At 65.9% G+C, this 229,312-nt stretch carries 197 protein-coding genes, 6 tRNA genes, 3 other RNA genes, 3 pseudogenes and 3 riboswitches (2 of these 212 only partly in view); of the genes and pseudogenes, 124 read left to right on the top strand and 85 right to left on the bottom strand.

Features of this window, described 5'->3' with window-relative positions; genetic code table 11:
* From F579_RS0105590 to rnk, 5 genes are all read left to right on the top strand, one after another.
* Positions 1-150 carry the end of a hypothetical protein gene (locus F579_RS0105590; RefSeq protein ID WP_019025171.1) on the top strand. The gene continues 249 nt to the left of window position 1, outside the view, so the window shows 150 of its 399 coding nt (coding positions 250-399); its start codon lies beyond the left edge, outside the window; it ends in the stop codon at positions 148-150.
* A complete protein-coding gene (locus tag F579_RS0105585; protein ID WP_019025170.1) occupies positions 150-602 on the top strand; it encodes a glycine cleavage system protein H in 453 nt (150 codons plus the stop codon). The genes F579_RS0105590 and F579_RS0105585 overlap by 1 nt, the downstream gene beginning before the upstream one ends.
* Positions 603-618: 16 nt before the next feature.
* On the top strand, positions 619-1,287 hold the full coding sequence (locus F579_RS0105580; protein WP_019025169.1) for a thioredoxin family protein: 669 nt from the start codon (positions 619-621) through the stop codon (positions 1,285-1,287).
* A gap of 62 nt (positions 1,288-1,349) precedes the next feature.
* Positions 1,350-1,697 (top strand): rhodanese-like domain-containing protein, encoded by a 348-nt coding sequence (locus F579_RS0105575; RefSeq protein WP_019025168.1) that lies wholly within the window; start codon positions 1,350-1,352, stop codon positions 1,695-1,697.
* A gap of 150 nt (positions 1,698-1,847) precedes the next feature.
* Entirely contained in the window at positions 1,848-2,258 is a 411-nt protein-coding gene (gene rnk, locus F579_RS0105570) for a nucleoside diphosphate kinase regulator (protein ID WP_019025167.1), read from the top strand.
* Positions 2,259-2,288: 30 nt separating this feature from the next.
* Here the strand turns inward: rnk and F579_RS0105565 are convergent, their stop codons facing one another.
* Positions 2,289-2,744: a rhodanese-like domain-containing protein gene (locus F579_RS0105565; RefSeq protein ID WP_019025166.1), complete on the bottom strand. Its 456-nt coding sequence runs from the start codon at positions 2,742-2,744 to the stop codon at positions 2,289-2,291.
* A 42-nt stretch (positions 2,745-2,786) separates the two neighbouring features.
* Positions 2,787-3,293: a heme-binding protein gene (locus tag F579_RS0105560; protein ID WP_019025165.1), complete on the bottom strand. Its 507-nt coding sequence runs from the start codon at positions 3,291-3,293 to the stop codon at positions 2,787-2,789.
* A 124-nt stretch (positions 3,294-3,417) separates the two neighbouring features.
* Between F579_RS0105560 and aroC the strand changes: the two genes are divergently transcribed.
* A complete protein-coding gene (gene aroC, locus F579_RS0105555; protein WP_012983107.1) occupies positions 3,418-4,524 on the top strand; it encodes a chorismate synthase in 1,107 nt (368 codons plus the stop codon).
* 45 nt (positions 4,525-4,569) lie between these two features.
* Entirely contained in the window at positions 4,570-5,727 is a 1,158-nt protein-coding gene (locus F579_RS0105550; RefSeq protein ID WP_019025164.1) for an MFS transporter, read from the top strand.
* A gap of 18 nt (positions 5,728-5,745) precedes the next feature.
* Here the strand turns inward: F579_RS0105550 and F579_RS0105545 are convergent, their stop codons facing one another.
* The gene (locus F579_RS0105545; RefSeq protein WP_019584607.1) at positions 5,746-6,180 is read right to left on the bottom strand and encodes an SRPBCC family protein; all 435 of its coding nucleotides are present in this window, start codon (positions 6,178-6,180) and stop codon (positions 5,746-5,748) included.
* A 113-nt stretch (positions 6,181-6,293) separates the two neighbouring features.
* On the opposite strand from F579_RS0105545, the gene F579_RS0105540 reads away from it, so the two are divergent.
* Complete coding sequence (locus F579_RS0105540; protein ID WP_019025162.1) at positions 6,294-6,743, top strand: hypothetical protein; 450 nt, start codon at positions 6,294-6,296, stop codon at positions 6,741-6,743.
* Positions 6,744-6,758: 15 nt separating this feature from the next.
* Here the strand turns inward: F579_RS0105540 and F579_RS0105535 are convergent, their stop codons facing one another.
* The 5 genes from F579_RS0105535 to F579_RS0105515 all read right to left on the bottom strand — a co-directional run bounded on the left by F579_RS0105535 (position 6,759) and on the right by F579_RS0105515 (position 12,962).
* Positions 6,759-7,184, bottom strand: a complete 426-nt coding sequence (locus F579_RS0105535) for a DUF1841 family protein (protein ID WP_019025161.1) — start codon at positions 7,182-7,184, stop codon at positions 6,759-6,761.
* Between the two features lie 28 nt (positions 7,185-7,212).
* Positions 7,213-7,860, bottom strand: a complete 648-nt coding sequence (gene nth / locus F579_RS0105530) for an endonuclease III (protein WP_019025160.1) — start codon at positions 7,858-7,860, stop codon at positions 7,213-7,215.
* Between the two features lie 66 nt (positions 7,861-7,926).
* On the bottom strand, positions 7,927-8,364 hold the full coding sequence (locus F579_RS0105525) for a hypothetical protein (protein ID WP_012983101.1): 438 nt from the start codon (positions 8,362-8,364) through the stop codon (positions 7,927-7,929).
* A gap of 91 nt (positions 8,365-8,455) precedes the next feature.
* A complete protein-coding gene (locus F579_RS0105520; protein ID WP_019025159.1) occupies positions 8,456-11,650 on the bottom strand; it encodes an efflux RND transporter permease subunit in 3,195 nt (1,064 codons plus the stop codon).
* Positions 11,643-12,962: an efflux RND transporter periplasmic adaptor subunit gene (locus tag F579_RS0105515; protein WP_019025158.1), complete on the bottom strand. Its 1,320-nt coding sequence runs from the start codon at positions 12,960-12,962 to the stop codon at positions 11,643-11,645. The genes F579_RS0105520 and F579_RS0105515 overlap by 8 nt, the downstream gene beginning before the upstream one ends.
* Positions 12,963-13,428: 466 nt before the next feature.
* On the opposite strand from F579_RS0105515, the gene F579_RS0105510 reads away from it, so the two are divergent.
* Positions 13,429-13,977, top strand: a complete 549-nt coding sequence (locus tag F579_RS0105510; RefSeq protein WP_026301116.1) for a copper chaperone PCu(A)C — start codon at positions 13,429-13,431, stop codon at positions 13,975-13,977.
* Positions 13,978-14,019: 42 nt separating this feature from the next.
* Here F579_RS0105510 and F579_RS0105505 read toward each other — a convergent pair whose 3' ends face one another.
* Positions 14,020-14,889: a peptidylprolyl isomerase gene (locus F579_RS0105505; protein ID WP_019025156.1), complete on the bottom strand. Its 870-nt coding sequence runs from the start codon at positions 14,887-14,889 to the stop codon at positions 14,020-14,022.
* A gap of 2 nt (positions 14,890-14,891) precedes the next feature.
* Positions 14,892-15,188 (bottom strand): YciI family protein, encoded by a 297-nt coding sequence (locus tag F579_RS0105500; protein ID WP_019025155.1) that lies wholly within the window; start codon positions 15,186-15,188, stop codon positions 14,892-14,894.
* Between the two features lie 111 nt (positions 15,189-15,299).
* Here F579_RS0105500 and F579_RS0105495 point away from each other — a divergent pair, with 111 nt between their 5' ends.
* Genes F579_RS0105495 through scpB form a run of 5 tightly spaced genes read left to right on the top strand, consistent with a single transcriptional unit; the run spans position 15,300 to position 20,145 of the window.
* Complete coding sequence (locus tag F579_RS0105495; protein ID WP_019025154.1) at positions 15,300-15,917, top strand: L-threonylcarbamoyladenylate synthase; 618 nt, start codon at positions 15,300-15,302, stop codon at positions 15,915-15,917.
* 26 nt (positions 15,918-15,943) lie between these two features.
* The gene (locus F579_RS0105490; RefSeq protein WP_019025153.1) at positions 15,944-17,305 is read left to right on the top strand and encodes a DUF945 family protein; all 1,362 of its coding nucleotides are present in this window, start codon (positions 15,944-15,946) and stop codon (positions 17,303-17,305) included.
* Positions 17,306-17,351: 46 nt separating this feature from the next.
* Entirely contained in the window at positions 17,352-18,572 is a 1,221-nt protein-coding gene (locus tag F579_RS0105485) for a tryptophan--tRNA ligase (RefSeq protein WP_019025152.1), read from the top strand.
* 32 nt (positions 18,573-18,604) lie between these two features.
* Complete coding sequence (locus F579_RS0105480; protein ID WP_019025151.1) at positions 18,605-19,462, top strand: ScpA family protein; 858 nt, start codon at positions 18,605-18,607, stop codon at positions 19,460-19,462.
* Positions 19,459-20,145: an SMC-Scp complex subunit ScpB gene (gene scpB / locus F579_RS0105475; RefSeq protein WP_019025150.1), complete on the top strand. Its 687-nt coding sequence runs from the start codon at positions 19,459-19,461 to the stop codon at positions 20,143-20,145. The genes F579_RS0105480 and scpB overlap by 4 nt, the downstream gene beginning before the upstream one ends.
* Positions 20,146-20,391: 246 nt before the next feature.
* Here scpB and nadC read toward each other — a convergent pair whose 3' ends face one another.
* A complete protein-coding gene (gene nadC / locus F579_RS0105470) occupies positions 20,392-21,300 on the bottom strand; it encodes a carboxylating nicotinate-nucleotide diphosphorylase (RefSeq protein WP_019025149.1) in 909 nt (302 codons plus the stop codon).
* Positions 21,290-22,681, bottom strand: coding sequence for a sodium:alanine symporter family protein (locus F579_RS0105465; RefSeq protein WP_019025148.1), 1,392 nt, complete (start codon positions 22,679-22,681; stop codon positions 21,290-21,292). Before F579_RS0105465 ends, nadC begins: the two co-directional genes overlap by 11 nt.
* A gap of 167 nt (positions 22,682-22,848) precedes the next feature.
* Between F579_RS0105465 and F579_RS0105460 the strand changes: the two genes are divergently transcribed.
* From F579_RS0105460 to F579_RS0105425, 8 genes are all read left to right on the top strand, one after another.
* Complete coding sequence (locus tag F579_RS0105460) at positions 22,849-23,778, top strand: ZIP family metal transporter (RefSeq protein ID WP_019025147.1); 930 nt, start codon at positions 22,849-22,851, stop codon at positions 23,776-23,778.
* Between the two features lie 172 nt (positions 23,779-23,950).
* Positions 23,951-24,052, top strand: a riboswitch (glycine riboswitch).
* Position 24,053: 1 nt separating this feature from the next.
* Positions 24,054-24,163: riboswitch (glycine riboswitch) on the top strand.
* A 274-nt stretch (positions 24,164-24,437) separates the two neighbouring features.
* Entirely contained in the window at positions 24,438-25,535 is a 1,098-nt protein-coding gene (gcvT, locus tag F579_RS0105455; RefSeq protein WP_019025146.1) for a glycine cleavage system aminomethyltransferase GcvT, read from the top strand.
* A gap of 74 nt (positions 25,536-25,609) precedes the next feature.
* Positions 25,610-26,002: a glycine cleavage system protein GcvH gene (gcvH, locus tag F579_RS0105450; protein WP_018137941.1), complete on the top strand. Its 393-nt coding sequence runs from the start codon at positions 25,610-25,612 to the stop codon at positions 26,000-26,002.
* 118 nt (positions 26,003-26,120) lie between these two features.
* A complete protein-coding gene (gcvPA, locus tag F579_RS0105445; RefSeq protein ID WP_019025145.1) occupies positions 26,121-27,479 on the top strand; it encodes an aminomethyl-transferring glycine dehydrogenase subunit GcvPA in 1,359 nt (452 codons plus the stop codon).
* 50 nt (positions 27,480-27,529) lie between these two features.
* Positions 27,530-28,057 carry a thiol peroxidase gene (gene tpx / locus F579_RS0105440; RefSeq protein WP_012983084.1) on the top strand — a complete coding sequence of 176 codons (528 nt, stop codon included), beginning with the start codon at positions 27,530-27,532 and terminating at the stop codon, positions 28,055-28,057.
* A gap of 76 nt (positions 28,058-28,133) precedes the next feature.
* Positions 28,134-29,645 carry an aminomethyl-transferring glycine dehydrogenase subunit GcvPB gene (gene gcvPB, locus F579_RS0105435; protein ID WP_019025144.1) on the top strand — a complete coding sequence of 504 codons (1,512 nt, stop codon included), beginning with the start codon at positions 28,134-28,136 and terminating at the stop codon, positions 29,643-29,645.
* A gap of 229 nt (positions 29,646-29,874) precedes the next feature.
* Positions 29,875-32,250 carry a PAS domain S-box protein gene (locus F579_RS0105430; RefSeq protein WP_019025143.1) on the top strand — a complete coding sequence of 792 codons (2,376 nt, stop codon included), beginning with the start codon at positions 29,875-29,877 and terminating at the stop codon, positions 32,248-32,250.
* 40 nt (positions 32,251-32,290) lie between these two features.
* Positions 32,291-35,836, top strand: a complete 3,546-nt coding sequence (locus F579_RS0105425) for a PAS domain S-box protein (RefSeq protein ID WP_026301115.1) — start codon at positions 32,291-32,293, stop codon at positions 35,834-35,836.
* 73 nt (positions 35,837-35,909) lie between these two features.
* Here the strand turns inward: F579_RS0105425 and F579_RS0105420 are convergent, their stop codons facing one another.
* Positions 35,910-37,001, bottom strand: coding sequence for a zinc ABC transporter substrate-binding protein ZnuA (locus tag F579_RS0105420; RefSeq protein ID WP_019025142.1), 1,092 nt, complete (start codon positions 36,999-37,001; stop codon positions 35,910-35,912).
* 78 nt (positions 37,002-37,079) lie between these two features.
* On the opposite strand from F579_RS0105420, the gene znuC reads away from it, so the two are divergent.
* Positions 37,080-37,910, top strand: a complete 831-nt coding sequence (gene znuC / locus F579_RS0105415; protein WP_019025141.1) for a zinc ABC transporter ATP-binding protein ZnuC — start codon at positions 37,080-37,082, stop codon at positions 37,908-37,910.
* Positions 37,907-38,728: a zinc ABC transporter permease subunit ZnuB gene (gene znuB / locus F579_RS0105410; protein WP_019025140.1), complete on the top strand. Its 822-nt coding sequence runs from the start codon at positions 37,907-37,909 to the stop codon at positions 38,726-38,728. The genes znuC and znuB overlap by 4 nt, the downstream gene beginning before the upstream one ends.
* Before the next feature lie 39 nt (positions 38,729-38,767).
* Here the strand turns inward: znuB and F579_RS0105405 are convergent, their stop codons facing one another.
* Positions 38,768-39,259, bottom strand: a complete 492-nt coding sequence (locus tag F579_RS0105405) for an Lrp/AsnC family transcriptional regulator (protein ID WP_018862386.1) — start codon at positions 39,257-39,259, stop codon at positions 38,768-38,770.
* Between the two features lie 162 nt (positions 39,260-39,421).
* On the opposite strand from F579_RS0105405, the gene F579_RS0105400 reads away from it, so the two are divergent.
* A complete protein-coding gene (locus tag F579_RS0105400; RefSeq protein ID WP_019025139.1) occupies positions 39,422-41,107 on the top strand; it encodes a 2-isopropylmalate synthase in 1,686 nt (561 codons plus the stop codon).
* A gap of 87 nt (positions 41,108-41,194) precedes the next feature.
* Here F579_RS0105400 and F579_RS0105395 read toward each other — a convergent pair whose 3' ends face one another.
* The 5 genes from F579_RS0105395 to mgtE (F579_RS0105375) all read right to left on the bottom strand — a co-directional run bounded on the left by F579_RS0105395 (position 41,195) and on the right by mgtE (F579_RS0105375) (position 48,059).
* Positions 41,195-42,037 (bottom strand): ion transporter, encoded by an 843-nt coding sequence (locus F579_RS0105395; protein WP_019025138.1) that lies wholly within the window; start codon positions 42,035-42,037, stop codon positions 41,195-41,197.
* Between the two features lie 499 nt (positions 42,038-42,536).
* A complete protein-coding gene (locus F579_RS0105390) occupies positions 42,537-43,616 on the bottom strand; it encodes a transposase (RefSeq protein ID WP_019025137.1) in 1,080 nt (359 codons plus the stop codon).
* A gap of 743 nt (positions 43,617-44,359) precedes the next feature.
* A complete protein-coding gene (locus F579_RS0105385; RefSeq protein ID WP_019025136.1) occupies positions 44,360-44,809 on the bottom strand; it encodes a pilin in 450 nt (149 codons plus the stop codon).
* Positions 44,810-45,330: 521 nt separating this feature from the next.
* The gene (gene mgtE, locus F579_RS0105380; RefSeq protein ID WP_019025135.1) at positions 45,331-46,689 is read right to left on the bottom strand and encodes a magnesium transporter; all 1,359 of its coding nucleotides are present in this window, start codon (positions 46,687-46,689) and stop codon (positions 45,331-45,333) included.
* An 11-nt stretch (positions 46,690-46,700) separates the two neighbouring features.
* On the bottom strand, positions 46,701-48,059 hold the full coding sequence (gene mgtE / locus F579_RS0105375; RefSeq protein WP_019025134.1) for a magnesium transporter: 1,359 nt from the start codon (positions 48,057-48,059) through the stop codon (positions 46,701-46,703).
* Between the two features lie 416 nt (positions 48,060-48,475).
* Between mgtE (F579_RS0105375) and F579_RS0105370 the strand changes: the two genes are divergently transcribed.
* From F579_RS0105370 to F579_RS0105360, 3 genes are all read left to right on the top strand, one after another.
* Positions 48,476-49,189 (top strand): ABC transporter ATP-binding protein, encoded by a 714-nt coding sequence (locus F579_RS0105370; RefSeq protein WP_019025133.1) that lies wholly within the window; start codon positions 48,476-48,478, stop codon positions 49,187-49,189.
* Positions 49,186-51,726: an FtsX-like permease family protein gene (locus F579_RS0105365; protein WP_019025132.1), complete on the top strand. Its 2,541-nt coding sequence runs from the start codon at positions 49,186-49,188 to the stop codon at positions 51,724-51,726. The genes F579_RS0105370 and F579_RS0105365 overlap by 4 nt, the downstream gene beginning before the upstream one ends.
* A 140-nt stretch (positions 51,727-51,866) precedes the next feature.
* Complete coding sequence (locus tag F579_RS0105360) at positions 51,867-53,039, top strand: lipocalin-like domain-containing protein (protein WP_196800389.1); 1,173 nt, start codon at positions 51,867-51,869, stop codon at positions 53,037-53,039.
* A gap of 33 nt (positions 53,040-53,072) precedes the next feature.
* Here F579_RS0105360 and F579_RS0105355 read toward each other — a convergent pair whose 3' ends face one another.
* Complete coding sequence (locus F579_RS0105355) at positions 53,073-53,273, bottom strand: PA3496 family putative envelope integrity protein (protein WP_019025130.1); 201 nt, start codon at positions 53,271-53,273, stop codon at positions 53,073-53,075.
* A gap of 272 nt (positions 53,274-53,545) precedes the next feature.
* On the opposite strand from F579_RS0105355, the gene msrP reads away from it, so the two are divergent.
* The 6 genes from msrP to F579_RS0105325 all read left to right on the top strand — a co-directional run bounded on the left by msrP (position 53,546) and on the right by F579_RS0105325 (position 58,157).
* A complete protein-coding gene (gene msrP, locus F579_RS0105350) occupies positions 53,546-54,520 on the top strand; it encodes a protein-methionine-sulfoxide reductase catalytic subunit MsrP (RefSeq protein WP_019025129.1) in 975 nt (324 codons plus the stop codon).
* Positions 54,521-54,584: 64 nt separating this feature from the next.
* Entirely contained in the window at positions 54,585-55,178 is a 594-nt protein-coding gene (locus F579_RS0105345) for a sulfite oxidase heme-binding subunit YedZ (protein ID WP_019025128.1), read from the top strand.
* A 94-nt stretch (positions 55,179-55,272) separates the two neighbouring features.
* Positions 55,273-55,758, top strand: a complete 486-nt coding sequence (gene ribE, locus F579_RS0105340) for a 6,7-dimethyl-8-ribityllumazine synthase (protein WP_018137920.1) — start codon at positions 55,273-55,275, stop codon at positions 55,756-55,758.
* A gap of 251 nt (positions 55,759-56,009) precedes the next feature.
* Entirely contained in the window at positions 56,010-56,573 is a 564-nt protein-coding gene (nusB, locus tag F579_RS0105335; RefSeq protein ID WP_081616898.1) for a transcription antitermination factor NusB, read from the top strand.
* 22 nt (positions 56,574-56,595) lie between these two features.
* Entirely contained in the window at positions 56,596-57,570 is a 975-nt protein-coding gene (gene thiL, locus F579_RS0105330) for a thiamine-phosphate kinase (protein WP_019025126.1), read from the top strand.
* 41 nt (positions 57,571-57,611) lie between these two features.
* Positions 57,612-58,157 (top strand): phosphatidylglycerophosphatase A, encoded by a 546-nt coding sequence (locus F579_RS0105325; RefSeq protein WP_019025125.1) that lies wholly within the window; start codon positions 57,612-57,614, stop codon positions 58,155-58,157.
* A gap of 51 nt (positions 58,158-58,208) precedes the next feature.
* Here F579_RS0105325 and F579_RS0105320 read toward each other — a convergent pair whose 3' ends face one another.
* Entirely contained in the window at positions 58,209-58,493 is a 285-nt protein-coding gene (locus F579_RS0105320; protein WP_019025124.1) for a hypothetical protein, read from the bottom strand.
* A gap of 122 nt (positions 58,494-58,615) precedes the next feature.
* Between F579_RS0105320 and F579_RS0105315 the strand changes: the two genes are divergently transcribed.
* Complete coding sequence (locus F579_RS0105315) at positions 58,616-60,064, top strand: circularly permuted type 2 ATP-grasp protein (RefSeq protein WP_019025123.1); 1,449 nt, start codon at positions 58,616-58,618, stop codon at positions 60,062-60,064.
* Between the two features lies 1 nt (position 60,065).
* Positions 60,066-61,013: an alpha-E domain-containing protein gene (locus F579_RS0105310; protein WP_019025122.1), complete on the top strand. Its 948-nt coding sequence runs from the start codon at positions 60,066-60,068 to the stop codon at positions 61,011-61,013.
* A 97-nt stretch (positions 61,014-61,110) separates the two neighbouring features.
* Here F579_RS0105310 and F579_RS0105305 read toward each other — a convergent pair whose 3' ends face one another.
* Positions 61,111-61,956 carry a proteasome-type protease gene (locus F579_RS0105305; protein ID WP_019025121.1) on the bottom strand — a complete coding sequence of 282 codons (846 nt, stop codon included), beginning with the start codon at positions 61,954-61,956 and terminating at the stop codon, positions 61,111-61,113.
* Between the two features lie 143 nt (positions 61,957-62,099).
* Between F579_RS0105305 and F579_RS0105300 the strand changes: the two genes are divergently transcribed.
* The 3 genes from F579_RS0105300 (at position 62,100) to F579_RS0105290 (ending at position 64,389) form a co-directional block, all read left to right on the top strand.
* Complete coding sequence (locus F579_RS0105300; protein ID WP_019025120.1) at positions 62,100-62,693, top strand: histidine phosphatase family protein; 594 nt, start codon at positions 62,100-62,102, stop codon at positions 62,691-62,693.
* 91 nt (positions 62,694-62,784) lie between these two features.
* A complete protein-coding gene (locus tag F579_RS0105295; protein ID WP_019025119.1) occupies positions 62,785-63,435 on the top strand; it encodes a histidine phosphatase family protein in 651 nt (216 codons plus the stop codon).
* 246 nt (positions 63,436-63,681) lie between these two features.
* Entirely contained in the window at positions 63,682-64,389 is a 708-nt protein-coding gene (locus F579_RS0105290) for a 2-keto-4-pentenoate hydratase (protein ID WP_026301113.1), read from the top strand.
* A gap of 65 nt (positions 64,390-64,454) precedes the next feature.
* Here the strand turns inward: F579_RS0105290 and F579_RS0105285 are convergent, their stop codons facing one another.
* Positions 64,455-64,904, bottom strand: a complete 450-nt coding sequence (locus tag F579_RS0105285; protein ID WP_018995195.1) for a host attachment protein — start codon at positions 64,902-64,904, stop codon at positions 64,455-64,457.
* A gap of 214 nt (positions 64,905-65,118) precedes the next feature.
* Between F579_RS0105285 and F579_RS0105280 the strand changes: the two genes are divergently transcribed.
* The gene (locus tag F579_RS0105280) at positions 65,119-65,700 is read left to right on the top strand and encodes a GNAT family N-acetyltransferase (protein ID WP_019025117.1); all 582 of its coding nucleotides are present in this window, start codon (positions 65,119-65,121) and stop codon (positions 65,698-65,700) included.
* Between the two features lie 31 nt (positions 65,701-65,731).
* On the opposite strand, the gene F579_RS0105275 is transcribed toward F579_RS0105280, so the two are convergent.
* The 5 genes and pseudogenes from F579_RS0105275 to F579_RS14600 all read right to left on the bottom strand — a co-directional run bounded on the left by F579_RS0105275 (position 65,732) and on the right by F579_RS14600 (position 72,630).
* On the bottom strand, positions 65,732-66,109 hold the full coding sequence (locus F579_RS0105275) for a YajD family HNH nuclease (RefSeq protein WP_019025116.1): 378 nt from the start codon (positions 66,107-66,109) through the stop codon (positions 65,732-65,734).
* Between the two features lie 77 nt (positions 66,110-66,186).
* Positions 66,187-68,787: a bifunctional diguanylate cyclase/phosphodiesterase gene (locus F579_RS0105270; RefSeq protein ID WP_019025115.1), complete on the bottom strand. Its 2,601-nt coding sequence runs from the start codon at positions 68,785-68,787 to the stop codon at positions 66,187-66,189.
* A gap of 129 nt (positions 68,788-68,916) precedes the next feature.
* Positions 68,917-69,933 (bottom strand): alpha/beta fold hydrolase, encoded by a 1,017-nt coding sequence (locus F579_RS0105265; protein WP_019025114.1) that lies wholly within the window; start codon positions 69,931-69,933, stop codon positions 68,917-68,919.
* A gap of 7 nt (positions 69,934-69,940) precedes the next feature.
* Positions 69,941-71,962, bottom strand: a complete 2,022-nt coding sequence (locus F579_RS0105260) for a site-specific recombinase (protein WP_019025113.1) — start codon at positions 71,960-71,962, stop codon at positions 69,941-69,943.
* A 52-nt stretch (positions 71,963-72,014) separates the two neighbouring features.
* Positions 72,015-72,630 (bottom strand): annotated as a pseudogene (locus F579_RS14600) (rhodanese-like domain-containing protein).
* Positions 72,631-72,905: 275 nt separating this feature from the next.
* Here F579_RS14600 and F579_RS0105250 point away from each other — a divergent pair.
* The gene (locus tag F579_RS0105250; protein ID WP_019025110.1) at positions 72,906-74,078 is read left to right on the top strand and encodes a TlpA disulfide reductase family protein; all 1,173 of its coding nucleotides are present in this window, start codon (positions 72,906-72,908) and stop codon (positions 74,076-74,078) included.
* Positions 74,079-74,142: 64 nt separating this feature from the next.
* On the opposite strand, the gene F579_RS0105245 is transcribed toward F579_RS0105250, so the two are convergent.
* Complete coding sequence (locus F579_RS0105245; protein ID WP_019025109.1) at positions 74,143-74,778, bottom strand: TMEM165/GDT1 family protein; 636 nt, start codon at positions 74,776-74,778, stop codon at positions 74,143-74,145.
* 117 nt (positions 74,779-74,895) lie between these two features.
* Positions 74,896-75,013: riboswitch (yybP-ykoY riboswitch) on the bottom strand.
* 251 nt (positions 75,014-75,264) lie between these two features.
* On the opposite strand from F579_RS0105245, the gene F579_RS0105240 reads away from it, so the two are divergent.
* Genes F579_RS0105240 through F579_RS0105230 form a run of 3 tightly spaced genes read left to right on the top strand, consistent with a single transcriptional unit; the run spans position 75,265 to position 76,923 of the window.
* Positions 75,265-75,903 (top strand): TetR/AcrR family transcriptional regulator, encoded by a 639-nt coding sequence (locus F579_RS0105240; protein WP_019025108.1) that lies wholly within the window; start codon positions 75,265-75,267, stop codon positions 75,901-75,903.
* Complete coding sequence (locus tag F579_RS0105235) at positions 75,900-76,388, top strand: DsrE family protein (RefSeq protein ID WP_019025107.1); 489 nt, start codon at positions 75,900-75,902, stop codon at positions 76,386-76,388. The genes F579_RS0105240 and F579_RS0105235 overlap by 4 nt, the downstream gene beginning before the upstream one ends.
* A 34-nt stretch (positions 76,389-76,422) precedes the next feature.
* Positions 76,423-76,923, top strand: a complete 501-nt coding sequence (locus F579_RS0105230) for a DsrE family protein (protein WP_019025106.1) — start codon at positions 76,423-76,425, stop codon at positions 76,921-76,923.
* Between the two features lie 78 nt (positions 76,924-77,001).
* On the opposite strand, the gene F579_RS0105225 is transcribed toward F579_RS0105230, so the two are convergent.
* Positions 77,002-78,633, bottom strand: a complete 1,632-nt coding sequence (locus F579_RS0105225; protein WP_019025105.1) for a methyl-accepting chemotaxis protein — start codon at positions 78,631-78,633, stop codon at positions 77,002-77,004.
* A gap of 149 nt (positions 78,634-78,782) precedes the next feature.
* A complete protein-coding gene (locus F579_RS0105220; RefSeq protein WP_019025104.1) occupies positions 78,783-79,412 on the bottom strand; it encodes an alternative oxidase in 630 nt (209 codons plus the stop codon).
* Positions 79,413-79,699: 287 nt separating this feature from the next.
* On the opposite strand from F579_RS0105220, the gene F579_RS0105215 reads away from it, so the two are divergent.
* Positions 79,700-80,314 (top strand): microcompartments protein, encoded by a 615-nt coding sequence (locus F579_RS0105215; protein WP_012983033.1) that lies wholly within the window; start codon positions 79,700-79,702, stop codon positions 80,312-80,314.
* A gap of 1 nt (position 80,315) precedes the next feature.
* Positions 80,316-80,888, top strand: coding sequence for an NUDIX hydrolase (locus F579_RS0105210; protein ID WP_019025103.1), 573 nt, complete (start codon positions 80,316-80,318; stop codon positions 80,886-80,888).
* 32 nt (positions 80,889-80,920) lie between these two features.
* On the opposite strand, the gene F579_RS0105205 is transcribed toward F579_RS0105210, so the two are convergent.
* The gene (locus F579_RS0105205; protein ID WP_019025102.1) at positions 80,921-81,271 is read right to left on the bottom strand and encodes a hypothetical protein; all 351 of its coding nucleotides are present in this window, start codon (positions 81,269-81,271) and stop codon (positions 80,921-80,923) included.
* 117 nt (positions 81,272-81,388) lie between these two features.
* Here F579_RS0105205 and F579_RS0105200 point away from each other — a divergent pair, with 117 nt between their 5' ends.
* On the top strand, positions 81,389-82,705 hold the full coding sequence (locus F579_RS0105200; protein WP_019025101.1) for a rhodanese-like domain-containing protein: 1,317 nt from the start codon (positions 81,389-81,391) through the stop codon (positions 82,703-82,705).
* 30 nt (positions 82,706-82,735) lie between these two features.
* On the opposite strand, the gene mscL is transcribed toward F579_RS0105200, so the two are convergent.
* Positions 82,736-83,137, bottom strand: coding sequence for a large-conductance mechanosensitive channel protein MscL (gene mscL, locus F579_RS0105195; protein ID WP_019025100.1), 402 nt, complete (start codon positions 83,135-83,137; stop codon positions 82,736-82,738).
* Between the two features lie 238 nt (positions 83,138-83,375).
* Between mscL and F579_RS0105190 the strand changes: the two genes are divergently transcribed.
* The gene (locus F579_RS0105190) at positions 83,376-84,836 is read left to right on the top strand and encodes a plastocyanin/azurin family copper-binding protein (protein ID WP_019025099.1); all 1,461 of its coding nucleotides are present in this window, start codon (positions 83,376-83,378) and stop codon (positions 84,834-84,836) included.
* A gap of 63 nt (positions 84,837-84,899) precedes the next feature.
* On the opposite strand, the gene F579_RS0105185 is transcribed toward F579_RS0105190, so the two are convergent.
* Entirely contained in the window at positions 84,900-85,247 is a 348-nt protein-coding gene (locus tag F579_RS0105185; RefSeq protein WP_019025098.1) for an antibiotic biosynthesis monooxygenase, read from the bottom strand.
* Between the two features lie 453 nt (positions 85,248-85,700).
* Between F579_RS0105185 and F579_RS0105175 the strand changes: the two genes are divergently transcribed.
* Positions 85,701-86,819: a cytochrome-c peroxidase gene (locus tag F579_RS0105175; RefSeq protein WP_019025096.1), complete on the top strand. Its 1,119-nt coding sequence runs from the start codon at positions 85,701-85,703 to the stop codon at positions 86,817-86,819.
* A 52-nt stretch (positions 86,820-86,871) separates the two neighbouring features.
* Here F579_RS0105175 and F579_RS0105170 read toward each other — a convergent pair whose 3' ends face one another.
* The 3 genes from F579_RS0105170 to F579_RS0105160 form a co-directional block, all read right to left on the bottom strand.
* Positions 86,872-87,186, bottom strand: a complete 315-nt coding sequence (locus tag F579_RS0105170; protein ID WP_019025095.1) for a DUF3817 domain-containing protein — start codon at positions 87,184-87,186, stop codon at positions 86,872-86,874.
* Between the two features lie 88 nt (positions 87,187-87,274).
* Positions 87,275-87,553, bottom strand: a complete 279-nt coding sequence (locus F579_RS0105165; RefSeq protein ID WP_019025094.1) for a hypothetical protein — start codon at positions 87,551-87,553, stop codon at positions 87,275-87,277.
* Positions 87,554-87,713: 160 nt separating this feature from the next.
* Positions 87,714-88,127: a GreA/GreB family elongation factor gene (locus F579_RS0105160; protein ID WP_019025093.1), complete on the bottom strand. Its 414-nt coding sequence runs from the start codon at positions 88,125-88,127 to the stop codon at positions 87,714-87,716.
* Positions 88,128-88,365: 238 nt separating this feature from the next.
* On the opposite strand from F579_RS0105160, the gene F579_RS0105155 reads away from it, so the two are divergent.
* The 3 genes from F579_RS0105155 to F579_RS0105145 all read left to right on the top strand — a co-directional run bounded on the left by F579_RS0105155 (position 88,366) and on the right by F579_RS0105145 (position 92,711).
* The gene (locus F579_RS0105155) at positions 88,366-88,773 is read left to right on the top strand and encodes a rhodanese-like domain-containing protein (protein ID WP_018137876.1); all 408 of its coding nucleotides are present in this window, start codon (positions 88,366-88,368) and stop codon (positions 88,771-88,773) included.
* Between the two features lie 92 nt (positions 88,774-88,865).
* A complete protein-coding gene (locus F579_RS0105150) occupies positions 88,866-90,986 on the top strand; it encodes a S9 family peptidase (protein WP_019025092.1) in 2,121 nt (706 codons plus the stop codon).
* Between the two features lie 276 nt (positions 90,987-91,262).
* A complete protein-coding gene (locus F579_RS0105145; RefSeq protein ID WP_019025091.1) occupies positions 91,263-92,711 on the top strand; it encodes a catalase in 1,449 nt (482 codons plus the stop codon).
* A 209-nt stretch (positions 92,712-92,920) separates the two neighbouring features.
* Here F579_RS0105145 and F579_RS0105135 read toward each other — a convergent pair whose 3' ends face one another.
* A complete protein-coding gene (locus F579_RS0105135; protein ID WP_019025090.1) occupies positions 92,921-93,502 on the bottom strand; it encodes an OsmC family protein in 582 nt (193 codons plus the stop codon).
* A gap of 134 nt (positions 93,503-93,636) precedes the next feature.
* Here F579_RS0105135 and F579_RS0105130 point away from each other — a divergent pair, with 134 nt between their 5' ends.
* Positions 93,637-94,692 carry a GlxA family transcriptional regulator gene (locus F579_RS0105130; RefSeq protein WP_019025089.1) on the top strand — a complete coding sequence of 352 codons (1,056 nt, stop codon included), beginning with the start codon at positions 93,637-93,639 and terminating at the stop codon, positions 94,690-94,692.
* Positions 94,693-94,896: 204 nt separating this feature from the next.
* On the opposite strand, the gene pyk is transcribed toward F579_RS0105130, so the two are convergent.
* On the bottom strand, positions 94,897-96,354 hold the full coding sequence (gene pyk, locus F579_RS0105125) for a pyruvate kinase (RefSeq protein ID WP_019025088.1): 1,458 nt from the start codon (positions 96,352-96,354) through the stop codon (positions 94,897-94,899).
* 143 nt (positions 96,355-96,497) lie between these two features.
* On the opposite strand from pyk, the gene F579_RS0105120 reads away from it, so the two are divergent.
* Positions 96,498-96,965 (top strand): hypothetical protein, encoded by a 468-nt coding sequence (locus F579_RS0105120; protein WP_018862168.1) that lies wholly within the window; start codon positions 96,498-96,500, stop codon positions 96,963-96,965.
* Positions 96,966-97,513: 548 nt separating this feature from the next.
* Positions 97,514-98,023, top strand: coding sequence for a DsbC family protein (locus F579_RS0105115; RefSeq protein ID WP_019025087.1), 510 nt, complete (start codon positions 97,514-97,516; stop codon positions 98,021-98,023).
* A gap of 62 nt (positions 98,024-98,085) precedes the next feature.
* Here the strand turns inward: F579_RS0105115 and F579_RS0105110 are convergent, their stop codons facing one another.
* Both F579_RS0105110 and F579_RS0105105 read right to left on the bottom strand, forming a co-directional pair.
* Entirely contained in the window at positions 98,086-98,403 is a 318-nt protein-coding gene (locus tag F579_RS0105110) for a HigA family addiction module antitoxin (RefSeq protein WP_019025086.1), read from the bottom strand.
* Positions 98,404-98,568: 165 nt separating this feature from the next.
* On the bottom strand, positions 98,569-99,063 hold the full coding sequence (locus tag F579_RS0105105) for a GFA family protein (protein WP_019025085.1): 495 nt from the start codon (positions 99,061-99,063) through the stop codon (positions 98,569-98,571).
* A 357-nt stretch (positions 99,064-99,420) separates the two neighbouring features.
* Between F579_RS0105105 and F579_RS0105100 the strand changes: the two genes are divergently transcribed.
* On the top strand, positions 99,421-99,735 hold the full coding sequence (locus F579_RS0105100; RefSeq protein WP_019025084.1) for a c-type cytochrome: 315 nt from the start codon (positions 99,421-99,423) through the stop codon (positions 99,733-99,735).
* Between the two features lie 18 nt (positions 99,736-99,753).
* Complete coding sequence (locus F579_RS0105095) at positions 99,754-101,049, top strand: NAD(P)/FAD-dependent oxidoreductase (protein ID WP_026301112.1); 1,296 nt, start codon at positions 99,754-99,756, stop codon at positions 101,047-101,049.
* Between the two features lie 439 nt (positions 101,050-101,488).
* Here F579_RS0105095 and F579_RS0105090 read toward each other — a convergent pair whose 3' ends face one another.
* The 5 genes from F579_RS0105090 to F579_RS0105070 form a co-directional block, all read right to left on the bottom strand.
* On the bottom strand, positions 101,489-102,622 hold the full coding sequence (locus F579_RS0105090; RefSeq protein WP_019025082.1) for a hypothetical protein: 1,134 nt from the start codon (positions 102,620-102,622) through the stop codon (positions 101,489-101,491).
* Between the two features lie 224 nt (positions 102,623-102,846).
* A complete protein-coding gene (gene modC, locus F579_RS0105085; protein WP_019025081.1) occupies positions 102,847-103,941 on the bottom strand; it encodes a molybdenum ABC transporter ATP-binding protein in 1,095 nt (364 codons plus the stop codon).
* The gene (gene modB, locus F579_RS0105080) at positions 103,938-104,630 is read right to left on the bottom strand and encodes a molybdate ABC transporter permease subunit (RefSeq protein WP_018141746.1); all 693 of its coding nucleotides are present in this window, start codon (positions 104,628-104,630) and stop codon (positions 103,938-103,940) included. The genes modC and modB overlap by 4 nt, the downstream gene beginning before the upstream one ends.
* 6 nt (positions 104,631-104,636) lie before the next feature.
* Positions 104,637-105,395, bottom strand: coding sequence for a molybdate ABC transporter substrate-binding protein (gene modA / locus F579_RS0105075; protein ID WP_019025080.1), 759 nt, complete (start codon positions 105,393-105,395; stop codon positions 104,637-104,639).
* Between the two features lie 260 nt (positions 105,396-105,655).
* Positions 105,656-106,909, bottom strand: coding sequence for a NupC/NupG family nucleoside CNT transporter (locus tag F579_RS0105070; RefSeq protein ID WP_018138507.1), 1,254 nt, complete (start codon positions 106,907-106,909; stop codon positions 105,656-105,658).
* Positions 106,910-107,055: 146 nt separating this feature from the next.
* On the opposite strand from F579_RS0105070, the gene recC reads away from it, so the two are divergent.
* The 6 genes from recC (at position 107,056) to F579_RS0105040 (ending at position 122,476) form a co-directional block, all read left to right on the top strand.
* On the top strand, positions 107,056-110,577 hold the full coding sequence (recC, locus tag F579_RS0105065) for an exodeoxyribonuclease V subunit gamma (protein WP_026301111.1): 3,522 nt from the start codon (positions 107,056-107,058) through the stop codon (positions 110,575-110,577).
* Positions 110,574-114,281: an exodeoxyribonuclease V subunit beta gene (recB, locus tag F579_RS0105060; RefSeq protein WP_019025078.1), complete on the top strand. Its 3,708-nt coding sequence runs from the start codon at positions 110,574-110,576 to the stop codon at positions 114,279-114,281. Before recC ends, recB begins: the two co-directional genes overlap by 4 nt.
* On the top strand, positions 114,278-116,317 hold the full coding sequence (gene recD, locus F579_RS0105055) for an exodeoxyribonuclease V subunit alpha (protein WP_019025585.1): 2,040 nt from the start codon (positions 114,278-114,280) through the stop codon (positions 116,315-116,317). The genes recB and recD overlap by 4 nt, the downstream gene beginning before the upstream one ends.
* 228 nt (positions 116,318-116,545) lie before the next feature.
* The gene (locus F579_RS0105050; RefSeq protein WP_019025005.1) at positions 116,546-117,850 is read left to right on the top strand and encodes an efflux RND transporter periplasmic adaptor subunit; all 1,305 of its coding nucleotides are present in this window, start codon (positions 116,546-116,548) and stop codon (positions 117,848-117,850) included.
* Positions 117,850-120,996 (top strand): efflux RND transporter permease subunit, encoded by a 3,147-nt coding sequence (locus F579_RS0105045; protein ID WP_019025004.1) that lies wholly within the window; start codon positions 117,850-117,852, stop codon positions 120,994-120,996. The genes F579_RS0105050 and F579_RS0105045 overlap by 1 nt, the downstream gene beginning before the upstream one ends.
* A gap of 7 nt (positions 120,997-121,003) precedes the next feature.
* On the top strand, positions 121,004-122,476 hold the full coding sequence (locus F579_RS0105040; protein WP_019025584.1) for an efflux transporter outer membrane subunit: 1,473 nt from the start codon (positions 121,004-121,006) through the stop codon (positions 122,474-122,476).
* A 12-nt stretch (positions 122,477-122,488) separates the two neighbouring features.
* On the opposite strand, the gene mutS is transcribed toward F579_RS0105040, so the two are convergent.
* Entirely contained in the window at positions 122,489-125,128 is a 2,640-nt protein-coding gene (gene mutS / locus F579_RS0105035; protein WP_019025002.1) for a DNA mismatch repair protein MutS, read from the bottom strand.
* 389 nt (positions 125,129-125,517) lie between these two features.
* Between mutS and F579_RS0105030 the strand changes: the two genes are divergently transcribed.
* The 11 genes from F579_RS0105030 to F579_RS0104985 all read left to right on the top strand — a co-directional run bounded on the left by F579_RS0105030 (position 125,518) and on the right by F579_RS0104985 (position 134,368).
* Positions 125,518-125,817 (top strand): PilZ domain-containing protein, encoded by a 300-nt coding sequence (locus tag F579_RS0105030; protein WP_018138515.1) that lies wholly within the window; start codon positions 125,518-125,520, stop codon positions 125,815-125,817.
* 7 nt (positions 125,818-125,824) lie between these two features.
* Complete coding sequence (locus tag F579_RS0105025; RefSeq protein ID WP_018138516.1) at positions 125,825-126,355, top strand: CinA family protein; 531 nt, start codon at positions 125,825-125,827, stop codon at positions 126,353-126,355.
* A gap of 153 nt (positions 126,356-126,508) precedes the next feature.
* Complete coding sequence (gene recA / locus F579_RS0105020) at positions 126,509-127,555, top strand: recombinase RecA (RefSeq protein WP_012982994.1); 1,047 nt, start codon at positions 126,509-126,511, stop codon at positions 127,553-127,555.
* Positions 127,530-128,018, top strand: coding sequence for a regulatory protein RecX (locus F579_RS0105015; RefSeq protein ID WP_019025001.1), 489 nt, complete (start codon positions 127,530-127,532; stop codon positions 128,016-128,018). The genes recA and F579_RS0105015 overlap by 26 nt, the downstream gene beginning before the upstream one ends.
* A 254-nt stretch (positions 128,019-128,272) precedes the next feature.
* A complete protein-coding gene (locus F579_RS0105010; protein WP_019025000.1) occupies positions 128,273-128,563 on the top strand; it encodes a GIY-YIG nuclease family protein in 291 nt (96 codons plus the stop codon).
* 390 nt (positions 128,564-128,953) lie between these two features.
* Entirely contained in the window at positions 128,954-131,563 is a 2,610-nt protein-coding gene (alaS, locus tag F579_RS0105005; protein WP_019024999.1) for an alanine--tRNA ligase, read from the top strand.
* Between the two features lie 151 nt (positions 131,564-131,714).
* Positions 131,715-132,959 carry an aspartate kinase gene (locus F579_RS0105000; protein WP_019024998.1) on the top strand — a complete coding sequence of 415 codons (1,245 nt, stop codon included), beginning with the start codon at positions 131,715-131,717 and terminating at the stop codon, positions 132,957-132,959.
* Positions 132,960-133,027: 68 nt separating this feature from the next.
* On the top strand, positions 133,028-133,276 hold the full coding sequence (gene csrA, locus F579_RS0104995) for a carbon storage regulator CsrA (protein WP_012982990.1): 249 nt from the start codon (positions 133,028-133,030) through the stop codon (positions 133,274-133,276).
* Between the two features lie 84 nt (positions 133,277-133,360).
* Positions 133,361-133,451, top strand: a tRNA-Ser gene (locus tag F579_RS0104990).
* 35 nt (positions 133,452-133,486) lie between these two features.
* Positions 133,487-133,632: non-coding RNA, RtT sRNA (locus F579_RS14945), on the top strand.
* 361 nt (positions 133,633-133,993) lie between these two features.
* Positions 133,994-134,368, top strand: coding sequence for a metalloregulator ArsR/SmtB family transcription factor (locus F579_RS0104985; RefSeq protein WP_018994153.1), 375 nt, complete (start codon positions 133,994-133,996; stop codon positions 134,366-134,368).
* A gap of 281 nt (positions 134,369-134,649) precedes the next feature.
* On the opposite strand, the gene F579_RS0104980 is transcribed toward F579_RS0104985, so the two are convergent.
* The 3 genes from F579_RS0104980 to F579_RS0104970 are packed head-to-tail and all read right to left on the bottom strand — an operon-like array spanning position 134,650 to position 138,526.
* A complete protein-coding gene (locus F579_RS0104980; RefSeq protein ID WP_026301014.1) occupies positions 134,650-135,246 on the bottom strand; it encodes a nucleoside triphosphate pyrophosphatase in 597 nt (198 codons plus the stop codon).
* A 4-nt stretch (positions 135,247-135,250) separates the two neighbouring features.
* Entirely contained in the window at positions 135,251-137,074 is a 1,824-nt protein-coding gene (gene oadA / locus F579_RS0104975; RefSeq protein ID WP_019023985.1) for a sodium-extruding oxaloacetate decarboxylase subunit alpha, read from the bottom strand.
* Between the two features lie 33 nt (positions 137,075-137,107).
* A complete protein-coding gene (locus F579_RS0104970; protein WP_019023986.1) occupies positions 137,108-138,526 on the bottom strand; it encodes an acetyl-CoA carboxylase biotin carboxylase subunit in 1,419 nt (472 codons plus the stop codon).
* A gap of 131 nt (positions 138,527-138,657) precedes the next feature.
* Here F579_RS0104970 and F579_RS0104965 point away from each other — a divergent pair, with 131 nt between their 5' ends.
* The 13 genes from F579_RS0104965 to F579_RS0104905 all read left to right on the top strand — a co-directional run bounded on the left by F579_RS0104965 (position 138,658) and on the right by F579_RS0104905 (position 151,251).
* On the top strand, positions 138,658-139,179 hold the full coding sequence (locus F579_RS0104965) for a DUF177 domain-containing protein (RefSeq protein ID WP_026301015.1): 522 nt from the start codon (positions 138,658-138,660) through the stop codon (positions 139,177-139,179).
* A 106-nt stretch (positions 139,180-139,285) separates the two neighbouring features.
* Entirely contained in the window at positions 139,286-139,483 is a 198-nt protein-coding gene (gene rpmF, locus F579_RS0104960) for a 50S ribosomal protein L32 (protein WP_012982981.1), read from the top strand.
* 99 nt (positions 139,484-139,582) lie between these two features.
* Entirely contained in the window at positions 139,583-140,611 is a 1,029-nt protein-coding gene (gene plsX / locus F579_RS0104955) for a phosphate acyltransferase PlsX (RefSeq protein WP_019023988.1), read from the top strand.
* Positions 140,608-141,570, top strand: coding sequence for a beta-ketoacyl-ACP synthase III (locus F579_RS0104950; protein WP_018138528.1), 963 nt, complete (start codon positions 140,608-140,610; stop codon positions 141,568-141,570). Before plsX ends, F579_RS0104950 begins: the two co-directional genes overlap by 4 nt.
* A 104-nt stretch (positions 141,571-141,674) precedes the next feature.
* Positions 141,675-142,151 carry a CYTH domain-containing protein gene (locus F579_RS0104945; protein ID WP_019023989.1) on the top strand — a complete coding sequence of 159 codons (477 nt, stop codon included), beginning with the start codon at positions 141,675-141,677 and terminating at the stop codon, positions 142,149-142,151.
* A complete protein-coding gene (locus tag F579_RS0104940; RefSeq protein ID WP_019023990.1) occupies positions 142,141-142,779 on the top strand; it encodes a uracil-DNA glycosylase in 639 nt (212 codons plus the stop codon). The genes F579_RS0104945 and F579_RS0104940 overlap by 11 nt, the downstream gene beginning before the upstream one ends.
* A 162-nt stretch (positions 142,780-142,941) precedes the next feature.
* Positions 142,942-144,765, top strand: a complete 1,824-nt coding sequence (gene uvrC / locus F579_RS0104935; protein ID WP_019023991.1) for an excinuclease ABC subunit UvrC — start codon at positions 142,942-142,944, stop codon at positions 144,763-144,765.
* A gap of 298 nt (positions 144,766-145,063) precedes the next feature.
* A complete protein-coding gene (gene pgsA, locus F579_RS0104930) occupies positions 145,064-145,615 on the top strand; it encodes a CDP-diacylglycerol--glycerol-3-phosphate 3-phosphatidyltransferase (protein ID WP_019023992.1) in 552 nt (183 codons plus the stop codon).
* A gap of 74 nt (positions 145,616-145,689) precedes the next feature.
* Positions 145,690-145,765, top strand: a tRNA-Gly gene (locus F579_RS0104925).
* Between the two features lie 87 nt (positions 145,766-145,852).
* A tRNA-Cys gene (locus tag F579_RS0104920) sits at positions 145,853-145,926 on the top strand.
* A gap of 158 nt (positions 145,927-146,084) precedes the next feature.
* Positions 146,085-147,446: a GntP family permease gene (locus F579_RS0104915; protein ID WP_019023993.1), complete on the top strand. Its 1,362-nt coding sequence runs from the start codon at positions 146,085-146,087 to the stop codon at positions 147,444-147,446.
* 13 nt (positions 147,447-147,459) lie between these two features.
* On the top strand, positions 147,460-148,590 hold the full coding sequence (locus F579_RS0104910) for a glycerate kinase (RefSeq protein WP_026301016.1): 1,131 nt from the start codon (positions 147,460-147,462) through the stop codon (positions 148,588-148,590).
* A 132-nt stretch (positions 148,591-148,722) separates the two neighbouring features.
* Positions 148,723-151,251 carry an EAL domain-containing protein gene (locus F579_RS0104905; RefSeq protein ID WP_019023995.1) on the top strand — a complete coding sequence of 843 codons (2,529 nt, stop codon included), beginning with the start codon at positions 148,723-148,725 and terminating at the stop codon, positions 151,249-151,251.
* 35 nt (positions 151,252-151,286) lie between these two features.
* Here F579_RS0104905 and F579_RS0104900 read toward each other — a convergent pair whose 3' ends face one another.
* Positions 151,287-153,410 (bottom strand): EAL domain-containing protein, encoded by a 2,124-nt coding sequence (locus tag F579_RS0104900; protein ID WP_019023996.1) that lies wholly within the window; start codon positions 153,408-153,410, stop codon positions 151,287-151,289.
* A 37-nt stretch (positions 153,411-153,447) separates the two neighbouring features.
* Positions 153,448-155,559: an HDOD domain-containing protein gene (locus F579_RS0104895; protein WP_019023997.1), complete on the bottom strand. Its 2,112-nt coding sequence runs from the start codon at positions 155,557-155,559 to the stop codon at positions 153,448-153,450.
* 190 nt (positions 155,560-155,749) lie between these two features.
* On the opposite strand from F579_RS0104895, the gene F579_RS0104890 reads away from it, so the two are divergent.
* A complete protein-coding gene (locus F579_RS0104890; RefSeq protein ID WP_026301017.1) occupies positions 155,750-157,309 on the top strand; it encodes a MinD/ParA family protein in 1,560 nt (519 codons plus the stop codon).
* Here F579_RS0104890 and F579_RS14935 read toward each other — a convergent pair.
* Entirely contained in the window at positions 157,235-157,411 is a 177-nt protein-coding gene (locus F579_RS14935) for a PLDc N-terminal domain-containing protein (protein ID WP_012982968.1), read from the bottom strand. The two genes, F579_RS0104890 and F579_RS14935, sit on opposite strands and share 75 nt — an antisense overlap.
* A 153-nt stretch (positions 157,412-157,564) precedes the next feature.
* Between F579_RS14935 and F579_RS0104880 the strand changes: the two genes are divergently transcribed.
* The gene (locus F579_RS0104880) at positions 157,565-158,020 is read left to right on the top strand and encodes a YaiI/YqxD family protein (RefSeq protein ID WP_019023999.1); all 456 of its coding nucleotides are present in this window, start codon (positions 157,565-157,567) and stop codon (positions 158,018-158,020) included.
* A gap of 9 nt (positions 158,021-158,029) precedes the next feature.
* On the opposite strand, the gene F579_RS0104875 is transcribed toward F579_RS0104880, so the two are convergent.
* Positions 158,030-158,578, bottom strand: coding sequence for a pyridoxamine 5'-phosphate oxidase family protein (locus F579_RS0104875; RefSeq protein ID WP_019024000.1), 549 nt, complete (start codon positions 158,576-158,578; stop codon positions 158,030-158,032).
* Positions 158,579-158,676: 98 nt separating this feature from the next.
* Between F579_RS0104875 and F579_RS0104870 the strand changes: the two genes are divergently transcribed.
* The 3 genes from F579_RS0104870 to F579_RS0104860 all read left to right on the top strand — a co-directional run bounded on the left by F579_RS0104870 (position 158,677) and on the right by F579_RS0104860 (position 161,672).
* Complete coding sequence (locus F579_RS0104870; protein WP_019024001.1) at positions 158,677-159,042, top strand: hypothetical protein; 366 nt, start codon at positions 158,677-158,679, stop codon at positions 159,040-159,042.
* 82 nt (positions 159,043-159,124) lie between these two features.
* Complete coding sequence (locus F579_RS0104865; RefSeq protein WP_019024002.1) at positions 159,125-159,448, top strand: non-heme iron oxygenase ferredoxin subunit; 324 nt, start codon at positions 159,125-159,127, stop codon at positions 159,446-159,448.
* 136 nt (positions 159,449-159,584) lie between these two features.
* Complete coding sequence (locus F579_RS0104860; RefSeq protein WP_019024003.1) at positions 159,585-161,672, top strand: DUF1631 family protein; 2,088 nt, start codon at positions 159,585-159,587, stop codon at positions 161,670-161,672.
* 61 nt (positions 161,673-161,733) lie between these two features.
* Here the strand turns inward: F579_RS0104860 and F579_RS0104855 are convergent, their stop codons facing one another.
* Together F579_RS0104855 and F579_RS0104850 are read right to left on the bottom strand one after the other, a co-directional pair.
* Entirely contained in the window at positions 161,734-163,683 is a 1,950-nt protein-coding gene (locus tag F579_RS0104855; RefSeq protein ID WP_019024004.1) for a SpoIIE family protein phosphatase, read from the bottom strand.
* Positions 163,680-164,639: an ABC transporter substrate-binding protein gene (locus tag F579_RS0104850; RefSeq protein ID WP_026301018.1), complete on the bottom strand. Its 960-nt coding sequence runs from the start codon at positions 164,637-164,639 to the stop codon at positions 163,680-163,682. Before F579_RS0104850 ends, F579_RS0104855 begins: the two co-directional genes overlap by 4 nt.
* A gap of 244 nt (positions 164,640-164,883) precedes the next feature.
* Between F579_RS0104850 and F579_RS0104845 the strand changes: the two genes are divergently transcribed.
* Positions 164,884-167,109: a TRIC cation channel family protein gene (locus tag F579_RS0104845; RefSeq protein WP_019024006.1), complete on the top strand. Its 2,226-nt coding sequence runs from the start codon at positions 164,884-164,886 to the stop codon at positions 167,107-167,109.
* A gap of 16 nt (positions 167,110-167,125) precedes the next feature.
* Here F579_RS0104845 and cysZ read toward each other — a convergent pair whose 3' ends face one another.
* The 4 genes from cysZ to queF form a co-directional block, all read right to left on the bottom strand.
* Positions 167,126-167,800 (bottom strand): sulfate transporter CysZ, encoded by a 675-nt coding sequence (gene cysZ / locus F579_RS0104840; protein WP_051076692.1) that lies wholly within the window; start codon positions 167,798-167,800, stop codon positions 167,126-167,128.
* 56 nt (positions 167,801-167,856) lie between these two features.
* The gene (locus F579_RS0104835) at positions 167,857-168,066 is read right to left on the bottom strand and encodes a DUF3185 family protein (RefSeq protein WP_018995138.1); all 210 of its coding nucleotides are present in this window, start codon (positions 168,064-168,066) and stop codon (positions 167,857-167,859) included.
* Between the two features lie 219 nt (positions 168,067-168,285).
* Positions 168,286-169,584, bottom strand: a complete 1,299-nt coding sequence (locus F579_RS0104830) for an FGGY-family carbohydrate kinase (protein ID WP_019024008.1) — start codon at positions 169,582-169,584, stop codon at positions 168,286-168,288.
* Between the two features lie 9 nt (positions 169,585-169,593).
* On the bottom strand, positions 169,594-170,016 hold the full coding sequence (queF, locus tag F579_RS0104825; protein ID WP_018174047.1) for a preQ(1) synthase: 423 nt from the start codon (positions 170,014-170,016) through the stop codon (positions 169,594-169,596).
* A 191-nt stretch (positions 170,017-170,207) separates the two neighbouring features.
* Between queF and smc the strand changes: the two genes are divergently transcribed.
* From smc to ligA, 3 genes are all read left to right on the top strand, one after another.
* Positions 170,208-173,702, top strand: coding sequence for a chromosome segregation protein SMC (gene smc / locus F579_RS0104820; protein ID WP_019024009.1), 3,495 nt, complete (start codon positions 170,208-170,210; stop codon positions 173,700-173,702).
* Positions 173,703-173,765: 63 nt separating this feature from the next.
* Positions 173,766-174,962: a cell division protein ZipA C-terminal FtsZ-binding domain-containing protein gene (locus tag F579_RS0104815; protein ID WP_019024010.1), complete on the top strand. Its 1,197-nt coding sequence runs from the start codon at positions 173,766-173,768 to the stop codon at positions 174,960-174,962.
* Positions 174,959-177,055, top strand: coding sequence for an NAD-dependent DNA ligase LigA (ligA, locus tag F579_RS0104810; protein WP_019024011.1), 2,097 nt, complete (start codon positions 174,959-174,961; stop codon positions 177,053-177,055). The genes F579_RS0104815 and ligA overlap by 4 nt, the downstream gene beginning before the upstream one ends.
* Positions 177,056-177,443: 388 nt before the next feature.
* Here ligA and F579_RS0104805 read toward each other — a convergent pair.
* Positions 177,444-178,615, bottom strand: a protein-coding gene (locus F579_RS0104805; RefSeq protein WP_155984980.1) for an IS3 family transposase whose coding sequence is annotated in 2 segments (ribosomal slippage) — positions 177,444-178,354 and positions 178,354-178,615 — 1,173 coding nt in all. Because the reading frame shifts where the segments join, the coding sequence is not laid out codon by codon here.
* Between the two features lie 355 nt (positions 178,616-178,970).
* Here F579_RS0104805 and F579_RS0104795 point away from each other — a divergent pair.
* The 15 genes from F579_RS0104795 (at position 178,971) to F579_RS0104735 (ending at position 195,746) form a co-directional block, all read left to right on the top strand.
* On the top strand, positions 178,971-180,863 hold the full coding sequence (locus F579_RS0104795) for a nucleoside-diphosphate sugar epimerase/dehydratase (RefSeq protein ID WP_019024014.1): 1,893 nt from the start codon (positions 178,971-178,973) through the stop codon (positions 180,861-180,863).
* A gap of 233 nt (positions 180,864-181,096) precedes the next feature.
* The gene (locus tag F579_RS0104790) at positions 181,097-182,263 is read left to right on the top strand and encodes a nucleotide sugar dehydrogenase (RefSeq protein ID WP_019024015.1); all 1,167 of its coding nucleotides are present in this window, start codon (positions 181,097-181,099) and stop codon (positions 182,261-182,263) included.
* Positions 182,264-182,600: 337 nt separating this feature from the next.
* Positions 182,601-183,044, top strand: a complete 444-nt coding sequence (locus tag F579_RS0104785; RefSeq protein WP_019024016.1) for a transposase — start codon at positions 182,601-182,603, stop codon at positions 183,042-183,044.
* A gap of 198 nt (positions 183,045-183,242) precedes the next feature.
* Positions 183,243-183,449 carry an AbrB/MazE/SpoVT family DNA-binding domain-containing protein gene (locus F579_RS0104780; protein ID WP_019024017.1) on the top strand — a complete coding sequence of 69 codons (207 nt, stop codon included), beginning with the start codon at positions 183,243-183,245 and terminating at the stop codon, positions 183,447-183,449.
* Positions 183,446-183,826: a type II toxin-antitoxin system VapC family toxin gene (locus F579_RS0104775; protein ID WP_019024018.1), complete on the top strand. Its 381-nt coding sequence runs from the start codon at positions 183,446-183,448 to the stop codon at positions 183,824-183,826. The genes F579_RS0104780 and F579_RS0104775 overlap by 4 nt, the downstream gene beginning before the upstream one ends.
* 229 nt (positions 183,827-184,055) lie before the next feature.
* Positions 184,056-184,301 carry a DUF6364 family protein gene (locus tag F579_RS0104770; protein WP_019024019.1) on the top strand — a complete coding sequence of 82 codons (246 nt, stop codon included), beginning with the start codon at positions 184,056-184,058 and terminating at the stop codon, positions 184,299-184,301.
* Positions 184,298-184,699 carry a PIN domain-containing protein gene (locus tag F579_RS0104765; RefSeq protein WP_019024020.1) on the top strand — a complete coding sequence of 134 codons (402 nt, stop codon included), beginning with the start codon at positions 184,298-184,300 and terminating at the stop codon, positions 184,697-184,699. Before F579_RS0104770 ends, F579_RS0104765 begins: the two co-directional genes overlap by 4 nt.
* A 239-nt stretch (positions 184,700-184,938) precedes the next feature.
* The gene (locus F579_RS0104760) at positions 184,939-185,283 is read left to right on the top strand and encodes a MarR family EPS-associated transcriptional regulator (protein ID WP_019024021.1); all 345 of its coding nucleotides are present in this window, start codon (positions 184,939-184,941) and stop codon (positions 185,281-185,283) included.
* 230 nt (positions 185,284-185,513) lie between these two features.
* Positions 185,514-187,229 carry a bifunctional sulfate adenylyltransferase/adenylylsulfate kinase gene (locus F579_RS0104755; RefSeq protein ID WP_019024022.1) on the top strand — a complete coding sequence of 572 codons (1,716 nt, stop codon included), beginning with the start codon at positions 185,514-185,516 and terminating at the stop codon, positions 187,227-187,229.
* Between the two features lie 424 nt (positions 187,230-187,653).
* Positions 187,654-189,333 (top strand): hypothetical protein, encoded by a 1,680-nt coding sequence (locus F579_RS0104750; RefSeq protein WP_019024023.1) that lies wholly within the window; start codon positions 187,654-187,656, stop codon positions 189,331-189,333.
* Positions 189,330-190,262, top strand: coding sequence for a glycosyltransferase family 2 protein (locus F579_RS0104745; RefSeq protein ID WP_019024024.1), 933 nt, complete (start codon positions 189,330-189,332; stop codon positions 190,260-190,262). Before F579_RS0104750 ends, F579_RS0104745 begins: the two co-directional genes overlap by 4 nt.
* An 879-nt stretch (positions 190,263-191,141) precedes the next feature.
* The gene (locus F579_RS14915; protein WP_081616897.1) at positions 191,142-191,900 is read left to right on the top strand and encodes a glycosyltransferase family A protein; all 759 of its coding nucleotides are present in this window, start codon (positions 191,142-191,144) and stop codon (positions 191,898-191,900) included.
* A gap of 260 nt (positions 191,901-192,160) precedes the next feature.
* Positions 192,161-192,700 carry a hypothetical protein gene (locus tag F579_RS0104740; RefSeq protein ID WP_231365770.1) on the top strand — a complete coding sequence of 180 codons (540 nt, stop codon included), beginning with the start codon at positions 192,161-192,163 and terminating at the stop codon, positions 192,698-192,700.
* 435 nt (positions 192,701-193,135) lie between these two features.
* Entirely contained in the window at positions 193,136-194,623 is a 1,488-nt protein-coding gene (locus F579_RS14910) for a glycosyltransferase family A protein (protein ID WP_196800383.1), read from the top strand.
* Positions 194,624-195,239: 616 nt separating this feature from the next.
* On the top strand, positions 195,240-195,746 hold the full coding sequence (locus F579_RS0104735; RefSeq protein ID WP_231365771.1) for a phosphotransferase: 507 nt from the start codon (positions 195,240-195,242) through the stop codon (positions 195,744-195,746).
* Positions 195,747-196,605: 859 nt separating this feature from the next.
* Here F579_RS0104735 and F579_RS0104730 read toward each other — a convergent pair.
* Both F579_RS0104730 and F579_RS0104725 read right to left on the bottom strand, forming a co-directional pair.
* Entirely contained in the window at positions 196,606-197,043 is a 438-nt protein-coding gene (locus F579_RS0104730; protein ID WP_019024027.1) for a hypothetical protein, read from the bottom strand.
* Positions 197,040-197,807, bottom strand: coding sequence for a class I SAM-dependent methyltransferase (locus tag F579_RS0104725; protein WP_019024028.1), 768 nt, complete (start codon positions 197,805-197,807; stop codon positions 197,040-197,042). Before F579_RS0104725 ends, F579_RS0104730 begins: the two co-directional genes overlap by 4 nt.
* A 309-nt stretch (positions 197,808-198,116) precedes the next feature.
* Here F579_RS0104725 and F579_RS0104720 point away from each other — a divergent pair, with 309 nt between their 5' ends.
* The 4 genes from F579_RS0104720 (at position 198,117) to F579_RS0104705 (ending at position 201,688) form a co-directional block, all read left to right on the top strand.
* Entirely contained in the window at positions 198,117-198,989 is an 873-nt protein-coding gene (locus F579_RS0104720) for a glycosyltransferase family 2 protein (RefSeq protein WP_255349419.1), read from the top strand.
* Positions 198,989-199,939, top strand: a complete 951-nt coding sequence (locus F579_RS0104715) for an SDR family oxidoreductase (protein WP_019024030.1) — start codon at positions 198,989-198,991, stop codon at positions 199,937-199,939. Before F579_RS0104720 ends, F579_RS0104715 begins: the two co-directional genes overlap by 1 nt.
* Before the next feature lie 187 nt (positions 199,940-200,126).
* Entirely contained in the window at positions 200,127-200,375 is a 249-nt protein-coding gene (locus tag F579_RS0104710) for a helix-turn-helix domain-containing protein (protein WP_019024031.1), read from the top strand.
* On the top strand, positions 200,375-201,688 hold the full coding sequence (locus tag F579_RS0104705; protein ID WP_019024032.1) for a type II toxin-antitoxin system HipA family toxin: 1,314 nt from the start codon (positions 200,375-200,377) through the stop codon (positions 201,686-201,688). Before F579_RS0104710 ends, F579_RS0104705 begins: the two co-directional genes overlap by 1 nt.
* Positions 201,689-201,817: 129 nt before the next feature.
* On the opposite strand, the gene nadS is transcribed toward F579_RS0104705, so the two are convergent.
* Together nadS and F579_RS0104695 are read right to left on the bottom strand one after the other, a co-directional pair.
* Entirely contained in the window at positions 201,818-202,102 is a 285-nt protein-coding gene (nadS, locus tag F579_RS0104700) for a NadS family protein (RefSeq protein ID WP_019024033.1), read from the bottom strand.
* Positions 202,099-202,443, bottom strand: a complete 345-nt coding sequence (locus F579_RS0104695; RefSeq protein ID WP_019024034.1) for a type II toxin-antitoxin system RelE/ParE family toxin — start codon at positions 202,441-202,443, stop codon at positions 202,099-202,101. The genes nadS and F579_RS0104695 overlap by 4 nt, the downstream gene beginning before the upstream one ends.
* A 221-nt stretch (positions 202,444-202,664) precedes the next feature.
* Between F579_RS0104695 and F579_RS0104690 the strand changes: the two genes are divergently transcribed.
* Entirely contained in the window at positions 202,665-203,096 is a 432-nt protein-coding gene (locus tag F579_RS0104690; RefSeq protein ID WP_026301020.1) for a restriction endonuclease, read from the top strand.
* 371 nt (positions 203,097-203,467) lie between these two features.
* Here the strand turns inward: F579_RS0104690 and glgB are convergent, their stop codons facing one another.
* Positions 203,468-205,678: a 1,4-alpha-glucan branching protein GlgB gene (glgB, locus tag F579_RS0104685; protein ID WP_019024036.1), complete on the bottom strand. Its 2,211-nt coding sequence runs from the start codon at positions 205,676-205,678 to the stop codon at positions 203,468-203,470.
* A 352-nt stretch (positions 205,679-206,030) separates the two neighbouring features.
* On the opposite strand from glgB, the gene glgC reads away from it, so the two are divergent.
* The 7 genes and pseudogenes from glgC to F579_RS0104655 all read left to right on the top strand — a co-directional run bounded on the left by glgC (position 206,031) and on the right by F579_RS0104655 (position 211,629).
* Positions 206,031-207,296 carry a glucose-1-phosphate adenylyltransferase gene (gene glgC / locus F579_RS0104680; protein WP_019024037.1) on the top strand — a complete coding sequence of 422 codons (1,266 nt, stop codon included), beginning with the start codon at positions 206,031-206,033 and terminating at the stop codon, positions 207,294-207,296.
* A 52-nt stretch (positions 207,297-207,348) separates the two neighbouring features.
* On the top strand, positions 207,349-209,028 hold the full coding sequence (locus F579_RS0104675) for a glycoside hydrolase family 57 protein (RefSeq protein ID WP_019024038.1): 1,680 nt from the start codon (positions 207,349-207,351) through the stop codon (positions 209,026-209,028).
* Positions 209,028-210,497 carry a 4-alpha-glucanotransferase gene (gene malQ / locus F579_RS0104670; RefSeq protein ID WP_019024039.1) on the top strand — a complete coding sequence of 490 codons (1,470 nt, stop codon included), beginning with the start codon at positions 209,028-209,030 and terminating at the stop codon, positions 210,495-210,497. The genes F579_RS0104675 and malQ overlap by 1 nt, the downstream gene beginning before the upstream one ends.
* 293 nt (positions 210,498-210,790) lie before the next feature.
* Positions 210,791-210,880, top strand: a tRNA-Ser gene (locus F579_RS0104665).
* A gap of 28 nt (positions 210,881-210,908) precedes the next feature.
* A non-coding RNA gene (locus F579_RS14900) (RtT sRNA) lies at positions 210,909-211,053 on the top strand.
* A 136-nt stretch (positions 211,054-211,189) separates the two neighbouring features.
* Positions 211,190-211,456: pseudogene (locus F579_RS14895) on the top strand (transposase); the annotation flags it as partial.
* 98 nt (positions 211,457-211,554) lie between these two features.
* Positions 211,555-211,629, top strand: a tRNA-Val gene (locus F579_RS0104655).
* Positions 211,630-211,658: 29 nt separating this feature from the next.
* Here F579_RS0104655 and F579_RS0104650 read toward each other — a convergent pair.
* From F579_RS0104650 to F579_RS15280, 9 genes and pseudogenes are all read right to left on the bottom strand, one after another.
* Entirely contained in the window at positions 211,659-212,933 is a 1,275-nt protein-coding gene (locus tag F579_RS0104650) for an RNA polymerase sigma factor (protein ID WP_019024041.1), read from the bottom strand.
* Between the two features lie 38 nt (positions 212,934-212,971).
* Positions 212,972-213,337: a DUF1428 domain-containing protein gene (locus F579_RS0104645; RefSeq protein WP_012982914.1), complete on the bottom strand. Its 366-nt coding sequence runs from the start codon at positions 213,335-213,337 to the stop codon at positions 212,972-212,974.
* Positions 213,338-213,432: 95 nt separating this feature from the next.
* A complete protein-coding gene (locus F579_RS0104640; RefSeq protein ID WP_019024042.1) occupies positions 213,433-214,350 on the bottom strand; it encodes a VOC family protein in 918 nt (305 codons plus the stop codon).
* Positions 214,351-214,469: 119 nt separating this feature from the next.
* Positions 214,470-214,946 (bottom strand): annotated as a pseudogene (locus F579_RS0104635) (AAC(3)-I family aminoglycoside N-acetyltransferase); the annotation flags it as partial.
* Positions 214,936-215,391, bottom strand: coding sequence for an SRPBCC family protein (locus tag F579_RS0104630; RefSeq protein WP_019024044.1), 456 nt, complete (start codon positions 215,389-215,391; stop codon positions 214,936-214,938). The gene F579_RS0104630 and the pseudogene F579_RS0104635, both read right to left, overlap by 11 nt.
* Positions 215,392-215,442: 51 nt before the next feature.
* On the bottom strand, positions 215,443-215,799 hold the full coding sequence (locus F579_RS0104625) for a YciI family protein (RefSeq protein WP_017926263.1): 357 nt from the start codon (positions 215,797-215,799) through the stop codon (positions 215,443-215,445).
* Positions 215,800-215,811: 12 nt separating this feature from the next.
* The gene (locus F579_RS0104620; RefSeq protein WP_019024045.1) at positions 215,812-216,195 is read right to left on the bottom strand and encodes a VOC family protein; all 384 of its coding nucleotides are present in this window, start codon (positions 216,193-216,195) and stop codon (positions 215,812-215,814) included.
* A 230-nt stretch (positions 216,196-216,425) separates the two neighbouring features.
* A non-coding RNA gene (locus F579_RS14890) (RtT sRNA) lies at positions 216,426-216,556 on the bottom strand.
* 238 nt (positions 216,557-216,794) lie between these two features.
* Positions 216,795-216,886: transfer RNA gene (locus F579_RS15280), tRNA-Ser, on the bottom strand.
* A 173-nt stretch (positions 216,887-217,059) separates the two neighbouring features.
* Here F579_RS15280 and F579_RS0104615 point away from each other — a divergent pair.
* Positions 217,060-217,461: a DUF4124 domain-containing protein gene (locus F579_RS0104615; RefSeq protein ID WP_019024046.1), complete on the top strand. Its 402-nt coding sequence runs from the start codon at positions 217,060-217,062 to the stop codon at positions 217,459-217,461.
* On the opposite strand, the gene F579_RS0104610 is transcribed toward F579_RS0104615, so the two are convergent.
* From F579_RS0104610 to F579_RS0104560, 10 genes are all read right to left on the bottom strand, one after another.
* Positions 217,458-217,682, bottom strand: a complete 225-nt coding sequence (locus F579_RS0104610; protein ID WP_019024047.1) for a hypothetical protein — start codon at positions 217,680-217,682, stop codon at positions 217,458-217,460. The genes F579_RS0104615 and F579_RS0104610 overlap by 4 nt on opposite strands.
* The gene (locus tag F579_RS0104605) at positions 217,679-219,601 is read right to left on the bottom strand and encodes a hypothetical protein (RefSeq protein ID WP_019024048.1); all 1,923 of its coding nucleotides are present in this window, start codon (positions 219,599-219,601) and stop codon (positions 217,679-217,681) included. The genes F579_RS0104610 and F579_RS0104605 overlap by 4 nt, the downstream gene beginning before the upstream one ends.
* Positions 219,602-219,934: a hypothetical protein gene (locus tag F579_RS0104600; RefSeq protein ID WP_231365772.1), complete on the bottom strand. Its 333-nt coding sequence runs from the start codon at positions 219,932-219,934 to the stop codon at positions 219,602-219,604.
* A 298-nt stretch (positions 219,935-220,232) separates the two neighbouring features.
* Complete coding sequence (locus F579_RS0104590) at positions 220,233-221,216, bottom strand: hypothetical protein (protein WP_019024051.1); 984 nt, start codon at positions 221,214-221,216, stop codon at positions 220,233-220,235.
* Complete coding sequence (locus F579_RS0104585; RefSeq protein ID WP_019024052.1) at positions 221,216-224,494, bottom strand: hypothetical protein; 3,279 nt, start codon at positions 224,492-224,494, stop codon at positions 221,216-221,218. The genes F579_RS0104590 and F579_RS0104585 overlap by 1 nt, the downstream gene beginning before the upstream one ends.
* The gene (locus F579_RS0104580; RefSeq protein WP_019024053.1) at positions 224,494-224,856 is read right to left on the bottom strand and encodes a hypothetical protein; all 363 of its coding nucleotides are present in this window, start codon (positions 224,854-224,856) and stop codon (positions 224,494-224,496) included. The genes F579_RS0104585 and F579_RS0104580 overlap by 1 nt, the downstream gene beginning before the upstream one ends.
* Complete coding sequence (locus tag F579_RS0104575; protein WP_019024054.1) at positions 224,853-227,600, bottom strand: phage tail tape measure protein; 2,748 nt, start codon at positions 227,598-227,600, stop codon at positions 224,853-224,855. The genes F579_RS0104580 and F579_RS0104575 overlap by 4 nt, the downstream gene beginning before the upstream one ends.
* Before the next feature lie 48 nt (positions 227,601-227,648).
* On the bottom strand, positions 227,649-228,398 hold the full coding sequence (locus F579_RS0104570; RefSeq protein WP_019024055.1) for a hypothetical protein: 750 nt from the start codon (positions 228,396-228,398) through the stop codon (positions 227,649-227,651).
* Positions 228,395-228,841, bottom strand: coding sequence for a phage protein Gp37 (locus tag F579_RS0104565; protein ID WP_019024056.1), 447 nt, complete (start codon positions 228,839-228,841; stop codon positions 228,395-228,397). The genes F579_RS0104570 and F579_RS0104565 overlap by 4 nt, the downstream gene beginning before the upstream one ends.
* Positions 228,838-229,312, bottom strand: the 3' portion of a protein-coding gene (locus F579_RS0104560; RefSeq protein WP_019024057.1) for a phage virion morphogenesis protein. It continues 62 nt past the right edge of the window; the window shows 475 of its 537 coding nt (coding positions 63-537); its start codon lies off the right edge, out of view — the gene reads right to left on this strand; the stop codon is at positions 228,838-228,840. The genes F579_RS0104565 and F579_RS0104560 overlap by 4 nt, the downstream gene beginning before the upstream one ends.

The raw sequence follows: 229,312 nt of genomic DNA, 5'->3' as shown, positions 1-229,312 counted from the left end.
AATCTCGGTCTCTGGGTGATGGTCGCCGGCTGGGTGATCTTCCATAACCCGACGGTTGCGATCGGCGGGGCGATGGCCTGGGCGGCGATGATCCTGTTCGCACTGAATATCGCACTCACCGTGCGCCACTACGGTCCGAAGGGGGCGTGATGAGCCATACCGAATACAACGGCTGCGAGCTGCCGGACGACCTGTTCTACGACCTCGACTATGTCTGGGTCCGCCCGGAGGACGACGGTACCTTTACCCTGGGCATTACCGATCCCGCCCAGACGATGGCGGGGCGCGTGCAGTACTTCCGTTTTCGCAAGCCCGGGTCGCACCGGGCCGCGGGCAAGCCGGTGGCGCGGCTGGAGTCCGGCAAGTGGGCGGGGGGCATCCCCACGCCCTTCGACGGCACCATCGAGCGCATTAACCCCGCCGTGGAGGCCGACCCCGGACTGGTGAATGTGGCCCCTTATACCGATGCCTGGGTGGTGGTGATGCGCCCGGACGACCCGCAGAAGGCGCTGGAGCGGCTGCATACAGGGACCGAAGCCGTCGAGGGGCTCAAACAGTGGATCGACCGCTACGACATCCACTGCATGCGCTGCGCGGACTAACGGGGGAGGCCGATTCATGAAGGTGGAACTGCTGGTGTCCGAATGGTGTGCCTCCTGCCACGATGCCGAGCGCATCTGGCGCGAGGTGGCTCAGAAGAAGCAGATCGATTTCGCGGTCGTCGACATGGGGCAGCCGGAGGGGCGTCAACTGGCGACCCGGTTGCGCATACGTTCCATCCCGGCCGTGGTGGTGGACGGCGAGCTGAAGCACATCGGGTTGCTGGACCGCACGGCTGCGACTGCGCTGGTTGCCGAGGCGCCGGAGCGCACGCAGAAGACCGCGCGTCATGTCGGGCTGGGACTTTCGGCGTCCAGCCGTGCCTCCGTGCTGGGCGCGATGATCTGGTTGCTGATCGCGGGTGCGGCCTTGCCGCTGGGCGGCTTCTTCCTGGATGGCGCCACGCGCCCGGCTGCACTGCATGGCTTTACCCTCGGGTTCCTGCTCCTGCTGATCATGGGCCTCGGCGAGCACATGCTGCCGCGCTTTACCGGGCACCCGATCGCGGGTGGCTGGCTGTGGGCCTGGACGCCGCAGGTGCTGGTGCATGTCGCGGTGCTGGGCATGGGCTTCGGCTGGCTGCTGAGCGTTCCAATGCTGACCGCCGTCGGTGCGGTGGCCGCATTTGTCGGGCTTGCGCTGTTTACGCTGCGCGTCGCGCCGCTCCTGCTGCGCCCGTCCCTGTGAGGGTCCTGCTTCTGCCGAGGCGGTAGAATGTTGCGCATGGGCCTTCAACGGAGCCGCTGACAGTGAGTCTTTTCGACAAACGCATCGCCGAACTGGAAGAAAAGCTGCCGCATCTGGACCCCGCGGAACTGGCCGACTGGCGCCAGGCGGGGCGGTCGTTTCTGCTGGTGGATGTGCGCCAGCAGGAGGAGGCGGCCGAAGGCAGTATTGAAGGCGCGGTGAATATCCCCCGGCCCAAGCTGGAGGCCACCATCGAATCCCACATGCAGGACCCCCAGCAGCCCGTCGTGGTGTTCTGTGGGGGCCGTGGCCGGTCCCAGCTGGTGGCCGACAGCCTGCGCGCGATGGGTATCGATGCCCTGGTCCTGCGCGGTGGTTACGCCGCGTGGCGGGAGACCCGGACTCCATAGCCAGGAGAGGGCGGTGCCGAGCCGTGGTATGGCTTTTCCGTCTCGTCTTGGCTAGTCTCGGAGCCTCGTGTTCCGGTTTCCGGAAAGTCTCGAAAGTTTCTTGCCTGGCGCGTCTCCCCGGAGGCGCGTTCTGCATTCTGGAGTGTGAAAGTGAACAAGCCGAAGATCGTCGTCTCCAGCACGGACATGGAGCGCCTGGACAAGCTGCTGGAATCGCTGCCGGACGACAGCTTTCCCGGCAAGGCCGACCTGGAGGCCGAGCTGGACCGCGCGGATGTCGTGGATTCGCACGAGATCCCGGGCTCGGTGGTTACGATGAATTCGAAGGTCCGGTTCCGGGTGATCGAGTCCGGCGAGGAGTTTTCGCTGACGCTGGTCTACCCGCGTGACGTGGACGAGAGCGATGGCACGCTGTCGATTCTGGCGCCGGTGGGCAGTGCACTGCTGGGTCTGTCCGAGGGGGACGAGATCGAATGGCCGCGCCCGGGTGGCGGGAAGATGCATGTGCGCATCGAGGCCGTCGAGTACCAGCCGGAGCGCGCCGGCGAGTATCACCGCTAGCGAGTTCAGTTGCGTCAGGCGCTGACTCGCTCAGCACTGTTCCCAGGGCAGCCCGTGGTAGCGCCAGCCACCGCGGGTGGAACGCTGGTGGTGTTCGTCCAGCGGTCCTTCAAAACCTTCTTCCACCGAGTACACGTTCTCGATACCGGCATCGACCAGGGCCTGGCCAGCGGCCAGCGTGCGCTTGCCGCTGCGACAGATCAGGTAGAGCGCGGGGGCATCCTCGCTGTGATCCTCGGCCCCGCCCAGCAGCAGCTTGCGTACCTGGGGCACGAAGTGCGGATTCACGGTCCAGTCCGGCTCGTCGATCCACGGGATATGGATGGCGCCCTGCGGGTGCCCGACGAACAGGAATTCCATCGTCGAGCGGATGTCGATTAGCAGGTCGCGCGGGCGCTCCTGCAGACGCTGATGCGCCTCCTGGGGGCGGATCCGCCGCACGCCGGGCGCGGGAACCGTCTTCTGATTGGCGAGTGGATCTTTCATCAAGGCTCCGGGCGTGGGTCGGCGGCCGTCCCCAGGGACTCGTTACATCGCGAAGTCGAGTCGCTCCTGAACCGAGTCTAGCGCGGCCTGGGCGCATTCTTCATCCAGATCACCACCAGGGGCACCGGATACGCCCACCGCGCCGATCATGCTGCCGGCTACCTCGATCGGCAGCCCGCCTTCCAGCATGATGATGCCGTCCACGTGGTTCATTTCCATGCGAATGTCTTCGCGGTTATCACGGAAGTTGCCGGAGCTGGTGCCGGACATGACCGTGGCTCGGGCCTTGTCGCCGGCGATCTGGATGGTCTGCACGGCGGCCAGGTTGTCGCGCAGCACGGCGCGGTCGTTGCCGGCGCGGTCGACGACCACGGCGCTGGTCTGGTGTCCCTTTTCGCGGCAGGCCAGCACCGCGGCCTCGGCGATGTCGTTGGCCAGCTCCATGCTCATCATGCGCTGGTTGAACACGTCGGCCTGGGCCACGCTGGCCAGTCCCAGACAGACCGCGGCGGCGGTACCGGCGGCCAGACGCTTGATCGAACGCGACATATCCATCTCCTGTCTTTTGTTATGGGTGCTGCGCTGCCGATCATGGCAGAAATTTCGTGGCTTTGCCGTCCGGTCGGGGCGGCAACAGGCGACAGCACCGCGCGGCGCGGATACACTATCGCGCATGTCGGGAAACAGCTTTGGGCGACTGTTCGTCGTCAGTACCTTTGGTGAGAGTCACGGGCCGGCCCTGGGCGCGGTGGTGGACGGCTGTCCGCCCGGTCTGGAGCTTTGCGAGGCGGACCTGCAGTTCGACCTCGATCGCCGCCGGCCGGGACAGTCGCGCCACACCACCCAGCGGCGAGAGCCGGACCAGGTACGCATCCTGTCCGGGGTGTTCGAGGGCCGCACGACCGGGACCCCGATCGGCCTGCTGATCGAGAACGTCGATCAACGCTCCAAGGACTACAGCGAGATCATGGATCGCTTCCGTCCAGGGCATGCGGACTACACCTACCATCGCAAGTACGGCCTGCGCGATTACCGCGGCGGCGGGCGCAGCTCAGCGCGCGAGACCGCGCTGCGCGTCGCGGCGGGTGGCATCGCCCGGCGCTACCTCCAGCAGCGTTACGGGATCGAGATTCGTGGCTGGCTGTCGCAGCTGGGCCCGATCGAACTGGAGGCGAAGCAGCCGGAGATCGTCAACGACAATCCGTTCTTCTGCCCCGACCCGGACAAGGTCGCGGAGCTGGAGGAATACATGGATGCCCTGCGCAAGTCCGGCGATTCGATTGGCGCGCGGGTGACTGTCGAGGCTGTCGGTGTGCCGGCAGGCTGGGGCGAGCCGGTGTTCGATCGCCTGGATGCCGAACTGGCGCATGCGCTGATGAGCATCAATGCGGTCAAGGGTGTGGAGATCGGGGCCGGCTTCGAGTCGGTGACCCAGCGGGGTACCGAGCACCGCGACGAGATCACCCCCGAAGGTTTCCTGTCGAACCACGCCGGCGGCGTGCTGGGCGGGATCAGTACCGGCCAGGCCGTGCGTGCCAGTATCGCGCTCAAGCCGACCTCCAGCCTCCGTCTGCCAGGGCGCAGCATCAACACCGCCGGCGAGCCGGTGGAGGTGGTCACCAAGGGCCGCCATGATCCCTGCGTGGGCATCCGTGCGACCCCGATCGCCGAGGCGATGATGGCGCTTGTGCTGATGGATCACGCCCTGCGCCATCGCGGACAAAACGCCGACGTCGGTGACACCGGCCTGCCGGAACTGCGCGACCTGCCGCACGACTGATATGGGCGCGTACCGCCGTGCCCGCATCGCCGGAGGCCTGTTCCGGTGATCCCCAGCGCGCGCCTTTCCACGGTCTACTTCTTCTATTTCGCCAGTCTCGGCGCGTTCATGCCGTTCTGGGGTCCGTATCTGTCCGAGGCCGGCTTTAGCGGGTCGCAGATCGGCGAGCTGATGGCCATCGTGCTCGCCACCAAGATCATTGCGCCCAACGTCTGGGGCTGGCTCGCGGATCGCGCCGGCGCGCACATGCCGATCACCCGCTGGGGGGCCTTTGGCGGCGTGGTCGCCTTTGCCGGGGTACTGCTCTACACCGGCTACTGGTGGCTGGCCGTGGTGATGGCCGCGTTCAGCTTCTTCTGGAATGCAATCCTCCCGCAGTTCGAAGCCACTACGATGCGCACCCTGGGCCGCGATGCCCATCGCTACGCGCTGGTCCGGTTATGGGGGTCGGTCGGGTTTATCGTGGCGGTCGCGCTGCTGGGCTGGGCCTTCGACCATATCGACATCGCCTGGCTGCCCTGGATCGTGCTCGGCATTTTCGCGGCCCTCTGGCTGGCGACGCTCTGGGTGCGCGAGCCGGTGCGCGATATGGAGCAGGACAACAATGTCCCGGCGCTGGTCGCGGTACTCAAGCGGCCGGAGGTGATCGCACTGTTTCTGGCCTGCTTTTTCATGCAGGCGAGCCACGGGCCGTACTACGCGTTCTTCACGCTGTACCTGGAGGAGGCCGGGTTCTCGCGTGCGGTGGCCGGGCAGCTGTGGGCGCTCGGAGTGGCGGCGGAGGTGGTCCTGTTCCTGCTGATGCCGCGGCTGATCCTGCGCTTCGGGGCGTGGTTCCTGGTGTCGGTGGCACTGGTGCTGACCACCCTGCGCTGGGGGCTGCTGGCCGCGATACCCGACTCCCTGCCCATGCTGCTGTTCATCCAGGCCCTGCATGCGGCGAGCTACGGCGTCTATCATGCAGCCGCCATCTCGCTGATCCATTACTTCTTCCCCGGGCGCCTACAAGGGCGCGGGCAGGCCCTGTACTCCTCCCTGGCATTCGGGATGGGCGGTGCCACCGGAAGTCTGGTCGCGGGCTACCTTTGGGACGGCATCAGCCCGGCCTCGGTCTATGTGTTCGCGGCGTTTCTGGCGGCGGCTGGCGTGCTGGCCTCGGTATACGGGGAGTGGCGTCACAAGACGCCGGTGCGCACGCCATAGGCCGCCCGGCGTGAAGCGTCAGGTGCGCCCGTTCTCGGCATCGAGCCGGCGTTGCACGCGGGTCATCAGCTGGCCGGAGACGCGTTCGACCAGTGAGTGCGCGGCGCGGCGTACCGCGGCTTCGAGCAGCGGGCTGCCCAGGCGGTACTGCAACTCGAACTCCACCTGCGTGTGACCGGGCTCGCCGGGGCTCAGGCGGTAGCTGCCCCTATTCTGGATGCCACGGATCGAGCGCCAGGCAAAATACTCCGGGCGTGCGGCCTCGCAGACCTCCACATCGAAATGCAGCTTCATCCCCGCCGCGCGGATGGTCCAGCGGTAACGCGCATCCCCCAGCGGCTCGATATGCTCGACGTTGTCGCACAGATCGACAAAGTTGGGCACGTGGCTCAACAGGTCGAAGACCTGCTCCGGTTCCGCGTGGAGAGAGGTATTGTGAGTGAGCTGACGCATCGTCCGGGCGTTGGGAAGGGTGTTGCTGTTCAGAGGCTCGCGCAGGCCGTGGGTTCCATGCAAGCGAGTCGACGGCGGGCTACGATGACGATTCACCCCTACCGGTTACCGCGATGTCCGCCCAGCCCGTCCCCGAACCCGAATTTCTCGAGCGCTTTCAGGCGGGCAGCACCGGCGTGTTGCACTGGCACGACCTGGATGCCTTGTGGGCACGCTTGCGCGAACGGGCGGACGGTCACTGGTATATCTATGCCGTGGGCGATGCAGTGCCCCAGGCGCCGGTCTCGGCGGAGGATTTCCGGCGCTTCCTGGAGGAGGTCGATCGCTTGCTGCGGCAGGACCACGACGAGGATTACTGCGGCATCGTTTATGTCGACGATCGCGAGGCGCCGGAATTCGTAAAGATCTTCGACCCGAACCACCTGGGGGCCAGTTGCGGGTCGTCGGGGCTGAGGATACTGCCCGGCTGGGTACTCTCGCGGGTGCCGCCGGTGGATCTGCAGGCAGCGATGCCGCCGACCGGAAGCCGTCGGCGCTGGTGGCAGCGCCTCTTCTCCCGATAGACAGGTTCCAGGTGGCTAGCGCGCCGCGAGGCGCTGGATGCACTCGAGGTAGGCGTTCTGGTCCGGCGCCACGTTGTTGCGCTGCGCCTCCCACAGGGCCTGACCCAGGCATTCCATCATCCGGTGCTCGGCGTCCATCACCCCGAAGCGGGCGCACAGGCTCGCATGTGCGGCCTGAATGCCGGCGGGGCGGTCGGTGCGGGCCTGGTCGCGCAGGCTCAGGTGCATGGCCATGTGCAAAAAAGGGTTGGAGGTGCCCAGTTCGGGGGGGAATTCGCCGGTCAGCGCGGTCTCTCGGTCCTTGATGTACTCGTGGTACTCGGGGTGTTCCGATATCACGTCCACCAGCTGCTGTTCCAGGTCGGTCAGCGTCTCGCCAGCCTGCGCCTTGTGCCAGGCGTCGACGAACTGGGTGCGGATCTGGTCGCGGTTGCCGTACATGGGGTGTTCCTCGAAGGTATGGGGGTGGTCAGGCGCCGATGGGTGGCGGCGTCTTCGCCTTGTATTCGCACAGGTCCTCGATCGGACAGCGCCAGCACTCGGGCTTGCGCGCCTTGCAGATGTAACGCCCGTGCAGGATCAGCCAGTGATGGGCGTCCTGCAAATAGGGCTTCGGGGTCAGACGCATCAACCGCTTCTCGACCTCGAGGACGTTCTTGCCGGATGCCAGTCCGGTGCGGTTGGCGACGCGGAAGATATGGGTGTCCACCGCGATGGTGGGCATGCCGAAGGCGGTATTGAGGACGACGTTCGCGGTCTTGCGGCCCACCCCCGGCAGGGCCTCCAGCGACTTGCGGTCGCGCGGGACCTCGCCGCCGTGCTGGTCGACCAGGATGCGGCAGGTCTTGATCACGTTCTCGGCCTTGGCGTTGTACAGGCCGATGGTCTTGATGTGTTCCTTCAGCCCGTCGAGGCCCAGCGCGAGGATGGCCTCGGGCGTGTTGGCGACGGGGTAGAGGCGGCGGGTGGCCTTGTTCACGCCGACATCCGTGGCCTGGGCCGACAGGATGACCGCGATCAGTAGCTCGAAGGGGGTGTTGTACTCGAGCTCGGTGGTCGGCTCGGGGTTCGCCGCCTTCAGGCGTTCGAAGATGGCTTCACGCTTCGCGGCGTTCATTAAGCAGGTTTCCCTAAACAAACCGGCCCCGCAGGGCGGGGCCGGATGCTGCGGCAAGGCTGCCGATCAGACGTGGCGGAACAGACCGACGTCCGGGGCCGCTTCGCGCGGGTTGGACTCGGCTTCCTTCTCCAGGTCCTTGATCATCTTGGCGTGCTTCTCTTCGAGATCGTGCATCGCCTTTTCGTCCATCTTCGGGAAGATGACGTCACGGATGAACGAGCCCAGCTCGTCCAGGCAGCTCGGCCAGTACTTGCCGTTCAGATGGAACGAGTGGTGGGCATGGGTGCCCATCGGATAGCTGTCGAACTTGGTGATCATGGTGTAGGAGAGGTCGGCGTCCTTCTCGACGAAGTCCTTGGCCCAGTCGTACCACCACTTGTAGTACTTCTCCTGCAGGTCCTCGTTGAACCCGTGGTTTTCGAAAAAGGCGGCGATGGTGCCGCGCGGGGCGAGGCCGTAGCGCGTGCCGCGCTTACCAGCAAACGGGAAATGTCCAGCCATGCCAATCTCCTGGGACGTTTGGATTGCCGGGGCCGGGCCCCGGTGAAACGGAATTCGTGGCGCCGGAAGTTTACTCGCTGGCGAGCGAGAATCAAGAAACAGGTGCCTCGGTGGCCTCGGCGCGCCCGAAGCGCCCCTCGTACAGACGCAGTAGTGCGGGGATCACAAACAGCACCAGCAGGGTGGCGAACGCGAGCCCGAACACGATCGAGATCGCCATCGGGATCAGGAACTGCGCCTGCACCGAACGTTCGAACAGCAGCGGCGTGAGACCGGCGATGGTGGTGACCGAGGTCAGGATGACCGCTCGCAGGCGCTGACAGGCGGCCTCCACGATTGCCTCGCGCAGGGCGAGTCCGGTCTCGCGCAGCCCCTGGTAGAAACTGACCAGGATGATCGAGTTGTTGACCACGATCCCGGTCAGCCCGAACAGCCCGAACAGCGACAGGATGGTGAGCTCCACGCCCATCACCCAGTGCCCGAACAGCGCGCCGAGGATCCCGAACGGGATGATTGCCATTACGATCAGCGGCCAGCCCCAGGAGGCGAATACCCAGGCCAGCACGATGTACATCAGGCCGAGCGCCAGCAGCAGGCCCATCCGCATGTCGGCAAAGGTCTCTTCCTGATCGGCCGCGCGACCTTCGAACGAGTACTCGACGCCAAAGCGGTTGGCCAGATCGTCCAGTGGTCCGTCCTCGAGTGCTGCCCGGATGCGGGCGGCGTTGTTGACCGCCCGATCCACCTCGGTCGAGACCTGAATGGCCAGTCGCGTATCGGCGTGGCGCAGGGTCTCGAATCCCTGGCGCGAGCGCAGTTCGACGACGTCGTCCAGTGGCACGAACGCCCCGTCCGGCAGGCGCAGGTTCAGCCGCTCGAGGCTCTCGCTGCGGTGGCGCTCGCCATCCGGCAGGCGCACGCGCACCTCCACTTCCTCCAGCCCGTCCTGATAGAGCTGGGCGAGGTAGCCATCAAAAGCATTGCGCAGCTGCACGCCGACCGATTCGGTCGTCAGCCCGACCGCGCGGCCCTCGGGCTTCACCTGAAACACGAACTGCTCGCGCCCGAACGGGGTGTCGTCGCTCGTGGCGAAGGTCCCGGGGAAGTCGTCCAGCATATCGGCCAGCTCCAGCGCCGCCTCCTTCAGAACATGCGGGTCGTCACCGGTCAGGCGGATATCGAGGTCGCGGCCCGGCGGACCGGTCTGGCGTTCGTCGATGGAGAAGTTTTCGATGCCCGGGGCCTGTCGGATGCGATCCTCCCACTCGCGGATGAACTCGCGGTTGCGCACGGTTCGCTCCTCCGGTGAGACCAGTTCCACCTGGATGTTCCCGAACTGTTCTCCGCGCGGCGCGTTGCCATCGCCCGGGTCGATCCCTTTGCCGAGACGGGTCACGGAGGTGCGCACTAGATTGCCGCCCAGCGCCTCCTCGGTCTCCTCGAGGGCGCGTTCGGCGTGGATCAGGAACGATTCCACGCGCTCGGGCGGGGTGCCGGCGACGAAGTTCACCCCGGCGTTGACGATCGTACCCTCGGGCGAGGGGAAGAAGGTGAAGCCGATGCGGCCGCTGGCCGCCAGGCCAATGGCGAGGATCAGCGCGCCCACGGCCAGCGCCAGCGTGACCCCTGCATGGTCCACCGAGTGCGTGACGGCGCGGCGGAACGGGCCATTGCGCAGACGCTCGAAGCCGGCGTCGAAGCGCGCCCGCAGGCTGCTCGGGGCGGGTTCCTTGAGCCGGTGCATCACACCCTTCAGGTGGGCCGGCAGGATCAGGAACGCGATCAGCAGGGTCGCCACGATCACGCAGATGACCACCAGCGGGATATCGAACAGGATATTGCCGATCACCCCGCCGATCAGCATCAGCGGCATGAAAGCGGCGACGGTGGTCAGCGACGCTGCGATCACCGGCCCGACCATGCGTCGGGCGCCGTCGCGCGCGGCCCGGCCCGCGTCCAGCCCGCGCTGGTGCAGGCTGTAGGCGTGCTCCGAGACCACGATTGCGTTGTCGACGATGATCCCCAGCGACATGATGAAGCCGAACAGCGAGATCATGTTGATCGACCCGCCCACGATCCACAGCACGACAAAGGCGGCGGTAAACGCGATCGGGATGCCCAGGGCCACACGCAGCGCGACATGCCGGTTGAGGAACAAGAACAGGATCCCCAGTACCAGCATCAGGCCGCCGAGGCCGTTTTTCAGCAGCAGGTTGATGCGCTCGGCCAGCAGTTCCCAGAAGGCATCCATCACCTGGAGATCCACGCCCGGGGGCAGGGCGGGTCGGGTCGCCTCCAGCCAGTCCTCGAGGACGCGTGCGGCCTCCAGCGAGTCGCCCGTCTCCGAGCGCAGCAACTGCATCTCGATCGCGGGCTTGCCGTTGGCACGGGTGCGCACCTCGCCATCGCGCGGGCGCAGTTCGATATCGGCGATATCGCCCAGCCTGATGCGCCCCAGATCGGTGTCGCCGCGCAGGATCAGCCGCTCGAAGCCGATCACATCGCGGGCCTGCTCCAGACTGCGAATCTGGCGCGCGGTATCATCGCGGCCGACCGAACCCGCGGGAAAGTCCTGTGCCATCTCGCGGATCTGCGCACCAATCTGGTCCAGGGTCATGTCCAGGCGGTAGAGCTCGCGGGCAGGCACCTGGATGGCCATCTCGTCCTCGGTCAGCCCGGTGAACTCGATCTGAGCGATACCGGCATCGAGCAGTTCGCGCTCGAACTGGCGGGCCAGACGGCGCAGCTGCTGCGGGTCTTCCGGGCCGGTAATCAGCAGCCGGGCTACGGGCTCGTAGCGGATGATCCGTTTAACGACGGGGGTTTCGGCGTCCTCCGGCAGATTGCGCTGCTGGTCGACGCGGTCATTGACCTGCTCGGCGGCCCGTGTCATGTCGGTGCCCGCCTCGAACTCCAGCGTGACCACGCCGACCCCCAGCGCAGAGGTCGAGGTCATGTTGCGCAAGCCGTCTACGGTGCGCAGGTCCTGCTCCAGGGGATCGATGATCGCCTGTTCCACGTCCTCCGCACTGGCTCCGCTCCAGACCACTTCCACGGTCATGAAGTCCAGCTCGAAACTCGGGAAAAACTGGGTGTTCAGCTTGGTCAGTGCGAACGCCCCGGCCAGCAGCATTAGCGCGATCAGCAGATTCGCGGCCAGGCGGTGTTCCAGGAACAGTTGAATGGGACCCCGCGGTGGCCGGCCGTTGTCGCGCGATCCCCCGCCGGGCATTGGGCGCTCGTCCGGGCCGTCGCCGGCGCGCTGGCCGGGATCGGCGTCAGTCATCGTTCGGGTCCTGTTCCCCGTTGCGGTCGGAGGCGCGCGGGATCGCGGCATCGCGGTCCGGGCGTTCGCCGGGCTCCTCGACCTCGACCTTCAGACCGTCCACGGCATTGGGCAGGCGGGTGGCGACCAGGATGTCGCCCGTCTCCAGATCCGGGTGACGGATCAGCGCCCGGACGTCCCCGGCATCGGTCACGAACTCGCCGAGGCGCTCGACCCGCAGCGACTGCATGCGGTCATCCACCACGCGGAAGATCTGGTCCCGGCCATACAGGGCCTCGTAGGGTACAGCCACGCTGTCGGCCTCGGCCGGCAGGCGCAGCGTCAGCTCGACAAAGCGGTTGAGATTCAGCGCCGAATGACCCTCGCGCACCTCGAAGATGCCGCGCGTCCCGGCCTCGCCCGCACGCGTCTCGCCTTCCAGGCGCGTCAGTTCGGTACGCACTGTGCGCCCGCCCACTTGGGCGCGGGCGGTCAGTTCCTCGCCCGCGTCCAGCAGTTCCTCGATGCGCGGGAGGATGTAGGCCGGGATGCTGGCGCGAATCTCGAGATCGTCGAGCGCGAACAGGCGCACCAGCGGGTCGCCCGGCCGGGCGCGCTCGCCGGCCGCCACCTCGACCTCGACCACCCGGGCATCGAAGGGCGCGGCGATCATGGTGCGCTCGAGATCGATGCGCGCCTGATCCTCGGCGGCTCGCGCGCGTTCCAGGCGGGCTTCTGCCTGGGCCATGCGCATCGGGGCATCGGCCACCGCCTGCTCGCGGTTGTCCACCGTCAGGCTGGCCTGTTCCAGGGCCTCCCGGGCTGTGTCCACGTCGGTCTCGGAACCGAGATCGCGTTCGCGCAGGTTCTGTGCACGGCGCAGCCCACGCTCGGCGATTTCCAGGAGCTCTCGTTCGCGCACCAGGGCCTCGCGATCGAAACGGGCGCGGATCTCCTCGCTTTCTTTGGCCCCCTCCAGTTCGCGGCGTTCGGCCGTGCGCTGGGCCAGCAGCAGCTCCGCCTCGCGCGGGTCGATGCGCACCAGGGTTTCGCCAGCCTCCATGCGGGCGCCGATCCGGGCCGGGACGGCCTCGATCTCGCCCTCCACGGCTGCGCGCAGGGTGGCCGTCCGGGCCGACGCGCTGCGTCCGTTCAGCAGGATGCCCGGGTGGTGTTCGCCGAGCTCGGCCACCAGTCCCTGCACCGGCCAGGTCCGTTCGGTGGCCTCTGGCGCGGGTGCCTCGGGCCCGGTCGCGCGCAATACGAGGAAGCCCACGATCGCGGCGGCAAGGATCAGCAAAGGGGGCAGGGCACGTCGAAGGAAGCGCGGCATTGGGTTCTCGGTCGGATGGGGCAGGGCCGGTCGGTTGGAGGCACGTGGAGGGCGGAGGGTTCCTTTCCGGAGCGACATTTTAAGCGAATTGTCTGTGTACGCGACTGTGCCTCGCCGATGATGCCTGCTGGGTTAAGGAAACACTGATCAATGTACACACTCGCGTTGGTATCCCAGGTTTTCCGAGGCAAGACGCGTCGTGCAGCGGGTAGTGGTTCTACCCGCAAGCGGCGCAACGCAGGATCGGGGAACCTGGGGTACCAACCCCGCAACTTAATGAACGAAGGGGCTCGGCCGCCCGTTGTTATCAAAAACGGGCGCGGGAACGGCGTTGCGGCTCCCTTGTGCAGAATGACTGCACGGCGGTTACCGCGCCTTGTTCGCACGCAAAAGCGACTCGAGCGCGAGTGTGTACATTGATCAGTGTTTCCTTAGTATGCGGCCCGTCAGATATTTGGAGAGAGCGATGACCAAACTTGGCGTATTACGACACCTCGGGGCCGTCGCCCTGGTTCTTGGCCTCGGTGTAGGTGGTGGCACCACGATGGCCGACGACGAACCGAAGGTTTGCGAATGCCTGGAAGGGCTGGAGATGGAAAGTACGCCGTGGGTGCGTCTGGTGCCGGGGGATACCACCGCCGGGTACCTGGAGCTGCGCAACACTGGCGAGTCCGACCGTCGGATCGTGGCCGCCGAGTCGCCGATCGCCGAGACCACTGAATTGCACGAGCACACCCATGAAGATGGCGTGATGCGCATGCGCCAGGTTGATTATCTGGACCTGCCCGCGGGCGAGACCCTGGTGCTGGAGCCGGGCGGCCTGCACCTGATGTTCATCGGCCTGCATGAGCCACTGACGGCCGGTGACTGGGTCGCCGTGCGGGTGACCTTCGAGGACGGCGAGACCATGGATGTCCACATGCAGGTGCGCCGTGGCGAGGCCGAGGAGGGCGCCGGGCGCGGCCACATGGAGCACGACGACGCGGGCCACGGGCGTGGCGGCCACGGGCACTGACGCGCCCGCCAGCACGGGTGGAGTTAAGGAAACACTGGTTCCTTAGTTCTCCGGCCGGTTCGGGATTTCGATCGTCGCCTCGGCGCGAAGGGCCTCCAGTTTTTCCTGTATTGCGCGGCTTTCCAGAATCTCGATGATCTCGGTGCGCACCTCGTCCAGTGGCGGGACTTCCACCTCGCGGGTGTCGTCCAGACGGATCAGGTGCCAGCCGAACTGTGACTGCACGGGCGTGTCGGTGGTCTGGCCGGGTTCCAGCGCCTCGGTGGCGGCCGCGAATTCCGGCACCATGCCATCGGACGTGAACCAGCCCAGGTCCCCGCCCCGGGCGGCGGATCCCGGGTCGATGGAGTGCTCCTCGGCCAGCTCCGCAAAATCGGCCCCGTCGTCCAATCGCGCCAGCAGCTCGCGGGCGTTGTCTTCGTCCTCGACCAGGATGTGACGCGCGCGGTACTCGGTACCGCGCAGGTATTCGACCTGGCGCTCGTATTCCGCTTCCACGTCCTCTTCGCTGATCTCGAGCTCCTCGGCGATGCGCTCCATCAGCATGGAAGCCAGCAGATTGGTCTCGACCATCTTCAGGATGCGCTGGATCTCGGGGTCGTCGTCCAGCCCGCGTTCCAGTGCCTCCTGACGCAGCAGTTCCAGGCTGATCACCTCGTCCAGCACGCCCTGGCCCTGCGCGGCCAGCCCCGGATCCTCGTCCATGCCGGCATAGGTAAACAGGTCGGCGCGGGTAATCGCGCGGCCGTTGACGATGGCGACGGTGTCCTCGTCATCGGTATCGGTGATGATTTCGTCGAGCTCGCTGGCCTCTTCGTCGGGTAGCGGCAGACCCTCGTCGCCATTACCGCAGGCGGCCAGAAGGCCCGCGAGCGCGAGGGCGGCAATGAGCGCGGCGGGACGGGTACGCATGATCAAAACACCTGCTTGAAGGGGCGAACGTCGACCGAGGTGTAGACCCCCGCGGCGACATAGGGATCGGCATCGGCCCACTCGTGGGCGGCCTCCAGCGAGGGGAACTCGGCCACGATCAGGCTGCCGGTGAAGCCGGCGGGGCCCGGGTCGTTGCTGTCGATCGCCGGCAGCGGACCGGCCAGAACCAGGCGGCCGGCCTCGTGCAGCGCCTGCAGGCGGGCGACGTGTTCCGGCCGCGCAGCGAGGCGGGAATCCAGCGAGTCGGGCGCATCCTGGCCCTGGATCATGTAGAGCATTGATCGGCGTCTCCGTGGGTTGGGACGTGAATTCTAACGCAGCCAGCCCGCCTTATAAGCGGCGCCCACCATGCGCTACACTGCGCGCCTTGTCATCAGTGGCCCGACTTCATGATCGCGATACACCCCGAAAACCCGCAGCCCCGGCTGATCCGGCAGGTCCTGGATCGGCTGCACGAGGGCGCCGTGATCGCGATCCCGACCGACGCCTGTTATGCCCTGGCCTGCCTGCCGGGCGACAAGGCGGGTGCCGACCGTATCCGCCGCATACGCCAGGTTGACGAGACCCATCACCTCACGCTGCTGTGCCGGGATCTTTCGGAGCTCGGCGTCTATGCCAAGGTGGACAACACGGCCTTTCGTCTGATGAAAGGCCTGACGCCCGGGCCCTATACCTTCATCCTGCCGGCCACGCGCGAGGTGCCGCGCCGCCTGCAGCACCCCAAGCGCCGCACCATCGGCCTGCGCGTCCCGGACAGTCGCATCGTCTCGGCGCTGCTCGAGGAACTGGGATCGCCGCTGATGACCGCGACGTTGCAACTGCCGGGCGAGGATTTGCCACTGAGCGAGCCCTGGGTGATCGACGAGCGGCTGTCAAAGGTCGTGGACGAAGTCGTCGATGGCGGGGCCGGTACCCTGGAGCCCACGAGCGTGATTGACCTGACCGGTGATGTGCCGGAGATCATCCGTCACGGGGTCGGCGACGTGGCGTTTCTTGAGGAAGCGTGAGGGCATGGAGACCCGGGAGATGCGTGATGCGTAAATGGATCGTGCTGGTACTGGTGTTGCTGATCGTGGTCGCGGCCTGGCCTGTGTTTGTCGGTGGGCAGGTCGAGCGCAACGTAACCGAGGCCCAGCAGGCACGCATTGGCGAGGTGGACTTGCGCCACGAGATGGTCGAGTACCGGCGCAGCTATCGCACCGCCACCGCGCGCAGCGAGCTGACGCTCAACGATGGCGAGACCGAACTGGTCATTCCGCTGGAACACCGGGTGCGCCACGGGGTGCTCGGCGCCCGCGGCGAGTCGAACGTGGATCTGGATGCCCTCGAGGCCCCGGAGGGTTCGCTGGCGGCCCATCTGCTGCACGAGCTCGACCTGGTCGTGCAGACGCACGCCGGCATGGGCGGTCGTCTGACCACGCGCGTGCAGTTCGAGCCCCTGACGCTGGACCTGATGGAGGTCCCGGATGTGGCCGACCGGGTTGATGGCGAAGGGCCGCTGTGGCTCGAGCTGGATGCGGGTCAGGGGCGCTTTGCCTGGTCGGCGGAGCAACTGCTGCTGAGCCTGGACCTGCCCGCGCTGCGTCTGCATGACGACGAGGCGGACCTGCGAGTGGAGCAGGCCCGTTTTGCCACCGTGTTCGAGCCGGACGCGGATGGCATCTACGGCCGCCTGCCGGATTACGAGGGTGGCCTGGCGGCCGCGCAGGTTCACTTTCGCGACGAGCAGGGCGAGATGGAGCTGACCCGGCCGCGGGTGAATGCCTTCCAGAAGACCAATAACGATCGCCTGGACAGCCGCCTTCGTCTTGAGATCGACGAGGTCCGCCTGCGCGAGGCGGATGCCGACGTGCTGGAACTCGAGACTGTCGATCTCCAGCTGGCGGTGCTGCGCTGGGACCGCCCGGCACTGCTGCAGATGATCCAGGACCTGGAGGCGTTGCAGGAGCGTGACCTCGAACGCGGTCAGCGCCTGGCGCTTGGCGGGTCGGTGATCACCGACGCGATCGAGCGCATGATCGAACATAGCCCGGCGGTGGAGCTGAAGGCCTCGTTCAATGAATCCCCCGCACATCAGGTGGCGCTGGAGACCGAGCTGGGCCTGCGCGGTGATGCGCGCGGCTTCCGCACCCGGCCGCTGGAGACGGTGGTACTGGACAGCGAACTGCGGCTCGGGCTGGAATGGGTACGCGAGTTCGAGGCGGCCTATCCCGATGTGGAGCTGGACGAGCGTGTCCATGCCCTGGCCGCGCAGGGCTGGCTGCAGCGGGACGCCGACGCCGAGCTCTGGCGCGGGCACCTGAATATGGAAGACGGTCGCGTGTACGTGAACGAACGCGATCGCACGGCGGCCCTGTTGGGCATGCTGTTTGCCCTTTCGGGCGGCATGTTCTGAGTATCATCCCCAACGAACCCCACGAATAACGGAGAAGGAACCACTCGTGACCAGCAACCAGGGAACGAATCAGCGCGTGATCTCGGGCATGCGCCCGACCGGGCACCTGCATCTGGGCCATTATCACGGCGTCCTGAAAAACTGGATCGAGCTGCAGCACAACTACGAGTGCTTCTTCTTCGTCGCCGACTGGCATGCGCTGACCACGCACTACGAAGACCCGGGTGACTTGCAGCAGCATGTCACCGAGATGGTGATCGACTGGTTGGCGGCCGGGGTGAGCCCCGGCTCCGCCACGCTGTTCGTGCAGTCGCGCGTGCCGGAGCATGCGGAGCTGCACCTTCTGCTGTCGATGATTACCCCGCTCGGCTGGCTGGAACGCGTGCCGACGTACAAGGACCAGCAGGAACAGCTGCGCGAGAAGGATCTGGCGACCTACGGCTTTCTGGGCTACCCCGTGCTGCAAAGCGCGGATGTGCTGGCCTACCGCGCCGGCATGGTCCCGGTCGGTGAGGATCAGGTCTCGCATCTGGAGGTGACGCGCGAGATCGCGCGTCGCTTCAACCATCTCTATGGTCGCGAGCCGGGCTTTGCGGAGAAGGCCGAGGCCGCGATCGACAAGATGGGCAAGAAGGCCGCCAAGCGCTACCGCGACCTGCGCAAGCGGTTCCAGGAGCACGGCGAGGACGACGCACTGGAAGTCGCCCGGGCGATGCTCGAGTCGCAGCAGAACATCTCGCTGGGGGATCGCGAGCGCCTGTTCGGCTACCTTGAAGGCGGTGGCAAGATCATCCTGCCGGAGCCCCAGGCCAAGCTCACGCCCACCGCGAAGATGCCGGGGCTGGACGGGCGCAAGATGTCCAAGAGCTACGGCAATACCATCAGCCTGCGCACCGAGCCGGCCGAGGTGGAAAAACTGATCCGGACCATGCCGACCGACCCGGCGCGCGTGCGCCGTACCGATCCCGGCACGCCGGAGAAATGCCCGGTCTGGGACCTGCACCTGGTCTATACCGACGAGGCCAAGCGTGCCGAGCTGCACGAGGGCTGCACCTCGGCCGGGATTGGCTGCATCGACTGCAAGCGGCCGCTGATCGAGGAAGTACAGGCGGAACTGGAGCCGATCCAGCAACGCGCCAAGGAGTATGCCGAGGACCCGGCCCTGGTGCGCTCGATCATCGTTGAGGGCTCCGAAGCCGCGCGCGAAGAGGCGCGCGAGACCCTGGAAGAGGTACGCCGCGTGATGGGCCTGGATTACCTGCGATGACCCCATTCGGGAAGTTTCCACCGAGATGAGCCATGGACCCGCGCGATGAGCTGACGGACCTGGAGAACTCCGCGACGGTCGAGACCGGAGCGGAAGGCGAGTTTGTCTATCGCGTGCATGGCGAGCCGGTGGCCGAACTGCCGGCCGATCTGTATATCCCCCCGGATGCGCTGGAGGTCTTCCTCGAATCGTTCGAGGGTCCGCTGGACCTGTTGCTGTACCTGATCCGCCGACAGAACCTCGATATCCTCGCCATCCCGATCGCCGAGATCACGCGCCAGTACATGGCGTATATCGAGGTCATGCGTGCGCTGCGGCTGGAACTGGCCGGCGAGTATCTGGTGATGGCGGCGCTGCTCGCCGAGATCAAGTCGCGCATGCTGCTGCCGCGCCCGGTGCAGGCCGACGCGGACGAGGACACGGATCCGCGCATGGCGCTGATCCGGCAACTGCAGGAGTACGAGCAGTTCAAGACCGCGGCCGAGCGGCTGGACGAGATCCCGCGCATGGATCGCGACGTGTACGCCGCTGCTGCCAGCGTCGAGGCATTGGAGGGGCCGCCACCCCCGGCTCCCACGATGGACGAACTGATGGAGGCCCTGGCCGCGGTGATGCATCGGGCCAGCCTTTCCGCACACCATCACATCTCCACCGAGCAGTTGTCGGTGCGCGAGCGCATGAGCAGTATCCTCGAGGTCCTGCACCCGGAGCGGTTTACCGACTTCGTCACGCTCCTGCTCGCCTCCGAAGGGCGTCAGGGCGTGGTGGTTTCGTTTCTCGCCGTGCTGGAGCTGACCAAGTCCGGCCTGGTGGAGTGGGGCCAGAGCGAACCCTACAGCCCGATTCGGCTGCGCCGCCGGGGTGGCCGGCCGGACACGGAGGAAGCATGAACGACGTCACCAGCCCTGACGCCCCGCAAGCCGCTACCGAGCTCGACACCGACACGCTCGGCGCCATCGAACTCGCGATCGAGGCAGTCCTCTTTGCCGCCGCCGAGCCGGTCGCCCCGCGTGATCTGAAGGCCGCTTGCGAGGATCTGGGCGAGATCGATCAGCCGACGCTGGATCAGGCGATTGGCCGACTGCAGGAGCGCTATGCGGATCGCGCCATTGAGCTGGTGCGCACCGCTGGCGGATACCGCTTCCGCGTGCGGGCCCGCTTCTCGGCCACGGTCCAGGCGGCGCAGCCCGAACGCCCCGCGCGGCTGTCGCGCGCGCTGCTGGAGACGCTGGCGATCATTGCCTATCGCCAGCCGGTGACGCGCGCCGAGATCGAGGCGGTACGTGGCGTGGCGGTTAGCTCCGGGATCATGCGTACCCTGCAGGAGCGCGAATGGGTACGCGTGGTGGGGCACAAGGAGGTGCCGGGTCGTCCTGCGCTGTACGCGACGACGCGGACGTTCCTCGACGACCTGGGCCTGAAGCGCCTGGAGGAACTGCCGCCGCTGGACGCGATCCGCGACCTGGCGGACGTCGCCTCCGACGCGGGTTTCACCCTCGCACCGCCCGAGGACGAGGCCAATGGCCAGCTCCGCCTCGAGCCCGCCCCCGACTCCGACGACGACTCCCGCTAGCCGACGCCCGTTCTGTCGGACCCTGGTCTTGATGTGCCGTGCTCGACTAGCTGCGGTCGTTGAGGCTGGGCCTGGTTCGGCATCCGGTGTTTACGGTGGCTTCGTCTTGCCGCCTGCCAAGCGCTGTTTCGGCAGCGCAGGCAGGCGGCGGACCGAAGGCACATAAACACCGACGACGAACCAGGGCCGGCCACTGCGGTGCACGAAGCCGGAGATCGGCTAGCAGCGTGATTTGGCGCGAAGCGGTTACGAGTCGAGGCGCAGGGAGAAGTCGATAGCGCGGACGTGCTTGGTCAGGGCACCGACCGAGATGTAGTCGACACCGGTGGCCGCGATCTCGGAGAGGCTGTCCGGCGTGACCCCGCCCGAGGCCTCGGAGATGGCCCGCCCCCGGATGCGCTGCACGGCGGTGGCGAGGTCGTCCCGCGAGAGTTCATCCAGCATGATCACGTCGGCGCCCGCGGCCAGCGCCTGTTCGACCTCGTCCAGGTTCTCGGTTTCCACCTCCACCCAGCGCCCGGCCCCGAGCGCGCGGGCGCGCTCCACGGCGGCCGCGATCGAGCCACAGGCGGCGATGTGGTTCTCCTTGATGAGCACGGCATCCCATAGCCCGAGGCGATGGTTGTAGCCGCCGCCGATGCGCACGGCGTATTTCTGCCCGTGACGCAGGCCCGGCAGTGTCTTGCGGGTGTCGAGGATGCGGCTGTGGGCATCGCCCAGGCGGGCGACCCAACGGGCGGTCTCGGTGGCGGTCCCGGACAGCGTCTGCAGCAGGTTGAGCGCGGCGCGCTCGGCTGCCAGTACGGCGCGGGCCGGGCCTTCGAGCGTGGCGACGGGCTGCGCTCCGTCCGGTTCAAGGGCCGTGCCCTCGGCGACGAGCCAGTCGATACGGATCTCGGGTGCGAGGCTCGCAAACACGCGGTCGAACCACGCCTGGCCACACAGCACGCCGGGCTCTTTCAGCAGCAGGGTGGCGCGCGCGACGCGTTCCTCCGGTACCAGTGCCGCGGTGATGTCGCCGGTCAGGGTGTTGGGGCCCAGGTCCTCGGCCAGCGCCATCTCGACCTCGCGCACCAGCATGGCCGCGTCCGGCCGTGCCGGGCCCTGGGCGAACGGGTCATGCGGCGCATGCTGGTGCTCGTGCTCAGCCGTCATGGCGATCGGGCATTGGGCGGCCGGCCACATAGTCGTCGCGCAGCTTCTTCACCAGCCCGGCCAGCAGGATCAGCGCGATCAGGTTGGGCGCGGCCATCAGGATGTTGGCGATGTCGGAGAAGTTCCAGACCATGCCCAGCGGGATGGTTGCCCCGATGACGATCAGGATCACGAACGCAATACGATAGGGCATCACCGCGCGGTCGCCGAACAGGAAGTAGGCCGAGCGATCGCCATAGTAGGACCAGGCGATCATCGTGGAGAAGGCAAACAGCATCAGGCTGAAGCCGACCACCATCGCGCCGAACGGCCCCAGCGTGGTGCTGAAGGCGGTGGCGGTCAGCGAGGCGCCGACCACGTCGTCGGCGCGGTCAATGTAGGCGCCGGTGACCACGATCGCCAAGCCCGTCAGGGTGCAGACCACGATGGTGTCGATGAACGGCTCGAGCATTGCGACCGAGCCTTCGCGGGGCGGGTCGCCGTTTTTTGCTGCGGCGTGGGCCATGGCCGAGGAGCCGAGGCCCGCTTCGTTCGAGAACATGCCGCGTGCCACGCCGTACTGGATGGCCAGACCGATCGCGCCGCCGCCCGCCGCCCAGGGGTTCAGCGCGAGGTTCAGGATAGTGGCCACCGCGGCCGGCACGGCCTCGATGTTGGCGACGATCACGATGAACGCGCCGATCATGTACACCACGGCCATGAACGGCACGATGGCGGAGGCGATCAGCGCAATGCGCTTGACCCCGCCAATGATCACCAGCGCGACCAGCACGGCCATGGTCAGGCCGATGATCAGGGCCATCCAGCCCATGATGTCGTCATCCGCCCGCAGGTTCGGGACCATGAACGTCAGGCCGTCGACCACCGAGTTCGCCTGCACCATATTGCCGATGCCGAACGAGGCGATCAGGGTGAAGGCGGCGAACAGGATCGCCATCTTCTTCATCTTCAGGCCGTGCAGCAGGGTGAACATCGGGCCACCGGCGATGGTGCCGTCCGGCCCCACCTCGCGGTAGCGCACGGCAAGCGTGGTCTCGGCGAATTTGGTTGCCATGCCGAAGAAGGCGGTCACCCACATCCAGAAGAGTGCGCCGGGGCCACCGAGGGCAATGGCCGTGGCCACGCCGGCGATGTTCCCGGTCCCGATGGTGCCGGAGAGGGCCGTGGACAGGGCCTGGAATGGCGAGATCTGGCCAGCGCCACCGGCACGCCCGTCGGTGCCGCGCAGCGCGCGCCAGCCCTGGCGGAAGGCGACGACCTGGACCAGTCCCAGGCGGATGGTCAGGTAGAGTCCTGTGCCCAGCAGCAGGATCAGCGTGATCGGGTTGCCCCACAGGAGGCTGGCGGTGTCACCGAGGAACTGGTCGAGGGTATCGAGCATCGCGAAGGTCCTTTTGCCGGGCATGCAGTGGGCACTCCGGGCGAATGTACCGCGCCTTTTCCGCGTTGACGATAGGAAAACTCGAATGCCGCGATAGAAAACGTGCGGGAACCGGGGCGAAATCGCGCCTTCTCAACAGCCAAGGGAATGGATCTCAGGGAGGGAACATGACGCAGGATCGAGAACAGCCGAGTCATCAGGGCGATGTCGATTCGGCCAAGCCCGTCCCGCGGATCTTTCTGGTCGGATCACTGATTGCACTGGCCGCGTTCATCTGGCTGGTCAGTATGATCTGGCCGACCCTGGAAGGGCGCATTGCGGGTATGAGCACCCTGCAGATCGGCCTGCTGGCGAGCTTTGTTGCCGGCCTGATGACGGCTGTGGGCGCGATTCCGATCTTTTTCCTGCGCCGGATCAGCCAGTCGGTCGAGGACGCGATGATGGGCTTCGGGGCCGGGGTTATGCTCTCGGCCACCGCTTTCGAACTCGTGCTGCCTTCGGTGGAGCACGCCGAAGTTCAGTACGGCGGGGTCGGCATGGCGATCCTGGTGCTGTCGGTGGGTATGGCCCTGGGCGGCGGGGCGTTGCTGGCGCTGCACAAGCTGGTCCCGCACGAACACTTCCATATCGGTCCGCAAAGCGGGGCCGACCCCGCGAAGATCCGGCGTGTCTGGCTGTTCATCTTCGCGATCGCGCTGCACAACCTGCCGGAGGGGCTGGCCGTCGGGGTCGGCTTCGGCGGCGACGATGTCAGCGATGGCATCACCCTGGCGATCGCGATCGGTCTGCAGAACATCCCGGAAGGGCTGGTGGTGGCGATTGCGCTGCTCTCGCTGGGCTACAGCAAGTGGGCCGCGTTCGGCGTGACCCTGCTGACCGGGTTGGTGCAGCCGATCGGCGGACTGATTGGGGCCGGCGCGATCACGCTGATGGAGTTCCTGCTGCCCTGGGGGCTGGCCTTCGCCGCGGGGGCAATGCTGTTCGTGATCAGCCACGAGATCATCCCCGAATCGCACCGCAAGGGGCACGAGGCCCAGGCGACCGTCGGCGTGCTGGTCGGCTTCGTCGCGCTCCTGGCGATCGACCTGGCGCTGTAGCGCTGGTGCGGGCTCCAGCACTGTCCTTGCGAGGCTTGCAGTGGCAGTGCCCCTGAGGTCCAGGTGGGTCACAAGCCCGCCGCCGAAAAGTCGCCGCCACCCGTCCGGGCTTTCGCGAAGGAGATATTTGGGTGTACAATTAATTTCGTCTGCGGGTGCCCGACAATGCCCGCACACCGTTCTGGAAGAGATCTGCGATCGCGAGTCGATTGGCAGACGCCGAAGGCGCAACATCCGCCCGGAATCGCTCAGGCTACCGGACCGGAACGGTGCAGGAGACACACTCTGGAGAGCGGCCGGCGACGGCCCACCGAAGGGGGCGGCCCTGCAGCGAACAATCGCTGGCACGGCGCAAACTCTCAGGTTTCAGGACAGAGGGGCGGCTGGCAGGTAGACCCTGCTGGCCGCCCTTTTTTTATGCCCCGCGTACGCGCCGCGTGTATGGCAGGGGCCGCGTCGGGCCGGCAGGCGGTCCGTCTCACGAACTGGGAAACGCTGATTGATCGGCGTTTCCCTGCGGCACAGGGACGTGCCGCCGGAACCGACACCGTAGGGGTTGGTTCCGAAGCAAGCTGCAAACCGCGTTTGTAGCGCCGCGTGCGCTGATAAAGCCAGGATGGCTTTGTTCAGCGCCTCACAAAAGACGCAAGGCGACAAAGATGAGTCTGAAGAAAACGCCGCTTCACGCCGCGCACCAGCGCGCCGGGGCCAAGCTGGTCGACTTCGCCGGCTGGGAGATGCCGCTGCACTACGGCTCCCAGATGGAGGAGCACAAGATGGTGCGCGCCGGGGCCGGCATGTTCGATGTCTCGCACATGCAGGTCGTCGATATCCACGGCCCGCAGGCGCAGGCCTTCCTGCGCTACCTGCTGGCCAACGATGTCGCCAAGCTGAAGACCGAGGGCCGCGCCCTGTACAGCTGCATGCTGAACGAGGCTGGCGGCGTGATCGACGACCTGATCATCTACTGGACCGGGGGCGACAGCTACCGCGCCGTGGTCAACGCCGCGACGGCCGAGGGCGATATCGCCCACATGCAGCAGGTGGCGAAGGACTTCGACGTGAACGTCGAGCCGCGCCCGGAGTTCGCGCTGATCGCGATCCAGGGCCCGCAGGCGGTGGAGAAGACGCTGCCGCTGCTGCCGGAAGACTTGCGCGCGGCCGGCGATCTCAAGCCGTTCTCGGCGGTCTGGAACGACTCCTGGTTTGTCGCCCGCACCGGCTATACCGGCGAGGACGGCTTCGAGGTGATGCTGCCGGCGGAGCAGGCCGACGGCTTCTGGGAACAGCTGAAGGACGCCGGCGTGAACCCGATCGGCCTGGGCGCGCGTGACACGCTGCGCCTGGAGGCCGGCATGAACCTCTACGGCACGGACATGGACGACCGGACCAATCCGCTGACCGCGAATCTCGGCTGGACCATCGCCCTGAAGGACCCCGAGCGCGACTTCGTCGGCCGCAAGGCCATCGAGCAGTGGAAGGCCGAGGGTGTGTCCGAGCGCATGGTCGGGCTGGTGCTGGAGGGTCGCGGCGTGCTGCGCGGCGGTACCCGGATCGAGACCCCGTCCGGCGACGGCGTGGTGACCTCCGGCAGTTTCTCGCCGAGCCTCGGCGTGTCGGTTGCGTTCGCGCGCATCCCGGCCGCGGTGGATGCCGAGGAACTGCAGGCCGACATCCGCGGGCGCATGCTGCCGGTACGGGTGGTCAAGCCCGTGTTCGTGCGCAACGGCGAACCGCAGATCGAACTGAATCGCTAGCGAATTTATTGCCTCATGCCGCCTGCCACAGACTACACTGCGCAGGCGGGATCCAAACGAAAAAGGAAGACGTCATGAGCGAAGCACCGAAGGATCTGAAGTACACCAAGAGCCACGAGTGGGTGCGCCAGGAGGCCGACGGCAGCGTGACCATCGGCATTACCGATCACGCGCAGGAACTGCTGGGCGATCTCGTGTTCGTGGAGGCCCCGGAGGCGGGTGCCTCGGTCGAGGCCGGTTCCGCCTGCGCGACGGTCGAGTCGGTCAAGGCCGCCTCGGATGTGTATGCCCCGCTGTCCGGCGAGGTGACCGAGGCCAACGAAGAACTGGCCGACAGCCCCGAGAAGGTCAACGAGTCCCCGTTTGACGAGGGCTGGCTGTTCAAGATGAAGCCCTCCGACGCGAGCCAGCTCGACGCCCTGATGGACGCCGACGCCTACGCCGCGCACGTCGAGGCCGAATCCTGATTCGACGTTCCCGGTGGGGCGGTTCCTGACGGAGCCGGCCCGGTTGGAGCGAGAAGGCGCCCCGGGCATCCGGCCCGGGGCCCGATCCGAACTTCGCAGTAGCGAAAGCGAGTACGACATGCCCTTTATCCCGCATACCGAAGAAGACATCCGCGCGATGCTCGACCGCATCGGCGCCGATTCCATCGAGGATCTGTTCGACGAGATCCCGAAAGAGCTGCGCGCGCCGGCGCTCGAAAAGGTCCCCGAGGGCCTGAACGAGATGGCGATCTCGCGCCTGATGCAGGAGCGTGCGGCGCGGGACGGCATGGCGTCCAATTTCATCGGCGCCGGGGCCTACGAGCACCATATCCCGGCGGCCGTGTGGCAGATCGCCACGCGTGGCGAGTTCTACAGCGCCTACACGCCGTACCAGGCGGAGGCCAGCCAGGGCACGCTGCAGCTGATCTACGAATACCAGACGATGATCAGCCGTCTGACCGGCATGGAGGCCTCCAACGCCTCGCTGTATGACGGCGCCTCCGCGCTGGCCGAGGCCGTGCTGATGGCCGTGCGCGTGAACCGCCGCTCGAAGAGCAAGAAGGTGCTGGTCCCGGGCGCGCTGCACCCGGACTATCGCCGAGTGATCCACACCCTGATCGGCAACCAGGGCATCGAGCTGGTCGAGATCCCGTTCGACGAGACCTCCGGCCAGACGCCGCTCGAGGCACTGGCGCCGTTCGCGGACGACGACGTGACTGCGATGATCATCACCCAGCCGAACTTCTTCGGCATCCTGGAAGATGTCGATGCACTCACCGGCTGGGCCGAGCAGCGCGAGATCCCGGTGATCGCCGTGGTCAACCCGGTCTCGCTGGCGCTGCTGAAGCCGCCGGGCGAGTGGGGCGAGAACGGCGTCGATATCGTGGTGGGCGAGGGCCAGCCGCTGGGTGCCCCGCTGTCCTCCGGCGGGCCGTACTTCGGCTTCATGACCACGCGCAAGAAGCATATCCGGCAGATGCCGGGGCGCATCGTCGGCCGCGCCGAGGATGCCGATGGCAAGCCGGGCTACGTGCTGACGCTGCAGGCTCGCGAACAGCACATCCGCCGCTCCAAGGCGACCTCGAACATCTGCACCAACCAGGGCCTGGTGGTCACCGCCGCGACCATCCACATGTCCATGCTGGGTGACGAGGGCCTGACCCGCGTGGCCGAGGCCTGCTACGCCAACACCCACGCCCTGGTGGAGAAGCTCGCGGCCAAGGGCATCAAGCCGCGCTTTACCGGCGAGTACTTCCACGAAGTCGCGCTGGACTTCGGCGGGGACGCCGCGAGTCGCGTGCAGGCGATGGCCGACGCCGGCGTGTTGGCCGGTTACCAGCTCGGCCGCGACTACGCCCAGCTCGACGGCTGCGTACTGGCCTGCGCGACCGAGACCAAGACGGATGCCGATCTGGAGCAGTATGTGACGACCTGCGAGCAGGCGAAGGCCGCCTGACGCGGGCCGCACCCGACGCGCCATACACCACAAGCCTGAGGAGGCACGCCATGGCCGAAGTCAAACTGAAGGGTAATCCGATCCATACCAACGGCGATCTGCCGCACGTCGGTTCGCCGGCCCCGGATTTCAAGCTGACGACCAAAGATCTCGAGGACGTCTCGCTCGCCCACTTTGGCGACAAGCGCAAGCTGATCTCGATCGTCCCGAGCCTGGACACCCCGGTCTGTGCCGAGTCCACCAAAAAGTTCGAGGATATGGTCAAGCAGCGCCCGGATCTCGAGATCCTGGTGGTGTCCGCCGACCTGCCGTTCGCGATGGGCCGCTTCTGTGCCGCCGAGAACCTCGAGCGCGTGACCGTGCTGTCGATGATGCGCGATCGCAACTTCGCCAAGGACTACGGCGTGCTGATCCAGGACGGTCCGCTGGAGGGCATCACCGCCCGCGGTGTCGTGCTGCTGGATACCGACAATCTGGTGATGCACGCGGAGCTGGTCTCCGAGATCGGCGAGGAGCCGGACTACGACGCCATCTTCAAGGCCCTGGACGACCGGGCCGATCTGAGCCCGACGCAATAAACGACGGGCTGCAGGCGCCGGGCCCGGGTGACCAGGCCCCGGCGCCTTCCACGAATTCCTGAAGCGAGAAACCGCTATGAACACCACGGAAAACCATCTGATCTTCGAACGTTCGCGTGCCGGTCGCTCGGCCGTGGCCCAGGCGCCGCGCGCGCATGCCACGACCGCCATCCCCGCGAACCTGCAGCGCAAATCGGCCCCTGGCCTGCCTGCGGCCTCGGAGCTGGATGTGGTGCGTCACTACACGCGGTTGTCGCAAAAGAACTTCTCCATCGATACCGAGTTCTACCCGCTGGGCTCGTGCACGATGAAGTACAACCCGCGCGCCTGTAACAGCCTGGCCATGCTGCCCGGCTTCCTGAACCGGCACCCACATGCCCCGGCCAGCCACAGCCAGGGCTTCCTGCACACCATGTTCGAGCTGCAGGAGATGCTGAAGGACGTGACCGGCATGAAGGCCGTGTCGCTGGCGCCGATGGCCGGTGCGCAGGGCGAGTACACCGGGGTGGCGATGATCCGCGCCTATCACGATGCGCGCGGCGACAGCGAACGCCGCGAGATCATCGTCCCGGACGCCGCGCACGGCACCAATCCGGCCACCGCAATCATGTGCGGCTACGAGGTACGCGAGATCCCCACCGACGCAAGCGGCGACGTGAACCTCGAGGCGCTGAAGGAGGCCGTTGGGCCGCAGACCGCCGGGATCATGCTGACCAACCCGTCCACCGTGGGCGTGTTCGAGCGTCGTATCTCCGAGATCGCGAAGATCGTGCACGACGCCGGCGGCCTGCTGTACTACGACGGCGCCAACCTGAACGCGATCCTCGGCAAGGTGCGCCCGGGCGACATGGGGTTCGACGTGATCCACATGAACCTGCACAAGACCTTCTCCACGCCGCATGGCGGGGGCGGTCCGGGTTCCGGTGCGGTCGGTGTCGGCGAGCGCCTGCTGCCGTACCTGCCGGTGCCGCACGTGATCGAGAACGGCGAGGGTGGCTACCGTTTTGCCACCGAGACGGACTATCCCGAGACCATCGGCCGCCTGTCCGCGTTTGCCGGCAACGCCGGGGTGCTGCTGCGCGCCTATGTCTACATGCGCATGCTGGGGCGCGAGGGCATGCAGCGCGTGTCCGAGTTCGCCACACTGAACGCCAACTACCTGGCGCGCGAACTGGAGAGCGCCGGGTTCGACCTGGCTTATCCCGAGCGCCGTGCGACCCACGAGTTCATCGTTACGCTGAAGAAGCAGGCGAAGGAACTGGGCTTGACTGCGGGGGACGTCGCCAAGCGCCTGCTGGACCACGGCTACCATGCGCCGACGACCTACTTCCCGTTGCTGGTGCCGGAGTGCCTGCTGGTCGAGCCGACCGAGACCGAGTCGAAAGAGACGCTGGACGGCTTCGTCGAGGCGATGGCCGCGATCCTGGAAGAGGCCGGTCGCGACATCGATACCATCAAGGCATCGCCGCACAACCTGCCGAACCGCCGCTTCAACGAGGTGGCAGCGGCCAAGGCGCTGGATGTGGTGTACCAGGAGCCGAGTGCGGAGGAGGGCGAGCCCGCACCGCGCACTGGCACCAGCGGCTAGCTAGCTACGCCACTCGCTGTCGTCTGCTGATCTGTCAACGCCCCTCGGTTCCCGGGGGGCGTTTTTTTGCGCCCTGCAGGTCTCGATATTCGTGTCGGGCGCGAAATAATCCCGATCATTGTGGTAAGTTTTAGACCGATTATTGGAATTCATCACCACGTCCGTGGGTTCTCTCAACAGGGGGGAGGAAAGGCCAGGCAGGCCTTTTCGTGACGGGCAAGGACAAGGAATGACCGAGATTTGTGCGGTCCATGGGTATGCCGCGCTATTCGAACACGCCCCGGTGGGGCTGGCCGAGATGGACACGGAGGGCCGCATCCTGCGCGCCAATCCGCGCCTTGGGGAGATGTTGGCTTGTGACCCCGGGGATCTGGCCGGGGGATGGTTGCGCGAGCGCCTGTCTCCCGAGGATGTCGAGCCCTGTGAGGCGCGGCGCCGTGATCTGCTCGATGGTGGTTGCTCCAACTGCCAGGTAGAGGTGCGCCTGGTGGATGCCACGGGCCTTGCCCGCTGGGTAGAGATCAGCATCAGCCGTATCCCCGCGACTTCCGACGGCCCCGAGGCCCTGCTGGCGGCCTTTGCCGACATCGAGGCGCGCAAGCAGACCGAGCAGCGCATGGATACCCTGCTGCGTGCCAGCCCGGCGGTGATTTACACCATGGCTCCGGACGATCTGGGCACCATGACCTGGCTCAGCCGCAACGCGGTGACCGTGACCGGCTGGACCCCGGAACAGATCAGCTCGACGCCCGACTGGCTGCCTTGCCATATCGCGCCCGATGACTATCGCCGCTGTGCCAGTCAGGTTCGGCGCTGGATGGCCGATGGGGCGCGCGGGTTCTGCCGCCTGAATTATCGCCAGCGCATGCCCAGTGGTCACTGGCAGTGGCTGGAGGACCAGATCACCGCCGTGCGTGACGAGGCGGGCAAGGTTGTCGAACTGGTCGGGGCTTTTCAGGACGTCGGCGCGCGGGTCGAGACCGAACGCCATCTGGAGAAGATCGCCCACAACCTGCCCGGTGTGATCTATCAGTACCGCCAGCATCCCGACGGGCGCGCCTGCTACCCCTACGCCAGCGAGGGCATGACCGATGTGTTCGGTATTGCCCCCGAGGAGGCGATGCGCGATGCCGAGGCCGTTTTCCGGGTGATCCACCCGGAGGATGTCGACCGCATCCGGGCGAGCATCGAGGCATCGATGCGCTCGCTGGAGCCCTGGCTGCAGCGCTATCGTGTGTTGCGCCCCGAACGTGGCGAGATCTGGCTGGAAGGCCATGCGAGTCCGGAGGCCCTGGACGACGGCAGCGTGCTGTGGCACGGCGTGATCCTGGATATCACGCAGCGGGTGCGCGCCGAGCAGGCGCTGCACCGCAGCGAGCAGGAGCTGGCCCTGGCGCAGCGCATCGCCCATGTCGGCAACTGGGTCAGCGATTTTCTGAAGAACGAGATCCGCTGGTCCGACGAGGTCTATCGCATCTTCGGGATGGAGCGATCCCGCTGGGAAGGCACGCACGGGGCCTTCATGCAGGCCGTCCATCCGGAGGACCGCGAGCGTGTCCAGGCCGCGGTGGACCGTGCTCTGGCCGGTCTGGAGCAGTTTGATGTGACGCACCGCATCGTGCGTCCGGACGGCACCGAACGCGTCGTGCGCGAGCGCGGTTCGGTCGAATTCAGCCCCTGTGGCATGCCCGAGCGCATGGTGGGCACGGTGCAGGACATCACCGAGCAACACCACCTGGAACAGGAGCAACGCCTGCTGGCGGCGACGTTCGAGACCAGTCAGGCCATCTTTATCACCGATGTCGCGGGCACCATCCAGCGCGTGAACACAACGTTTACGCAGCTAACGGGATACTCCGAAGAGGAGGCGGTGGGCGCGAACCCGCGCATCCTGAACTCCGGGCGCCAGGACCGCGACTTCTACGAGCAGATGTTCCGCACGGTGCGCGAGACGGGGCACTGGGAGGGCGAGATCTGGAACCGTCGCAAGGATGGCGAGATCTTCCCGCTGCACGAGATCGTTACCGCGATCCGCGATGAGCGGGGCGAGATCGAGTACTACATCGCAATGTTCCACGACATCACGCGGCAAAAAGAACTCGAGGCGGCGCTCGAACACCAGGCCTTTTACGACCCCCTGACCGATGCCGCCAACCGCGGCTATTTCGAAACTTTGCTGGAACAGGAGGCACGCCGCGCGCAGCGTTACGAGCACCCCTGTTCGCTACTGCTGCTCGATATTGATCATTTCAAGCGCATCAATGATACCTTCGGTCATGAAGTGGGCGACGAGGTCCTGCGCTGCTTGGTGCATGCCCTGGAGGGCCGTCTGCGCGAGGCCGACATACTGGGACGCTGGGGCGGGGAGGAATTCGTGGTCCTACTGCCCGGAACGGACGCAAAACGTGGTCAGCATGTGGCCGAACAGCTGCGCGAGCAGGTCACTACCACAACCTTCCCCTGTGTGGGCCTTGTCACGATCAGTCTGGGGGTCGCGGAGTACCGGCCCGGCGAGCCCGTCAAGGACTGGGTGAAGCGTGCCGACGAGGCCATGTATGCGGCCAAGAAGGGCGGGCGCAACCGGGTCGTGCGGCTGAGTGCATAAGGATTCCATCGGGCCCCAGGTCCGGAGCAGGGTAAGCGGAATGGTGAGCACCGAAAGCGCCGACCCCATCCAACTCGAACGCATTGCGGTCGGCCTGGTCCGGCTGGACGCCGTGGGATTTATCCGTACCGTCAATGGTCGCCTGGCGGAATGGCTCGACTGTTCGCCGGATGATCTGCGGGGCATTGCCCTCGCCGACTGCATCGCGCCTGAACAGCGGCCACCGCTGGCGGATGCCTTGCAGCGTTCGGCCGCATCCGAGGTGACCCTGAACGTGGTCATGAGCGCGCCGGATGCACCCGAGGGGGCCTCCCTTTCGTGTTCGTTGACGCTGGTGCCGGATGACGATGGGCGCGTCGTGACCGTTCAGCGCAGGCCCGAGGGCGATTCCGCAGCCCAGGTCTACGAGCAGACCTTTACCGCCAATACCGCACCGAAGCTGCTGATTGACCCGGCGGATGGCCGGATTGTCGATGCCAACCCCGCCGCGGTGAGCTTCTACGGCTATCCAGCCGACACCCTCAAGGGCATGCACATCCAGGACATCAACACGCTGTCGGCGGAAGACGTGCAGGTCGAGATGCAGCGTGCCAGGAGCGAGGAGCGCCGGTATTTCCGGTTCCGCCATCGCATCCAGGGGGGCGAGATTCGGGAGGTCGAGGTGTACTCCGGCCCGGTGGTGCTGGACGGAACCACCTACCTGTATTCGATTGTTCACGACGTCTCCGAGGCCCGGCGCTACGAGCGCGAGTTGGAGTTCTACGGGGGGGTGTTCCGACGCCTGCCGGTGGGGGTCTATCGCAACACGTCCGGGCCTGAAGGCCGCTTTGTCTGGCTCAATCCGGCGATGGTGGCCCTCTTTGAAGCGGAGTCCGAGGCGCAACTGCGAGCAACCCCGGTCCAGGCACTGTATCGCGACCCGGACGCGCGCGAGGCCTTCAGCCGCGATCTGGAGATGCACGGTCGCGTGGTCGGGCGCGAACTCGACCTGCAAACACTGCGTGGTCGGGCCTTTCGGGCGCGCGTGACCGCGTATCGCAGCCACGGCGAGGACGGCGAGCCCGTGTTCGATGGCGTGATCGAGGATGTCACCGAGGTGCGCGCGGCCGAGGCCTTTCAGAATCACCTTCTGGCGAGTCTGGCGGAAGGTGTCTTCGGACTGGACCGTTACGGGCGCTATACCTTTCTCAATCCGGCGGCCTGCCGTTTGCTGGGTTTCGAACGGGAGGCCGAGGCGCTCGGCCGGGACGCACATTCGACCAACCATCACTCACTGATGGACGGGACGGTCTATCCCGTGGAGGCCTGCCCAATCCAGCGGGTCCTCGATGCGGGACAGTCGTGCGAGCCCTGGGACGACTATTTCGTGCGGACCGATGGCTCGCAGTTTCCGGTAAGGGTCTTTGCGGCGCCGACGCTTGATGCAGCCGGTCGGGTCGATGGTGCGGTCGTCTCGTTCCAGGACCAGACGGCCCGGATGGAGCGCGAGGCCCACCTGACCAAGGCGACCGCCCACTTGCCCGGGGCGATCTACCAGTACCGTCTGTACCCGGATGGCCGGCACGCCTTCCCGTTCTTTAGCGACGGGGTGCGACGCGTGTTCGGCTTGAGCCCCGATATGGTTCAGGGGAGTGCGGATGAGGCCTTCGCAAGGGTCCACCCGGACGACATGCCTCGCATCCAGGCCAGCATCGAGGAGTCGGCGCGTTCCATGGAGCCGTGGCAGGTCCGCTTCCGCGTTCGCCACCCGCAGCGCGGGACGATCTGGGTCGAGGGCCGTTCGACGCCCGAGGCACGCCCGGACGGTGGTATCGCCTGGTACGGCATGATGATCGACATCAGCGAGCAGGTGGAGATGGAAGAGGCCCTGCGCGAGCGGGGCCGGGAACTCGCCGAGGCCCAGCGGATCGCCCATGTCGGGAGCTGGTACTGGGATGTGCGCACGGATCGCGCGCGCGGCTCGGACGAGTTCTATCGAATACTGGGTCTGGCTCGCAGTCAGGGCGAGGTCACCGGTGCACGCTTTTTCAGTGTGGTCCACGCTGAAGATCGTTCTGCGGTTCGAGCCACGTTGCAATCCGCCCTGGATACGGGTGACTGCGATTTCCATTTTCGCATCGTGCGGCCGGATGGGGTTGAACGGATCGTGCATGTCCGCGGGGCGCGCGAGGCGGGTCAGGCACAGGCAGGGCTGTGTCTGGTGGGTACCGTGCAGGATGTGACCGAGCGGCGCGCCCTGGAGGACAGCCAGCGCCGTCTGGTCGGGATCCTGGAACATACGCCCGACGTGGTCGCCATGCATGGGCCCGCGGGCGATATGCAGTTCCTGAATGCCGCCGGTCGCCGCCTGTTGGGTCTGCCGCCCATGACGGGCGAACCGTGGACGCCCGAAGACGGCTGGAATACCTGGGGCCTCCCGTCCGAGGCCCGTTCCATCGAGACCGCCGTGCAGCGGTTCCACCCCCCCTGGGCGGCCGAGCGCATCCTGAGCGAGGCCGCCCCGATTGCGATGCGGGACGGTGCCTGGGAAGGCGAGACGGCCATACTGGACGGTGAGGGACGCGAGGTCCCGGTGTCTCAGGTGATCATCGTTCGCCGCGACGATCAGGGCGAGATCCGGCAGGTGTCGACCATCCTGCGCGACCTCTCGCAGCGCAAGGCGGTGGAGGAGGCCCTGCGCGAGAGCGAGGCGCGCTTCCGGCAGCTGGCGGGCAGTGTGAACGAGGTGTTCTGGCTACAGGACGAAGGCGGGATCCTGTACGTAAATCCGGCCTTCGAGCGGATCTGGGGGCAAAGCCGGGATCGCCTCTACCGCGATCCGCGTTCGATGCTGGAGGCCGTGCACCCGGAAGACCGCGATCGCGTGGAGCGTCAGTTCCTGAACGATCCCATGAAGGGGGCTCACGTCGAGGATACCTTCCGCTTGCGCCGACCGGATGGTGCTGAACGCTGGATACATGTACACCGTTACCAGGTGCTGGACGGGGACGGCCGAGTGACCCGAGTGGCCGGGGCTGCGGTGGATATCACCGACCTCAAGCATGTGGAGCTGGAACTGCAGCGCGCCAATGCCGAGCTGAAGCGCCAGGCCTATTACGATCGCCTGACCGGTGTGGCCAACCGCCACTACTTCGAGACGTTGCTCAATCGCGAGCTGGCGCGTGCCGAGCGCTACGGGGCGCCATTTGCCCTGGTGATGTTCGATCTCGATCACTTCAAGCGGGTCAACGACACCTTCGGCCATGCGGTGGGGGATGTCGTGCTGCAGGAGGTCACTCGTGTGATCGGCGAACGTCTGCGCGATGCCGACGTGCTCGGGCGCTGGGGCGGCGAGGAATTCATGGTCCTGCTGCCGGGTACCAAAGAGACAGATGCCACGCGGGTCGCGGAGACCATGCGGGCGCGGGTGGAGGAGCATGACTTTCCGGAGGCGGGTCGCGTCACGATCAGTCTCGGTGTGGCGGCCTTCTGCCCGGGCGAGCCGCGTAGCGGATTGCTGCGCCGGGTCGACGCGGCGCTTTATCGCGCCAAGGGCGAGGGCCGCAACCGTGTGGCGCTGGCCACCCTGCCCGAAACGACTGCATGAACCCAGGGCCGTTAGCCACCTTGTAGGGTGCGTTGAGCGCAGCGAAACGCACCGCTTTGGGTGACCCGGCGGCTTATCCTTTCCCCAGGCAGTCGGCAAAGCCGTCCGCCATGTTCTGCATCAGCTCGAACCAGGCATTCGTCCCGGGCTCAAGCTCGGCACCGACCGGATCCAGCACGCCGAGCCGTGTATCGGTGCCTTCGGCCACGGTCTCGGCCAGGGCCGGACGGAACTGCGGTTCGGTGAACAGGCAGACCACGTCGCCGTCGGCGACACGCTCGCGCAGTTCGCTGATGCGGCGTGGGCCCGGGCTGCGCGAGGGATCGATGCTGATCGAACCGGCGGCGTTCAGTCCGTAGTGCTGCTCGAAGTACTGGTAGGCGTCGTGGAAGACGATGAAGGCCTGGTCGCGTACCGGCTCGAGCTGTTCTGCAAGCCGTCCGTCCAGATCGTCGATGCGTTCGAGCAGGGCGTCGCGGTTGGCCTCCACGGTCTCGGCGCGTTCCGGATCCCATTGCATCAGCTTGTCGGCGAGCTGCTCGGTGATCGCGCGTACCACCGCGGGCGAGAGCCAGATATGGGCATCGTAGTCGCCGTGATGGTGATCATGGTCGTGCCCGTGGGACTCGTCGTGGTGGCCGTGATCATGGTGGTGGTCATGGTTGCTGTGGCCATGATCGTCTTCGGAGTGTCCGTGGTCGTCGTGGCCATGGCCGTTGTGGCCGTGGTCATGGTTGCCGTGGCTGTGATCATCGTCCCTGTGGTCGTGGTGATGCTCCCAGACGCCCCCTTCGCGCGTCGGCTTCAGGTCCAGGTCGAGGTCGTCCATCAGGCTGATGATTTCGCGGCCGCCGGCACGCCGGAGCGGGCGCTCCAGAAAGGTCTCGAGATCCGGGCCGACCCAGACCACCATGTCCGCGTTCTGCAGACGGCGCGCCTCGGACGGGCGCATGGAGTACCCATGAGGCGAAGCCGTGGCGGGGACCAGCAGCTCCACTTCGAAGGCGTCCTCGCCGAGGGCGGCGACGATGCTGTGAATCGGTAGAATAGTCGCGACGATGCGCGGCTTGTCTGCCATGGCCATGCCCGGGAGCAGGAGGCCCAGGATGGCCAGCAGGCTGACCGTCAGCGAAATCCCGAAGGGGTGGCGCGGGCGCGAGTGCATGGCAGGGTCTCCAGGGTGTCGGATCGGAATTAGAGAACGTTATAGTATATCAACATGAACAAGGGAAGCCCCGCCACCATGTCCGCACCGGAATCGGACCACAGCCCGCTGCTGGACGCCCGTGATATCTCCCTGGAGCGTGGGGGCAAGCTGATTCTCGACCGGGTCTCGGTGCAGATCCCGCCGGCCGAGGTGGCGGTGGTGATTGGCCCCAACGGCGCGGGCAAGACTTCGTTGCTTCGTGTATTGCTGGGCCTGTGGCAGCCGACGCGGGGGCAGGTGAAGCGCCGTCGTGGACTGCGCATCGGCTACATGCCACAACGATTGCAGATCGAGCCGGTGCTGCCGCTGTCGGTGCGGCGATTCCTGACGCTGCGCCAGCGCGCGCCAAGGGCCGAGCTGGTGGCCCACCTGGAGCGAGTGGGTGTCCCGCATCTGCTGGACAAGCCGGTGCAGTCCCTGTCCGGGGGCGAGATGCAACGCGTGTTGCTGGCCCGCGCGTTGCTCAACCGGCCCAATCTGCTGGTGCTGGACGAGCCGGCGCAGGGCGTGGATATCGTCGGACAGGGCGAGGTCTTTCGCCTGATCGACGACATCCGGCGCGAGACGGGCTGCGGGGTGCTGATGGTCTCGCATGACCTGCACCTGGTGATGGCGGGTGCCGATGCCGTGATCTGCCTGAACCAGCACGTCTGCTGTACCGGCCGGCCGGAGGAGGTCTCGCGCCACCCGGAGTACCAACGCCTGTTCCCCACCGCCGATGTGCAGGGGATCGGTATCTACAAGCATGACCACAACCATGTCCACGACCTGCACGGCGAGGTGCATGATCTGGACGAAAACGGAACGGGCGGGTCGCACGGCTGTGGCCACGCCCACCATCACGGACAGGGAACGCCGAAACGATGATCGAAGCCTGGCTGGACGACTTCCTGTTCCGCGCGGTGCTGGCAGGGCTGATGGTGGCGGCCGTGGCCGGGCCGCTGGGTGCCTTCGTGGTCTGGCGGCGGATGGCCTATTTCGGCGACACGATCTCGCACTCCGCCCTGCTGGGGGTGGCGCTTGGGTTCCTGCTGGGGATGAATCTCAACCTGATGGTGACCATCGTCTGTGTTGCGATCGCGGTGCTGCTGGTGATCCTCCAGCGCCGTCAGGAGCTCGCCTCGGACACGCTGCTGGGGATCCTTGCGCACAGCGCGTTGTCGCTGGGGATCGTGGCGGTCACCTTTATCGAGGGCCTGCGGGTGGATCTGATGGCCTACCTGTTCGGCGACATCCTCGCAGTGGGTACGAGCGATCTGGTGGCGATTGCGATCGGCGGTGGCATTGCGCTGTTGCTGCTGGTGCTGCTCTGGCGGCCGCTGTTGGCGCTGACCGTGCACGAGGAACTGGCGCGGGTCGAGGGCGTACCGGTGCTGGCCGTGCGCCTGGGGCTGATGCTGCTGATCGCGCTGGTGATCGCGGCCGCGATGCAGGTGGTGGGCGTGTTGCTGATCACGGCGTTGATGATCATCCCGGCCGCGAGCGCCCGGCGTTTCGCGTCGACGCCGGAGCAGATGGCGTTCTTGGCCGGCGTGATCGGCATGCTGGTGGTCATCGCCGGCGTCTGGGGTTCGTTCCAGTACGACACCCCGACCGGGCCGACGATCGTCGTCGCCGCGATGCTGGGCTTTATCCTGGTCCACCTGCTGCCCGCGCGTCTGCTGCCCCAGTTCGGCGGGCGCTGAGCAACGGAGCCGTGTTGCAGGGCCGGCCGCGGTCCGCCGTCAGTCGCGGATGTAGTCCAGCGGCAGCGAGGTGCGATCCACCACGCGGCGCAGCACGAAGCTCGAGTGCACCGAGTCCACTCCTTCCAGCCGGGTGACCCGGCGCAGCAGGAAGTCCTGGTAGGCATCCATGTCCGGGACCACGACCTGCAGCATGTAGTCGGCTGATTGTCCGGTGATCAGATACAGGTGCTGCACCTCGGGATAGCTGGAGATCGCCTCCTCGAAGCGGGCGAAGCGCTCCGGGGTGTGGCGGTCCATGCCGATGTGGATCAGCGCGGTCAGTTCCAGCCCCAGGGCGCGCCGGTCGAGCAGGGCCACGCGCCGGATCAGGATTCCGGCCTGTTCCAGTGCTCGGACCCGCCGCAGGCACGGCGAAGGACTCAGCCCCACGCGATCGGCGAGTGCCTGGTTCGACAGGCTCGCGTCCTCCTGCAGGATCTCCAGGATGTGACGGTCAAAGCGGTCGAGCTTGTGCGGTTGCGGTTCCATGGTGGAATATTGCGCTAGATGGGCTATTAAAAGCAATTAACTGCCACTTATTGCCCGCTTTATGCGAAATAAGCAAGGTTCTGTCCGCGCAGATCCGTTAGGATAATGTGCAAGTGGATAAATCGCTGCGACGGAATACCGCGGCCCGAGGAGAGAAGCAAAATGGCCTTCGATCACACCAAATATGCCCCGTTCCCGCCGATCGACAAGGCGGATCGCCGCTGGCCGGCGCAGCGCACCACGGTTGCGCCGCGTTTCTGCGCGGTGGACCTGCGCGACGGCAACCAGGCGCTGGTGCACCCGATGAGCGTCGAGCAGAAGATGCGCTTCTTCGAGGTGCTGGTGGACATCGGCCTGACCGAGATCGAGATCGGCTTTCCTTCGGCGTCGCAGATCGACTACGACTTCACCCGCCGCCTGATCGAGGAGGATCGTATCCCCGAGGGCGTGTATATCCAGGTGCTGACCCAGGCGCGCGAGGATCTGATCCAGAAGACCTTCGCGGCGCTGGAGGGCGCACCGCGCGCGGTGGTGCACGTATACAACTCCACCAACCCGGCGCAGCGTGAGCAGGTCTTCCGCATGGACCGCGCCGGCATCCGCGGCATCGCCGAGAACGGCGCCCGCTGGGTGCGCGACTACGCGGCGAAGTACCCGCAGACGGACTGGATCTTCCAGTACTCGCCGGAGAGCTTCTCCACCACCGAGCTGGACTACGCGGTCGAGGTCGTGGATGCGGTGAACGCGATCTGGCGCCCGGATCAGGGCCAGAAGGTGGTGATCAACCTGCCGGCCACGGTCGAGTCGGCCACGCCCAACGTGTTCGCTGACCAGGTCGAGTGGTTCTGCGACCATGTGCAGCACCGCGAGCATTTCTGCGTGTCGCTGCATACGCACAACGACCGTGGCACCGGCGTGGCCGCGGCCGAGCTGGGCCTGCTGGCCGGGGCCGACCGCCTGGAAGGCACGCTGTTCGGCAATGGCGAGCGCACCGGCAACATGGACCTGGTCACCGTGGGCATGAACCTGTACTCGCAGGGCATCGACCCGACCATCGACCTGTCCGACATGGAACGGCTGATCGACGTGTACAAGGAGTGCACCGACATGCCCGTCCATCCGCGCCATCCGTGGGCGGGCGAGCTGGTCTACACCGCGTTCTCCGGCAGCCACCAGGATGCGATCCGCAAGGGCCTGGCGCACTACAAGGAGAAGGGCGGCCACTGGAACGTGCCCTACCTGCCGATCGACCCGAGCGATCTGGGCCGGCGCTACGAAGAGGTCGTGCGTATCAACAGCCAGTCCGGCAAGGGCGGGGTGTCCCACGTGCTGGAGCGCGATTACGGCATCGAGCTGCCGCGCTGGCTGGCGATCGAGTTCGCCCGCATCGTGCAAAAGGATGCCGAGGCCACGCAGGTCGAGGTCTCCTCGAAGCGCATCCACGAGCTGTTCGAGCAGCACTACCTGACGCCGGTCGCCGGCTGGGATCTGGTGCGCTACGAGATCGAGAAGGAAGGCCCGGTGGTACGGCTGGACGCGACCATGGGCCCGCCCGGGCGCGAGTCGCGCCTCAAGGGCGAGGGCCACGGTGCGGTCGAGGCCCTGACCGCCGCGATGAAGGCCGACAGGGGTGTGGAGGTCAAGGTAAGCCACTTTGACGAGCACGCGATGGAGTCCGGCACCGAGGCGCGCGCCATGGCCGCGGTGGACGTGCAGGTCGACGGCGAGCGCTCCGTCGGCGTCGCCCTGGGCGAGGACACCACAGCCGCCACGTTGCAGGCCGTACTCAACGCCACCGGCCGCCGCCTGGGCGAACCCGCCGCCGAACCGGCCGCCGCCAACGCCTGATCTCATGGGACCCCCGGGGGCCATTATGGCCCCCCTGTGGGAGCGTGCTCGCACGCGAACCGTGCGCGCGGCGTCCCCCGTCGGCCGCTACTTCACCCGCTTCTCCAGCATGCTCTGCATGCGGATGAGGCGTTCCTGAAGCTTGACCGTCTCCTGCTGCAGCTCGTGGATCTCCGAGTGCAGCGCCTTGTTCTCCTCGTGCACGCTGTCGTGGATCATCTGCTGTTCGATCTCGATCGCGCGATCATGCATGCGCTGCATCGCGTCCACGATGATCGCGATGAACAGGTTCAGCACGGTAAACGTGGCGATCAGGATGAAGGGCACGAAGAAGGCCCAGGCCCAGGGGTAGACCTCCATCACCGGGCGGGCGATGTCCTCCGACCAGCCCTCCAGCGTCATGACCTGGAACAGGCTGTACATCGTGGCGCCGAGTGTCCCGAACTTCTGAGGGAAGGACTCGCTGAAGAGCCCCGTGGCGATGATCGCGAACACATAGAAGATCAGCACCAGCAATCCCAGAATCGAGATGATCCCGGGGATGGCCCGCAACAGGGCCTCCACGATAAAGCGCAACTTCGGCACCATCGATACCAGGCGCAACAGGCGCAGCACGCGCAGCACCGAGAACGGCCCGGAGGCCGGGATCAGCGCGATCCCCACCACGAAGAAGTCGAACACATTCCACGGGTTGCGCCAGAAGCTCAGGCGATAGACGAACAGCTTCGCCAGCACCTCGGCCGTGAAGATCGACAGGATGACGGTGTCCGCCGCGAGGATTACCGGGCCCATCCAGCCCATCACGGTATCGGACGTCTCCAGTCCCAGTGTCACTGCATTCAGCAGGATTAGCGCGATGATCGCGCGCTGGGTCAGGCGCGCCTCGATGAACTGGCCGAGACGGCCGCGCAGCGTGGTGGGCTCGCTCATGATGCTTGGTTGCCTGGTATCGATTACGAATGGAACATCCCTGAACGACTCGCGGATTAAGACCCGCATCGCCGCCTATGGGAAGGCGCAAGAGAGTAGGCGAAAGCCGAATCAGCGGCAATTCCCCTGAGGCGCCGTAGCCAGACAACGAGCGGTAAACGCGCGATGTTGCGAGGAGCCAGGCACGGCACATATCGCTGGGCGCATACTCATAATCGCGAAATAAAACAATCGTTACTCTCTTGGAGAAAGTACCGCTCAGTGGTTATATGCGGCCGCTCGGCGAAAAACCGGAATAACGTCTAGAAATCAGTAATCGATGTGCTACTTTTAACCGCGAAGGCAGGGACGCCTTCACTAGAGCCGCCCAGGAACGGAAGCCCGGGTGGCTCTTTCTTTTTGTATCTCTCCATCGTGACCAGCCAGCATGACCCGTAGGGTACGAAGAGCCACGCGAATCGCACCAAAATTGGCGGATATCCCATCTGCGCGTAACGCATCAAGCGGCCTGGCGAACGAAAAGCGACCGGGCCGCGGATATGCCCCGCAGATAACGGCATTGCCGTTGCGCGGCCAGTTCCACCATCTGCTTGGGTGCGCCTATGGCCGAGCCGAATGCCTTTAAAAGGTGACAGGATTGCTGGATGAAGGCCTCTGCATTCATACCCAGTTGGTCCAGCAGGCGAGGGCGGTGGGCTGGGATCCGTCCCCGCTTCGCTGGATGTACACACCGCCCCAGTGTATCGGTCAGCTCCAGATAATCCTCGAACGCAAACGGGATGGCCGGCTCGAACTGGCCGGTCGCATCGAAGGGCATCAGTGGCGCGCGGGGAAGCGAGCGTAGCTCACGTTCAGGGCGAAGTTCGTTCGGGTTCCTGCTGGAGTGCTTTTGGCATGAGGATTCGGCTGGCGGTTCGTTACCCGAATGGTCTTCTGTCTCGGGCTGCATACGTCGTTGTAGCGAGGTGTGGTCACTCTGTTCCAACGTCTCTGCCATGCCGGCCCGGACCGGGTTCAGGTCCACGTAGCTCATGGCCGCCAGCACGGCCGCGTCATCCAGAAGGGCCTGACTCTTGAAGCGCCCCTCCCAGAATCGTCCCTTGACGCCTTCCTCCTCGTTGGCCTGTCGGGCGATGGATTCATTCAGCACGCGCATGAACCACGACAGATCAGCCAGTCGGTTCCGATAGGTTTGGGCGTACTCCTCCACCCGCCGTAACTGTGCGTGGCACATCGCCTTCCGTCGCGGCGACAGATACTGCCTGACCAGTTCGGGGCCAGAGAACAGGCGCGTCCAGCGCTGCAGGACGGACTCGGTACCCAGCGACGCTGCGCGTTCAGGGTCCAGTCGTACCACCACATGGTAGTGATTGCTCATGACGGCATAGGCAGCCACATCGATGGTGAAGATCGCGGCCAGTTCCAGGATCCGCGTCTCGATCCATTCGCGGCGATGCTCGAAGTTTTGTCCCGACACGCGATCCTCGCCGCAGAGAAAGGCGCGCCGAACGCAGCGTGAAACGACGTGATACCAAGGCGTGTCCTCGATGGACACGAGGGACGAGCGGGGTTGGGTCATTGTGGACTCCTTCCATGGAATCAGATGCTTCGGAACTTAGATGCGCTCAGCCGCGATAGCAAGGCCTTTCCCTCACAAAGTGGGTGTCCAACAGATGCTCTTGCTCTGATGCTCTTGGGCGCGACCGCAAGGGATCCCCTCAGAAAGTGGGTGTCCTAAAGGGGGTGTCCTACGATGCCGCAGTTTATTCCATCCAAAAGTACCGCCTATGGCGCAAAAACGACCGTTCAGTGGCCTCTTCGGTGTGCAGCTGGAAATCCACGAGGCTCGTGCTAGATTGTGCCCTGGGGCAAGGAAGCCCCTAAAGGGTCGTCCGGGAAGGGAATCCGCGGGCGGCCCTTTTGCGTTCTGTGCCCCGGCAATATCTGGTCACAAGCCTGGAACCCCTGGGAGCACCGCAAAGCGGTGTCGTCGTAGTCTCGGTGCCCCGCGAGCGATCGTCTCTGATCATTTCCTGAAGGAGTTGCATCCAGTAGCCATCCCGGAAAGGGGGGTGTCCCGCAGATGCAAGCTGTGTCGCTGGTGTCGGCGAATCGGGCTTATGACAACTGGGAGGAAAGTGGGTGTCCCACAGGTCCCGCGACGAAGTGGGTGTCCCACAGATCCGACGAAGTGGGTGTCCCACAGATCCGACAGATCGTTGAAAAAGAAAAAGCCCCGGCGCAAGGCCGGGGCTCTAGTGCTAAGTGGGTGTACCTACGTACCTACCCATCCCAGCAAAAGGTCTGACATAATTGTGGACTTTAGCTCCCTTCCGGGCGGCAGGCAGTCGGGAGGAACCTAGTGTCAAGGCCATCGCATTCCCAGCGACGAATCTGGTTTTCGGCTGCGTTCAGGATCGCCTCAAGCGTCATCGTTTCACCGCTATGAACGCCAGAGTCAAACTCAATGGAAATGATTCCTGGACCAGTAAGGGACGCGTCCCCTGCGCCAAAATAGTTGCCTTCAAGTTCAGCCAGAGTGGAATCGATTTCCGCATCGTCTTCATCATCTGGTAGCTCGCCGTTCTCGGAGAGATAGACGCCGATATCAGCACGTATGCCAGACGTTGCGCTAAACGCTTCAGACGCCTGCGCACGCCCCGTATAATCCTGATAAGCCGGCAGCGCAATCGCCGCCAAAATCCCGATAATCGCAACCACGATCATCAGCTCGATAAGCGTAAAACCCTGTTGGGTAGTTTTCTTCTGCATCTTGTTACTCCCTGGTGTGTGACGGAAGACGGAGCGCCGCCCAGCGGCATCCGTCCTAGCCGATGCAAGGCGGGTGCCAACTCGTCCAATTTCGCGAAAAGCCCTGTAGCCAGGCGGGTTTGGCCCGCCTGGTACCCCGAGTATGACGGGTTTGGTCACTCTGTGACAGGGCGCATGTGACCATTTTTGTCATGTGAACTGACGCACATTGTCACTATTGGGGACTTGCGCGCTGTTGTGTTGGCTGGGTCGCCCCTGGGCTTCGGCTGGGGGCGGAGATCCCGGTTCTTCGCTGCGGCCGGGATGACGGGGTCCGGGGTTGCGTTTGGAGATGGCCACGGCCCCTGTGGGGCCTCGCCATGACGGGGTGGGGGCGTGGTGTTGCCCTCGCGGCTGCTAACCGATTTGTAGGGTGCGTTGAGCCTGGCGAAACGCACCATTCCCGCGGCGGGGGTAATCCTGATGCGATTCGCTGCGCTCATCGGCATCCTACGGGGGCCGATGAGCGTATCCGTTGGGTGTCAGAGGCCGAGCATGGCGACGGCGACGCCGAAGTAGATCAGGATGCCGACGATGTCGATTACGGAGGTGATCAGCGGGGCGCTGGCCACGGCCGGGTCGATGCCGAAGCGGGTCAGGGCGAACGGCAGGAGCATGCCGAACAGCGAGCCGAAGACGATCACGAAGAACATGCCCAGGGCGATGGCGTTGGCGACCTCGACGGTGCCCAGCCAGTTGCCGGAGACCCAGATGGCGGCGGCGAGGGTGACACCCAGTGCGGTGGCGACCAGGACCTCCTTGCCGCCGAGGCGCCACCAGTCGCGTAGCTGTATGTCGTTCACCGCGAGTGATCGCACGACCAGTGTGGCGGCCTGGGCCCCGGCGTTGCCGCCGGAGGCGATGACCATGGGCAGGAAGAAGACCAGCGCGACGACGGCTTCGATCGCGGCCTCGTAGTAGCCGATGGCGATGCCGGCGAAGATATTGACCGCGACCAGGATCAGCAGCCAGCCGATGCGCTTGCGGTAGAGCAGGCTCATGCTGGCGTCGCGCAGGGAGAGCACCATGTCGCCGACCGCCGCCATGCGGTGGAAGTCCTCGGTGGTCTCCGCGCGCAGGACGTCCATCACGTCGTCGACGGTGATGATGCCGAGCAGGTGGCCGTTGTCGTCGACCACGGGGAGGACGTCGAGGTCGTAATGCCCGATGCGGTGGGCCGCCTCTTCGCGGTCTTCCTCGGCAGCGATGCTGACGACATCGGTGTGCATGCGTTCGCGCACGCTGGTCGTCGGGCGCGATAGCAGCAGTTCCTTCAGGCGCACCCAGCCCAGCAGTTCGCCCTCCGGCGTGGTCACGAAGATGGTGTTCACCGTCTCCGCCAGTTCGTGGTGTTCGCGCAGGTGGTCCATCGCCTCGCCCACAGACCAGTCTGGCTGCACCGTGGCGTATTCGGGCGTCATCAGGCGCCCGGCGCTTTCCTCCGGATAGCCGAGCAGGGTCTCCAGCGCCTCCTGGTCGTCGTCCGGCATGGTCTCGAGCAGGGATTCGGCGTGGTCGTCGTGCAGGCCTTCCAGGACCGAGGCGGCGTCGTCGTAGGACAGGGCCGACATCAGCTGGCTGGCATGGTCCTCGTCGAGCGCGTGCAGCACGCGCGTCTGGTGGTCGGGCTCCAGGTGCGCGTAGACATCGGCGGTGCAGGACACGTCGAGACGCCGGAAGAAGTCCAGCATCCGGTCCTCCGGCAGCGCCTCCAGCGCGTCCGACAGGTCGGCGCCCGCATGGGCGTCGCAAAGCCCCTGGAGCGCGTCTTCCGTGGGCTGGTCCAGCGCGGTCTTGAGCGTTTGCGGCAGGGTCTGGATGTCGTCGTCGGTCGGGCTCATCGGTCAGTCCCCTACGGAGTCGCCAGGCCGAGCATCGCCACGGCCAGGGAGAAATAGATCATGATGCCGCCGAGGTCCGCGATGGCGGTGATCAGCGGCACGCTGGCGGTCGCCGGGTCCAGCTTCAGACGGCTGAGGATGAACGGCAGCAGCATGCCGACCATGCTGGCGAACGCGACGATCAGCGTCATCGCGATCGCCACCAGCAGGGCGATATCGGCCCCGCCGCGCCACAGGCCGAGGACCGATACGGCCAGACCCATGGTCACGCCGATCCCGACGGCCACGCCGAGTTCCTTGCCCCACAGCCGCAGCCAGTCCTTGGACGTGACCTCGCCGGTGGCCAGGGCGCGCACCATCAGGGTGGCGCTCTGGGCGCCCGCGTTGCCGCCCGAGTCGATGATCAGCGGCAGGAAGAACACCAGCACCACCAGCGCCTCGATGGCCTCCTCGTACTGCGAGATCATCAGCGCGCCGATGGTGTTGAACGCGACCAGACCGATCAGCCAGCCCACGCGCTTGCGATACAGGAGAAAGGGGCTCGCATCTTGTGGCGAGAGCGGGAGCGTTCCGACCGCCCCGATCTTGTGGAAGTCCTCGGTGGATTCGGCCTCCAGCACGTCCATTACGTCGTCGACCGTGATCACCCCCAGCAGCTCGCCGGTCTCGCCGACCACAGGCAGGGTTTCCAGGTCGTAGTGCTGGATCTTGCGCGCGGCCTCGACGGCAGTGGCGGAGACCGGGATGGTGATGGGATCGGATTCGCCCAGCAGCTCGCGCACGGGGCTGTCCGCCGAGGCGCGCAGGAAGTGCCGGATCGGCACGGCCGCGAGCAGCACGCGGTCCTGATCGACCACGAAGATCACGTTGTTTGAATGTTCGTCCGCGTTGCGGCGGATGAAGGCCAGCGCGCGCTTGAGCGTCCAGTCGGGGTCTACCGCGACGACGTCCGGGGACATCACGCGACCGGCAGAGTCCTCCGGGTAGTTGAGCTGCTTGAGGGCGCGGCGGATGGCCCGGAACGGCAGCAGCCGCAGGTAGCCGCGCAGGGTCTCCGGGTCCAGGGTCTGAAGCAGGCCGGTGAGGTCGTCCGCCTCCATCTCGGAGAGGATGAAGCGGGCGTCGTCCTTCGGCGAGGCCTCGAGAAGCCGGATCTGGTGCGGGGTGTCGAGGTAGGAGAAGACATCCGCCTTGCGCCCGGGCTCCAGCAGGTTGAACACCGCGCACAGGTCGTCGTCGCCCAGTTCCATCAGCGCATGCGCGATATCCTGTACGCGCATGTAATCGAGCAACTCCTGGAGGCCGTCGCGGTCGTCCAGACGCAGCAGCTCCTTCAGCTCGATGATGGATTGTTCCAGATGCAAATCCATGCCCTTACTCCCGGCTGCCATCCGCGGGCCCGGGGGCTGGATACACAGCCTCACAAGGCGCCGCATGGATGCGGTGTCTTCGTCCGGTCGGGATCGGGCTGGGGCCCGGCCGCTCCCGGCACTCTAGTACTTAGAGGCCCAGCGGGAAGCGTCCGGTTCGGGAAGAAGGCGCTTACCGCGAGGCGCAGATAGATCGACTGCGTGATCGGCGTTTCAAGGCGCGTTCCCGTGTGTGGAGATACCGGTATTCTAACGGATGTCGGGCCGCAATCAACCGCTTGGGGGCTGTTTTGAAACATTCCTCTCCTGTCAGGGGTCTGTCTCGGCAGGATGCGGGTTGCACGTTGCAGCGATGTGAATGGGTACATGGAACAGCCGTTCCGACACGATTCGACCGGCCAGGCAGGAGCCATCCGATGACAGAGCGAAACGATCCCGGGGCAAGCGTGCTGGCGATGCATGGCGTGGCCTTCGGCTATCCCGGCGAGGGGCGCGTACTGCATGACGTGGAGCTGGCGCTGGCTCGCGGCGAGCGTGTGGCGATCGTCGGCGAGAGTGGCTCCGGCAAATCCACGCTGTTGCACCTGGCGGCCGGGCTGGAGCCCGCCGACGCCGGCACGGTGGAACTGGCCGGTCAGGCGCTGGCGGGGCTGGACGAGGCGGCGCGTACGCGGCTGCGCCGCGCGCAGGTCGGGATCGTGTTCCAGTCGTTTCATCTGATCCCGACGCTTACTGCGCTGGAGAACGTGATGCTGCCGCTGGAACTGGCAACGGAACTCGATGCCGCGCAGCGCCGTGAGCGGGCCGGGGCGCAACTGGCGGCCGTGGGGCTCGCGGACAAGGGCGGGCGCGAGCCGGAGCAGCTCTCCGGGGGCGAGCAGCAGCGCGTGGCGATCGCACGGGCGCTGGTGCACCGGCCGGCGCTGATCCTGGCCGACGAGCCGACCGGCAACCTCGACTCGCGCACCGGCGAGGCGGTGTTCGGCCTGCTGCTGGAGCAGGTGCGCGCGACCGGCTGCGCGTTGTTGCTGGTTACGCATAGCGATGACCTGGCCGGGCGTCTGGACCGAGTGCTGCGTATGCAGGACGGTCATTTGCAGGATCTCGCCGCGGAAGCCTCGGCGACGTGAGCTCGCTGCTGGTAAAGGCCTGGCTGCGCGATTGGCGCAGGCGCCCCCTGCAGCGGCTGCTGACGCTGGTGGGGGTGGTGATCGCCGTGGCCGTGGTGCTGGCGGTGGACCTGGCCAACCAGTCGGCGCAGCGCGCGTTCGACCGTTCGATGGACGAGGTGGCGGGCACGGCCACTCACCAGATTCTGGGGCCGGCCCAGGGTTTCGACGAGACACATTACCGTGATCTGCGGCTGGCCGGCTGGCGCGATACCGCGCCGATCGTGGAGGGGCCCGCGCGGCTGCCGGACGGGCGCACGATCTATGTGCTGGGCGTCGACCCGCTGGCCGAGGGCCCGTTCCGCGGGGCGGCCTCGGATATCGGGGATGCCCCGGTACAGCGGCTGGTCACCGAGCCGGGGACGATCCTGCCGCCGAGTGGCTGGTGGGCGGGTTCCGGGATGGCGCATGAGGACCGCCTGGCGCTCGAGACCGCTGCCGGGCGCTTCGAGGTTACGCTGCTCGAACGCGAGGCGGAGCGCGATGAACCGGCGTCCAACCCGGCAGAGGAGGGCGGTTCGCTGTGGGTCGCGGACATCGCCACCGCGCAGACACTGCTAGGCCGGCCAGGACGGCTCGATCGCATCGACGTGCGTCTCGATGACGCCGAGATCGACGCCTTTGCGGAGCGGTTGCCGGATGGCCTGGAACTCGTTCCAGTGGCGGCGCGGGACCAGGCCTCGCGCGAGCTGGCACAGGCCTTTCGCATCAACCTGACGGCGATGAGCCTGCTGGCGCTGCTGATTGCCGCCTTCCTGATCTACAACACCCAGACCTTCGCGGTACTGCGCAGGCGCGAGGTGCTGGCGAGCCTGCGCCTGGTGGGGGCCGATCGGCGGGCGCTGTTCGGCGTGGTGATGCTGGAGGCCTTGCTGGTCGGTGTGATCGGCACGCTGCTGGGTGTGCTGGTCGGGATGGGCCTGGCGCAGGTGCTGGTTGGCCAGGTCGCGCAGACGGTCACGGATCATTTCTTTGTGGTGGCGGTGACCGAGGTGACGCCGCGCCCGCTGGCGCTGCTGGCGGTGATCGCGCTGGGGGTGGGGCTGTCGCTGCTGGCGGCGCTGGCCCCAGCCTGGGACGCGGCACGGGCGGCCAGCCCTGGCAGCCTTGGGCGCGGGCGGCTGGAACGCCGGGCACGGCGGGGTCTGCGCGGCCTGGCCTTGGCGGCGGTCGTGCTGCTCGCGGCGGGTGGCGTGATGCTGCTGCTCGGTACCGGCGGGCTGGTGGGCAGCTTCGTCGCGCTGTTTCTGCTGATTACCGGCTTTGTGCTGGTGCTGCCGCTGGTGCTGGCCGGGGTGCTGCGCGGTCTGGCGCGGCTGGGTCGCGGGCAGACACTCCCGCGCATCGGGGTGCGCAGTCTGGAGCGGAGTCTGTCGCGCAGCGCGCCGGCCACATCGGCGCTGACGCTGGCCCTGGCGGCCGCGATCAGCGTGTCGGTAATGGTCGGGAGCTTCCGCGACAGCGTGGAACAGTGGCTGGGCCAGGCGCTGACGTCGGATCTGTACGTGGTGCCGGCGGCCCCGGCCGCGGCGCGCAGCGGAGCGCGCCTGCCCGCGGACTGGAGGGACACGCTCGCCCGGATCGCGGATGCGGAGTCGGTCAGTACCGGCTCCAGCCAGGACACGCCGAGTGATGCCGGGATGATCGATCTCTACGTGGTCGAGCCGCATCCGGTCTGGCTGGACTACCTGCCACTGCTGCGGGCCGAGGGGACGGGCGAAGAACTCGACCGGCGTCTGCGCGAGACTGATGCGGTGCTGGTCACTGAACCCTTTGCCGCCCATCACGACGTGGGTGTGGGTGATCGGCTGGATATCCGTGTGGATGACGGGCGGCGGATGTTCGAGGTGGCGGGCGTATATCGCGACTACGGCAGCCCGCAGGGCACGGTGCTGATGCTGGGCGAGCGGTTCTACGCGGGCACGGCCGGCGCCGATGAGGTGGGGTCGTTTGGGCTGCGCCTGCCCGACGGCGCGGATGCCGACGCGGTGATCGAGCGCCTGGAGGCCTGGCTGGCCGAGCGCGAGACGGCGGCCATGGTCACGCGCCCCGGGGATATTGAGCAGGAGTCGATGGCGATCTTCGACCGTACCTTTGCGATTACGCATCTGCTGCGGGTGATCACGCTGCTGGTCGCGTTCATCGCGATCCTCGGGGCGTTGATGGCCCTGCAGATGGAGCGCGCGCGCGAGTTCGCCACGCTGCGCAGCCTGGGCCTGCTGCCCGGCGGGGTGCGCGGGCTGGTGGTGTTTCAGGGCGCGGTGCTGGGCGCTTTCGCCGCGCTGGCCGCGATACCACTGGGTCTGGGCATGGGCTGGCTGCTGATCGAGGTGATCAACCGCGAGGCCTTCGGCTGGGGCATGGACCTGCGCTGGCCAGGCCGCGAAATCGCCGAGACCGTCGCCCTGGGCGTGGGGGCCGCGCTGCTGGCGGCGCTGATCCCGGCCTGGCGCATGGCGCGCATGCGGCTGGTGCCCGCGTTGCGAGAGGTACCATGATGGTCGGGTTGCGGCTTGTGGAAATGGGTTTTGTGGGAGCGGGCTCTGTGGGAGCGGGCTTGCCCGCGAAGCCCCTGCCCGCGCTAGGCTCTGGCAAGGCCCTTTCGCGGGCAAGCCCGCTCCCACAGGTGCTCCTGCAGATGTTTCCCCAGAAGATTCTGCGTCTGTTGGTGCTGGTTGGGCTCGTGGTGCTGCTGGCGGCCTGTGGCGGGGCGGAGCCGCCGGATGCGCGCGAGGCCGAGGTGTCGGGGCTGCGGGTGGGCGAGGCCCTGGGCGGGGAGGAGACGGAGGGGTTCCGGCGTGCGGATGCGCCGCGGGTGTTCGAGTTTCCGCGTGACCACGGGCCGCACCCGGGGTTTCGCAACGAGTGGTGGTATGTGACCGGCAATCTCGACGGGCCGGAGGACGAGCGGCTGGGCTTTCACATCACCTTCTTCCGCGTCGGGCTGGCGCCGGAGCTGGCGGGGGATGCGCGCTGGCACGACTCGGCCTGGGCCAGCCCTGATATCTGGATGGCGCATACGGCGGTGATCGACCGCGAGGCCGGGCACCATGCCTCCGAGGAGCGCTTCGTGCGCGACGGGGCGGGGCTGGCGGGTGCGTCCGATCCGGTCGGTCGGGTGTGGGCCGAGGACTGGCAGCTGGCGGATCTGGACCGGGATCGCTGGAAGCTGGACTTCAGCGTGCACGACTATCGGCTGGCGCTGGAACTGGAGCCCCTGCGCGGCCCGGTCCTCCAGGGCGAGGCGGGGCTCAGCCAGAAGGGCCCGGAGCCGGGCAACGCCTCCTATTACTACTCCATGCCCCGTATCGCGGTGCGCGGGGAGGTCGAGCGTGCGGAGCACGGGCGCCTGGCGGTGACCGGTCAGGCCTGGATGGACCGCGAGTGGAGCACCAGTGCGCTATCCGAGGATCAGGTGGGCTGGGACTGGTTCGCGCTGCAGTTCGACGACGGGCTGGACGTCATGTACTACCAGCTGCGCAAGGAGGACGGCGAGCCGCACCCGCTGTCCAAGGGCCGCTGGATGCCGGCGGATGCCGACGACCGGCTGCTGGAGCCCGACCAGGTCGAACTGGAGCCCCGGCGCTGGGCCACGCAGCCATCCGGCAATCGCTATCCGGTGGAATGGGCCATGCGCATCGCGCCGCCGGACGGCTCGGCCCCGCGCAAATTCACCGTGCGCGCCATCCGCGACGAACAGGAGATGGACACCGTGATCGGCTACTGGGAAGGCGCGGTGGACATCCTGGATAGCGAGGGGCAACCCGTCGGGCGCGGCTTTGTGGAACTGACAGGTTACGACGGCGAGTAGGCAGGGTGGCCGCGCGGGCCACCCTTCTTTTGGTTACCAGTCGAGCGGGTCGCTGGCGTGGTCGAGGTCGAAGTCGTCCTGCAAGTGGGCGCGAAGGGCGCGTTCTTCCATCATGCGTTCGAGGGTGCGGCGGGCGGCGTGTTTGTTCGGGCCGCGGTCGTTGACGAGCGGGTTCTCGAACAGGCCGGTGAGGTCTTCGGTGCTGTCGAAACCGGTATCGAGATTGAGGTCCATAGGGGTCTCCAGATATGCCGGCCGGGCCACCCCGGTACTGCGGCATCAGGAAAGCCTTATATAGCGGCGACGCCCGCGCGCAAGCAGAAAATTCTTATGCCTGGTAGCGGTTTCCTTATCGTTGGCCAATGGCGTGAGCGCGGGGCAAAAAGTGCGAGGAATACCGAACTTGGGAGCGGCGCCTGGGTCCACCCAACAGACACGGGTTCGGGTCTGCCTGGCACGGGATGGACGGGCAGTCCGGGTTACCACAACGAGAGGCGAGGTATTCCATGCTGATTCGTACGCGGCGTCGTTCCGATCCTGCCCGCAGCGAAATCACCCCGAAGGCGATCTACCAGCGGCGGCGGGAATTCCTGCGCGTGGGTGTCGGGCTGGGTGCCGGCGTGGCCCTGGGCGGACTGGGAATGTCCGCCCCGGCGTCGGCCGCCCTGCGCGGCTTTGAGCTCGACTTCGAACCCGGCGATTTCTCTACCGACGAGTCGAAGACGCCCTATGACGAGGTAACCAGCTACAACAACTTCTTCGAGATGGGTCCGGGCAAGAGCGACCCCAAGACCTACGCCGACCAGTTGAAGACCGACCCGTGGACGGTCAAGGTGGACGGGCTGTGTGACAACCCGGGCGAGTACGCGGTGGAGGACTTTATCAGCCCCTGGTCGCTGGAGGAGCGGATCTACCGCATGCGCTGTGTCGAGGGCTGGTCCATGGTGATCCCGTGGATTGGCTTCGAGCTGAACCGCATCATCGAGAAGGCCGAGCCCCGGGGCGATGCCCGCTATGTGGCCTTCGAGAGCATTTATGACCCGGACAACCTGCGCGGCCAGCGGCGTCGGCCGGCCAGCTCTGGTGGCCTGCAGTGGCCCTATACCGAGGGCCTGCGCATGGACGAGGCGATGCACCCGCTGACCATCCTTGCCGTGGGGCTGTACGACGAGGTGCTGCCGAACCAGAACGGGGCGCCGATTCGCCTGGTCGTGCCCTGGAAGTACGGCTTCAAGAGCATCAAGTCCATCCAGCACATCCGCTTCGTCGAGGACGAGCCGCCGACCCTGTGGAATCAGGCACAGCCCGATGAATACGGCTTCTACAGCAACGTGAACCCGGACGTGGATCACCCGCGCTGGTCGCAGCGCACCGAGCGGCGCATCGGCGAGTTCCGCCGTCGGCGCACCGAGATGTTCAACGGGTATGGGGATGAAGTCGCCTCGATGTACGAGGGGATGGACCTGACCGAGTACTTCTGACGGGTTCGGCGTGGCGACGACCCGACGCCGCAAAGGACAGCCCCCGCGAGGCATCTGGACGGGCGTGCTGCTGCTCTCGCTTGTGCCCGCGGTCTGGATCGGTCTGCGCGCGCTCGGATGGTTCGACGGGCTGGGGGCGAACCCGATCGAGAAGCTGCTGGAGCTCTCCGGCACGCACGCGATGATCGCGCTGCTGATCGCGCTGGCCGTGACCCCGCTGCGGCAGATGACGGGGCTGGCCTGGGTCACTCGACTACGCCGGATGCTGGGCCTGGTGGCGTTCGGCTATGTTACCGCGCATGCCTTGATCTGGCTGGGGCTGGACCTGTTCTTCGACTGGGAACTGGTGCTCTACGACCTGACCGAGCGCCCGTTCGTGATGGTCGGCTTTGCCGCTTGGGTGATCCTGCTCGCCCTGGCGGTGACCTCCACCGACGGGGCGCAGCGCAGGCTTCGGAAGAAATGGGTCTGGCTGCACCGCGGGGTGTACGTGGCCGGGGTGCTGGCGATCCTGCATTTTCTCTGGCTGGCGCGGGCCGACTATGGCGAGGTCGCGGTGTACGCCGCGATCCTGGCCTTCCTGCTCGGCTGGCGGGTGGTCTATTCCTGGATCTCGGCGCGAAGGGTGCGGGCACGCAGGGCCGCCACAGCTTCCTGAACCACGAGGGGCGGGGCCATCTGGCGCGCCGCGGTGCTATAATACGCAGGATTTGCGGGCCGCGTGTCCGCCCCATTCCGACCGGAACCACATCATGCACGAGATCGAGACCCTGGAAGGCGAGTTCACGGATGCCGCCAACCATCGCTACGGCCTGCTGCTGGCGCGTTTCAACAGCCTGATCGTCGAGCGCCTGCTGGAAGGCGCGGTCGACACCCTGAAGCGCCACGGCGTGGCGGAGAAAAACCTGACCATCGCCCGTGTGCCCGGCGCCTACGAGCTGCCGCTGGCGGCGCAGGCGATGGCGCGTTCCGGCCGGTATGACGCGGTGATCGCACTGGGCTGCGTGATCCGGGGCTCGACCCCGCACTTTGACTATGTCGCGGGCGAGGCCGCCAAGGGCCTGGCCCAGGTGCAGATGGCCGAGGACCTGCCGATCAGCTTTGGCGTGCTGACGACCGACTCCATCGAGCAGGCGATCGAACGCGCTGGCACCAAGGCCGGCAACAAGGGCGCGGATGCCGCAATGGGCGCGATCGAGATGGTCAGCCTGATGCGCAAGCTGCGCGCCGACTCCTAAGGGAAACACTGATCCATGGACACACTCGCGTTGACACCCCAGGTTTTCCGAGATAAGGCGCGTCGTGCAGCGGGTAGTGGTTCTACCCGCAAGCGGCGCAACGCAAGATCGGGGAACCTGGGGTGCCAACCCCGAAGGGGCTCGGCCGCTTTTGCGTGGGAACTGCCTTGCGGCTCCCTTGTGCAGAACAACTGCACGGCAGTCACCGCGCCTTGTTCGCACGCAAAAGCGACTCGAGCGCGAGCGTGTCCATGGATCAGTGTTTCCCTAAGCGAGTGGGTGCCGTACACGCCGTGAGTGAATCGCATAACCCATCGCAGCCCGCAGGCAAGAAGCCGCGCCAGGGCGGGCGGGGCAAACGCCCGCACAGTACGCCCGAGCAGCGTGCCCGCCACGCGCGTTCGGTTGCGCGGCGTCGTGCCATGCAGGCCCTGTATTCCTGGCAGATGACGGCGGCCGAGCCCAAGGACATCCTGGCCGAGTTTCGCGACGACGAGGAGCACGCCAAGGCGGATGCCGAGTACTTCCGCGAGATCCTGATCGGCGTGACTCGAAACCGCGAGGCCCTGGATGCCCGCATGGAGCCGTATCTGGGCCGCCCGCTGGACCAGCTCGACCCGGTCGAGCGGGCCCTGCTGTGGCTCGGACAATGGGAGCTCGCCGAGCGCATCGACGTGCCCTATCGGGTGGTGATCAACGAGGCGGTGGACCTGGCCAAGCGTTTCGGCGCCGAGCAGTCGCACCGCTACATCAACGGGGTGCTGGATCGGCTGTCCGCCGACCTGCGTGGCCCCGAGCGTTCCGCCCAGCGCTGATCCACATGGGCCGCCTCTCGCCATGACCGGTCCCGACTCCGAATTTGATCTCATCCGGCGCTATTTCGCCGAGCCGGCAAGGACCAGCCCGGACGTGCGCCTGGGCATTGGCGATGACGCGGCGCTGCTCGGGGTGCAGGCCGGCCACGAGCTGGTCGTCAGCGTGGATACCCTGGTCGAGGGCACGCACTACTTTCCCGATCACCCGCCGGCCAGCCTGGGGCACAAGGCCCTGGCCGCCAACCTCAGCGATCTCGCCGCGATGGGGGCCGATCCGCTTGGGACGGTCCTGTCCCTGACCCTGCCTTCCGTCGACCATGACTGGCTGGCGGCCTTCAGCCGCGGCTTTCTGACGCTGGCCGAACAGGCCTCGGTTCCGCTGGTCGGTGGCGATACGACCCGCGGCCCCGGGGCAATCAGCGTGACTGTGCTGGGTCAGGTCCCGGCCGGGCAGGCCTTGCGGCGCGCCGGGGCCCGTCCCGGGGACCGCCTGGTGGTCAGCGGCGCACTGGGTGGGGCGGCCGCTGGCCTTGCCTTTGAAAAGCAGCGCCGGGCGCAGGGCCAGCCGCCGGACGAGCAGTCTCCGGACTGCGCCCGCCTGTTCTGGCCGAATGCGCGCCTGGCGCTGGGACGCGGACTGCGCAATCGGGCGCGGGCGGTGATCGACATCTCGGACGGGCTGCTGGCCGATCTCGGCCATCTGGCCGCGGCATGCGGCTGCGGTGCCCGGGTCGACTGGTCGCGGGTGCCGGTCGATCCGTTGCTGGAAGGGCAGCCCGAGGAAATGGTTCGCGATTGCGTGCTCGCCGGTGGCGAGGACTACGAACTGCTGTTTGCCTTGCCGCCCACCGAGCCGCTGGAGCTGCTGAGCCTGAGCGTGCGCACCTCGCTGACCGTGATCGGCGAGTTCACCAGCGGCAGCGATATCGAGGTAGTGGATGCCGAAGGCGCGCGGCTGGACGTGGCGCGCAAGGGCCACGATCATTTCGCGGGCTAGCCAGAAACACAAAAAACAAAAGAACAAAGCCAAGGGACGTCATGGCCAGGAAGAAGACCGGCGCCGGTGCGGCGCCCGCCCACAGCGCAAAGCCGAAGATGCCGTCGGCGAAGACGGTGTTCACCGATCCGATCAATCTGCTGGCCTTCGGGTTCGGGAGTGGTCTGTCGCGCTGGGCACCGGGGACGACCGGATCGCTTGGGGCGCTGGTGCTCTACTTCGCGATCATGAACTTCCCGGAGTGGGCCTATCTGGCCGTCACCGTGCTCGTGGTGATGGCCGGGTTCCACATCTGCGGGGAAAGTGCACGCCGTCTGGGCGTGCACGACCATCCCGGGATCGTCTGGGACGAATGGGCGGGGATGCTGATTACTCTGGCGTTCGCACCCGCGGGGCTTGTCTGGATCGTGATCGGGTTTTTGCTGTTCCGGCTGTTCGACATCCTCAAGCCGTGGCCGGCCAACTACTTCGATGCCAAGTGGAAGGACGGGCACGGGATCATGATGGATGACGTGGTCGCGGGGCTTTACGCCGGGTTTGCGCTGGTGATTCTCGCGGCGTTGTTCCAGCAGTTCTTCGTGCAGTAGTCGGCTTTCGGTTGTTAAAGCCCTTTGATGGGATGAGCAACGCGAATCCCATCATCCCTGACGCCGGGTGAAAAGAGGCAGCTCGTGACGCCGCGCATTGGCCGCGATGAAGGTCCCGCGCCCGTCCTGTTCCACGTCCAGACCGGCGCGTTCGGTCGACTCCTCGCCCAGAATCGTGGCAAGAAACACCTCCAGCTCGCGGCCGTCCACGCGCAGCCCGCCATACGGTCCGCCATCGGTGGTCGGATACCAGAAAAGGCGCGGCTGCCAGTTGCATCCCTGGATCTTCGGATGCTCGTAGAGCGCGATCAGGCGCTGTTCGAGGGTGTCGGTCATGGGAACCTCTGGCGGGTCAGGGGGACGAAAAATGTACCGCCTCGAATATCGGCGGCCGTCCATGGTGCCGGAAAAGGCGCTACTGTAGAGCAAACCGTTCCCCGCGTCAGAGGACCCGACGTATGGCGATTGACTGGAAGCAATACGATCCCAAACCTTTCTTCGATGAACTGATTGCCAAGCCTGGCAAGCCGCGCAAGCCGGCCAAACCCCTGACCGATTACCTCAGCAGCCTGGACGACGCCGAGATCCAGAGCCGCAAGACCGCGGCCGACAGCGCGATCCTGGAAATGGGCATCAGTTTCACGGTCTATACCGAAGGCGAGAACATCGACCGCGCCTGGCCGTTCGACATCATCCCGCGGGTGATCACCAAAACCGAATGGGAGCGGGTGTCGGAGGGACTGGAGCAGCGCCTGACCGCGCTCAACATGTTCATCAACGACATCTACAACAAGCAGCAGATCTTCAAAGACAAGATCATCCCGCGCTATGTACTGAAGCAGTCGAAGAACTTTCGCGAGCAGTGCGTCGGTATTACGCCGCCGCACGGTGTCTGGGCGCATATCTGCGGCACCGACCTGGTGCGCGACGGCAAGGGCGACTTCTATGTGCTGGAGGACAACCTGCGTGTGCCCTCCGGCGTGTCCTACATGCTGGAGAACCGGCAGGTCACCAAGCGCGTGTTCCCGGAGCTGTTCGAGAACTCGAGCATCCTCCCGGTGGACGAGTATCCGACCCAGCTGTTCGACATGCTGGCCTCGATCTCGCCGCGCCCGCAGGACTACCCGGAGATCGCCGTACTGACCCCGGGGATCTACAACTCGGCCTATTTCGAGCACTCCTTTCTGGCCCAGCGCATGGGCGCGGAGCTGGTCGAGGGGGCGGACCTGGTGGTCTGCGACGACGACTGTGTGTACATGCGCACCATCGACGGTCTGGAGCGGGTCGATGTGATCTATCGCCGGATCGACGACGAATTCATCGACCCGGAGGTGTTCAATCCCGAGTCGATGCTGGGCGTGCCCGGCCTGATGCGGGCCTGGCGCAAGGGCAATGTCGGGCTGGCCAACGCCCCCGGGGCCGGGGTGGCCGACGACAAGGTGATGTACGCCTTCGTACCCGAGGTGATCCGCTACTACCTCGACGAGGAGCCGATCCTGCCCAATGTGCCGACCTACCTGTGCGTGAACGAGAAGGACCGCGAGTACGTGCTCGATCACCTGGACGAGCTGGTGGTCAAGCCGGCCAACGAGTCCGGGGGCTACGGGATGCTGGTTGGCCCGCACGCCACCAAGAAGCAGCGCGCGGAGTTTGCCCAGTTGATCCAGAAGGACCCGCGTAACTACATCGCCCAGCCAACCCTGGACCTGTCCGTTGCGCCGACCCTGTGCGGCGACGACATCGAGCCGCGCCACCTGGATCTGCGACCGTTCATCCTGCAGGGCGTGCGCACGGACGTCACCGCGGGCGGGCTGACCCGCGTCGCGATGCGCAAGGGCTCATTGGTGGTGAATTCCTCGCAGGGCGGGGGCAGTAAAGACACCTGGATCGTGGACGAGGAGAACTGAGATGCTCTCGAGAGTCGCGGAACGCGTGTACTGGATGGCGCGTTATGTGGAGCGGGCGGAGAACACCGCGCGCATGGTCACGGCCTTCCATCTGCTGGCGCTGGATATGCCGAAGTCGGTGCAGCTCTCCTGGAAGGGCCTGGTCGAGGTGACCGGGAACGACGAGCTGTTCGACAACCACTACCAGCGCGAGGACGAACGCAACTGCGTGAAGTTTCTGCTGGCCGACGCCGACAACCCCAGCTCGGTGCTCAACTCCCTGCGCTCGGCGCGCGAGAACGTGCGCACCACCCGGGACCTGGTGCCATCCGAGGCCTGGGAGGTGATGAACGAGCTGTACCTGTTCGCGCGTGACGAGATCGACCAGGGCATCGGCAAGCGCGGGCGCTTCGAATTCCTGTCGAGCATCATCCAGCGCTGCCAGACGCTCACGGGCTTGCTGGCGGGGACGATGAGCCACGACGCGGCCTATGACTTCATCCGTCTCGGGCGCAATCTGGAGCGCGCGGATATGGGCACGCGCCAGGTGGATGTGGGCGCGCTGAAGCTCCTGAAGAAGGACCACGACGACCCGGAGCCCTACGAGGGCCTGCTGTGGACCAGCATCCTGCGCTCCGAGAGTGGCTTTCAGATGTACCGTCAGCACGTGAAACGGCGGATCAATGGCGTGGACGTAGTGCGTTTCCTGCTGCAGGACAGCGCCTTCCCGCGCTCGGTCACGCACGCCCTGACGCAGGTGCAGGACGCGCTGGAAAGCCTGCCGAACAACGAAGTCCCACTACGGCTGGTGATTCAGGCCCGACGCCACGCGATGAATGCCAGCGTGGACGAGCTGCTGGCCGAGGACGGGCTGCACGACTTTGTCGACCGGCTGCAGCAGGATATCGCGGATATCCACGGCGCCAACGCCGAGACCTGGTTCCTGGCCGCCCCTGCACAAGCCGCGTAACCCGCCCCTCTGGGAGCTTGCTTGCAAGCGAACGCCCCTGCCAGCGTTCGGCACGGGCAGGGGCTTCGCCGGCAAGCCGGCTCCTACGGCGCCGTGGTCAGCGGCGGGGCTTTTTGGGCTTGCTGGTGCTTGCCTTGGTGGTGCCGGTCTTGGCGCCGACGGTTTTGGCGGACCCGCGGCTGACCCGCGTCCCGCGCTGCTTGCGTCCGTGGGTGCCTTCCCAATCGAAGCGGGGGAGGTCGGTGAAGGCCTTCTTGATGTTCTCGTCCCAGGCCTGCGTCAGGGAGCGCAGATACTCGTCGTCGGCCTCCATGCACAGGTAGTGGTCGAAGGCGAGGGTGCCGCGTTCGTAGACGAGGACCTCGATCGGCGGGCCGACGGTCAGGTTGGAGCGGATGGTGGAGTCGATCGACACCAGGGCACAGCGGGCCGCATCGCCGAGCCCGGTGTCGTGCTCGATGATGCGATCGAGGATCGGCTTGCCGTACTTGCTCTCGCCGATCTGCAGAAACCGCGTCTGTTGCGACGTGGTGATGTAATTGCCCTGGGGGTAGATCAGGTAGACGCCGGGGGCGTCCTCCCCGATCTGGCCGCCGATGATCAGGGTCGCATCGGCCTGCATGCCGGAGCGGGACAGGGCCTCGGAGTGTTTCTCGGTCTCCTCGCGATTCAGGCGACCCAGGTACTCGGCGGCGTCCGACATGCGCTCCACGGTCGCCAGGCTCTCCTCGGCGTTGTCCTCCATGTCGCGCTTGAGCCGGTGCACCACGGCCTGCGTGGTGGCCAGGTTGCCGGCGGTCAGCACGACGAACATGCGCTGACCCTCGACCTCGAAGGTGTGCATCTTGCTGTAGGTGCTGACCTGGTCGACACCGGCATTGGTGCGCGAGTCGGAGGCGAACACGAGGCCGTCGTCCAGATCGATGGCGACACAGTAGGTCATGCGGGAGCGGGATTCCGGGCTGGGGAGAACGGAATACTAGGGCCGAGATGGGGGGGCGTCAACGATCGGGTACGGCGAACCTCAGGCGGTACGGTTGGTCTGAACCGTTTGCATGTCGGGTGGGAAACGTGAGGGCATAACGCATGTGGCGCATGGCTTTTATTCTGATTGCGAGTCTGCTCGTACCGGCGTTGGGCCATGCCGATGCCGAGTTGGCTCCCGAGGCGCTGATCGAGCGCATGCAGCAGGGTGGGCTGGTGATCTACTGGCGCCACGCGGCGACGGACCGCAGTTTCCGTGATCGGGATCTTTCCGACATGAGCCGCTGCGATTTGCAGCGCAACCTCAATGATCAGGGCAAGGACGAGGCGCGCAAGGTGGGCGAGGGCTTCGAGCGCCATGCGATCCCCGTGGAGTCGATCCTGAGTTCGGCGTTTTGCCGCAACGTGGATACCGCCCGCATCGCCTTTGGCGAGGACGCCTACGAGATCCGCGAGGACCTGTTCAACGTGCCGCCGGTACGCGATCGCGAGCGTCAGGACGAACTGGTGCGCGCATTGCAACGTTATCTGAATACGCGCGCGGAAGATGCCAGCCAGAACGTCGTGATCGTCGGGCACAACATAAACCTGCAGCGGGCGGCCCGGGTGCAGATCGACGAGGGCGAGATCGCGGTGTTCGAGCCCGGGGAGGAACGCCCGCGGCTACTGGGGGTTCTGACGCCCGACGACTTCTGATCCAGCCCGCACGAGCGCGCCCTCGATATTTCGTCTACGCACTAAGTATTGGATAGACGAAGCATGGGGAGCAGAGGCGATGGCGAGGCGGGTGTTCGGGTTCCTTGGGGCGCTGCTGATCGTCCTCGTCCCCGTGGGGCTTGGGGCCGATGAGCTGAGTGCGGAGCAATTGATCGAACGCCTGCAGGGCGGCGGGCTGGTCGTGTTCTGGCGCCATGCGGAGACCGACCGCTCGCACGATGACTACGACATCAGCGACATGGATGACTGCGCGGGGCAGCGCAATCTCAGCACCCTTGGTCGCAACCACGCCCGACGAGTAGGCGATGGCTTCCGCGCGCTGGAGATCCCGGTCGAGCAAGTGCTGGCCAGTCCCTTCTGCCGGAACTGGGAGACCGCGGCGCTGGCCTTCGAGGACTACGAGATCCGCTATGACCTCTTCAACCTCCCCTGGGTGCGGGACGAGGAACGCCGTGCGCATCTGATCGATGGTCTAGCGCGCCACCTCCATACGCCCCCGGCGGATCCGTCTTCCAACATCGTGGTGGTGGGCCACGACCTGAACCTGCGCCAGGCGGTCGATCTGGAAATCCAGGAGGCCGAACTGGCGATCTTCGTGCCCGCACACGACGGCCCCAAACTCCTCGGGGTTCTTGCCCCGAGCGACTTCCCCGAGCCGGATGCCGACCGCATTGCGCCGGTCCCCGGGACCCCCGAACGCGAGGCATCCGATCCGCACTAGGGAAACAGTCATTCAACCAACGCCTCCCTCATCACGCCTCCCCGGGACGGCCCGGATACAATGGCTGTTTTGGGGAGAATCCGCATGCGTCCTTGCAGGGGTGTTGGTCTGGCAGGGCTGTTGCTGGGGTTATGGATCGCGGGTCCGGCATTCGCGGCCTGCCCGGAGGGCAGTGCCCACGAGGGCGAGGCCCTCGCAGCCGCCTGGCAGGACCTGGAGCCCGTAGCTCGGGTCAAGCCGGAGGACATGGCCGATGCCCTGTGCATTCAGCGCGCCATGGTGACGGAGCTGGATGTGGTGGTGGGGCCGCATGTGGGGTGGAAGGTCGGGCTGACCTCCGAGACCGTGCAGGAACGCTTCGGCGCCGATGCCCCGGTGGCGGGCCCCATGCTGGCCGGGATGATCTGGCCGTCAGAGCTCCCGGTCGCGCGGGATTTCGGCGCGCGCCCCATGGTCGAGGCCGATCTGGCCGTTCGCGTGGCGGACCCGGCCATCATGCAGGCATCGGACCATGCCGAGGTGCTCGCGGCCATCGACTGGGTGCTGCCATTCATTGAGCTCGTGGATCTGATGGTCGCGGACCCCGCGACCCTGGATGCCCGGAGCATTACCGCGATCAACGTGGGCGCGCGGGGAGGTGTCCTTGGCGAGCCGGTGCCCGTGACCCCGGAGATGGCTGAGACGCTGGCCGCGATGACGGTGGTCATCGAGAACGAAGATGGCGAGGTGCTGGGCGAGTATCCGGGTAGCGCCATCCTCGGACACCCACTGGACGCCGTCCTCTGGCTGGTGGATGAACTGGCGGCCCGCGGCGAGTCCCTAGAGGCCGGCGAACTGCTGAGCCTGGGGAGCTTCGGGCCCTTGTTTGCGGTGGATGAACACGACGCCTTTCGGGTGCGTTACGAGGGCCTGGTCCCGGACCATGTCCCGGAAGTCGAAGTGAGGTTCGAGTAAAAAGTGGCCCGAGCAAAAAACAAGGACCCGCGCTGGGCGGGCCCTTGTCGAGCAAGGTCGGTGAGCTAGTAGAGGAAGTCCGGCAGGTGGCTGCGCAGGGCGGCCGGGTCCTGGATCTTGGAGACGTTCTTGGCAATCTGGGCGGTGACGATCTGTGCGACCTGCGGGTCCAGTAGTTCGCGCAGGGCCCCCAGGAATTGTGGCGCGGCGAGGATCACCAGCCGCTGGTAACTGCCGCTGTGATAGCCCCCCCTGAGACGGTCGGCGACTTCGCGGGCGAAACGGTTGCGTTCGTTGACACTTGGGTCGGTGGTCTCCTGCATGGCGTGGCGGCCGTCACCTCCGGCGCTGCTCCAGCTGCGGCCGGGGCGGTCGGTGACCAGCTCCCGGGGATGTACGCGGGACTCGGTGTGCGTCAGGGTCTCGATTTCGTGCAGACCCTGGCAGGCACGACCTTCACAACTGAGGATGCGCGCGCGGGCGGCATCGGCCACAACGATCCATACGGTATCCATACAGTGCCTCCTGTTGGACAGACGTGAATGCCCCGAAGGGCGAAATGGACACGCAATCCACGAGCGGGCCCGGTACTGCCATCGGGTCCGCGCGGGATGTTGCATCCTTTCTTCCTGAGTGTAGATCGTTGTGGCTGAGTTTCCTGGTTCCAGGGGCATCGAATCGGCCCCTTTGATCTGTGTCACAGGACGTATGAATAAAGGAGAGGCGGGGGTGAACTTCACGATGGAACGTGGCACGGGCCTTGAGCCGCATCTGGAGGCCATTGCGCGTCTGCGTATCGAGGTCTTTCGCGAGTGGCCCTACCTGTACGAAGGCTCCGTCGAGTACGAGCGGGACTACCTGGCCGACTATGTCCGATGTCCGCAAAGCGCGGTGGTGCTCGCCTGGGATGGCGACGAACTGGTGGGCGCGTCGACCTCGCTGCCGCTGGCGGCGGCCGACGCCGATTTTCAGGCCCCTTTTGTCCAGAACGGACTGGACCCCGAGCGCTATTTCTATCTCGCGGAGTCGGTCCTGCGGCGTTCTTGTCGGGGGCAGGGGGCCGGCCATCGCTTTTTTGATGCCCGCGAGGCCGCGGCGCGCGAGTCGGGCTATACGCAGGCGACCTTCTGCGCCGTCATCCGCCCGGACGATCATCCGGCACGCCCGGCGGGCTATCGCCCGCTGGACGGCTTCTGGCGCAAGCGTGGCTACGAACCCGCCGAAGGGCTCGTATGCCATTACCACTGGCCGGATCTGGGCGAGGAAGAGGAGACCTGGAAGCCGCTCCAGTTCTGGTGGCGGTCCCTGTAAGCAAATCCTCGGGAAGCCTGCCCCGCAGGCCTTACTTCGAGTCGTCGTCCCGGTTCAGCAGGTCGGCGAGCCCGGCGAAGGGGTTGTGGGTCGCCGTGGTGCCGGCGCTCTTGCCGTTGCCGGGAGTCGCGTCGGTATAGCGTTGGTGTTCGTTGTCGTGGCAGTACAGGCACAGCAGTTCCCAGTTGCTGCCATCGGGCGGGTTGTTGTCGTGGTTGTGGTCGCGGTGGTGGACCGTCAGCTCCTGCAGGTTGGTTCGCGTGAATTCCCGCCCGCAGCGCCCGCAGACCCACGGGTACATCTTGAGCGCCTGTTCGCGATAGCCCTGCTCGCGTTCCGCACGCGAGCGATGACTTTGCGCGACCAGCGCGTCCAGCCGTTCGGAAGACCCCTTGCCCTTTTGTCCCATCGTGCCTCCGGCCACTCTCTGGAAGTACGGGTGGCTGTCCCCACGATAAAACAGCGTGGTCCGTCAGGCGAGGCCGCTCAGTGGCGGGTCTCGCCATTCCCGGGACCAGGCAGCGGCCCTGGGCCGGGGTGGCCCACGTGAAAGCCCTGGGCGTAGTGGATGCCGATGGACCTGACCGCTTCCAGGATCTCGGCATCCTCCACGAACTCGGCGATGGTGCGCACGTTCAGGTCGCGCGCCAGCGCCGCGATGGAGCGGACGAACGCCTGGTCGCGTGCGTCGTGGACCATGTTGCGCACGAAATCGCCCTCGATCTTCACGAAGTCGATGGGGAAGCGCTTGAGGTAGTGGAACGAGGAGAAGCCCGAGCCGAAGTCGTCGACCGCGAACTGGAATCCCTGCTGCTTCAGATCCAGCACGAACTGCTCGAGCACGGCCATGTTCTTCACCGTGTCGCGCTCGGTGATCTCGAACACCACCTTGGACGGGTCGATGCCATGGTCGTGCGCGAGCTGGCGGACCTTGCCGATGAACTCGCCAATGATCAGCGCGCGCGGCGAGAGGTTGATGAACAGCAGCCCCGAGTAGCCGGAGCGGCTGACCTCGATAAAGGCCTGCTCGATCAGCACATAGTCGAGCTGGTGCATCACGCCCATGGTCTCGGCGACCTCGACGAACTGGCCCGCCGGGATCAGTTCGTCGCCCACGCGAATGCGCATCAGCAGTTCGTGGATAGGGGCCTCGCCGGTGGCGGTATCCATGATCGGCTGGAAGTAGGGCACGATGCGGCGGTCCTCCAGCGCCTCCATGATCATGATGCCGGTCTCGCCCGCCTCGCGGAACACCGCGGCCACTTCCTCGTCGCTCGGTACGCAGACCGCGTTTTTCCCCTCGCGCTTGGCCTTGTACATCATGTTGTCGGCCACCAGGAACAGGTCGCGCGTGTCCTTGCCGTGCCGCGGGTAGGCGGCAATGCCGATGCAGGTGGTGGCCTTGACCCGCGAGCCGTCCGGGGCCGGGAGCGACAGGCCATCGGTGGCCTCGGCCATGTGCGCGGCCAGCTGCCAGGCGGACTGCAGGTCGGTCTCGGGCAGGATCAGCGCGAACTCGTCACCGCCGTAGCGCGCCAGGATGTCCTCGTTGCGGATCGCGCCCTGGATCGTCTCGGAATAGGCCTGCAGGAAGCGGTCGCCAAAGGCATGGCCGTAGCGGTCGTTGATGGTCTTGAAGTTGTCCAGGTCCACGACCATCACCGCAAAGGGGTAGCCGTGCCCCTCGGCACGCTTGATCTCGTAGTTGAACAGTTCCCAGAACACCCGCTGGTTGTACAGGTTGGTCAGCGGGTCGCGGGTCGCGTAGTACTCGAGGTCCTGGGTGTACTTGTAGATCGCTTTCACAGATCCAACCAGATTCAGCAGGGTTGAAAGGATGCTTTCGATCACCACGTGACGGACCGGGTCGCGCACCAGTTCGGACTGCACGCCGATCCCGACCACCCCGCCGATGCGCGGGGTGTCCAGTACCAGTGACTTGGTCGCCAGCTCGATCTGGCGGGGCGAGAGTTCCGGCAGATGACTGGAGGCGTCGGCGACGTTGTGCCGCACGCTGATATTCGCGTCCCGCACGAACTCCTCGGATGCCCGGATGCGATGCGTGGCCAGCCGTTCCACGGTGCGTCGGGTGGCCTCTTTGGGTTCCGCGCGCCAGAAGATCTCCAGCTCGTAGACGTCGTCGTTGGCCTTGAACAGGGTGAATAGGGTGTAGGCATCGATGATCGTGTTGATCTCGGTCAGCAGGACCCCGATGTATTCGCGCCAGTCCCGCACCACGTCCGAGGTGATGATGAACTTGTCCAGCAGCTTCAGCTCGAACTCGAGGATGTCCTTGTCCACCGCGACCGCGCGCAGCTTGCGCACCAGATCGTCGACCTGATCGACGACCTGGTTGAGCTCCACGAAGCCGGTGTCGATCGCCTGCGTCTCGACGTGGTTGAGGTCCTTGATCGCGTTGACTTGAGTCACCTGATCCTGGAACCGGCGCACCGAACGGGTGATGGGCGCCGTCGCCCAGGCGGCGATCAGGGAACCCAGCAGCAGCGTGCCCAGCCCGGTCCCCAGGAAGGTCCAGACGTGCTGGTTGCGCGCCTCGCTGATCGCCGTGCCCAGGTCCTGGCGCACCTCCATCACCCCGAGCACATCGCCGCTGGAGGCATTGCCATGACAGGCGAGGCATTCGTTGCGGGCCCGTAGCGGGAAGGTGTAGCGCAGCTCGCCATTGTCCTGCCGGCTTTCGATGGCACCGGTCTCGAATGCATGCTCGATGCGCTCGTGCCACGCAGGCTGGTCCACGTCGCCGTACAACGCCGAGACCTTCTCACCGCGATAGAAATCCAGCTGCAGCGGCGTGTCCGCCAGCGATTCCTCGATCCCCGCCGAGAACGCCTCCAGCTGCTCGCGGGTCCAGCCCTCGCGCATGATCTGGAACATCGAGGCGAAGGTCTGGTGGGCGATGCCGCTGGCGGTCTGTTCCGCCTGGCGCGCCATCGTGCGTTCATAGATCAGCGTGGAGGTGATATGGACCGTCAGGAACACGAGCAGGGCCACGCCCATGATCGCGGCGACGATGAACAGCCGCAGTCGCAGGGCCCGGCGCGGGGATGCGGGACGTTCGGCGGACATGGGAGCGCCTTCGGGACGAGGTCAAAGGGCCTCGAGTATGAGAGATCTCATACTCATAAACTTTGATCTGGATCACACTGGAGAGCGGCTCGCGCCATGTGGCCCTTCGGCCCGCCCAATCAGGCAGCGTCAGCGCTGCTCGTCGAGTTCCCGAAGGTTCTGCACCATGGTCTCCGGGGCCCGTTCGTGGCCGGAGGGCAGGGTGGCCTCGGGGTCCAGCATCCAGGCGACGAGATCGCCGAAGGTGTCCTCCGCCCGGGTATAGCGTGTGAGCATGTGATAGCCCTCGGGATAGAGCACCATGCGGTGGCCGGGGTCGCCGGTTGCGGCCAGGCGTTCGGCCAGCGCCGCCGTGGGCTCGGGTGGCACGAGGTCGTCCTTCGCACCGTAGAGCAGCAGGCTTGGGGCGGGGAGGGCGTCTCCGGCGCTCAGCGCGCGACCCATCAGCGTGGTCAGCCCGTCCAGGGCGTCGATGCGGGCATCGCGCAGGACCAGCGGGTCATCGCGCATCTGTTCCAGCACGGCCGGGTCATCGGTGGGCCGGATATCGAATTCCGCCGCCATCTCGCCGGTCAGGCGCATGCCGGGGGCAATGCGGGCACCAACCCAGAGGCCAAAACGCTGGTACCAGGGCATCTGATCGCGGCTCCAGACGGCGGGGCCGATCAGGGCCGTCCCGCGCATGGGCGGCAGTTCTTCGCCGCTAGTGGCCAGCAGGGCCACGGCCCCGCCCATGCTCTTGCCGATCAGGTAGGGCGGGTTGTCGGGGTAGCGCTCGGCGAGGATGCGCAGCCCGGTGCGGGCGTCCTCGGCCATCGTCTGGTAGCCCGCCCAGCGGCCGACATCGCGGTTGGCGCCGAAGCCACGCTGATCATAGGCGTAGACGGCGATCTCGTGCTCGGCGAGGGCCTCGCCCAGCGCCGCCATGCTGCCGCCGTGGTCGTTGAAACCGTGCAGGGCCAGCGCAACCCGGCGAGGTTCTTCCGGGCCCCAGCGGTGCAGCGGGAGGCGGGTCCCGTCCGCGGCTTCGAGGACCTCGGCGTCCGGGCGCTCATCCGGGGCCTCGTCCGCGGGCGTTTGTGGCGGACTGCCGGCACAGGCGGCCAGCCAGAAGGCGGCGAGGGCGACCCACCAGGCGCGCATCATGCCGGCCTCACCTGGGCGGCGCCTCGTCACCTTCCTGGGCCTCGCCACCCCGTGGCGGGAGCAGGAATTGCGTCGGGTGCCGGCGCAGGTGCCGGCCGTAGGCCCTCAGTACGCGGTCGAAGGCCCCGATACGCACGCCGCGGGCGCGCAGGGCAACGTACAGGGCCAGGCCAAAGCTGACCCACAGGTTGACCGCGCCGATCAGCAGTACGAATACCAGGAACAGCAGGAAGGTGAATACGCCGATGGACTCGCTGGCGGTCACGTAGCCAAGGTTCGCGGAGGCGAAGGCCACGTGCTGGATGTCCAGCGGCAGGTTCAGCAGGTAGCCGACAAAGCCGGTCATCCCGAGCAGCATACCGAACAGGAAATTGCCCAGCACCGCGCCGTAGTTGTATCCGACCCAGTCGGCGAGGCGGTGGCGCGTGGTGGTGGGCAGCAGCCGTTGCAGCAGCGGATGCTCGCGCAGGCGACCGGGCAGGTCGAGATAGGCGCAACGGTTGTCAAAGAACCCGGCGATCAGGCCGGAGACGAACAGCCAGACTCCGGCGATGGCCGCGAAGAACAGCGCCAGACCCATGATCGGGCGCAGACCATCCAGCAGATAATCCGCCTCGGCGCCCGACAGGATTGGCGTGCCGAAACCCCAGGCCGCGAGGACCCCGATCAGCAGTGCCATGGGGAGTGCCACGCCGACATTGCCCAGCACTGCCGCGAACTGGGATCGGCCCACCCGCACCAGCAGGTCCGCGAGCTTCGAGGCGTCGGCCGTGCCGCGTTCGTTCTCCTCGATCGCGGCCGCCAGTCGCGCGGCGGTCATCGCTGGCTGTTTGGTCGCGACGGTGAAGTGCAGTATATGGATCAGCACGAAGCCCAGGCCGTAGTTCAGGCTGACCCACAAGGCGTTCCAGCCCTCGGACAGGCCCAGTGATTCCACCTGGATCTTGATCAGTGCCATGAAGGCGATGATCAGACCTGCCCCGGCCCCCGAGCGCAGCATCATCAGGTATTCGCCAAGATCGCGGGTGATGTAGTGCTCGCCGGTATCGGAGACACGCTGCGTGATACTGCGCGACACCAGACGGATGTTGTCCTGCCACAGTGCGCGCAGCCCATGGCGGCGGGCACTGGCCGTGACCAAATCGCGGAATACGCCCACCGCGGTGGCGCGCGTATGCGCCTCCTCGCGCGGCTCGAGCAGGTCCAGCAGCTTGTGGATGCGCGACAGCGTCTGGTCCAAGCGCTCCAGCAGGTGGGTCAGCGACAGGCTGCTGCCATGCGTGATCGCGCGCCGACGCAGGCGCAGGATCTGATCCCCGCACTGATCCAGCAGCACCCGTGCGTGGGCGTCGTCCATGCGCTCGTGGCCGGGGTCCTGCAGCCAGGCGCGGTAGTCGCGCACATAGGCGGAGATCTCGCGCTCCTGCGCGACGAAGGCGGAATTGCGCTCGGCAATCGACGGGTCCAGCCGCAGCAACTCCGGCTCCAGTTCCTCGGCCGCGATCCAGATGGAGAGCATCTCCAGGGCATAGAGCGTCTCGCTGCGGGCGCGGTCCAGCACGCCGGGGTGCTCGCCGGACAGGCAGCCCAGCGCTCCCAGCAGGCGTGACCAGGCATCGTCCGGCAGGGCCGATACCCAGATCGCGTCATCGGGGTCGTCGAAGACGTGGTAGAGCACGTCCCGAAGATCCGCGCGGTCCATTGGGTGTGGGTTGACGCGCTCGTACAGGAGTTCCGCCGCCTCGCGGAAGAATCCCTTGCGGGAGAACAGGCCCACGCCGGTGTACAGCGTCAGGTGGCGGGCGTCCTCCAGGCCGGCCTCCAGGCGCTCGCGCAGGCGTTCGCGCACCTCGGGCTGTTCCTGCAGCGCCAGCGTGAGGCTCTCGATTCGGGCAATGACCGGCGCCACGTTGCGGGGGGTGTCCGGGCGCAGCCAGTCCACGATGCGGCGCAGGGTCTCGGCGAGATCGCACTGACTGTCATCCTGCAGGGTGTCCAGCAACTGTGCGGCATCGTCCGGGGTCTGCATAACGCTCCCTGCGCAATCGAAATACCCCATTATACGGACAGCCGGTGCCCGGTCAGCGGCCCCCGGGTTCGCCCGGAACCGTGGTCAGGCCGAATACGTGCCACAGCTGCATGCCGCCGCGATACCACTTCAGCTTGTGCGCGGGGTAGCCGAGATTGGTCAGGGTGCGGATGTTGGTAGGCGACTGGCCACACCAGGGGCCGTTGCAGAACAGCACCAGCGTCTTTGCGTGGCTGAAGTCGTAGAAGTCGCCATCGAACAGCACGCCGAAGCGTTCGGTCAGTAGCTCGCGCACGTCCTCCGGGTCGGCGCCCGAGGCAAAGTGGAGCCGCTCCCAGGGGATGTTGACCGCACCGGGGATGGTGCCGCGGCGATACTCGCGTTCGGTGCGCGAATCGATGATGATCAGATCGTCGCGCACCGGCGTCTGGCGCAGATACTCGATGAACTCCAGTTCACCGAGCGTTTCCACGCCGCGCCCCAGATCCATTGGCTGGATGCAGTAGGGCGGGCAGGCCCGCGACGTCATCTGGTAGTCGAGGTCGAGGGTATTGCAAGGTGTCCTGGTCGCGGTGGACGGTCACGATCTCGCCGTGGTGCAGGACATCGAACTGTTCCAGCCCGGTGGTGATCTTGACTTCGAGTTCGGCGGACAGCGCTAAGGGCATGGCGAGCAGCCCGAATGCGAGAAACGAACAAATCCCGTGTAGCAAGGACCGATCTCGGCGCATGCGCACCTCCCGTCGCGGCAATGCGGGTCAACGCGCGCGATATATTGAACATAGCAGGTGCCGGCTCATCCGGTGCTGTTGATGAGGGTAGTGGCTGCATGAAGGCAACAGTAAGCAGGATGGGCGGGGTCCCGGGTGCAGGCCTCTGGGTATTAGTTTGCTGGTTGCTGCTCATGGGTTCGGCAGCCGCCCAGGCGGAACCCGAATCACGGGTGGTCACGGACGACTCCGGCACCGCTCTCGACGTGAGCGTCTACCCGGCCGACGGTCAGCGTCTGTATCTGTGGCTGCTGCCCCAGGCGGGGGAACACGAGAACCATGACCGGCTGGCGCGCGAACTGGTCGCCTCGGGTATCGAGGTGTGGATGGTTGACCTGCTGGACGCGTATTTCCTGCCCCGTACCAATGAGAGCATGCGTAGCCTGGATGGCGAGGGCGTGGCCGCACTGATCCGCGAGGCCCACCACGAGACGGGCAAGGAGGTGATGCTGGTGGCCTCCGGACGCCCGTCGATCGTCGCGCTGCGCGGCATGCGCCAGTGGCAGCTCGGCGAACCCGACAGCGCCTACCTGATCGGCGCGACGCTGGGCTTCCCCAACTTGATGGTCGACACACCCGTGGCCGGGGCGCCGGCCGAGTACGTGGACGTGGCACGTGCCACCAACCTGCCGGTCTTCATCCTGCAGCCGGAACTGGGGGTCTATCGCTGGTATCTCGACGAGATCCTCGGCGCCCTGCGCGGGGGCGGCAGCCCGGTGTTCGTGCAGATGGTCCCCGAGGTGCGCGACTTCTACTATCTCCGTCGCGGCGACCCCAGTGCCGAGGAGCGCGCCGCGACCGATCAGCTGGCGCGTCAGTTACGTCGGGCGGGCAATCTGCTGGCGACCATGCCGCGCCCGCTCGTGGCAAGCCCGCTCCCGGAGCGCGAGGCGACCGTGGAAGCCCGGCGCGGCCTTGTGGAGCGGGATCACGCCCCGCCGATGGAGGACTTCACGCTGACGGATCACCTGGGGGACGAGCAGTCTCTGAGCGACTATGCCGGGGACGTGATCCTGCTGAACTTCTGGGCGACCTGGTGCCCGCCCTGTGTACACGAGATTCCGTCGATGAACCGCATGGCGGAAAAGCTGGGCGAGGGCTTCGAGATCGTCTCGGTCAACTACCAGGAAAGCGCGGAGCACATCGCCGAGTTCATGGACGAGGTACAGGTCGATTTCCCGGTGCTGATGGATTTCGACGGCCGGGTGGCCGCAGGCTGGCGGGTATTCGCCTTCCCCAGCTCGTTCATCCTCGACCGCGAGGGGCGCATCCGTTATTCGGTCAACAGCGCCATCGAGTGGGACGATCCGGAGGTCATCGACACGGTGCGCGATTTGATGCAATAACGCGGCGAACGGAGCGCGCCCGCGGGATCAGGAGATTTGGGCCTCCCGCGAGCGCAGCCTTGCGTTATTGCCCCTGCTGGTGGTTCTCGACCGCCTGCATCAGGAAGCCCGAGAGATCCGGAAGGCCAAGATCCGGGATCCAGTTGCCGGCCTCGGCCCAGGTCCACAGGCCGATCAGCAGGAACATGCCGGATGCGACAAAGCGCATCGGTGCGGCCGGGATGCGCGCGGCAAAGCGCTTGCCCAGGATCAGGGCCGGGGTGGTGATCAGCAGGATGCCCACGGTGGCGCCCAGTACGACGGGCAGCAGGGCGCCGGAGGCCCCGGCCAGGGTGACGACGGCCAGCTGGGTCTTGTCCAGCATCTCGAACAGGAAGAAGGCGACCGCGGCGGCAAAGAACGCGCTGCGCGCCTTGGGCGCCTGCTCGTCTCCCTCGTCCTCCGGGAACAGGACCCAGATCGCCATGATCAGGAAGGCCGAGCCGACCACCCAGAGGTGCCAGTCGGTGGCGATGACCGCGAACAGCCAGATCCCGACCACGGCGGACAACAGCTGGTTCAGGAACAGGCCGGTGGCCATACCCCAGAAAACGGCCCAGGCACTACGGCAGCGCATGCCGAACACGGCCGCAAGGAACATCGAGCGGTCGCCGATCTCCGCGATGGCCACAGCCACAATGGACAGCAGAAAGAGTTCCATGAATGCAATTCCGGGGCGGGCGGCGCAACGCAGAGCCGGTGACATCGTCATCCGCCGCCCGCCCATGGGCTGTCCTCGCGATCACGCGAGGCGGATATCGATGCCACAGGTCTCGTCAGGCCGCTATTCGAAGGCACATCGGGGTGCCTTCGGACGGGCTGCACACGCCATGGCCCGCGGGCCAAGGATGTTGACGCGTGCCTCCGGCGGTGCCGGAGCGACTACTCCCCTGAGGGTGCGCGAACTATAGCCAAACCGGCCGGAGCCTGTCCACGGTCACCGGCGGGCGGGATCGGCCTGCGGTTTCAGGCCGCCGTTGACCCTGTCCCTTGTCATCCGGGGTGTGCTGTCAGGGCTGGACCGCTCATTCGGGCCGGCGTTGTACCTCCAGACGGGGGCTGCCGATCGTGTGGCATCTGCCGTGGGTGATGGCAATCACCGGGTTTCCGTCATAAACTAGAACGAACGTTCGTTCTAGGGTGCGACATGTCGGCTGCGGTACAGGAAAACCTGCGCGGGGGTGCGCTGCGCCAGCGCGTGCTGGAGACGGCGCTGGAGCTGTTCAGCACGGCCGGGTATTTCAACACCTCGATTCACGACATCCGGCGCGAGGCCGGGGTCTCGATCGGCTCGATCTACCACCACTTCGGCAACAAGGAGTCGCTGGCCAAGGCCCTGTACGACGACCTGCTGGAGCGGATGGATGCCGGCCTGCGCGAGGTGATGGAGCAGCAGCGGTCGTGCCGCGCGCGCTGCGACGGCATCATCGCCTTTATGTTCCGGGCGGCGACCGATGATCCCCGCACCATGCGCTTCGTGCTCGAGGCGCGCCATCGCGAGTTCCTGCCGCACGAGCCGCCGGTGTGTTCGTCGCGACCCTTCCTGCGGATGCGCGAGTGCATCGAGCAGGGCATCGCCTCCGGCGAGCTGCGCCCCATCGAGGTCCCGGTCGCCGCCACCGCGGCATTTGGCGGGGCGATCCGCCTTCTCCACCTGCACCTCGATGGTGTCCTCGAAGAACCCCTGTCGCACTACCTGGCGTCGATGCAGGACGCGGCCTGGCGGGCGATTGCGAGTGATCCGCCTGCGGCCACAAACCACCCCACCAAGGAGACCGAAGAATGAAACTGCTGGCCGTTCTTTCCCTGATCCTGACGCTGTCCGTGGTGTTCCTGTCCGCGCATGCGGAGCCGACCGATGCCCGGGCCCTGGAGGGCGTCGATCAGGGTCGGGTTGTGTTCGACCTGAACAACAACGACCCCGAACTGCTCGCGCTGTATCTGATGGTGATCCGCGAGACCTTCGAGGACCTGACCGAGCAGGGCGTCGAGCCCGACATGATCCTCGCTTTCCGGGGGCGGGCGGTGACCATGCTCAGCGAGGACCGCGAGCGCTTCGAGCTGACCGAGTTCGACCATCTGGATGCGATCGAGGGACATATCGCCGCGCTGAAGGAGAAGGGTGTGCGGATGGAGTCCTGCTCGGTGGCCACGCGGCTGTTCGGGGTCGACCACGGCGAATTGCTGCCTGGCATCGAGCCGGTACGCAACACCTTCGTCTCGCTGACCGGCTACCAGGCCCAGGGCTACGCGGTCATCCCGGTCTACTAACGGAAACACCGATCACCCCAGGAGGAGATGACCCATGCGAAACCGAATACTGATCCTGTTGCTCGCCCTGCTACTGCCGCTTGGCCTCACGTCCACGGCGACCGCAGAAGGCCTGGACAACCGCGAGGCCACCCAAGGCATCGAGACCATGCGCGCGGTCTACGACATGCGCAAGTCCGACCCGGACGTGATGCTGGCCTACCTGCGCGGCATCGCCACCAATCACGAAAACCTGATCAAGGAAGGCGTGGAACCGGAGCTGCGCATGGTGTTTATCGCCGAGGCGGTCAAGTTCATCACCACCGACCCCGAGCCGGAGATCGCGATGGACCACGGCGACACGCTGGAGGAGATCGCGAAGGCCGTCGAACGCCTGGACGAGCTGGGCGTGCGCATGGAGGTCTGTGCCGCGGCCACGCGTGCCTATGGTGTGGACAACGACAAGGTCCTCGATGCGATCCAGCCGGTTCGCAGCGGCTTCATCGCCGTGATGGGCTACCAGAATCAGGGCTACGCGCTGGTTCCGGTCTACTGAGCACCTCCGGGACCTCTCACACGGTCCCTTTTTCGGCCGTCACAGGGATGTGACGGCCTTTTTTGTGCCCATGCCGCGTCAGGCGATGCGGTAGGCCGAGGCCAGGTCCCGCACGCGGGCGGCGATGCCGGCGACGTCCTGGCTGGCCGTGGAGGTCTGTTGCGCGCCACGGGCGGTATCGCCGGTGAGGTCGTTGATCGTGGAGATATTGCGGTTGATCTCCTCGGCCACCGCGTTCTGTTCCTCGGCCGCGCTGGCGATCTGGGTCGTCATGTCGCTGATGCGTCCCACCGCCTGAACGATCGATTCCAGTGCCTCGCCGGCCCGTTCGGCGTCGTGGCTGGTCGATTCCGCCATTTCGCGCCCGCGCCCCATCGCGCTGACGGCCTCCCGTGTGCCGGCCTGCAGAGCCTCGATCATGGCCTGGATGTCCGCGGTGGAGTCCTGGGTGCGGGAGGCCAGGGTACGCACCTCGTCGGCGACGACCGCGAAGCCGCGACCCTGTTCGCCCGCGCGGGCGGCCTCGATCGCGGCGTTCAGTGCCAGCAGATTGGTCTGCTCGGCAATCCCGCGGATTACATCCAGCACCGAGCCGATCTGCTGGCCCTTTTCGTCCAGGCTGCGGACCCTGCCCTCGATGGTCGCAACCTCGCCGGACAGGCGGCCGATCTCCTTGACCACCGAGCGCACGACCTCTCCTCCATCCCGGGATTCCTGATCCGCTTCCTGGCTGGACGAGGCGGCATCGGAGGCATTGCGTGCGACCTCCTGCACGGTGGCGGCCATCTCGTTCATCGCCGTGGAGACCTGTTCGGTCTGCGACTGCTGCTGGTCGACGTTGCTGTTGGTCTGACTGCTGACGGCGGAGAGCTGCTCCGCGGCGGAAGCCATCTGGTCGGTCAGGCCTCGCAGTTCCCGGATCGATCCCTCGAACTGCTCGAGCATGCCGTTCAGGGCTCGGGCCGTGGCGCCGATCTCGTCGTCGCTCCCGACCTCGACCCGCTTCGAAAGGTCATGATTCGCCACGATCGAGGCAAGGGTCTCGCGCATCCGTGATACCGGGGTGGCGATCGCGCGGTAGGTCCATGTGCCGATCACGACGACCGCAATCAACACGATCAGCAGCACAATGCCGGTGCGCAGGAGTACCTGGCCGTAGACCTCCGAGACACGCTCCGCCTCCATGCCGGCGACCTCGATCTGCAGGTCGACAAGTTCGGTGATGCGGTCGCTGATCGGGTCGATGGTTTCGTACAGTGGGCCGTTGAACGCGCCCAGTTCGCCTTCAACGTTCCCCGTCATGCCGGACAGGGCCCGTTCCAGGCGGTCGAGATCAGCATTGGCCGCCCGAAACTCCCCAATCGCGGCTGTGGCCAGCTCGTCCTCGCGGGCGGTGAGCGTGGTGGCCATGTAGTGCTCCCAGAGGTCGTTGATCTCGGCGCGGGCTGCGCGGACGCCTTCCAGGGCCTCTTCGGCGGACATCAGGCCGTTGTCGGCCTTGTTGACCGCATCGATCACCAGAACCGCGTAGTTGTCCGCGATGGTCTTGAGCTGCTGCAGCGGCACGACGCGGTCGTCGTAGATGCTCTGTACCCCCTCCTCGATGTTCGCGATGCCGCGCGCCGCCATCAATGTAACCAGCAGAAGTGCAAGCACCGGGACGATGATCGTGATCACCAGCCGGGAACGGATGTTCAGCGAGCGGGGCATGGGCAAGTCCTTTGTAGGGGGCTCGCCCCGAAGCGAAAGTGCTCGGGGGCAGAGGGGTTAACGGCAGGATCTCGCCCGTATTGAGTGGTTCGCCGGGGGGTGGGACGACATCGGGTCGCCCAGAGGGGGAATGCCCGGCGGTTATGGCGTCAGGACTTTCTGGCTAGAAGATCGGCGAAGCCGTGATTGACGTCGCGATGGCCGGCCTCGTCTTCGCGTACGGCGCGAATGACATCGGACAGGCGTGCGTCCTCCGGCAAGTCCCAGTACTGGATGGCGCGATCCGGTGCCGGGATGTTCTCGATCGCACCGGTTTCCACTTCCTCCAGGTAGTCGGTATAGCTGATCACGGCTTCTTCCTCGAAGTAGCCGACGATCCGGTGCGCGGTGCGCGGGGAGACCACGTAGATCAGGAAGTACAGCGTGTAGAAGAAGCCCTGCGCCAGGATGATCAGGAGCCGCTCCAGCCAGTTGGGCGAGGCGATCTCGATGAAGGTGAGCAGGTGCATCCGCTCGTTCTCGGCCTCGTCCATCAGGGTGCGGATCCAGCCGTGGTCGTCCTCCATGCGGCGCAGCGAGCGCAGATGCTGCAAGGTAGCCCCGACCATGCCGGGGACCCCCGCGACGGTTTCCAGCACCACGGCGCGGTGCCCGTAGCGGCGGGCAAAGAAGGTGTCGGCGAACAGGCGCATCATGGATGTGAAGGCGCGTGCGACACGGTCGGAGAAATCGCGCGGCTCGTGATGGCGACGCAGGTCCGTTTCCTGGTTGATGCTCATACAGGCTCCCGGGCAGGGCGCAAGAACATGAATGTCTTGTCTCGAGAGTAGAGCCAGCCACCCGCACTGTCGTTCCGCCGTGTCACAAAAATGCGCTGTTTCGCGCGGTGCAGGAGCGTCTGGCGTTGAGCTTCGGGGCCGCTGCGTTCACAATACGCCCCTCTATTCTCCCGTGTGCGCGAACAAGCCGGCGGTTTTCTGGCGGCTCAAATTCGTGTGTGCGGATTCCCGCGCGGGCCCGGGCCGCGCCGCGCGGGGGCTAACGGGGTCTTTCCCTGAGCGAATCGATGATCAAGCTGCGCACCTACGTCTACATGGATTCCCTCCAGCCTCAGCTGGCGGAATACATGGCCACCGTCTCCCAGGGCTTTCTGCCCGTGCCGGGGGACGCGTGCCTGTGGGTGGAGGTGTCGCCGGGCATGGCCGTGCACCGGCTGACGGACGTCGCGCTGAAGGCCACCCGGGTGCACCTCGCGCAGCAGGTGGTGGAGCGCGAGTTCGGTTCCATGGTGATCCACCATCGCGACCAGAGCGATGTGCAGGAGGCCGGTCGTGTGCTGTTGCAGCGCCTGGGCGCGGATCAGTCCGAACGCCAGCCCTGCCGTATCCCGTGGCAGGAGACGATCCGCGGCATGACGCCGGATCACACGGTGCTGATCAACCGCCAGAACCGGCGCGGCAACATGATCCTGCCCGACCAGAGCATGTTCATCCTCGAGGCGGAACCGGCCGGCTACATCATCTATGCGGCCAATCAGGCGCTGAAGGCCTCCCATGTCTCGCTGATCGACGTGCGCGCGGTGGGTGCGTTCGGCCGCCTGACGCTGGCCGGCTCCGAAGCGGACATCGACGAGGCGGCGCGGGCGGCGATCCACGCCCTGCACAACCCCGCCGGTACATAAGATGCACCGCGCGCAACTGCTCGAGCTGCTCGCCCATCACCAGACCCCGTTCATCGAGGAAGCCGGCTTTGTGCGCCGCGCACTGGACTTCGTGCAGGCCCATCCGGACTGCTTCCACTGCGATCTGTTGCCGGCACATGTGACTGGCTCGGCCTGGGTGGTCAGCCCGGACCGCGAACGCGTGCTGCTCCTGCTGCATGGCAAGCACCACCGGTGGTTCCAGCCGGGCGGGCATGCCGACGGCCAGTCGGACATCCTGCAGGTCGCCCTGCGCGAGATCCACGAGGAAACGGGCCTGGCGCGGGAACATATCCACCTGGTGGCCGAGGACGTCTTCGACCTCGACATCCACACCATCCCGGCGAGCCCGCACTTCCCGATGCACGAACACATCGACGTGCGCTTTCTGCTGGAGATCGACGACCGCCTTCCGGTCCCCGGCAGCCACGAGTCGCACGACATCCTCTGGGTACCGCTGCAGCACGTCTCGCGCTACAACAACAGCCGTTCCCTCTGGCGCATGGTCGAGAAGACCCGCCGCATGCGCACCTGGCTGCACACGCATCCACGCTGATCACGCGGCAGCGAGCCCGCTCAGTGTTTCCCTCAGCGGGGCTTGACCGGCGCGTAGTCCTCGAATCCGCAGCTCATGCAGTGAAAGCGCGCCTCGTAACCCGCGCCGTCATCGCGTGTGCGCATCGAGCCAGGCTGAAAGTTGAACGAATGCAGCGTGCATCGCGGGCATCTCAGATTCGTCTCCCGGGGTGCCCGCAACTCCCCTGAATGGTCCGCCTGGCTGGTTCCCGAAGCGGGTTTACCGCCACCTGACCGTGCCGCCAGTTCTCCCTTCAGCTCGTCGGCGAGCGTGCGTGCCGCAGCCGCATGTTCATCGGCGGCCATCCCGGCCAGTTGATCGATCCGTTCCTTGAGTCGCGCCAGCTCGGCGGCGTCTGTCATGGTGGTTTCTCCTGTACGCCGGGGGCAGGGCGTTCCGTTGCTGGGCGCTTTTATGGAAGCTCGCGCCGTGGCTGTCTATGTTCAGGGAATCACATCCGGCAACAACAGGACACCCCGATGCGTACATCATGGCTGGCTTTGGCCCTGTTCGCGGCGGCAAGCGTCGCACAGGGAGACGAGATCACCGCGGATTCCCTGGTCGAGGATGCCCGCGCCGAGGTCACCGATATCGACCAGGAGGCCCTGCGCGAACTGATCGCGAACGAGCCGGACCATGTCCTGATCGACGTGCGCTCGCACCAGGAGATCGAGCTGGGCGGCGGCCAGATCCGCTCGCACCTCACGCTCAACATCCCGCGGGGCGAGCTGGAGTTTCGTATCCCGGGTGCGGTGTCCGACAAAGCCACGCCGATCGTCGTCTACAGCGACGAGAACCGCCGTTCCGCGCTCGCGGCGCAGACGCTCGAGCGCATGGGGTACACCAACGTGCACAACTACGCCGGCGGCTTCCCCGAGTGGAAGGAGGCCGAGTTGCCGCTGTACGTGCTCGACAAGGCGCTGGATTCCTTCCTCTACGCCATGCCGCAGGAAGTGACCGATGGCGTGTGGTCCGCGATCGGTGCCACGCAGCCTTCGACCTACGAGAACTCGGGCCACAACAACAACCTGTCGTTCATCATCACCGACGATGGCGTGGTGGTGATGAACGCCGGCGACAACTACCTGCTGGCCCAGTCCCTGCACGAGGAGATCAAGAAGCGCACCGACCAGCCGGTGAAGTATGTGGTGCTGGAAAACGCCCAGGGGCACGCGATGCTCGGCATGACCTACTGGCAGGAGCAGGGCGCAACGGTGATTGCACACGAGGACGCCGCGCGCGAGATCGAGCAGAACGGCCGGCGCAGCCTGGAGGGTGCCCCGAACCGCACCCGCGACAAGGCGTTTCTGACCGAACTCGGAACGCCGGACAAGATCTTCGAGGATCGCGTCGAGCTGGACATGGGGGGCGAGATCATCGAGGTGCTCTTTCTCGGCCCCGCGCACGCCCCGGGGGATATCGCCCTGTGGGCCCCGGATCGCAAGACGCTGATCACCGGCGATCTCGCCTTCCACGAGCGCATGCTGCCGATCTTCGAGTACACCGACACCGCCGGCTGGATCGAAACCTGGGACAAGCTGGAGGCGATCGAGGCCGACTACATCATCCCCGGCCACGGTGGCCCGGTGACCGACTTCGAGCAACTGCGCAAGTACACCCGCGACTACCTCGTCTTCCTTCGCGAGGAGGTGCAGGAGATCCTCGATACCGGCGGCACGCTGAACGACGCCTACAACATCGACCAGTCGGCCTACCGCCACCTGGACACCTACGACGAGCTCCACCGGCAAAACGCCGGGCGCGTCTTCCGTGCGATGGAGTTCGAGGACTTCTGATGCCCCTTGGCGGCGGGGCCTCCCTCGCCGTTACTTCGACTTCAGCAGGTCGCGGATCTCCGCCAGCAGCTTCTCCTCGTTGCTGGGGGCGGGCGGCTCGGCGGGCGCGGTTTCTTTCTTGTGCTGCAGCCGGGCGATCATCTTGATCGCGGCGAACACCACCATCGCGATGATCAGAAAGTCCACCACGCGCTTGATGAAGATGCCGTAATTGATCGTCACCGCGGCCACGCCGTTCTCCGCCTCGCGCAGCACGATCATCAGCTCCGAGAAGTCGACCCCGCCGATCAGCAGGCCGATGGGGGGCATCAGCACGTCCGATACCAGTGACGACACGATCTGCCCGAACGCCAGCCCCACGATCACGCCCACCGCCATATCGATGACGTTGCCGCGCGCTACAAACTGTTTGAACTCCTCGACGATGCCCATGACCGTTCTCCTTTCCCGGAGGTAAAGAAGTTCCTATAGGCCAGTGCCGACGCCGTTGCCATTGGCGGTGACGGGCGGCATATAAGGTTTTCCGCGGCCGCCCCATGGGCGCGTGACTTGCGCAACTTGGTTCCGTGCGTCTAGAAATAGGTATATAGGCGATGCAGGTTTTTCGGGGTGCCGCGCAGCCGGCCCGGGGGAGAGCGCCATGAAGGACACAGAAGCAGCATCTTCGGCCATGGGTTACCACCACCGGGGTATGCACCTCGTGGTCTGGTGCGTGATCGGACTGTTCTGGTGGGTGGCCTCCGCGGCGCAGGCTTCACCGGGGCCGGATTTCAGCGAGCTGTTCGGTGACAGCGACTTTATCGAGATCATCGAACGCGACGAGGGGCTGGAGACCCGGCCGACCGGGTACGTCTCGCAGGATGTCGAGCCGGATCATGTGCTCCGGATCGACCTCAACGAGGGGCAGGTGCCGATCGGGCAGGGCGTGGTCTACGACGGCTTCCTGATCGACGGCCAGTTACCGGGCCCGACCCTGCGCGTGACCGAGGGCGACATCGTGCGCATGGAGATCACCAATAGCGGGGCGGTGATGCACGGGGCATCGTTCCATGCCGCCTATACGCAGACCTCCAAGCATGTCGGTTCCATCATGCCCGGGCAGACCAAGTCGATCACCTTCCGTGCGACCACGCCGGGGGTCTTCATGTATCACTGTGCGCCGGGCGGCCATGCCATCCCCATGCATGTGATGTTCGGCCAGTACGGGATGATGGTGGTCGAGCCGCGCGACAAGCCCTACAAGCTGGAAGAGGACCTCGGCCAGGAGCCGGATCTGAAGCTCTACATGCTGCAGCACGAGCTGTACGCCAGCGGCAAGGAGGCGGTGGAAGGCGATCCCAGCTACACCGCCTTTAATGGCGAGCTGTTCCGCTATGTGGAAAACCCCATCCCGGTGCGCCCGGGCGACTACGTGCGCATGTACTTCCTGAACGTGGGGCCCAACCTGCTCTCGACCTTCCATATCGTCGGCATCGTCTGGGACTACGTGTACTGGCAGGGCCACCCCGAGGCCATGTGGCCCGGCGGGCAGACGGTCACCGCGGGCCCCTCGGACTCCTGGGTGATCGAGTTCCGGATACCGCCGGAGGAGGGCGTCTACACCATGCTGGATCACGGCGTGGGGGGCACCAGTCGCGGTGCCATCGGTCTGCTGGATGCTCGTGCGGACGCCGATACGCCTTCCGAGATCCTGGCCGAGGGCCCGAGCTATGAGCCAGCGGAGCTGGAAGAGCGGATTGGCGAAGCGCGGCGGATTCTTTCGCCATTCGGCATCCCGGACGCCGATGCCAACCCGGTACCCGCGCGCGCCGATCGGCCGGTTCGCTTCAGCTCCGACATCGAGGAAGTCGTGATCGAGATGAAGGGGAATGCCTTCTACCCGAAGATCGTCGAGGTGGCGCCGGGCACCAAGATCACCTGGGTCAACGAGGATGTTTTCACGTACGGTCACGGCGAGACGTCCGGTGCGCACAACGCGGTGGCCCTGAGCGGTCCGCAGTCGTTCGCGACCTCCATGCTGGCGCACGCCGAGAGCGACAGCGTCACCCTGACCGAGCCGGGCACCTACGACTACATCTGCGCCCCGCACCCCTATATGCAGGGCCGCATCCTCGTGCGGGATAGCGACTGACTCCGGCCCGAGCGGGGCAGCGCCCGCAACAGGCGGCGGTGATCGCCGCGCCGCAGGCAGGCTTCAGGAGCCGTGGGCGGCGCGGGAGTCGGAGGGGGCCTGGTCGCGGTCGTGCATGCCGTAGTCGCGCACGACCTCGGCCACGCGCAGGCGATAGTCGACAAAGATGCCTCCGCGCCCGGCCGCCTGCACCTGACGGTGCTCCTCCAGATTGCGCCACTGGCGCACCGCGTCTTCGTCGCGCCAGAACGACAGCGACAGCACCTTGCCCGGCTGGCTCAGGCTCTCGAAGCGCTCGATGGAGATGAACCCTTCCACATCCTTCAGGTGCTCGCGCAACTGCGCGGCCGCATCCAGGTAGTCCTGTTTGCGCGCGGCATGCGGTTCCACTTCAAAGATCACGGCAATCATGGCGGCTTCGCTATCGGCGGGATGGAGCGCCGATTAAAGCACGCCAAAGCCCATTGTGCGGAAGCCGAGCCACGGCGTGATCCTCGGCTCACCCGTCACCCGTCACCCGTCACCCGTCACCCGTCACCCGTCACCCGTCACCCGTTACCCAGCACCCAGCACCCAGCACCCAGCACCTGCCAGTGTCATCCCGGAAACCGCGCAGCGGTTATCCGGGATCCTGGTGCGGAACATCATTCCCGGAGCCGGCAAGACCCGCCTGCGTAACCCCGGTTCCCCCGGATCCTTGCTGAATATGATCTGCATCATTGGATGCAGGAGCTGGGTCGGTAGCCTGTCCCCAGGCCGAAAAGCCTTGTCCTTGCCGCTGAACGCCACCCTCGCAGCCCCGGTGTTCGGCCCATCCAGAGACGCGGACCCGCAGAACCGCGTCTGCTCCACAGGAGGTTCAGCATGAAACCGTTCCGCTTCCAGCACCGTCCATTGGTCCACTCACTGCTGGCCAGCACCGTGCTGGCGGTCGCCAGCATTGGTTTTTCCTCGGCCCAGGCCGATAGCGAGGATGCCGAGGAGCTTCGCGATCGCGCGCGCGTGATGTTTGGCGCGGTCACGCCTTCCAACTTCGAGGAACGCAACGATCCCAAGGCCGTCCTGGGCGAGCACCTGTTCTGGGACCAGCGCCTGTCCCGGGACGGCATGACCGCCTGCGCCAGTTGTCATTACCAGGAGAACTGGGGTTCCGACCTGCGCCGTCTTTCCATTGACGCCCGCGGTAACGAGACCGGGCGCCATTCGCAGACCGTGTTCTTCTCCATGGACACCAAGGCCAACCGCTGGCTGGGCGACCGCGAGACGGGTGCCGAGCAGGCCCAGGGTTCGATTACCGGTTCGATGGGCTTTGACGAGCAGGAAGACATCCTGCCGCTGCTCGAAGAGTTCGGCTATGCCGAGAAGTTCGAGGAGGCCTTCCCGGATGACGATGACGCCGTGAACCCGGAAAACTATGGCCTCGCGCTGCAGGCCTATCAGGCCACGCTGCGCAACCCGGCACCCTTCGATGACTTCCTGGATGGCGAGGACGATGTCCTGAGCGAAATCCAGCTGCGTGGACTGCGCAACTTCATGGACGCCGGTTGTGCCGGTTGTCATGGTGGCCCCCTGGCCGGTGGCGAGCAGTTCCAGCGCTTCGGGGTGGTCGAGGACTACTGGGAGCATACCGGTACGCACCCGGACGACATCGACGAAGGGCTGATGGCCGCGACCGGTCAGGAAAGCGACCAGTACTTCTTCCGAGTGCCGATCCTGCGCAACATCGCCAACACCGGTCCGTACTTCCATGACGGCAGTGTCGAGACGCTGGAGGAGGCGACCCGCATCATGGCGCTGATCCAACTCGGGCAGGAACTCAGCGAAGACGAGATCGAGAGCATGGTCGCCTTCATGGAGTCCCTGACCGGGGAGATCCCGGTGAACTTCCGTCCGCCCGAGGGGGTGCCGTTTGACCTTCCTGAAGGTGTCGAGGATGCACTGAAGGAGCGCGAAGGCAGCGACGCACTCGCGAAGCGCGACTAGCGAGCCTCGGTATACCGTCTGCAACTGGCGGCCACCCATGGGGTGGCCGCTTTTAGTTTGCGCTTTGGGCGGCCCCGACCTCACCGCTGGAGGAAGCCTCGCGGCGGATCAGGTAATCCACATAGAGGAAGCCGAACGGCACGACGCCGAGGAACAGGACCAGCAGCCACTTCCACACCGGCCAGCCACTCTGATGACTGGCGATCAACGAAGTCGCGCCGTAGATGATGAACAGGATGCCGTGCACCCAGCCGACATAGGTGACGGCCAGCGGCATATCCGCATAGGTGCGTAGCGGCATCGCGATAAACAGCAGGGTAATGAGCGACAAACCCTCGAGAACGCTGATCAGGCGAAAGAGCTTCATGGGGCGGGACCGGTCGATGGGGAAACGCGGCGGAGGTTAGCACGAAGTGCGACGGACTCCACGAAATGCACCGGGCAATGTGGCTTGTTCAATCCTTGCGCTGGTTGCGCGCGGATTGGGCGTAGCTCTTGGCCCGGGCGCGGATCTCCTCGAAGAACAGCGCCTCCCAGCGCGTGTTGCGCTCGTCGGGCGAGAGGCTCCCGTCGGCCTGCTCGTTCTTCAGGCGTGTATCGGCTGCCGCCTCGGCCTCGTTCAGGATCTTGCTGAACACCTCCTGGGCCGCGGCGGCCGTAGGGTCGATCCCGTTGCGCTTGAGCACGTCGGCCAGCAGCGCCCCACCTTTTTTCCACTTCGACCAGAGCCTCACGCATCCTCCTCGGGCAGGGTGCAAGATATTTGTGGCGGCACCGCTACGGGATGATTGTGCCCAAAGCGTTCTGCGAAGATGAAGAGGCAGCACACGGGTACGGTATTCCGGCCTGATGATGTGCCTGCCGGGGCGCGAACCTCCGGCAGGCATGTATGGATCATTGGTCTGGATCCTGCCCCGGTGCCAGTATTTCGATCACCAGGAATCGCAGTCGGCTACGGAGCAGCGTGATCTCGGCCAGCGAGTTCTTGCGCAGCCCCAGCAGACGCGAGCCCAGAGGGGACAGGATCGATATCTTGCCGCGCTCGGGCTGGGCGTGCTCCGGCTCGCAAAGCTCGACCAGATAGGTTTCCTCGGTCTGCAGGTCCAGCAGGCGGACGCAGCAGCCTGTCTGGATGACTTGTCCGCACCGGGGGGTGGTGTCCGGATGGGGTGTCTCGCTCTCGATCTTTTCGAGTAGCGAGGCCAGGTCGACTGGTGTACCAATCGCGCCCCAGTAGTCCTGGCGGACCCAGCGATTGACCTGGGAATCGTAGGCTTGACGAAGGTAAGACGAATTCTTGCGCGCCACGGTCGCATCTCCTGTTCAGAGGTAGAAGAAGGCATGGGCCGGGCGCGGAACATTCGGCGCCCGGCCTAAGTGAGGGTTCCCGTCATCGCGTGCTCCATCGTTTGATAAGTGTCTGTTAGAATTAAAGAAATGAGGATGCTACCCAGGCACCCCGAAAAAGGCAAATCCCTGTGAATCGTGGCATTTTTCGTGTGCCTAATCCCGATCTTTCCGATCCCGACATTGCAAAGGAGCCTTCATGGCGAACGAGACGAACGACCCGCAACTGGAAATCAGCGTCAGCTCGGCGCGTGAACTGGTGGATATCGGCCTGGCCGTGTTGCTGGATATTCGCCAGCCCTTCGAGCTGGAGCTGGAGGGCGAGGTGGAAGGTGCGGTGTCGGTGCCGCTGTTCCGGCTGAAACAGCTGCTGGGGCGGGAGATCTCGGAGGAGGAGCAGGAACTGCTGGACGCGGACGAGCCGGATGATCGCGACTTTCAGCACTTCCTCTCGCTGATCAATCGCTACCACGTGACGCAGGACCAGATCCTGCTGTGCCTGTGTAACAGCGGTCGCCGCAGCCTGCGCGCTGCCGAGCTGCTGCGCGAGCTGGGCTATGCCCGTTGCCTCTCGGTACGGGAAGGCTTTCGCGGCTGGAAAGACTAGCGATTCGTTGACTGGCCGGCCTTTCCCGGCCTCGTCGGGAACCCGTGGGCACTTGTGGCTGTCGCTGGTGCAGCATGTAACGGGAGACAGGTATGCAGTCCACGGGTGAGCGTTCGGCGAGTCACAGGATCACGAAGCGGAGCAGGCCGCCGCTTGCGGCCATCGCGCTGAGCGTGTCGCTGGCGTTGTTCGCCGTACCGGCCGTTAGCGCTGCCGAGACCGAGGTCGAGGCCGAACTCGTGGAGGGCAGCGAAGGCCCCTGGGCACAGGGCGAGGCGCCCCCGCTGCTCGAGCTGGAGCAGTTCTTCCGTGATCCGCAGCATGCCGGCGGGCGCATCTCGCCGGATGGCGACTACGTGGCGCTGGTGAGCGCCTTTGAGGGCGCGATGAACCTGCACCTGATGGAGCGGGGCGAGCCCCTGGAGTCGGCGCGCCCGCTGACCGACGAGCCGCGCTCGGTCATGGGCTTTTTCTGGTCCCGCGACGGTCGGTATCTGATCTTCGTTCGCGATCGCGATGGCGACGAGAATCTGGAGTTGCGCGTGATCGCGCTGGAGGACGCGGTCGGGCAGGACGGCATCCCCGAGTCGCGCCGGCTCGCCGGGGGCGATGGCGTGCAGGCGCGGGTGCAACACGTCCCGCGCTCGGCCCCGGAGTACATCTTCGTCGGGCTGAACGAACGCGACCCGCGCCTGCACGATGTCTACCGCGTATCGCTGGAGACCGGCGAGAAGACGCTTGTGGCGAAGAACACCGCCGAGATCGAGGGCTGGGGCTTCCACGAAGGTGAGCTGCGCAAGGCAGTGCGCACCACGGACGACGCGGGCACCGAGATCCTGCGCGTAAACTCGCAGGACGAGTTCGAGTCCATCTACACCTGCGCGTTCGGCGAGACCTGCTCGATCGCGAATTTCCACCGCGACGGCGAGCGGCTCTATCTGCGCACCAACGCGGGGGACGACCGCGACCTGATCGAGCTGGTCCTGTTCGACCCGGCCACCAGCGAGGAAGAGCTGGTGCACCGCGATCCGGAAGGCGAAGTCGACCTCGGTGGCGCGAAGTTCTCCGACCAGGACCATCGCCTGCTGGCCACGGCGTACACCGGGGATCGCCAGCGCATCTACGCCCATGACGAGGACTTCGAGTCGCACCTGGAATGGTTGCGCGACGAGCTGGGCGAGGGCGAGCTGGAGATCACCTCGCGCACCCGCGACGAGTCCCTGTGGACGGTCGGGGTCATCCGGGACACCGATCCGGGCAGCGTGTATCTGGCGGACGTCGAGGCGCGCGAGATCGAGCTGCTGTACGAGGGGCGTCCGGACCTGCCGCGCGAGCACCTCGCGCCGATGGAGCCGATCCGCTACACGGCGCGCGACGGCCAGGAGATCCCCGGCTATCTGACGCTGCCGCACGGGGCGGAGCCGGAGGGCCTGCCGCTGGTGGTGATGCCGCACGGCGGCCCGTGGATTCGCGATACCTGGGGTTACAGTGGCACCGTGCAGTTCCTCGCCAACCGCGGCTATGCGGTATTTCAGCCCAACTTCCGTGGCTCTTCCGGTTTCGGCAAGGCATTCCTCAACGCCGGCAACCAGGAGTGGGGCACGGGCGTGATGCAGCACGACGTCACCGACGGCGTGAAATACCTGATCGACGAGGGCATTGCCGATCCCGACCGGGTCGCGATCTTCGGGGCCTCCTACGGGGGCTACTCGGCCCTGGCCGGCCTTACCTGGACGCCCGAGCTGTACGCCGCCGGCATCTCCATGGTTGGGCCGTCCAACCTGATTACGCTGATGGAATCCATCCCGCCGTACTGGGAGGCCGGCATCCGCCGCATGCACGGCCGCGTCGGTGACCCGGAAGACGCCGAAGACCGCGAGCGCCTCAAGGCGCAGTCGCCGCTGTTCCACGTCGAGAACATCCAGGCCCCGCTGATGGTCGGGCAGGGCGCGAATGACCCGCGCGTGAAACAGCAGGAGTCCGACCAGATCGTCGCGGCGATGCGCGAGGCCGGGCACCCGGTGGAGTACCTGCTGGCCCCGGACGAGGGCCACGGTCTGGTCGACCAGACCAACCGGCTCGCCTTCTTCGCCGGGCTGGAAATCTTCCTGGCCGAACACCTGGGTGGCCGTCACCAGGCCGACTACCCCGAGCCGGTGCAGGACCGACTGAATTCCTTGCGCCAGGCCGTTGAGGCAGTCGACAGCCCATAGGTATCAGCGAACTAATCGGCTGGATAAGGCCGCCCTCGTTACTGCGATCGGCCACTCATTTTCGCCGTGGTAATGGCCGATACAGGGGGTCTAGTCTCGTAGGCGATGTAAGCAAATCGAGACCCCTTGTGGATCCCCGCGACGCCGGTTCGTCCCGCCGGGAGGACACGCTTATTCGTGCCTCCTGCGGAGTACTCCGGACATCGCGCCCGCCAAGGGGCTCCCCCAATACGGCAACGCGGCCCGCCGCGAGCACCTGATCAGCGAGGCACCTCCATGGCGACTAGCAAACCGACCACCACCGATGCAGGCATTCCCGTCGCGAGTGACGAGCATTCGCTCACCATCGGACCCGATGGGCCCATCGCGCTCCATGACCACTACCTCATCGAGCAGATGGCGAACTTCAATCGTGAGCGGATCACGGAGCGCCAGCCACATGCGAAGGGGGCCGGCGCATTCGGGCACTTCGAGGTGACCAGCGACGTCAGCCGCTACACCAGGGCCGCCGTGTTTCAGCCCGGCACCAAGACCGACGTGCTGCTGCGTTTCTCCACGGTGGCCGGCGAGCGTGGAAGCCCGGACACCTGGCGGGATCCGCGCGGCTTCGCGGTGAAGTTCTACACCAGCGAAGGCAACTTCGACATGGTGGGCAACAACACGCCGGTGTTCTTTGTTCGCGATCCGATGAAGTTCCAGCACTTCATCCGTTCCCAGAAGCGCCGTGCCGACAGCAACCTGCGCGATCACGACATGCAGTGGGACTTCTGGAGCCTGTCGCCGGAGTCCGCGCACCAGGTCACCTGGCTGATGGGCGATCGCGGCATTCCGAAAACCTGGCGGCATATGAATGGCTACTCCAGCCACACCTATATGTGGGTGAACGCCGAGGGCGAAAAATTCTGGGTGAAGTACCACTTCAAGACCGACCAGGGCATCGAGTTTCTGACCCAAGAAGAGGCCGACCGGCTCGCTGGCGAAGACGCCGACTACCACACCCGGGACCTCTACCAGGCCATTGATCGGGGCGATCACCCGAGCTGGACGCTGTACATGCAGATCATGCCGTTCAAGGAGGCCGAGACCTACCGCTTCAACCCCTTCGACCTGACCAAGGTCTGGCCGCATGGCGACTACCCGCTGATCGAAGTGGGCAAGCTGACCCTGAACCGCAACCCTACGGATTTCCACACCGAGATCGAGCAGGCCGCGTTCGAGCCCAACAACCAGGTGCCCGGCACGGGGTTCAGCCCGGACAAGATGCTGCTGGCGCGGGTCTTCTCCTATGCTGATGCCCACCGGGCGCGTCTGGGGGTGAACTACAAGCAAATCCCGGTCAACGCGCCACAGGCACCGGTTCACAGCTACAGCAAAGATGGCGCGATGCGGGTCCAGAACGTCGCGGATCCCGTGTATGCACCCAACTCCAAGGGTGGTCCCGCGGCGGATAGCGAGCGCTACCCGGAAATGGCGACATGGGCGGCGGATGGCGAGCTCGTCCGCGCCCCTTACACCAAGCGCCGGGACGATGACGACTTCGGTCAGGCCGGAACGCTGGTGCGCAAGGTGATGGATGACGCCGCCCGGGAAAGACTGGTTTCCAACGTGGTGGGGCACCTGAAGGATGGGGTCTCGGAACCCGTGCTCGAGCGCGCCTTCGAGTACTGGAAAAATATCGACCCGGACGTCGGCGAGCGGATCGAGCAGGGCGTGCGCGGCGGCTAGACGCGCGCTGCGTCCTTGCACAAGCGTGGACGGCGAGTGTGCGCTGTTCTACACCGGCTGGTGTTGGGGTATGCGCCAGCATGCGCAGGACGATGAGATCCCCTTGTCCGCTATTCAGTTTCGAGTGGACGGCGGCGCGTACTGCGTGCGCCGCCGTCGCACCGGAAACCGGGAAGCCCGCAAGGGATGCGTTGTTCCAGCCGTCAGCTTTACGCCGCCGACCGGCCAGCATGGGCCACGCGCTCGATCCTGACCGGTACCGGTCGGCAGACCGTGTTGCAGACCGGCGAATGTTCCTGCGCAAATCTCAGCAGGTCGTCCAGTTCTTCCTCGCTGCAGTCCGCGTCGATCTGCATCTGGATGGTGATGTCCTGGTAGCCAGCGGGGACCGCATCATTAAGCGCCAGGAAGCCTTCCAGATTGATCGTTCCTTTCAGCTCGGTCGAAAGCGAATGGATACGGATACCCCGGGCGGTGGCATGCAGCACGGTCGTCGTGGTCACGCATCCCGCCAGTGCATGGAGCAGGTATTCAACCGGGTTGGCACCCTCGTTGTTGCCGAGTAGTACCGGCGGTTCCCCGTTGGTGAATTCCCAGCCGGTATCCCGCGAGCTGTCTTCGGCACCCGCACCATAGAAGTCCTTGATGGTCGATCGGTTCTCGCCTCCGTTGATCCAGGTATTGCGGGCGCGGAACTCGAACTGCGCGAGATCGCGGTTGTCCTGCAGGGCCTGCACGGTCGTGGTCATCTGATCCACGTTCAGGCCGTTCATCGTGTTTTGAGTGTTCATGGCTGTTCTCCGCTTGAGAAGGGACCATTTCGCGCCATCGGATGGTGGCGCAGTTATAGGCTATAACCGGGTGATCTACTGCATAAGCGGCAGACGAGCCAGAAGCGTGGCGTTCGTGCCACCGGAGGACGCAGATGAGCCGCTCGGACATGCCTGTCGAGGTGCTGATCGTTGCCGTCCCCGAAACCGCTGGTTCCGCGTTGTACGGCATGGTGGATGTGCTGTCGGCCGCCGGGAATCTCTGGCAACGCCTTCGCCATGAGCCCGTCAGTCAGGCCGGGTTTCGGGTCCGCATCGTCGCGAGCGAACGCAAGCCGTTTCTTTGTGGAAACGACATTCCGGTGCAGCCGCATTGCTCGATTCGCGACCAGCCGGAGGCGTCCATCGTGATCCTGCCCGAGCTGTGGCTCGGCCCGGACGAATCCTTCCATGGCCGGTACCCGGAACTGATGCGCTGGGTTCGCGACTGTTATGAAGGCGGGAAATCCATCTACTCGGCCTGCTCAGGAACCATCATGCTGGCCGAAACGGGCCTCTTGGCCGGGTGTGCCGCCACCTCGCACTGGGGCTATCAGGACTTGTTCCGGCGCGACTATCCGGAAGTGCAATTCCTGCCCGAACCCAATCTCGTCCTGGCGGACCCATCGGGGCGGATGGTCAGTGCCGGGGGTACCACGTCCTGGCACGATCTGGCCTTGCATATCATCGCGCGCCATCTGGGCCCGGTGGAGGCCATCCGCATCGCCAAGGTGTATCTGCTCAAGTGGCACGATGAAGGCCAGGGGCCTTATACCCCGCTGGTGCTGAAATCCGACCACACGGATGCCCGAATCCGGCAGTGCGAGGATTGGCTGAACCGGCACTTTGCCGAGCACTCGGCGATCCGCTTGCTAATCGAGGAATCCGGCCTTGCCGAACGCACCCTGAAGCGGCGTTTCAAGCAGGCCACCGGCGTATCCCTCGTGCACTACCTGCAGAACGTGCGCGTCGAAAGGGCCAAGCACTTGCTCGAAACCACCACGATGTCCATCGAGGAGATCAGCTTTGCAGTCGGATACGAGGATGTGTCTTTTTGTCGGGAGCTGTTCCGGCGGCTGACGGGTACCACGCCCGGGCGGTATCGCAGGCTCTTCTTTGCAGGCGCGGACTTCAGTACCAGGCAGGCCCGTCCGGACAAGGCCGCGAGTTGAAGGTTGGGTAGGGCAAAGATGGGTGTCCCCTTCACGGGTCGGCACCGTTATCGCGAGGCGCGCAGCGCCGTGGCGATCGCTGACGGGATGCCCGGGCGCTGATCGAGGCGTGCGTCCGGGGTCGCGTTTGGAGATGGCCACGGCCCCTGCGGGGCCTCGCCATGACGGGGCAGGGAAGAAGGGTGTGTTCTCGTTGACCTTTTCTCAGGTATGCCCTGGTGCGCCCCCCTGGCGGGGGCTGTCGAGTTCGAGCAGTTCCAGGCGGTGGTTGCCGGTCGGGTTGGGGCCCGAGGGGCCCTGGATGAGGAGGGCGAGGCCGTCGTTGATGTCGTTCTCGGCGAGCCATGTCCGGGCGAAGTCGTTCCAGTCGCTGCGGTCCTCGGCGACTTCCACCGGTTCGACGCCGTAGGAGAACTGCAGGCCCTGCGCGGTTGCGGGGTTCGGGGTGAAAGCGACCGTCCAGCAGGGCAGGCGCAGGCAGGCGATACGCCGGGCAGTGGTGCCGCTGAGCGTGGGCGCCAGGGTCACCTGTGGCAGGCGCCGCTGCGCGGTGTGGAATACGCTGCGCACGATCAGATCGACGGCGCGGTCGCGTCCGGCCTCGTCATGGTCGTTCGGGCCATCGGGCATCATGCCTCGGTCGCGTTCCGGCTCGATGGAGCGGGCAATGGCCGCGAGCATCGCCACGGATTCCACCGGATACCGCCCCATGGCCGATTCGCCGGAGAGCATCACGCAGTCGGTGCCGCCCAGGATGGCATTCGCCACGTCGGTCGCCTCGGCGCGGGTCGGCCGGCGCGACGTGACCATGGACTCCAGCATCTGGGTGGCGGTGATCACCGGACGGTGGTACTGGTTGGCGCGCCGGGTGATGCGGCGCTGGGCGAGGGCGATGCTCGCGATCGGGATCTCCACCCCCAGGTCCCCGCGCGCCACCATGATGCCGTCCGCCGCCTCCAGGATGCTGTCGAGCTGCTCCAGCGCCGCGGCGCGCTCGATCTTGGCGATGATGAAGGGGCTGTAGCCCAGCTCCTCCGCCGCCTTGCGCACGGCCAAAATGTCGTCGCCATCGACCACGAAGCTCTGGCTCACGGCATCCACGCCGTGTTCCGCCGCAAACCGCAGCCAATCGTGGTCGTCCAGGGTAAAGGCGCGGATGCCGAGATCGATGCCCGGCAGGTTCAGGCCCTTGCGCGAGCGCAGTTCCCCGCCAGTCTGCACGCGGCAGATGACGTCGTGGCCCTCGACTGACACCACCTCCAGCTCGATGTAGCCATCGTTCAGAAACAGTGCATCGCCGGGCTGTACCGCCTCCGGCAGTCCGGAGAACGACACGCTCACGCGCGAGGCGTCGCCGGTGCAGTCCTCCGTAGTCAGCGTAATGGTCTCGCCGGGCTCCAGCTCGATCGGCTCCTCGCCCAGCTCGCCGATACGCATCTTCGGCCCCGGCAGGTCGCCGAGGATCGCCACGCGCGTGCCGGTGTCCTCCGCCGCCTCTCGGATACGGCCGATCACCTCGGCGTGGTAGGCCGGGTCACCATGCGAGAAATTCAGCCGCACCACGTTGAGCCCGGCCTGCATCATTCGGCGCAGCGTGTCCGGGGAGTCGGACGCCGGCCCGATCGTGGCCACGATCTTCGTCTTCTGCGCGGGAAACGGCATGGGCAAGCCCTTACTCGATCAATGTCCCTGAGGGTAAACCGTCCGCGCCAGCCTGTCGCCGATGGCCTTGAGGCAAGTCGGCAGCATCATCGTGTACCTTCCCGGTATCGGAGTGCTCGTACCAAGACCAACAGGAGGCTCCCATGTCGCGGCAGCGCATCCTGGCCCTACCCGAGTTCAACGTGGCCGTGTTCGCGTTCCTGCTGAACTACCCATGGGAGTTTCTGCAGGTACCCTTCTTCGACGATATGCCCACCATGCCGCACTGGGAGGCCGTGGTGTTCTGCACCCGGGCAACGCTTGGCGATGTACTGATCGCACTCGCGGCCTTCTGGGGCGTGGCGGCGCTCGCCCGGAACCGGAGCTGGATTCTCCAGCCCACTCTGCGCACCGTGCTGTTGTTCGTGGCGATCGGGGTGGTGATCACCATCGGCCTGGAGTGGCACGCAACGGAAATCGACGACCGCTGGCAGTACGCCGACACCATGCCCACCTTGCCGATCCTGGGCACGGGCCTGCTGCCGCTCGTTCAGTGGGTGATCCTGCCGCTCCTGCTGATCTGGTTCGTCCGCCGCCAGGTGAGGGGGCAATTGGTACTGAACAACGAGTAGCTACCGCATTGAGAAGGCGGGTGTCCTCTTCTTCGGCAGCTACGTCTAGCGAAGCGGGCAAACCTCAATAAGGTGCGTGTCCTCTTTTTCGTCGCCTTCTCAACCCGTCTTCGCAACCAAACACCGTCATCGCGAGGCACGCAGCGCCGTGGCGATCTCCGAGGGTGTGTCCCCAGCGCTGGCCAGGGCGGACGCGGGAGGTAGCGTTCGGAGATGGCCACGGCCCCTGCGGGACCTCGCCATGACGGCCAGAAAAAACTGGGTGTCCTCTCTATCCACCACTGGCAGAGGCAAACGTCAGGAGTTGCGTTCGGAGATTGCCACGCCCCCGGGGCCTCGCTCTAACGGGCAATAAAATGATGCTATCGAGGTCCGAGCCCTTTCCCGCTGGTTCTCGCGTGTCGTTCAGGCGGAACCCGGATTCCTCGCAATGGTCCATCGGTATGTGTTCGGGGCAGGGTATCCGGCAGGCCGACAAACACCGGCTGTCAGCGCATCAAGCCGGAAGGACGGTGGACGTGATACGGAACAGGATCTGCGCATGCCCCATGGTTCTGGTGGCCGTGGCGCTTCTGGTGTTCGGCCTGAGCGGCAACGCGGCCGCCGGGGAACGGGAGGCCGAGATCGTGCAACTGGTGGAGGGCCTGGACGAGGACGAGCTCATTGTCTTTGAGCCGGACGATGCCCAGTACACCGTGACGGTCTTTACCGACGTCAACTGCCCTTATTGCCGCGAGTTCCACCAGCAAATCGACGACTACCTCTTATGGGACATCCGCATTCGCTATGCGGCGTTCCCCGTCATCGGCAACGCCTTCGAGCAGATGGAGGCGGTGTGGTGCAGCGACGACCGGCAGGATGCCATCACCCGGGCCAAGCTGGGCGAGACCATAAAGGCGGAAGACTGCCCGCATCCCGTGGCCGACCATCTGGCCATCGCCCGGGAGCAGCGGTTCCGGGGCACCCCCACCATCATCACCCCCCAGGGCCGGATCAGGTACGGCCTTGTCTCCGCCGCCGAACTCGTGGATATGCTGGAAGCCGAGGCGGCCCGGTAAGCAGCGTATCAAGAAGTTGGGTGTCCTCTTGTTCCTAAGCCGTTAGTGCGCGTTTCCCGGAGCTACGCGGCTGGCTGCCCGTTTTCTCTATGCCCGTCGAACCGAATCGGCTGCACGGCGTCCAGCTTCACGTTCTTCCGTGCACACCAGAGGTCGTGCTGGTGCTGCATGGCCAGCCAGCTTTCCGGCGACCGGCCGAGCGTTCTAGACAGACGCAGTGCCATTTCGGCGCTCACCCCGCTGCGTCCCTGCAGGACGCGCCCCAGGGTGGAGGGCGAAACATCGAGTTTGGTCGACAAATGACGGGCGCTAAGCCGAAACGGTTCCAGATAGACCTCGCGAATGAACGCGCCCGGATGCGGAGGGTTGTGCATGGTCATCAGTGGTAATCCTCGAAGCCTACGGCAGTCGTGTTAAGCGCGAAGGAAGATGGGTGTCCTGCCGCTGAGCAGTACGAAGGAAGATGGGTGTCCTGCCGCTGAGCAGTACGAAGGAAGATGGGTGTCCTGCCGCTGAGCAGTAATGTCCGATACAGCCTAGCCGCTTCAGTTTTCATTATCGCTCTCGTTGCTCATCTCCAGCCCCAGCCGCTGGTGCCAATCGGCGATGCTCTCCTCCGGGAAACCGGAGAAGCATCTGCTGTTGTCGCCTGTCTCCACCTCCACCCAGTTGGCCTTGCTGTCGAGCAGGATATGGACGTGCTCGGGCGGGGTCGGCAGTTCGCTGTCGATGGCGGAGGCAAAGGGGTGGACGAGGTCAGGCCAGCGCGGATCATAGACCCAGAGAGCACTGGCGCAGTGGCGGCAGAAATGGCGCTCGCCGACACTCGGCTCGCCGTCGATCACTGCATGGTAGATACCCGTGTGCTCGGCGCCCTCGACCTCCAGCGTCTCGGCGCGTCCGCTCAGGTTGATGGCATAACCGCCGCCCCCGGCGGTCTTGCGGCATATCGAACAGTAGCAGCGCTGGTAGGGATACGGATGCGGCGATTCCACGCGAAAGCGCACCGCGCCGCAGTGACAGGACCCTTCGAGCTGCATGTCCTCTTCTCCCGATGTGGGGGCCTACTGTGAGTCTAGTGCAGGCTCAAGACACCCAATAGAAAGCCCGTGGAGCGCTTCGTTTGCCCGTTACCAACCGCTTTAGCGCCATGCGCTCGGATCAGGTGCAAGGGCCGTCCCTCGTTTGTCCTGTGCTGACAAAGCGGCCAAACCGGTCACTTTGGCCGACAAAGTGCTGAATTGTCCGTTGGATACGCCGACGGTTCTGGCCTGTATGCGGCGAAAACGGCTGTAGCAAGGGGCGGCGGGGCTGTTGGCGCGCTTTCTGCAGTGGTGATGAGTGGGCCGGCTGAATGCCGGGGAACCATAAACCCCAACCGTCAGGAGTTCGCTCGCATGAAGCACTCACGCTTGTTCGCAGCGGGGCTTGTCGCCTCGCTGGCGATGGCCGGCACCGCATCCCAGGCTATCGCCGACAATGACGAAATTACCCGTGGCCAGTTGATGGCCGCTTCCTGCAAAGCCTGTCATAACGCGGCCGCGGCCGAAAAAGGTGTTCCGGATCTCAGCCGTGTCTCGGCGGGAGTCATCCAGAGCCAGATGCGCGCATTCCGCGATGGCGAGCGTGAGGCGACCATCATGGATCGTCACGCCAAGGGCTACACCGACGAGGAGATCGAAGCCATGTCGGTCTACTTCGCGCGCTTCTGATCACGGGGGATAACAACAATGCATAACTTTACGCGACGTCACTTCCTCAAGGCCTTCGGGATCACTAGCGCGGCTGCCCTGACCGGTATCGGTTTAACCCCTCATGCTGCACATAGCGCTGGCAAGGCCCACGTAGTCGTGGTCGGTGGCGGCACCGGCGGTGCCACCGCGGCGCGCTACCTGAAACAACTCTCGCCAAGCATGGCGGTCACGCTGATCGAGCCCAACGCCACCTACGTCACCTGCTACGGCAGTAACTGGGTGCTTGGCGGCTTCGAGAGCATCGAGGCGATCACGCACGGCTACGACAATCTGCGCGACCGCGACGGTGTCGATGTCATCCAGGACAAGGTCATTGGCGTAGACGTCGACAGCCGCACCGTTCGCCTGGAAAGCGGCGACAGCCTGCAGTACGACAAGCTGGTCATGTCTCCGGGCATCGACTTCAAGTACGACGAAATGCCCGGCATCGAAGAGTCCGATGCGGAGACGATCCCGCACGCCTGGAAGGCCGGCTCGCAGACCGAACTGCTGCGCGCGCAGCTGCAGGCGATGCCCAACGGCGGGGTCTACGTCATGGTCGCCCCGCCCAACCCGTACCGCTGCCCGCCGGGGCCGTACGAGCGCGTCTCGATGGTGGCGTACTACCTCAAGACCCACAAACCACGCTCCAAGGTCATCGTCCTCGATCCCAAGGAGGGCTTTGCCAAACAGGGCCTGTTCGAGGAGGGATGGGCCGAACACTACGGCGACATGATCGAATGGCGTGGCGGCGCCAACGGTGGGCGCGTCGAGGAGATCGACGTCAGCGGCAAGACCGCCCACGCGGACGGTGGCCAGGAACGTGTCCGCGCGGACGTGATGAACTTCGTTCCCGCCCAGCGCGCCGGCCAGATTGCCCACGATGCAGGCCTCACCAACGAACAAGGCTGGGCCTCGGTCGATCAGCGGACCTTCAAGTCCGTCATGGACGACAACATCTACGTGATCGGCGATGCCAGCGTGGCGGGTGCCATGCCCAAGTCCGGCCACGCGGCCAACAACCAGGGCAAGATCGTCGCGGCGGCCATCCTGCGCGAGCTATCGGGCCAGGAGCCCCTGGACCCGTCGTCGGCCAGCACCTGCTACGGCCTGATCACCCCGGACTATGGCGTCAGCATCGCCGCCGTATACAAGTACCAAAACGGCACCCAGGCAGCGGTAGAAGGCTCCGGTGGCGTCAGTCCCCTCGGCCAGTCTTCAACCTTCCGCCGCCAGGAGGCCGAACACACCCGCGCCTGGTATGCCGGCATCACCCAAGACATCTGGGGCTAGGCCCCGGCACTCTCCCAACCACTTCGATCGGCGCCTCCGGGCGCCGAGCTCGTTGCCGGGCGGGCCCGAAAATGATGGGTGTCCTCTACCTCGGGCCGGGTAAGTAATCATGTAGATCTGTTTCATAGGCGATTCTATATGGCATATCGCAGAAAGTGGGTGTCCTCTACTCGACCAGTAGAACGTTCCGGTGGCGTCAGTCCGTTCGGCCAGTCTTCAACCTTCCGCTGCCGCGAGGCCGAACACACCCGCAGCACCTAAGGGGTCAGGCCTTGCCTTTTGCCCCAGTCGTGGCAGGGAGGCAAAAGGCAAGCTCTGATCCTCATGACCCGTCGGACGTGAGAAAATAAATCCATCCCCATTTTTCCCTTTCCGATTAAGAACCCTCGGCTTGGATGTTAACAACCTCGTGGGTGTACAGATCTAGTTCGCCCGACTATTAGTGAATTCGAGAATACGTAACACCTTTTAAAACCCTTTCAACCTGCAGGCAGTTTTTCGCCCCCACCGACTGCGCGATCTTTTCAACTGGAACGCCCAGCCCGTTCAGCTCGCGAATACTACGCACTTGCGCCGGTGACAGCCTGCCTTCGGCCCCGCATATCACTTGCTCCGCGTATTCGGGCTTCCGCCAGAGCTCGCTGATGATTAGGTTTGGAATGCCCGCCCTCGGATTTTGCGCTTGGTAGCGTGCGACGGCTTGCTCTCGCTCTTGGAGGCTGACGACGTTCGATGTGGTTAGGCGGTGCTCATGGAGAAACCGCATACCCTTGAAACCGCCGGGAATCATGTTCAACGATGTGCCATCGGACATCTCTCGATCTACCTGTTCCTCTTCCCAGGCCATTATCTGCTCGAACGTGTGGTGGGTGACAATTAACTCAGAGGTTAGGCTGACGTCTCTGCGGCCAACGTAATCGCGCCATGCCCGATGGAACGTCTTATTGCTGCCGCTTCGGATTTCGCTGAAGTGCTCTGCCATTCGACGTAACCAGCCACGTTTCGTCACACCGATGTAGTTGTGCTGCTCGCCCGACCCTGTGTCCGAAGGGTCTGGTAGCCAGATGCCATGAGCGTAACCAACGTATCCCTCGTTAAGTGACGGGTAGCCCTTCATAACTACCTGAATTGGGAATGAGATGGACCATCGCGTCCCATTGATGTCGTTATAGACCAGATGGAAGGCGACCCTGCGCTGGGAAGGTTCGCGGGCGTACTCGGTATGGTGGAAGTAGGATTTGACGGTTGTTTTGACGTGGGACCCGGTGCCAAGGACCGTGGGGCTGGCCTCATGCACTAAGTCGAAGTCCAGCCCCGAATAAAAATCCGGTGGATGTGCCTTTGCCTCTGAGACGTTGTGCGCAAGGAGCTTGTCTGCGACCCCAACCAATGCGGCGGAAATGCTCGGGGGGTCGCTTTTGAATCGCCCAGCACCCGCCTCTGTATGCACGAACCCTTGGTTGATGTTCTCAAGAGTTTCTTCAATGATCCGTGCGAATACGAAGGGGTTCACTGGCGCGTAGTTTGCGACCACTCCTTTGACCGCTTTAGGGTTTACGTACTTGAACTTCATTTCGCGCCTGATATCTACCAGCGATGAGTAGGTAACGCGGACGGATATTGGTTGAATGGGAGCACTAGATATAGTCGATGAGGTGGCGGTGTAGACAGGTTATGGGGGCTGGTTAAACATGCCCCGTCTTGTATAGCCACTATACGGATTCTGGCACGGATGTTGGAGGGTTGCGAACCGCTCGATGGATTGGGGCCGGGTTGAGCGCTGGGCGTGAAGTCTGTTCAGTCGAGAAAGGCGACTGACTTGACGAGTGCGTGTGCGCGGGCGCCTTGCCGAAGGCCAAGCCGCTCGGTAGATAGCCGCGTCAGCTCCGCCATCAAGGTCTGCCCATCGTCCTGCCGGCACACGGCAAGCACGCGTGCGGGCCCGTGATGCCCGGGCGCCTCGTCCAGCGATTCGATGGTTACAGGGATGATGTTGAGGATGGAAACGTCCTGGGGCGGGGACAGTGCGATGGAGACGTCGCGGGCGTCTATGCGCAGACGTGCCTGTCTCCCGGCGCCGGGGCTGGACGGTACGCGGTAGCGGGCCTCGGGCGGGCCGAAGGGGTGCAGGCCGTGGGCGTCGGCTGGGCCCAGTTCGCCTTGCAGGACGGAGACGGCGCCTTCGTCGCGGAACAGGGGGGAGTCGGCTCGGGCGAGGGCCTCGCGCAAAGGTTCCAGGCGTTCTAGCTGGCCGTCGTGCATGAAGGCGACGCGGGTGGCGAGGCGTTCGACTTCGTCCGGCGCGTGGGTGACCAGCAGGCTGGGGATGCCGGTCTCCTCGGACAGGCGGGCGAGGAAGGGCATGATCTCGCGCTTGGTCTGGGTGTCCAGGGCGTTCAGGGGTTCGTCGAGCAGCAGCAGGTCGGGGCTGGTGAGCAGGGCGCGGCCGAGGGCGACGCGCTGGCGCTGGCCGCCGGAGAGCTGGTCGGCGCGGCGCTCCAGCAGGTCGTCGATGCCGAGCAGGCGGGCGACCTCGTCCAGGTGCAGGCGGCGCAGGGGCTCCGGCGTGCGCTTGTAGCCGTAGAGCAGGTTGCCGCGTACGGACAGGTGCGGGAGCAGGGTGGATTCCTGGAACACGAGGCCGACGCGGCGGCGGTGCAGCGGGACGAAGGTCTTGCCGGACTGCCAGGCGGTATCGCGAAAGTGCACTTCGCCGCCGGGCGGGTGTTCCAGCCCGGCGATGATGCGCAGGAGCGTGGTCTTGCCGCAGCCGGAGCGGCCGAACAGGGCGGTCACGCCCTCCAGCGGGAAGGCGGTGTCCACGTCCAGTGCGAAGCCGGGGCGTTCCAGCCGGGCCTTGATGCGCAGTGTGTCGGGCTGGGGCCGGGTCACAGGCGCACCGTGTCGAAGCGGCGGTTGATCGCGTAGACGATGAACAGCACGGCGAAGGCGAACACCAGCAGCCCGAAGGACAGGCGGTGGGCGGAGTCGAAGTCCATCGCCTCGGCGTGGTCGTAGATCAGGATGGACAGCACCTGGGTCTCGCCGGGGATCGCGCCGCCCAGCATCAGGATCACGCCGAACTCGCCGAGGGTGTGGGCGAAGGCGAGCGTGGCGGCGACGATGAAGCCGCCGCGGGTCATCGGCAGGATCACGGTGACGAAGCGGTCGATGCGCCCGGCGCCCAGCGAGCCGGCGATCTCCACCGGGCGGCGGCCAAGGTTGGCGAAGGCCTGCTGCAACGGCTGCACCGCGAACGGCAGGGAGTAGATCACTGAGCCGATCAGGATGCCCTGAAAGGTAAAGGCCAGGTGGTTCAGGCCCCAGCTCTCCAGCGTGCTGCCGACCGGCCCGGCCGGGCCGAGCAGAACCAGCAGGTAGAAGCCGAGCACGGTGGGCGGCAGCACCAGCGGCAGGGCGACGAGGGCCTGCACCGCGGTGCGCACGCCGGGCGAGCCGCGCCCGTTGGCCAGCCACCAGGCGATCGGCGTGGCGATCACCAGCAGGATCAGCGTGGTGTAGAGCGCGAGCTTGAGGGTGACCTCGATCGCCATCCAGTCCGTGGGGCTCAGGTCGAACATATTCGGTTACGAATCTCCAGGCATTTCGAAGCCGTAGTGCCGCATGATCTCGCGGGCGCTGTCGCGGCCCATGAACCCGGTGAAGCGGTGCGCGGTGTCCTTGTCCGCGCCGCGGCGGGTGATCACGAAGCCCTGGGTCAGGGGTTCGTGCAGCGCGTCGTCGATCAGGTAGTGCGGGTGCTCGGCGAGATCGGGGAACTCCGCGAGCGACAGCGCGATGATGCCGATGTCCGCGCCGCCGGCCTGCACCATGCGCGCGGTCTGGGCGATGTTGTCGCCGTTGACGATCTTCGGCTGCAGCGCGTCCCAGACGCCGGCGGCCTTTAGCGCCTCCTGCGCGCGCACGCCGTAGGGGGCGTGGGTGGGCGAGGCGATGGCCACGCGGCGGATGTCGTCGCGCGTCAGGTCCTCCAGCGTCAGCTCCGAGGCATCCATGCGGTTGCTCCACAGCACGATGCGGCCGATCGCGTAGACGGACGGCTCGGTGACGGCGGCACCCTCCGCGTGGAGCCGCTTCGGGTAGGCGATGTCGGCGGAGAAGAAGATGTCGTAGGGCGCGCCGTTCAGGATCTGTGTGGTCATGCGCCCGGAGGAGCCGTAGGTCACGCGCACGCGGTCGTCCGGATAGGCCTCGCGGTAGGCCTCCACGATCTCGTCCAGGGCGAAGCGCAGGTCGGAGGCAGCGGCGATGGTCAGCGGGCCGGAGGCGTGCGCCAGGCCGGGCAGCAGAAGGAGCAGGGTCAGGAGGAGGGCGCGCAGGTGCATGCTGTGGGGGCTTCCCGGTGGTTGGGTCCAGGTGGGTTCGGGTGGTTCCATTCGCGATTACTCGCTGCGCTCGCCCTTCGGGCCGGCCTTCGGCCGTTCAACGCAGCTTCGCTGCTTTTGTGCTTCGTCGCGGTGCTCCTCGCAGTGACGGTGAAGCTGGGGATATGCGGGTCGTTATATTTCAGTTTGCATATCGCCAGACAGAAGCCTACACCGGAACGGCCTCCGGCTGCCAACGGTTTGGCAGACCCCGCCGCGTGTCAGGCGATATGCACGATGCCGACCACGGCGCCGGTCATCAGCGTGGCCAGCGTGCCGGCGACGATGGCGCGGATGCCCAGGCTCACGATCTCGCTGCGCCGCTCCGGCACCAGCGCGCCGAGGCCGCCGATCAGGATGCCGAGGCTGCCCAGGTTGGCGAAGCCGCTCAGCGCATAGATCAGGATCAGCTCGCTGCGCGCGGACAGCGCATCGTCCCCCAGCTCCGCCATCTGCAGGAAGGCGACCATCTCGTTGAGGATGGTCTTGACCCCCAGCAGCGAGCCGGCGGTGGTGGCCTCGGCCCAGGGGATGCCCATCAGCCAGGCCAGCGGGGCGAAGACCCAGCCCAGGATGCGCTCCAGACTCAGCGCGGCCCCGGCGACCTCGGGCAGCGCACCCAGCATCACGTTGACCAGCGCGACCAGGGCGATCACCACGATCAGCAGCGCGATGATCTGCAGCAGCAGTTCCAACCCGCGCAGGGTGCCGCGGGTAATCGCGTCCATGGCGCTGGTCGCGCCCTCGGTCTCGGGGAGCAGATCGCCGGCGGTGGAGGGCGCGGTCGGCGGGATCATCACGGTGGCGATCAGCAGCGCGGCCGGCAGGCTGATCAGCGAGGCGACGATCAGGTGGCCCAGCGCATCGTCCAGCACCGTGCCGATGATGGTCGAGTACAGCACCAGCATCGTGCCGGCGAGCGTCGCCATGCCCACGCTCATCAGCGCGAACAGCTCGCTGCGGTTCATCTGGCGCAGATACGGGCGGATTACCAGCGGCGATTCGACCATGGAGAGGAACACGTTCGACGCCGTGCCCACGCCCAGGGCACCGCCAATGCCGAACGCCCGCTGCAGCACCAGCGAGGCCCCGCGGATCAGCACCGGCAGCACGCGCCAGTAGAACAGCAACGCCGACAGGGCCGAGAGCACCAGCACCAGCGGCAGCGCCTGGAACGCGAGGATGAAGTTGTTGGCCGGGTCGTCGACCGCGAACGGCGGGTCGTCCCCGCCGATATAGCCGAACACGAATGAGGTGCCGGCCTGGGTGGCATCGGTTAGCGCGATCACGACCTGGTTCAGCCACAGGAACGCATGCTGTGCGCCGGGGACGCTCAACAGCAGTACGGCAATACCGAACTGCAGCGCCAGCCCGGCCAGCACCTCGCGCCAGGGGAAGCGTGTCTTGTGTTCGCTCAGCAGCCAGGCGATGGCCACGAATACGAGCAGTCCCAGCCCGGCTTGCAGTGCGAGCATGCGCCTTCCTTTATTCTGTGACGGCGTTCAAAAACCGCACAGGATACCGGCTTTGGGCCGGATGCCAATGGGGGCGGGCGCAGGGGCGTGCACATTGGTAGGGTAGGCCCATTACACGGCGCTCACATGGGGCACAAGGAGCAGGGGTGACGCAGTCCGGCGAGCTAGAGCCAGGGATGGTGGTGCTGCACGGCAACCATCTGGAGTCGCTGCGTGCCCTGGTGGTCGAGTGGATGCAGCGTGCGCCGCTCGGCCCACTGGAGAACGAGACCCTGCTGGTGCAGAGCAACGGCATGGCGCAGTGGCTGCGCTATGCCCTGGCCGCGCACCCGGATGCCGACCCGCCCGGCTGCGGCATCGCCGCCGCGCTGGATATGCAGTTGCCGTCGCGCTTTGTCTGGTCGGCCTATCGCGCGGTGCTCGGGCTCGAGGCCGTGCCGCTGGAATCCCCGTATGCCAAGCGCCCGCTGATCTGGCGTCTGATGCGTCTGTTGCCGGAGTGTCTGACGCGCCCCGAGTTCGCCCCGCTGGCGCGCTTTCTCGCCGATGACGACCCGCGCGACGGCGGCGATCTGCGCAAGCGCCACCAGCTCGCCGAGCGCCTGGCCGACCTGTTCGACCAGTATCAGGTCTACCGCGCCGACTGGCTGACCTCCTGGGCCGCCGGGCGCGATGTCCTGCGCGACGCGCGTGGCCGCGAGACCCCGCTTTCGGAGGACGACCGCTGGCAGGCCGCGCTGTGGCGCCTGCTGCGCGAGGACATTGGCGAGGGCGCGGCCGACACCAGCCGGGCCACGGTCCACGCCCGCTACCGCGAGGCCGTGCAGGGCCTGAGCGAGCGTCCGCCGGGGTTGCCGCGGCGGCTGATCGTGTTCGGCATCTCCTCCATGCCCGGGCAGATCCTGGAGGCGCTGGAGGGGCTGGCCGGCGTGTGCCAGATCCTCGTCTGCGTGCACAACCCCTGCGAGCACTACTGGGCCGACATCGTCGCCGACAAGGACCTGCTGCGCGCGACGCGCCAGCGTCAGCCACGCAAGGCCGGCATGCCCAGCGTGCTGGACGACGCCGAGCTGCACCAGCACGCGCACCCGCTGCTGGCCGCCTGGGGCAAACAGGGCCGCGACTACATCGGCCTGCTGGACGAACACGACGACCCCACCGCCTACGACGCCGTGCTGCAGACCCTCGCCTGGAAACGGGTCGACTACTTCGAGCCGCACGGCGGCGACTGCCTGCTGCACCAGTTGCAGGAGGACATCCGCGAGCTGCGCCCGCTGGGCGAGACCCGCGAGGCCTGGCCGGCGGTGGCGACGGACGATGACTCCATCCAGTTCCATATCGCCCATGGCCCGCTGCGCGAGGTGGAGATCCTGCACGACCGCCTGCTCGCGCACTTCGACGCCGACCCGGACCTGCGCCCGCGCGACGTGATCGTGATGGTCCCGGACATCGACGCCTACGCCCCGCATATCGAGGCCGTGTTCGGCCAGCTGCCGCAGGACGACCCGCGCTACATCCCCTACACCCTGTCCGACCAGGGGCCGCGCGGGCGCGACCCGGTGCTGATCGCGCTGGAGCGCCTGCTGTCGCTGCCGGAGAGCCGGATGGGCGTGGCCGAGGTGCTGGACCTGCTGGACGTGCCCGCGCTGCGCCGACGCTTCGGGATTGCGGAAGAAGACCTGACCACGCTGCACCGCTGGGCCGAGGGCTCGGGCGTGCGCTGGGGGCTGGATGCCGAACAGCGCGCGGGGCTCGGCCTGCCGGAGGGGCTGGAGCAGAACACCTGGCGCTTCGGCCTGCGGCGGATGTTGCTGGGCTATGCGTCCGGGGGCGCCGGGGCCTGGCAGGGGCTGGAGCCGTTCGACGAGATCGGCGGGCTGGATGCCGTGCTGCTGGGGCCGATGGATGACCTGATCACCGCGCTGGCGGAGGCCTGGGGCTGGTTGCGTCACGCCCATACCCCCGGAGAATGGAACACCCGTCTGCGCGAGCTGCTGGATACCTTCTTCGCCGGCGAGACCGATGCCGAGCTGTTCACGCTGGGGCGCCTGCGCGAGGCGCTGGACCAGTGGCAGGCCGACTGCGCAGAGGCGGAACTGGACGACTCCCTGCCGCTGGGTGTCGTGCGCGAGCAGTGGCTGGCCAGCCAGGAGGACAGCGGGCTGGGCCAGCGCTTCCTGGCCGGTTCGGTCAACTTCGGCACGCTGATGCCGATGCGCGCGATCCCGTTTCGCATCGTCTGCCTGCTGGGCATGAACGACGGCGACTATCCGCGCAGCCCGACGCCGGTGGACTTCGACCTGATGCGCCGCGACTACCGCCCCGGCGATCGCTCGCGCCGCGAGGACGATCGCTACCTGTTCCTGGAGGCGCTTCTGTCCGCGCGGCGGCAGCTGCATGTCAGCTGGGTCGGCCACAGCGCGCGCGACAACGAGTCGCAGCCGCCCTCGGTGCTGGTCGCGCAGCTGCGCGATCACCTGGCCGCTGGCTGGCGGCTCCAGGGCGCGGAGGAGGTCGATGAGCCGACCAAGGACGACCCACTACTGGGCCACCTGACTACCGTGCACACCCTGCAGCCGTTCTCGCCGGCCAACTTCCCGCCCGACCCGGCACACGCCCGGCACTACACCTACGCGCGCGAGTGGGAGGCGGTCCACCACGCCGACGAGACCCCGGCGCAGGACGCACTCGAATTGCCGCCGCCGGACGAAGCCGACGACGAACGCGTGCTGGGACCGGATACGCTGATGCGCTTCCTGCGCGACCCGGCGGAGGCGTTCTTCCGCCACCGGCTGGGCGTGGTGTTCGACCGTGAAGAGGCCCCGAGCGAGGACCTGGAGCCCTTCACCCTGGCCGGGCTGGAGCAGTGGCAGGTGCGCGAGGCCCTGGTCGCGGCTGCGCTGGATCATGGCGAGGACCCCGAGGCCTGGGGCCCGGTGCTGGAGGCCGAGGCCGCGCGGCTGCAACGCGCCGGCGCGCTGCCACTGGGTGCGGCCGGCGAGCTGGAGCGCGACGCGATGATTGCCGAGGCCGCACGTCTGCTGGAGCGCATCGGCCTGCGCCTGGCCGCCTGGCCGGAACGGCTGCCGCCGGCGCCCGCCGTGCGTCTGGGGCAGGGGGGCTGGACGCTGGAGGGGGCGGCCCCGGCGCTGCGCGGCGGGGCCGGGCAGGCCGTGCTGCTGGACTACACCGTGAGCCGGCTGAGACAGAAAAAGGACTGGCGCGTGGACAAGGTGGCCAAGCCCTGGCTCGAGCACCTGCTGGCGAACCAGGGCACGGGCGCAAGCGGCCCGGTCGCCACCGAGGTGATCGGGCTGGATACCGGGATGCGCCTGCCGGGCGTGGGGCCGGAGCAGGCCCGCGAGCACCTCGGGGCCCTGGTCGAGGGCTGGGTGGCCGGGCTGGAGCGCCCGCTGCCGGTGGCCTGCGCCACCGCCTTCGCCTGGTTGCAGGCCGAGGCGAAGGACGACCCCGATCCGCTGGCGCGGGCCCGCAAGGTGCTGGTCGGGGACGACTTCAGCCCCGGTGAATGGGCGCGCAGCCCGGCCCTGGCGCGTGCCTGGCCGGACCCGGAGGCGCTGCTGCAGGATCCGGCGTTCGGCCACTGGCGCGACCGGCTGTACCGGCCCCTGTTCGAGGCGCTGGCCGCCGGGGAGGAAATGGAATGAGTGCAGGCGCGCAGCCGTTGGAGCTGATGGAACTGCCGTTGCACGGCAGCCGCCTGATCGAGGCCAGTGCCGGCACCGGCAAGACCTACACCATCGCCGCGCTGTATCTGCGCCTGGTGCTGGGCCACGGCGAGCTGCCGGAGGGTACCTGCGAGCTGACCCCGCCGCAGATCCTGGTGATGACCTTTACCGAGGCGGCCACCCGCGAGCTGCGCGAGCGCATCCGCGCGGTGCTCGCGCGCGGGGCGCGCATCCTGCGCGGCGAGCCGGCCCCGGCCCACGAGGCGTTGTGGCCGGCGCTGCTGGACGCCTACCCGGAGCCGGCCGCACGCGCCGGGGCCGCGCGGCGGCTGGAGCTGGCCGCCGAGTGGATGGACGAGGCGGCGGTCTCGACCATCCACTCGTGGTGCTATCGCATGCTGCGCGAGCATGCGTTCGACAGCGGAAGCCTGTTCAACCAGCGCCTGGAGGCGGACCAGAGCGAGCTTCAGGCCGAGGCGGCACGCGACTACTGGCGCCGCTTTGTCTACCCGCAGCCGGCGGATCACCTGAAGCTGCTGCGCCAGGCCTTTGGCGAGGGGCCCGACGAACTGCAGGCCCGGGTGCGGCCGCTCCTGGGCCACCTGACGGACACGGCGGGGCTGGAGCCCTACCGCACGCCGGACGGGCTGTACGCGGAGCTGGCCACGCGCCTCGCGCGCCTGGCCGAGCTGAAGGCCGTCTGGCGCGACGATGCCGCCGAGGTGGAGCGTCAGTTCCGCGCGCTGCACGCGAGCGTGCTTCTAGGCACGAAGTACCAGAAGCCGGACGAGCTGATCGCGGTGATGCATGCCTGGGCCGAAGACCCGGCCGCACTGCTGCCGGACAAGGTCGGCACGACGCCTGTGCTGGAACGTATGTCCGCGGCGGGGATGGCCGAACGACTGAAGAAGGGCAAGTCCCTGCCGGACAACCTGCACCCGGCATTTGCCGCGCTCAATGCCGCCGCCGAGGTCTGCGCGGACGACAGCGAACGCCTGCTGCAGGCAGCGGCCGTGGAGATCGATCTCCAGTTCCGCCAGGCCCAGCGCGTGCGGGTACAGATGGGGTTCAACGACCTGCTGCTGCGCCTGCGCGATGCCCTGGAGGGTCCCGGCGGCGAGGCCCTGGCCGAGACCCTGCGGCGCCAGTTCCCGGTCGCGCTGGTGGACGAATTCCAGGACACCGACCCGGTGCAGTACCGCATCCTCGAACGCGTCTACCGCATCGAGGACAACCCGGCCGAGCAGGGCCTGCTGCTGATCGGTGACCCGAAGCAGGCGATCTACGGCTTTCGCGGTGCGGACATCCACAGCTACCTGAAGGCACGCCGCGCCACCGCCGGGCGCCACTACACGCTGCCGCGCAACTTCCGCTCGACCGCGCGCCTGGTCGGCGCGGTGAACCGCCTGTTCGCCCATGCCGACGGCTGGCCGGAGGGTGCGTTCCTGTTTGGCCAGGGCGATGCCGGCGAGCTGCCGTTCCACGTGGTGGACGCCCAGGATCGCGGCGAACGCCTGGAACAGGACGGGGCCGAGGTGCCGGCGCTGAACCTGTGGTGCATGGATCCGGGCACGTCGGTCGGCACCGGTGTCTATCGCGAGCGGATGGCCACGGCTGCGGCCGAGCAGATGGTGCGCCTGCTCAATGGCGGGACGGACGGGACCTGCGGCTTTCGCGATTCAGACGCGCTGCGGCCGGTGCGTCCGCGGGATATCGCCGTGCTGGTGCGCAGCAAGGTGGAGGCCCGCATCATGCAGGAGGCGCTGCGCGCACGAGGGGTGCGCAGCGTGTACCTGTCCGAGGGCGAATCGGTGTTCGCGACGCCGGAGGCAGGGGACCTGCTGCGCTGGCTGCGGGCCTGTGCCGAGCCGACCAGCGAGCGCCTGCTGCGCGCGGCGCTGGCGACTCCGACGCTGGGGCAGTCGCTGGCCGATCTGCACCGGCTGACCACCGACGAACTGCGCTGGGAACACCGCGTCGAGCAGTTCCGCGAGTACCGCCGCCTGTGGCAGACGCGCGGTGTGCTGCCCATGCTGCGTCGCCTGCTGCACGACTTCGACGTGCCGCGCCGGCTGTTGGCCAGTGCCGATGGCGAGCGCGCGCTGACCAACCTGCTGCATCTGAGCGAACTCCTGCAGCGCGCGGCCGCCGAGCTGGACGGCGAGCAGGCACTGATCCGGCACCTGGTCGAGCACCGCGAGGGGGATCGTGCGAAGGCGGACGAGCAGGTGCTGCGCCTGGAGAGCGACGAGGACCTGGTCAAGGTGGTCACGCTGCACAAATCCAAGGGGCTGGAGTACCCGCTGGTGTTCCTGCCGTTTGTGTCCTGGTTTCGGGCGGTCGACCCGAAGAAGGACGTGCCGCGTATCGATCGCCCGCCGGGCGGCGAGCCACGCTGGATCTTTAGCATGGATGCCCGGGCCCAGGAGCGCGCCGATCGCGAGCGCCTGGCCGAGGACCTGCGCCTGCTGTATGTGGGCATGACCCGTGCGCGCCACGCCTGCTGGATGGGGCTGGCGCCGATTGCCCCGGGCGGGCGCAAGGAGAACGAGCTGCACCGCAGTGCGGTCGGCTATCTGCTGAGTGGCCCGGAACCGATGCCGAACGGCGAGCTGGAGGACCGGCTGCAGGCGGCCCGAGGCGACGAGGCGGCGATTGCGATCGAACCCCTGCCCGAGATCACGGCCGCGAGCGTGCGGCTGGCACAGCAGATGGCGGTCCCCGGGCGCGCCCGTACCCCGACCCGCCCGGTACGCGAGCCCTGGTGGGTGGCGAGCTACAGCGCGATTGCGCACCCGGACGAGGCGGATGCGCCGGCGCCGCTGGTCGCCGACCCGGTGGCCCCGGATTCCGCGTTGGAGGACATGCTGCGCGAGAGCGCGGTCGGACCCGGGACCGGGCATGACCCGTCGCCCGAGGTGCCGGTGGCTGGAGGGCTGCACGACTTCCCGCGCGGGCCAGCCCCGGGGACCTTCCTGCATGGCCTTCTGGAATGGGCGGCCGAGCAGGGCTGGACGGCGGTCGTCGCCGATCGCGTCCGACTGGACGACGAGGTGCAAAAGCGCTGCGAACAGCGCGACTGGGGCGACTGGACCCCCGTCGTGCAGGACTGGATGCGCCGGCTGATTACGGCCGAGTACGCGCTGGCCTCCGGTGGCGCGTTCCGCCTGGACGGGCTGGGCGTGTATCAGCCGGAACTCGAGTTCCTGTTCGAGACGCGCTGGCTGCAGAGCCGACGGCTGGATGCCGCCGTGCGCGAGCAGTTGCTGCCCGGACAGCCCCGGCCGCCGGCGGGCGACCGGCTGCTGAACGGGATGCTCAAGGGTTTTGTCGATCTCGTCTTCGAGCACGAGGGCCGCTATTACGTCGCCGACTACAAGTCCAACTGGCTGGGACCCGGCCCCGAGGCCTATGTGCCCGAGCGCCTGCGCGATGCCGTGCTGGAGCACCGCTACGACCTGCAGCTGGTGATCTACACCCTGGCCCTGCATCGCCAGCTTCAGGCGCGGATGCCGGGGTACGACTACGACCGCCACATGGGGGGCGGGGTGTACCTGTTCCTGCGCGGGATCGATGCGCCGGGGCGCGGCGTGTTCCACGACTGCCCGCCGCGGGCGCTGATCGAGCAACTGGACGGCTGGTTTGCCGAGGGGCCGGACCGGCCACAGGAGGCCCGGGCATGACGGCCGAGCGCGCATTGCAGGACACCGAGGCGCTGCTGGATCTGCTCGGGGAGTGGGAGCATGCGGGCTGGGTGCGCGGCGTCGACCGCGTGCTGGTGCGTTTTCTGCGCGAACAGGTGCCCGCCGCACCGCCGCTGACGCTGCTGCTGGCGGCGTTGACCAGCCACCAGGCCGGGCGCGGGCATGTCTGCCTGGACCTCGACGGCCTGCTGGAGGCCCCGGACCGGATGCTGTCGCTGCCGCCGGAGGGCGCGGAGCGGGGGCTGCCGCGGCCCTCGGATGTCCTGCGTGGCCTGGACCGTGCGGCGCTCGACGCCGCGCTGGAAGGCCATCGGATCTGCGGTGTCGACGCGGACGCGGGGACTCCTCTGGTGCGGGCGCAGGACCGACTGTATCTGCGCCGCTACCGCGAGGCCGAGCGCCGGATCGGGGAGGCGGTGGCCGGGCGCCTGCGCGAACAGCCGGCCTGGCGCGAAGGGCTGGATACGGATGTGCTGCGCACCTGGCTGGATCGTCTGTTCGGTCCGGTCGAGGAGGGCGATGGCGAGCCGGACTGGCAGCGCCTGGCCTGCGTATTGGCGGCCGGGTCCGCCTTCAGCGTGATTACCGGGGGGCCGGGCACCGGCAAGACCTACACGGTGCTGCAACTGCTCGCGCTGCTACAGGGCCTGCAGGGCGAGGGCGAGCCGCTGCGCATCCGCCTGGCGGCGCCGACCGGCAAGGCCGCCGCACGGCTGAACGCCTCGGTCGCGGGAGCGGTGGACGCGCTGGGGCTGGAACGCTTCCCCGGTGGCGAGCGCCTGCGCGCCGCGATCCCGCGCGAGGTCGTCACGCTGCACCGCCTGCTGGGTGCGCGGCCCGATACCCGGCGCTTCCGCCACGATGCGCGCAATCCGCTGCCGGTGGATGTGCTGGTGGTGGACGAGGCCTCGATGGTGGATCTGGAGCTGATGGCCAGCCTGATGGCCGCGGTGCCGGCCCATGCGCGGCTGGTGCTGCTGGGCGATCGCGACCAGCTCGCCTCGGTGGAGGCCGGGGCGGTGCTGGGCGAGCTGTGCGCGCGGGCCGACGGCGGGCATTACACGCCGCAGACGGCCGCCTGGCTGCGCGAGGTAGCCGGGCTGGAGCTGCCGGCCGGCTATGTGGACGAGGACGGACGCGCACTGGACCAGCATGTGGCGATGCTGCGGCGCAGCCGACGCTTCGGCGCGGACAGCGGGATCGGCCGCCTGGCCGCCGCGGTGAATGACGGCACGGCCGAGGTGACGGGCCACCCGGGCGAGGATGTCCACGCGGCGGTGCTGCAGGGCCCGGACGATCCGGACCTGCTGCGGCGGGTGCTGGACGGGGCCGGACATGCCGACGCCGCACCGTTCGGGGTGGTCCGCTATCTGGAGCATTTGACGGCCGGACGCCCGGCATCCCGCGATGCGCGCGGCGCGTGGGAGGAATGGGCGCGCGGCACCCTGCGCGAGCACGGGCGCTTCCAGTTGCTGTGCGCCGTGCGTGAGGGCCCCTGGGGCGTGGACCGGATGAACCGGCGCGTTGCCGGGGCGCTGACGGCGCGTGGTGTATTGCAGGCGGAGGGTGCCTGGTACGAGGGCCGCCCGGTGATCGTCACACGCAACGACTACGCGCTGGGGCTGATCAACGGCGACATCGGCGTGACCCTGCGCGTGCCCGCCTGGCTGGCCCGGGGCGATGCCGAACCGGGCGCGGACGATGCGACGGAAACGGCCCTGCGGGTCGCCTTCGTTGCGGCGGACGGGCATGTGCGCTGGATGATCCCGCAGCGCCTGGAGTCCGTGGAGACGGCGTTCGCGCTGACGGTGCACAAGTCCCAGGGCTCGGAGTTCGAGCATGTCGCGTTCCTGCTGCCCCCGCCGGAGAGCCCGCTGCTGACGCGCGAGCTGGCCTACACCGCAATCACGCGCGCGAGCGGCTGGCTGAGCCTGTTCGAGCCACAGGCGGGGGTGCTGCAGCAGGCGAGCCGGCAGCCGACGCGGCGCAGTGGCGGCTTGCGCACATGGCTGTAGCGGCCCTCTGATCAGGTAGATGCGCAATAACAAGGGTTGTTTACCTTCGGCGCCGGGGCACGCTAGGGTGGTTTCACGAGCCGTCTTAGCGCCATTCAGGCCGGTTTTTCATCGAATTCCGGTCCGTATTTTCGACGACTGCGACTTTTTGGCGTGATGGCAATCACAGTTTTGCGCCCCTGACGGGGGTGGACTCCGGGCGCGCCCGGATCAGCGGGAGAAGCATTCATGCACCACCTGCGACTGGCCGCCCCCTTTCCGGCCCTGAGCATTCCTCTACTGGCCCTTTTGCTGGCCCTTGTCCTGCCCGGTTGCGCGGCGGAATCCGACGACGAAGACGATGCCGAACCCGAGGCGGTCGAGGTGCCGGTGCGGGAGATGGAGAGCGAACTCGTCTCGATCTCCCGCACCTACACGGCGCGCACCCGCAGCCCGCGCGCAGTAGAGGTGCGTGCGCGGGTCTCGGGTGTGCTCGAGAGCCGGCGCTACGAAGAGGGCGAGATGGTGGAGCGCGGTACCGAGCTGTTCCGCATCGACCCCTCGCCCTATGCCGTTCAGGTGCGCAGCGCGCAGGCCAGCCTGGAGCGCGCCGAGGCCGAGAAGCGCCAGGCCGAGCGCGAGTGGGAGCGCGTGCTGGACCTGTACGAGGACAACGCTGCCAGTGGCCGTGAGCGCGATGAGGCCCGCTCGCAACTGGAGCTGGGTGACGCCGCGGTCGCTGAGGCCGAGGCGGCGCTGGCGGAGGCCCAGCTGGATCTGGATTACACCTCCGTGACGGCGCCGCTGGAAGGGGTTGCGGGGCTGGAGGAGCGCCCGGAAGGCAGCCTGCTGCAGGCCGGTGACCTGCTGACCACCGTGACCCAGCTCGACCCCATCCGTACCGACTTCGCGATCCCCGAGGGCCATCTGACGGCCTATGGGCCGCAGATCCGTTCCGGCGTTGGCCTGACCGTAGTGCTGACCCTGCCGGATGGCTCGTTGTACCCGCATCAGGGGCAGATCGACGTGACCGAGGCCGCGGTGGACGAGGCCACGGGCATGGTCGAGGTACGCGCGCTGTTCCCCAACCGCGAGGTCCAGTTGCTGCCGGGGCAGTTCGTGCGCGTGACCCTGAGCGGGTTGATGGCGGGACACGGCATGCGCGTGCCTCATGCCGCGGTGATCGAGGGGTCCGAAGGGGCCGCGGTGTATGTGGTCGACGACGATGACATCCCGCATGTGCGGCCGATCCAGATTGGTATGGACCTGGACGAGGACTTTCTGGTCACCGCCGGGCTGAGCGATGGCGATCGGATCGTGGTCGGGGGCGTGGCCGGTGTCGAAGAGGGCGAACGGATCGATCCCCAGGACGCCCCGCGCGAGACGGAGGAAGCCGTGTCACCGGGCGTGCTGCCGGAGGTGGCGCCGGATCTGCTGGACGAGGTGATGGATCCGGAGACCGAGGCCGATGCGGTCGAGGACATCCTGGACGGCGTGGGCAATGGCGCCGAGCCGGGTCTGGATGATTCCGACGCCGACGAGGCGTCCGACTGATGCTGCGCTTCTTCATCGGCCGGCCGGTACTGGCCTCGGTCATCTCGATCCTGTTCGTGCTGGCGGGGCTGTCTTCGGCCCTGCTGCTCCCGGTCGACCAGTATCCCGACATCTTGCCGCCGAAGGTGATCGTGACCGCCAGTTATCCCGGCGCGAGCGCCGAAGCGGTGGCGGAGACGGTGGCCGCCCCGATCGAGGCGACGGTCGATGGCGTGGACAACATGGCGTACATGCGCTCGAAGTCCACCGACGACGGCGACATGGAGCTGATCGTTACCTTCGAGGTCGGGACCGACCCCGACATCGCCGCGATCAACGTCAGCAACGAAGTCGAAGGCGCGATGGGGCGCCTGCCGGAGACGGTGACCGGCGCCGGAATCGCGGTGGAGAAGCGCGCCCCGTCGATGCTGCAGATGATCACGTTCACCTCGTCGGACGGCAGCCTCGACAACCGTTTTATCAGTGACTACGTCTGGCGCAATGTCTATGCCGAGCTGCGGCGCGCGCCGGGGGTTGGCGACCAGACCTTCTTTGGCGCGCAGATCTATTCGATGCGGATCTGGCTGCAGCCGGACCAGATGGCGGAGTACGACCTGACCGCCAGTGACATCCGCTCCGCGATCCAGGAGCAGAACGAGCAGTACGCGGCCGGCCAGTTCGGGGCCGAGCCGATGGACAACACGATCGACTTTACCTACGCGGTGACGACCCCCGAACGGTTCTCCGAGGAGGAGGAGTTCGAGCAGGTGATCCTGCGCAGCGCACCGGACGGCTCCGCGCTGCGGCTGGGGGATGTGGCGAGGGTGGAGCTGGGCGCGCACTTCTACAACTTCGAGGCCAAGCACAACGGCCAGTCGACGGTGCCGGTGGGGATCTACCTGGAGCCCGGCGCCAACGCGCTGGAGACGGCGCGCGGGGTGCGCGAGATCCTGGAGGAACTGGAGCCCCGTTTCCCGGACTCGCTGGAATACTCGATCCCGTTCGATACCACGATATTCATCGACCAGTCGGTGCAGCGCGTACTGCTGACCCTGGTGCAGGCGCTGATCCTGGTGGTCGCGGTGGTGTATCTGTTCCTGCAGACGTTCCGGGCCACGGCCGTGCCGATCATCGCGGTACCGGTCTCGCTGATCGGGACGCTGGCCGGGATGTACGTGCTCGGCTTTTCCGCGAACATGCTGACGCTGTTCGGGCTGGTGCTGGCGATCGGGATCGTGGTGGACAACGCGATCATTGTGCTCGAGAACACCGAGCGGCTGATGCGCGAGCAGGGGATGAAGGCCGTCGATGCGGCCTATCAGACCGTGGACGAGGTGGCCACACCGATTATCGCGATGACGCTAGTCACCATCGCGGTGTTCGTGCCGGTCGCCTTTATCGGTGGATTCAGCGGGCAGATGTATCAGCAGTTCGCGATCACCATCGCGGTGTCGGTGGGGATCTCGGGGATCGTCGCGCTGACCTTGAGCCCGGCGATGTGCGCACGGTTGTTGTCCGACAAGCCACGCCGACCGGCCTTTCCGTTTCGCTGGTTCAACAGCGCATTCGACCGTTTTACCGCCGCCTACATGGTGGGCGTGCGCTTCCTGCTGCGGCGCAATTTCGTCGGCATGGGCCTGTTCGCGCTGCTGCTGGTGGCGATCGTGGTGCTGTTCCGGATCGTGCCTGGCGGGCTGGTGCCGCAGGAGGACCAGGGCTATGTGTTCGCGGCCGCCGAACTGCCCGCCGCGGCCTCGCTGCAGCGCACCCGTGGCGTGATGGATCGCCTGGGCGAGGAGGCGCTGGAGTACGACGATACCGCGGATGTCGTGGCCTTCTCCGGGATGGATCTGCTGTCCGATGGGATGAAGACCTATGCCGGCGCGGCCTACGTGACGCTCAATGACTGGTCCGAGCGTCGCGGCGACGATCAGAGCAGCGACGCGGTGATCGACCGTCTGGTCGCCGATGGCGAACGCCAGCCGGAGGCAACGATCCGCGCGTTCAATCCGCCGCCGATCACCGGGATCTCCACGACGGGCGGATTCGAGGCCTACCTGCAAAGCCGGGTGGGGGATGACTCGGAGACCATGCGCGAGCGGGCCGAGGCGGTCATTGAGGCAGCCGCGGAGCGCCCGGAGCTGGCGGATGTGCGCACCTCGCTCAATATCGAGGTGCCGCGTTACGACGCCGATGTGGATCGCGAACGTGCCTTTGCCGCCGGGGTGCCGCTCGCGGACGTGTTCGATGCGATGCAGAGCACCTTTGGTGCGGTCTACATCAACGACTTCTCGCTGTTCGGCCGGGTGATGCAGGTGCAGATGCAGGCCGAGGCCGATTATCGGCGGAGCCCGGATGATCTGGACCGTATCTTTGTGCGTTCGGATGCCGGCGACCTGGTGCCGCTGTCCAGTCTGGTGTCGGTCGAGCGGGTACAGGGGCCGGACGAGGTGGAGCGCTTCAACGTGTTCCCGGCCGCGCGGATCATGGGCGAGCCCGCACCCGGCTACAGCTCGGGGGATGCGATACAGGCGCTGGAGGCGGTGGTCGACGAGACCCTGTCGGATGACTACCTGCTGAGCTGGACCGGCGCGGAGTATCTGGAGCAACAGGCGGCCGGGACGTCCGTGCTCGCCTTCGTGCTGGGCGTGGTCTTCGTGGTGTTGATTCTGGCCGCGCAGTACGAGCGGTGGAGCCTGCCACTGGCGGTCTTGATGGCGGTGCCGTTCGCGATCTTCGGGGCCCTGGTGGCCATCTGGCTGACCGGGCAGGAGAACGGGATCTACTTCCAGATCGGCCTGCTGGTGCTGGTCTCGCTGGCGGCCAAGAACGCGATCCTGATTGTCGAGTTCGCGCAGAACAAGCGCGAAGAGGGGCTGAGCCTGTTCGATGCCTCGGTGGAGGCGGCCCGGCTGCGTTTCCGGCCGATCATGATGACGGCCATGTCGTTCATCCTCGGCGCGGTGCCGCTGGCGCTGGCCTCCGGCGCGGGGGCGAACAGCCAGCACGCGATCGGTATCGGCATCATCGGCGGCATGCTGAGTGCGACCTTCCTCGCGCTGCTGTTCGTGCCCCTGTTCTATTTCGTTATTTCCAGTGGCCTGGAGCGTCTGAGCAAGCGCCCGCGCGACACGGACGACTCGAAGGAGGCCGGAACGCATGCGTAGGACGCTGTTGGGGATTTCCGCGGCCGCGCTGCTGGCGGGCTGTGCGGTCGGACCGGATTACGAGCGCCCGGAGGTCACGCTCCCGGACGAGTGGCCGGAGGAGATCGGTGACCAGATGGATGCCGACTACGCCGATGCCGAGTTCTGGTGGGAGATGTTCGAGGACCCGCTGCTGGATCGTCTGGTGCGCGAGGCGCTGGAGAACAACGTGGATGCCGAGATCGCCGCGGCGCGCGTGGTACAGGCACGCGCGGTGCTGGGCCTGAGCCGTGCCGAGCAGTTTCCACAGCTGGACGGGGTCGCGGAGTTTGAACGCGAGTATCCGGCGGGGGGCGATGACCCGGAAACCGAGATCACGATTGGGGCGCTGCTGAGCTACGAGGTCGATCTCTGGGGCCGGCTGTCGCGTTCGGAAGAAGCGGCCCGCGCGCAGCTGCTGAACACGGCGTTTACCCGTGATGCCACCCGTTTGGCGGTCGTGAGCGATGTGGTCAGTACCTATTTCGACTATCGCGCCACGCAGGAGCAGATCGAGACCACCGAGGCGACGATCCTGTCCCAGATCGAGGCCCTGGAGCTGGAGCGCTCGCGTCGCGAGAGTGGTGCCACCACCGATCTCACCGTGCGCCAGGCCCAGGCCGAGCTGGAGACCAGCCGCGCGGGCCTGCCAGACCTGCGCGCCGATGCCGCACAGCAGCGCCGGGCGCTGGCGGTCCTGGTCGGGGATACCGAGGCGGTGGTCGAGGGTCTGGAGGGGCTCGGCGACGAGGGTCTGGAGGACCTGCCGGACACGATTTCCGGGCTGCCGCACTCGGTGCCGTCGGACCTGATGATCCGCCGGCCGGATATCCGCGCGGCGGAAGCCAGCCTGATTGCGGCCAATGCCGATATCGGTGTGGCCCGCGCGGAATGGCTGCCGAGCCTGAACCTTGCCGCGCTGTTCGGGCAGGAGGTCAGCCGGGTCAGCCAGTTCTCCTCCAGTGATTCGTTCTTCTGGGAGTTCCTGGCGGAGTCCACGGTGCCGATCCTCGATTTCGGCCGGCGGCGCGCCACGATCGAAGGCGTGGAGGCCGAGCGCGATATCGCCGAGCTGGAATACCGCGCGGCGATTCAGGAGGCCCTGGAAGAGGTCGCGAATACATGGAGCGTGCTGAATGCGGCGCACGAACGGGTGGAGGTGCGTCAGCGCGAGGTCGGAGCGCGGGTCGAGGTCCTGGATCTCGCGGAGCGCCGCTATCTGGGCGGGTTCGTGGGCTATCTGGAGGTGCTGGATGCGCGGCGGGCCCTGCTGGATGCGCGCCTGACGCTGACCGAGGCCTCGCGCGATCGCCTGGCGGCCACCGCGACGCTGTTCCGCGCCCTGGGCGGTGGTTGGGACAGTGCCGCCATCCCGCACGATGTGCTGGAGGACGGCGATCCGGATGCCGCCGAGGCGGAGGCCGAGGAGCAAATCATCGTCCCGGCCGATTCGGAAGACTGACCGCCAGGACGCCTATTGCAGATCGCGCAGGGCATCCTTCATGCGGTAGAGGGCGTCCAGGGCCTCGCGTGGGCTCATCTCGTCCGGCTCCAGGGTATCGAACAGGGCCTTCAGGGCTCGTTCTTCCGAAGGCCGGTCTTCGGCAACCGACTCGGGGGCCGCGGTCGTTGCGTCCGGGGCGGGGGCGAACAGGCCCAGTTGCGGCGAGTCCGTCGCGGCCGCCCGGTCCTCCAGTTCGCGCAGGTGTTCCCGCGCGAGCTTGAGTACGTCGGCCGGGACCCCGGCCAGTTGCGCCACTTGCAACCCGTAACTCTGATTCGCCGGGCCCTCGCGGACCTGGTGCAGGAACACGATGCTGTGTTCGTGCTCCATGGCGTCCGTGTGCACGTTGGCCACGGCCGACTCGCGCTCGGCCAGCGCGGTCAGTTCGAAGTAATGCGTGGCGAACAGGGTCAGCGCGCGGTTGTGGCGCGTCAGGCGCTCGGCGCAGGCCAGGGCAAGCGCCAGCCCGTCGAAGGTGCTGGTGCCGCGGCCGATCTCGTCCATCAGCACCAGGCTCTCGGGGCCCGCGTTGTGCAGGATGTTCGCGGCCTCGGTCATCTCCACCATGAAGGTCGAGCGTCCGGAGGTCAGGTCGTCGGAGGCGCCGATGCGGGTGAAGATGCGGTCCACCGGGCCGATCTGCGCCCGTGCCGCCGGCACGAAGCTCCCCATGCAGGCAAGCAGCACGATCAGCGCGGTCTGGCGCATGTAGGTGGACTTGCCGCCCATGTTGGGGCCGGTGATCACCAGTAGCCGGCGTGTCTCCGGGTCCAGTTCGGTGTCGTTGGCGACGAACGGGGTGTCGAGCCCGGCCTCCACCACCGGGTGCCGGCCCTGCTCGATATGGATGCCGGGGTTCTGGACCAGCTCCGGGCAGTGCCAGTCGAGGCGGGCCGCACGCTCGGCCAGGCAGGCGAGCACGTCCAGCTCGGCCACGGCGTCCGCGAGGGTGCGCAGACGCGGGGCGCGCGCCTGCAGGTCGGTGATCAGGTCGTCGAACAGCGCGCGCTCGCGGAGCATGGCCTGCTCGCGGGCGGAGAGGATCTCGTCCTCGAAGCGCTTGAGTTCTTCCGTGGTGTAGCGCTCGGTGTTCTTCAGCGTCTGGCGGCGCATGAAGCGGCCGGGGAGCTCGGCGGAGCGGCTGCGCGAGACCTCGATGTAGTAGCCGTGCACGCGGTTGTAGGCGACCTTCAGCGTGGGGATGCCGGTCGCCTCGCGTTCGCGGGCCTCGATCTCGCGCAGGAAGGCATCGGCGTCGCTTTCCAGCGCGCGCAGGCGATCCAGCTCGGGGTCGTAGCCCGCGCGGATCATGCCGCCGTCGGTCACCCGCAGCGGTGGCTCCTCCACCAGGGCCGCGCCGAGCCGGGCGGTCAGCTCATCCTCCGGCGCGAGCGCGGCATGCAGGGCGGACAGGCGTTCGGCGGCATCGGCCACTGGCGCCAGGGCCGCGTGCAGGGCCGGCAGGCGTCCCAGGCTGGCGAGCAGGGCGGTCAGGTCGCGCGGACGGGCGCTCCCCAGCACGATGCGCGAGAGGATGCGTTCGCTGTCGGCGCTGCCGGCCAGGGCGTCGCGGATCGGGGTGACGGCCTCCTGTTCCAGCAGGGCGGTGATCGCGGTCTGGCGCTCGCGGATGATCGCTCGCTCGCGCAGCGGCTGGTGCAGCCACTGCATCAGGCGGCGGGCGCCCATCGCGGACTGGGTCGTGTCCAGCAGGGCGAGCAGGGAGCCGCGGCGCTCGCCCGTCAGCGTGCGGGTGAGTTCCAGGTTGCGGCGGGTGGCCGGGTCCAGCACCAGCATCTGGCTGCGCTGCTCGTGCGCCAGGCTGGTGATGTGGGCGAGATCGCCGCGATGGCGGTTCTGCACGTAGGCGAGCAGGGCCCCGGCGGCAGCGATGCCCAGGTCCAGCCCCTCGCAGCCAAAGCCGGACAGGTCGCGGGTGCCGAAATGGGTGATCAGCAGGCGATGGGCGGACACGGCGTCGAAATGCCAGTCGGCGTGGCGCTGGGGGGCGAAGGACTCGGTGCCCGGGATCGCGGCCTGATCGGGTACGAGTAGTTCCACTGGGTCGAGCCGCGCCAGTTCGGCGGCCAGCTCGGTTTCGTCGCCGACCTCCAGTACGCGGAACTGGCCACTGGCGAACTCCAGGCTGGCGATGCCGTAGCCGGTCTTGCGGCCCTTCACGGCGGCGGAGGCGGCCGGGCAGACCGCGACCAGGCGGTTCACCTGCCGGGCATCCAGCAGGGCCTCCTCGGTAACCGTGCCCGGAGTCACGATGCGCACGACCTCGCGCTTGACCGGGCCCTTCTGGGCGCCCACCGCACCCGTCTGCTCGCAGATCGCCACGCTCTCGCCCATCTTCAGCAGGCGGGCCAGGTAGCCCTCCAGCGTGTGTACGGGGATTCCGGCCATCGGGATGGGCGCTCCGGCCGATTCGCCGCGCCGGGTCAGGGTGATGTCGAGCAGCCCCGCGGCGCGCTCGGCGTCGTCGTAGAACAGTTCGTAGAAATCCCCCATGCGGTAGAGCAGCAGCGTATCCGGGTACTCGGCCTTGATGGCCAGGTACTGCTGCATCATCGGGGTATGGGCGGAGAGGGGCTCGGCGGTGCTCATCGGTTCGGCTGCGGTCGATCCGGGCTTGGGGAAACACTGATTAATGTACACGTTCGCGCTCGAGTCGCTTTTGCGTGCGAACAAGGCGCGGTGACTGCCGTGCAGTCATTCTGCACAAGGGAGCCGCAACGCCGTTCGCGCGCAAAAGCGGCCGAGCCCCTTGGGGTTGGCACCCCAGGTTCCCCGATTCTGCGTTGCGCCGCTTGCGGGTAGAACCACTACCCGCTGCACGACGCGCCTTGTCTCGGAAAACCTGGGGTACCAACGCGAGCGTGTACATTAATCAGTGTTTCCCTGCCGCGCAGTATACGGATGCGCGGCCCCGTGTGGCAGGTGCACCATCACGAGACGTGATGTGCCACACTCGGGTGGAGTCATGGAGGATGCGCATGCTGGGAGAAGATGACCGCCGGGGCTTCCGGCGCATGCAGGTCGACACCCCCGCACGAGTGACCTGGATGGCGACTGGTGCGGCGGACGAGGTGCGGCTGGAGGACCTTTCGGCCAGCGGCTGTGCCTTTCGCTGGCCGCATGCACCGCAGGCGGGCGAGCGTGTGAGCATCGCGGTCAACAGCCCGGACGGGCGACTGCCCTCCCTGGAGCGGGCCGGCCAGGTGGTGCGCAGCGAGCCCCTGGGCGAAGAGCGGGTGATCTGGCGTGTGGCCATAGCCTTTGACAGCGAGGGATGATCCGGACATGGAAGCGGAATCGACTCTGATTGCAAGCCCGCGCGAGGCTGATCTGGCCGGGCTCTCGGCGCTGGTCTACGACCTGGGCGAGCGGCTGCTCGCCAGCGAACGCAAGCTGTGCACCATCGAGTCCTGTACCGGCGGCGGGATTGCCCAGGCGATTACCGATGTCCCGGGCAGCTCGGGCTGGTTCGAGTGCGGCTGGGTGGCGTACTCCAACGCGGCCAAGACGCGGATGGTCGGGGTGCCGGCCGAACTGATCGAGCAGCATGGCGCGGTCAGCGAGGCCGTGGCGCGCGCGATGGTCGAGGGCGGGCTTGCCCACTGCGATGCCGACCTGGCGCTGTCGGTGACCGGCATCGCCGGGCCCGGTGGCGGCAGCGCGGACAAGCCGGTGGGTACGGTCTGCTTCGGCTGGCAGGAGCGCGGGCGGGACGCGCGCGTCGAGACCCTCCATTTCGATGGCGAGCGCCACGATGTACGCCTGCAGGCGATGCTGCACGCGCTCAGTGCGTTGCTGGCGCACGAGGCGGCCTGACGCGTCGACCATTCCCCGGGGCATCGCGCCCCGGTGATCCCCTTCGAGCCGTGAACCCGGGTTGGGTCGCTCCCCGCCCTGTGGGATACTGCGGCCCCGTATCCGCCCCGCAACGGATCGGAAACCATCGCTGCAAGTATCGGGAGGCATACCGTGGACGAGAATCGCAAGAAGGCCCTGACCGCCGCACTGGGGCAGATCGAACGCCAATTCGGCAAGGGCGCGGTGATGCGCATGGGCGATCAGCAGGCGGTGGATGTGCCGGCCATCTCCACGGGTTCCCTGGCGCTGGATATCGCGCTCGGGATTGGCGGCGTGCCGCGCGGGCGCGTGGTCGAGATCTATGGCCCGGAGTCCTCGGGCAAGACGACCCTGACCCTGCAGGTGGTGGCCGAGGCGCAGAAGCTGGGCGGCACCGCCGCGTTCGTCGACGCCGAGCACGCGCTGGACCCGACCTATGCCGAGAAGCTGGGCGTGAACGTCGACGATCTGCTGGTCTCGCAGCCGGATACCGGCGAGCAGGCGCTGGAGATCGCCGACATGCTGGTGCGCTCCGGCGCGGTGGACGTGGTGATCGTCGACTCCGTGGCCGCGCTGACACCAAAGGCGGAGATCGAGGGCGAGATGGGCGACTCCCACGTCGGCCTGCAGGCGCGGCTGATGTCGCAGGCGCTGCGCAAGCTGACCGCCAACATCAAGCGCTCCAACACCCTGGTCATCTTTATCAACCAGATCCGCATGAAGATCGGCGTGATGTTTGGCAGCCCCGAAACTACTACCGGTGGCAACGCGCTCAAGTTCTACTCCTCCGTGCGCATGGATATCCGCCGCATCGGCGCGATCAAGAAGGGCGACGAGGTGATCGGCAACGAGACCCGCGTGAAGGTTGTCAAGAACAAGATGGCACCCCCGTTCCGCGAGGCCTACTTCGAGATCCTCTATGGCGAGGGCATCTCGCGGGTCGGCGAGATCATCGAGATGGGCGTGAAGGAAGGCCTGATCGACAAGGCCGGCGCCTGGTACAGCTACAACGGCGAGCGGATTGGTCAGGGCAAGGAGAACGCCCGCCAGTACCTGAAGGACAACCCGCAGATCGCCGAGGAAGTCGAAAAGACCCTGCGCGAACGCCTGCTGCCGAAGCGCAACAAGGCTGCGGTGGAGGACGAGCCGGTCGATGCCCCGGTCGAGGAGCAAGGCTGACCCGGCCGATCCGGACGCCGCACTGGAGGCCGGGCTCCGGCTGCTGGTGCGGCGCGAGCATTCCGCGCTGGAGCTCGCGCGCAAGCTGGCCGAGCGCGGGTTCGAGCGCGACGCGGTGGATGCCGCTCTTGAGCGTGCGCGCGAGCTCGATTACCTGAGCGACACCCGCTACGCGGACTTCATCGCCCGCCACCGCACCGAACAGGGCTATGGCGAGCAGCGCATCCGTGCCGAACTCGCCCACAACGGCATCGGCAGCGACACCGTCAGTGCCGCCATCGACGCCCTGGAGGTCGACTGGACCGACCAGGCCCGCGGCCAGCTCGAACGCCACTTCCGTCATCCCCCCGAGACCCGCGAGGACGAGGCCCGCTACCTGCGCCACCTCGCCGGACGCGGCTTTCCAGGCGGTGTCGCCCACCAGGCCCTCGCCGCCTGGAAAGACGACGCTGGCGGTTCCTGACCGATTGCTTCGTCGCTTCGCTCCTCGCAATGACGGGTTTGGAGGAACGTCATTGCGAGGAGCGAAGCGACGAAGCAATCCCCGAGGGAACCACCAGATCCGGGGTCTGGCCGGTCCCAGCCGATTGCCACGGCCCCTTCGGGGCCTCGCAATGACATCCTTGTGCTGGGGACACGCGAGTGTCACTGGTGGTGAAGGGCCGAAAGGATTCTCGGCCGCTGAGTACGAATGTGCAGTCGCCCAGGGAGGGAGCGATGAAACAACCCTGTGTCTACATGATGAGCAACCGTCGTGACGGGACCCTCTACGTGGGTGTGACCAGCAACCTTGTGCAGCGGGTCTGGCAGCATCGCTCGGGAGAGGTATCCGGGTTTACCAGCCGGTACGGTCTGCATCGGCTCGTCTGGTTCGAGCAATGCGTGGAGATGGAATCCGCGATCGAACGCGAAAAGCAGTTGAAGGCGGGTCCGCGGCGCAGGAAGGTTGCGCTGATCGAGCAGGTGAACCCCGGGTGGCGGGATCTGTTCAACGACATTGTGGGTTGAACGCAGCTGGGGAGGTACTTGCCGATCGCTTCGTCGCCGGGCTCCTCGCAATGACCGCGATCATGGTGCGTCATTGCGAGGCCCCGGAGGGGCCGTGGCAATCGTCGGCGGGTCACTCGGCGCTCGGATCAGGTGGCCGTGGGTGCCGATTGCTTCGTCGCGTTGCTCCTCGCAATGACGTCGTCTTTGTACCGTCATTGCGAGCGCAGCGAAGCAATCGCTTTACGGAACCACCTGATCCCGATTCTGGCCAGGCTCAGCCGATTGCCGCCCCCGCCTTCGGGCCTGGTGATGATAGGCAGCATGGCCCGAAGGCGGGGGCGGCAATACGCGGGTTGGGGGCTTGCGTGATAGGATTCCGGTTTTGACCCCATATTCAATCGGAACCGCATGAAAAGCGCCGACATTCGCCGGAGTTTCCTCGAATTCTTTGAAGGGCATGGTCATACGATCGTGTCTTCCAGCCCGCTGGTACCGGGCAACGATCCCACGCTGCTGTTCACCAACGCGGGGATGGTGCAGTTCAAGGATGTGTTCCTCGGCCGCGAGAAGCGTTCGTACAACCGCGCGGTGTCCAGCCAGCGCTGCGTGCGCGCGGGCGGCAAGCACAACGACCTGGAGAACGTTGGCTACACCGCGCGGCATCACACCTTCTTCGAGATGCTGGGCAACTTCAGCTTCGGCGACTACTTCAAGCGCGATGCGATCCACTACGCCTGGCAGTTCCTGACCGAGACCATCGGCCTGCCACCGGAGAAGCTCTGGGTCACGGTCTACGAGACCGACGACGAGGCCTATGACGTCTGGGCGAACGAGGTCAAGGTGCCGGCCGAGCGCATCGTGCGTATCGGCGACAAGCCAGGCGGCGGTTCCGACAACTTCTGGCAGATGGGCGACACCGGCCCCTGTGGCCCCTGCACCGAGGTCTTCTATGACCACGGCCCCGAGGTCGAGGGCGGCCCGCCCGGCTCCCCGGACGAGGACGGCGATCGCTACATCGAGATCTGGAATCTGGTGTTCATGCAGTACGACCGCGACGCGGACGGCACGCTGAACCCGCTGCCGCGCCCGTCGGTGGATACCGGCATGGGCCTGGAGCGCCTGGCCGCCGTACTGCAGGGCGTGCACTCCAACTACGAGATCGACCTGTTCCAGGACCTGATCGCGGCCGCCGCGCGCGTGACCGGGGCGAAGGAGCAGGACTCCGCCTCGCTGCGCGTGATCGCCGACCACATCCGCTCCATCGCCTTCCTGATTACCGACGGCGTGCTGCCGTCAAACGAGGGCCGTGGCTACGTGCTGCGCCGCATCATCCGTCGCGCCGCGCGCCATGGCTTCAAGGTGGGCGCGCAGGACGCCTTCCTCTATCAGATGGTCGGCGACCTGGTGCGCGCGATGGGCGAGGCCTTCCCTGAGCTGGCCGAGGCGCAGGCCCGGGTCGAGCAGGTGCTGGAGAAGGAAGAGCGCAAGTTCCTGGAGACGCTCGACAAGGGCATGAAGATCCTCGAGGACGACCTGCGCGATCTCGAGGGCAAGGTGATCCCGGGCGAGACCATCTTCCTGCTGTATGACACCTACGGCTTCCCGGTGGACCTGACCGGCGACATCGCCCGCGAGCGCGGCCTGGAACTGGACATGGCGGGCTTCGAGTCCGCGATGGCCGACCAGCGCGCCCGGGCCCGTGCGGCCAGCCACTTCTCCATGGACGACGGCGGCCTGCCGCAGGTCGATCTCGAGACCACATTCTCCGGTTACGAGACCGTCGACGATGAGGGTCGCGTGGTCGCGCTGTACCAGAACGGCGAGCCGGTCGAGCGACTCGAGGTCGGCGCCGAGGGCCTGGTGGTACTGGACCGCACGCCGTTCTACGGCGAGTCCGGCGGCCAGGTGGGCGATGTCGGCACGCTCAGTGGCTCCGGCGTGCGCTTCCAGGTCGCTGATACCCGCAAGCAGGGCGCGGCGCATATCCATGTCGGCCAGGTGCGCGCCGGCACGCTGGAGGTCGGCCAGACGCTGCAGGCCGCGGTGGAAGGCCCGCGCCGCGAGAACATCCGTCGCCATCACTCGGCGACCCACCTGCTGCACAAGGCCCTGCGCGACCAGCTGGGCGACCACGTCCAGCAGAAGGGCTCGCTGGTGGACCCCGATCGACTGCGCTTCGACTTCACCCACATGGAGCCGCTGACCGACGAGCAGCTGCGCGCCATCGAGGCCCAGGTGAACGCCGAGATCCTGGCCAATGAGGCGACCGACACCCGCGTGATGGACATCGAGTCGGCGATGGAGTCCGGCGCGGTCGCGCTGTTCGGCGAGAAGTACGGCGATCAGGTCCGGGTGCTGAAGATCGGCACCTCCGTGGAGTTGTGCGGCGGCACGCATGTGGACCGCACCGGGGACATCGGCCTGTTCCGAATCACCTCCGAGGGCGGGGTGGCCGCCGGTATTCGCCGTATCGAGGCGGTGGCCGGTGAGGTGGCGCTGCGCTGGGTCGACCAGCAGCTGGGGTACCTGGATGCGATCGCCGACCGCCTGCGCGCCGGACGCGGCGAGGCGGCCGACAAGGTCGCCCAGCTGCAGGAGCGCTCGCGCGAACTGGAAAAGCAGATCGAACAGCTCAAGGGCAAGCTGGCCAGCCAGGCCGGCAGCGATCTGGCGTCCCAGGCGCAGGAGGTCGGAGGCATGCAGGTGCTGGCCGCGAAGGTCGAGGGCGTGGAGCCCAAGGCCCTGCGCGACATGGTCGACCAGCTCAAGCAGAAACTTGGCAAGGCGGTCGTGGTCCTGGGAACCGCGACCGGCGAGGGCAAGGTCAGCCTGGTGGCCGGCGTCACCAAGGCCGAGACCGGCCAGTTCAAGGCCGGCGATCTGGTCGGCCACGTCGCCGCGCAGGTTGATGGCAAGGGTGGCGGCCGCCCGGACATGGCGATGGCCGGCGGCCAGAGCCCGGACAAGCTGGATGCCGCGCTGGCCTCGGTCGCGGACTGGGTGCGCGAACGCGCCTGAAGACCATCCGTCATCGCGTGGCCAGCGCCTCGGCGATGTCTGTCCGCCACCCTCGGGGCGCTTTCTGCGCGTGCTCGAGGGTTCTCGCAATGAAGAACTGAATGATGTTTAATGCGCCGCCTTTCCGGGTGGCGGTGAATGGAATCGTGCAATGGCGTTGCTGGTACTGAAGTTCGGGGGCACCTCGGTAGGCACTACCGAGCGCATCCAGGCGGTCGCGGAGCGGGCCCTGAAGCTGCGCGAGGAGGGCCACCAACTGGTGATCGTCGTCTCCGCGATGAGCGGCGAGACCGATCGCCTGCTGGGGCTTGCGCATGCGCTGAACCCGCGGGCCGATGGCCGCGAGCTGGATGTGCTGCTCTCGACCGGCGAACAGGTGACGATTGCCCTGCTGTCGATGGCGCTGGAGGCGCATGGCTGCCCGGCACGCTCCTATACCGGCGCGCAGGTCACGATTCGCACCGACAGCGCGCATAACAAGGCGCGCATCCGCAGTATTGACGATGCCCGCGTGCGCGCGGACCTGGAGGCCGGGCGAGTGGTCGTTGTGGCCGGATTCCAGGGTGTGGACGAGCACGGCGCGATCACCACGCTGGGCCGCGGCGGATCGGATACCACGGCGGTCGCGCTGGCCGCCGCGCTGAAGGCCGACGAGTGCCGGATCTATACGGATGTCGATGGTGTGTACACCACCGACCCGCGCCTGGTGCCGAATGCGCGCCGCCTGCACAGCATCACCTTCGAGGAGATGCTGGAGATGGCAAGCCTTGGTTCCAAGGTGCTCCAGATCCGCGCGGTGGAATTTGCTGGCAAGTACAACGTCCCTCTCAGAGTGCTGTCCTCGTTCGAGGAAGGACCGGGGACCCTGATTACCACGGAGGAGGATGCACAGGTGGAACAGGCGCTGGTTGCGGGTATCGCGTTCAATCAGAACGAGGCCCAGCTGACGGTTCAGGGCGTCCCCGATCAGCCGGGGGTCGCGCATCGCATCCTCGGGCCGATCGCGGACGCCAATATCGAGGTGGACATGATCGTGCAGAACGTGGGCGCGGATCAGACCACCGACTTCACCTTTACAGTGCATCGCAACGACTACGACAAGGCGCTGGCGATCCTGGAGGACGCCTGCAAGGCCTTGAGTGCGCGCGAGGTTTCCGGGGACACCCACATCGTGAAGATCTCGGTGGTCGGCGTCGGCATGCGTTCGCACGCCGGGATTGCCAGCAAGATGTTCGAGGCCCTGTCGCGCGAGACAATCAACATTCGGATGATTTCGACCTCCGAGATCAAGATCTCGGTGGTCGTGGATGAGAAGTACCTCGAACTTGCAGTACGCGCCCTGCATGATGCCTTTGAACTTGAGCAGGAACCTGTCGGTCAACAGGAGGACGGTTAAGGATGACAGACCGTAAAACGGTTACCGGACGACCGACTGCGTCCGACACAGGCACTGCGGAGAAGAGCATGCTCATTTTGACTCGACGTGTGGGCGAGACCCTCATGATCGGCGAGGACGTTTCCGTCACCGTCCTGGGGGTCAAGGGCAATCAGGTTCGTATCGGGATCAACGCGCCTCAGGACGTTGCTGTCCACCGCGAGGAGATTTTCCAGCGCATCCAGCGCGAATCCAACGTAGCGGGCGACGATCAGGGCTCGTCCGGCGGTGGGTCTGCCCCGGGGGGGAGCGTGGCCGCTTCCTCGCGCGACGACTGACAGAGGTTGCCAGGCCCGGCGGCCCCAGTGGCCGCCGGGCCTTTTCTTTATGGGCACAAGTCCGTATCCTGTGCCGCGCATTCCGGAGAGTTGGCCGAGTGGTCGAAGGCGCTCCCCTGCTAAGGGAGTATGGGTCAAAAGCCCATCGAGGGTTCGAATCCCTCACTCTCCGCCAGATCCAGAAAGGGGCCCGAGTGGCCCCTTTCGCACGTCTGGCCCCCGCGGTATCGGGATTCGAACCCGAGATATCGAAAATGATGGTTCGACGGGTGACGCAAAGCGGCACCCGAACGTCGCCGCAGGCGACGGCCCGAAGGGCGAGGCGCAAAGCGCCGAGTAATCCTCACTCTCCGCCAGATCCAGAAAGGGGCCCGAGTGGCCCCTTTCGCACGTCTGGCCCCCGCGGTATCGGGATTCGAACCCGAGATATAGAAAATGATGGTTCGACGGGTGATGCGCAGCGGCACCCGAACGTCACTTCGGGTGATGGCTCGAAGGGCAGGGTGTATTCATTGGCGGGGTTTGAAGGAGCGGCATGGCGATAGTCGTGGTGCGGGAGGGTTTTGTCGGGGCTCAGTGACAGCTTGTACCGCCAAGCTTAGTGCTGATGGTCTTGCTGAATGCCTGCACGCATTGGGGGCTCCGCGCTCCCGAGCGTGCTAATCTTGTGCGAAATGGTCGACTTATAAAGGCCGGATCGGCCAAAGCGGATTTCCTATGTCTCTGACCCCCACTGTCCTGTTCAGCCTGCTGGCGGACGACACCCGTTTGCGTTCGTTGCTGCTGATTCACCTGGAGCGCGAGCTCTGTGTGTGCGAGTTGATGACTGCGCTGGAAATCTCGCAGCCGAAGGTCTCGCGTCATCTGGCCGCGCTGCGTCAGCAGGGCGTGGTGACGACCCGGCGCGAAAGCAACTGGATCTACTACCGGCTGCATCCGCAATTGCCGGGGTGGGCCCGCGAGGTGCTGGCGTCGACGGCCCAGGCTTCGCGCGTCGATGGCACGCTGCGCGAGGATCATGCGCGCCTGCAGGCGATGTGGCGCGATGCCGATCTGGGGCTCCCGGTTTCCCGGCGCACGTCGGAGACCTGATCAGCGCTCCTCGCTAGGGAGACGCGGATTTAATCGCACGTCCGCGTTGGTGCCCCCTGTTTTCCGAGACAAGGCGCGTCGTGCAGCGGGTAGTGGTTCTACCCGCAAGCGGCGCAACGCAGGATCGGGGAACAGGGGGCACCAACCCCACAAGCCATTAAAAGCAGGGGCTCGGCCGCTTTTGCGCGCGCACAGCGTTGCGGTTCCCTTGTGCAGAATGACTGCACGGCAGTCACCGCGCCTTGTTCGCACGCAAAAGCGACTCGAGCGCGGACGTGCGATTAAATCCGCGTCTCCCTAGGGGGCATGGCAATGCCGGCTTCCCGCAGCCAGTGACACAGGCGGATCAGCGGCAGACCCACCAGGGCGGTAGGGTCCGAACCCTCCATGCGCTCGAACAGGCTGACGCCCAGGCCTTCCGACTTGAAACTGCCGGCGCAGTCCACTGGGTTGTCCAGCGCGACATAGGCCCGGATTTCCGCATCTGACAGACGGCGGAAGCTGACGACGTATTCAACGTCCTCCACCTGCGCCTCGCCACTGGCGGCATCCAGCAGGCACAGCCCGGTATGAAAGGTGACCGTGCCGCCGGACAGCTGGGCCAGCTGTTCGCGGGCGCGCTCGGCAATGCCCGGCTTGCCGAGGATGCGGCCCTGATGGCTGGCGCTCTGGTCGGAGCCAATGATCAATGCGTCCGGGTGGGTGTCGGCGACGGCGCGGGCCTTGGCCTCGGCGAGGCGCTGCACGAGGGCCGAAGGGCCTTCGCTCGGGAGGTGAGTCTCGTCGACTTGCGGGGCGGCCGTCGTGAACGGCAGATGCAGCCGCTGCAATAACTGGGCACGATAGGGCGAGGTCGAGGCAAGGACGATCTCGCGCACGGGCTTACCCATCGGGGGCATCGATCTCGATCAGGGCATCGTCCGGATTGGCGGCCGCACCCTTGGCCACGTTCACCGCGCGTACCGTGCCGGCGATGGGTGCGGCGATCTCGGACTCCATCTTCATCGCCTCGAGCACCAGCACCGGCTGGCCGGCTTCCACGGTGTCGCCCTCGGCCACCAGTACGTCGATGACGGTGCCGGGCATGGAGGTGGTGACATCGCCCGGGCGGGTGGCGCGGCGGGATTTCTTGCCTGCTCGCGGCGATTCGGCGCCCCCACTGCCGGTGTCGATGGTGTCGAGCGTTTCGATCAGGACCTCTTCCGGCATGCCGTCGATGGTGACGTACATCGGCCGCGTATCCTCGCGGTGATGGCCGCTGCCATTTACGCGGATGTGGTACGACTCCCCGTGGAAGGTGACGTTGAACTCCACCGGTGCCGGACAGCCGGCCTGTGTGTTCTCGGGCAGGTTTAACGGTTCCGGTTCCAGCGTGCCGTCGCGTCGTTGCTCGAGGAAGGACCGGCCGACCTCGGGAAACAGCGCGAAGGTCAGGACGTCCTCGGGCCCCCGGGCCAAATCCCCGATCTCCCGGGTCAGATGGTCCATCTCCGGCTTCAGCAGGTCCGCCGGGCGCACGTCGATGACCTCGGCGTTGCCGATCGCCTTGCGCTGGATCACGCGATTGATCGGACCCGGTGCGCGGCCGTAGTGCCCGGTCAGGTACTGCTTCACCTCGTTGGTGATGGTCTTGTAGCGCTCCCCGGCGAGGACGTTCATCACCGCCTGGGTCCCGACGATCTGCGAGGTCGGCGTGACCAGGGGCGGGTAGCCGAGATCCTCGCGCACGCGCGGGATCTCCTCCAGCACGGCATCAAAGCGATCCAGCGCGTTCTGGTCGCGCAGCTGGTTGGCGAGGTTGGAGATCATGCCGCCCGGGACCTGGTTCACCTGCACGCGGGTGTCGACGCCGGTGTATTCGCTCTCGAAGCGCTGGTACTTCTTGCGCACCTCGTGGAAATACAGGCCGATCTTCTGCAGGGCCACGAGGTCCAGCCCTGTGTCGTGCTCGGTGCCGGACAAGGCCGCAACCAGGCTCTCCGTGGGGGGGTGGCTGGTGCCCCCGGCAAAGGCGGAGATCGCCGTCTCGATGTGGCGGCAGCCGGCCTCGATCGCCTGCCAGTGACACAGCTCGGACAGACCCGAGGTGGCATGCGCATGCAGGTGGATCGGGACATCCAGCGCGTCGACCAGCTCGGTCACCAGTTCGCGGGTGGCCGTCGGGGTCAGCAGCCCGGCCATGTCCTTGATCGCGATGCTCTGCGCCCCCATTGCCACCAGCTCGCGGGCGAGGGCGACGAACTGGGCGGCGGAGTGTACCGGCCCGGTGGTGTAGCACAGCGTGCCCTGGGCATGACCACCGGCCTCGCGCGTGGCCTCGATCGCCGTGCGCAGGTTCCGGGCATCGTTCATCGCATCGAAGATGCGGATGATGTCGATGCCGCCGGCCACGGACCGTTCAACAAAGGCGCGCACGACATCATCGGCATAGTGGCGGTAACCGAGCAGGTTCTGCCCGCGCAGCAGCATCTGCAGCGGCGTGTTGGGCAGCGCGGCCTTGAGCTGGTGCAGGCGTTCCCACGGGTCTTCCTTGAGAAAGCGCACGCAGGCGTCGAACGTGGCCCCTCCCCAGGCCTCGAGGGAGTGGAAGCCGATCGCGTCCATCTGCTCGCAGATCGGCAGCATGTCCTCGGTGCGCATGCGCGTGGCGATCAGGCTCTGGTGGCCGTCGCGCAGGGTGACATCCGTAATGTGAACTCGATCCATGGCTAGTCCGGTGTTCGGGCGAGGCAGTGTTGTCTACAGCCCGTGGTGAGCGGCGATTGCGGCGGCGATTGCGACGGCCAGCTGGCGGTCGGAGCGCTTGGCCGGCAGATCGGTCAGCTCGGGATGGTCGGCTATGAAGCCGGTATTGAAGTCGGCGCGGCGAAAATCCGGGTGGTTCACGATCGCCAGATGGTACGGGATGGTGGTCTTGACCCCGAACACGCCCATGTCGCGCAGGGCGCGGTTGCTGCGTGTCAGCAGGTCGTCCCACTCCAGCGCCCAGCAGATCAGCTTGGCGCACATCGAATCATAGTGCGGCGGGATCTCGTAGCCGGTGTAGATCGCGCCGTCGGTGCGCACGCCCGGCCCGCCCGGGGCAAAGTAGCGCGTGATGCGACCAAAGCTCGGCAGAAAGTCATTGGTCGGGTCTTCCGCGTTGATGCGGAACTCCATGGCGAAGCCACGGCGGGTGATCTGCGACTGGTCGTAACGCAGGGGTTCGCCACTTGCGATGCGCAACTGCTCCTGGACGATGTCCACGCCCGTGATCATCTCGGTAGCTGGATGTTCTACTTGAAGACGCGTGTTCATCTCCATGAAATAAAATGTATCGTCGCCGTCCATCAGGAACTCGACAGTCCCGGCGTTCTGGTACCCGACCGTCTGGGCGGCCGTGACGGCCAGCGAGCCCAGGCGTTCGCGCTGGGCCTCGTTCAATTGCGGCGAAGGGGCGATTTCGATCAGTTTCTGATGGCGCCGCTGCACGGAGCAGTCACGCTCGTACAGGTGAACGGCATTGCCATGGGTGTCCGCGAGGATCTGTACCTCGATATGGCGCGGGTTGACCACAGCCTTTTCCAGAAAGATTTCGGTACTGCCGAATGCGCGGGTCGCCTCCGAACGCACGCGGTCAAAGTTGCGCCGCAGGGCGTCTTCGTCCTCGCAAAGCCGGATGCCACGTCCGCCGCCGCCACTGGTGGCCTTGAGCATCACCGGATAGCCGATGGCCTCGGCGGCCTCCAGCGCAGCCTCCAGGGTTTCGAGGTTGCCCTCCGATCCAGGAGTGACCGGGACCCCGGCCTCGATCATCGCCTGTCGCGCGGCCACCTTGTCACCCATGCGGCGGATGACGCTGGCGTCGGGGCCCACCCAGGTGAGCCCGCGCGCGGCGCAGGCCGCCGCGAAATCCGCGTTCTCCGAGAGAAAGCCGTATCCCGGGTGTACGGCGTCGCATCCGGCCGCCCGGGCCACGCTGATCAGGCGGTGGATGCTGAGATACCCGCCCATGCTGTCGGGGCCGATCGCGTAGGCCTCGTCTGCCTTTTTCACGTGCAGGGCGTGGCGGTCGGCATCGGTATGCACCGCGACCGAGGTTATTCCCATCTCCGCGCAGGCCCGGATCAGGCGCACGGCAATCTCGCCCCGGTTGGCTATGAGCAGCTTGCGGATCAAACGGAAGGTCCCGGGAAGGTCAGTGACAACCCGAGTATCGGCATGCAGTCGAAGGGCTGCAAGTTTCTGTTTCGCTTTGACAGAGCAGCCCTCGCGCGCGTATATTCCGCGCCCTTGTATTTGAGTGTTCTATGAGTCGTATTCCCGTATCTCTCGACCCGTGGCAGCCACGGGCCCGGCACCAGGAATTCGAAGGCGATTTGTCTGCGGAGGACCTGCCTCGCCTGCGGGACGAGGCGCTGGCCGAGCACCCGCTGCGGGTCCATGTCCGATTCGGGCTGGAGCGCGGTGCGCTGGACGAGGTGCGGCTGACCGGGGTGATCACCGGCGAGCTGTGGCAGACCTGCCAGCGCTGCCTGCAGCCGATGGCCTGGGAATTCCGGCTGGAGACCGATGCGGTGATCCTGCCGGCGGGAGGCTCCGTAGAAGGCCTGGGCGCGGACGAGGATATCCTCGAACTCGAGGACGACGGACGGCTGCACACGGCGGTCTGGGCCGAGGACGAGGTGCTGCTGGCCTGGCCTCTGGTGCCGCGCCACGCGGACTGCGAGCCCGCGGTGGAGCCCGAGTTTGTTCCCGGGCAGCGCGAGGACAATCCGTTTGCGGTGCTCGAGCAGCTAAAGGGCAGTTCGAGCAACGCCAACGATCAGTAGGCCGGGCGGAGCAGGGCGCCGCCCGGCTCGAAACGCTATACTTGCGCCCGTTTTTGATTCGGGCTAACCCCGCACAGGCGGGATTTGATTAATCTGGAGATTCATCATGGCTGTGCAACAACGCCGCAAGACCCGTTCCAAGCGCGATATGCGCCGTTCCCACGACGGGCTGAAGGGCGCGACCCTGTCCACCGATCCGACCACCGGAGAGGTCCATCGCCGGCACCACGTGACCCCGGACGGGTTTTACCGTGGTCGTCAGGTGATCCAGCAGGACGTCGAAGTCGAAGACGACGAAGACTAAGCTCGGCGTGATGACCTTGCTGGGGCCACGGCTGCGGCTGCACCGTGGCCTTTCCGCGTTTAATCGGACCCGGTCGTCGGGTGTCTCGCGGGCGCGCGCATGAGCCGTGAATTCACCATCGCCCTGGATGTGATGGGTGGCGACCATGGGGCCCCCGTGGTGCTGCCGGCCGCCCGCCGTTCGCTGAAGGTGGCCGACGACTTCCGCCTGCTGCTGGTGGGGGACGAGGCGACGATCGAGTCCGGTCTTGCCGACTGGACGGCGGCCGAGCGCGACCGTGTGGAGATCGTGCATGCCAGCCAGGTGGTTGGCATGGAGGAGCCGCCGGCCGTCGCCCTGCGCACCAAGCGCGACTCCTCGATGCGGGTCGCCATCGATCAGGTCAAGAAAGGCACGGCCCAGGCCTGTGTGTCCGCCGGTAATACGGGCGGGCTGATGGCCACTGCGCGCTATGTGCTGAAGACCCTGCCGGGGATCGACCGCCCGGCGATCGCGACCGCGCTGCCGTCGCTGTACGGCCATACCCACATGCTGGATCTCGGCGCCAACGTGGACGTCGAGGCGGCACACCTGTACCAGTTCGCAGTGATGGGCTCGGTGCTGGCGAACGCGGTGGACGGGCTCGAGGCCCCCAAGGTGGGGCTGCTCAACATCGGGTCGGAGGCCATCAAGGGCAACGACCGGGTACGCGAGGCCGGCCGCATGCTGGAGGAATCCAGCCTGAACTATGTCGGGTTCGTCGAGGGCAACGACGTCTACTGCAGTGATGTCGACGTGGTCGTCTGCGACGGCTTTGTCGGCAACGTTGCGCTGAAGGTGAGCGAGGGCGTGGCCAAGATGATCTCCACGAACATGAAGGCCGAGTTCCGCGCCTCGCTGTACTCGCGTCTGGCTGGTCTGTTCGCACTGCCCGTGCTGCGCCGGTTGCGCCACCGTTTTGACCACCGGCGCTATAACGGCGCCTCGCTGCTGGGGTTGCAGGGCGTGGTGATCAAGAGCCACGGCAGTGCCGATGCGCTGGCATTCGAATACGCGATCCGCATCGCGCGGGTCGAGGCCGAGGCGAACATCTCCAGCCGCATCGACAAGCAGCTGGGGCAGCTACTGGGGCAGGAGCACGCGCAGTGAAGCATGCACGCATCAGCGGGACCGGGAGCTACCTGCCCGAGCGCATCCTGACCAACGCCGATCTCGAGGCCATGGTGGATACCTCGGATGCGTGGATTCAGGAGCGCACCGGGATTCGCGAGCGCCACATCGTGGCCGAGAACCAGGTGACCTCCGATCTGGCACTGAAGGCCGCGGAACGCGCGCTGGACGCCGCGGGCATCCGCCCCGCCGACCTGGACCTGATCATCGTCGCCACCACGACCCCGGACCAGATCTTCCCCAGTACCGCGTGCATCCTGCAGGCCAAGCTGGGGATTGGCGGCTGCCCGGCCTTCGACGTGCAGGCGGTGTGTTCCGGTTTTGTCTATGCACTCGCCACGGCCGATCGCTTCATGCAGAGCGACGAGATCCGGCATGTGCTGGTCGTCGGGGCCGAGACGCTCTCGCGCATCACCGACTACACCGATCGCGGCAACTGCATCCTGTGGGGTGATGGTGCGGGCGCGGTGGTGCTGTCGCGCTCGCCGGACCCGGGCATCATCTCCACTCACCTGCACGCGGATGGTCACCACAAGGGCCTGCTGGAGGTCCCGGGCGGGGTCTCGCAGCCCGGTGACAACCCGGATCTCGAGTTCATCCGCATGGAGGGCCGCGCGGTCTTCCGTGTCGCGGTCAACACGCTCGACCAGATCGTTGACGAGACGCTGGAATACAACGGGATCGAGAAGTCCGAGCTGGACTGGCTGGTCCCGCACCAGGCCAACATCCGCATCATCCAGGCCACGGCGAAGAAGCTGAACATGTCCATGGATAATGTCGTCGTCACGGTCGACCGGCACGGCAACACCTCTGCCGCGTCCATTCCGCTGGCGCTGGATACCGCCGTGCGCGACGGGCGCATCAAGAAGGGCGACCTGATCCTGACCGAGGCCTTTGGCGGCGGCTTTACCTGGGGCTCCGCGCTGATCCGGATGTAGCGGGCGCCGCTTCGCGATTCCATTCCTGTGGGAGCCTGCTTGCAGGCGAAGCCCCTGCCAAAGCCTGATACGAAGCGGTTCGCCGAAAGACGGGAGTCGACGACATGGGTCGCGAGATCGAACGCAAGTTTCTGCTGACCAGTGATGCCTGGCGCGAGGCCGTGGTGCGTTCCCAGCGCATGCGTCAGGGCTATTTGTGCGGCAATGACCGCGCCTCGATCCGCGTGCGCGTGGACGAGGAGGGCGCGAATCTGAACATCAAGAGCGCGACCCTGGGTGTCGAACGCGACGAGTACCAGTACGCGATCCCGGTCGAAGAGGCCCATCGCCTTCTCGACACCCTCGCGGGTCCGCAGGTCGAGAAGACGCGCTACTGGGTGGATGTGGACGGCTGGGAATACGAGATCGACGTGTTCGAGGGCGCCAATGCCGGCCTGATCGTCGCCGAGCTGGAATTGCCCGCGAGCGATGCCGACTTCCCGCGCCCCGAGTGGCTGGGCGAGGAGGTCTCGCACGACCCGCGCTACTACAACACCGAGCTGGCCCGGAACCCCTACCGCGACTGGCCCGATGCAAGCTGATTCCTTTCCCGTGTTCGATCCGGACTGCCGGCGCTGCCCGCGCCTGGCCGGTTTTCTGGAAGACGTGCGGGCGAAGCACCCGGACTACCATGCCGCTCCGGTGCCCTCGTTTGGGCCGCTGGATGCCCGCCTGCTGATCGTTGGACTCGCCCCGGGGATGCACGGGGCCAACGCGACAGGGCGGCCCTTCACCGGGGACTACGCCGGGGTGCTGCTCTACGAGACCCTGCACCAGTACGGCTTTGCGACCGGCCCCGAGAGCGTGAGCGCGGGCGACGGGCTGCAGTTGCTGGACTGCCGCATCACCAATGCGGTGAAGTGCCTGCCGCCGCAGAACAAGCCCACCAACGAGGAAATCCGCACCTGCAACGGTTTCCTGGCCGCGGAGATGGACGCGATGCAGCCCCGGGTGATCCTGGCGCTGGGCAAGATCGCCCATGACGCGGTGCTGCGGGCCCGCGGCCTGCCGCTGTCCAGCCTGCGTTTTGCCCATGGAGCCGAGCATGAGCTGGATGGCATGTGGCTGGTCGATTCCTACCACTGCTCGCGCTACAACACCCAGACCCGCCGCCTCACCCCGGCCATGTTCGGCGAACTCTTCGCCCGCATCCGTACCCACCTCGAGTAGAAAAGCCTGTTTGGTCCGGCTGCTCGCGATGGCGTGGGGCCCAAAGGTGTCGAGGTACCAACGTGCGAAGGGCATTGAACGCCCTCTGCTGACATCTCTCACGCCCAGTTGCCCTGCAGGTTTGGCCGACTCCCTTGGCCGTTCCGGTATCCTGAAGCTGTCATGAGTGCCTCCGACACCAGTTTCGATTCCAAGGCTTTCCTGAAGACGCTGACGCAGTCGCCCGGCGTCTATCAGATGCTGGATGCCAGCGGCGGCGTGCTGTATGTCGGCAAGGCGCGCAATCTCAGGAGCCGTGTGGCCAGCTACTTTCGCGGTTCGGATGATCGCGGGCCGCGGATCCGGTCGATGGTGCGCCAGATCGCGGACATCCGCGTCGCGGTCACGCACACCGAGGCCGAGGCCCTGCTGCTCGAGGCCAACCTGATCAAGCGCCACCGGCCGCGCTACAACGTGCTGCTGCGCGACGACAAAAGCTACCCCTACATCTTCGTGTCCGGTCAGGAGTACCCGCGTCTGGGTTTTCACCGGGGCGCGAAAAAGAAGGGAGTGCGCTATTTCGGTCCGTACCCGTCGGCCGGGGCGGTGCGCGAGAGCCTGGCGCTGCTGCAGAAGCTGTTTCAGGTGCGTCAGTGCGAGGACAGCGTGTTCGCGCACCGCTCCCGGCCCTGCCTGCAGTATCAGATCGGGCGCTGTACGGCGCCCTGCGTGGGCTACATCACGCCCGAGGAGTATGCCCGCGACGTCGAGTCTTCCGTGCAGTTCCTGCAGGGCAAGAGCGAGGTGGTGATCGCCGATCTGATGCAGCGCATGGAGGCGGCCTCCGAGCGTCTCGACTTCGAGCATGCGGCCCGGCTGCGGGACCAGATCGCGCGGCTGCGCCAGATCTCCGAGCAGCAGTTTGTCTCCGGCGGCGAGGGCGATGCCGACGTGATTGCGCTGGCGCAGGAGGCGGGCGCGGTGGCCGTGGAGATCTTCTTCGTGCGCGGCGGACAGAACCTGGGCAACCGCGAGCTGTTCCCGAACGTGCCGGAGGCCACTGACACCGGGGAGATCATGGCGGCGGTGCTGGCGCAGTACTACGCCGAACGCGAACCCCCGGCGCGCGTGCTGCTGTCGCACGAGCCGGAAGGCGCGCCGGCGCTGGAGGCCTTCCTGATGGAGCGCCGCGACGGCCGCAAGGTCCAGCTCGCCTGGTCGTTGCGCGGGGATCGGGCGCGCTGGCTGGATATGGCACGGCGCAATGCCGAACTGGCCCTGAAGACCCGCATCGCCAGTCAAGCCGGACAGGCTGCGCGCCTGGACGCGCTCACCGCCGAGCTGAATCTGGAGAGTCCGCCCAAGCGCATGGAATGCTTTGATATCTCGCACACCGGGGGCGAGCGCACGGTGGCGTCCTGCGTGGTGTTCGGGCCTGACGGGGCAATCAAATCCGACTACCGGCGGTTCAATATCGACGGGATCGAGCCCGGCGACGATTACGCCGCAATGCACCAGGCCCTGAGCCGACGCTTCGCGCGGCTGAAGAAGGGGGAAGGGCAGGAGCCGGACATCCTGTTCATCGATGGTGGCAAGGGGCAGGTCACACAGGCGCTCAATGTGCTGGCGGATCTCGGGCTCGATCACATCCGCGTGATCGGCGTCGCCAAGGGCGAGGAACGCCGACCGGGTATGGAAACTCTGATATTGAGCGGGGTCGAGGCCCCCTCTATACTCCCGGCGCACTCGGGTGCCCTGCACCTGATCCAGCAGATCCGCGACGAGGCCCATCGATTCGCGATCACCGGGCACCGTGCGCGCCGGGCCAAAGCGCGCAAGGAATCGACCCTGGAGTCGATCCCGGGGCTGGGGCCGAAGCGCCGCAGCGCGTTGCTGCGCCACTTCGGGGGGCTGCGCGGGGTGGCCCGGGCCGGCGTCGACGAGCTGACCAAGGTGCCGGGTATCCACCGGCGGCTCGCGCAGGCGATTTACGACCAGTTTCACTAGGGAAACACTGATTAATGTACACACTCGTGTTGGCACCCCAGGTTTTCCGAGACAAGGCGCGGTGCGCAGCCGGTAGTGGTTCTACCGGCAAGTGCCGCAACGCAGGATCGGGGAACCTGGGGTGCCAACCCCGAAGGGGCTCGCCCTCCCGTTGTTATCAAAAACGGGCGTGGGAACGGCGTTGCGGTTCCCTTGTGCAGAATGACTGCATGGCAGTCACCGCGCTTTGTTCGCACGCAAAAGCGACTCGAGCACGAGCGTGTACATTAATCAGTGTTTCCCTGGGACTGACCAGCAGATGATCCGTGAACTTCCCAACTGGCTGACCTGGTCGCGGATCGTCATGATCCCGCTGCTGATCGTCGTGTTCTACGCGCTGCCGATGCCCACGGCCGGCATCGTCGCGGCGATCGTCTTTGCGCTCGCCGCGATCACCGACTGGGCGGACGGCTACCTGGCTCGGCGCTGGGAGGTCACCAGCCGCTTCGGTGCGTTCCTCGACCCGGTGGCGGACAAGCTGATCGTGGCCGCCGCGCTGGTCCTGGTTGTGGATCACAACCCGGGCGTGGGCCTGGCGCTGGCGGCGGTCGTCATTATCGGGCGCGAGATCGCGATCTCGGCCCTGCGCGAATGGATGGCCGAGGTCGGCGCCAGCGCGAAGGTGGCCGTATCCTGGGTCGGCAAGGTCAAGACCACCTCCCAGATGGTGGCGATCTTCCTCCTGCTGTGGGCGGAGCCGGTCGCCGGGCTGCCGATTTTCGCGATCGGTGAATGGCTGCTGTATCTGGCGGCCATCCTGACGCTGGTTTCGATGGTGCAGTACATGCTGGCGGCTGCGCGCGGACGCTGATCGGCCGCACGGAAACGCTGGCGGGGTATTGACGTTCGCCCCCGGTGCGGTAGAATACGCGCCGTTAACGAAGAGCGGGAATAGCTCAGCTGGTAGAGCACAACCTTGCCAAGGTTGGGGTCGCGAGTTCGAATCTCGTTTCCCGCTCCAACAGATTCCTGAAACCCCGGTTCGGCCGGGGTTTTCTGTTTCGGCCTCCGCATGCTGCTTCTTGCGGGCCGGGACCCACCCGATACAGGCTGGGTGGCAGAGTGGTTATGCAGCGGACTGCAAATCCGTGTACGCCGGTTCGATTCCGACCCCAGCCTCCATCATTGCGCTTCGCGCCAGGGCCGCCTTCGGGCGGCCTTTTCTTTTGCCAGTCTGCCGTTCCAGCACGGATCGAACCCAGTATGGAAATTCTCGTCCCAAGAAGGGTTACAGGGTCTATGCTCTTAACTCGATAACCACAACAAGACGAGGACGCGAGATGCTGATTATTGGCCTGATTATCGTCGTGGCGGCACTGGTGTTCGCCACCGTGAAGCTGCGAGTCCACCCCTTCCTCGCCCTGTTGCTGGCGGCCTTTGTGATGGCGCTGATCGGGGGTATTGCCCCGAAAGAGGCGATCAGCGTTATCAACGACGGCTTCGGCGGGACGCTCGGCTATATCGGGATCGTGATCGCGCTGGGCACGATCATCGGGGTGATCCTGGACCGCACCGGGGCGGCGATCGTGATGGCGGAGGCGATCATCCGCGCGCTGTCGGATCGATTCCCCAACCTCACCGCGACGATCATCGGCTACATCGTGTCGATTCCAGTGTTCTGCGACTCCGGCTACGTAATCCTGAACTCCCTGAAGAACGCGCTGGCGAAGAAGGCCGGTGTCTCCCTGGTGGCGATGAGTGTGGCGTTGGCGACGGGTCTGTTCGCCACGCACAACTTCGTCCCGCCGACCCCGGGCCCGATCGCCGCGGCCAGCAATATCGGGATCGCCGATGCGCTGGGCCTGGTGATCCTGTTCGGCCTGCTGGTAGCCGCGGTCGCCGCGGCGGTGGGCTGGCTCTGGGCCAGCCGCTACACCCACGCAAACGACGACGAACTCCTCGAGCCGGATCCGATCGAGGAGGCCACCGGCCAGGAGGTGAAGAAGCCGGAGCCCGATCTGGCCCATCGCCCATCCACCCTGGCGGCATTCTTGCCGATCCTGGCGCCGATCGTGCTGATCTCCATCGGCTCGATCGCGTCACTGGCCACGCGTGACGCCGACCCCGGCATGTTCGCGGCCGCGCTGATCTTCCTCGGGCAGCCGGTGGTCGCCCTGGCGATTGGCGTGGTGTTCGCCCTGCTGCTGGTCAAGGGTGGTGACAAGCGCGGGCGCTTCCACCAGATGACGGTCGATGCCGTCCTGCTCGCGGCCCCGATTCTGCTGATCACCGGGGCGGGCGGTGCGTTTGGCTCGGTGCTGCAGGAGACTCCCATTGGTGATCAACTCGGCGATATGCTGACCGGTCTTGGTTTGGGCCTGCTGGTGCCGTTCCTGCTGGCGGCTGCACTCAAGTCGGCCCAGGGTTCGTCGACGGTGGCACTGGTCGCGGCCTCGAGCATGGTGGCGCCGTTGCTGCCCTCGCTGGGCCTGGAGTCCGACATGGGCATGGTGCTGGCAGTCATGGCCGTGGGTGCGGGCGCGATGACCGTCTCGCATGCCAACGACAGCTTCTTCTGGGTGGTGACCCAGTTCAGCCGCATGAAGGTGTCGACCGCCTACAAGGCCTATACGACCGCCACGCTGTTGCAGGGTGTGAGCGCGATGATCGTGATCTACCTGCTGGGGCTCGTCTTTGTCTGAGCTGAGGCGGGTCGTGCTGTGTCCGGACAGCTTCAAGGGCAGTCTGGATGCGGCAGACGTGGCCCAGGCGATGGCTCGCGGTGTACATGCCGCGAGTCCATCCACTCGCATCCGGGCGTTGCCGATGGCGGATGGGGGAGAAGGGACGGCGGAACTGGTCAGCCATACCATGGGTTGGGCCTGGCATTTGTCCGATGTCCGTGATCCGCGTGGGCAGCATGTCTCGGCGGGCTGGGGGTGCGATGCCGTCACCCGACGCGCGGTGATTGATGTCGCCTCGGCCTGTGGGTTGGACCTGGTGCCCGAGGCCGAGCGCGATCCATGGAGGCTCGATACCCGTGGCGTGGGGCATCTGATCCTCGCGGCGCTGGATGCCGGTGCCCGGCATGTGCTGATCGGACTCGGGGGCAGCGGCACGGTGGATGGTGGTGCCGGGATGCTGCACGCACTGGGGGTCCGCTTTCGGGACCGGGAAGGGTCCGAACTGGATCCTGTCCCGGAACGGCTGGAGCATCTGGAAAGTGCCGATTTCTCTGGTCTGGAGCCACGGCTTGCGGGACTCCGCATCACGGTGCTGAACGATGTCGACAACCCGTTGACGGGCAACCGGGGTGCTGCGGCGGTGTTCGGCCCGCAAAAGGGCCTGGCCACAACAGACGTGCCACGCATGGATGCCTACATGGAGCGGCTGGAACGCGCGATTGACGAGGCGGGGGAGTTGCGCCGCCCGGGCGCCATGCCCGGGGCGGGGGCCGCCGGTGGGCTGGGCTTCGCGCTGGCCTGTGTCCTGCGCGGGCAATCTCGCATGGGGGCGGTGTACCTGGCGGATCTGATCGATCTCGATGCGGTGATCGCCGGGAGCGATCTGGTGATCACGGGTGAGGGGCAGGTCGACGGCCAGACCGCGCATGGCAAGGTCGTGGCCGAGGTGGTCCGGCGGGCACGGCGCTGCTGTGTGCCGGTCGTCGCCGTGGCCGGGTCGATCGATGCCACGCCGGAGGAACTCGAAGCGGTGGGGCTCACGGATGCCCGCGCCCTTTGCGATGGCACGATCACGCTGGAGCAGGCGATGAACGAACCCGGTCGCTGGATCATGGAGCGTACGCGCGCACTGGTGGAGGCGCGAGGGGCGCAATCGGGCTAACGAACGGATAACAAGGAGCGGTCCGTGGCCTGGCCATCCATGGCACTATGCGGTACCGAACGCACAGGGGCGCGCGTGCCTGATTGGAAACCCAGAACCAGGAGCAAACGGACGCCATGGCACGGTCGGGTCATGGCTGTCCTGCTCGTGGTGCCCTTCTTCCTGTCCGCCGGGGCCAGCGCGGACGACCTCCTGCGCGTGGGGCTCTACGAGAACGTGCCCAAGGTCGGCACGGGTGACGATGGGGCGGCGGGGGGCGTGTTCGTCGAGTTGCTGGACGCCATTGCGCGACGCGAGCACTGGCGGCTGGAGTATGTCTCGTGCGAGTGGTCGGCCTGTCTGGAGGCCCTGGAGGCGGGCGAGATCGACCTGATGCCGGATGTCGCGCTGACGCCGGAGCGGCGCGAGAGCCTCGCGTTTCACTCGATACCGGTGGCCCAGGCATGGAGCCAGGTGCTGGCGCCGGTCGATTCGGGGCTGGATCGCATCGAAGCGCTGGAAGGCCTCCGCCTTGCGGTGCTCGATGGATCGATTCAATACGACTACCTGCGCGAGTATGCGCTGGACACGGGGCTGGAGTGGACTCTTGTGCCCCGTGGGGACCTGGAATCCGTGCTGGCGGCTGTTGCCGCGGGCGATGCCGACGTGGCGGTCAGCAACAACTTCTATGCGCGGCGTCATGCACGCCAGCATATGCTGGTGGAAACCCCCATCACCTTCGACCAGGTCGGTCTTTATTACGCCGCCGCCCCTGGGCGGCAGGATGACCGCCTGGAGGTGATCGACGCCTATCTCCAGCGCTGGAAGGGCGAGGCGGGCTCGCCCTATCAGCACGCGATGGAGCAGGCCCTGGAACCGCCCGTCGGGGAGGGGGAGATCCCGACGTGGGCCTGGTCGGCGCTGGCGGCCGCCGCAGTGATTGCGCTCGCCCTGGGGCTGATGGCGGTCTGGTTGCGACGCACGGTGCGCGCGCAGACACGTGCCCTGCGCGAAGCCAACCAGCGTCTCGAACACCTGCTCGAGAGCGGCCCGGTCGTGCTGTACCAACTGAATGCGCTCGATTTCAAGCCGCTTTGGGTGAGTGGCAACTTCGAGCGGCTGTTTGGATTCAATCCCAAGGTGGCGCTGCAGCCGGGCTGGTGGGAGCAGCAGGTCCATCCGGAAGACCGCACCACGGCCATGCGCGAGAACCGGCGCCTGCTGGAAGAGCGCCACATGGTCCGGGAACTGCGCCTGTTCGACGGCTGGGGCAAGCTGCGCCATATCCGCGACGAGATGCGGATCATTCCCGGCGGCAACCAGGGACAGCGCGGGGCCGAGGTGGTCGGCAGCTGGACGGATCTCACCGCGAGCATGGAGCAGAAAGAAGCGCTGCGGCAGATGGCCCACTACGACGCGCGTACAGGCCTCCCGAACCGCGTGCTGTTGCACGACCGGCTGGGACACACCCTGGAACGTGCGATGGCCGATGGTCTTGCACGCTGGGTGGTGCTGATCGACCTGGATCGCTTCCGCAATGTTAACGAGACCCTGGGCACGTCGGCGGGCGACCGCGTGCTGGAAGGTATGGCGGAACGGCTTGGGGCGTTGCTGGGGCCGCAGGATACGGTGTCTCGCGTGGGAGCCGACGAGTTCTGCCTGATTATCGAAAACCCGCCGATGGATGGTGGCACCGAGGCCTTCCTCGAGCAGCTACTGGAAACCTTGCGCGAACCCTGCGCTATCGGTGGGCGTGCGCTGGTCACCACGGCGAGCGTCGGGTTGGCGACGTTCCCCGAACATGGCAGCACGCGTGACGAGTTGCTGACCGCCGCGGAGCTCGCAATGGCGGCCTCGCGCAGCGTCGGCGGGGATACCTGGCATGTCTACGAACCCGGAATGGGGGCGCAGACGGAACATCGCCTGTTCCTGGAGAACGACCTGCGCGGCGCCATCGCCAATGACGAACTGCTGCTCTACTTTCAGCCGCAGCTGGAGATGCAGTCGGGCCGGCTGGTGGGTATGGAGGCGCTGGTGCGCTGGCGTCATCCACAGCGCGGCATGGTGTCCCCGGCCGAATTCATCCCGCTGGCGGAAGAGACGGGGATGATCCAGGCCATCGACCGCTGGGTGTTGAACGCGGCCTGTGCCCAACTGGCGCAATGGGACCAGGAAGGCCGGGATGTGCCTGCCGTGGCGGTGAACCTCTCTGCCCGGGAGTTGCACGACGAGACGCTGGTGGCAGCAGTTCAGGATATCCTCGAACATCACGGTCTGGAGCCCGACCGGCTGGAGCTGGAACTGACCGAGACCATGATGATGGAACAGCCGGAAAGGGCACTGGCCGTGCTGCACCGTCTGGAGACGCTGGGTGTGACGCTGGCTATGGATGACTTCGGCGCGGGGTATTCCAATCTGGCGCACCTGCGTCGCTTGCCGCTACGGCGTTTGAAGATCGACCAGTCACTGGTCCGCGATATTGGATACTCGCGCAATAACGAATCGATCATTCGCGCCATCATTGCCCTGGCCGACGCACTGGGGCTGGACCTGATTGCCGAGGGTGTGGAAGAGGCGGGCCAGCAAGCGTTCCTGCTACGCGAGGGCTGTCGTTTCGGGCAGGGCTACCTGCTGGGGCGCCCGGCCCCGGCCGATAATGCCCTGCAAGGCATCGGCGCATAGCCGGCCGCGAGGGCGGGGCGTCGCTCTAACCGGGCTCAGGATCGTACGGTTCGACGCCCGAAGTCCGATTCCCGCTGCAACAGGTCCGCGAGCGGGGAGGGATGGCCGAACAGAAAGCCCTGCATCATCGGGCAGCCAAGACGGCGCAGATATTCCTGCTGGGCCGCGGTTTCCACGCCCTCCGCGACGATATTCATCTGCAGGCCGCGCGCCATCGATACGATCGCATTGACGATACAGGCCTCCCCCTCGATACAGATGGTGTGGGTGAAGCTGCGATCGATCTTCAGGGTGTGTACCGGCAGCTTCTGCAGATAGCTCAGCGACGAATAACCGGTGCCAAAGTCATCCACCGCCACCTGAACGCCAGCCTCGCACAGGCGGTTGAGCTTGGCCACGGTATCGTGGGTGTCGCTCATCAACAGGCTCTCGGTGATCTCGATCTCCAGCAGCTCTGCGGGGAAGCCAGTCTCGACCAGCAATCCCAGTACGCCGTCGACAAAGTCGTCTCGTTCGATCAGCACCGGCGACAGGTTCACCGCCAGGCGCAGGTTGGGTACGTGTTGATGGGCCGCGCGTATGTCGCCCAGGGCGTTGCGCAGGGTCGCGCGATCGAGGTCGACAATCAGGCGGGTGTCTTCGGCGACCGGGATGAACTCGGCCGGGCCCAGCATGCCGCGATCGGGGTGATTCCAGCGAATCAACGCCTCGACACCCAGGAGCTGCCCTGTTTCGCCATCGACCTGCGGCTGGTAGAGGATGTGGAACTCTTCGCGCTCCAGGGCCTTGCGCAGGTCCTGCTCGAGCTGCAGGCGGTGTGGCGTGTTGCCATGCATCTCCGGTGCGAACAGGCGGATGCCATTCTTGCCCGTGTTCTTTTCCCGGTACATAGCGATGTCGGCATGCCGGATCAGGGCCTCGAGCGTGTCGCCCCCGTCGGGATAGATCGCGATCCCGATGCTGGCCCCGACATACAGCTCGTGGTCACCCCCTAGGTGGAATGGCGCAGTGAGGCTTTCCAGAATCTTTTCGGCTACTTCGACTGCGGCCTCCTGGCTGCTGATATGCGGCAGCAGCAGGGTGAACTCGTCGCCTCCGAAGCGCGACAGCGTATCCCCTTTGCGAATGCAGCCCAGCAGGCGCTGGGCGACGGCCTGCAGCAGGCGGTCACCAATGGTGTGCCCCAGCGAGTCGTTGATGACCTTGAAGCGGTTGAGGTCGATGAACATCACGGCCAGGGGGTGGCCCTGGCGCTGCGCCTGAGCAATGGCCACATCGACCCGGTCGCGGAACAGGGCGCGGTTGGGCAGCCGGGTGAGCAGGTCGTGGTAGGCCTGGAAGTTGATGAAGGCCTCGGATTCCTTGCGGTCGGTGATGTCGCGGGCGGTCCCGTAGACCAGGGTCTCGCCACCTGTATCGTCGCTGGCCGCCGTCGGCCAGACCGCGACCTCGAAATAGCGCCGGGTGCGGGCCATCTCCCGTGGCTTGAGCGCGAGTTCCACGGAGCGGATGTGGGCATGGCTGCGCCCGGCCTGCTCGAAGAAATACTCCGCCTTCTCGTGGTCGTCGGCTTCGACCAGATCCAGGACACGGGTATCCAGCAGGTCCTGGCGGGAGTAGCCAAGCAACTCGTGGACACGCGAGTTCACGAAACGAAAACGACCTTCGCGATCCAGGATGAACACGATGTCCGGCGAGTTGTTGACGATCAGCCGGTGCAGGCGCTCGGAACGCTCCAGGCGTGCCCGCATGTGGCGGTTGGCGTCTTCCAGCTCTTTCTTGTGCAGGGCGTTGCGGACGGTTGCCAGCAGTTCGTCGGGCTGATAGGGCTTTTTCAGATAGTCGGAGGCCCCGTCGCGCAGGGCGCCGGCGACATCGTCCACCGAGGTGTTGCCGCTGATCACCACCACAGGGACCTTGAGCCCCGCGGCCTGGATGAAGCGCAGGACATCACGCCCCCCCAGTTCCGGCATGCACAGATCGAGCAACAGGAGATCGGGCGGATCCCGTCGCAAGGCCTCAATGGCGCTGCCGCCGCCCAGGGCGGTTTCCACGTTGAACTCTTGCAGTTCCAGCAGCTGTCGCACGCTTTCCAGAAGGCGCGGGTCGTCGTCGACGACGAGGATGCGAGGGGTTTGTGGTGTGCCGGCTTCGTTCATGTGCGGGTCCCGCCGTTGTCTCGCATCATCGCGGGGGCTATCCCTGCCCCGCCCCGAGGGTTCCGGTTTCGGCCTCGCGATGGGGGAGAAGAATCTCGAACCGCGTTCCGTCGCGGTCGCTGTCGCACTGGATGTGGGCGCCGATCTCGTCCGCCAGGCGGCGGACAATGCTCAGGCCCAGCCCGGCGTGCCCCTCGCCCTTGTCTGATTCTACCGGGCGATAATGGGCCGCGCGGATCCCCGGAGGAAGCCCGGGACCGTCGTCGGCGACCACCAGTGCCACCACGCTGGTCCCATTGAAGCTCTCGGGGTCGCGGGTCTGCAGCCGAATGACACCCCCTGACTGCAGCGCCTCGGCGGCGTTTTTGAGCAGGTTCGTCAGAATCTGGCGCACATGGTCGCTGGGGACAGACAAGGGCGGATCGCCGGGTGCAAGATCCAGTTCCAGGCGGATGCCTCGCGTGCGGCAAAGAGAGCGGTCCACGATGTCGGCCACGTCCTGGACCAGTCGATTGAGCGTGGACGGCGGCCCGTCCGCTGCCTGGTCGGGTTCCTTTAGACGGAGCAGGATGCGGCCTACGCGATCAATTTCCTCCTTGATCAGGGCCAGTTCGTGGCTGGCCTCGTGCCCATCGCCCAGCTTTGTGTTCAGCACACCCAGATAATTCTGGATGATGCTGAGGGGGTTGCCCGCCTCGTGCAGCGTCTCGCGGATTCGCTCCTGTGTTGTATCGTCGGTATGCGCTTGTTCGGGCGGATCGGACTGCGGGGTGCACAGCGCGCGCGCAATCTCGCGCGCCAGGGCCTGGACAAATCCGGTTCGGGGTTCCAGGGCCTGGGCGCGTTCTCGGTCCAGTCCCAGGATCAGTACCCCTGCGGGCGAGGAGTTGGCAGCCGCCAGCAGAGGGAAGGCCCAGATCACCTCCCCACCGCAGAGCCGGAACAGCTGTTGATCGACGACCGGTGTGGGTGTCTCGCCGACGAGTTCGTGCTGACGCATCTCGCGGTCCAGCAGGGTGTCGGTCACAAGGCTCCGTCCCGGCAGCAGAGGCAGGGTGAAGTCGGGCTCGTCTTCCTCGCCGAGCCAGGCGGATACCGAGGCGCCGTCCGCATCGGTCAGGAACACGAGGCTGTGGTCGACACCCAGAGTGAGAAACAGGGTTCGCTGGGCGGCCAGACAATGTTCTCGGGGGGTCCGCGAGGCGCGCAGCGCGCCTGTAAGCCGCTCCAGTTCCGTGAGGTCGCGTACCCGCATCCCCAGCGCCTCGCGCGCGACCTGATCGGGATGAGGCGCTTCCTCTTTGGCGGCCTCGGGTCCCGCATCCAGTTCGATCCCCAGAGAGCCCGCGACCCGCTCGACATCCTCTTCGATGCGGTTGCGCAGTTCTCGCGTCAGGCCGTCATTGAGCCCGAACAGATCGTGGGCGGCGGCCAGGGCCGGGTCGCCGATGGCATCGGGCGGCTCGTGACCAAGGAGGCTGGCAAGATGAATGATCTTGACCAGATGATGTGCATCGCGCACTTGTGCCGTGGGCTCCAGGTGGAAACGCACGGCATCGGTAACGAACCCGTCCAGACCCCATCGGTCCAGGTGTTCGGCGGCCAGCTCGGCATGGTGCTGACCGTAGGTCTCCTGTTCGCGGGAGACCAGCTCGCGCGCGTCAGCGCTGGCCTCGAGCATAGGCCAGTAGCGGGCTTCGTCGGTGGCCAGTCGCATCAGCTTGCCGAGGTCGACCAGCAGCCCGGCCAGATACGCGTCTTCGGGCCGCGGGTGGCGTGTCAGGGAGGCAAGGACCTGGCCGAGCATGGCGGTGGTCAGCGCACGGCGCCAGATGATCCGCAGCACGCTGGTGCGCTTGGGCTGGTAGCGGCCGAAAAGCTGCTGAATCGCGGCAGTCAGCGCGAGGCTGCGCACGGTGTCCAGACCCAGGCTGAACAAGGCCCGGTCGATGGTACGACACGGCGAGCCGCGATAGTAGAACGGGGAGTTGGCCGCCGCGAGAAGGCGCGTGGTCATGCCGGTGTCGCGCAGAATGGCTCGGCTGAGGGCTTCGAAATCGGCCTCCGCCGCCTGGCCCGCATCGAGAACGGACGTCAGGGCCTGTGGCAGGCTGGGGATAGTGTCCGTTGCCGTATGCGCCGTGGCCATGCTCCTCCCCGGGACCCGATATGGTGCCCTTGCATTGCCCCGATCCGTTGCTGGTTCGCGGCGTGTCGCCCTGGTTCCCGACTATACTGCCGGGGCTTGCGTTGCGCCAGCGATTCCAGTAGACGAGACGTTAGGCGTGCGTGAGGCCAATCCCGTGAGGCCACTTCGGAGGCAGGAAGCTTTGAAGCCCATGATTGACAGGCAGTCCGGCACGACTCGGGTTCAGCCAGCTCAGCCCCGAGTCCTGACGGTGACCAGTGGCAAGGGGGGCGTGGGCAAGTCCAGTATCGCCGTCAACCTCGGGATTACCCTGGCCCGGGCGGGACGCCGCGTCTGCATCCTGGATGCCGACACGGGTCTTGCCAATGTGAACATCCTGCTGGGGCTGCACCCGCAAAAGGGACTGGCCGAGGTCCTGACGGGGGCGTGTCCGGTCGAGGAGGTCCTGCTCGAAGGGCCCCATGGCCTGAAAGTCATTCCCGGTGCCTCGGGTATCCGCGATTGCGTGGAGTTGTCGGCGGCCCGGCAGCGGCGGCTGGTGACCGAGCTGGCGCGGATCGAGCAGCATTTCGATGACTTGATCCTGGATACCGCTGCGGGGATTGGCGATACCACCCTGGATTTCGTCGCCGCCGGACACCAGGTGCTGCTGGTCATTACGCCGGAGCCGACCTCGCTTACCGATGCCTTTTCGCTGCTGAAGGTCGCGCTGCGGCGGTATCCGCTCACCTGTCAGGTGGTCGTGAACATGGTGGCCGACATCAGTGAGGCGCGTGCGGTGTATCAGCGCTTTAGTGGTGCGGTGGAGAAGTATCTGAAGATCTCGGTGGGCTTTCTCGGGTTCATCCAGCGCGACGAGAGCCTGCGTGCGGCAGTGACCCTGCAGCACCCCGTGGCGATGTTTTCGGAGCATGACCCGTCAGTGCGTCCGTTTCAGCGGCTGGCACAGGCGCTGAACGATCTCAACTGGGATCCCTCGAACCAGGCCTCGTTCAGCCGTTTCTGGTTCCGGCATCTATTGCGCAAACCCGCATCGAGCGAGCAAGTGGCGGTTGACGCCGGGCCGGATGAGGCACCGTCGGAGCCGCCGCTTGCCGAACAGGCTGACACTCCGGGTGTGGACGTCCCGGCACCGGAGTCCGGCAGTGAAGTGAAGAAGCGGTTCGAGGCCCTGCGACGGGAGTTTCGTGCCCTGGCGAACGCGGTCGACGAGCCCTGTGCGCTGGCCGAGTGGATCCAGACGCTGGAGGCCGACTATCGCGATCGCTTTGGCATCCCCGCGGTAGACCCGGAGGCGCTGATCGATTGGCTGCTCGAGCACCCAGAGACGTCCGAAGACGTACTCGAGCGCATCGGCGCACGTCTGGAACAGACACCCCCGGGGGAGGATGCCGCTTGCCCGGAGCCTCCCGAAAACGTGGTGACGCCCGACTTTGGCCGCTACGGCCCGCTTGCGGCTGGCGAGCGCCGAACGCCGATCCCGAAACCCGATGCCATACACCGGGTGGATGTCGCGGTGTTCGGCTCGCAGCAGGATCTGTTGCAGTGGTTGCGCGATTCCCGCGACGAGGGCCAGCTACTGATCGAGCAGCTCGAACGGCGCGGGGACGGTGTAGCCCCGTCCCCGCCTATCAGCAAATCGAATGGCGATGATTCGACCGATCCTTCTTCCGGGCTACTTGGGCCCGAGGAGGAGCCAGGCGATCAGTCCCGCCACTGGCAGGAACAGCAGGATCAGAATCCACAGTAGCTTGACCATCGGCCCAGCCGGGCTTTGCGCGGTGCGGACGATGGCCCAGATCACGATGATCAGCCAGATCAGGCCGAGAATTCCGGTGACTTCGATACCCATGGGGGCTCCTTGTCGGCGCGAGTGCCGTGTCCGTTGAGCGTAGCACCATGGCACGCGGCCGGGGGCACGGCCAATTGAAAAGCGGTGGAGTGTGTTGCGCTTCGCCGAACCGGCTATGCTGCGGAACTTTTCTCGAATCGACGATCGGTGAGTATGAAGATATGGGTAGACGCGGACGCCTGTCCCGCGGTGATCAAGGAGATTCTTTTCCGGGCGGCCAACCGCACCCAGGTGCCGCTGACCCTGGTGGCCAATCAGCCGCTGCGTACCCCGCCGTCGAAATGGATCGATGCCATTCAGGTGGGTGCCGGATTTGACGTGGCCGACAACGAGATCGTGCGGCGGCTGGAGTCGGGTGACCTGGTGATCACCGCCGACATCCCCCTGGCGGCCGAGGCCATAGCCAAGGGCGCCCAGGCCCTGAATCCGCGCGGCGAGCTGTACACCGAGGGGACGATTCGCGAACGCCTCAGCATGCGCGATTTCATGGATACCCTGCGCTCCAGCGGTGTGGATACGGGCGGTCCCGCCGCCTTCAGCCAGGCCGACCGCCAGGCCTTCGCCAACCAGCTCGACCGCCTGCTGACCCGTCAGGCGAAAACCCGGTAGCCGGCTCGTTCAGCGTTTCCCGAGTGGGGTCGCCAGGCCGTCGAGGCTGACCGCGTTCTTTTCCGCCCAGTAGCGTTCCAGACCCTCGGGCCCCTTGCGTTCGCTCCACTCGGTCAGGGTAGGGCGTGGCTGCAGCTCGCCCTCCGGTACGCCGAAGCCACAGGAGGTCTGAATGCGGTGGATCTCGACGTCGATGATCTGCCGGGCACCCGGGTGTTCGGGAAAAGCACCGTACAGGGTGTTCCAGGCGGTATCGGTCGGGAGTACGGTTCGCCCGCTGCCGTACAGCCGGAGAATCTTCGGTTTCCCGGAAAAGGCACAGAACATCAGTGTGATGCGGCCGTTTTCGGCAAGATGGGCGGAGGTCTCGTTGCCGGAGCCGGTCAGGTCGAGATAGGCCGCGCGGCGAGGACCCAGGACGCGCAGGGTGTCGAGCCCCTTGGGAGACAGGTTGACGTGGCCGTCGGCTGCGAGCGGGGCGGATCCCACGAAATAAACCGGCTGGTCGAGGATGAAGGCCGTGAGTCGTTCGTCCAGGGCAGGGAAGGTCTTGGCCATTGGCATTACCGGCTTGATCGAGGTGAATCGAGACGTTGAAGGCATGTTTCGGTACCCTCGAGAGCGTACTACAACGTTGCCTCGGCCCGGAGATTCACATGAGACATTTGCTGCGCCCCCTGCTCCTGATGCCCGTCCTGGTGACCGGGCTTGCCGCCTGCGGGGGTGGCGAGCGTGTGTCCGAGGTGACGCTGGCCCAGCTGGCGGGCGCGGCGGGCGAGTTCAACGGTGAGCTGGTGCAGACCGAGGGCGTGGTCAAGCGCTTCGACGAGGACCCCGAGCGTTACCACTACTGGCTGGAAGACGAGGACGTGAACCGCGTGGCGGTCGAGCCTCACGACGAGGTATCGGATCGGCTGGGGGAACACATTCGCGTGGTCGGGCGCTTCAGCTACCACCCGGAAGAAGGCCGCCTGATCGAGATCGACCCGGCCGCAACGGCAGCCCTGGATGCGACGCCTTAGGGAAACACTGACTGGTGTTCCCCCAGCTTGAAGATCCGCTGGGCGGCAAGGTGAAGCCCAACCTCAAGGCCCTGGAGGAGAGATGAGCGAGTGGATCGACGTGGCACCGGCCGACAGTATCGCGGACGGTGAACATCGTCTGGTGGAGACGGCGGGAACCGAGGTTGCGATCTTCAACCTCGATGGCGAGTTCTTCGCGGTCGAAAACCTCTGCACGCACGAAGAAGTGCCCATCGCCGACGGAGAGCTCGACGATGACTGTATCACCTGCCCATTGCACGAGGCTCAGTTCTGCCTGCGCACCGGCGAGGTGATGGAGCCCCCGGCGGAGGATCCGCTCACCCGCTTCCCTACACGTGTGCACGAGGGGATGGTTCAGGTCGGCTCCGAACCGCTCGACGACTGACCATCATCCAGCGGGCATTGCCCGCGCGTGGTGCAAAACGGAATTTTGTAGCTGTTATACCGCTTCACGCGCTGTACACTACCGAGCTAACACTGAGCTAACGGCCGCGCCGCGGCCGGTCGCGAAGGCGGGACGCATGGCGGGAACGGACTCCAGGGACAAAGGAAACTACCAGGACGACACGGCGATCTGGAGCGGCCTGTCGGGGCTGTCCGAGGCGCAGCGTTCGGAGCTGGCGGCCGGTGTGGCCCCGCGTGTGGTCGATCACCTTGATCAGTGTCTGGAGTGGGTCGCGACCGAATGGAGCGCCGGGCGCGTCTGGGGCGACCAGGAAAGTGACGCAGTCGAGTGGGCCAACCAACTCCATGCCTACCAGTACGTATTGCGGCGCGAGTTCGAGGAGGCACTGAACCGCGACCTGCGCACCACCACCTATCCGCCCGAATACGATTTCTCCGGCACGCGCTATGCGGGTGGTGATTCCGGGCTGCAAGTACTCGACGACTACCAGTCCACCCGACGCTCCCTGCGGCACAAGCTCGAGGGCGTGATCCGCGAGCACAATCGCTACTCCTACTACATGTTCCAGCAGGCCGCGCGCGAGGAGCACCGCTTCGAGCACCCGGGCTGGGCACCCTGGTCCCCGCTGCACTGGTACGAACGGGTGATCGAGGCCGCCGAACGTCAGTTTGGCCGTACGGCCATGACCCTGGACCTGATGCGGGCCTACGTGAAGTGCATGGGGCGCACAGGCGCCCCGATGCTGGCCTTCGTGGTGGAGACGATTGACGAGTGCGGGCTGGTGACCGAGCCGCCTCGCAGTCCGGAGGCGCACGAGTCGGAAAGCGTGCCCCAGCAGCGCGCAAGCTGGGCCCACTACACTGCGGGCAGCTCTTCGCGATCCACGTCCGAATCAACCGCCGGCGGAGACCCGGCGGCGCTGGGGCTGGGGGCGGCGGGCTCCAGCGGGACACGCGAAATGCCCCCGCCGGATGCCGACCCCACCGCCTGGGCCATGTGGGCCCGCGCCCTGGTGCAGGCCCAGGGGTTGCCCGCCAGTTCGCCGCATGCGGCCGGCTCCGGGGCCGGGGGCACGGGCGGCGAGCGGGTGGATCCGGAATCAGCGGAATTCTCGCGCGAGTCCTTGACCCCGTTCATCCTCGATCTCTTGCAGGGGATGTTTGATCACATCTTTCGGCAGGTCGGGTTCAACTCGCGCGTGCGTGCGGCCATTGCGGACATGCAGTTCTCGCTGGCGCGCGTGGTCATCCGTGATCTCTCGTTCTTCCGCGATCGCTCGCACCCGTTACGCCTGTGGATCGGCAGCCTGATCAACACCGGCGTGCGTGTTAGCCCGGATGACCAGGCGGCGGGCAACGACGCCATCGAGGCCTATCTGCAGCATATCCAGGAGTCGGTCAATCGGCTCCGCCACGAAGCCGACAGCATGGACCGCGATGCCGCGCAGGCCCTGCTGGGCGACTGGCTGGCGGCGATCGAGGAGGAGGATGCGCGCTGGCAGGAGCAGCAGGATCCCCATATCGATCCACTGCGCCAGGAGGAGCGCGCTGCGCGCGCCCGGCGCAGCCTGACCATCTGCGTGCTGGAGACTGGTGCGGAGCTGCCGGAACGTTCGGCCGAACAGATCGCCGAGGCCTGGGAAGACCTGCTGGCCGCGGATGGCGACTCGGCCGAACGGCTGGATCAGGTGGTCAAGGACGTGGCCAAGGCGATCTGCAACCGCGCGACCCCGCAGGAGGTCAACCCGATGGTGCAGCGCATTGTGGCGACCGCGCGCGAGGCCGGGGTCTCCGAGGAGCGCGTGAAGGCCGTGGTGCAGCACCTGGGCCAGGCCCATCTGCAGCGAATCCGTGCCTCCGGGGACGAGCCCCGTTTCGACCCGCAGGAGCGCATCCGGGCCCGGCGCTCCGTACGCTTCGAGGACGACGATCCGGATCTGCTGGCGGACCAGGACGACCCCTATGTGTTCGAGGCCTCGCGGGTACAGGTCGGGGACTGGTTCGAGTTCATCGACAGGGCGACCGGCGAGACCCAGCGCATGGCGCTGGTCTGGCGCGGGGAGGCCACGCGCCGTTTCCTGTTCCTGTCGCTGGACGGCGTGGCCAGCCGCCGCCACAGCCTGCAGGGCGTGGCCCACGAGATGCGCGAGGGCCGCATGCGCGCACTACCCCGAGACAACCCCCTCGACGCGATGATCCGCTAGCGCCAGGGTCTCTGGGTCCGATGTGGGAGCGGGCTCGCCCGCGAAGCCCCTGCCCGTGCTCTCATTCAGCGCACTCCCCATCCCCGGGACAGTAGCGCAACGCCAGCACGGTAATGTCATCCGCCTGCGTGGCGCCATCGGCGAAACGCTCGACGGACTCCAGCACTGCATCGACCTGCTGGCGTGCGGGCTGGGAGGCGATCTGCCCGTACAGCGCGAACAGCCGGTCCTCGTCGTACAGCTTCTGCTCTTCGTCCGCCGCCTCGGTCACCCCGTCGGTATACAGCAGCAGGGCATCGCCGGGGGCCAGGCGGACGGTCTGCACTGGATACTCCATGTCTTCCATGGCCCCCAGTACCAGCCCCGGTGGCAGCTTCAGCCAGTCGTAGGTGCCATCGGCGCGGTGGATCAACGGCGGGTTGTGGCCGGCGTTGGCAAAGCGGACCTCGCCGGTGCCCAGGTCCAGTACCCCGCACAGGTAGGTCACGAACATGCCGTTGTCGTTGTTCAGGCACAACTCGTTGTTGACTCGGGTCAGGATCTCGCCCGGGTCGCGCGGGTCCTGCTCGGCGATACCCTTGACAAGCGTCTTGGTCACGGCCATGAACAACGCGGCGGGAACACCCTTGTCGGAGACATCGCCGACCGCGAAGAACAGGGCGTTGTGCTCGCGCAGGGGGAAGAAGTCGTAGAGATCCCCGCCGACCTCCTTGGCCGGGATCAGACGCGCTGCGAGGTCGATGCCCACGTCCAGGTCGGACAGGTCCAGCCGCTTGGGCAGGAAGCTCATCTGGATGTTGCGCGCGATCTTCAGCTCGCTCTCCATGCGCTCCTTGGCGGCGGTGGTCGCGGTCAGGTCGTTGATGTAGTCCTTCAGCGACAGGCGCATCTCGTCCAGCGAGTGGGCGAGCTGGCCCACTTCGTCGCCGGTGCGGATCGGCGGCAGCGGGCGGTCCAGGTTGCCGCGGGCGATCTCCCCGGCGCTGCTCGCCAGGCCCTTCAGCGGGCGGGTGATGCCGCGCGAAATGCCGATGATGGTCCCCAGCAGGATGAAGAAGCCGATCGCGGCGATGATCAGCACCCAGTGCATCACGCGCAGTATGTCCCCGAACAGTTCGCGCTCCGGGATGATCACGCCCACCGCCCAGTTCGCCTCGGGCAGACGCACGTGATAGAGCCGCGCGGGTTCCTCCAGCAGGGCCTCCGGCACGCGGGAGAAGCCTTCGTCGGTCTGCTGGATGCGCCGTCCGAGTTCGCGAAGTTCCGGCTCGCCGCGGGTTTCGGCCAGGCTGAACAGGCTCTCGCGCATGATCCAGTCGCGCTGTGGATAGGTGATGAAGCGCGTACGCGGGCTGACCAGAAACGCAAAGCCGCTGTCGAAGATTTCCACCTCGTCCACGCGCGCGGTCAGGGCCGGCAGTTCGATGTCCATGGTCACGATCCCGCGCAGCGCCTCGGCGTCGTCGGGGGCGAAGAACGGGCGCGAGTAGGTGGTGATCAGGCGGTTGGGGTCGGCGGCCGATGGAAAGGGTTCGGTCCAGAAGCCGCTGCGCGTGAGCGCCGGGATCTGGTACCAGTCCCGGGTGAAGTAGTCGAAGTCGTCACCGCCCAGGTGCATGCGCGCGATGCCGTTGGGCGTCTCGTAGGAGAACGGGCCGTAGTAGCGCTCGTCGGGGTCGGCGGCATAGGGCTCGAAGGTCACGGCGGCCCCCTGCACCGCGTCCGACTGGAGGGTCACGTCGTCCAGCACGGGAAACAGGCCGTCGGGTCGAATCTGTCCCGAATTCAGGGCGCTGGCGAGGCCCTGTGCCGACCCGGCCACCTCGTTCAGTGACGAGCGGATGCGGTTGGCCGTCGCGTGGGTCAGCTCGCGCGCCTGGTCCTCGGCGTGCTCCAGCATGATATCGCGCACCATCAGATACAGCGCGCCGGAGGAGATAAAGAAGATCGAGCCGGTTGTCAGCAGGGTGACCAGGGCAAGGCGAACGGCGAGGCTCTTGCGGCCGTTCATTGCGTGAGGTCCTGGTGAAACTGCTCGTATGGCACCGGCTCCCATTCCAGGTGCCCCAGGTTGCGCATCAGACTGACGGCCAGCTGATAGTCCTGCCGGTCCAGGCGCGGACCGCGGAGCGCCTCGTCTTCCAGGTACAGCGGGCGCAACGCCTCCAGCATCAGACGCTGGTGCGCCCGGTTGGTCGGCTCCCCGGCCCGGATGACGCGATCCATCACCGCATCCACTGCGGCGTCCGGGTGAGCAAATGCGTACTCCCAGCCCCGCAGCGAGACTTCGACGAACGCGCGGATGGCGTCGGGGCGTTCGCGCAGCGTCGATTCGAGGACATAGATGCCGTCTTCGGCCAGACCCACGCCATGATCCTCCAGCGGCATGACCTCGATCTCGTCCGGATCCAGACCGCTGAGATACAGCTCCACCAGCTCGTTGTAGCGGGTGGCGGTGGCTGCCGTGACCGCGCCGGTGCGCAATGCGGCCATCGTCGCCCCCTGGTCGACCGTCTCGGGCTGCACCCCGTAGGTGCGGAATAACGCCTCCGGCTGAAGGCTGAAGCTGGCCCAGCGCGAGACGCGCTGCCCGTCCAGGTCCTCGGGCACCAGGATCCCGGACTCCGCCAGCGATACCAGCACCAGCGATGAGTCCTGGATCAGTTGTGCTACGTTGACCACGTCCACGCCCTGTTCACGCAATTCCAGCGCCTGGGTGAGGTAGAGCAGAGCCACGTCGGCCTCCTGGCGGGCCAGCGTGGCGGGGGCGGGGTGCTCCGCGCCGTGCGGGAGTATTTCAAGCTCCAGTCCGGCGTCCTGGTACCACCCCATCTCCTTGGCCAGGTAAAAGCCGGCGAACTGCGCCTGAGGGACCCAATGGGGCTGAAAACGCAGGGTTTGCGTGTCGGCCATCGCAGTGCTGGCGCAAAGGAGCAGGACAGCCGCCAGGGCCAGTACGCGGCGCATGGCGGCACCCAGGCCATGGGCCGCAGAATTGGGGAATCGTGCGTATGCAGCGTCCATGGGGAGGGAGTCGGCCGTGGGGGTCTTAGACGGCGACAGCATACCGAGGTGTTCCTGCGGGCGCATCCAGTCACGCGCAAGCCGTCAGGCGGGCGTTATTCGGGCATCGCGGTGGCGCCAGCGAAGGGGGTGGGAACGGCCGAGGGGACGAGGTTCGCGGGTTGCGCGGTGGCTGGGGGTCTTGTGGGTGGGGTTGGCACTGACCATCCTCGCGCCGTTCGCGGCCGGTGCGTCCTCGCCCCCGTCCGCGGCCGATATCGGCACCCCGATCCCGATCGCGCAGCAATCGGCGCCCGAAACGCTGCACTCTGGCTGGTTCGAACGTCCCCCGTATCAGGCCGGTTCCGACAGAGCGTCCCGGGCATCCCCGACCGGGCTCGACGTGCGGGTCGCGCAGGAGGCGCTGGCCGGTGTCGGGCATGGCGCCGAGTTCACGCCGCTTTCCTGGAACGACCAGCTCGCCGCACTGCGCCACGGCGCGATCGACTTCGTCATCGGCAGCTATTTTGATTCCGGTCGCCTCGACTATGCGCAGTACTCGCAACCCTACCGTCAGGAACGCAACGCCCTCTATGTGCGCGCCGGCGAGCGTGGTGATTATTCATTCGAGGATCGCGCCGGCCTGGCCCAGGCGGTTCGCGACGGAGACTTCCGGCTGGGGGTGACCACCGGCTATGCCTACGCCTCCAGCGAACTGGCCGATCTGGTCGCGGATCCGGGGGAGGCCGCGCGCCTGTACCCCGCCGCCGGTGACGAGGCCCATATCCAGGCGCTGATCGAGGGCCGGATCGACGGCTTTGTCGCGGACCCCGTGATTGTGGACCTGCTACTGGCGCGGACGGATCGTGCCCGTGCGATCCAGACACATCCGCTGGACCTGGGGACCGTTGGCGTGCGGGTGATGTTTTCCCGCGCCACCGTCCCCGCGGCGTTCGTCGAGCAGTTCAACGCGCAGCTGCAGGCGCTGGAGGACAGCCGGCGGATGGCCACGCTGGAAGTCGAGCATGTGCTGCCCGCGTTTCTCTCGATGGCCACCAGCGAGGCCTGGTTCAATACGCTTACCCTGCTGGGAATCCTCGCTTTTTCCGCCTCCGGGCTGATCCTCGCCCGGCGCGAACGCTACAACCTGTTCGGCGCGCTGGTCCTGGCCTCGTTGCCGGCGATCGGCGGCGGCGTGCTGCGCGATCTGCTGCTGGGCCGCGACCCGATCTTCATCTTCGAGACGCCGGAGTTTCTTCTGGTCCCGATCGTAGTCGTGGGCGTCGGCTTTGTGCTGTACAAGCTGCACGATCATGTACTGGTGCGCTGGCATGTCGTCCAGGAACTCCTGACGCGGCAGCAGGCGGGACTGGGCGGGCGCGTGGTGGGGAATCTGCAGCGTGGACTGGATGCCTGGGCGGTGGCCTCTTTCACCGTGATCGGCGTCGGGGTGGCCGTCGAGTCGCAGGCCAGCCCGTTGTGGCTCTGGGGCCCGGTAATGGCCGTGGTGACCGCCTCGTTCGGCGTGATCATGCGCGATGTGGTGCGCTCGGACTTCAACATCGACATGCTCAAGCGCGACTCCTTCGCCGAGATCTCGGTCCTGGGTGGGATTCTGTATTCGCTGATCCTGCTCTGGCCCCCGGTGGAGCTGAGCCTCGGATTCATCCTCATCGCCACGCATGCGGTGATCGTGCTGCTGTTCCTGGCGCGCCTGGGCGTTCTCTACTGGGGCCGTCCCAACCCGTTGCAGATGGGGGATCCGCATACCCTGCCGGAACGGCGCCTCGAGGCACTGGCGCGGCGCGAACCGGAGGCCTGGTCCAGTCTGACCGGCTACCTCACCGAGGATAACGAGGGGCGGGCCCGCCCGGCCGATTCCGGGGAGCTGGAGCGCCTGCACAAGGACTTCGAATACCTGTTGCAGCCGGTGTTCGCCGAGCTGGACCGGCTGGCGGGCGAGCCCCTGCTGGAGGCCGCCGCGCGCCGGCATGAGGCCCTGCGTGATCGCTTCCGGCTGGTCGCCCGCCTGGAGCAGCAGATGTATGAGCACCTGCGCGCGACTGTGATGGATATGGAGACCGCGTCCGACGAGGTGGCACGGGCCCTGGAGGGTCGTGTTCTCGAGGCCCTGCGCGGATTGCTGGATGCCGCGACCATGGCCGTGAACTCAAGGGATCGCGACGACCTGGTCTGGCTGCGTGACATGACGGCCAATCAGCGCAGCCGCTTCGACGCCCTGCGCGCCCGCTACCTCGACCCCGATCATTTCCAGCCCGGGGGTGCGCTGGACCGAGTGCTGCAGCGCACCCACCGCGTGGAACGCATGCTCTGGATGCTGGCCGAGTACGCGGAGCGGCGGCTGGAACCGACGCTGAGCCCGGTTCAGGGTGATCGGCGTGCACTGCAGCGGCGTTTCCTGCGCGCCGGCTGATTGCCTGGTCGGTGGTTTACTGAGTTGCGGCCAACTGGCGGGTACGCAGGTGCGTGGCGCCGATCACCGCAGCAGGCACCAGCAGCAGGTTCACCAGGGGCACCATGGCCAGCAGCGTCGTCCCGGCGCCGAACGCGAGGGTCTGCAGGCGGCGCCCCCGTAGCCGCTGACGTACCGCTGCGAACTTGAGGCCGTCGTTGGCCAGAGGGACCTCCATGAACTCCACCGCCAGCACCCAGCTGCCATAGAGGAACCAGGCGGCGGGCGCGAGCAGGTTGAGCCCGGGCACGAACGTGATGATCAGCACCGGGATCAGCAGCAGGGCGTAATACCCGAGCTTGCGCGCCGCAGTGGCCAGTGCATGTATGGATTCCGCGGTCAGCGAGCGCGGCGCGGCCAGCGGTGGATGGCCCAGGCCTTCGGCCGTGCGATAGGCCAGCGGCCCGGAGAAGGGGCTGGCCACGATCGCGGCCAGGGCCACGGCGGATATCCCGATCACCAGCAGCAGGAACAGGGCGAACAGCGGCCACAGCAGCCAGGCCAGCCAGTCCAGGGTCTGCGGCAGCCAGGCGGCGAGCAGGGCGTCAAAGCCCACCGCCGCGGCTGCGACCAGCGCGCCCACCAGCAGGACATTGATGATCAGCGGAATGATCACGAGCCCGCGCAGGGCGGGCTCGCGGACGCGTGTCAGGCCCCGAAACGGGGCGAGGAACGCGTAAAGCGGCGAGAGGGGTCTTGCCCGCTGGTTCAGCGGCGGGCTCCGAACAGCGTCAGAACCAGTCCCACCGCGGCCATGATGCCGCCACCGATCAGGTACATGCGCGTGTCGTCCGTGTAGCGCCCGGTGAAGGTCTCGTGCAGCTCTTCACCCAGGCTTTCGGTCGCGTTGTAGCCCATCACCAGCAGGATGATGCCACCCACCAGCAGGGCGATTCCGAGAATACGGCTCCAGTGCATGTCTACGTCCTTTCTTGTTGTGGTTCTTTGCCTGAATGTAGCACTGATCTCCGGGGCCGGTGGTGACCTATCCAGAGAAACGCGAGTTTCCCCGGTTGCGTAGGAGGCCAGCCCTCTGGCCGATGGGGCGTGTCCGGCGTCGCATCGCGCAGGGGGCTGCGCTCCTACAGGGGTGTGTCTTGCGTAGGAGGCCAGCCCCCTGGCCGATCGCCGTTGGCTTCAGCGAGAAGGCGAGAAGGCCTCGAGCCCGAGGCCGATGCGCGCCAGGCGTGCGGCGCCGTGTGCGGCGTCGTCGTTGTCTGCGGCCATCACCGGGATCTCCAGGATGCGTTCGCGGATGCGCGTCCACGTGGGGTTCGCGGCACCGCCACCGAGCGTGATGACGCGCTCCACGCGCGGCGCTCCGAGCTCCGTCAGGCGCCGGTAGCCATCGCGCTCGATGCGCGCGATCCCCTCGAACAGCCCCTGGAGAAAGCGCGCGTCTTCATCCGGACGCGGCGTAAGGCGGGGTTCCAGTTCCGGATCGCTGACCGGAAACCGCTCGCCCCGGCGGGGCAGGGGGAGGTAATCGAGACCCGTGTCCGTATCCGGGTCTATCTGCTCGCTGAGCTGTTTGAGCGTGGCGTCGTCGAAGTGCTGGCGCGGTACTGCGCCGCCGCTGTTGGAGGCGCCGCCGATCAGCCACTGGCCAAACAGGTGATGGCTGTAGATCCCCAGCTCGGGCGCAAACACGGGCTCCGACGAGAGCTGCTTGATCACCATGGTCGAACCCAGGCTGGTGACCCCGGTGCGGTCGTCTTCAACCCCGGAGGCGAGAAAGCCGGCGATACTGTCGGTGGTCCCGGCGATCACCCGCGAGGCCGGGTTCAGCCCCAGGTGCTGCGCCATCTCGGGGGCAATCGGGCCCAGGTTCGTGCCCGCCGGGACGACCTCGGGCAGCAGGTTGGCATCCGTGGTCAGAATGTCCTCCAGCCAGTCCGGCCAGCCCTGCCAGAGGGCGTCGTAGCCAAGCTTCAGCGCATTATTCTCGTCCATCACATCAAAGCGCCCGCGCAGCCGCCCGGCGATCCAGTCGGCCTGATGCAGCACGCGCCGCACCCCGGAGAGGCTCTCGTGGCGGCGCACCCACAGCAGCTTCGCCGCCGAGGAGCTGGGGCTGTGCACGGCCGAACCGCTGGGCGCGACCCCGGCGAGGATCGCGGTCATGTCGGTGGCGCGGGCGTCGTTGTACATCATGGCCGGGCGCACCGGTCGGCCATCGGCATCCAGGAACAAAAGCGTGGCCGAGGTGCCGTCCACCGCGATCGCGACGGGCTCGCCCTTCAGGTGCTCGGCGGCCTCGCGCAGCAGTTCCCGCACGAGGGTCCACCACTGCGCGGGATCCTGCTCCGCGATGCCGTCGCCGTCCGTCTCCGATTCCGGGAGATCCCGCGTGGCCGAGTACACCCGCGCGCCGTCCGGATCCACCAGCGCCAGGCGGATGCCGGAGGTCCCCAGGTCGAGGCCGATCGCGTGCACGGGAGCCGGCTACAGGCCCGAATGCAGCGGGCTGCGCCCCGGGGGCGGGAGCGTGACGCGCTCCGGCGGGGTCCAGCCGGGCTGGCGGTGCTCCGCCACCACCGAGGTATAGATGCCGCCACGCACATTGAAATAGGAGGTCAGGCGCATGAAACGCGGCTCGGTCGCCGCGACCAGATCCGCCAGGATCTGGTTGGTCACCGCCTCGTGGAAGGCCCCCTCGTCACGGAACGACCACATGTAGTTCTTCAGCGACTTCAGCTCCACGCACTTGTGGTCGGCCACATACTCCAGGTGCAGCTCCGCAAAGTCGGGCTGACCGGTGGCCGGACACAGGCAGGTAAACTCCGGGATGCGGATATAGATCGCGAAGTCGTTCTCCGGCGCCGGGTTGTCGAAGGTCTCCAGGGTCTTGCTCGGCTGGCTGGGCATGTCGGTTTCTCGTTGCGGATAAGAGATGTGGGAGCGTGCTTGCACGCGAAGCGCCTGCCCGCGTGCGGACGATCGCCTGCCAGCAGGCTCCCACCGTCGTTATGTTGTGATGGCGAATGAACCGGTCACGTTACCGGCACAAGCGTGTACCATTCTACCCCCGAGTGTCCTGACCGCGGATTACGCCGAACGTGCGACTCGCCCGAATCAAGCTGGCCGGCTTCAAGTCCTTCGTCGACCCGACGACGCTGGTGCTGCCCGGAAACCGGGTGGGCATCGTCGGGCCGAACGGCTGTGGCAAGTCGAACACCATCGACGCCGTGCGCTGGGTGATGGGCGAGTCCTCGGCCAAGCACTTGCGCGGCGACTCCAGCGAGGACGTGATCTTCAACGGCTCCTCCAGCCGCAAGCCCGTCGGGCAGGCCTCGATCGAGCTGATCTTCGACAACTCCGACGGGCGACTGGGTGGCGAGTACAGCGCCTACGGCGAGATCGCCGTGCGCCGCGCGCTGACGCGTGACGGCCAGTCCAAGTACTTCCTCAACGGTCAGCGCGCACGCAAGCGCGACGTGGTGGACCTGTTCCTGGGCACCGGCCTCGGCCCGCGCAGCTACGCGATCATCGAGCAGGGCATGATCGCGCGCCTGATCGACGCCCGCCCCGAGGAACTGCGGGTTTATCTCGAGGAGGCCGCCGGCATTTCCAAGTACAAGGAGCGCCGGCGCGAGACCGAGAACCGCGTGCGCCACACCCGCGAGAACCTCGAGCGCCTGGACGACGTGCGCGACGAGGTCGCCAAGCAGGCCGAGCGCCTCAATCGCCAGGCCGCCACCGCCGAGAAATACCAGACCCTCGCCGCCGAGCGGCGCCAGAAACGCGCCGAGGCGATCCTGCTGCGCCTGCGCGCGCAGGAACAGGAACTGGACGCGAGCCGACAGCGCCTGCAGGCGGCCGAGACCGAGCTGGCCGGCACCCAGGCCGAAGCGCAAAAGGTACGCACCGACACCGAACAGCAGCGCCAGACGCGCGTGGACCTGGAGGCGGCCACCACCGAGGCGCAGTCCGCCTACTACGACCGCGCGGCCGAGGTCTCGCGCCTGGAACAATCGATCCGCCATGCGGAGGACGAACTCGCCCGCGAGCGCGCCGAACTGCGGCAGCTGGAAGAACGCCTGCAGACGGCCGGCGAGGCGTTCGCGGCGCTGGAGCAGCGCATTGCCCAGGCCGAGCACGAACGCGACCAGCGCCAGCAAGAGGCGGAGGCTGCGGAGGCCGAGCGCGAACGGCTGGAGGGCGCGGCGGAGCAGGCCGAAACCGAGTTCCAGACGGCGCGCGAGGCCCAATCCGAGTGGGAACGCGCCCTGGCCGAGCCGCGCCAGAATGCGCAACTCGCGCGTTCGCGCATGGATCACGCCGAGCACCAGCTCGCGCGCCTGGAGCAGCGCCGCGAACGCCTTGACGCCGAGCGCGCGGCCCTGCCACAAACCCACCCGGGCGAGGAGGCCGAACGGCTGCAGGGCGAGCGCGATGCCCTGGCCGAACGCCTGGAGCAGCTGCGCCAGCAGCGCGACCAGCAGCAGGAACAACTGAACCAGCTCACCGAGGCCCGCCGCGAGGCCCGGGATGCCCTGCACCAGGCCGAGCGCGAGGCACGCGAGGTCGCGGGACGTCTGGCGGGGCTGGAACACTTCGCCGGCGAGGACGACCCGGCCCAGACGCGCGAGCGCCGCGAGGCCTGGGCACGCGACCAGGGCCTGGACCTCTCGCGGCCCCTGGTGCAGCAGCTGGAGGTCGACGACGGCTGGGATACGGCCGTGGAGCTGGTGCTGGGGGCCTGGCTGGAGGCCGCCGTGCTGGACGCGCCCGAGGCCACGCAAGACTGGCCGGATGCCGCGCTGCGCCTGGTAAGCACGCAGGCGGATGCCGGCGGGGCGATCTCGGATGACTCGCTCGCTGTCCGCGTGCGCGGGTCCGCAGCGGTGACGCAGTGGCTGTCACGCATCCACTGCGCACAGGATCTGGACGAGGCCCGGGGCCGCGTCGCGAGCCTCGCACCGGACGAGAGCGTGATCACGCCCGACGGGACCTGGATGGGGCCGGGGTGGGTCGCCCATCGCACGCTGGAAGGCGGTGCCTCCGGCGCAGTCGCGAGGGTGCGCCTGGCACGGGAGCTGCGCGAACAGGAGCAGCAGCTACAGGCGCAGGTCGAGCAGCACCAGGCCACCCTGGCGGAACGGGGCGAGGCCATTGATGCCGCGCAGGCCGAGCGCGATCGGCTGGATGCTCAGCTGCGCGAACAGCAGGGCGAGATCGACGAACGCGACCGGCGCATCCAGCGCCTGCGCGATCAGGCCCGGCAGCTGGAACAGCAGCAGGCGCGGATCGACCGTGAGGCGGGCGAGCTGGAAGAAGAAACGGCACGCGCACGAGAGCAGTTCGAGACTGCGCAGCAGGAACGCAATCAGGCCCTCGCCACGCTGGAAACACTGGAGGCGGATCGCGGCACACTGGAGAGCCGGCTGGAGGCCGCGCGTGATGCCCATAGTCAGGCCCGCGATGCGGTGCGCGAGGCGCGCGATGCCGCCGGGCGTGCACGCATGGCGGAGCAGGAGGCGCGCCACCGGCTGGAGCGCGAGCAAAGCGAACGTGAACGCCTGGAACGCCAGCGCGCGGAGGACCGCGAGCGCCTGGAGAAGCTGCAGCAGGGCCTGGCCGGGCGCGAGGGGCCGCTGGAGCAGTGGCGCGGGGACCTGCAGGCCGCTGCGGAGCAACGCCAGCAGGCGGAAGAACGGCTGACCCGGGCGCGCGCGGATCTCGAGGCCTGCGATGCGCGGCTGCGCGAGCTGGCCACGCAGGCCAGCGAGCTGGACAGCCGGGTCGAGGCGCAGCGCTCCACCTGCGAGGAGCTGCGCCTGGATCAGCGCGAACGCTCGGTGCAGATCGAACAGCTAAAGACCCAGTTTCAGGAGTCGGGCTTTGAGGCCGGGCCGCTGGCCGAGGGGCTCGCGGAGGATGCGACCGTACCGGCCTGGGAGCAGGCAATCGGGGAGCTCGACCGCAAGATCGAGCGCCTGGGTCCGATCAACCTGGCGGCGATCGACGAGGCGCGCAGCCTGGAGGAACGTTCACGCTATCTCGAGGAGCAGCATGCCGATCTGATCGAGGCGCTGGAGACGCTGGAGGCGGCGATGCACCGCATCGACCGCGAGACGCGCCAGCTGTTCAAGCAGACCTTCGATCAGGTGAACGCCGGGCTGGGGCAGAAATTCCAGCGCCTGTTCGGCGGCGGCGAGGCGCGCCTGGAGATGACCGGTGACGACCTGCTGGATACGGGCGTGAATATCATGGCTCGCCCGCCGGGCAAACGACTCTCCACCATCCATCTAATGTCCGGAGGCGAGAAGGCGCTCACAGCATCGGCGCTGGTGTTCGCTATCTTCGAGTTGAATCCGGCACCCTTCTGCATGCTGGACGAGGTGGATGCGCCGCTCGACGAGGCCAACGTCGGGCGCTTCTGCGAGCTGCTGCAGGACATGTCCGAGCAGATCCAGTTCATTTTTATCACCCATAACAAGGCCACGATGGCGATGGCGGAACAGCTGATCGGCGTTACCATGCACGAACCGGGGGTCTCGCGCCTGGTGAGTGTGGATATCGACGAGGCTGTGGAACTGGCCGAGGCCTGACCCGTCCCGCCCGAATTCGCGCGCGGTCGCACAACACGAAAGACGAGGTATTGAGTGGATTGGATGCGCATCAGTCTGGTGATCCTGGGGATCGTGCTGGTCGCCGGTATCTGGATGGCCCATCGCCTGCGCACGCGTGATCGCGCGCCGGACCTGGATGATGACGCCACCGACTGGAGTGACGACGCGGTACACATTCGCGCCCAGGACGACCCGGCACCGCACCGCCGTGAGGGCGATCCCGACCACCTCGGGGCCGAGGCGGGATGGGCCGATCCCCTGGAGGCCTCGCGCGAGTACACGCGGGACGCCGATACCGCCGATCCCGATGAAGACTTCGACGACGTGCGCATTCCCCAGCGCGACCGCGCGGAGCCGCACCTGGGTGTCACGTCGGCGGACGACGGCGAGCCCCTGGCGCCGGGTGAGCGCCATGCCGACCGTGCGCAGGATATCTATGGCGTCCTGGACAACGACGAAGAGCCAGTCCCGCCACCGCCCCACGGCGCCTTCGAGCCGGACCCGGAAGATGCGCCACGGCGTCGCCGAGCCAAGTCCCGCGCCGCGGAAACCGCGAAGGGCGTGATGGACCAGCTGAGTGGCCGCATGCGCTCCGGGATCGCCGCGCTGCGCGGGACGCGCCTGCGCCGCCCGCGCGCGGAAGAGACGCTCGGCGAGCAACTGCACCCGGATCACGAGGTCGACCCCGAACTGATCGAGGAACCGGCGCCCGACATGGAGACCCTGGGCGAGTATGTGTCCGAACCGCGCGTGGTCGGGCGCAACCCGCTGCGCGGCGGCCCGGGGTCGGACGAGAAGATCCTCCTGCTGCATGTGGTCGCGCCGCGCAACCGGCCGTTTACCGGCGTGGCGCTGGGGGCCGCACTGCAACGCGCGGGCCTCAAGCCGGGCGCGATGGACATCTACCACTACCACGATGCCGAGATCGACAGCCGCCAGGCGCTGTTCTCCGCCGCGAATATGGTGCCGCCGGGTACGCTGCGCGAACAGGATCTGGCGGACACGATGACCCCTGGCATTACGTTGTTCGTGCAGGTCCACAACAGCGCCGACCCGCAACGCGCATTCGAAGCGTTGCTGGAGAATGCGCACGGCCTGGCGCGGGATCTGGGCGGTTCCATCCTCGATGCCCAGCAGTCCACCGCCACCAACCAGACGCTCGCCTACATGCGCGAGGACCTGAACGAGTGGCTGATGCGCCACCGCCCGGACTTGCTGCGGCGGCGGAGGGCGCGGTGAGTTCGCCCTCCGCGTCCCGGGAGGGCGCGGCGGGGGAGGCGGGCGCACGGATCGAGCAGCTGCGGCGCCAGATCGAGCACCACAACTACCGCTACTACGTCCTCGACGACCCGGAGGTCTCCGACGCCGAGTTCGACACGCTGATGCGCGAACTCGAACAGCTCGAGGCCGAACATCCTGAACTCGTCTCCCCGGATTCGCCCACCCAGCGTGTCGGCGGCGCGCCCGCCGCCGGTTTCGACACGGTGCGGCATCGCCTGCCGATGCTGTCGCTGGCCAACGGCTTCGAACCCGACGAGATTCGCGACTTCGACCGCCGCGTGCGCGAGCGCCTGGCGAAGCAGACCGGCGAGCCCGACCGTGTCGAGCAGGCGGTCGCCTACATGGCCGAGCCCAAGCTGGACGGTCTCGCGATCAGCCTGATTTACGAGAACGGCCGCCTGGTGCAGGCCGCCACACGCGGCGACGGCGAGACCGGCGAGGACGTGACCGGCAATGTCCGCACCGTGCGCCCGATCCCGCTGCACCTGGGGGATCGCTATACCGACGATGCACCCGGCGTGCTGGAGGTACGCGGCGAGGTGTTCATGCGCCGCTCGGATTTTGAGCGCCTGAACCAGGGCCTGGAGGCCGATGGTCAGCGTGGCTTCATGAACCCGCGCAATGCCGCCGCCGGCAGCCTGCGCCAGCTGGACCCGAAGGTGACGGCGCGGCGCCCCCTGAGCTTTTTTGCCTATTCCGTCGGCCATGTCGAGGGCGGCGCACTGCCGGACACCCAGTCCGGAACGCTGGACTGGCTGCACCACCTGGGCTTTCCGGTCTGCCCCGAGCGGGCGGTTCTGGAAGGGGTGGAGGGCTGCCTTGCCTACTACGAGCGCCTGGCCGAGCGCCGCCGCGAGCTGGACTACGAGATCGACGGCATCGTCTACAAGGTCGACTCGCTGGAGGATCAGCGGCACCTCGGCTTCGTCTCGCGCGCGCCGCGCTGGGCCATTGCCCACAAGTTCCCGGCCGAGGAGCAGACGACGACCCTGCGCGCCGTCGACTTCCGCGTGGGCCGCACCGGAGCGCTGACCCCGGTCGCGCGGCTCGAGCCGGTACTGGTCGGCGGGGTCACGGTCAGCAACGCCACGCTGCACAACATGGACGAGATCGAGCGCAAGGACATCCGCATCGGCGACCGCGTGATCGTACGGCGCGCCGGCGACGTGATCCCCGAGGTGGTCGGCCGCGCCGGCGGCGAGCGCCCGCAGGACACCCGCGCGATCGAAATGCCGTCGCGCTGCCCTGAGTGTGACTCGCACATCGAACGCCCGGAGGGCGAGGCCGTCGCGCGCTGCACTGGCGGGCTCGTCTGCCCCGCGCAGCGCCGCGAGGCCCTCAAGCACTTCGTCTCGCGCCGGGCCATGGACATCGAGGGCTTCGGCGAGAAACTGATCGAGCAGCTCGCCGATGGCGGTATCGTGCAAAGCCCGGCCGACCTGTTCGCGCTGGATGCCGAGCGCCTGGAGGCACTGGAGCGGGTCGGCCCCAAGCTTGCCGAGAACCTCGTCAACGCCCTGGAACAGGCGCGCGAGACCACGCTTGCGCGGTTCATCTTCGCCCTCGGCATCCGCGAGGTGGGCGAGGTCACCGCCCGCAACCTGGCCACGTACTACGGCGACCTGGACGCACTGATGCAGGCCGACGCCGAGGCGCTGCAGGAGGTCCCGGACGTCGGCCCCATAGTCGCCGAACACATCGCCAACTTCTTCGCCGAGCCCCACAACCGCGACGTAATCCAGGCCCTGCGCGACGCCGGCGTCCACTGGCCCGATCCGCCCGCGCGACCGGCAGTGGAGGAGGGCGACGCGGCGCCGCTGGCCGGCAACACCTACGTCCTCACCGGCAGCTTCGACACCATGACCCGCGAAGAAGCCAAGGCCGCCCTCGAGGCCCGCGGCGCCAAAGTTACCGGCTCCGTCTCCAAAAAGACCACCGCCGTCATCGCCGGCGCCGACCCCGGCTCCAAGGTCACCAAGGCCGAATCCCTCGACATCCCCATCCTTGGCCCCGACGACCTCGCCCAGCTCCTCAACGAATCCCCTCCGTAGGAGGCCAGCCCCCTGGCCGATTGGGGCCTGTCCGGCGTCGTATCGCGCAGGGGGCTGCGCTCCTACAGGGGGGGGTGTCTTGCGTAGGAGGCCAGCCCTCTGGCCGATGGGGCGTGTCCAGCATCGTATCGCGCAGGGGGCTGCGCTCCTACAGGGGATGTCTTGCGTAGGAGGCCAGCCCTCTGGCCGATGGGGCGTGTCCGGCGTCGTATCGCGCAGGGGGCTGCGCTCCTACAGGGGGTGTCTTGCGTAGGAGGCCAGCCCTTTGGCCGATGGGGCCTGTCCGGCGTCGCATCGCGCAGGGGGCTGCGCTCCTACAGGGGGTGTCTTGCGTAGGAGGCCAGCCCTCTGGCCGATGGGGCGTGTCCGGCGTCGTATCGTGTAGTGGTCAAGTGATTTCGGACACCTCGATCGGTGTTTCGGCTGTCCATTTTCGCTCGTAGGCGTTGGGCGACAGGTAGCCCAGGGTCGAGTGCCTTCGGCGCTCGTTGTAGAAGCCGACGATGTAGTCGGTGATGTCCCGGGTGGCCTCGCCGTGATTGGCATAGTCCCGTCGCCAGACGCGCTCCATCTTCAGGTTTAGGAAGAAGCGTTCGGCCACCGCATTGTCCCAGCAGTTACCCCGCCGGCTCATGCTGGCCCGGGCGCCGTGCTGCACCAGCAGACGCCGCCAGGCGTCGCTGGTGTACTGACAGCCCTGGTCGGAGTGCACCAGCAGCCCCGGCTCGGGTTGCCGGCTCTGCAGCGCCATGCGCAGCGCACTGCAGGCCAACTCGGCATCCATCCGCCGGGCCATGGACCAGCCCACCACCTTGCGGTGGAACAGGTCCAGCACCGCCGCCAGATACGTCCAGCCGGTACGGGTCCGGATGTAGGTGATGTCGGTCACCCAGGCTGCGTTCGGACACGAGGGCTGGAACTGCCGGTCCAGGTGGTTCGCCACCACCGGCGCAGCCTCATCCCGCTGCGTGGTGACCACGAACGCCCGCTTCCAGACCGGGCGCAGCCCCTGCTCCCGCATCAGACGGCGGACCCGGTAGCGGCCGACCTCAACGCCATCCGACCGCAGCGCCGCCTGCACACGGCGGCTGCCGTAGGTCCACTCCGACTGTTCGAACGCCTCCTTGACCCGCTGTCCCAGCGCACAAGGCCGGCGCAGTCGCCGGCCGCGCGTCTGCGCCGCGTAGTAGCCCGAACGGCTCGCCTCCAGCAGATCGCAGACCCGCTGCACCGAAGCCTTCTCCGTCAGGGTCGTGATGCAGCGATGCATCACTTCAGTTCCCGGGCGAAGAAGGCGGAGGCCTTTTTTAGGATGGCCTTGTCTTCCCGCAGCCGGCGATTCTCTTCCTCCAGCTCCCGGATCCGTCGCTGCTCCGGCGTCAAAGGCCGGCCATCGCCGGCCTCCCCGGCACGATCCGCCTTGAGTTGCTCGACCCAGCGCCGAACGGCCGTCTCGCCCACCCCGGTGTCCCGCACCACTTGCGGCACACTCTGGCCCTCATCCACCACCATCCGGGCCACCCGAAGCTTGTACTCCGGATCAAAATTCCTGCGTCCCATATCGTCTCCTCGATCAGATCCCAATCATTCCACCGATCGAGGTGTCCACGAAAATTAGACCAGCACATCGCGCAGGGGGCTGCGCTCCTACAGGGGTGTGTCTTGCGTAGGAGGCCAGCCCTCTGGCCGATGGGGGCGTATCCAGCACCCTATCGGCGAGAGGCTCGCCTCCTACAGGGGGGTGTAGCGATGGCCTGGGGCGCTGGATGGATGCATTTTCATCAGGGGTTGCTTATGCTTCGTGCGCCGCGATGGGGTGCGGCGGGGGCCAGGGACCGGCACTTGATGTAGTGTGGTCGGGCTGGGTTTTGTCGACAGGGTTTGGGGCCAGGATGCCGGACGGGCACAACACACCATGCTGAATCGTGGGCTGGAACGTCTGCTGAGGCTGCCGCGCGGCAAAAAGCGCTGGCTGATGGTTGCCGCGGACGCGGTGATGCTGCCACTGGCGCTCTGGTCGGGCTTCATGATCCGGCTGGCCGAGCCGGTTCCCGACATCATGCTGGAGACCTGGTGGCTGTTCCCGCTGGTCGTCCTGGTCGGGATACCGGTCTTTGTCCGCCTTGGGCTTTATCGCGCTGTCGTGCGTTTCATGGGTACACGTGCGATCTGGGCGGTCGGTACCGGTGTCGTGCTCCTGGCGCTCGTGCTGTGGGCAGCGGTAGCGCTGGCACAAGTCGAGAGTTTCCCCCGCTCAGTGCCAATCAATTTCGCGATTGTTGCGTTCATGTATGTGGGCGGCAGCCGGTTCCTCGTGCGCGCGCTCTATCATTCGATGCTGGCCACCGATCCGGGTGTTGAGCCGGTCGTGATCTATGGTGCGGGCGAGGCGGGCGTCCAGTTGCTGTCAGGACTGAAATCCGGGGGGCGCTTTCGAGTTGTCGCGTTTCTGGACGATGATCGGACGCTTCAGGGAAGCTCCATCGACGGCATTCGCGTACGCCACCCGTCGGCGCTTGATGGTCTGATCAAACGCTACGGTCTGCGCCGCCTGCTGCTGGCAATCCCCTCTGCCAGCCGGGCGGATCGCCGCGCCATTCTGGAGCGACTGGAAGGCTATCCGCTGTATATCCAGACCGTACCGTCCATGGATGCGGTCGTGTCCGGCCAGGCCCGGCTCGACGAGTTGGAAGACATCGACATCGCCGATCTGCTCGGACGCGATCCGGTGCCCCCGGATCGCGAGCTTCTAAAACGCAGTATTGAAGACCGAGTTGTGATGGTCACCGGTGCGGGCGGGTCGATTGGTGCGGAGCTTTGTCGCCGTATTCTCCGTCTGAAGCCACGTTTGTTGGTGCTCTACGAGCGCAACGAGTTCTCGCTTTACCGTATCGAGCGCGACCTGGAGGTGCTGGCGGACCAGAAAGGGCTCGAGGTGCCGGTTGTGGCCTTGCTGGGTTCCGTCGCCAATCCGCGCCGTGTGCGTGCGGTACTCAAGGAATACGGCGTACAGACGCTTTACCACGCGGCGGCGTACAAACACGTGCCGATCGTGGAGGCCAACCTGATCGAGGGCGTTCGCAACAACGTCTTCGGCACTGCGATCCTCGCCGACGCCGCTATGGAGGTCGGTGTCGAACGCTTCATCCTGATCAGCACGGACAAGGCCGTCCGCCCGACCAATGTCATGGGCGCCACGAAACGCCTGGCGGAGATGCTCCTGCAGGACCGCGCGCGCCAGAACCCGCCGACCATCTTCAGCATGGTGCGTTTCGGCAATGTGCTGGGCTCGTCCGGCTCCGTGGTCCCGCTGTTCCACCAGCAGATCCGCGACGGCGGCCCCGTTACCGTGACCCACCCGGAGATCACCCGCTACTTCATGTCCATCCCGGAGGCGGCAGAGCTCGTCATCCAGGCGGGGGCGATGGCCGAGGGGGGCGAGGTATTTGTGCTGGACATGGGCGAGCCGGTTCGGATTGTCGACCTGGCCACCCGGATGATTCGTTTGCATGGCCGCCAGGTGAAAGAAGACGGAGAGCCCGAGGACGGGATCGAGATTGCCTTTACCGGTTTGCGTCCGGGCGAAAAGCTTTTCGAAGAACTGCTGATTGGCGACAACGTCGTCGGCACATCGCACTCCAAAATCATGCGTGCGCACGAATCGTGTGTAGACTCCGGCGAAGTCCGGTACGCGCTGGACACCCTGGACCAAGCCGAGCGCGAGATGAACACCGAAATCGCCTGCCAGGTGCTCAAGCGGGTGGTCGTGGAGTACGAGCCCATTCCCGCAGGGCACGAATCGCAATAAGAGTGCATTTGTGCTGTGACTTGGCGGAAATGTGCGCGGGGTTCGCCGGCAAGCCGAGCCACCGCGAATCCTGAGCACCCGTTCCTCACGAGCGCACCGGCGCTTGTGTATTCTTCGCCCCAACGTCATAACACCCCCTGTAGGGACTGCCCTTGCGGCGGAAAGGTGCCTGCCAGCAAGCGCCTGCGGGCGTTGGGGTACACATCAACACTGAACAACCGAGGGATCCAGGGATGAAAATCGCAGTCGCCGGAACCGGATATGTCGGGCTTTCCAATGCCGTCCTGCTTGCGCAGAACCATGAGGTCGTTGCGCTCGACGTGGTGCCGGAAAAGGTCGAGCAGATCAACCGCCGGCAGTCCCCGATCATCGATGCGGAGATCCAGGATTTCCTGGAGAACCGCGAGCTGAACCTCAAGGCCACACTGGACAAGCAGGAGGCCTACGAGGGTGCCGATTTCGTGATCATCGCGACACCAACGGACTACGACCCGCAGACCAACTACTTCAACACCAGCACCGTCGAGTCGGTTATTCGCGACGTGAGCGCGATCAATCCGCAAGCGGTGATGGTGATCAAGTCCACCGTGCCAGTCGGTTATACCCGCGATATCAAGGCGCAGATGGAGACCGACAACATCCTGTTCTCGCCGGAGTTTCTGCGCGAGGGGCGGGCGCTGTACGACAATTTGCACCCGTCCCGAATTATCGTGGGCGAGGAGTCCGAGCGGGCCGAGACCTTCGCCAAACTCCTGGCCGAGGGCGCCATGGCCAGGGACGTTCCGATCCTGTTTACCAGCCCCACCGAGGCCGAGGCGATCAAGCTGTTCGCCAACACCTATCTGGCCATGCGGGTGGCGTATTTCAACGAACTGGACACGTACGCCGAGACCCACGGTCTGGACACCCGGCAGATTATCGATGGCGTATGCCTGGACCCGCGCATCGGCAGCCACTACAACAACCCGTCCTTCGGCTACGGCGGCTACTGCCTGCCGAAGGACACCAAGCAGCTCCTGGCCAACTACGACGAAGTCCCCAACAACATCATCGCCGCCATTGTGGACGCCAACCGCACCCGCAAGGACTTCGTCGCCGACGCCATTATCCGGCGCAACCCCAAGATCGTCGGTGTCTATCGCCTGGTCATGAAGAGCGGCTCCGACAACTTCCGCGCCTCCGCCATCCAGGGGGTGATGAAGCGCGTCAAGGCCAAGGGCATTGAGGTGGTTGTCTACGAGCCGGAGCTCCCGGACGAAGAGTTCTACCGCTCCCGCGTCATCCGCGACCTCGAAGAGTTCAAGCGCATCAGTGACGTAATCGTCGCCAACCGCATCACCGACGACATCCGCGACCAGCCCGACAAGATCTACACCCGCGACCTCTTCAACAGCGACTGACCCATCCCCGCGCCCCCACCCCTGTAGGAGGCCAGCCGTCTGGCCGATTGAGGCATGCCCAGCGCCACATCGCGCAGGGGGCTGCGCTCCTACAGGGGGCGTGATTCCGCGTAGGAGGCCAGCCCCCTGGCCGACCGGATGTTGGACAGGCCCATCGGCCAGAGGGCTGGCCTCCTACGATGGGCCCCGGGGATCGTGTAGGAGCGCAGCCCCCTGCGCGATAGGAAGCCAGACAAATCCCCAACGGCTACAATCTGGCTTACCGCCAGCCGAAGACCACCAGGCCACGCCGCCGCCCCTTGGAGAACAAAACAACCAGCACAACGGGAGCGATGCCATGGACGGCAAACCTCACGCTCAGGCCCTGCGCCGTGGCCGCTATTCCGAGCCCGGGCGCATCTACCTCATCACCACCGTCACGCGGGATCGCACACCGGTGTTCCGCGACTTCGCCGCCGCCCGTGCACTGGTCGCTACGCTGCGCCACGCGCAAGCGCTCGGGCAGGCGGATACGCTGGCCTATGTGGTGATGCCGGACCATCTGCACTGGCTGATGACGCTTGGAAACAGTATGTCCCTGTCTACCGTCGTGCGGTCGGTCAAGGCGGTCACCGCCCGCAGGCTCGGGCGGGCGCTCTGGCAGCCCGGCTTCCACGATCACGCGGTACGCTGCGAAGAAGACCTGACGTCGCTGGCCCGTTATATCGCCGCCAACCCCCTGCGTGCCGGGCTGGTGCGTAACTTGGGTGATTACCCGCACTGGGATGCGATCTGGCTTTGATCGGGGGTTGAGCCGAACGCCCATCGGCCAGAGGGCTGGCCTCCTACAGGGGATGTCTGATTGTTGTAGGAGCGCAGCCCCCTGCGCAATGGGGTGCTGGTGATGCCCCAATCAGCCAGGGGGCGAAGGATTTTTCGCCCATCTGCGGCATCGATGCTAAATTGGTAAAACGAAATTGCGATCGATTGAGGTGTTCAAATGCAAGCCCTCACCATTTCTCCGAAGTATCAGGTCGTCATCCCCAAGGCGGTACGCGAGGCGCTGCATCTTCGTGCAGGCCAGAAGGTTCAGATTGTTGCGTACGACGACCGCATCGAACTGATACCCGAGCGGCGCATGAGCGAGATGCGAGGGTTCCTCAAGGGCATTGACCCAGACATCCCGCGCGACGGAGACCGCGTGTGAACGTGGTCGATTCGTCCGCGTGGCTGGAATACTTTGCCGACGGCCCCAATGCCGATGTGTTTGCAGACGCAATCGAGACCACGGCAGAACTGATCGTGCCCACAATCAGCCTCTACGAAGTTTTCAAACGGGTGCTCCAGCAACGAGGCGAGGCGGCGGCCCTGCAGGCGGCCGCACTGATGCAGCAGGGCGAACTCATTGACCTCACGGGGCCCTTGGCACTGTCAGCCGCCAGTCTTGGCAACCAGCACGCTCTCCCGCTCGCCGACAGCATCATCTACGCCACCGCGCGCGCCCATCAGGCCGATCTCTGGACCCAGGACGCCGATTTCGACGGGCTTCCGGGCGTTCACTACATCCCGAAGCATCCCCTGTAGGAGGCCAGCCCTCTGGCCGATTTGGGTGTTGGATAGCCCCGATCGGCCAGAGGGCTGGCCTCCTACAGGGGGCTGCGGCGCCTAACTACGTCTTTGTCATCCCGGCCGCCGCGAAGCGAGGAGTCGGGATCTCCAGCGAAAGAGCAAGCGGTCGAGTTCGTCTTGGATGTGAGTGAACCCGTGCCGTACAATTCTATTAAATCTGCCATACATGCCGGGAGGTGATCGCATGGAACACGAAACCACCAAGGTGACCGTGCGCCTGCCCAAGCAGGATGTGGAGTTCGCGAAGGCCTATGCCAAGGCGCACGGTATGAGTATGACTGAGGTGATTGATCGCCATCTGCGTCGCCTTCGCGCTCTGGAGCGTCATACGCCAAGTGCCGAGCTGGAAGCCATCACTGGCCTGATCCCCCCTGATGTGGATGCCGAGAAGGCCTATCACGACCACCTGCGCGACAAGCATCAATCGTGATCATGCTCGATCTGAACGTCCTGCTGGACGTTCTGCAAAAGCGCGAGCCGCACTATCGTGTTTCGGCGGCAGTTCTGGAACAAGTCCTGCACGGCGACGAAGCGGGTGCAATCAGCGCACACGCGGCGACCACGGTGCACTACCTGGTTGCACGGTATGCGGATCGCACGGCTGCGGATCGGGCATTGAACTGGTTGCTCCAGCAGTTGCACGTATGCGCGGTGGGACGCGCAGAACTCGAGCGAGCCCGGTCGCTCGGCTGGGCGGATTTCGAGGATGCCGTGGTGGCCGCCACTGCCGAGCGTGCGGGTTGCGCCTGCATCATCACGCGCAACGTGAAGGATTTCGCCGGTTCGCCCGTGCCCGCGCTGACTCCGCAGGAGTTTCTCCTCCGCTAACCAACGTTTTCTGGGCTTTCGACGGGCCCGATCGGCCAGAGGGCTGGCCTCCTACAGATCTTGGGGCATTCCCGGTTGTAGGAGCGCAGCCCCCTGCGCGATGGGGTGCTGGTGATGCCCTATCGGCCAGAGGGCTGGCCTCCTACAGGGGGGTTGGCTTGCGGCGGGGCAGGGTGCGTGGTCCAATGTGCGCTCAATGCGTGAACGCAGTCGCCGCTGGGCGGCTTTGGGCCGGCAGGTTGATCAACGACGATACCCAGTACCAAGTACTTCGCCTGCTGGAGGCGGACCCCGAGATGAGCCAGCGCCAGATCGCGCGGGCGCTGGGGCTGTCCGTTGGCAAGACCCACTACGCGCTGAAGGCGCTGCTGGATCGCGGCTGGGTAAAGACACAGAACTTTCGCCGCTCCGACAATCGCTCCGCCTACCTGTACAAGCTGACCCCGGGCGGTCTGCAGGAGAAGGCACGCCTGGCGTATCACCTGCTCAAACGCAAACGCGCCGAGCACGAGGCGCTGATGACCGAGATCGAACAACTGCGCGCGGACATCCAGCAAAATCAAAATGGCGAATCCCCCCTGTAGGAGCGCAGCCCTCTGCGCGATGGGGTGGTGGTGATGTCCCAATCGGCCAGAGGGCTGGCCTCCTACAGAAGGTAAAACGACAACGGATGACGGAATGGAATTCGTCACGCCGCATGACGGTGGCATTTCCCTGTAGGAGCGCAGCCCCCTGCGCGATGGGGTGGTGGTGATGCCCCAATCGGCCAGAGGGCTGGCCTCCTACAGGGGGTAAAACGAGAACGGATGACGGAATGGAATTGATTACGCCGTATGGCGGCACGCTCTGCGAGCGTTATGTGGACGAGGCGACAGCCCGCGAACTGAATGAAGCGGCGCGGGATATGCCCTCCTGGGACCTGACCCTGCGCCAGCAGTGCGACGCGGAGCTGCTGCTGAATGGGGGCTTCTCCCCGCTGACGGGCTTCATGGGCCCGGCGGATTACGATGGCGTGCTCGAGAACATGTGCCTGGCCGACGGCACGCTGTGGCCGATGCCGATCACGCTGGACGTGACCGAAGCCTTCGCCGCGCAGGCGGAGGAGGGCAACCGCATCGCCCTGCGCGATGCCGAGGGCATGCTCATCGCGGTGATGGACGTGGAGCATCGCTGGACGCCCGATCGCACTCGCGAGGCGGAACAGGTGTTTGGCACCACCGATACCGCGCACCCGGGCGTCAACGAGTTGCTGCATCGCACGGGCCCCGTCTATCTAGGCGGCACGCTGCATGGCCTGGAAGCCCCAGTCCACCACGACTTTCGCAACTACCGCTACAGCCCGAGAGAGCTGCGGGAATACTTCCAGAAGCTCGGCTGGAGCCGCGTGGTGGCCTTCCAGACGCGCAACCCCATGCACCGCGCCCAGGTAGAGCTCACCCGCCGCGCCGTGCGCCAGACGGAGGCCAACCTGCTGATCCATCCGGTCGTGGGCGTGACTGCCCCGGGCGATGTGGATCATTACGCCCGCGTGCGCTGCTACGAGCATGTGTTGCGCCAGGCCCCGGAGCAGACCACCCAGCTGAGCCTCCTGCCGCTTGCGATGCGCATGGCCGGCCCGCGCGAGGCCCTGTGGCACGCGATCATCCGCCGCAACTACGGTTGCACGCACATGATCGTCGGCCGCGACCATGCCAGCCCCGATGCGGGCCCGGACGAGCAGGCCTTCTACGGCCCCTACGAGGCACAGGAACTGATCCAGCACCATGCCGAAGAGATCGGCATCGAGATGGTCCCTTTCCAGGCCATGACCTACGTGCAGGATCGGGCGGACTTCGTGCCGGCCGACGAGGTGCGTGAGGGCGAACACACCCTCAGCCTCCCCAGCTCGGAATTCCGCCGCCGCCTGCGCGAAGGTTTGGAGATCCCGGAATGGTTCTCCTACCCGGAAGTCGTGCAGGAGCTTCGCCGCAGCTTCCCGCCGCGCGACCGCCAGGGCTTCACCGTGTTCTTCACCGGCCTGTCCGGCTCCGGCAAGTCCACCATGGCCAACGCCCTGCGGGTCAAGCTGATGGAGCTGGGCGGGCGCGCCGTCACGCTGCTGGATGGCGATATCGTACGCAAGGAGCTCTCCAGCGAGCTCGGCTTCTCCAGGGAACACCGCGACATCAACGTCCAGCGCATCGGCTATGTGGCCAGCGAGATCACCAAGAACGGCGGCTGCGCCATCTGCGCCCCCATCGCCCCGTACACCGACATGCGCCGCCGCGTGCGCGAACGCATCGAGCGGGTAGGGGGCTTTATCGAAGTTCACGTCGCCACGCCCCTGGAAACCTGCGAGGCCCGCGACCGCAAGGGCCTCTACGCCAAGGCCCGCGCCGGCCTGATCAAGGAATTCACCGGCATCGACGACCCCTACCAGGAGCCGCAAAACCCCGAGCTGCGCCTCGACACCCGCGAGATGACCCCGGACGAAGCCGCCCACCGCATCCTGCTCAAACTCGAAGCCATGGGCTTCATCCGCAACCCATGACCCCCCGCCCCTGTAGGAGCCCAGCCCCCTGGGCGATCGCCCTCACCAGGCGCCCGAACCCCTGGCCGAGCAACACCCCAACGCCGCCCGCAACACCCCCCACTGTAGGAGGCCAGCCCCTGGCCGATCGGACCCATCCAGCGCCCCATCGCCGAGAGGGCTCGGCTCCTACAGATCTCGGAGCCACCGCAAATGTAGGAGGCCAGCCCCTGGCCGATCGGACCTATCCAGCGCCCCATCGCCGAGAGGGCTCGGCTCCTACAGTCCTCGGAGCCGCCGCAGATGTAGGAGGCCAGCCCCTGGCCGATCGGACCTATCCAGCGCCCTATCGCCGAGGGGGCTCGGCTCCTACAGGTCTAGAAGCCACCGCCGCCCAAATCATTCGCCGGGTACCAACAACGGCATCCAATCAGGCAACCACCCCTTGATCCCCGCCATCCTCAATAGCCTGAAATGGAGCACCCGCCTGGGCGCCAAGTTCTTCTGGGCGGCCCCGGCCGCGACCAGCGGTGTGGTGTTCTTCACCCTGGTGTCGCAGCTCTCCATGCTGCTGGCCTTCTTCCTCCCGTTGAAGGTCATCATCCTGCTGGGCTCGGACGGCATCCCGCGCTACTTCCCGCCGTCCTTCGAGCAGTTCGACCGTGACTCCCTGATCGTCTGGCTGAGTGCCGCCACAGTCGCCTTCTATGCCCTGTACCTGCTAGCTGAACGCATCGTGGAGTTCGGCGGCGAACGTGGCTCAAGAACTTTGCTCGCCCGCAGCCGCAAGATGGTCCTGTTCGAGAACCAGGACGAACTGGCCGCTCGCGCCTACAAACGCCATGCCGAGGTGATCGCGGGAGCCGTGTTTCTGCTGCTGGCGCTGGGCATCCTGCTCTGGCTGTATCAAGGGGTTGCGCTCCTGGCTGCCGGATACGTTCTCCTGGTAGCCGTTGCACTCCTGGCCGCCCTAGCCGTAAGCGAAGCGTTCCGCGAATGCCTCGAGGACAACCTGGCCGGCTGGATGGGCGTACTCTCGGGCATCGGCTTCATGCTCGCCTTTGCTTACCTGGTAATCGACTTCCTGTTCCTCGATCCCCCCGGCCTGATCCCGGCAATCATCGCGCTGCTGCTCTCCCGCCAGGGCTTCAACCGGCTATCGAGCCTCATAACGGGTCTAGTGAAGCAGCGCAGCCAGAAGGCCAAGCTGGATGCGCTGTTCTTCCACAAGAGCGCCTTCATCCCGGAAGAGGACGATAAGAAAGAGTCCATCTGGACCCTCCTGGCGCCGGAAAAGCGTCAGCAATGGGTGCCGGAACTCATCGCCGAGATGTACGGCGAGCCCGCCCCCAAGGACCCGGACATCCAGTGGTGGCAAACCGATGTGGCCAACGTGGGCGTGCTGCATTGCCGCACCCCGGGAAAGCCGAGCATCTTCATCAAGTTGTTTGCATTAAAACGCACCGCCTACGCCCTGCACGAAGCGACCCTGCTGACTGACCCGCCCAAAGGTCTGCCCAGCCCGCAATGGATCGGCGCCACGCAGGTGCGCGGCTTCCGTTGCCACGTACTGCAGGTAGCTGAAAAGCTCCCGGCCAGGCAGGGCGATACCGGGAAAGGGGTGGAAGAGATCCGCCACGCCTTGCTGCAAGTCCCGCCGCCACAATCACTGTTGACCCGTTACCAGCGATCCCGGCCCATGTTGTGGCAGCGCCTGAACGACACCATGCTGGAACGCCTCCGGATCGCCGCCAGCGATTCACAGGCCCTTAATGCCCTCGGCCAGCTACGCGCTCGGTTGCGAGACTGGCGCGAGCAGCTGGCCGCATTGCCCCTAGCGATTACCACGCGGGACGTTCGGCCCGGCAATATCGTGATGACCGAGGCAGGGGTGCCCACGCTGCTTCACTGGGGGAGCTGGGCGATCGAACCGGCCGGTGCCGGATGGCCGACCAAGCCCAAACATCTTCAGGCGCTTGGGGAAAACTCCAACGGGTTCGTAATTGCCGCGTTGAGCCACGAGCTGGAACGTCTCTTCGAGCGCCAGCGCTTGAGCCGCGCCCTCAAGCTGGTGCCCCGCGTTGTCGGGTTGTTCGCTTCGGCTACCAACGGACCACGGCAATGACGGGGATCCCCTCAACGCCCGCGAACTCGGTGCACTCCAACGATGCAGCGGAAGACGGCTCCCGGCCCGTCTGCTCGGTAATCGTGCCCGTCTACAACCACTGGGGATTGGTTCCAGAGCTGCTGGAATGCCTGCACGCACAGACCTTCCCACAAGACTTCTTTGAAGTGCTTCTCGTGGACAATGGCTCGACGAACTACGATCCGCTGGAAAGCCTGCCCACGAACGTTCGCATCCTCCACTGCAACACGCCGGGTTCCTACGCGGCCCGTAACGCTGGCATCGAAGCCGCGGCAGGCGACTGGCTCGCCTTCACCGATGCCGATTGTCGACCCGATTCCAGGTGGCTCGAGGCCATGCTCGACCGAGCCCAGCAGGAGGGAATAAGCGCTCTTCTGGCTGGCGCCGTCGAGATGTACACGGACTCCGAGCGTCCCAATGCCTACGAAATCTACGACCTGATCCGCGGAATCCCTCAAGCGCATTACGTGCGCCGCGGCTACGCGGCCACAGCCAACCTCTTGGTGTCTAGGACAGTACTTGAGGAACTCGGTGGGTTTGATGCGACACGTTATTCAGGGGGCGACGCGGACTTCTGCCGGCGAGCCGTAATGCAAGGCCATCCGTTGCGATACGTTTCGGAGGCGGTTGTGTATCATCCCGCCCGCCAGTCCTGGGGAGAAGTGGTCTCCAAGGCACGCCGAATCAAGGGCGGGCAGCTCGCATCCGGACCATTCCATTCCAAGATATACTGGTTGGTGCGTACTATCTGTCCTCCACTTACATTATATTTCCGTATCATCTCCTCATCATGCTTCAGTGTTCGTTACCGTTTCTGCGGTGTTGTCATTCAGACTCGAATATGGTGGGCCGAGCTGGGCGAAGCCGCGTGGCTCATGCTTTCCCGAAGAAAGCGCGTACAGCGTTGATGCGATTTAGCATCTACCGTAGATTTGATTGCTAAGAGAGCCAAATAGCAGTAACGCGAGTATCAGCGCGTGCGACTAATTACGCAACATTGGAGGCGACTGTCCGAAACCTTAAAATCAGTCATCCCGTATTATGTCATAAATGCTTTTTACAAACAATATAAAACGTTCTAGTATTTTGCTGTTTTATCTTTGTCAATGAGTGGACTCTCTGTGCTTCCCGCTACATGTCTGAGCGGATAACATAAACATAACGGGGGGCCTCCCTAAATGACGTTTTTGGCGGCCTTTCGGTTGTACACTTGTAAACAATAATGAACGAAACATCACTCAAGGGGGTTGTTGTTCGAGGCCGAGGGCTCGCATCCTGCAAGGTGGGAGACCTTCCGCAGCAGGTTCTAGATTATTTGGGCGGAAATCCAGTTCCTGGGACGGCCAATGTTATCCTAGAGAGACCGGTTCGGCTCCGTTGCGATGGTATTCTTGGCTCTGTTGGGCTGCATTCATATTGGCCCTCAGAAATTCAAGGTGACCCTGTGATAATCGACAGATGGCCTGGTTGCCCTTTGCATGTGTTGGAGGTCATTTCCACGAAGCGTATAAGAGATTCGGCGTTCCCTCGAGAAAGAATTTCAATTGACCTAGGCCAGTCGCACGTGCCGGTGATTATAGGTTCAAAAGAATGGCTGGCATGGGCTTGCGCTTGGCTTGGCCGACGTTCTTGGTACTATCGCAGCGACCAGTATGTTGTTTTCACGAAGTGGTTGGCTAGAAAATGGATTCCCGCTACACAAGGACGATGCGTCTGACCGGCGGCCATTGGTTGAATGTTTCTTCAGTGGACCCTCCACTGCTTGCGCTTAAAGATTGGGTGCTTTAATGATTACAGTGGTTATACCGACATGCGATAGGGCTGAGCTTTTGCGAATGGCTATCGACTCAGCGACGAAGAACATTGGGGACTCTGATGAGGTCTTAATTATTGATAACGGCGTTGAATCGGCAGTCGGTATTGACGTTTCGGATAAACGTATCCGGTTTCATAGGTTGTATCCTGGCTGCGGTGTTTCAGTTGCGCGGAATCAAGGGCTTTTTCTTGCGGCCAATCGCTGGGTAGCATTCTTGGATGACGACGATCTTTGGCCAGACGAGTATCTTGCGAGGATTAAGAAGATAATAGGTTCGAACGCAGGTAACGAGCGTGTTGCCGCGTTTATAACGAGAAAGGATCGGTACGACAGTGATGGGCGCATCTATAATTACAAAACGCCTACGGTTGAATCGCTTTCTTTGCCTAACCTTCTGACTAGTAATGGGTGTGCAGGCGGGTCAAACTTGGTTGTAAAGAAAGAAGTGGCACTTCGGGTGGGAGGTTTCGATAGGCGTCTGGACAGGCGCGAGGATCGAGTTTTTGTTATGGATCTGCTGCGTTCAGGATACTTGGTTATGCCCATAAACAGCATTGGTGCTTTAACACGGGATGGTCACCATGGTTCGGAAGGTCGTCTGAATCAAAATAGAGGCCATAATCTCCTTCGTGACTTTGTTTTCTACACGCGGTTCGCCTCACTCATGGATGCTGACATGCGCGACGATAATCTGCAAAGTCTTTTTCGGCGCCTTAAGAAGATAAAGTAAGTACGAGGTAAACGTTCGCGATTGGCACGTTTACGTTCTAGGGAAGCTGTAGTCTTTTGATGGGAAAGGATGGGTTGGTGACAACGACGGAATATTTTGGATTGCCGTGCGCTGGAAAAAGTACGTTGGCGGAGTCAACGAGGGAAGGTCGCACGGTAAGATTGAGAAAAGAGTTAAGAGATCGGACTCGTGGTCGACTAATCTCTGACCGACAGGGAGAGGGTGAAGAGACCACGGTCCAAAGAGGTTCCGATGCGCACATGGAACGCGGCATCCAAGGAAAGGAGATGGCGAAAAGAGGCGCCATGGTCGACGTAAAGAAGCTGTCCGCAATCGTGCAGTTGTATTCAGCTGTATTGGGCAACGACGTAGGAGTTATGGAAGACCTAAGGCGTGTGAGGGGGGTGGATGCGGATATCTGGCGTCATCGGGTCAACAGCTTATGGGAATGCGCTTTGGTCGAGGCAGAGATAAATGTCACAGACCAAGAAGTAATCCTAGACGAGGGAATTCTTCAACGGGCTCTGGCGACTCGGGCCTTGCTTTGCATGTGGGGGCTCAGAAGTCCGTCGGAAAAAGTTCACGGATTGAATTTATACGAGGGTTTGGCCTGGCGCAGGTTCGTTTTTGTGGATATAGCGCCGGAGATAGCTCTTGAACGCTACTCCAGGCGGGGCGGCATACCGTTCCTAAACGAAATCGAAGATCCGAGACGTTGGTTCGTTCTCCTGGATAGGCTAATGCGTCAGTCCTGTGAAGATCTGTCCAGGGAAGTAGAGATCGTGGTGGTCGGGGGCTGACTTGCCGTGGTGCGCGAGGCTCGGTGGGAGCGTGTATAGGCAACGGTGATGAGTATATTTCGTGGGGTAACGATGCAGGCTGGGATTAGAGGGAAACGTTGGGGGCGGTGGTGTGTCTCGGTGGCCAAGCGTGTGCTTCCGGCCCGAGTCCTGAGTACGTTGCACAGTATTCTGCCCGTGGGCTGGGCGGGCTCGCACGTGTTCTCGTCGAGGTACGTGCGGGACGCGTACTGGCTTCTTTGGGGCGGTTGTGAGGAGGAGGGAATAAGACGCCTAGAAGAAGTCTTCTGGTCAGATAAGTCCTCGGAGTTGACCAGGATCGAGTCAGGAGTAGCTTTATTCCAGTGGAGATATTTTGAGGGATCAATGGAGGCGTGTAGGCGCATCGGCGAGATTGTTTTGAATCTTTCTCTTAGTTCCCAAGAGAAGAACGAAATGCTGCTTGGGCTGTCCTCTGTATATACAGCGTTGGAGGGCAGGGAAGCGGCTGAGGAGTTGGTTAAGCAGCGCTGGTGTGGAGCAACGGATGATATTGACTACTGTTTTATGCGCGCCAACACCAGCACAGACGATCTGCATAAACTTTCATGGATTAATAGAGGGCTTTTGGCGACAGGCTTAAGTGGTATCCGGTTAACAGATCGGAAGGAACGACTTACGTTAGGTAATATCGAGGGGACGATTGAGAGATCAGCCGACGGCGTGCTGATCTCAGTAATTGTTCCAGTCTATAATGGCGGAAGGTCAATCAGTTGTGCGCTGAAGTCGATTCTGAAGCAAACTTGGCGGAACATTGAAGTGATTGTTGTCGATGATTGCTCGACAGACAACACGAGGGACGTGGTCGCAGCGATAGCGCATGTGGATCAACGAGTGCGCTTGATCGCTCTAAGAGCGAATCGCGGAGCGTACGGAGCGCGCAATGTAGGTTTGCAGGAGGCAAAGGGTGCTCTGCTTACCACGCATGATGCGGACGACTGGTCCCATCCGGAGAAATTTGAAACGCTGGCCAGCAGGTTGGCTTCGAATAAGCGTTTGATGGCTGTGTGGGGCTCGTGGGTAAGGGTTACGGAAGAGCTTTCCTTTACCCACAATTGGCGTCCTTCCCGCTCGTTTGTCCATCCGAGCCATTCATCATTTATGTTTAAGCGAGAGGTTGTCGATTCGTTGGGAGGTTGGGAACCGGTTCTGGTCGGGGCAGATACCGAGTTTATGTGGCGAGTTAGGGATCAGTTTGGGGTGTCGGCAGTGGAGATTGTCTCACCTTTATGCCCTTTAGCGTTTGCTTTAGACGACGAAGGATCACTGACTCGAAGTGGTATGCGGCATGTGAGGACGGTGTATTTCGGTTTGCGACATGTCTATAGGGAAATCTCTCGATATCGCCGGATTCAGTATCGATCCCGTGCCAATGGTGCGAGTTCGTCGATGAGCGGTATTGGTTTACCGCATCTGTTATTAGAGAGGGGCCCTTCATGTCGGACATACGATGTCCTTCTCTGTGGTGATTTCGGGGATCAAAAGGTGGCGAATGGGGCGAAGGAGCTGTTGGATTCGTGTTCGGTGGATCGCGATCGAATGGCAGTGTTTCATTGGCCAGGTCAACGCTCCTGCAAACCGTCGATTGGAGCGGGGCGGGTGTTTTGTGATTCTTACTTTGCGCTTCTTGAGGATGGCCTCACTCCCGTTGTTTCGGGAGAGCGCTTGGTTGCGAGAGAGGTTGTAATCGTCCGATCTGAGTCGCAATGGTTTTCGTTGGGCCGCTATCCTGATGTGGGTGGTGTATCGCTGTGGTCGCGTTTGGACGTATCGGGTTTAGGTGAAAGGTCTTGGAGAGTTCAAGACGAACTCTGTAGGGGCGTTACGGAGGGTGATTCTTTTGCGCAGGTGTGTTGCGAGATCGCAAACGGATGTCGTGACTAGACGGGCGCGTAGTTTAGGGCTCGCGCCTGTGAAAGTCTGTGAAACTTAAAGGTGTTAAGACTAAATGGTACACGTGTCGCATTCGCGAGAGCCACAATGCGTAGATGGATTTGGGATGTTGGCGCCATTGTCGGCTTGTCTCGAGAGGGAATTAGAACAAAAATTGGAATATATCGGCGCAGAGTGGATTCGGAAGGGTACCGTTAAAAGCGTTCGCAGACATTATTTTAAGGGTGATGACGGATTGCTGTCGTGCATAGAACATGTTTATATAGGAACTTCAGATTGGCCTTTAGACGTAGTGCTCGCGCGCAGTGGAATTTTGAGTTCGGGAAGGAGCTGGAGGGCGCCTCAGGTATTTGGTACAGAGGCTACGGAGGGAGAGCTGCGGAGTGCGTATTTTGAGGATTTCGCTAAAGAAAAGGGGTTCGTTCGGCTTGCTAGGAATAGAAAGGAATTTATCAAGGCTGCGCAGTGTTTGGGCGAGATGTCTGTGGACGTGGAGTCTCGCATTTCTGAGTTAGGGAATTCCGGCACTAGGCTGTTAAAAAGGGATGTTGGGGTGAGTAGAAAGGGGTTGATGATGCATGCGCGGAGGTTTTCGAAGGCGTGCGGTATGGCGGGTATCAGCGGGCTGCCACAGGATGCTTGGCGCTTCGCGCTTGTGTTAGCTAGGAGGTGGGAGGTTGCAGACAACTCGTTGATGGTGGCTTGTCATTATGATGCAAACAAAGGGAATGTGTTCGTAGCGCCAGGCAACGGTTTGGCTCTGATCGATTGGGAACATGCAAGGAGAGCGCCATTAGGCGCGGAGCTGTGCCAGTTGTTGTATTCGTCTTTGTGGGGAAGAAAGGGGCGGGCGGTTAAAGAGATGGAGCTATCCATGGGGTGGGAGAGCGATGTTGTTGCGAGTTATTTGTTTGGGAGTGGTCGGGATGGGACCGAAGTATATCGGGCGCAGTTTGGTTTGGATTTCAAAGTTGTGATTAGGCATATGTTGAAAGGGTTTGCCGATTATGTGGAGCGTTTTGAGGGGCGTATTCCGCAGCGGGATAGGTTGTTGGTAGATAGAAATTTAGAGTTGTTGGCGGAAAAGATGTTTCGTCTGAAATCGTATTGTTAGTGGCTTGGCGTTGTTGGGGGATTAGTGGAGCATGACCGGTTCCACTGCGATGCGCGCGGGTTAGTCCATGAGTCGCCGCCTAGATTGAGAGTTGGTCTTTGGTGGGCTGCGCGGAGGGTGCATAGTGGGCAATACGATTCAGATGTGCTGGTGCAACCCGGCTAGGGCTGTAGGTAGACCAGAGACGCCTGGCGGCGTCTGCTGGTGTGGTGCGGTGGTGGGGTGAGCATGACCCGGCGGGGGACTTCTGGGACAATGCGGGAGCCGAGTGCCCTTTCCTGGATGCAAGGGAATTGCGGGTCTGGCGGCGCGACTAAGGCAACCATTCTGAGGCGGTTCGCGATGTCACTGCTTACGTGGTTGGCTGGTATAAGGGGCGTGGAACGCACTTGGCAAAGTTGGAACGCCAACCCGTGCCGATGTGAACTGCGCTGGACCGCAGATAGGCGGATATCCCAAGCTTTGTTGGTTGTCGAGTTGGGGCTGGCGCGGGAGTTAGCTGGGAAGTAGCCACTCAGGTTGTAGACGGTCAGTTCTCCGAACCAAATGGGGGTGAGGTCAGTGAGCAGAACAACGCGGAGGTGATCGAACTCCTGTCCGAGTATGGGGGCAACTCGGTTCGCTTCGCCGATGCCTGTGGCAGGGCGCGCGACGGATCGTGGGGCACGGCAGCAGGTGTGGGGCTGCGTTTCAGGACGTCATTTTCGTCCGGTTTCCAGACGTTCGCCAGATTACGCGGAATTGGCCTCCGATGTGTACGGCGCGGGTGATCTGGTCACGGAATGTGTAGCACCTAATGTTCTCCAGGTCATTTGGCCCCGGTTCAAGCGCCCGGTCGGTGAACATCTCTCGCGGGACCCTACTGGAGGGCCGCCAGGCCGTGGGTTTTGGCGAACCAGTCCTGCCCCAGTTTGTTCAGCTGCTCTCGGTTGAAATGTCCATTGCGTATGAAGTGGTTGGTGCCCAAGCCGTAGTTGGCCTTGAATATCACGTTCTGTTGTAGCACCGATTTCGGGATGGTGGGCGGGCGGGTGCCGCGCCAGAGGACTTCGGGAATGGCTAGTGACTGGACGCGTTCGGCCACCCAGGCCTTGCTGGCGAGCTTGTCGGAGAGGATGGTGAATCGCGGGTCGTGATCGAAGATCTTCCGCCAAAGAAATTTTTCGTTGGCGGTGCGCGGAAATGCCGTGCAGGGGGCGTGTCCGTTCCGTTTGATGAGGTCGGCCACCAGCTCGGGATAACGGCGCCAGGTCCAGCGAGTGACGAGCCCGAGGATGAGTTGGTCCAGGAGTTTCATGAAGCGGGTGTTCCAGTGGGTTTTCGGGCCGTAGCGTAGGCGAGCGCCCATGGGAAATGTGCGCCTGTGGCGTCCTGGTGGATGCCGGGGCCCTGGCGCAGCAGGGCTTCTGTCTGGGCCGATGGGAGTATTACGAGGCCGAACAGGTTATGGACGAAGCCGCATAGAGACGTTGTGTCCGGTAGTGTCCAGAAGAAGGACTCGAGTGTTTCTGTCGTGTGCTGGAAGCCGGCGGCTTCCAGTTGGGCTTGCAGGCCCCCGGGTTTGAAGAAGTGGCCTTGGTGCCCGGTTTCGGTCCAGGTGTCGACGGGCCCGTTGAGGAACGCGGCGGTAGGCGTGTCGGCTCGAACATCGGCGACCGCGATGAGCCCGCCGGGTCGCAGGACGCGGAATGCTTCGTTGAAGGAGCCTTGCAGTTCTGCGTGACCCAGGTGATGCAAGCCTGCCAGGCGTGCCAGCTTGTCGACGGAGTCGTCCGCGAGGGGCATGTTCCAGATCGGCGCGACATGGGTCTTGAAGCGCGCGGCCAGCGGCTTACCGAACGGCACAGAAGGCTCGATGCAGATGACTTCCGCACCCGCGGCGGCTACGGCCTCGGCAACGAACCCGCCGCCGGCCGGGGCATCGACGATGACTTCGGCAGGTTTCGGGTCCAGTCGGTTCAGCAGTTGGCGCAGTTCTTCGTCTCGGGCATTGGGGAAGGTGGCCATGGCGCTGTTGTACAGGTGGCCGCGCCGGTCGAAAGTCTCTGTGTAGGTGGTCACGTGCAGTTCAGACTCTCGTGTCGGCCGGTTGCTTCCTGTGCGCATGTTGGCACAACGCGGCGCCTGGTCGCTTTAAGCGTCTGCGATTGGAAGCCAACGACGCGACAGTGCTGTCTTGGTCAGGAGAGAGGGCGTGGTACCGGTTTGTCGTTGCGCACTCTGCTGACTTTCGCGGGGTGCCGGTCCTTGGGAGGATTATGGGGCTGTGCGTGACGACACGGTACTTCCGGGTGCCTGGCAGAGTCCGTTGTGGATCAGGGTAGAACCCGGGGAGTTGGTCGAGTACGGGAGTGATGAGGTGATGTCGCAGTGAGCACTAATGGGAGGCTACGCGGCCCCGCCGTCTCGGTGGTGATGCCGGTCTATAACGGCGAGATGTTCGTTGAGGCGAGCATTCGGTCGGTGCTGGCGCAGACGTTTGCCGATTGGGAGCTGGTGGTGGTGGATGATGCTTCCCAGGATGCTTCGGGGCGTCTTGTGCGTGGGCTTGCCGAGGGCGATGAGCGCATTCGCTTGATTCAGCTGGGGCGCAATGAAGGCGCTGCGGTGGCGCGCAACACGGCCATTGAGGCCGCGCGCGGGAGGTATATCGCGTTTCTGGATGGGGATGATCTGTGGTTGCCGCACAAGCTGGAGCGGCAGCTGGCGTTTATGCGGGAGGAGGGGGCAGCGTTCTCGTATGGGGCTTATGAGCGGGTGGACGAGAACGGGCGGTATCTCCCACCGGTGGGGGTCCCGAGCCGGTTGCGTTATCGAGAGCTTCTGAAGACCTGTTACGTCGGGTGTTTGACGGCGATGTATGACACGAACGTGTTCGGCAAGCGCTACATGCCGTTGATCCGCCGGCGCCAGGATTATGCGTTGTGGCTGGAGTTGTTGCGCGATGGCGAGATGGCGCTGGGGCTGAACGAGGTGCTCGGGGTGTATCGGGTGCGTTCTGGGTCCATCTCGTCGAACAAGGCTTCCACCTCGCTGTATACATGGCGGATGTATCGGGAGGTTGAGGGGCTTTCTCTGACGCACAGCGCGTGGTGTTTTGCACATCAGACCGGACGGGCGGTGGTGCGGCACCGGTTGCCTGGGCTGGCGCGGCGGTTGGGGTGGCTGCATTCAGTGGAACAGGCTTCGGTAGGGGATGGCCGCAGCCCTTTGGGCCCTCGAAATGACGGGAATGCTCAGTGATGGGGCGCGTGCTTGTCACGGGTGCGAGTGGGTTTGTCGGTGGAGCTGTAGTCGCGCGCTTGGCGGGTGAGGGGCGGTGGCGGCCGGCGGCGGCCTCGCGCCGGGAGCTGGTGACGCCGGAAGAGGCGGAGTGGGTGATGTCGCCCTCGCTGGGCGTAGATGCAGATTGGGCGAGTGCCGTGCGAGGCGCTGAGGCAGTGGTCCATGCAGCGGCCCGTGTGCATGTGATGGACGAGGATTCAGCCGATCCGCTGGCGGAGTATCGGCAGACTAACGTGGAGGGGACGTTGGCGTTGGCACGGCAGGCGGCGGGTGCTGGGGTGCGTCGGTTCGTGTTCGTCAGTTCGATCAAGGTGAATGGGGAGGAGACGGCACCTGGGCAGGCGTTCGCCTCTGCCGATGTGCCGGCACCGATGGATCCCTACGGCGTGTCCAAGGCCGAGGCGGAGGCGGGGCTATTCGCCCTGGGGCGCGAGACGGGGATGGAGATTGTGGTGGTGCGGCCGCCGCTCGTGTATGGGCCGGGTGTTGGCGGGAATTTCGCGCGAATGATGCATTGGGTGGCTCGGGGTGTGCCGCTGCCGCTGGGGGCGGTGGACAATCGGCGTTCGCTGGTGGGGTTGGATAACCTGGTGGATCTGCTGGTGACCTGTCTGGAGCATCCGGGGGCGGCCAATCGGGTGCTTCTGGCTGGGGATGGGGAGGATCTTTCCACCACCGATCTGTTGCGCCGGGTAGCGGCGGCGATGGAGCGGCGGGCGCGTTTGGTGCCGGTGCCGCCGCTGCTGTTGCGTGCCGGGGCGCGGGCGGTGGGGCGTGGGGAGATGGCGCGGCGGTTGTTGGATTCGCTGCAGGTGGACATTTCGGATACGCGGGAGACGCTGGGGTGGGAGCCTCCGGTGTGTGTGGATGAGGGGTTGCGGCGGGCAGTGGTGTCGTTGCGGGGGTGAGGGTTTGTGTAGGAGGCCAGCCCCCTGGCCGATTGGGCCTATCCAACACCCAATCGGCCAGGGGGCTGGCCTCCTACAGGGGGGTGTTGTTTCGCGTGGGTGATCGGCCAAGGGGCGGCGGGGTGCTTGATTTATGGGTTGATTCCGATATTGATTGGTTATCGGGTTGGGCGCATAATCGGGTGTTATGAAATTGCTTGCGCGAACACCTAAGCAGATTGGGACGATTGTGCGCCGGGTCCGGCGAAAGCAGGGCCTTACGCAGGCCGCGCTTGGCGAGAAGTCGGGCTTGCGCCAGGAGACCATTTCCCTGATCGAGAACGGGAACCCGGCTACCCGGTTGGAGACGTTGCTTGCGGTTCTGGCGGCGCTGGATCTGGAGTTTCAGATTGCTCCCCGTGCGCGGTCGACTGTGTCCATTGAAGAAATCTTCTGATGCCGCGCCCGCGCCGCCATCCGCCGCTGCGTGTCTTGCTGAATGGTCGCCTGGTGGGGTTTCTGGAGAAGTCGGCGGCCGGGGCGATTCGCTTTCGGTATGACGCCAGCTGGCTAGGCTGGGAGCATGCGCTGCCGGTCTCGCTATCGCTTCCGTTGCGGGAAGATGCCTACCACGGCGAGGCCGTGGCCGCTGTGTTCGAGAACCTGTTGCCGGATGCGGAGGTCCTGCGGGGGCGTGTGGCGCAACGTGTGGGCGCCGCTGGGACGGATGCCTACAGCCTGCTGGCGGCGATCGGGCATGATTGTGTGGGGGCGTTGCAGTTTTCGCTGTCGGATGCGCAGGAGTCCGAGCCCGCTGGAGGGATTCAGGGGGAGCCGGTCGATGAAAGGGGCATCGAAGAGCTGCTGGGCGGTTTGGCCCAGGCGCCGCTGGGTCTGGGTAGCGACGAGGCTTTCCGTATTTCGATTGCTGGTGCCCAGGAGAAGACGGCGCTTTTATGGCATAAGGGCCGCTGGTTCAAGCCCCATGGCTCGACGCCGACTACGCATATCTTGAAGCCCGCTATTGGGCAGTTACCCAACGGGCTGGATTTGTCGGACAGCGTGGAGAATGAGTTTTACTGCCTGCGATTGCTGGCGGCGTTCGGTATGCCGGTGGCGCGTGCGGAGATCGGGCGCTTTGGGGGCGCCCGGGCGCTGGTAGTGGAGCGGTTTGATCGACACTGGGCGCGCGATGGGCGGTTGCTGCGCTTGCCGCAGGAGGACTGCTGCCAGGCACTGGGCGTGCCGCCGAGCCGCAAGTATCAGAGCGAAGGTGGCCCCGGGCTGGTGGATGTGCTGGGGTTGTTGCGGGGCAGTGATACGCCGGGGGCGGACCAGGCGACAGTGCTGAAGGCGCAGATCCTGTTCTGGCTGATCGGCGCCACGGATGGGCACGCCAAGAATTTCAGTGTGTTCCTGCAACCGGGCGGCGGGTACCGGCTCACGCCGCTGTATGACGTGTTGACGATATTGCCCAGCGTGGCCAGCCGACAGGTCGAGCGCAAGCAGGTTCGGCTGGCGCTCGCTGTCGGGCGGCGCAACCACTATCGGGTGGATGGCATCCAGGGCCGGCACTTCCTGGAGACGGGCGCTTCAGCCCGTCTGCCTGCGGCGATGGTGCACGAGGTCCTGGCATCCGTGGTTCTGCAGGCGGCATCCGCACTGGATCGAGTGGAATATGAATTGCCGGCGGGGTTCCCGGCTGGCATCCATGACGCCGTTCGGCGTTCGGTGGAAGCGGGTATTCAGTCGCTCGAGCGGGTTCTTTGAGGATAGGCGCGCAGGGGCGGCGCTGGGTGTAGGAGGCCAGCCTCTGGCCGATTGGGCCTGTCCAACATCCAATCGGCCAGGGGGCTGGCCTCCTACAGGGGGGGTGGGATTGGTGTTGTGTTGTTGGGGTTAGCGGGCGGCGAGTTCGTTGAAGAAGCTGGGGTTGTCGCGGATGGTGGCCAGGACTTTGGCGGCGAGTCCGGTGGGGTTTCGTCGTTTGGCTTCCCAGCTTTTGATGGTGTCGACGCTGGTTCCCATGGCCTTGGCGAATTCGGCTTGCGAAACGTGCAAGTGGGCGCGAATCGCCTTCACGTCCGCCACTTCGTGGCGGGTGACACGGCTGGCCGCTTTCCTGCCCTGTTTGATGTCGACCGCTTCTTGCAGTGATGTCTGGAGCTCGTCGTAGATGTTCATTCGAGAACTTCCTCTTTTAGTTGGGCGGTCAGTTCCTTGAGCGCAGCCTTCTCGGTGGCGGTGAGGTTGTCTTTCACATTCACATTCTTGGGGTAGGCCAGGATCAGGTAGATGGTCTCTGCGCTCGCGAGAAAGTAGATGACACGGCCGCCGCTACGCTTGCCTTGCCGGCCCAGCCCAATGCGAATCTTGCGTAACCCTCCCGTTTCCTGGATCAGGTCGCCTTTGTCGGGTTGGGCGATCAGGATGCGCTGTAGTTCCTTCAGCTCATCATCGCTGGCGATTGCCTGAAATTGCCGGGTGAATGTTGGCGTTTCAATAATTTCAATGGCATGGGGCACGTAAAGACATGCCCTTAGGTCTGTAGCCCATGGGGTACAGTGTACACTTGGTGGGGCGTGTGTCGAATTCGGTCGCGTTGGGGGGCTGATGTGGGTGATCGGCCAGAGGGCTGGCCTCCTACGGGTACGGGTACGGGTACGGGTACGGGGATGGTGGGGTGGGTGGTTTTGTGATGGGGTTTGGATTAGCGTGCGGGGGATTGTGAATTGGAGGGGTTGTGATGGACGAGTGGGCCGAGCGTTTGGCAGGGTTGGGGACCGCGAGTATTGGGCGTGTGGTTGAAGGCTTGTTGCGCGGGATGGGGTATGTGCTGGTGGATGCGCCGGCGGATGGTCGCGATGTGTGGCAGGAGTATGTGGTGGCCCCGGCGCGCGGTGGCGACGATGCGCCGCGCTTGATTGTGGGGGTGGCGCGTGATCGTGACAGCGAGGTGGAGCCGCCAGAGCTGGAGGCCTTTGTCTCGGGGCGCGAGAGTAGCGATCGCGGGATGTATGTGAGCCTGGCCGGGTTTGCGCCGGAGGCGCGTGAGCAGGCGGCGGAGCTGGCGATGCCGGTGATCTTGCTGGAGCCGGCGGATTTGGCGGAGCGGTTGCGCAGCCACTGGGGAGCGCTGGATGGCGAGACGCAGGCGCTGGTTGAGGGGCGTGGTTAGCGGTTTGTGTTTTCTTGGTCGAGTGTGAGAAGGGCCTGTCCTGTTGGGATGGGCCTTTTTTGTTGGGCGGGTTTGGTGCGGTATTCGGGCGTGGGTATCGCCGAGGGGGCTCGGCTCCTACAGGGGCGGGTGTTGGTGTGTAGGTGGGTAATCTTTGGGTGATGGGGGTTATGCCTAAGGCCGCATCGCGCAGGGGGCTGCGCTCCTACAGGCGGGTTGTGGTAGGTGTAGGAGGCCAGCCCTCTGGCCGATGAGCGGTGGGCTGGCGTGGGTGATCGCGCAGGGGGCTGCGCTCCTACAAGGGGCGGGTGTGGTTGGTGTAGGAGGCCAGCCCTCTGGCCGATTGGGGTCTGTCCGGTAGTAGTGCGCCGTCAGCTGGCAGGTTCCAGGAGGAGGGCGGTCAGGGGGGGCAGGTGGAGGTAGAGCGTGGCGGGGTGGCCGTTGCGCTCGATGGGTTCGGCGTGGGCGTGGGCGGGGCCGCGGGAGTCGCCGCCGTAGGCCTGGGCGTCGGTGTTGAGGACGACGCGCCAGGGGCCGGGGTGCGGGGCGGGGACTGGGTGGGCGCCGCGTTCGATGGGGGTGAGGTTGAGCACGACGACGCATTCCCGGCCGTCGATGTCGCGGCGTAGGAAGCTGAGGGTGGAGTGCGAGGCGTCGTCGCAGTCCAGCCAGGAGAAGCCGTCGGGCTCGAATTCGCGGCCGTGCAGGGCGGCGTGGTCGCGGTAGACCTGGTTGAGGTCGCGCACGAGCTGCTGCAGGCCTTGGTGCAGCGGGTATTGCAGGACGTACCAGTCCAGTTCGCGGTCCTCGGACCACTCCGGGCCCTGGCCGAATTCCTGGCCCATGAACAGGAGCTTCTTGCCGGGGTAGAGCCACTGCCAGGCATAGAGCAGGCGCAGGTTGGCGTGCTGTTCCCATTCGTTGCCGGGCATGCGGCCGCGCAGGCTGCGTTTGCCGTGCACGACTTCGTCGTGGGAGAAGGGCAGGACGAAGTTCTCGCTGTAGGCGTAGATCTGGCCGAAGGTCAGCTGGTTGTGGTGATAGTGGCGGTAGATCGGGTCCATGCCGAAGTAGGTCAGGGTGTCGTGCATCCAGCCCATGTTCCATTTCATGGTGAAGCCGAGCCCGCCCATGGACGGCGGGCGGCTGACGCCGGGCCATGCGGTGGATTCCTCGGCGATCATCACCACGCCGGGGTGCGCGGTCTGCACGGTCTCGTTCAGGTGGCGCAGGAAGTCGATCGCCTCCAGGTTCTCGTTGCCGCCGTGGATGTTGGGCAGCCAGTCGTGCGGTTCGCGGTCGTAGTCGCGATAGAGCATGGAGGCGACGGCATCGACTCGCAGGCCGTCGAGGTGGAAGTCCTCGACCCAGCACAGCGCGCTGGAGAGCAGGAAGTTGCGCACCTCGGGGCGGGAGTAATTGAAGATCAAGGTGCCCCAGCCGCGGTGTTCGCCGATGCGCGGGTCTTCGTGTTCGTACAGGGCGGTGCCGTCGAAGCGGGCGAGCGCGAACTCGTCGCGCGGGAAGTGGCCGGGCACCCAGTCGAGCAACACGCCAAGCCCGGCCTGGTGGGCCTGGTCGACGAAGTAGCGGAAATCATCCGGGTCGCCAAAGCGCGAGGTGGGGGCGAAAAAGCCGGTGCTCTGGTAGCCCCAGGAGCCGTCGAACGGGTGTTCGGTGATCGGCAGCAGCTCGAGATGGGTAAAGCCCATGTCGCGGGCATAGGGCACGAGGCGCTCGGCCAGCTCGCGGTAGTTGGGCCACTGGCCCTCGGGGCTGCGTTGCCAGGAGCCGAGGTGCACCTCGTAGATGCTCATGGGGCGGTGTTTCCAGCCCTCGGGGTCGCGGTTTTGCAGCCACTCTCCATCGCCCCAGGTGTAGTCGCTTTGCGGCTGGATGCGCGCGGCCGTCTCCGGGCGCAGCTGGTAGGCGCGGGCGTAGGGGTCGGTCTTGACGTGGATGGTGCCGTGGTCGCGGTTGCGGATCTCGAATTTGTACAGGGTGTCGCGGTCCAACCCCGGGATGAACAGCTCCCAGATGCCGCTGCCCGGGTGCACGGTCATCGGGTGGCAGCGGCCGTCCCAGCGGTTGAAGTCACCAACGACGGAGACGCGTTCGGCGTTCGGGGCCCAGACGGCGAAGCGCACGCCGTCGATACCGTCGCGGGTCTCCGGGTGGGCGCCCAGCATGCGGTGGGCGTGCCAGTGGCGGCCTTCGGCGAACAGGTGGCGGTCGAACTCGGGGATGTCCGGGGTGAAACTCCACGGGTCAACGGTCTGTAATGTCTGCGTGCCACCCTCGGGCTTCCAGTGGAGCGCCGGGTGCGCGGGGAGGGCATCGCGCTTGCCCTGCCAGGTGAACAGTCCCGGGATTTTGGTACTGGGTGTGAGCGGTTCGTCGGATCCGCCCGAAAGTGTGATCGAGGCCTCGCTGGCGTGCGGCAGCCAGGCACGGTAGCAGGCAGTCTCTTGATCCAGCGCATGAAGCCCCAGGACGCTGTGTGGATCATGGAGGCGCGCCTCCGGCAAACGCGCCAGGATATCGGTAACGGGTGTGATGCATTTGCTGGAGGCTGTTGTCATACTCGAATCACGCTCGGTGTTTGATCGGGGTCACAGCCCCGGAGAGGTTTAAGGAAACACTGTTCAATGTACACGCTCGCGTTGGTACCCCAGGTTTTCCGAGACAAGGCGCGTCGTGCAGCGGGTAGTGGTCCTACCCGCAAGCGGCGCAACGCAGCATCGGGGAACCTGGGGTACCAACCCCACAAAACATTGAACGCAGGGGCTCGGCCGCTTTTGCGTGCGCACGGCGTTGCGGCTCCCTTGTGCAGAATGACTGCACGGCAGTCGCCGCGCCTTGTTCGCACGCAAAAGCGACTCGAGCGCGAACGTGTACATTGATCAGTGTTTCCTTAATGACAAGGATGGGTGCATGAATCCGCAACCGCAACGTTTTGTTAGTCGTCTGACCCGCGAGACTCTGGCCCTGATCCTCGCCGGTGGGCGCGGATCGCGGCTGAAGCAGCTGACGCTCTGGCGGGCCAAGCCGGCCGTACCGTTTGGCGGCAAGTTCCGCATCATCGATTTCCCCTTGTCCAACTGTATCAACTCGGGCATCCGTCAGGTGGCGGTGCTGACCCAGTACAAGGCGCACTCGCTGATCCAGCACATACAGCGTGGCTGGAGCTTCCTGCGCGGCGAGTTCGGCGAGTTCATCGAGCTGTTGCCGGCGCAACAGCGCATCGAGACGTCCTGGTACCAGGGTACGGCGGACGCGGTGTACCAGAACATCGACATCATCCGCCAGCACGCGCCGAGTTACGTGCTGATTCTGGCCGGCGACCACATCTACAAGATGGACTACGGCCAGATGATCGCCTTCCACGTGGAGAGCGGCGCGGACATGACGGTGGGCTGCCTGGAGGTGGAGCGTGAACGCGCCAAGGCCTTCGGGGTGATGGGGGTTGATGCCGCGAGCCGCATTACCTCCTTTGCGGAGAAGCCGGACGACCCGGCGAGCATCCCGGGCAAGAGTACCCACTCGCTGGCCTCGATGGGGATCTACGTGATCAACACGCAGTTCCTTTTCGAGCAGCTGATCAAGGATGCGGACGACACCTTCTCCACGCACGATTTCGGCAAGGACATCATCCCCAGCATTATCGATCGCTATCAGGTGATGGCCTATCCGTTCCGCGACGAGCAGGGTGCGCGCCAGGGCTACTGGCGCGATGTCGGGACGATCGACTCCTACTGGCAGGCGAACCTCGAGCTGATCGGCGTGACCCCCGAGCTGAACCTGTACGACTCCGACTGGCCGATCTGGACCTATCAGGAGCAGTTGCCGCCGGCCAAGTTCGTGTTCGACGACGACGATCGCCGCGGCATGGCGATCGACTCCATGGTGTCGGGGGGCTGCATCATCTCGGGCAGCACGATCCGCCACTCGCTGCTGTTCTCCAACGTGCAGGTGAATGCCGGTTCTACGGTGGAGGATTCGGTGATCCTGCCCAGTGTGAAGGTGGGCGAGGACTGCGTGATCCAGAAGGCGGTGATCGACAAGGCCTGCAGGGTTCCCGACGGGACGCAGATCGGTGTGGACGACGAGGCGGATGCGCGTGACTACTACATATCGCCCGAAGGCGTCCGGGTGGTAACCCCCGAGATGCTCGGGCAGGCCACGCATCATGTGCGCTAGTACTGCGCTGGTGCCGACCCCACCCAAACTCGACGTGGTGCTGTGCTGGCACATGCACCAGCCACAGTACTTTGAAAGCGGTGCGGGTGAATACGCGCTGCCCTGGACGTACCTCCATGCGCTGAAGGACTACACGGACATGGCCGCCCATCTGGAGGCCTGCCCGAAGGCGCGCGCGGTGGTCAATTTCGCGCCGATCCTGCTGGAGCAGCTGGCGGACTATGGCGAGCGCCTGGACGCCTGTGTGCGCGAGCGCCAGCCCGTGGGCGACCCGGTGCTGGACCTGCTGCACATGGATGTGGTGCCGACGGATCCCGCCCAGCGCCAGGAGATCCTGCGGGTATGCCTGCGGGCGCACGCCCCGCGCATGATCGAGCCGTTCCCGTTGTTCCAGCGCCTCGCCGATATCGCGCGCAAGGCCATGGAGGAGCCGCTGCTGCTGGGGCATCTGGATGCCCGTTTTTTCCAGGATCTGGCCACCTGCTACCACCTGGCCTGGCTGGGCGAGACCATTCGCTGGGCCTACCCCGAGGTGCGTGGTTGGCTGAAGACGGACACGAACTTTGACCCTGGCATGCGCCAGCGCCTGCTGACGCTGATCCGCGACGAGGTCAAGGGCATCCTGCCGCGCTACCGCGAGCTGGCGGCCAGTGGCCGCGTGGAGCTGTCGTTTACCCCGTATGCCCACCCGATCATGCCGCTGATGCTCGACCTGGCCTCCGCCCGCGAGGCGATGCCGGAGGTGGAGCTGCCCAAGGCCCCCGCCTATCCGGATGGGGAGGCCCGGGTGCGCTGGCACATCGATCGGGGGCTCGAGGTGTTCGAGGAGCATTTCGGCTTTCGTCCGCGCGGGTGCTGGCCCTCCGAGGGCAGTCTGAGCGAGGCGACCATCCGCCTGCTGGACGAATACAAGCTGTGCTGGACGGCCAGCGGACAGACGGTGCTCGCCAACAGCCTGGCGGCGGCGGGCGAGACGGCCGAGTCCAACACTGGCTCCGCCGAAGAGGAAGGCTGGCTGCACCGGCCCTATCAGCTGCAAGGCAGCGATATCGAACTGTTCTTCCGTGACGACGGGCTGTCCGATGCGATCGGGTTTCGCTATGCGGACTGGCATGCGGACGATGCGGTGGGGGACTTCATCCACCATCTGGAGAACATCGCCGCTGTCTCGCCCCAGGGCGGGGTGGTCTCGGTGATCCTGGATGGCGAGAACGCCTGGGAGTACTACCCCGAGAATGGCTACCACTTCCTCAGTACGCTGTACGAGCGTCTGGCGCAGCACGCCACGCTGAATCTTTGCACCTTTGCCGACGTCTGCCGGCGCAGCGGCAAGGATCGCGACCGCGGCGAGCTGCCGGGGCTGGTCGCCGGTAGCTGGGTGTACGGGACGTTCTCCACCTGGATCGGCGATCCGGACAAGAACCGGGGCTGGGACAGCCTGATTGCGGCCCGCAAGGCGGTAGACAAGGCGGTGGCCGAGGATCCCGCGCTGGATACGCCGGAGCTGCGCGAGCAACTGGCCATCTGCGAAGGATCGGACTGGTGCTGGTGGTTCGGGGCGTATAATCCGGCCGGGTCGGTCAGTGACTTCGAGCAGCTTTATCGTCGTCACCTGGCGCGGCTTTATCAGCTCGCCAACCTCACAGTCCCCGAATCCCTGGGCGAGGTGCTCTCGGTCGGCGGGGGTGATCCGTCTGCTGGCGGCACGATGCGCAAGGGGCAGACCGACTGATGGTGGGGGAGGGCCATGCCAACCCGCTGATGCAACGGCGGCGGGCGGGCGTCCTGCTGCATCCCACCTCTCTGCCTGGCAGCGAGCCGGTCGGGACGCTCGGCGGCGAGGCCTACGCCTTTCTCGACTGGGCTCGTCGGGCAGGCTTCACGCTGTGGCAGATCCTGCCGCTACATCCCCCGCATGAGGATGGCTCGCCCTATGCGTGCATCTCCGCCTTTGCCGGTGATGTGCGCCTGATCGATCCCCGGTTGCTGGCCGAGCGGGTCGGGTTGTCGGCTGACAGCGGCACCGGGGAGGCCATGCTGGCCCGGGCACATGCCCGGTTGAACGACACCCCGGCCGTCTGGCGGGAGGCCTATCAACGGTTCTGTCAGGAACAGGGGCCGGTCTGGCTGGACGACTACGCCCGCTTCGTGGTGGTCCGCGCACGGGAGGAGGGACGGCCCTGGTGGGAGTGGACACCGGCGCTGCGCGACCGCGACCCGGACGCGATGGAGCGGATCGAGGACGCGGCGCGCGACGAGCTGGAACGGGTGCGCTTTGCCCAGTTCGTGTTCTTTGATCAGTGGCAGGACCTGCGTCGTCAGGCGAAGGACCTGGATATCCTGATCCTGGGCGACATGCCGATCTTCGTCGCGCACGATTCGGCCGATGTCTGGGCCCATCGCGACCTGTTCGACCTGGACGAGACGGGCCATCCGATAACCGTCGCCGGTGTTCCCCCCGACTACTTCTCCGAGACCGGGCAGCGCTGGGGCAACCCCCAGTACCACTGGGATCGGCTGGAGGCCACCGGCTACCGCTGGTGGGTCGAGCGCATGCGCTGGGCACTGGAGACCCTGGATGCCGTCCGCATCGACCATTTCCGTGGCTTCGAGGCGAGCTGGGGCATCCCGGCCGAAGAGCCGGATGCGACCAGTGGGCGCTGGGTACCAGGCCCGGGCGAGCCGTTCTTCCGTCGCCTGGAGGACGAGCTGGGCACGCTGCCGCTGCTGGCGGAGGATCTCGGGGTGATCACGCCTGAGGTCACCGCGCTGCGTGAACACTTTGATCTGCCCGGCATGCGCATCCTGCAGTTCGCCTTCGAGGGCGGCGAGGACAACCCGTATCTGCCGAACAATCACGACGAGGCCAGCGCCGTCTACACAGGTACCCACGATAACGACACCACGCTGGGCTGGTTTCACTCGCTCTCGCCCGAGATGCAGGCGCACGTGATCAACACCCTGAACGAGGGCGGGGCCGAGGAGATGCCGTGGCCGCTGATGCGAGCGGCCTATCGCTCCGTGGCACAGCTGGCCATCGTGCCCATGCAGGACGCACTCGCCCTGGACACCCGGGCCCGCATGAACCGCCCCGGCACAATGGACGACGGCAATTGGCGCTGGCGCTTCTCCTGGAAGCAGGTACCCGAGGACCGCGCCGCCGAACTACAGGCCCTGGCGCGCGAAACCGACCGCCTGTAGCGACTTCCCGCCCGCCATTGCCAGCCCGCCCCGTACCCCGGAGAATGCCGGCCACCGGAGGGGTGGCAGAGCGGTTGAATGCACCGGTCTTGAAAACCGGCAGGGATTCACGTCCCTCGTGGGTTCGACAAGGCGGCGCAGCCGCCGCAGGACGTCGCCGCCTGCGGCGACGCCCGAAGGGTGAGGGCGCGAGCCCGAATCAATCCCACCCCCGGGCGCCCGCAGGGCGCCGCGGCCGCACTCCGACGCGACCATTGCCAGCCTGCCCCACATCCCGGAGAATGCCGGCCACCGGAGGGGTGGCAGAGCGGTTGAATGCACCGGTCTTGAAAACCGGCAGGGATTCACGTCCCTCGTGGGTTCGAATCCCACCCCCTCCGCCATTTCTCCGGCTCTTCGCTTTTGTTAGCACGTACTCTCAGCGCGCAAGGGATTTGAACCCACGAGATCGACAAGTTGGTTCGACCGGTGGCGCATCGCGACACCGGAACGTCGCCGCAGGCGACGGCCCGAAGGGCGAGGCATATTGTGCCGAGTAATCCCACCCCCTCCGCCATTTCTCACGGTTTGCACGTTTTAGCCCGCCGCGGGATCGAGTGCGACACTCGTAGGGTGCGGTGGAGCGCCGCGAAACGCACCATCCCCTGCGCTGCGCGTAACCCCGATGCGATTCGCTTTCTCATCGCATCCTGCAGGCGTCCGGGACCTCGGTCCAGCGAAGCCCGCGGCTGGCGAAGGCCGGCTCGGGGCGGCTGCGCAAGACGCTCTACATGGCGGCTGTGGTGGCCACCCGCCACAACCCGGACGTACGGCACCAGTACCACCGTCTCCTGAGGCGGGGCAAGGCCAAGATGGCAGCGATCGGGGCAGCCATGCGCAAGCTCCTGCACATCGCCTTCGGCGTCCTCAACTCGCAAACCCCGTATCAACCCCGAAATGACACGCCTTGCACCTCATAGGGCAAGACGGTATCTACGGCTGTGCGGCGGGTTTACTCTCGTGGCAATTGTTCTCCCTTGACGCCGAACCCCGCTGGACGTAATCTTGCCGCCGTTCTGGGCGGTTAGCTCAGCGGTAGAGCACTGCCTTCACACGGCAGGGGTCACTAGTTCGAACCTAGTACCGCCCACCAGCATTATCAAAGGGTTAGGTCCAGCGGGCCTAGCCCTTTTTTGTTGGGGGTGCGGCTGCCCGCGCACGGTCAAGCAGCAGGTGCTTCTCCGCTTCATTGGCAGAGCGCTCGGCAGCCCGCCGGAACGCCGCTGCCGCGGCCTCGCGTTCGCCGCAGCGTTCCAGGAGATCCCCGCGTACGGCGTGCAGAGGCACATAGCTGGACAGTGCCCGGGCATCGATGTCGGTGTCGAGCGCCGCCAGTACGTGCGCCGGGTCGTCGAACTGGGCGGCGGCCTGCGCTTGATGGATGCGTGCGGCCGGCGATCCCGTGGTCGTGAACAGCGTTGCGTAGTGAGCGGCGATCTGCGACCAGTCGGTGGCGGCAAAGCTGGGAGCTGTCGCATGGCAGGCGGCGATGGCAGCCTGAAGGCGAAACGGGCTCGGCCCGGCGTTCTGATCTCGGGCGAGCCTGTTGGCACGGGACAGGGCGATCAGGCCACGGCGGATGCCGCCGCGATCCCACGTGCCGCGATCCTGGTCCTTCAGCAGCACTGGGTTGCCTTGCGCATCCATGCGCGCGGCCAGGCGCGCGCCGTGCAGTTCGATCAGGCCGAGCAGTGCCTGGGTCTCGATGTCCTCGGGGATGGCCTGTGCAAGCACGCGGGCCATGCGCAGCGCCTCGTGACAGAACTCCCCGTGCGTCCAGGCGTCGCCCTGGCTGGCTACATGGCCTTCGGTGAACAGTCGGTAGATCACTTCGTGCACGGATCCCAGGCGTTCCCGGCATTCGGACGGCGATGGCATTTCGAACTGGACGTTGGCCTGGGCGAGTTTACGTTTGCCGCGGACGATGCGCTGCGCGATGGTGGTCTCGGAGACCAGGAAGGCACGGGCGAGGGCGGTGTTGTCGAGCCCGGCGAGGGTGCGCAGGGCGAGTGCGCAGCGGGTGTCGGGGGAGAGGACCGGGTGGCAGGCGATGAACAGCAGGGCGAGCGTGTCGTGACGGACATCGTCGCTCCATTGGGGCGTCGATGCCCCCAGGTGGCTGCATGCGATTTCGTGGCCGTAATCGGCGACGAGGGCATCGCCCCGATGTTCGCGGCGCAGGAGGTCGACCGCGCGGTTGCGTGCCGTATGTAGCAGCCACGCGGTCGGGTTTTCCGGGATTCCCTGGGTGGGCCAGTGTCCGAGGGCGGCGATCAGGGCATCTTGTGCCACGTCTTCGGCGAGGGCGTAGTCGCCGCTCCAGCGCGCCAGGGCCGCCACGATGCGGCTCGCATCCAGACGCCAGATGGACTCGATGCGGTGCTGGATATCCCGCATCCCGGGTGCTGGATGTGCACCGGATTGGTCGCGGCCGCTCACCGTTCCACCAGTACCTCGAAGCCGCCCCAGAACATGCGCTGCAGGTCGAACGGTGGGTCCTGGTCCGGCGTTTTGTCCGGGCACGGCAGGCGCGGGTCCGCCATGACGTCGGCATTGACACGATCCCGATGCTCGCGTGATTCGAAGCGGATCCACGAGAACACCACCGTTTCGTTGTCGCGTGCCTGGACGCTGCGCGGGAACGACGTCACCTCGCCCGGCGCGACGTCATCAGCCACGCACTCGATGACTTCCAGCGCGCCGTGCTCGCGCCAGATCTGTGCGGCGAGGTCAGCCTGCTGGCGGTAGTCCTCGATCCGGTCTCGTGGAATCGGTATTACATAGCCGTCAACGTAGTTCATGGTCTGGCTCCTTTGGGGAATCGGACGGGATATGGGCGGGTACCCGGGCGTGCGGGGCCCCGGTCGTGCGGTTGGGGACCGTTTTCCGGTCTGGACTAGCGACCATCGTATGCACCCTGCAGGGCCGCGAGATCGAGCTTCTTCATCTTGAGGATGCGCTGGGTGACCCGGCCGAGCTTGTCCGGGTCGGGCTCTTTCAGCATGTGGGACAGCTGTTCGGGGACGACATGCCAGGAGATCCCGTATGGGTCCTTGAGCCAGCCGCATTGCTCGGCCTCCGGAACGGCCGAAAGGGATGCCCAGCGCTGGTCGATCTCCTGCTGGTCGGCGCAGTTCACGACGAACGATATGGCCTCGTTGAAGCCGAAATCGTGCTCCTGCGCGCTGTCCATGGCGGCGAACCATTGGCCTTCCAGCATGAAGTCGGTGAACATCACCGTTCCTTCGCGGTCGGGTTCCATGTTGCTGGGGTAGCGGACGAGCTGCCCGCGCTGCGAATGGCGAAACGTCGACAGGTAGAAATCGGATGCCTCTTCCGCCTTGCCGCAGACGTTTCCGACAAACAGTAGCGACGGAACGATCGGCGGGCGTTCTTCCCCTTGCGGATCGGTAAGGATCAGCTGCCATGACAGCCCGAACCGGTCCTGAATCCAGCCGTAGCGCTCGCTGAATGGATAGCGGTCCAGTGGCATGAGTACTTGGCCGCCGTCGGCAAGCTTCGCCCAGATCTCGTCGATCCGTGCTCTGGCGTCGGGATCACGCGAGGGGTCGAAATTGACCATGAACGAGATCGACGGGTTGAACCGGAACATCGAGCCCGCGTTAATCGCCATGAACGCATGACCCCATAGAACGAACGACACGACGTCGCAGTCGCCCCCGGGTGTGTCATGTAGCGTGGTCAGGTATGTGATGCTCGAGTCGGGAAAGACCGAGCAATAAAAGTCCACCGCCTCCCGGGCCTCGTTGTCGAACATGAGGTGGGGAACAATGATCTGGGGTATGTGGCTCATGGCGTCTCGTCTCCTGGTTCGGAGCGCTTGATCCCGATGACCCCCGTGTTGGGAACGTCGGTGTGCCCCGGGTTGGTGTCCGGGTGCGATGGGGGTGCATTACGGGGATTGTTCAGGGGCAAGTCGAAGTGGAGCACGTCCTCGCGCTGGCCCAGGCCGGCGTAGAGCGCTATCGCGGCGTTGTCGGTGCGATCGGCCTGGACGAATACCACCCAGGCACCCAGCTCGGTGGCGATGGCCTGGGTGTGGCGGATCAGGGCTGTGGCAATGCCGCGCCGGCGGAAGTCGTCGGCCACGGCGAGGTCATAGATGTAGACCTCGCTGCGGGTCTGTTCGAGCTTGTCCAGGACATAAGCGACCAGGCCGCCGACCACCCGGCCTTCCGTTTCGGCGATCAGGGCGATGAACGTTTCTCGAGCCAGCAAGCGCTCCAGGTAATCGTCGGAGGGACGTGCACACGAGTAGGTGTCCGGTTCCCCAAACACGTCCGCAAACAGGTCGAGCAGGGCGTGCGCGGCTCCCCGATCCGCCGGACCAAGGCGCCGGATCTTGAGCAAGGACCGCTCGTTCTGCGGGGGTGCCAGGTCAGCCGCCATCAGGAATCTCGGGTTCGACGAGGTAGGCGAGCAGGGTCAGCGATTCCTGCCAGCCGAGAACACAGAGCTCCGGTGGGATAGCCTCCGGCAGACCATCCTGAAGAATATCCAGTGCGGTGCCGCAGGAGACTGGATCCAGCGTTACCGTGAGCGTCATCTCGCCGCCGAGAGCGGGATCGTCGAAGCGGTCGCTGACGACAATTCGACGGCCCGGGTCCAGTTCGCGGTACTCGCCACTAAACTCGTGGTGAGTTCCCGTAGCAAAGTTGATGAAGCTCATCCGGTAGCCGCCGCCTACGCGAGCATCCATCTCGTGGATACGCGCGGTAAAGCCGTATGGTGCATTCCATTTGGAGATCGCGTCGGGTTCCAGGAATGCCCGATATACGCGCTCGGGCGGCGCGCGCAGGACGCGGTGCAGGTGGACATTGCGGTCAGTGGACATGGCTGATGGCCTCCGAGGTCGAACGATTGTGGGAGGGGGCGCGTGATGCCGTCAGCGTTGGTGACAGGGGGCGCATTCGCGTACCTCGACCGTTGCAAAGCGCGCGGCGGGGCAGCGTGTGGCCCATTCCACGGCTTCGTCGCGGTCGGCGCAGTCGATCAGGAAGAATCCGCCGATCATCTCCCGTGACTCGATGAACGGGCCGTCGATGAAACGGGTTTTCCCTTCGTCGGATCGGATGCGCACGCCGTGGCGGTCGGGTCGCAGGGATTCGCTGGCAAGCAACTGGCCACGCGCGTCGAGTTCGGCGCCAAAGGCGAGCATTTCCGCATAAAGCGCCTGCCCTTCGGCATCGCTGCGGGCATCGCGGTCGCCGTGATCTTCGAGGATGAGCAACAGAAAGTTCATCGTGGGTATCCCCTAACGCATTGAGTGGAGACCGAACCGATTGCCGTCCGGGTCGCGCGCGATGACGCAGAAGCCGTAGTCGCCAATCGACTCCTTGGGGCTTTCGATCGAACCACCGGCGGTCGCGACGCGTTCCGCCTCGATCCCGCAGTCGTCGCAGCCGAAATAGACCATGCAGCCGCCGGAACCGACCGGGTTGTCGGGACCCTGTACCAGCGCGCCAGCACACCCGGGCTGGTCTTCCTCCATCGGAAACATCCAGATCTCCGTGCTGGGGGCGAATGCGCGGGTATCGGCCTGTGTGAGCGACATGTCCAGGACGGTTTCGTAGAACGCACGGGCACGGCCAATATCCTCGGTGGGAATTTCGAACCAGACGACGGGATTGGCGGCCATGGCGGTATCTCCTCTGGCGGGATCAAACAAACGGGCGCGGTTAAGCGGGCCCTTTGAACTGTAGACGAACGGGAATCGGGAAAATCGACAAGGTTGGTCAAACCAGTCGAAAGGATCGGGAGGGGGCTGCGATCGATCGGGACTGGTGCCAGGGTGAGCGGCTGTACCGCAGCCGGATTACGAGGGGCCAGACATGCGAAGGGGGCCACTTGGGCCCCCTTGCTTGAATCTGGCGGAGAGGGAGGGATTACTCGGCGCAGTGCGCCTCGCCCTGCGGGCCGTCGCCTGCGGCGACGTTCGGGTGCCGCTGTGCGTCACCCGTCGAACCATCGTTTTCTTTCCCTCGGGTTCGAATCCTTAAACCTCAGGGGGCAGACGTGCAAAATGGGCCCAACAGGCCCCCATGCTGAATCTGGCGGAGAGGGAGGGATTACGGCGACGTTGTCGCCGCCCTACGGGCCGCCTTCGCTTCGCTGCGGCGTTCCGGTGTCGCGATGCGCCACCGGTCGAACCATCGTTTCTGACTCCTCGGGTTCGAATCCCGAAACCTCAGGGGTCAGATATGCGAAAGGGGCCACTTGGGCCCCCTTGCTTGAATCTGGCGGAGAGGGAGGGATTCGAACCCTCGGTACTCGCGAGAGTACAACGGTTTTCGAGACCGTTTAGGGGCCCCCGCCGCCATGCGGTTTCCGGCTGTAACCGCCTGAAGTTTAGCGCCTAACGGTGCCGCGTGCTCACTAGCGGTTAGTCACTAACGGGCGGCGCAGTGTCCCAAATTGTCCCAAGGGTGCCCCAGGAGTTGCTTTTTCCCGGGGGGGATGGTCGATTAGGGGTGTCTAATGCAAGCGGCGGAAGGGGGAAGGGATGCGACTCGGGATAGCGGTTACGGTAGGGGCGGCGCTTCTGGCGCTGTCGGGTGCGGCTTCGGCCGGTGCGTTCTACAAGTGCGAACGGCCGGATGGCTCGGTGGAATACGCCGACGCGCCATGCGAAGCCGGGGCCCAGCCGCTGCCGTACCCGGACGCGCTGGAACGCCAGCGGCGCCTGCAGCGGCAAATCGACACGGCGTTGTGTTTCCGTCCGTCCCGCGCCTTCGGGCCCGGCGACGCGGCCGAGGATCTGGTCGCCTTGTGCGGCGAACCCCGGCGGGTGAACCGAACCAGCACCGCCTGGGGTGATCGCGAGCAATGGGTCTATCGCCAGGGCAAGTACGGGCAATCGTTCGTGTATGTCGAGGGCGGGGTGATCACCGCCATTCAGGACTAGACCGTTTCGTTGTAGGCGGGAAGGTCCGGGGCTTCCTCGATAACGCGGCCGCCCTGGACGTAGGCGTTGGAACCCACGGCCACGTCGGTCCCTCGGGCGCGAATGATCCCGCCGGCGGGCGTCTCCAGGGTGCTGCTGCCGTCTGCGTTGTGCGAAACCACCTCCGCGACCAGTAGCGGGTCGCGGGGGATCATGCGCTGAAACTGCCGGTATAGGTTCATGCCGGTATCCTCCGCTCAAGTTCGACCGTGTGGCTTACGCTGGCGCCCTGGGCGGTGATCGACGCGCCCACGCAAAGGGCCCGGTAGGTCTCTGCCACGTCCTCTACCTCGACAAGCATACCGGGCAAGATCAAGCCGGGCCCGTCCGGGGCTACCGCGAAGGGCATCTCGAGCGTGATCTGAATCGCGCGGCCGGCCCCGGCCAGAATCACGCGCCCGCGCTCCCGGCCGGCGTCCACGTTGGTAATCAAGTCGTCCACAACCTGCGGGGCCACGGCGTCGCCTGCCGTGCCGTTCCGGGTGGTGCTGACCAGCACGCCGTTGGTGCGGCCGGCAACCCAGGCGCGGTTATAGGGCGGGCTCTCTGCCCAACGCTCGGAGGCACGGCGAATCAACCGGCCCGGGATGGTGGTGTCTGGCGTGGCCGTGTCCCAGTCCCAGGGGCTGACCGGGTACCGGCTGCGAACGTGCAGGGTCTTCGTGTCCGGGGCCGCCTGAACCGTGGCGCCAATGGCGCCGGCGATGGTGGTGATGGCCTGGATCGGCGTCTTGTCGGTATAGGACCAGGTGCCGGCCGGGATCGTCCAATCCGGGGCGTCCCATTGCAGGGTCCAATCGGTGAACTGGAGTTCTTGCTCGGCAAGCTGTAGGGCGCTGATGACCGCCTCCTGGGTCTTGCTGCGAAGCGGGGCATAGGGCGCATCCAGAATCGCGGCGGGCCCGCGTCCCGCCACGTTGCGGCGCCGGGTGCCGGCGGTGCGGTCTTCGTCCGTGCGCTCCGCGAGAATCTTCCAGGTCTGCCCGTCGATCTCCACGCTCAATTCCTGCGGGCCCTCGGCGCCGGGGCGTACCCGGTCCATCGCATCGGGCCCCCGCAGGGCCGCCTGGAAGTCCCAGGCCCAGGAGTCGATGTCGGTCTGTAGGGTGAAGCGGTCGACGGCCACGGGGGCGCTGTCGCTGGCTCGGGTAATCGATAGGGTGTGCTGCACGGTGATCGCGCTCCCTGGCTGGTACGGCGGCCGGGGGCAGTCCCCCGTCTCCGTGAGTTGAAGGTCTATCGCGTCGCCTGGCGTGTCGAGCGCCGGGCAGCGCAGGGTTAGGTGTACGGCATCGCCGGCCGGCGGTGTATAGGGCGGCTCCGGTTCCGGCGGCTCGGGTTCCGGTGGTTCCGGCTCCGGGTGTTCGCCCCAGGTCAGGTGCGTGGTGGCGCCCCACGGGATCGCGTCGTGCGCGTCAAGGCGCGGCGGGCCCCGGTGCGCGAGGTCGTGGTGCGTGTCGATCTTGAGCGGCGTGTCGCCCCATTCGATCTCGGTCTCCGGGCGCTTCGCCGGCGGCTCGCTGAACGGCAGGCCGGTGCCCACGGGGCGGGCGGTCAGGTCGTTCTGCCACGGCGCCTCGGTATGCTCCCGGCGCGGGGGTACATCGCCCCATGCGCCCTCCGTGGCGCGTGGGCGCTCCTGTAGCGCCTGGGGCCAGGGCGCAGCAGTGTCCCGGGGGCGCGGGGGTAGCCTCCCCCACAGGCCGGCGGTGCTGACGCGGATCGGGTCGCCTGCCTGGTACTGCGCATCGGTATGGCGCGGGAACGGCGGGGGCATAGTCCAGCCGGGGGCCCTGTGCGGGCGCAGGCGGCGCGCGTGGCGCCCGGCGTAGGGCATCCCAACGACGGGGGCAGGGCCCCGAAAGGGGGGCGGGTAATCCGGGGCCGGATCGGGGCCGGGAGCGTCCCCCAGCGGCAGGCCGCCGAGGCACGGCATCAAGCGCACCGCGCCCCCGGACTGGGGCCCACCGCCGAAGCCCTCCCGAAGCACCAGCGCGCCGGGGTCTTGCCGCTGGCCGCACGGGGCCAGGGTGATCGCGTCGCTGGCCTGCGGTACGCCGGGCCGCGCGATCAGGCGGATGCTACCGCCGGGCCGCGCCATTTAGGCCACCGTGACGGGGTTCAAGCGGTTGATCGCGCTGGGGGCGTAGTCGGTCGCCTCCGGGGCCGGGTTGATCGCGACCACGAAATACTCTGTGCCCGGGTCGGCATCGGCGCTGGCCCATGTCCAGGCGCCTTCCGCGTCCGTGGTGGCGCTGCCCTGCAGGGTGCCATCGCTGCGGCGGTAGACGTAGACGATCCGGCCCTCTAGCCCGTCGCCTTCTATGTCTTCAACGCGACCGGCCAAGCCCTGCGGGTGCTGAAACGCCAGCACCAAGCCGCCCCCTTCAACCTGGGGCATTGGCGAATCGAACAGGAGGTAAACGCTAGTCATCCTTATTCCGCGCTATTGATCGGGACCGGCTGAACGTTATCCACCACCACGGCGTTAAACTCGCGATTGGGATCCAGTGCCTGCACCACATATCGACCTGGGCGAAGCCCCTTGAACTCAAAGGCTCCATCTTCGTTCGAGCTTGCTTCGGCAACCAGAGAGCCACTCTGCCGGCTGTACACCCGAGGGCGCCGGCGGGCGGGGCTTCCCTCTACGCTTACGGTTCCTGCGATCAGCGTGTTATAGCGTCGCACCAAGACCGGCCCGTCTAGCGTCTTTGTGTCGGTCACGGATGCCATCAGTCATCACCATTCATGTTGAAAACAATCAGGCCGGAATCGCTGTTATTCAATCGACCATTGATCACGAAAAGCCTTTGACTTTCACCTTCTCCAATGGTTGTTATACCCGGGTTTCCCGGGACGCCGAAAACCGCTTCATAATCGGGCTGCGTATCTACCAAGCAAATCGCAGATTCTAGGCCACGAAGCCGCTCGACCCGGCCGCCTCCAAAATAATACCGGGGCTCCGTCAGGATCGAGTCGATGTCTGCAGTTCTGGGGGCCCGCCCCATGTTCCCACTTTCCACAAAAGTCCGAGCACGAACCGACAGATCTGAAAGGTCTGCGCTACCTGGCAAGTAGAACTCATCGTTTGTTGTCGTGGCATGCGGTTGCCCATTCGCTTGGATCACCTCCGGGGTATTTATTGGGTTCCCATTCCTCTCACCACCTGCTATAAAGCAGGGCGCAGGATGATCATAGAGGCTTACCGTGTCTCCGAACCCCTGAAGCTGTACAAAATTGTCAAACGATCCCGTCGACCAGCTTGTTAGCGGAGTCGCACCCCTTGGGGTGGAAAGCCACCAAACCGTCTTTTCGTCGGCAATGACCGCCCACTCATTCCCTCCTGTGCTGGTGTTGCTCTTATGGAACACAACACCATCAGATTCCTGAGTCAGTGTGGGATAGGGATCCACGAACTTGGGTTCTTCGTTTTCATCCCACCCATCAAAGTCAAACGCTGCGCGCGCGTAGGCGACGGTTGCGATGGCTCCCGACTTGCTATCATCAATGTAAAACCAGTGCTGCGGGCTGGATGGGTCGCTCGACTTAAAAGCGCCTCGCTGGTTGTCTGCGTGGATCTGCTCTTCCCATCCCACAGGGTCTTGGTTTCCGTACCCTTGAACAAGGCACTTTCGCAAAATGTTGAGAAGGCTCCCCTCTGTGTTCTCAAGAATGGGGGCATCTGCATCTGCGGACGTGTACAGTTTGAAGGCCATTAGCTTGCGTCTCCTCGGGTTTGCAGGCGGAAGGCGTCGCTTTCCGTGCGGTCGTCACTGGCGAGCACCGTGCGCGCGATCCACACGGGGCGGTTCGCCGCGCGGGTGTCGAAGCGGACCACGTTGCCGGTACTCCATCCGCCGCCCCAGCCGTCCGGGTCAATGCGGAAGTACGGCACGCCGCCTTCGGTGGTCGGGTTGGTGGGGGCGATCTCTTCGTCTATGGGAACGTTCGTCAGGATCTGGCCCGTGTATTCCCCGATCACGTTCACGGTGCTGGTGGTGTTGAACTCCAACCGCCACCGCTCTTCGATGGCCCCTTCGTTGGTCACCTCGATGGGGTAGTCGGTCTGGTTGTACGTCCCGCCGGCGGCGTCTCCGATGCGCTCGTCTGCCCATGTGCCGGTCCAGGTCTGTTGGTCCCAGGCGACACCGGCGGCGGCCTGCAGATCGCCGTACAAGAGCGCGGTGCTGAGGTAGGTCTCCCCCCCAGGGAAGTCGTGCGATAGGGGGCTGGCCAGGCTCACGACGCCGGTGATCTGCGCTTCGCTGACCAGGCGCATGTCTTCGATCCGGTGTTCGCAATAGAACGGCGCGCTGTAGCCGCTGGGGTCGTCCACGCGAACGGTGCCGGCGTCGAGGTCGATCTCTAGCTGTTCGTCCGGTACGCGCTCCCCCTCGGCATCGTAGACGTGCGCGTAGCTCAACCGCTCCCGGCCGAGGTCCGTGGTCGTGTCTCCGTTGCCGAGGTCGGTCGTGTCCGTGTGGTGGATGATCGCCACGTTGCCGCTGCGAATGAACGGCACGCGGCCGTCTGCAGGCAGTCGGATCGGGTCGAGGCCGAGAATGTCCGGGTCCAGGGGGATGCTGCTGAAGACCACCGCGCTGAATCGCGCGTCGCCTGGGATCACCAGCGTGTGGGGCTCGGCGTCCGGGTCGCTGTCGTCTTCGCTGTACTGCCAGTTTTCCCCTACCCACAGGCCGAACTCAAGATCCACGGCGCCGGTCTCCCAGTCCACCTTGCCCCGGGTGCGTCCGCTCGGGTCGCTCAGTTCGCCGTTGGCGTTGCCCTGGATCGTCAAGCTGTCGCCCTGGGCCGTGAGCGCGTTCACGATCAAGCTCTGGTTGCGAAGCGGGGCGCCGGGCACGCGGAAGGCCAGGCGGTTGGTGGCGATGGTGCCGGTCGCGGTCGCCATGCGGAGCACCTCCAGGGCCTGGCTGCCGGAACCCCAGCGGGTGAGCTCGATCTCCCCCGTGTCATAGCGCACGCTGCCGGCGGTTACGCCGAACCCGGTGCTGGGGTCCGGGTCGATCACCAGATCGCCGTCGCGGTCCTCATAGGTGCTGCCCCGCCAGCGAAAGCGAAGGCTTCCCGGGATGATCTGTTCGGCGCGAAGTCCGAGCAGGTTGCCCTCTACGGCCGGGGCTTCCACTTGCTCGGTCACGGTGCTGCCGGTAACGCCGGGCGGGAAGTACCGAACGGCGATCCCGCTGGCGAGGCGCTCCTGGGTCACGCGCTCTTCCCCTCGCATGACGACGCCGCTGGCCCAGTTCTCCCGGCTAATGCTGGACCACTCTTCGTTTTTCACCACGGTAACGGTGATCGTGCCGGTGCTGTAATCCACGTTCCCCGTGGCGCCCCGCAGGCCGCCTTCGCCGTCGTCCTGAACCCGGCGGGTGCGGGTGCCGGTGCGGGAACTGGTGTCAACCTCGGAACTGAGGCCCCAGACGTGCCGCCCCCCGTAGCGCGCGCGCTCTTCGCTCCATTCCACCTGGTACTCAAGGGAAAGGGAGCCGGGCATGATGCCCTCGCCTAGCTCGATTACGGCCACGCCGTTGCTGTCCAGGCTGGGGCTGGTCTCGAGCGCCTCGCTGGGGGCTTCGTCGCCTTCTACCTGGACCAGGCTGTCGAAGTCCGGGGCCTCGCTGGCGCTGGGCTCCAGAATCGCCAGGCCGGTGGGGTAGTAGATCGCCCCGCTGGCGTCGCCTGAAAGCTGCCCCTTGCCGTCGTCCGTCGCGGTCTTGGTGTCGCCTCCGACCAGCCAGGAAACGGTAACGCTCCCGGGCAATAGCGCCTTCCCGGCCTCCACGCGGATGCGGGTGTCGTCCAGGTCGCCTTCGGTGCCGCTGCGGTCGTGGTAAACAAGCTCCCCCGCGCCCCAGGCGTACATGATCGCGCTGGGAACGTCGGGTAGCTCTGCCAGGGTCGCCTGGATCGTTCCGGTGGTGTAGTCCACGGTGCCGGTGCCGGTGCCTTCCAGGCGGCCTTCGCCGTCGTCCCGCAGCTCATACCACCGGCCTTGCGCGCGGTAGTTGACCGATACGGTGCCCGGGGCCGGGCGCGGCGTGGCGCTGTAAACGTAGTTGAACGCGCGGTTCTGCAGCGTGACTTCCACCGCGTCGGTCTGCGCTACGTCCTGAAACTCAACATCGCCCCCGTCCGTCTCCAGGGTGATCGGTACCCCGGCGGCGGCGTCTTCGTCCGTCAGCGGCGTCTCTGCCTGCGTCGCGGGCACCAGCGGGGTGAAGATGCGCGCGCAATCGACGGTCAGGTCGCCTTGCTGCGCGGGCTCCCGCAGCGGGGTGATGCCGTAGTAGCGCGCGGCGTCTGCCACCACGGTTTCGCGCACGGTGGTGTCGCCTCCGGTCACGCGCGTGCGGCTGGGCTGGTACCCCGGGAAGTCGGAACGCAGGGGCTCGCTGATCTCCATCGTCACGCGGCGCCGAATGTACGTCCCCCGGTCGTCCTCATACTCGACCTCTTGGTGATCAATATCGGTCACGCGGATGTACTGCGTCGTGCGCTGTGCGCCGCTTTCGTCGTCCAGGGCCAGGGTGGTGCCGATCTCCGGGATCGGCGCGTCCAGGCGCTGCAACACAGTGATCTGGCGCTGCCCGGCAAACTGGGTGCCGAGCAGGTAGGCGCGGGCCTCGGGCCCGAGCACGACGTAGCTCTCGATCCGGTCTTGCGCGTCGAGGCGGCGGTCGGTCCAGTTCTGTGTGTCGAACAGGGCCACATGGACGGTCGGGTCTTCCGGCGGCTCTACGATGGCCAGGTGCGCCCCGTAATACACATCGGTGTTCGGGCTGCGCACCGCCGGGTAGGCTTTGCGCAAGCTCACGCGGCCGTACACGCGATCTAGGCTGGAAATGTCGGGAAAGAGGTTATTGGCCTGCCCGCTCTCGATCACGTTGCCGGTCAAGCGGCCCCCGCCGTCGTCGTCGTCCGTCAGGCGGTCGGCTTCGAGTAGCTGGATGTCGGGTTCAAAGATCGCCATTATTCGGTCGTCCTCAGTCGCAGGGTTAGGGTCCAGTAGCCGGCCCCGGTCAGAATCTCCCGGGTCTCAATCGGGCGATCTCCGTGGCGCCATTCAACGCTTAGGGTGCGGCCGTCCCATAGCTCCAGGGTCATGCTGGTTTCGTGCAGCAGCGCGGTTAGGGCCTCAAGGGTGGGGCGGTCTGCCCAGGCCCGGTCTTCCGCGCCGCTCAAGGTCACGGGGCGCCCGCCCTGGCGCTCCATGCCGCGTTCGGTGATGTGCGTGCCGTCGATCGCGTGGGCGGCCTCTTCGGGGTAGGGCTCCCAGGCCCATTCGTCTTCCCATTCGAGGTCCGGCGGTAGCTCTACGCTGTTCAGTTTCATGCGCTTCCCTGTTGTGCGCGCGCGCCGTGGCGCTCAAGTTCCCGCAGGAACGCTTCGGCTTGGGCCTCGGGTACGTCGAGGCCGGCGCTGCCTAGCTGAATCCGCACGGTGCGGCTGGCTCCGCGTTCGCGGGGCTCGGCGGGGCGTTCCTCCCGGCGGCGCTCGAGTAGTGTCTTGCCCTTGCCGCGCTCCTGGTCGCGTAGGTCTGCGATCTCCTTTTCGCGACGTAGGCGGTCGACCTGGCGCTGCTCTTCCTCGGCGTCCAGTTCTGCCAGGCGGCGCTCCATGCGGCGAATGTTGCGGGCGTTGGCGTCGCGGGTGGCGGCGTAGCGGCGGCCACGGGCGTTGCGCATGGCGTTCCGTTCCCGCTGCATCATCTCTTCGAGGCTTTCGCGGTCTTGCCATCGCTCTATGTCGACGCCGCCCCGGCCTCGGCGCCCCCGGCCGCCACCACGGCCGCCGCTGCCCCCTTCTTCCCCGGCTTCGGCCGCGCGCCGGATCTTGCCCTCGGCTTGCTCGGCTTCGTCTCCGATGCGCTTCCACTCCCCGGCGGCCCGGCCGGCTTCCTCGGCAATTCGGCCGGTGGCCTGTGCGGCTTCGTTGGCGCTGCGGACCACCACGCGGCCGGTCTCGTCTACCTCCGTGCGCAGGCCAAGCTGTGCGCCCTCGGCGGCCACGGTCGCCTCGATCACGCCGTTGTTCGCGTCGGCTGCGCGCTGCGCGTACTCCGCAAAGGCGCGCTGTAGCTCCTGGGTCGTGGCTGTGCCGCTGTCGCGGATGCGCTGGAACGCCTCTTGTCCTTTGCGGGCGGTCTCGTCTAGCTCTGCCTGGCTGGTGACGCCGAGTTCCTCGAAGGCATCCCCCAGGTCCGTGGTCGCGGCGCGCAGGGCGCGCTGTTCGGCGGTGATGGCCCGAAGGATGCCGCCGAGTTCCTGCATGCTGGCGCCGGCCTCCAGCGCCTCCCGGTACTCCGTGCGCAGGGCCTGAATGTTCGCGCGGTGTTCCTCGGCTTGGGCGTCGGCTCCCTTGAACGCGCCGGCGCTCTTCTTGCCGGCTTCGTCGGCCGCGTCTCCGACTTGCCCGTAGCTCCCGGCCGCCTTGCGGTTGGCGGCGTCCACGGCGTCGGCCATGTCTTTGGCGGCCTGGCCCTCTTCGTCCATCGCATCGGCGGCATCGCGGGCGCTGTCGGCTGCCTCTCGGTTGAGGTCTCCCATGCGCTGCAGGCTTTCGCCGGCTTGCACGGCGGCCTCGCCACTGGCCCGGGCGGATTCGACTACCCGCTCGCCTAGTGCGTCGGCCATCTCGTCTAGGGTCTGCGTTACGTTCTCCGCCTTGAACCGCAGTTCATCGCTGGCGAGGCCGATGGCGTTCAGGCCCCGGATCAAGCCGGTCACCGCCTGGGAAATGCGGTGCACAACGGACACGATCATCAAGGCCACGGTGCTGACGACCGTGTTCACCGCCTGGAAGATCGCGATGATGGCGTTGCCGGCGGCGCTGGCCCCGGCGGCGAATCGCTGCATGCCTCGGGTGGCCGTCGTGAACTTGTCCGTGAAGCTCTCGACAATCTCTTCGGCGCTGCCGAAGCTGGCGATGAAGTCCTTTATGCCCTGGACGCCTCGGTCGAACGTCTCCACGATTTGCTCGCGTAGGCGGTCGAGGCTGCCGTCGTTCACAAGCTGCTGGAGGCGGGTGGCTAGGCTCCGGGCCTCTTCCGCAATGCGGCCCAGCAGGGGTTCCCCGAGGAAAATCTTGACCCGGCGCCAACCGCTGCGAAGGTTCTCCATCGCCCCTTCCATCGTCGCGTCCATGCGCGCGGCGGCGGCCTCGGCGTCCCCCATGCTGTCGGTAATGCGGTCGCGTAGCTCCACCAGGGCATCGCCGCCCTGGGCAAGCAGGGCGCGCATGCCCGGGCCGGCGGTCTGCCCCAGCGCCAGCAGGGCGGCTTCGCCCTGGGGCCCGGCCCGCTCTAGCTCCACAATCGACTGGATAAAGTCGTCCGTAGTGATGCCTATCGCGGCCAGTTCCTTGCGGTAGTTGCTGCCGCTGTCGATGAACTGGGTAAAGGCGGTATTCAGCGCGGTACCGGCGCGGCTCCCCTGGATCCCCGCGTCGGATAGCTTGCCGATCAGCGCGGTGGTCTCTTCAATATCCAGGCCCAACGCGCGCGCGGTGGGGGCGGCGTAGCTCAAGGCCTCCCCGAGTTGCGTCACGGTGGTGTCTGCGTTCGCGGCGGCGGCGGTCAGCACGTCGGCTATGCGCGCGCTTTCCTCGAACTCGATCCCCATGCCGTTCGCGGCCTGGGTCGTTAGCTGTGCGGCTTCGGCCAGGCCGATGCTGTTACCTTCCGCCAGCGCCAGAACGCTGGGGAGGGCTTGGATGGTTTCGGTGGTGGAAAGGCCGGCCCGTGCCAGGCTCTCCATTGCCTCGGCGGCCTCGGCGCTGCTGTAGCGGGTGCTGCCCCCCATCTGCAGGGCGGCGGCTTCCAGGCGGGCCATATCCTCGGCGCTGGCCTGCGTGACTGCGCCTACCCGCGCGAGGGCGCTCTCAAGGAGGGAGGCCTCCCGAACGGTGCTGCTGAAGAACCGCCCGACGCTGCGGACGGAGAAATAGGTGGCAAACGCGGTGCCCAGGCTGGTTACAACGCCGCGCAGGCCCGTGAACTGGCGCCGAACCGCGCGCAGCGGGGCCGTGGCCCCGTCTCGGACGGATAGAACGATACGGGCTGCGAGGTTGCGGCTCATGGTGTGTGCCTATGGGGGCGCTTGCGCGCCCCCGCAGGCGGCCCCCCCTTAGTCTTCGATAACGGTGCGGAAGAACTGGGACGTGCCGGTCGGGCGGCTGGTATCGCTGAGGATGGTGGGGTTCAGGGTCAAGTTGGCGAACTCTTCCCCAACGATGCCTAGGCCTTCGGTGGGCGCGAAGCGCATCCGCCAGATGTCGACTGCAAAGTGCTTGGAGCGCGCTTCGTTGTAGCCCCGGAAGCTGGCCTCGAACTCATAGCCCGAGTTCATCATGGCCTCCACGACGTGGTGCTTGCCGTGGTGGTACTTGATCACGATCTCGGTTCCGTCTGCGATGCTGGAATCGCTCGGGATCAAGACGCCGCCGGTCTGGACGATGTAGTCCGTGCCCGCCTCATAGGTATCCGTGCCTTCCGTCGGCTCTACGGTCACGCTTTGCGGGTTGGTCATGTCGAGCGGAATCAGGCCGCCCTTGTACGCGGTCACGGTCTCTTCGCGCTTGTTCGTGTCGGTCGCGGCCTTGCTGGTGGCGTCCCCGTAGAGCGCAATCGCGATGTTCTCGGGGGAAAGATCGAACACCTGCATGGACGCCTGAACGCTGGTGATCCGGCGAATCTCGTTACGCGCGCCGCCGCCGGGGCTGCGGAACTCGTTTTGCGTAATGGTGTTCTGTTCAATGTTGAACGCCAGTTCGTTCATGTTGCCTACGGGGCGCATCGGGCCTGCGTACCCGCGCCGGCGGATGTAAAGCTCGCCCACACCCAGGTGGCTGTAGTCTTCGGTGATGATCTCGCTCATGTCGTGCTCCGGTTATCGGTGGTCGTGTGTGTGGTCACTTCCCAGGCGGTCGGGATGTACGCGAAACCCTCCCGGTACACGGGGGCGGGTGGGTCTGTGGCCTGCAGGCGCCCGTGATCGGCGTCCGGGCGGAAGTTCATCAGGGCCGGAATCAAGGCCCCCACCAGCGCGCCGGCCTCGCCTTGTGCGGCGCCTTCGGTGCCAACGTTGCGAACGGCTACGACGACCAGCCAGCGGACGATGAATTGCTGGGTACGGCCGGCCCCGGCCTGGCCCCCCGGGCGGTACCCGTCAAACACGACGTACAGGGCCGGCGTGCGCTGGCTGCGCTCTTCAACCGTCTGCATGTCGGTCATGGTCCCGTAGGTCGCCACGGCGTCGCCTAATGCGGCCTTGCATTGCTCGAGGATCGCGCCCTCGGCGGCGAGTAGGTTCCCGCTCACAGCGCGTTCTCCATGTGCCGGTGTAGGGTGTCCAGAACCTCGCTGGCCCATCGGTCAGGCAGGGTGGCTTGGCCGCTCTCGCTGATCGGCAACATCGCGCGGCGCGGAATCTCCACGCTCTTCTTGCGCGCGTATCCACCGGGCACCTTGAAGGTCAAGAACGGCGAACCCTTCGGGGTGTAGCCGCAGACGTTGTTGCCGCTCGGGCGCTGCGCGTGAATCGTGGCGCCGAACTGGTGGACCAGGGCGTAACAAACGTTCGTGCCCACAACCGCCTCGCTTGCGGTCGCGTAGCCGGTGAAGCTGTTACGCAGGCGGCCGGTGTCCCGCAGGGGCTGGCCCTGGCGAACGGCCAGCGGCGCCCATTGGCGGCCCCAGGGGTCGGTACCGGTGCGGAACCCGTCTTGAATCAACGTCAGCAGCCGGCGGTTGATCGCCTGCAGCGCCGGGCGCGGGTTGGCCGTCATGCGC

Origin of the sequence: Thioalkalivibrio sp. ALJ21 (assembly GCF_000378605.1) — a bacterium.
Lineage (GTDB): Bacteria > Pseudomonadota > Gammaproteobacteria > Ectothiorhodospirales > Ectothiorhodospiraceae > Thioalkalivibrio.
This window is presented reverse-complemented; position numbering and strand designations above follow the sequence as displayed.

What these genes read in the sequence shown, in the direction of transcription:
- F579_RS0105585 (WP_019025170.1), top strand. Translation starts at nt 150, where the DNA reads ATGAGCCATACCGAATACAACGGCTGCGAGCTGCCGGACGACCTGTTC.
- F579_RS0105580 (WP_019025169.1), top strand. Translation starts at nt 619, where the DNA reads ATGAAGGTGGAACTGCTGGTGTCCGAATGGTGTGCCTCCTGCCACGAT.
- F579_RS0105565 (WP_019025166.1), bottom strand. Translation starts at nt 2,744, where the DNA reads ATGAAAGATCCACTCGCCAATCAGAAGACGGTTCCCGCGCCCGGCGTG.
- F579_RS0105560 (WP_019025165.1), bottom strand. Translation starts at nt 3,293, where the DNA reads ATGTCGCGTTCGATCAAGCGTCTGGCCGCCGGTACCGCCGCCGCGGTC.
- aroC (WP_012983107.1), top strand. Translation starts at nt 3,418, where the DNA reads ATGTCGGGAAACAGCTTTGGGCGACTGTTCGTCGTCAGTACCTTTGGT.
- F579_RS0105545 (WP_019584607.1), bottom strand. Translation starts at nt 6,180, where the DNA reads ATGCGTCAGCTCACTCACAATACCTCTCTCCACGCGGAACCGGAGCAG.
- F579_RS0105540 (WP_019025162.1), top strand. Translation starts at nt 6,294, where the DNA reads ATGTCCGCCCAGCCCGTCCCCGAACCCGAATTTCTCGAGCGCTTTCAG.
- F579_RS0105535 (WP_019025161.1), bottom strand. Translation starts at nt 7,184, where the DNA reads ATGTACGGCAACCGCGACCAGATCCGCACCCAGTTCGTCGACGCCTGG.
- nth (WP_019025160.1), bottom strand. Translation starts at nt 7,860, where the DNA reads ATGAACGCCGCGAAGCGTGAAGCCATCTTCGAACGCCTGAAGGCGGCG.
- F579_RS0105525 (WP_012983101.1), bottom strand. Translation starts at nt 8,364, where the DNA reads ATGGCTGGACATTTCCCGTTTGCTGGTAAGCGCGGCACGCGCTACGGC.
- F579_RS0105520 (WP_019025159.1), bottom strand. Translation starts at nt 11,650, where the DNA reads ATGACTGACGCCGATCCCGGCCAGCGCGCCGGCGACGGCCCGGACGAG.
- F579_RS0105515 (WP_019025158.1), bottom strand. Translation starts at nt 12,962, where the DNA reads ATGCCGCGCTTCCTTCGACGTGCCCTGCCCCCTTTGCTGATCCTTGCC.
- F579_RS0105510 (WP_026301116.1), top strand. Translation starts at nt 13,429, where the DNA reads ATGACCAAACTTGGCGTATTACGACACCTCGGGGCCGTCGCCCTGGTT.
- F579_RS0105505 (WP_019025156.1), bottom strand. Translation starts at nt 14,889, where the DNA reads ATGCGTACCCGTCCCGCCGCGCTCATTGCCGCCCTCGCGCTCGCGGGC.
- F579_RS0105500 (WP_019025155.1), bottom strand. Translation starts at nt 15,188, where the DNA reads ATGCTCTACATGATCCAGGGCCAGGATGCGCCCGACTCGCTGGATTCC.
- F579_RS0105495 (WP_019025154.1), top strand. Translation starts at nt 15,300, where the DNA reads ATGATCGCGATACACCCCGAAAACCCGCAGCCCCGGCTGATCCGGCAG.
- F579_RS0105490 (WP_019025153.1), top strand. Translation starts at nt 15,944, where the DNA reads ATGCGTAAATGGATCGTGCTGGTACTGGTGTTGCTGATCGTGGTCGCG.
- F579_RS0105480 (WP_019025151.1), top strand. Translation starts at nt 18,605, where the DNA reads ATGGACCCGCGCGATGAGCTGACGGACCTGGAGAACTCCGCGACGGTC.
- scpB (WP_019025150.1), top strand. Translation starts at nt 19,459, where the DNA reads ATGAACGACGTCACCAGCCCTGACGCCCCGCAAGCCGCTACCGAGCTC.
- nadC (WP_019025149.1), bottom strand. Translation starts at nt 21,300, where the DNA reads ATGACGGCTGAGCACGAGCACCAGCATGCGCCGCATGACCCGTTCGCC.
- F579_RS0105465 (WP_019025148.1), bottom strand. Translation starts at nt 22,681, where the DNA reads ATGCTCGATACCCTCGACCAGTTCCTCGGTGACACCGCCAGCCTCCTG.
- F579_RS0105460 (WP_019025147.1), top strand. Translation starts at nt 22,849, where the DNA reads ATGACGCAGGATCGAGAACAGCCGAGTCATCAGGGCGATGTCGATTCG.
- gcvT (WP_019025146.1), top strand. Translation starts at nt 24,438, where the DNA reads ATGAGTCTGAAGAAAACGCCGCTTCACGCCGCGCACCAGCGCGCCGGG.
- gcvH (WP_018137941.1), top strand. Translation starts at nt 25,610, where the DNA reads ATGAGCGAAGCACCGAAGGATCTGAAGTACACCAAGAGCCACGAGTGG.
- gcvPA (WP_019025145.1), top strand. Translation starts at nt 26,121, where the DNA reads ATGCCCTTTATCCCGCATACCGAAGAAGACATCCGCGCGATGCTCGAC.
- tpx (WP_012983084.1), top strand. Translation starts at nt 27,530, where the DNA reads ATGGCCGAAGTCAAACTGAAGGGTAATCCGATCCATACCAACGGCGAT.
- gcvPB (WP_019025144.1), top strand. Translation starts at nt 28,134, where the DNA reads ATGAACACCACGGAAAACCATCTGATCTTCGAACGTTCGCGTGCCGGT.
- F579_RS0105430 (WP_019025143.1), top strand. Translation starts at nt 29,875, where the DNA reads ATGACCGAGATTTGTGCGGTCCATGGGTATGCCGCGCTATTCGAACAC.
- F579_RS0105425 (WP_026301115.1), top strand. Translation starts at nt 32,291, where the DNA reads ATGGTGAGCACCGAAAGCGCCGACCCCATCCAACTCGAACGCATTGCG.
- F579_RS0105420 (WP_019025142.1), bottom strand. Translation starts at nt 37,001, where the DNA reads ATGCACTCGCGCCCGCGCCACCCCTTCGGGATTTCGCTGACGGTCAGC.
- znuC (WP_019025141.1), top strand. Translation starts at nt 37,080, where the DNA reads ATGTCCGCACCGGAATCGGACCACAGCCCGCTGCTGGACGCCCGTGAT.
- znuB (WP_019025140.1), top strand. Translation starts at nt 37,907, where the DNA reads ATGATCGAAGCCTGGCTGGACGACTTCCTGTTCCGCGCGGTGCTGGCA.
- F579_RS0105405 (WP_018862386.1), bottom strand. Translation starts at nt 39,259, where the DNA reads ATGGAACCGCAACCGCACAAGCTCGACCGCTTTGACCGTCACATCCTG.
- F579_RS0105400 (WP_019025139.1), top strand. Translation starts at nt 39,422, where the DNA reads ATGGCCTTCGATCACACCAAATATGCCCCGTTCCCGCCGATCGACAAG.
- F579_RS0105395 (WP_019025138.1), bottom strand. Translation starts at nt 42,037, where the DNA reads ATGAGCGAGCCCACCACGCTGCGCGGCCGTCTCGGCCAGTTCATCGAG.
- F579_RS0105390 (WP_019025137.1), bottom strand. Translation starts at nt 43,616, where the DNA reads ATGACCCAACCCCGCTCGTCCCTCGTGTCCATCGAGGACACGCCTTGG.
- F579_RS0105385 (WP_019025136.1), bottom strand. Translation starts at nt 44,809, where the DNA reads ATGCAGAAGAAAACTACCCAACAGGGTTTTACGCTTATCGAGCTGATG.
- mgtE (WP_019025135.1), bottom strand. Translation starts at nt 46,689, where the DNA reads ATGAGCCCGACCGACGACGACATCCAGACCCTGCCGCAAACGCTCAAG.
- mgtE (WP_019025134.1), bottom strand. Translation starts at nt 48,059, where the DNA reads ATGGATTTGCATCTGGAACAATCCATCATCGAGCTGAAGGAGCTGCTG.
- F579_RS0105370 (WP_019025133.1), top strand. Translation starts at nt 48,476, where the DNA reads ATGACAGAGCGAAACGATCCCGGGGCAAGCGTGCTGGCGATGCATGGC.
- F579_RS0105360 (WP_196800389.1), top strand. Translation starts at nt 51,867, where the DNA reads ATGTTTCCCCAGAAGATTCTGCGTCTGTTGGTGCTGGTTGGGCTCGTG.
- F579_RS0105355 (WP_019025130.1), bottom strand. Translation starts at nt 53,273, where the DNA reads ATGGACCTCAATCTCGATACCGGTTTCGACAGCACCGAAGACCTCACC.
- msrP (WP_019025129.1), top strand. Translation starts at nt 53,546, where the DNA reads ATGCTGATTCGTACGCGGCGTCGTTCCGATCCTGCCCGCAGCGAAATC.
- ribE (WP_018137920.1), top strand. Translation starts at nt 55,273, where the DNA reads ATGCACGAGATCGAGACCCTGGAAGGCGAGTTCACGGATGCCGCCAAC.
- nusB (WP_081616898.1), top strand. Translation starts at nt 56,010, where the DNA reads ATGGATCAGTGTTTCCCTAAGCGAGTGGGTGCCGTACACGCCGTGAGT.
- thiL (WP_019025126.1), top strand. Translation starts at nt 56,596, where the DNA reads ATGACCGGTCCCGACTCCGAATTTGATCTCATCCGGCGCTATTTCGCC.
- F579_RS0105325 (WP_019025125.1), top strand. Translation starts at nt 57,612, where the DNA reads ATGGCCAGGAAGAAGACCGGCGCCGGTGCGGCGCCCGCCCACAGCGCA.
- F579_RS0105320 (WP_019025124.1), bottom strand. Translation starts at nt 58,493, where the DNA reads ATGACCGACACCCTCGAACAGCGCCTGATCGCGCTCTACGAGCATCCG.
- F579_RS0105315 (WP_019025123.1), top strand. Translation starts at nt 58,616, where the DNA reads ATGGCGATTGACTGGAAGCAATACGATCCCAAACCTTTCTTCGATGAA.
- F579_RS0105310 (WP_019025122.1), top strand. Translation starts at nt 60,066, where the DNA reads ATGCTCTCGAGAGTCGCGGAACGCGTGTACTGGATGGCGCGTTATGTG.
- F579_RS0105305 (WP_019025121.1), bottom strand. Translation starts at nt 61,956, where the DNA reads ATGACCTACTGTGTCGCCATCGATCTGGACGACGGCCTCGTGTTCGCC.
- F579_RS0105300 (WP_019025120.1), top strand. Translation starts at nt 62,100, where the DNA reads ATGTGGCGCATGGCTTTTATTCTGATTGCGAGTCTGCTCGTACCGGCG.
- F579_RS0105290 (WP_026301113.1), top strand. Translation starts at nt 63,682, where the DNA reads ATGGCCGATGCCCTGTGCATTCAGCGCGCCATGGTGACGGAGCTGGAT.
- F579_RS0105285 (WP_018995195.1), bottom strand. Translation starts at nt 64,904, where the DNA reads ATGGATACCGTATGGATCGTTGTGGCCGATGCCGCCCGCGCGCGCATC.
- F579_RS0105275 (WP_019025116.1), bottom strand. Translation starts at nt 66,109, where the DNA reads ATGGGACAAAAGGGCAAGGGGTCTTCCGAACGGCTGGACGCGCTGGTC.
- F579_RS0105270 (WP_019025115.1), bottom strand. Translation starts at nt 68,787, where the DNA reads ATGTCCGCCGAACGTCCCGCATCCCCGCGCCGGGCCCTGCGACTGCGG.
- F579_RS0105265 (WP_019025114.1), bottom strand. Translation starts at nt 69,933, where the DNA reads ATGATGCGCGCCTGGTGGGTCGCCCTCGCCGCCTTCTGGCTGGCCGCC.
- F579_RS0105260 (WP_019025113.1), bottom strand. Translation starts at nt 71,962, where the DNA reads ATGCAGACCCCGGACGATGCCGCACAGTTGCTGGACACCCTGCAGGAT.
- F579_RS0105245 (WP_019025109.1), bottom strand. Translation starts at nt 74,778, where the DNA reads ATGGAACTCTTTCTGCTGTCCATTGTGGCTGTGGCCATCGCGGAGATC.
- F579_RS0105240 (WP_019025108.1), top strand. Translation starts at nt 75,265, where the DNA reads ATGTCGGCTGCGGTACAGGAAAACCTGCGCGGGGGTGCGCTGCGCCAG.
- F579_RS0105235 (WP_019025107.1), top strand. Translation starts at nt 75,900, where the DNA reads ATGAAACTGCTGGCCGTTCTTTCCCTGATCCTGACGCTGTCCGTGGTG.
- F579_RS0105230 (WP_019025106.1), top strand. Translation starts at nt 76,423, where the DNA reads ATGCGAAACCGAATACTGATCCTGTTGCTCGCCCTGCTACTGCCGCTT.
- F579_RS0105225 (WP_019025105.1), bottom strand. Translation starts at nt 78,633, where the DNA reads ATGCCCCGCTCGCTGAACATCCGTTCCCGGCTGGTGATCACGATCATC.
- F579_RS0105220 (WP_019025104.1), bottom strand. Translation starts at nt 79,412, where the DNA reads ATGAGCATCAACCAGGAAACGGACCTGCGTCGCCATCACGAGCCGCGC.
- F579_RS0105215 (WP_012983033.1), top strand. Translation starts at nt 79,700, where the DNA reads ATGATCAAGCTGCGCACCTACGTCTACATGGATTCCCTCCAGCCTCAG.
- F579_RS0105210 (WP_019025103.1), top strand. Translation starts at nt 80,316, where the DNA reads ATGCACCGCGCGCAACTGCTCGAGCTGCTCGCCCATCACCAGACCCCG.
- F579_RS0105205 (WP_019025102.1), bottom strand. Translation starts at nt 81,271, where the DNA reads ATGACAGACGCCGCCGAGCTGGCGCGACTCAAGGAACGGATCGATCAA.
- F579_RS0105200 (WP_019025101.1), top strand. Translation starts at nt 81,389, where the DNA reads ATGCGTACATCATGGCTGGCTTTGGCCCTGTTCGCGGCGGCAAGCGTC.
- mscL (WP_019025100.1), bottom strand. Translation starts at nt 83,137, where the DNA reads ATGGGCATCGTCGAGGAGTTCAAACAGTTTGTAGCGCGCGGCAACGTC.
- F579_RS0105190 (WP_019025099.1), top strand. Translation starts at nt 83,376, where the DNA reads ATGGGTTACCACCACCGGGGTATGCACCTCGTGGTCTGGTGCGTGATC.
- F579_RS0105185 (WP_019025098.1), bottom strand. Translation starts at nt 85,247, where the DNA reads ATGATTGCCGTGATCTTTGAAGTGGAACCGCATGCCGCGCGCAAACAG.
- F579_RS0105175 (WP_019025096.1), top strand. Translation starts at nt 85,701, where the DNA reads ATGAAACCGTTCCGCTTCCAGCACCGTCCATTGGTCCACTCACTGCTG.
- F579_RS0105170 (WP_019025095.1), bottom strand. Translation starts at nt 87,186, where the DNA reads ATGAAGCTCTTTCGCCTGATCAGCGTTCTCGAGGGTTTGTCGCTCATT.
- F579_RS0105155 (WP_018137876.1), top strand. Translation starts at nt 88,366, where the DNA reads ATGGCGAACGAGACGAACGACCCGCAACTGGAAATCAGCGTCAGCTCG.
- F579_RS0105150 (WP_019025092.1), top strand. Translation starts at nt 88,866, where the DNA reads ATGCAGTCCACGGGTGAGCGTTCGGCGAGTCACAGGATCACGAAGCGG.
- F579_RS0105145 (WP_019025091.1), top strand. Translation starts at nt 91,263, where the DNA reads ATGGCGACTAGCAAACCGACCACCACCGATGCAGGCATTCCCGTCGCG.
- F579_RS0105135 (WP_019025090.1), bottom strand. Translation starts at nt 93,502, where the DNA reads ATGAACACTCAAAACACGATGAACGGCCTGAACGTGGATCAGATGACC.
- F579_RS0105130 (WP_019025089.1), top strand. Translation starts at nt 93,637, where the DNA reads ATGAGCCGCTCGGACATGCCTGTCGAGGTGCTGATCGTTGCCGTCCCC.
- pyk (WP_019025088.1), bottom strand. Translation starts at nt 96,354, where the DNA reads ATGCCGTTTCCCGCGCAGAAGACGAAGATCGTGGCCACGATCGGGCCG.
- F579_RS0105120 (WP_018862168.1), top strand. Translation starts at nt 96,498, where the DNA reads ATGTCGCGGCAGCGCATCCTGGCCCTACCCGAGTTCAACGTGGCCGTG.
- F579_RS0105115 (WP_019025087.1), top strand. Translation starts at nt 97,514, where the DNA reads ATGGTTCTGGTGGCCGTGGCGCTTCTGGTGTTCGGCCTGAGCGGCAAC.
- F579_RS0105110 (WP_019025086.1), bottom strand. Translation starts at nt 98,403, where the DNA reads ATGACCATGCACAACCCTCCGCATCCGGGCGCGTTCATTCGCGAGGTC.
- F579_RS0105105 (WP_019025085.1), bottom strand. Translation starts at nt 99,063, where the DNA reads ATGCAGCTCGAAGGGTCCTGTCACTGCGGCGCGGTGCGCTTTCGCGTG.
- F579_RS0105100 (WP_019025084.1), top strand. Translation starts at nt 99,421, where the DNA reads ATGAAGCACTCACGCTTGTTCGCAGCGGGGCTTGTCGCCTCGCTGGCG.
- F579_RS0105095 (WP_026301112.1), top strand. Translation starts at nt 99,754, where the DNA reads ATGCATAACTTTACGCGACGTCACTTCCTCAAGGCCTTCGGGATCACT.
- F579_RS0105090 (WP_019025082.1), bottom strand. Translation starts at nt 102,622, where the DNA reads ATGAAGTTCAAGTACGTAAACCCTAAAGCGGTCAAAGGAGTGGTCGCA.
- modB (WP_018141746.1), bottom strand. Translation starts at nt 104,630, where the DNA reads ATGTTCGACCTGAGCCCCACGGACTGGATGGCGATCGAGGTCACCCTC.
- modA (WP_019025080.1), bottom strand. Translation starts at nt 105,395, where the DNA reads ATGCACCTGCGCGCCCTCCTCCTGACCCTGCTCCTTCTGCTGCCCGGC.
- F579_RS0105070 (WP_018138507.1), bottom strand. Translation starts at nt 106,909, where the DNA reads ATGCTCGCACTGCAAGCCGGGCTGGGACTGCTCGTATTCGTGGCCATC.
- recB (WP_019025078.1), top strand. Translation starts at nt 110,574, where the DNA reads ATGAGTGCAGGCGCGCAGCCGTTGGAGCTGATGGAACTGCCGTTGCAC.
- recD (WP_019025585.1), top strand. Translation starts at nt 114,278, where the DNA reads ATGACGGCCGAGCGCGCATTGCAGGACACCGAGGCGCTGCTGGATCTG.
- F579_RS0105050 (WP_019025005.1), top strand. Translation starts at nt 116,546, where the DNA reads ATGCACCACCTGCGACTGGCCGCCCCCTTTCCGGCCCTGAGCATTCCT.
- F579_RS0105045 (WP_019025004.1), top strand. Translation starts at nt 117,850, where the DNA reads ATGCTGCGCTTCTTCATCGGCCGGCCGGTACTGGCCTCGGTCATCTCG.
- mutS (WP_019025002.1), bottom strand. Translation starts at nt 125,128, where the DNA reads ATGAGCACCGCCGAGCCCCTCTCCGCCCATACCCCGATGATGCAGCAG.
- F579_RS0105030 (WP_018138515.1), top strand. Translation starts at nt 125,518, where the DNA reads ATGCTGGGAGAAGATGACCGCCGGGGCTTCCGGCGCATGCAGGTCGAC.
- F579_RS0105025 (WP_018138516.1), top strand. Translation starts at nt 125,825, where the DNA reads ATGGAAGCGGAATCGACTCTGATTGCAAGCCCGCGCGAGGCTGATCTG.
- F579_RS0105015 (WP_019025001.1), top strand. Translation starts at nt 127,530, where the DNA reads ATGCCCCGGTCGAGGAGCAAGGCTGACCCGGCCGATCCGGACGCCGCA.
- F579_RS0105010 (WP_019025000.1), top strand. Translation starts at nt 128,273, where the DNA reads ATGAAACAACCCTGTGTCTACATGATGAGCAACCGTCGTGACGGGACC.
- alaS (WP_019024999.1), top strand. Translation starts at nt 128,954, where the DNA reads ATGAAAAGCGCCGACATTCGCCGGAGTTTCCTCGAATTCTTTGAAGGG.
- F579_RS0105000 (WP_019024998.1), top strand. Translation starts at nt 131,715, where the DNA reads ATGGCGTTGCTGGTACTGAAGTTCGGGGGCACCTCGGTAGGCACTACC.
- csrA (WP_012982990.1), top strand. Translation starts at nt 133,028, where the DNA reads ATGCTCATTTTGACTCGACGTGTGGGCGAGACCCTCATGATCGGCGAG.
- F579_RS0104985 (WP_018994153.1), top strand. Translation starts at nt 133,994, where the DNA reads ATGTCTCTGACCCCCACTGTCCTGTTCAGCCTGCTGGCGGACGACACC.
- oadA (WP_019023985.1), bottom strand. Translation starts at nt 137,074, where the DNA reads ATGGATCGAGTTCACATTACGGATGTCACCCTGCGCGACGGCCACCAG.
- F579_RS0104965 (WP_026301015.1), top strand. Translation starts at nt 138,658, where the DNA reads ATGAGTCGTATTCCCGTATCTCTCGACCCGTGGCAGCCACGGGCCCGG.
- rpmF (WP_012982981.1), top strand. Translation starts at nt 139,286, where the DNA reads ATGGCTGTGCAACAACGCCGCAAGACCCGTTCCAAGCGCGATATGCGC.
- plsX (WP_019023988.1), top strand. Translation starts at nt 139,583, where the DNA reads ATGAGCCGTGAATTCACCATCGCCCTGGATGTGATGGGTGGCGACCAT.
- F579_RS0104945 (WP_019023989.1), top strand. Translation starts at nt 141,675, where the DNA reads ATGGGTCGCGAGATCGAACGCAAGTTTCTGCTGACCAGTGATGCCTGG.
- F579_RS0104940 (WP_019023990.1), top strand. Translation starts at nt 142,141, where the DNA reads ATGCAAGCTGATTCCTTTCCCGTGTTCGATCCGGACTGCCGGCGCTGC.
- uvrC (WP_019023991.1), top strand. Translation starts at nt 142,942, where the DNA reads ATGAGTGCCTCCGACACCAGTTTCGATTCCAAGGCTTTCCTGAAGACG.
- pgsA (WP_019023992.1), top strand. Translation starts at nt 145,064, where the DNA reads ATGATCCGTGAACTTCCCAACTGGCTGACCTGGTCGCGGATCGTCATG.
- F579_RS0104915 (WP_019023993.1), top strand. Translation starts at nt 146,085, where the DNA reads ATGCTGATTATTGGCCTGATTATCGTCGTGGCGGCACTGGTGTTCGCC.
- F579_RS0104905 (WP_019023995.1), top strand. Translation starts at nt 148,723, where the DNA reads ATGGCTGTCCTGCTCGTGGTGCCCTTCTTCCTGTCCGCCGGGGCCAGC.
- F579_RS0104900 (WP_019023996.1), bottom strand. Translation starts at nt 153,410, where the DNA reads ATGAACGAAGCCGGCACACCACAAACCCCTCGCATCCTCGTCGTCGAC.
- F579_RS0104895 (WP_019023997.1), bottom strand. Translation starts at nt 155,559, where the DNA reads ATGGCCACGGCGCATACGGCAACGGACACTATCCCCAGCCTGCCACAG.
- F579_RS0104890 (WP_026301017.1), top strand. Translation starts at nt 155,750, where the DNA reads ATGATTGACAGGCAGTCCGGCACGACTCGGGTTCAGCCAGCTCAGCCC.
- F579_RS14935 (WP_012982968.1), bottom strand. Translation starts at nt 157,411, where the DNA reads ATGGGTATCGAAGTCACCGGAATTCTCGGCCTGATCTGGCTGATCATC.
- F579_RS0104880 (WP_019023999.1), top strand. Translation starts at nt 157,565, where the DNA reads ATGAAGATATGGGTAGACGCGGACGCCTGTCCCGCGGTGATCAAGGAG.
- F579_RS0104875 (WP_019024000.1), bottom strand. Translation starts at nt 158,578, where the DNA reads ATGGCCAAGACCTTCCCTGCCCTGGACGAACGACTCACGGCCTTCATC.
- F579_RS0104870 (WP_019024001.1), top strand. Translation starts at nt 158,677, where the DNA reads ATGAGACATTTGCTGCGCCCCCTGCTCCTGATGCCCGTCCTGGTGACC.
- F579_RS0104865 (WP_019024002.1), top strand. Translation starts at nt 159,125, where the DNA reads ATGAGCGAGTGGATCGACGTGGCACCGGCCGACAGTATCGCGGACGGT.
- F579_RS0104860 (WP_019024003.1), top strand. Translation starts at nt 159,585, where the DNA reads ATGGCGGGAACGGACTCCAGGGACAAAGGAAACTACCAGGACGACACG.
- F579_RS0104855 (WP_019024004.1), bottom strand. Translation starts at nt 163,683, where the DNA reads ATGAACGGCCGCAAGAGCCTCGCCGTTCGCCTTGCCCTGGTCACCCTG.
- F579_RS0104850 (WP_026301018.1), bottom strand. Translation starts at nt 164,639, where the DNA reads ATGCGCCGCGTACTGGCCCTGGCGGCTGTCCTGCTCCTTTGCGCCAGC.
- F579_RS0104835 (WP_018995138.1), bottom strand. Translation starts at nt 168,066, where the DNA reads ATGCACTGGAGCCGTATTCTCGGAATCGCCCTGCTGGTGGGTGGCATC.
- queF (WP_018174047.1), bottom strand. Translation starts at nt 170,016, where the DNA reads ATGCCCAGCCAGCCGAGCAAGACCCTGGAGACCTTCGACAACCCGGCG.
- F579_RS0104815 (WP_019024010.1), top strand. Translation starts at nt 173,766, where the DNA reads ATGCGCATCAGTCTGGTGATCCTGGGGATCGTGCTGGTCGCCGGTATC.
- F579_RS0104795 (WP_019024014.1), top strand. Translation starts at nt 178,971, where the DNA reads ATGCTGAATCGTGGGCTGGAACGTCTGCTGAGGCTGCCGCGCGGCAAA.
- F579_RS0104790 (WP_019024015.1), top strand. Translation starts at nt 181,097, where the DNA reads ATGAAAATCGCAGTCGCCGGAACCGGATATGTCGGGCTTTCCAATGCC.
- F579_RS0104785 (WP_019024016.1), top strand. Translation starts at nt 182,601, where the DNA reads ATGGACGGCAAACCTCACGCTCAGGCCCTGCGCCGTGGCCGCTATTCC.
- F579_RS0104780 (WP_019024017.1), top strand. Translation starts at nt 183,243, where the DNA reads ATGCAAGCCCTCACCATTTCTCCGAAGTATCAGGTCGTCATCCCCAAG.
- F579_RS0104770 (WP_019024019.1), top strand. Translation starts at nt 184,056, where the DNA reads ATGGAACACGAAACCACCAAGGTGACCGTGCGCCTGCCCAAGCAGGAT.
- F579_RS0104755 (WP_019024022.1), top strand. Translation starts at nt 185,514, where the DNA reads ATGGAATTGATTACGCCGTATGGCGGCACGCTCTGCGAGCGTTATGTG.
- F579_RS0104745 (WP_019024024.1), top strand. Translation starts at nt 189,330, where the DNA reads ATGACGGGGATCCCCTCAACGCCCGCGAACTCGGTGCACTCCAACGAT.
- F579_RS14915 (WP_081616897.1), top strand. Translation starts at nt 191,142, where the DNA reads ATGATTACAGTGGTTATACCGACATGCGATAGGGCTGAGCTTTTGCGA.
- F579_RS0104740 (WP_231365770.1), top strand. Translation starts at nt 192,161, where the DNA reads ATGGAACGCGGCATCCAAGGAAAGGAGATGGCGAAAAGAGGCGCCATG.
- F579_RS14910 (WP_196800383.1), top strand. Translation starts at nt 193,136, where the DNA reads ATGCTGCTTGGGCTGTCCTCTGTATATACAGCGTTGGAGGGCAGGGAA.
- F579_RS0104735 (WP_231365771.1), top strand. Translation starts at nt 195,240, where the DNA reads ATGGCGGGTATCAGCGGGCTGCCACAGGATGCTTGGCGCTTCGCGCTT.
- F579_RS0104730 (WP_019024027.1), bottom strand. Translation starts at nt 197,043, where the DNA reads ATGAAACTCCTGGACCAACTCATCCTCGGGCTCGTCACTCGCTGGACC.
- F579_RS0104715 (WP_019024030.1), top strand. Translation starts at nt 198,989, where the DNA reads ATGGGGCGCGTGCTTGTCACGGGTGCGAGTGGGTTTGTCGGTGGAGCT.
- F579_RS0104710 (WP_019024031.1), top strand. Translation starts at nt 200,127, where the DNA reads ATGAAATTGCTTGCGCGAACACCTAAGCAGATTGGGACGATTGTGCGC.
- F579_RS0104705 (WP_019024032.1), top strand. Translation starts at nt 200,375, where the DNA reads ATGCCGCGCCCGCGCCGCCATCCGCCGCTGCGTGTCTTGCTGAATGGT.
- nadS (WP_019024033.1), bottom strand. Translation starts at nt 202,102, where the DNA reads ATGAACATCTACGACGAGCTCCAGACATCACTGCAAGAAGCGGTCGAC.
- F579_RS0104690 (WP_026301020.1), top strand. Translation starts at nt 202,665, where the DNA reads ATGGACGAGTGGGCCGAGCGTTTGGCAGGGTTGGGGACCGCGAGTATT.
- glgB (WP_019024036.1), bottom strand. Translation starts at nt 205,678, where the DNA reads ATGACAACAGCCTCCAGCAAATGCATCACACCCGTTACCGATATCCTG.
- glgC (WP_019024037.1), top strand. Translation starts at nt 206,031, where the DNA reads ATGAATCCGCAACCGCAACGTTTTGTTAGTCGTCTGACCCGCGAGACT.
- F579_RS0104675 (WP_019024038.1), top strand. Translation starts at nt 207,349, where the DNA reads ATGCACCAGCCACAGTACTTTGAAAGCGGTGCGGGTGAATACGCGCTG.
- malQ (WP_019024039.1), top strand. Translation starts at nt 209,028, where the DNA reads ATGGTGGGGGAGGGCCATGCCAACCCGCTGATGCAACGGCGGCGGGCG.
- F579_RS0104650 (WP_019024041.1), bottom strand. Translation starts at nt 212,933, where the DNA reads ATGCGGGATATCCAGCACCGCATCGAGTCCATCTGGCGTCTGGATGCG.
- F579_RS0104645 (WP_012982914.1), bottom strand. Translation starts at nt 213,337, where the DNA reads ATGAACTACGTTGACGGCTATGTAATACCGATTCCACGAGACCGGATC.
- F579_RS0104640 (WP_019024042.1), bottom strand. Translation starts at nt 214,350, where the DNA reads ATGAGCCACATACCCCAGATCATTGTTCCCCACCTCATGTTCGACAAC.
- F579_RS0104630 (WP_019024044.1), bottom strand. Translation starts at nt 215,391, where the DNA reads ATGTCCACTGACCGCAATGTCCACCTGCACCGCGTCCTGCGCGCGCCG.
- F579_RS0104625 (WP_017926263.1), bottom strand. Translation starts at nt 215,799, where the DNA reads ATGAACTTTCTGTTGCTCATCCTCGAAGATCACGGCGACCGCGATGCC.
- F579_RS0104620 (WP_019024045.1), bottom strand. Translation starts at nt 216,195, where the DNA reads ATGGCCGCCAATCCCGTCGTCTGGTTCGAAATTCCCACCGAGGATATT.
- F579_RS0104615 (WP_019024046.1), top strand. Translation starts at nt 217,060, where the DNA reads ATGCGACTCGGGATAGCGGTTACGGTAGGGGCGGCGCTTCTGGCGCTG.
- F579_RS0104610 (WP_019024047.1), bottom strand. Translation starts at nt 217,682, where the DNA reads ATGAACCTATACCGGCAGTTTCAGCGCATGATCCCCCGCGACCCGCTA.
- F579_RS0104605 (WP_019024048.1), bottom strand. Translation starts at nt 219,601, where the DNA reads ATGGCGCGGCCCGGCGGTAGCATCCGCCTGATCGCGCGGCCCGGCGTA.
- F579_RS0104600 (WP_231365772.1), bottom strand. Translation starts at nt 219,934, where the DNA reads ATGACTAGCGTTTACCTCCTGTTCGATTCGCCAATGCCCCAGGTTGAA.
- F579_RS0104590 (WP_019024051.1), bottom strand. Translation starts at nt 221,216, where the DNA reads ATGGCCTTCAAACTGTACACGTCCGCAGATGCAGATGCCCCCATTCTT.
- F579_RS0104585 (WP_019024052.1), bottom strand. Translation starts at nt 224,494, where the DNA reads ATGGCGATCTTTGAACCCGACATCCAGCTACTCGAAGCCGACCGCCTG.
- F579_RS0104580 (WP_019024053.1), bottom strand. Translation starts at nt 224,856, where the DNA reads ATGAAACTGAACAGCGTAGAGCTACCGCCGGACCTCGAATGGGAAGAC.
- F579_RS0104575 (WP_019024054.1), bottom strand. Translation starts at nt 227,600, where the DNA reads ATGAGCCGCAACCTCGCAGCCCGTATCGTTCTATCCGTCCGAGACGGG.
- F579_RS0104570 (WP_019024055.1), bottom strand. Translation starts at nt 228,398, where the DNA reads ATGAGCGAGATCATCACCGAAGACTACAGCCACCTGGGTGTGGGCGAG.